This is a genomic window from Mesorhizobium australicum, assembly GCF_900177325.1.
Taxonomy (GTDB): domain Bacteria; phylum Pseudomonadota; class Alphaproteobacteria; order Rhizobiales; family Rhizobiaceae; genus Mesorhizobium_A; species Mesorhizobium_A australicum_A.
In genome coordinates, this window is record NZ_FXBL01000004.1 from 1 (window position 1) to 223,937 (window position 223,937).

Sequence of the window (223,937 nt, forward strand, 5' to 3'; positions counted from 1 at the left end):
GCGATGCCCTCGTCCTCGGCCTTGTGGGCGAGCATCGGCCCGGCGATCACATCGCCGATGGCATAGATGCCCTTGACGTTGCTCTGGTAGTGGGCGTCGGTCTTCACCCGGCCACGCTCCAGCTCGACACCGACCTCCTCGAGGCCCAGACCGTCGGTATAGGGCCGGCGGCCCGTCGCGATCAGCACGACGTCGGCGGCCAGCGTTTCCGGCTCTCCGCCCTTCACCGGCTCAAAGGTTACCGTCGCGCCCTTCTTGCCCTTCTCGACCGCCGTCACCTTGGCGCCGAGCTTGAAGTCGATGCCCTGCTTGGCGAGCATGCGCTGGAACTGCTTGGAGATCTCGCCGTCCATGCCGCCGAGGATGGTGTCGAGATATTCGACGACCGTCACCTTGGAGCCGAGGCGCGCCCAGACGGAGCCGAGCTCCAGCCCGATCACGCCGCCGCCGACGACGACCAGATTGGCCGGCACCTTGTCGAGCGCGATGCCGCCGGTGGACGACACGATCACCTTCTCGTCGATATCGACCTTGACGCCGGGAATGCCGGCGACGTCGGAGCCGGTGGCGATGACGATGTTGGCGCCCTCGACCTCGGTCACCTTGCCGTCTTCGCCGGTCACGGCGACCTTGCCGGGGGCGACGATCCTGCCCGTGCCACGGAAGGCGTCGATCTTGTTCTTCTTGAACAGGAAGGCGACGCCGCCGACGTTGGAGGCGACGGTCGCATCCTTGTGCGCCATCATCTTGGCGAGGTTGAGCTTCGGCTTCACGCCTTCGATGCCGAGCGCGTCGAAGGAATGCTCCGCCTCGGCGAACATCTCGGACGCATGCAGCAGCGCCTTGGACGGAATGCAGCCGATGTTGAGGCAGGTGCCGCCATAGGTCTCGCGCTTTTCAACCACCGCGGTCTTCAGGCCGAGCTGTGCCGCCTTGATCGCACCGACATAACCGCCGGGGCCGGTTCCGATAAAGATCACGTCATAGGCCATCGCCGGGTCTCCTGTCGTGCTGGTTCAGCGCCCGCCGCTCACATCGAGCGTCGCGCCGGTGATATAGGATGCCTCGCCGGACAAAAGCCAGACGATGGCCGATGCAATTTCCTCAGGCCTGCCTTCCCTTTTCATGGGGAGACCGGCGCGCACCTTCTCGATCCTGTCCGGTTCGCCGCCGGAGGCATGGATGTCGGTCGCGATGATGCCGGGACGCACGCCGCAGACGCGGATGCCCTCGCCGGCAACCTCGAGCGCGAGCCCGGTGGTCAGAGTATCGATGGCGCCTTTCGAGGCGGCATAGTCGACATACCAGCCCGGGCTGCCGAGCCTGGCCGCGGCCGACGACAGGTTGACGATCACGCCGCCCTGCCCGCCATGCCGCGTCGACATGCGCTTCACCGCCTCGCGGGCGCACAGGAATGAACCGACGATGTTGACGCGCATCATCCGTTCGAGCCGCGCGACGCTCATCTCGTCGACGCGCGCCTTGCGGTCGACGATGCCGGCATTGTTGACCAGCCCGTCGAGCCTGCCGAAACGGGCGTCGACGGCGGCGAACATGGCGAGCACGTCCGCTTCGGCGCCCACATCGCCCTGGACCGCAAAGGCTTCGCCGCCGCCGGCCTCGATCTCCGCCACGACGGCGTCCGCGGATACCTGGTCGGAGACATAGTTGACCGCGACGCGCCAGCCTCGCGATGCCGCGAGCCTGGCGGTCTCTGCGCCGATGCCCCGGCTGCCGCCGGTGACGAGGAGAGCCTTTCCGCTCACGGCGCTCAATCCTTCACCTTGTAGACCCGGGCGGTCGCCAGCACCGTGCCGCATGGCCGGCGTTCGCCCTTGTCGATCACATAGACATCGGCGGCGCCGACCGAAACCGTCTTTCCGGCCATCAGCACCCGGCCCTCGGCGAGAAGCTCCTCGCCCTGCGCGAGACCGGTGTTCTTGACCGTATAGTCGAGCGTCGCGCAGGCATGACCCGCTGGCGCGACGGCATAGCAGGCGGCGATGGCGGCGACGTCGCCGACCAGCCCGACCATCGCCGTCGGAAACAGGCCGGGAGGCGTGGAATAGGTCGCGTCGAAGGGCATGCGCACCTGCGTGACGCCGTCCTCGATCGCGACCAGCTCGACGCCATGATTTTTGACGAAGGGCAGGGCATTGATGATGGCGATGATATCGCGTGACGCCGTCATTCCTGGCATCCCGACATCCTGAAGGCATCCCATGGCATCTTCGAGACGCCAGCCAAGCCATAGGCCGAGGACTGCCTCAGCGCCGGCGCGAAATCCGGCAGCAGCAACTGCTCCGCCGCGTCGGCGCCTTGAGGCGGCAGCAGCTCGACTTTGCCTTGGCCGTCGACGGCGTAGACGACGCCCTGCCAGACGGTGCAGGCGTCGAGTTCCTCACCGGTCACATCGCCCTCCGGACATTGGTGCATGACGATGCCCATCGGCCGCGCCACGCCTTCGGTCCACATCACGATGCCGTCGAGGATGACGGCGTTCTCGGGGAACTTGATCTTGAAGGAGTGCGAGATCGAGGGATTGTCGCTCGCCGGCGTGAATTCGAGCGAGGCATTCGCCTCGGGCTCGGAATAGACGGACAGCTCCTGCGGGCAGGCGGCGAGGGATGGAGCGGCAATTCCTGAAAGGGCGATCATCAGGATCGCGCCGATCGCGCGGTTTGCATGCCCGACAATCAAACGCCGATCGTCGATCGCCGCCTGCCGTGCATAGGACCGTGGCCTGGCATGCTTCGGCACGTGTCAGCTTGCCTTCGCCAGAAGGGCAGCCTGGTCTTCCGCCATTTCGCGGAGGCGGTCGCATCCGAAGTCGACATCCTCGGCATATTCCTCGCCCCAGTAGATGGAGTGGCCGAAGGCATCCACTTTGACGGAGCGAAAGTAATCGGCGTCCTGAAGCGGCTTGAAGACAGGACCGGCCTTCATGAGGCCCCGGATGTCGACGATACCCTCGTAGCCATCGCTCCAGACGACTTTCAGCACGCCCGGTATGACAGCCTCCGCCGTCAGGATATGCAGTGGTCGTTTCATTCGATCCGCCCTGGCAGACGATGTTCACCCATGGCATTCCAAGCAGCCATCAGTGCCGCTTGTCTGGTCGAGGCCCACGATAGCACAGCTGAGAGCTTCGCGGGCGGTAGATATCCGTTCAGCAGCCGCAACGGATCGATCGAGATCTGCGCACGATAGCCACCGGAGGCCACGTGAAAGTGGGGTGGCGGATGTTCGACTGCGAAAAACTGTATCTTCGCGCCATCGACCACCGCCACCGTCGGCATGTTACAGATCCAGCACGAGCCTTTCCGGATCCTCCAGGCTTTCCTTGACCCGCACCAGGAAGGTCACGGCCTCCTTGCCGTCGACGATGCGGTGGTCGTAGCTCAGCGCCAGGTACATCATCGGGCGGATGACGATCTGGCCTCCGACCACGACGGGCCGATCCTGGATCTTGTGCATGCCGAGGATGCCGGACTGCGGCGCATTGAGGATCGGCGTCGACATCAGCGAGCCGTAGACGCCGCCATTCGAGATCGTGAACGTGCCGCCCTGCATGTCGGCCATCGACAGCTTGCCGTCGCGGGCTGCGATGCCGAGCCGGCCGATCTCCTTTTCGATCTCGGCGATCGACATGCCATCCGCGTCGCGCACGACCGGAACGACGAGACCCTTGTCGGTGCCGACAGCGACGCCGATATGGGCGAAGTTCTTGTAGATGATGTCGGTGCCGTCGATCTCGGCGTTCACCGCCGGAATCTCGGCCAGTGCGTGCGTCACTGCCTTGGTGAAGAAGCCCATGAAGCCGAGCTTCACGCCATGCTTCTTCTCGAACACGTCCTTGTATTTGGAGCGCAGCGACATAATCCCGCTCATGTCCACCTCGTTGAAGGTGGTGAGCATGGCGGCCGTGCTCTGGGCGTCCTTCAGGCGGCGCGCGATCGTCTGGCGCAGACGGGTCATCTTCACCCGCTCCTCGCGCGACGCGTCGTCGGCAGGAACCGGAGCACGCACCGCAGCCGGGGGCGCGGTGGGCGTCTCGGCCGGCTGCGACGGCGCGCCACGGGCGATCGCGTCGAGCACGTCGCCCTTGAGCACCTGCCCGCGCTTGCCGGAGCCAGTCATCTGGTCGGCCGAGAGGTTGTTCTCGGCGAGAAGCTTCGCAGCGGCCGGAGCCGGCGGCATGTCACGCTTCTCAACCGGGCCCTCGCCGGCGATCTTGGCGGTCTTCTCGGCCGCCTCCTTGGTGGTGTTTGCCCCGGAAGCGCCCGCAGCCTGAGCGACGGCTTCAGGCTTCGCCTCGGCCTTTGCGGCCGGCTTGGCAGGAGCGCCGCTGCCCTCGCCGATGGTGCCGAGCAGAGCGCCCAGCCCGACCGTCTCGCCCTCCTGGGCGGCGATTTCGGCAAGCACGCCCGCGGCCGGCGCCGGCACCTCGACCGTCACCTTGTCGGTCTCGAGTTCGAGCAGGGTCTCGTCGGCGGCGATGCTGTCGCCGGCCTTCTTGTACCACTTGCCGACGGTTGCCTCGGTGACGGATTCGCCGAGTGTCGGAACACGGATTTCGGTGGCCATCGGTCTGCCTTCTCGCTGTGTTCGGTTCAGTTGCCGAGCGCGTCTTCGAGGAACGCCTCGAGCTGCGCCAGATGCTTGGACATCAGGCCGGTCGCGGGCGACGCGGCGGCCGGACGGCCGGTGTAGCGCACGCGCTGGTGCTTGGCGTCGATATGGGCCAGCACCCATTCCAGATACGGATCGATGAACGACCAGGCGCCCATGTTCTTCGGCTCTTCCTGGCACCACACCATCTCCGCCCCGCGGAAGCGGGACAGCTCGTTGATCAGCGCCTTGGCCGGGAACGGGTAGAGCTGCTCGACGCGCAGCAGATAGATGTCGTTGATGCCGCGCTTCTCGCGCTCCTCGTAGAGATCGTAATAGACCTTGCCCGAGCAGAGCACGACGCGGCGGATCTTCGAATCCTTCACGAGCTTGATAGGCTGGTCCGGCAGCATCTGCGCATCGTCCCACAACAGGCGGTGGAACGAGCTCTCGCCCGACATCTCGGCCAGCGTCGACACGGCGCGCTTATGGCGCAGCAGCGACTTCGGCGTCATCAGAATCAGCGGCTTGCGGAAGTCGCGCTTCAGCTGACGGCGCAGGATGTGGAAATAGTTGGCCGGCGTCGTGCAGTAGGCGACCTGCATGTTGTCTTCCGCGCAGAGCTGCAGGAAGCGCTCAAGGCGTGCCGACGAATGTTCGGGACCCTGGCCCTCATAGCCGTGCGGCAGGAGGCAGACGAGACCCGACATGCGCAGCCACTTGCGCTCGCCCGACGAAATGAACTGGTCGAACACCACCTGCGCACCGTTGGCGAAGTCGCCGAACTGGGCTTCCCACAGCGTCAGCGCCTTGGGCTCGGCGAGCGAATAGCCGTATTCGAAGCCGAGCACCGCCTCTTCCGAGAGCATCGAGTTGATGACCTCGTAGTTGGCCTGCTGCGGGCCGAGATTGTTCAGCGGGATGTAGCGGTTTTCGTCGCGCTGGTCGTAGAGCACCGAATGGCGCTGCGAGAACGTGCCGCGCTCGGAATCCTGGCCGGAGAGCCGGATCGGATTGCCGTCGAGCAGGATCGCACCGAAGGCGAGCGCCTCGGCCGTCGACCAGTCGATGCCCTCGCCGGTGTCGATCATCTTGCGGCGCGCATCGAGGAAACGCTGGATCGTCTTGTGAGCCTCGAAGTCCTTCGGGGTCTCGGTCAGCTTCTTGCCGATCTCCTTCAGCGTCTTCACCGGCACGGCCGTCTTGCCGCGACGCAGCTCGTCCTGGCTGTCGGCGGTGCGCAGGCCGGACCAGGCGCCGTCGAGCCAGTCGGCCTTGTTGGGCTTGTAGGACTGGCCGGCTTCGAACTCCGCCTCCAGATGCGCGCGCCAGTCGGCCTTCATCTTGTCGACTTCGGCCTCGCTGACGACGCCCTCGGCGATCAGCTTGCTGGCGTAGATCTGCAGCGTGGTCTGCCGGCCGCGGATGTTCTTGTACATCAGCGGCTGCGTGAAGGCCGGCTCGTCGCCCTCGTTGTGGCCGAAGCGGCGGTAGCAGAACATGTCGACCACGACCGGCTTGTGGAACTTCATCCGGAACTCGGTCGCCACCTTCGCGGCATAGACCACCGCTTCCGGATCGTCGCCGTTCACGTGGAAGATCGGCGCCTCGATCATCTTCGCCACGTCCGACGGATAGGGCGAAGAACGCGAGAAGCGCGGATTGGTGGTGAAGCCGATCTGGTTGTTGATGATGAAATGCACGGTGCCCGCCACGCGATGACCGCGCAGGCCCGACAGGCCGAGGATTTCCGCGATCACGCCCTGGCCGGCAAAGGCGGCGTCCCCATGCAGCAGCAGCGGCATCACCTTCGCGCGCTCCTCGAGCGGCACCACCTCTTCGCGGGTGCGCCCGTAGAGCTGGTCCTGCTTGGCGCGGGCCTTGCCCATCACCACGGGGTCGACGATCTCGAGATGCGACGGGTTCGCCGTCAGCGACAGGTGCACCTTGTTGTTGTCGAACTCGCGGTCCGACGAGGCGCCCAGATGATACTTGACGTCGCCGGAGCCTTCGACGTCGTCAGGCGCGTAGGACCCGCCCTTGAACTCGTGGAAGACCGCGCGGTGGGGCTTGGCCATCACGTTGGTCAGCACGTTCAGGCGGCCGCGATGGGCCATGCCGAGCACGATCTCCTTCAGGCCCATGGAGCCGCCGCGCTTGATGATCTGCTCGAGCGCCGGGATGAGCGACTCGCCGCCGTCGAGACCGAAGCGCTTGGTGCCCTTGTACTTGACGTCGATGAACTGCTCGAAGCCCTCGGCCTCGACCAGCTTGTGCAGGATCGCCTTCTTGCCGTTGGCGGTGAAGAACACGCCCTTGTCCGGACCCTCGATGCGCTCCTGGATCCAGGCCTTTTCGGCCGGATCGGAGATGTGCATGAACTCGACGCCCAGCGTCGAGCAATAGGTGCGCTTCACGATCTCCAGCATCTGCCGGATGGTGGCGTATTCGCCGAGACCCAGCACGCCGTCGATAAAGATCGGCCGGTCGAGATCCGCTTCGGTGAAGCCGTAGCTGGCGGGCGACAGCTCGTTGTAGTCTTCCAGCGGCTTGGCGATGCCGAGCGGATCGAGATCGGCGTGCAGGTGGCCGCGCATGCGGTAGGCGCGGATCATCATCAACGCACGGACGGAATCGCGCGCGGCGCGCTGTACGTCGGCATCCGTCGCCGTCGCGGCGACCGCAGCGCCGTTGGCCTTGTCGCGGATCTTCCTCTCGACCGCCTTCTCGATCTGGCCCCAGTTGCCATCGAGCGCGGAGACCAGTTCGCCGTTCGCCGCCTGCGGCCAGCCCTTCTGCTGCCACGAAGCGCCTTCGGCGTTCTTGACCACGATCGCCGCGTCGTCCTTCAGCGCACCGAAGAACTCGCGCCATTCCTCGTTCACGGAGGCCGGGTTCGCCTGCCAGTCGGCATAGAGTTGCTCGATATAGTCCGCGTTCCCGCCATAGAGGAACGATGTCACCGAGAACTGGTCGTTGGCCTGATCTTGCCTTGCCATTGTCGTGTCGGAGCGCCGCGCTCCGTCTCCTAGTTGAGGGGAGTAGGGCAGTAACGCAGTAGGGCAATATGCTGGTCCCCTACTGCCCTACTGCCGTATTGCCCTACTCCCTTAGCCCTTGATCGCTTCCACCAGCGTCTTGCCGAGACGCGCCGGTGAGGGCGAAACCTTGATGCCCGCGGCTTCCATCGCCGCGATCTTGTCTTCCGCGCCGCCCTTGCCGCCAGAGATCACCGCGCCGGCGTGACCCATCGTGCGGCCGGGAGGAGCCGTGCGGCCCGCGATGAAGCCGGCCATCGGCTTCTTGCGGCCGCGCTTGGCCTCGTCGCGCAGGAACTGCGCCGCGTCTTCCTCGGCGGAACCACCGATCTCGCCGATCATGATGATCGACTTGGTCTCGTCGTCGGCGAGGAACATTTCGAGCATGTCGATGAACTCGGTGCCCTTCACCGGGTCGCCGCCGATGCCGACCGCCGTCGACTGGCCGAGGCCTTCGTTGGAGGTCTGGAAGACTGCCTCATAGGTAAGCGTTCCCGAGCGGGAAACAACGCCGACCGAGCCCTTCTTGAAGATGTTTCCGGGCATGATGCCGATCTTGCACTCGTTGGGCGTGACGATGCCCGGGCAGTTCGGTCCGATCAGGCGGGACTTGGAACGGTCGAGCCGCGCCTTGACCTTGACCATGTCCATGACAGGGATGCCCTCGGTGATGCAGACGATCAGCGGCACCTCGGCCTCGATCGCCTCGATGATCGCCTCGGCCGCGCCCGCCGGCGGAACGTAGACGACCGAAGCGGTTGCACCGGTTGCTTCCTTGGCCTCGCCGACGGTGGCGAAGATCGGCAGGGTCTCGCCCTTCGAACCGGTCCACTTTTCGCCGCCCTTCTTGGGATGGATGCCGGCGACCATCTGGGTGCCGTAATAGGCCAGCGCCTGCTCGGTGTGGAACGTGCCGGTCTTGCCGGTCAGGCCCTGCACGATGACCTTGGTGTTCTTGTCGATGAGAATGGACATGCGGAACGAAACTCCGGTGCGTCAGGGTTCTAGGAAAGGGTTGACGGCGCGGACCGAGCCGTAGACCTGGTTGTGATTGAGGTCTTCCGTGTAGAAGACCGGCGCGCCGAGGCGCTCGGCCGCAGCAAGCAGAGCGGCGTCGTAGTATTTGAGTTGATAGCGGCGTGCGGCGTCGAACCCTGCCATGACATAGGTCTGGTCGACCGGAACGAAGGGAAACGTGCCCAGGAATGCCAGCCATTGATCGATTTCCGGATCGCTGAGCAGCTTCTTGCGCCTCGCGACGTTGGTGAATTCGGCCAGGCTTTGGCCCGAGATCCCGAAGAGACTTCCGAGCACAAGTTCAATCGCGATGTCGAAACGGCGTGGATCACGACTCCTCTCCGAAGCCGCGTAGAGGAGGACGTTCGAGTCGAGAAATGATTCGATCTTCTCGTTCGGCATAGATCTCATCGCGGTTCCACACAAAAGGTGCGCCGCTCTCCCCTCGTCTCTGCTTTTCTTCAATCAGCTTGCGCATGCCTTCGCGGGCCCACTCGATGCGGTCGGCCTGCTCGACCTCGTGAGCCAGCAGCGACCGAACCATCGCGTTAAGCGACGTCTTGCGCTTCTCGGCCAGGCTGCGCGCCTGTTCGAGAAGCCTTTCGTCGATCGCGAGGGTAATGTTCTTCATCTCAGCCTCCACATAATCACACAGGTCGAATATGTGTGATTATGTGTGAATCTTCAACCCTTGACCGCCGCGACGATCTTCTTCGCTGCGTCGTCGAGATCGTCGGCCGAGATGACGTTCAGGCCGCTCTCGTTGATGATCTTCTTGCCCAGCTCGACATTGGTGCCTTCGAGGCGCACCACCAGCGGCACCTTGAGACCGACTTCCTTGACAGCCGCGATCACGCCCTCGGCAATGACGTCGCACTTCATGATGCCGCCGAAGATGTTGACCAGGATGCCCTTCACGGCCGGATCGGCCGTGATGATCTTGAACGCCGCGGTGACCTTCTCCTTGCTCGCGCCGCCGCCGACGTCGAGGAAGTTCGCCGGCTCGGCGCCGTAAAGCTTGATGATGTCCATCGTCGCCATGGCGAGGCCGGCGCCGTTGACCATGCAGCCGATATTGCCGTCGAGCGCGACGTAGGCCAGGTCATACTTGGACGCCTGGATTTCCTTCTCGTCCTCTTCGGTCGTGTCGCGCAGCTCCACGATCTCGGGATGGCGGAACAGCGCGTTGTTGTCGAACGACACCTTGGCGTCGAGCACGCGCAGGCGGCCGTTCTTCATCACGATCAGCGGGTTGACCTCGAGCAGGCTCATGTCCTTCTCGAGGAAGGCCTTATAGAGGATCGGGAACAGGCTCTCGCCGTCCTTCGCCGCGTCGCCCGACAGGCCATAAGCATCGTTGATCTTCTTCACGTCGTCGGCCGTCACGCCCTTCTCGGGATCGATGGCGATCGTGACGATCTTCTCCGGCGTGTCATGGGCGACCGCCTCGATGTCCATGCCGCCCTCGGTCGAGACGACGAAGGCGACCCGGCCGACGGAGCGGTCCACGAGGATCGACAGATAAAGCTCGCGGTCGATGTCGGCACCGTCCTCGATATAGAGGCGGTTGACCTGCTTGCCGGCCTCGCCGGTCTGCTTGGTGACCAGCGTGTTGCCCAGCATCTCCTTGACGTTGTGCACGACCTCGTCGATCGACTTGGCAAGGCGCACGCCGCCCTTGGCGTCGGGGCCGAGTTCCTTGAACTTGCCCTTGCCGCGGCCGCCGGCGTGGATCTGGCTCTTCACGACGTAGAGCGGGCCGGGCAGCGAGCGGGCCGCGTTCTGCGCCTCGTCCGCCTTGAGGATCGCCACGCCGTCCGCGACCGGCGCGCCGTAGCTCTTGAGGATCTGCTTGGCCTGGTATTCGTGGATGTTCATCAGCCTTTTCCTATCTTGCGAACGTCGTCGTTCACATAAATCTGGTGGATGGAAAGCTCATTAAGCCCCCAATTGGACAAGCCAATATCCTTGCGCATTGCAAGTAAGATTCTCCCAATATTCCGCATCGCCGCTAGAGGATCCCCAGCCGATCCATCGCTGACCTTAAACTTTGAAAATGCATCCACAACCTCAGGCGACCCATAGAACAGAACACCTCTGGTCATTTGAAACCATTTCTTTTGAAATTCTGGATCATTCTCAATATTGTAGCTTTCGTCAGATTTTTGCATCTCTAAAAGCTTGAATATTATATCGTAGAATATCGAATATACTTCGATTTTATTTTCTCTATGCGCTTCCGCTCGCGATTTGGCGCGATCACGCCAAAACGCGAAGATTGCCAACGCAACGGTTACAAATCCGCCGATAACAGCCGGCGCCAGAGCCTTATCCAACCCCAGAACGTATTGAGCAACGGCCGACAACAACCACCAAGCTACCACTCCTCCGGCAAGGAGAAGTAGTAACCCAGTAGCTATTTGGACCGGCTTACGCATCTAGCCGGATGCCTTACTTGCCGAGGTTCGGGGCGATGGCGACGCAGGCCTCGCAGAGGCCCTGCACCGCGGCGACGGACTTCTCGAACATCTTCTGTTCGGCCTTGTTGAAGTCGATCTCGATGACGCGCTCGACGCCGCCGGCGCCGATCACCACCGGCACGCCGACATACATGTCCTTGAGGCCGTACTGGCCGGAAAGATGCGCGGCGCAGGGCAGCACGCGCTTCTTGTCCCGGAGATAGGCCTCCGCCATCGACACGGCCGAGGCCGCCGGCGCGTAGTAGGCCGAGCCGGACTTGAGCAGGCCGACGATCTCGCCGCCACCCTTGCGGGTGCGCTCGACGATGGCGTCCAGCTTCTCCTTGGTGGTCCAGCCCATCTTGACGAGGTCGGGCAGCGGAATGCCGGCGACGGTCGAGTAGCGCGTGAGCGGCACCATGTCGTCGCCGTGGCCGCCAAGCGTCATCGCCGAGACGTCCTCGACCGACACCTTGAACTCGTCGGCGAGGAAGTGGCGGAAGCGGGCCGAGTCAAGCACGCCGGCCATGCCGACCACATGCGTCTTCGGCAGGCCCGAGAACTTCTGCAGCGCCCAGACCATGGCGTCGAGCGGGTTGGTGATGCAGATGACGAAGGCCTTCGGCGCATACTTCTTGATGCCGGCGCCCACCTGCTCCATCACCTTGAGGTTGATGCCGAGCAGGTCGTCGCGGCTCATGCCGGGCTTGCGGGGCACGCCGGCGGTGACGATGCAGACGTCCGCATCCTTGATCGCCGAGTAGTCGTTGGCGCCCTGGAGGCGGGCATCGAAGCCCTCGACCGGGGCCGACTGCGCGATATCCAGGCCCTTGCCCTGCGGGACGCCTTCGGCGATATCGAACAGAACGACGTCGCCGAGTTCCTTGAGCCCGATCAGATGGGCGAGCGTGCCGCCGATCATACCCGAGCCGATGAGGGCAATCTTGTTGCGTGCCATGCGAACCGTTCCTTGCGCATCGCCGGGTCCACTCGCGGCCGGCGGAGTTGAAACCGTCGGGGCTTATCCGCACAAATCGAAATCTGTGTGACATACGCCCGCGCCGCCGGCTCGGTGCCGACGAAACCGGCGGAGGCATTAGGCCGGCCTGAAGAAAAATTCAACCGATTATTTTGGATCGAATAAATTCAATCGGTTAATACTTTTTTGATTTACGTAAACGTCAAAATATAAGCCAACAAATAGGCAGTCGTCGGCATTGGAAACTGCGCGGGCAGTCAAAAGGCGCGATCTGCCGCTCGTTCAGGCACCCGTCGCCTCCACCCATTCCCGGCTCTGCATCTCGTTGAGACGGGAGGCGGTGCGCGCGAATTCGAAGGCTTCCGTAACCCCTTCGCGCCCAGCGTAAAGGCGATCGGGCGAGGCCTCCGCGCTCGCGACCAGCCTTATATGGCGGTCGTAGAGCGTGTCTATGAGCAGGATGAAGCGCTTGCTCGCATTTCGCCGGGTCTGGTCCATCACCGGGATATGGTCGATGAAAATCGTGTCGAAGCGCTCGGCAATGGCGAGATAGTCGCGCGCGCCGAGCGGCGCGTCGCACAGATCGGCGAAGGTGAATCGGGCCGCCTTGCCGCAGGCGCGCGGCACATTCACGTGGCGCCCCATCACCTCGAGCTTCGCAGGCGCCTCGCTGCGCCCCTCGGTCGCCGCCGCCCAAGCCTCGTCCATCTGTGCGTCGGCGGCCGGGCCGAGCGGCGTGACGTAGACCGGCAGGTGGCTGAGCTTCAGCATCCGGTAGTCGGTCGGGATGTCGACCGCGACCACATCGACATTGTCCTTGAGCGTCTGGATGAACGGCAGGAACAGCCCCCGGTTCAGCCCGTCGCGGTAGAGATCGTCCGGCGCAACGTTCGAGGTGGCGACGAGCGTGACGCCGTTGGAAAACAGCGCGGTGAACAGGCGCGACAGGATCATCGCGTCGGCGATGTCGGTGACCGTGAACTCGTCGAAACAGAGAAGGCGCGATTCGGCGGCGATCGCGGCCGCCACCGGCGGGATCGGATCGTCGCCCTTGACCGTGCCCGCCTTAAGCGCCGCGCGATGCAGGCCGATGCGGTCGTGCACGTCGGCCATGAACTCGTTGAAATGCGCGCGCCGCTTCTTCTTCAAGGGCGCCAGGCGGAAGAACATGTCCATCAGCATGGTCTTGCCGCGCCCCACGCCGCCATAGACGTAGAGGCCGCGCGCGGTGGGCGGCGCCTTCCTGCGCGCGAACAGCCAGCCGAGCGCATTGGTCTTGGCCGCGGCGTTCGACGCGCCGAGCTCGACGATCAGCTGGTCGAAGCGGATCGCGAGCGCCTCCTGGACGGGATCGCGCGAGATCTCGCCCTTCTCGACCAGGCGGCCGTAATCGTGCCGCAGCGAGGGATAGGCTGCCAGCCCGGCATGAGAGGTCATGGAGACCGGCCGAGGTGAACGACTAACGGGAGAAGCTGATCGGCACGCCGCCAGCCGTCTGCCCGTCATACTTCTCGGCGCCGGAGGAGTAGAGTCGCGCGACCACGTTGCCGGTGTTGTCCTTGAGCACGACCTGCTTGCCGGCGACGTTCCAGGCCGCGACATTGGCCGCGTCGCCCGGGCAGCGCAGCGAGGCGGCGCGGAAGTCCGAGGCCTGTTTGGTGAGGCTGAGCATCATCTGGCAGCCGCCGCCACCAGCATTCACCTTCCACGCGCCGACCATGGCTTCCTTGGTGACGTCGGGCGCATTGGCCGGAGCGGCGGGGGGAACCGCGGGTCCCGCAGCGACCTGCGGATCGGTGGTGCTCGTGCCAGGCGCCGGCGGGAAAGCCGACGGATCGGTCGGGCCGGCAGGCGAGGGAGGCGGAAGCTGATTGGAGGTGACCGTGCCGGAGGGCGCCGGGTTGAGCGGCGCCGGCCGTGTGTCGACCGTGTCGAAACGCGACGTGCTGCAGCCCGCAATGGCGAGCGCCGCGCAGGCGATCATCAGACCGCGCGTCGGGATCGTGTGGAAAAGGGCCATCTCACTCGCCATGTCGTCCTCTCCGCCGGGTGCGGACATATTGCAGGCGCCCCGTCCAGCAGTCCAATCACTACAAACGTGGCGATGTTACGAACAGTTCGAGGCCAATAGGGTTAATATTCGGTTTTGGCGAGCCGAAAGCGGCGTACGAAAGTGGAATTTCCTGCCAGGCCAAAGGATGACGTTGCGTCAGATCGCCCTTCCCGACACCGGGAAATCGAGTTCAAAGCCGCGCGGCAGCGCCCGTCCGAACTCGTCGGCCGGCATCCAGGGTTCGCCGAGGCGCTTCTTTCACAACCATTTCATCCGATCCACATCTCAATCCACCGGCGGACGGTTGCGCGCAAGGTTCTCTTGCCTATCTCTGGCGCGATGAACCGACGCGCCGCGCTTTCATTACTTGGACTAGGAGGGCTGAGCGCCGCAGCAGGAGGATTCGCAGTGTCGCGAGCCCGGGCCGAGAATGCCTACTACCAAGGAGCCGCTTCGGATCATTTCGACGGCAGGCTGTTCTTCAACCCCGACGGCAAGGAACCCAGCGGCTTCCTCGATCTGATGCGCTGGCAGTTTGGCGGCGGCAAGGCAAAGTGGCCCGCCGCATGGCCGAGCCCGTTTCCGCAGGCGAAGCCCGAGCCGCGCCTTGCCGCGGACGCGCTGCGTGTCACGATGGTCGGGCACGCCTCGCTGCTCATCCAGGCCGGCGGGCTGAATTTCCTCACCGATCCGGTCTGGTCGCCGCGCGCCTCTCCCTTCTCCTTCGCCGGCCCGAAGCGGGTCAACGCGCCCGGCATCGCCTTCGACGACCTGCCGCCGATCGACTATGTGCTCGTCACCCACAACCACTACGACCACATGGACGCGGCGACGCTGGCGCGGCTGAAGGCCGCCCGCGATCCGCACGTCATCACGCCGCTCGGCAATGACGCGATCATAGGCAAGGCTGCACCCGGCATCCGCATCTCGACGCACGACTGGGACGAGCGGATCGATGTCGGCGGCGCCTCGGTGCATGTCGAGCCGGCCCATCACTGGTCGGCGCGCGGTGCCGGCGACCGCCGCATGGCGCTATGGTCGGCCTTCACCATCGAAACGCCCGCCGGCAACGTCTACTTCGGCGGCGACACCGGCTTTCATGAGGGCCGCAACTACGAGCTCGCCCGCCGCAAACATGGCGGCTTCCGCCTCGCTTTGCTGCCGATCGGCGCCTACGAGCCGCGCTGGTTCATGGAACCGCACCACCAGAACCCCGAAGAGGCGGTCGCCGGCTTCCGGCTTCTCGGCGCGGAGCATGCGGCGGGCATGCACTGGGGCACGTTTCAGCTCACCAACGAAGCGGTAGACGAGCCGCGACAGCGCCTCCACGCCGCGCTCGACGCCGAGGGCATTGTGAACGACCGCTTCCGGGCGATGCAGCCGGGCGAGGTATGGGACGTGCCGGCCGCCGCCACCTGACGGAACCGCTCTCAGCCTCGACGCGTTCTCCCCTCGCAAGCGAGGGAGCATCCCATGATCAAATGGATCGTCATTCTTCTCATCGTCGCGGCGGTGGCGAGTCTGCTCGGCTTCAACGCGATCTCGGGCGCCGCCATGACCGGCGCGAAGCTTTTGATCGGCATCCTGCTGATCCTGTTCCTGCTGGTGATCCTCGGCATCGTCGTCATCGCCTGACGGCGCCTGCCTTGCGACACTGGTAATTTCGGGCCGGTTCCGCCATATAGCGGCGAGATCACAGGGAACTTCGGCCGTGACGGCTCCGGACGTGCAATTCGCTAAGATGAACGGGCTCGGCAACGAAATCATCGTTGCCGACATGCGCGGCACGTCCGCGCGCGTATCGCCCGCCGCCGCGGTTGCGCTCAACGCCGATCCGGCGACCAAGTTCGACCAGATCATGGCGATCCACGATCCGAAGACGGCCGGCACAGACTACTATGTCGAGATTCTGAATTCCGACGGGTCCCGCGCGCAGGCCTGCGGCAATGGCATGCGCTGCGTCGTCCAGGCGCTTGCATCCGAGACCGGGCAGAAGCTGTTCACCTTCGAGACCGTCGCCGGCATCCTCTCCGCACAGGAACATGCCGACGGGCTGATCTCGGTCGACATGGGCGTGCCGCGGTTCGGCTGGGACGATATCCCGCTCGCGGAGGAATTCGCCGATACGCGTGCGATCGAGCTGCAGGTCGGGCCGATCGATAATCCGGTGCTGCATTCGCCCTCGGCGATGTCGATGGGCAACCCGCACGCCGTCTTCTGGGTCGACCGGGACGTCTGGTCGTACGATCTCGACCGCTTCGGGCCGCTGCTGGAAAACCATCCGATCTTTCCGGAAAAGGCGAACATCTCGATCGCGCAGGTGGTCTCGCGCGACGCGCTGATCATGCGCACCTGGGAGCGCGGCGCGGGCCTGACGCGCGCCTGCGGCTCCGCCGCCTGCGCCGCCGCGGTCTCTGCCGCGCGCACCGGCCGCACGGATCGCATCGTCAGGATCACCCAGCCCGGCGGCACGCTCACCGTCGAATGGCGCGGCAACGACCACGTCGTCATGACCGGACCGGCCGAATGGGAATTCTCCGGCACCTTCGATCCCGCCACCGGCACCTGGGCGCGCGAAACCGAAAGCGCGGCGTGATGGCCGGCAAGGGCATCGACATCGTCACCTTCGGCTGCCGGCTGAACACCTACGAATCCGAGGTGATGCGCCGGGAGGCGACGGCGGCAGGGCTCGGCGAGCTCGATGGCGGTGCGGTCGTCTTCAACACCTGCGCGGTGACGGCGGAGGCCGTGCGCCAGGCACGCCAGGCGATCCGCAAGGCGCGGCGCGAGAACCCGGACGCGCGCATCATCGTCACGGGCTGCGCGGCGCAGACCGAGCCCGGCACCTTCGAGGCGATGGACGAGGTCGACCTCGTGCTCGGCAACGAGGAGAAGCTGAAGGCCAACTCCTATCGCGCTCTGCCCGACTTCGGCGTCAACCTGTTCGAGAAGGTGCGCGTCAACGACATCATGTCGGTGAAGGAGACCGCCTCCCACATGGTCGACGCGATCGAGGGCCGCGCGCGCGCCTTCGTGCAGGTGCAGAACGGCTGCGACCACCGCTGCACCTTCTGCATCATCCCCTACGGGCGCGGGAACTCGCGCTCCGTACCGATGGGCGCGGTGGTCGACCAGGTGAAGCGGCTCGTCGGCAACGGCTATGCCGAGGTGGTTCTCTCCGGCGTCGACATGACGAGCTACGGCGCCGACCTGCCGGGCAGCCCGCGTCTCGGCAAGCTGGTGAAGGCGATACTGCGCCAGACGCCGGACCTCAGGCGGCTGCGGCTCTCCTCGATCGATTCCATCGAGGCGGACGCCGACCTGATGGAAGCGATCGCGAGCGAGCGGCGGCTGATGCCGCATCTCCACCTGTCGCTGCAGGCCGGCGACGACATGATCCTGAAGCGGATGAAGCGGCGGCACCTGCGCGACGATTCGATCCGCTTCTGCGCGGACGTGCGAGACCTGCGGCCCGATATCGTCTTCGGCGCGGACATCATCGCCGGCTTTCCGACCGAGACCGAGGCGATGTTCGAGAATTCGCTGAAAATCGTCGAGGAATGCGGCCTGACCCATCTGCACGTCTTCCCCTTCTCGCCGCGCGAGGGGACGCCCGCCGCGCGCATGCCGCAGGTGCGGCGCGAGGTGGTGAAGGAGCGGGCGGCAAGGCTGCGGGCCGCGGGCGATGCGGCCCACAGACGCCATCTCGCCTCGCTCGCCGGAACGACACAGTCGATCCTCGTCGAGCGTGACGGTCTTGGCCGCACGGAAGGTTTTACGCTGGTGGCGATCGGGGAAGGCCAGCCAGGCGAGATCCTGCCCGGCATCGTCACGGGACATGACGGCGACAGGCTCATCGCTGCGCCGCTGAGACAGGCGGCCTGATCGGATGGCGTTCGACTTCATCAAGAAGGTGTTCTCCTTCGGCCGGAAGCCGGAGGAGCAGAAGCCCGAGCCGGCACCGGCCACGGAGCCGCCGGAACTGGCGCCGTATATCAGGATCGAGGAGCAGCCAGCGCCGGCCGCACCCGACGTCCAACCTGCACGAGAACCGGTCGAACCGATGCCGGCCGTCGAGGAGGTTGCCGCGAGCCTGCCGGAGGCCGATGTCCTCCCGCCGGTGCGCGAACCCGGCCCGGTTGCCGATACGCCGCTGAAGGCCGAAGTCGCGCCTGAACCTACGTCCGTTCCGGCGCCGCCCATGGCCGAGGTCGCAGCCTCCGAGCCGGAACCACCGGCAGAACCGGCGCCCGAACCTGCATCCGAGCCAATCGAAGAGGCCGCGCCTGCCGCGGAGATCCTGCCGCCTCTCCGCGTGCCGGACCCGGTTCCCTCCGTCCCGCTTGAAGCCGAGATCGCGCCGGAACCGTCCTTGCCGGCACCTCCTGCCGAGCCGGAGCCGCAGGAAGCACCGCTGTCGGTTGAAGTCGAGCAGCAGCCGGTCGAGGCTCGGGCAATTGTCGAGCCGGAGCCGGAGCCGGAGCCGGAGCCGGAGCCGGAGCCGGAGCCGGAGCCGGAGCCGGAGCCGGAGCCGGAGCCGGAGCCGGAGCCGGAGCCGGAAACAGTCGCCCCGCCCGAGCCGCCTGTCGAGCCCGTTGTTGCGCCTGAACCCGAGCCGGTCGCAGCCGAGCCTCCGGCCGTCGAAGTGCCTCCGGCCGCGGCTGCCGCACAGCCGGTCGTCGCGCCGCCTGCGCCGGCCTCGCCCGCCGGCAAGGTCACCGTCGCGAAGAAGGTCGAGGCCAAGGCCGAGTCCGTGGCGCCTGCCGCGCCGACGCCGCGACCGAGCTGGTTCCAGCGTATGCGCGAGGGCCTGTCGCGCTCCTCGCGCGAACTGTCCTCCTCGATCGCCGGCGTCTTCACCAAGAAGAAGCTCGACGAAGACACGCTGCAGGACCTGGAAGACGTGCTGATCCGCGCCGATCTCGGCGTCGAGACGGCGCTGCGCGTCACCGACACGCTCGCCTCCACCCGTCTCGGCCGCGATGTGTCGGACGCCGAGGTGCGCGGCGTGATGGCGCAGGAGATCGAGAAGGTCCTGAAGCCGGTCGCGCTGCCACTGGAACTCGACCTCAGCCACAAGCCGCACGTCATCCTCGTCGTCGGCGTCAACGGCACCGGCAAAACCACGACGATCGGCAAGCTTGCAGCGAAGCTTCACGAGGGCGGGCTGAAGGTGATGCTCGCCGCCGGCGACACGTTCCGCGCCGCCGCGATCGAACAGCTGAAGATCTGGGGCGAGCGGACCAATTCGCCCGTCATCTCCTCCAAGCTGGGAGCGGATGCCGCAGGCCTCGCCTATGACGCCTTCGCCCAGGCCAAGGAGGCCGGCTCCGACGTGCTGATCATCGACACTGCCGGCCGGCTGCAGAACAAGGCCGAGCTGATGGCCGAGCTGGAGAAGATCGTCCGCGTGCTGGGCAAGCTCGATCCGGATGCGCCGCACACGGTGCTGCAGACGGTCGACGCGACCACGGGCCAGAATGCCCTCAACCAGGTCGAGATCTTCCGCAATGTCGCAGGCGTCAACGGCCTCGTCATGACCAAGCTGGACGGCACGGCGCGTGGCGGCATCCTTGTCGCCATCGCAGCGAAGCACAAGCTGCCGGTGTATTTCATCGGCGTCGGCGAGCAGGTCGACGACCTCGAACCCTTCTCCGCCAACGATTTCGCGCGCGCGATCGCGGGAGTGCAGTGATGAACGAACCGATCCTCGAACGCGAACCGGCCGATCCGAAGAAGAAAGAGATCAATCCGCTGCTCAAGTTCGTGCTCGAACTCGGGCCGCTGCTGGTCTTCTTCTTCGCCAATGCGCGCGGCGAGTGGCTGGCGGCGCGCTTCCCGGCGCTGGCCGATCTCGGCGGGCCGATCTTCATCGCCACCGGCCTGTTCATGGCCGCGACGGCCATCGCGCTCGCCGTCTCGTGGTCGCTGACCCGCACGCTGCCGATCATGCCGCTGGTGTCGGGCGTGGTGGTCTTCGTCTTCGGCGGCCTGACGCTCTGGCTGCAGGACGCGACCTTCATCAAGATGAAGCCGACCATCGTCAACACGCTGTTCGGCGGCGTCCTTCTCGGCGGCCTGCTCTTCGGCCGGTCGCTGCTCGGCTATGTCTTCGATTCCGCCTTCAAGCTCGACGCCGAAGGCTGGCGCAAGCTGACGCTGCGCTGGGGCCTGTTCTTCCTCTTCCTCGCCGTCGTCAACGAAGTGGTCTGGCGCAACTTCTCGGAAGAGACCTGGGTGGCGTTCAAGGTCTGGGGCATCATGCCCATCACCATCGCCTTCACGCTGCTGCAGATGCCGCTGATCATCCGGCACTCGACCGAGGAACTCGGCAAGAAATAAGCCTCAGCCGGCCAGCGCCTTCTCGATCTGCGGCATCAGGTCGTCGCGGATCGATTCCGGCGTGAACGGGCCGACATGCTTGTAGAGGATGCGGCCGTCCTTGCCGACGAGGAAGGTTTCCGGCACGCCGTAGACGCCCCAGTCGATCGTCGTCGAGCCGGTTGCGTCGACGCCGATGGCGGCGAACGGATTGCCGAGGCTGCCGAGGAAACGGCGCGCGTTCTCCGGCGTGTCCTTGTAGTTCAGGCCTGTCACGACGATCCGCTTGTCGGCTGAGAGGCCCATCAGCAGCGGATGCTCCTGACGGCAGGGCGCGCACCACGAGGCCCAGACGTTCACCAGTGTCACCTTGCCGGCGAAGGCGGACGAGGCGAGGCCGGGCAGGCCGACGCCGTCCAGAGGCGGCAGGTCAGTCGAAGGGGCCTGCGCGCCGATCAGCGCCGAGGGCACGACCGAATTGTCCTTGCCGGACATCAGCTGCGTCATGAACAGCGCCGCGAGCGCCAGGAACGCCACGAGCGGCAGCAGCGCGAGCCAGGCCCTGCGCCTGGGCGCGGGCTCAGCCTGCGGCGTCACTGCGGGCCTTCCGTTCCGAGCGGCGCGTCGCACCGGCTGCTTCGAGATCCGCGAGTTCCTTCTGCCGGGCCCGCTGGTCGAGCAGAATCCACGCACCGAGGCCGGCAAGGCCGAGCGCCGAAACGAGATAAGCGGCGGTGACGAAGAGGACGTGGTTCATGCCGCAACCTCGCGGTCGGCCCGCCGCGCCATCATGCGGCGCATCACGGCCACGCGCCGGCGCCAGATCTCGGCACGCATCGCCATCAGGTGGAGCGTGAAGAACAGCAGCGTGAACCCCAGCGCCGACACCAGCAGCGGCCAGAGCAGGCTCGGATGAATGGTCGGCCCATCGAGCCGGATCACCGACGCCGGCTGGTGCAGCGTGTTCCACCATTCGACGGAGAACTTGATGATTGGGATGTTGATGACGCCGACCAGCGTCACGATCGCCGCCGCGCGGGCAGACCGCGCCGGATCGTCAAGCGCCCGGGTGAGCGCGATCAGGCCGAGATACATCAGAAAGAGCACGAAGACCGAGGTCAGCCGCCCGTCCCAGACCCACCAGGTGCCCCACATCGGCCGGCCCCAGATCGACCCGGTGGCGAGCGCGAGCGCGGTGAATACGGCGCCGATGGGTGCCGCCGCTTTCAGCGACACGTCGGCGAGCGGATGTTTCCAGACCAGCGTGCCCAAGGCCGCCAGCGCCATCACCACGTAGCACATCATCGAAATCCACGCGAAAGGCACGTGGATATACATGATCCTGACCGTGATGCCCTGCTGGTAGTCCTCGGGCGCGGCGAAGCCCATGGCGAGGCCTATGCCCGTGACGACAAGCGCGAGCGCGCCGAGCCACGGCAGCGCCTTGCCCGACAGGTCGAGGAACCGCGTCGGATTGGCGAGGTCGGCAAATCGCAGCGGCTGTGTGGCGGCATCGCTCATGCTCTCCAAATAGACCGGGCGAATGCGGCGCGCAATTGACGCGGATCAACCTCGCGTGAGCGAACCGCGAGGCGGGCTAATCCGCCGCATGTCTCAGCGCATATCCGGCAGCCAGCGGACCGATCACGGCGAAGAACAGTGTGAGTGCCACGAGCATGAGGAACGGCGGCAGGAACGGGTCGGGCTCCGCCGTCACCGCATAGGCGGCCGAGACGCCGAAGATCAGCACCGGGATCACCAGCGGCAGCACCAGGACTGTCACCAGCAGCCCGCCCCGCGGCAGCGACACGGCAACGGCGGCTCCCGCCGCACCGATGAAGGTGATCGCAGGCGTGCCGACGAGGAGCGTCAGCGCCGTGCCGAGCGCGGAAGCGAAACTCATGTTCATGAACAGCGCCAGCAGCGGCGCGGCGACGACCAGCGGCAGCACGCTCGTCGTCCAATGCGCCAGGCATTTGACGAAGACGACCATCGCCATCATGTGGCGGCTGGAGCCGATGACCAGCAGGTCGAGCGAACCGTCCTCGCGGTCGGCCTGGAACAATCGGTCGAGGCCGAGCAGGCTGGCCAGAAGCGCGCCGACCCAGAGCATCGCGGGGCCGATGCGGGCGAGCAGGTTCATCTCCGGCCCGATCGCGAACGGCGCCACCGTGATGACGACGAGAAAGAACAGCACCCCGACCAGCGCGCCGCCGCCCGCGCGGACGCCGAGGCGAAGATCGCGGAGGTAGAGGGCTAGCATGACGCGACACGTCGCAACTGCACCGCGCCCCCTCCCCCGCCTTCGGCGGTCCCCCTCCCCCGTGAACGGGGGAGGATCAGATCGTGCCGGTCATCACCGCGGATCCTCCCCTGCGAAGCGGGGGAGGGGGACCATGCGGAGCATGGTGGAGGGGGCGCCTGTCGCAAAGCGATCACTTGCTTCCGCCGCCTCCCATCACCAGTTCCTTCGCCCCCTCGATCCCCAGCGGCACGTGCGTCGCCGCGACGATGATGCCGCCATCCTCCAGATGCGCCCGCATCAGCGCCGCAAAGCGCCGTTCCGAGCCGAGGTCGAGCCCGGCAGTTGGCTCGTCGAGCAGCCAGACGGGGCGGAAGGCAACCAGCAGGCCAGCAATCGCCACGCGGCGTCGCTGGCCCGTCGAGAGATAGCCGAAGGGCAGCGAGGCGACGCTGGGCAGGGCGACCTCTTCCAGCGCCTCCTCCGCCGACAGGAACGGCCGGCCGAGGAAATCCTGACGGAATTTCAGGTTCTCCGTCACCGTCAGAGCCGGCTTCATGGCATTGCGGTCGCCGAGATGGTGGCAGGCCGACATCACGTCCGGCCATTCCTCTCCGCCACCTTCGAGCTTCACCGATCCGCCCGAGGCGGGCAGCAGTCCGGCGACGATCCTGAGCAGCGTCGACTTGCCGCTGCCGTTCTCGCCGGTGACGATCAGGCATTCGCCGTTCGAAAGCGCGAAAGACACGCCGTCGAAGACCGGTTCGCCGCCGCGATCGCCCGCCAGATTGTCCGCGACAAGCCGCATCCGTCCCCATTTCCCGGCCCTGACAGAGCGCGGCGCAACTATTTCTTGCGACGCAGCAAATTTGCACATTCGTCGCACTGGCGCCCTGTTTAGAAAGCTTCTATGAAGCAGGCAACTGTGCCAGCGGTCGGCACGGGGAGCCACAGATTGCCGAGCCCGCGCGACCCGCTCTCCCAGCGGGAAAACGCAGGGGACGGGCAGCGGAAATGACCGTACCCGCAGCCTTTGCGCGTCATGCCTCAGGAGTCCGTTCCCGCTTCGGCGAAACAGACCAGGATGGGATTGATCGTGCCTAAATCGCTCGACAGCTTCAACGCCCGACGCACGCTTAAGGTCGGGGACGCAGAATATGTCTACTTCAACCTGATCGAGGCGGAGAAGAACGGGCTGACCGGCGTCTCGCAGCTTCCTTTCTCGATGAAGGTGCTGCTGGAGAATCTGCTTCGCAACGAGGATGGCCGCTCGGTCACCAAGAAGTCGATCGAAGCCGTCGCTGAATGGCTGGTCGACAAGGGCAAGGCCGGCGTCGAGATCGCCTACCGTCCCGCCCGCGTGCTGATGCAGGACTTCACCGGCGTGCCGGCGGTTGTCGACCTCGCGGCGATGCGCGACGGCATCAAGGCCCTCGGCGGCGATCCCGAGAAGATCAACCCGCTGGTGCCGGTCGACCTCGTCATCGACCACTCGGTCATCGTCGACGAATTCGGCTCGCCGATGGCCTTTGCCCGCAACGTCGAGCTCGAATATCAGCGCAACGAAGAGCGCTACAAGTTCCTGAAATGGGGCCAGCAGGCGTTCCGCAACTTCCGCGTCGTGCCGCCCGGCACCGGCATCTGCCACCAGGTCAACCTCGAATATCTCGGCCAGGTGGTCTGGACGAACGACGAGGACGACGAACTGACCGCCTATCCCGACACCTGCGTCGGCACCGACTCGCACACCACCATGATCAACGGCCTCGGCGTTCTCGGCTGGGGCGTCGGCGGCATCGAGGCGGAGGCCGCGATGCTCGGCCAGCCGGTCTCCATGCTCCTGCCGGAAGTGATCGGCTTCCGCCTCACCGGCAAGCTCAAGGAAGGCATCACCGCCACCGACCTCGTGCTCACCGTCACCCAGATGCTGCGCAAGAAGGGCGTCGTCGGCAAGTTCGTCGAGTTCTTCGGCCCCGGCCTTTCCTCGATGACGCTGGCCGACCGCGCCACCATCGGCAACATGGCGCCGGAATATGGCGCCACCTGCGGCTTCTTCCCGGTCGACGGCGAGACGCTCAACTACCTCACCACCTCCGGCCGCTCGGATGCCCGCATCGCCCTGGTCGAAGCCTATTCGAAGGCCCAGGGCATGTGGCGTCATGACGGGATCGCCGATCCGGTGTTCACCGACACGCTGGAGCTGGATCTCGGCGAAGTCGTTCCGTCGATGGCCGGCCCGAAGCGTCCGGAAGGCCGCCAGGCGCTGCAGGACATCGCCGCCGGCTTCGCCAAGGCGATGGAAACCGAATACAAGAAGACCATCGATGTGGCGAAGCGCTACGCCGTCGAGAGCACCGACTACGATCTTGGCCACGGCGACGTGGTGATCGCCGCCATCACCTCCTGCACCAATACCTCCAACCCGTCGGTGCTGATCGGCGCGGGCCTGCTCGCCCGCAACGCCAATCGCCTCGGCCTCAAGCAGAAGCCGTGGGTCAAGACCTCACTCGCCCCCGGCTCGCAGGTCGTGGCCGAGTATCTCGAAAAGGCCGGCCTGCAGAAAGAGCTCGACCAGATCGGCTTCAACCTCGTCGGCTTCGGCTGCACCACCTGCATCGGCAATTCCGGCCCGCTGCCGGCGCCGATCTCGAAGACCATCAACGACAAGGGCCTGATCGCGGCCGCCGTGCTGTCCGGCAACCGCAACTTCGAAGGCCGCGTCTCTCCCGACGTGCAGGCGAACTATCTCGCCTCGCCGCCGCTGGTCGTCGCCTACGCGCTCGCCGGCACGGTCACCAAGGACCTGACCACCGAGCCGATCGGCGAGGACCGCGACGGCAAGCCGGTCTATCTCAGGGACATCTGGCCCTCGACCACCGAGATCCAGGAATTCATCGCCAAGAACGTCACCCGCGAACTGTTCGCCCGCAAATATGCCGACGTCTTCAAGGGCGACGCTTATTGGCAGGCCGTTCAGGCGCCGTCGGGCCAGACCTATGCGTGGGACGACAAGTCGACCTATGTGCAGAACCCGCCCTACTTCGTCGGCATGGGCAAGGGCTTCGGCAAGATTGGCGACATCAAGGGCGCCCGCATCCTCGGCCTGTTCGGCGACAAGATCACAACCGACCACATCTCGCCGGCCGGTTCGATCAAGGCAGCTTCGCCCGCCGGCAAGTACCTCACCGACCACGGCGTCGGCGTGGCCGACTTCAACCAGTACGGCACGCGCCGCGGCAACCACGAGGTGATGATGCGCGGCACCTTCGCCAACATCCGCATCCGCAATCACATGCTGGGCGAGAACGGCCGCGAGGGCGGCTACACGATCCACTATCCGTCGAAGGAGGAGATGTCGATCTACGACGCCTCGATGCTCTACCAGCAGGAAAAGGTGCCGCTCGTCATCTTCGCCGGCGTCGAATACGGCAACGGCTCGTCGCGCGACTGGGCCGCGAAGGGCACCAATCTGCTCGGCGTGAAGGCCGTCATCGCGCAGTCCTTCGAGCGCATCCATCGCTCGAACCTGGTCGGCATGGGCGTCATCCCCTTCACCTTCGAGGAAGGCACCTCCTGGGCCTCCCTCGGCCTCAAGGGCGACGAGACGGTCGAGATCGACGGGATCGAGAACATCAAGCCGCGGCAGAAGATGGTAGCGAAGATCACCTTCGCCGACGGCACGGTGAAGAACGTGCCGGTCCTCTGCCGCATCGATACGCTGGACGAGCTCGACTACTTCAAGAACGGCGGCATCCTGCAATACGTGCTGCGCGACCTCGCGGCATAGTCGCCGCCGGTAGCTACCAAAGACGACGCCGGGCGGCCCCTCCGCCCGGCGTTGTTCGTTTTCACGCCTATCGCCCAGCTTCAGCGCGAAACGGCCTGACGGCCGCCAATTCCGGTCCGCGGCTCCACGAAGCGCTCACCCCAACGTGACTTCCCGTTGAAAGCTTGTCTGCCTATGCTTTGGGCAGATAAGAAAAGCGGCCGAAATACGGCAGCGGGGCATGTGAGACCGATGATACTGAAGAGCCTTGGCGCCGCCGCTCTGACGGCGCTGTCGTTGTTTGCAACCAATCCGATCTGCTGGGCCGGCGAGCGCCTGGCCGGGGTGGTCGAACTGTTCACGAGCCAGGGCTGCAAGTCCTCGCCGCCGGCGGATGCCAATCTTGCCGAGCTGTCCCGGCGAGGCGACGTGCTCACCCTCGGCTACCATGTCGGCTACTGGGACTACATGGGCTGGCGCGATACGCTCGCCAACCCCGACAGCACCTCCCGCCAGGACAGTTATCGCAAGGCGTTCGAGAGCCGCTCCATCTATACGCCGCAGGCGGTGGTCAACGGCCGCCTGCACGTCAACGGCGCGAAACGGGGCGAAATCGAAGGCGCGCTGTCCTCGCTCGGCAGTGCGGGAAAAGGCCTCGTGGTCGATGTCGACGTCCGCAAGCGCGGCGACAGCATCGTGATTTCCACGGGAGACGGCAGCTTTGGGCAGAAGGCGCACTTGACCATCGTCTACTACGATTTCGCGCATTCCGTGGACATCACGGCGGGCGAGAACAGCGGCAGGAAGGTGCGCTACGTGAACCCCGTCACCGGCGTCCAGGCCGCAGGCATGTGGCACGGCAAAGCGGCGGTGTTCGAGCTGCCGGCGAGCGAGATCTCCAAGCGCGGTCCGGGAGGCTTCGCAGTCCTCCTGCAGATGGTGCGCAGCGACGGCTCGCTCGGGCCGATCCTCGGTGCGGCGAACTTCCCGCAAGGCAGCGTCTAAAAGAGAAAAAACCGACATTCGATCCGAAGATCGAATGCCGGCCGCAGGTCTTTCGGGATTGTCGCTCAGGACACCCGTGTTTCCCGGGGGGTCCTGAAGGATCGGTCCAGCGCGAGCCCCATGGGCGGGGGGCTTGGGGTTTACAGGGCCGGCGCCGGACCGAACCGTCTCAGGCAACAACTGCATACTTCTGTCGAATACGGGCCAGAGGTGGATTATTTCGCGGCGAGATTGTGTCAAAGCGATCACCAATATCACGTCGCTTTCATCATGCGTGAAGCTGCGTGATGAGCCCGCCGCCCTCTTTCCGGGATTAGATATTGATTTCGTTCGGCGAAAGCGCGACCTTGTCACTCAACTGTCACGGAGTGGAGCGGATGGTCGAACGCAGCGCCGGCGGGGAGGGCGATGACGACTCCGTAATATTGATTCCGCTGTCGGACGTGCGCCGCCAGCGAATGGACATCCCGGTAACGTTCGACAGGCGCGAACTCGATCTGATTCTCAGGCTTTACGGACGGATGGTCGCCGCCAACGAATGGCGTGACTACGCCATCGACCACATGAGCGACCGGGCCGTCTTCTCGGTCTTCCGACGCACCAGCGAGACCCCGCTCTACAGGATCGTCAAGGACCCGTCGCTGGCCCGCCGCCAAGGCGCCTATTCGGTCGTCGCGGCCTCGGGCATGATCCTGAAGCGCGGCCACGAACTGGCCCGCGTGCTGACCGTCTTCGACAAGACGCTGAAGCTGGTGGAAGCCTAAGTTGTTAGGACAGCTTAGCTTCCAAGCGCTCGAGGATGCCAAGCGCCGCCTTCATCCGTCATTCCGGGTCCGCGGAGCGGAACCCGGAATTCAGAGCACCGCCCTGCGAGGCTGACTTCGCGGCGACAGGGCGCGAGGGACCAGACGTTGGCGATCTGGATTCCGGTTCCGCTCCGCGGCCCCGGAATGACGGCTTACGTGTTGCCGACTTCGATCTCCCGTTGCCCCATACAAGCTAGACCATCCGCCCGGGAAGCGATTCGGGATCGGGCGGCAGATCCTTGCCGCCGTTCATCGTCAGCTGCATGAAGACGGTGTCGAGCCAGCGGCCGTGCTTGTAGCCTGAGCCTTCCAGCACGCCGGCATGACGGAAACCCGCCTTCTCGTGCAGGCGTATGGAGGCGAGGTTGCGCTCTCCGTCGCCGATCACTGCCGCGATCTGTCGGAAGCCGAGCCGGGTGCATTCCGCGACGAGCCGCGCGAGCAGCAGGCTGCCGATGCCTTTTCCCTGCGATTCGGGCGCGAGATAGATCGAATCCTCGACCATGAAGCGATAGGCGCGGCGCGGCCTGAACGGCCCGGCATAGGCATAGCCGAGGATGGTGTTGCCCTCCGCGGCGACGAAATACGGATACCCGGCCGAGACGAGACCCTGATAGCGGCTTCGCATCTCCTCGAGGCTGGGCGCCTCCAGCTCGTAGCTCGCCGCGCCATGCGTTACCGCATCGGCGTAGATGGCGGCGATCGCAGGCAGGTCGTCGGGCATGGCGGGACGGATGTCGAGGGTCATGGCGCTTTCCACGATTGGCTCGCCCGCGATACCGCATCCCGCGGGCAAAAGAAAAGGGCGGCCGAAGCCGCCCTTTCCGAAGTCCGGTCCGCTTTCGTTACTCGCGGTTGCCGAGGAACGACAGCAGGAACGAGAACAGGTTGATGAAGTCGAGATAGAGCGTCAGCGCGCCCATGATGGCCTTGCGGCCGGCGACCAGCACTTCGTCACCCTCGAAATACATCTCCTTGATCTTCTGCGTGTCGTAGGCCGTCAGGCCTGCGAAGATCAGCACGCCGATCGCCGAGATCGCGAACTGCAGCGCCGGCGAGGCGAGGAAGATGTTCACGATCATCGCGATGATCAGGCCGAACACGCCCATGATCAGGAACGAGCCCATGCCGGTCAGGTCGCGCTTGGTCGTATAGCCGAACAGCGAGAGCGCGCCGAACGAGGCCGCCGTGATGAAGAAGGTCTGCACGATCGAGGCCGAGGTGTAGACCAGGAAGATCGACGACAGCGACAGGCCCATCAGCGCGGCGAAGACCCAGAACATCGTCTGAGCCGCCGAGACCGACAGCGTGTGGATGCGCGCGCTCAGGAAGAAGACCATGCCGAGCGGGGCGAGCATCACGACCCAGCGCAGCGGCGAGCCGTAGAGAGCGGTGCCGAGCGCGGTCAGCATCTTGCCGTTGCCGAGGGTGGCCGCGGCGGCGGCGGGATCATTGGTGGTGGCGAGCATCATCGTGCCGAGCGCCGCCAGACCGGTAATCGCGAGCCCGAGCGCCATAAGGTTGTAAACCTTGAGCATATAGGCGCGCAGGCCCTCGTCGATGCCGGTGTCGACGCGGGTGCCCGCGCCGGCACGCATCTGGTAGTTCCGAAGGTCAGCCATAGGAGTTCCTCTTTGCTACTGCCCCGTCGGGTGTCGGTTCGCGGCGATCCGCGCTCCAGGCTCCGCTGGCGGGGCTCCAGCATGCCTACGGCGTAATATGATCATTCTTCGTGTCGGTAACAAGGCCCGTTACGAGGCGACACGCCCTGTGATCATACAAAGTAGTAAAAATGCGCTCACAGTTCGCGGAGGACGGGTGCGGCCTTCTGTCCGAGGATGCGCCACGTGCCCGCCAGGCCGATCCCGACGGTCAGCAGCAACGCGAACAGAACGGTTCCGACAGCCACCTCCGGCAGAAAGCTCGACGGCAGGGTCATGATCCGCGCCACGACGAACCAGGCGGCGACGCCGCCGGCGAGCAGGGCGAAGACCGCGGTGGCGAGCCCGATGAGCATATATTCGAGCGAAAACGCCCCGATCAGCGTACCGCGCGTCGCGCCGAGCATCTTCAGCACGACGGCATCATGAACCCGGGCGCGATTCCCCGCCGCCAGCGCCCCGGCAAGGACCAGCACGGAGGCAATCAAAGCCACGGCCGCGGCGGCGCGGATCGCAACGCCGAGCTGTCCGATCAGCCGGTTGACGATGTCGAGCGCGTCCTTGACGCGCACCGTCGTCACTCCCGGAAACGCCCGCGTCACCTCGTTCAGGATGCGTGCCTCTTCCGCAGCGCTCGCCTTCCGGTCGAGCAGGGTCGCCAGCCAGGCGTGCGGCGCACCGGCGAAGGCGTTGGGCGAGAAGACCATCACGAAGTTGATGCCCATCGATTCCCATTCAACCTGGCGCAGGTTGGCGATGCGGGCCGTGACGTTGCGCCCGAGCACGTTGACCGTGACCGTGTCGCCGATCTTCAGGCCGATCTCGCCGGCTTCCTCGGCCGAGAACGACACCAGCGGCTCGCCGGAATAATCCTTCGGCCACCATTGGCCGGCGCTCAGCGTCGCGTTTTCCGGCACTGTCTCGGAGTAGGTGATGCCCCGGTCGCCGCGCAGGACCCACTGGCCCTCCGGCGGCACCTCGATCTTCTGCACGTCGACGCCGTTCAGCTCGATGACGCGCCCGCGCAGCATCGGCACCTTGGTCAGCGTGCCCTCGGGCGAAGCCTGCGAAACAAGTGTGCTGAACCGGTCGACATCGGCGGGCTGGATGTCGACGAAGAAAAAGTTCGGCGCCCGCTCCGGCAGGTTGCCGGCGATCTGGCGGCGCAGATTGCCGTCGATCAGGGCGAGCGTCACGAGCAGGGTCAGGCCGAGGCCAAGCGACAGCACGACCGACGGCGTGAGTGCGCCCGGCCGATGGATGTTGCCGATGGCAAGGCGCAGCGGCGTGGAGCGCACGGCGGGAGCGCGGCGCGCCAGCCATTGCACCAGCTCTGCGACGCTGCGCAGGACGATGAAGGCGAACACCGCCGCGCCGACGAAGATCAGCGCGATCAGACGATCGGAGGAGAACCATATCGCCAGGCCTGCGAGCAGGACGGCAATGCCACCCGCCGCGAGCAGATACGGCAGCCGCGGCAGCCCGCGACCTTCTAGCCCCAGTTCGCGGAAGAGCGCTGTCGCCGGGATATCGCGCGCCCGCCCAAGCGGCAGGACCGCAAAAGCGAGCGTGACGAGAACGCCGAACACCACAGCCATTACAAGGGCATCCGGATAGACGCCTCCTTCCGCCGGAACCGGGATGACGGAAGACAATGCGGCGCTTGCCGCGAACGGCATGGCAATGGCGATGCCGAGACCGATCAATATGCCGATCGCCGCGACGATCATCACCTGGACGAGATAGACAGAGAACACGAACCCGCCGGAGGCGCCGACACTCTTCAGCGTGGCGATCACGCCGCGCTTGGCGTCGAGATGCGCGCGCACCGCATTGGCCACGCCGACGCCGCCGACCACGAGCGCGGTCAGGCCGACCAAGGTCAGGAACTGCGAGAACCGCTCGACATTGCTGGAGAGCGAAGGGGCCGCATTGGCGCGCGAGCGGATGCTCCAGCCGGCCTGCGGAAAGTCTGTCTTGGCCCTATCCGAGATGACTTTTATGTCTGCCTCTGTCGCTCCGGCAGGCAGCTTGAGCTTGTAGCCATGCTCGACCAGGCTGCCCGGCTGAATCAGGCCGGACGCCCTCAAACCGTCCATCGACACCATCAGGCGAGGGGCGAAGCCGAAGCCTTCGGAGACGAGATCGGGCTCGTCGACGATGCGGGCGCGCAATTCGAAGGTCGCACCGCCGAGCCTGATGCGCGCACCGTCGGACAGCTTGAGCTGGTCGAACAGGAGGTCGGGCGCGGCGGCGCCCCAGATGCCGTTGCGTTCGCCGAACAGATCGTCATGCGAGAGCGCGGGCTGTGTCGCCAGGGAGCCGTAGAGGGGATAGGCGCCATCGACCGCCTTCACCTCCACGAGCGTCTGGTCGGAACCATCCTCCAGCCGGGCCATCGAACGCATGCCGGCGCTGACCGCGAGATCGCCTTGCGCCTTCAGGAAGGCAAGCTCCTTGTCGGACGCTTCGCGCTGCATGAGGTTGAACCGCATGTCGGCGCCAAGCAGCGTCTGGCCCTGGCTCGCGACCGACGAGGTAATCGCGCGGGCAACGGAGTTCACGCCGCCAATGGCGCCGACGCCGAGCGCGATGCAGGTGATGAAGATGAAGAAGCCTTTCAACCCGCCGCGCATCTCGCGCAAGGCGAAACGGAAGGCCAGGCGCAGCGATTGCGCAGACGCCGAACTCGCCTTCATGCGCTCACAGCCATCGGCGGCGTTTCGATCCGCCCCGAGCGGATGGCGATCTGGCGCTGGCAGCGCGCGGCGAGCGCCGGGTCGTGGGTGACGAGCACCAGCGTCATGCCGCGCTCGCGCGCCTTGGCGAAAAGGAGGTCGGCGATATGCCGGCCGGTCGCCTGGTCGAGATTGCCGGTCGGCTCGTCGGCGATGAGGATGGAGGGCGTCGGCGCCAGCGCGCGCGCGATTGCGACGCGCTGCTGCTCTCCGCCCGAGAGCTGTCCGGGATAGTGCCGGATCCGCTCTCCGAGCCCGACCGCTGCGAGCTCGCGCTCGGCGATCGCGAACGCGTCGGCGACACCTGCCAGCTCCAGCGGAACGGCGACGTTCTCCAGCGCCGTCATATTGGGGATGAGGTGGAACGACTGGAAGACGATCCCGACATTGCGGCCCCGGAAGCGGGCGATCTCGTCCTCGCTGCGGCCGTTGAGCGTCTCGCCCGCGATGCGCACCGTGCCGCCGTCCACGCCTTCGAGGCCGGCGAGCACCATCAGCAGCGTCGACTTGCCGGAGCCGGACGGGCCGACGATGCCGACCGCCTCGCCGCGCGCCACAGCCAGGCTGATCCCGCGCAGCACATGAACGCGGGACGCACCCTGGCCGAGGGTCAGCGAGACGTCCTCGAGTTCGATAACGGCTTCTGTCACGGCGGATCAGTCCTATATGGAGGTCTGTCGGGCAGGTCGGGGCTCATATGGGAAACGTGCGATGGCATTCAAACAGGTGAAACGCGCTTTTTGCATTGCACTATTTTGTGTTGTCGCATGGGCCGCGCCGGCAACGGCGGAAACGTTCAGGGTCGTCGGCTTCGGCGACAGCCTGATGGCCGGCTACAATCTCGGCCCCAACGAGGGCTTTCCGCAGAAACTTGAGGCGGCGCTGAAGGCGCGCGGCCACAACGTTGCCGTGGCGAATGCAGGCGTGTCGGGCGACACGACCTCGGGCGGCCTGTCGCGGCTCGACTGGTCGGTGCCGGACGGTACGGATCTCGTGATCCTCGAGCTTGGCGCGAACGACATGCTGCGCGGCCTGCCGCCGCAGATCACCGAAGACAACCTCGACCGGATGATGGCCTCGCTCAAGGCACGCGGCATCGGCATCGTCCTGGTCGGTATGCTCGCAGCCCCCAATCTCGGGCCCGACTACGCGACCGCCTTTAACGGAATCTATCCGAAGCTGGCGGCGAAATACGACGTGCCGCTCGTTCCGTTCTTCCTCGACGGGGTGGCGGCAAACCCTTCGCTGCAGCTCGATGACGGCCTCCATCCCAATGCCGCCGGCGTGGACCGGATGGTCGAAGGAGCGCTGCCAATCATCGAGCCGCTGATCAGGTGACGTTCCGCGAGGTCGCGGCGGGCGGGAAATAATCGCTTGCCCGGTTGGCCATTCGATGATTCGCTGCAATGCGAGATCGAATCGAGGAGGTGCCATCATGCCCCGTCTGTTCACCGCCCTCGAGATCCCGCGCGACGCCGCGCTGTCGCTTTCCCTCCTTCGCGGAGGGATTCCCGGCGCACGCTGGATCGATGTCGAGAACTACCATCTCACGCTCCGCTTCATCGGCGATGTCGAAGGCCATGTGGCCGACGAGGTCGCCAACGCGCTGGACCGGGTGCGCAGGCCCTCCTTCGATCTGACATTGTCCGGCGTCGGCGCCTTCGGGTCCAAGAAGCCGCACTCGATCTATGCCGGCGTGATACCCTCTCCCGAGCTCAACGCGCTGCAGGGCGAGATCGACCGCATCTGCACCCGCGTCGGCGCGCCGTCGGATCAGCGCAAGTTCGTGCCTCATGTGACGCTTGCCCGCCTGCGCAACGGCAATGACGGCGAAGTGGCCCGCTATCTGTCGGCACGGGGGAATTTCGCCGCCATGCCGTTCCGAGTGTCGCGATTCGTGCTGATGTCGTCTCGCGATTCGGTCGGCGGCGGCCCCTACATCGTCGAAGAGGCCTGGCCGCTGGGCATGGTGGACACGCGGCCGGCCGGCCGGCCCGACGCCGTGCGGATCATGCGATAGCGGCTGGACTGTTCCCGCGCTGCCGGCGCACTATCTCTGCCCGAAGCGGATCGTCTGAAGGAGGATCGGATGGCGAGGGATCTTCTGGCAACGGACGAACTGGCCGAGGCGGTCGCTAAGCTGCCCGGCTGGTCGGTCGCGAAGGACGGCCTGTCGATCGGACGCACCTTCGAGTTCCGCAACTTCAGCGAGGCCTTCGCCTTCATGACGCGGACCGCGCTGGCGGCGGAGAAGATGGACCACCATCCCGACTGGTCGAACGTCTACAAGACGGTGAAGGTGACGCTCTCCACGCATGACCGGGGCGGCGTGACCGAACTCGACATCGAGCTTGCGAGGCGGATGAGCCGCTATGCGGACGCGGATTGAAATCGCCCGTGCGCTACCCACATTTTCCGGCAAGGAGAATGCCGGGATGAAGCAGATCGACATCGAAGAGGTACTGGCGCCTGGCGACGCGGAAGAGACCGGCCGCCGCGAGAAGCGTGTCCGGCTGGAGTTCTGGCGCACTGCCAAGCGCGCCGCGCGCCATGTTCCGTTCATGGACGAGCTGGTCGCAGCCTATTATTGCGCGCTCGACCCGAAGACGCCGTTCCGCGTTCGCGGCACCTTGCTGGCCGCGCTCGCCTACTTCGTCCTGCCGCTCGACTTCATCCCCGATTTCCTCGTCGGCTTCGGTTTTACCGACGATGTGGCCGTGCTGACCGCGGCGATCACCGCCATCCGATCGCATATCAAGCCGGCGCACCGGATCGCGGCAAAGAAGTCGCTTGCCGAGGTCGACTAGGCCCAAGGTCAAACTCTTGCCGCTTTCCTACCCCTCTTTCGGGCACGGCAAGGGCGCGGGGCCTGCAGTCGCGATGAATTTGCGCCAATGAGGCGCTCCGCACCGGGTTGGGTCCGGAAACGGTCGGGTGGTAACCCTTTCGTAACCTGGATTTAATCAAATTGTATCAGATGCGTCGGCGACGGCACGTTTCCGGGGACGCGTTTCCGGCGCTTGGCACGAATTGCGGCAGGACAATATGCACAAGACACTCCCCTTCCTGATTGCCGGCGCGATGCTCGCTGCGGGCGGTATCGCGCAGGCGCAGAACATCGCCAAGATCGGCCAGAAGGGCGATTGGGCGCTCTATTCCTACAACGACGAGAAGGGCAAGGTCTGCTACACGCTGACCATCCCGACCGACAAGCAGCCTCCTTCGCTCGACCACGGCAAGTCGATGTATTTCGTCGTTTCGCAGAAGCCCGGCCAGAATGTGAGCTTCGAGCCGCAGTTCAACGCCTCCTACAATTTCCAGGAGAACTCGAAGGTCGAGGTGACGGTCGGCGACAAGAAGTTCGCCATGTTCACCAAGGGCAACCGCGCCTGGGTGGAGAACGCCGCCGAGGAGCCGGCGCTGATCGCCGCGATGCGCGCAGGCGCCGACATGAAGGTGGCCGCCAAGTCGGGCCGCGGCAATCCGACCAGCTACGTCTTCTCGCTGAAAGGCATCTCGGCGGCTTTGACCGACATCTCGAACTGCAAGTAATCCTGCTTTTTCCAGCATTGCGGGCCGCCATCGTGACGGATGGCGGCTCTTGTGTTATCTGGCGCCGGACGATGCGGATGCCTATCTCCGCGAAAACGGCTTTTCGACACCAATGGCAGTCACGGTTTTGAACGATACGCGGGCGGATGGCGCCCGCGCCGCACCCGGCATTTCCGCGCAGACCGCGCGCGAGAAGCCGTCGCTCATCGGCATGTCCCGCGAGGAGATGGCGCAGGCGCTCGTCGGCGCCGGCGTGCCTGAGCGCCAGGCGAAGATGCGCGTCAGCCAGCTCTGGCACTGGCTCTACGTGCGCGGCGTCTCCGACTTCGGCCAGATGTTCAACATCTCGAAGGAGCTGCGCGCGACGCTCGGCGAGCACTTCACCATCGCTCGGCCCGAAATCGTCGAGGAACAGATCTCTCAGGACGGCACGCGCAAGTGGCTGTTCCGCTTCCCGGCGCGCGGCGCCGGACGGCCGGTCGAGATCGAGACCGTCTACATCCCCGAGGAAGGCCGCGGCACGCTCTGCATCTCCTCGCAGGTCGGCTGCACGCTCACCTGCTCCTTCTGCCACACCGGCACGCAGAAACTGGTGCGCAACCTGACCTCGGAGGAGATCCTCGCCCAGCTCCTCGTCGCGCGCGACCGGCTCGGCGACTTCCCCGACCGCGACACGCCGGCCGGCGCCATCGTTCCCGCCGAGGGCCGCAAGGTCTCCAACATCGTCATGATGGGCATGGGCGAGCCGCTCTACAATTTCGAGAACGTCAAGAAGGCGCTGCTGATCGCTTCCGACGGCGACGGGCTGGCGCTCTCCAAGCGCCGCATCACGCTGTCCACCTCCGGCGTCGTGCCGGAGATCGTGCGCACCGGCGCGGAGCTCGGCGTCATGCTCGCCATCTCGCTGCATGCGCCCAACGACGACCTGCGCGACCTGCTCGTGCCGATCAACAAGAAGTATCCGCTGGCCGAACTGATGGCCGCCTGCCGCGCCTATCCCGGCCTGTCCAACGCCAAGCGCATCACCTTCGAATATGTGATGCTGCGCGACGTGAACGATTCCATCGACGACGCCAAGGCGCTGATCAAGCTGCTCAAGGGCATCCCGGCCAAGATCAACCTGATCCCGTTCAATCCCTGGCCCGGCACCAACTACCAGTGCTCGGAATGGGAGACGATCGAGAAGTTCGCCGACTACATCAACGACGCCGGCTACGCCTCGCCGATCCGCACCCCGCGCGGGCGCGACATCCTTGCCGCCTGCGGCCAGCTCAAGTCCGAATCCGAGCGCATGCGCCGCGTCGACCGCCTCGCGCTGGAGGCGATGATGATCGCGGGGCACGGCGAGGAGTGAGTTCCGCGCGCGCGATCGCCCGCGCCGGTGCGGTTGCACTGATCCGCGACGCGATCCCTTATGCGGTGGGGTCCGTGGTCGCCGCCGTCGCGATCGTGGCGCTGGTCTGGGCGACGGAGCTGTTCGAAGGACGCACCTATTCCGCGGACCACCTCGCGCTGATGCTGGTCGTCGGCACGATGGCAACCTTCATCTATGCCATGCCGCTGGCGATCATCCTCGTTACGATCGGCGAGTGGCGCCGCTACGGGCCTCTTTACTATGTCCTCGCCGCGCCGGCGTGCGCGTTGGTGTCTTTCATGGTCCTGTATCTGTTCGCCCCAGGGACGGCATTCTCATGGCGGCAATCTGGACTGGTTATCGCCGGGGGCTTCGCCGGCGGGCTCGGCTTCGTGGCGATGCGGGCGCTGCTCGTCCGCTTCCTCGGCAATCTGGCGTTCCGCGCTCCGATACAGGAAAGCCCTCCACAATGACCGTCTTCCTGCGCCTCCTTGGCCAGTTGCTCCTGATCCTCGTCGGCTATGCCGCCGCCGCCCTCGTCGCGAGCGCCTTCCTGCACCTCATCTTCCTGACGTCCGCCGGCTTCGAGGCCGACGAGGCACCGGTGCTCGTCATGGGCTCGGTCGTCTTCTCGATCCCGTTCGTCGCGCTGTTCACTGCCTATTTCGCGTTCCTGCCGGCGGTGATCGCGATCGGTATCGGAGAAGTGCTCGGCGCGCGCGACTGGCTTTACTATTCGATCGCGGGCGGCGTCGTGGGAGCCTGCGTCATCGCCTTGTTCTGGTACTACGTGCCGCCGTCGCTCGATCTCGAGCCAGGCGCGATCGCACCCCGCGACCCGCTGGTCGAGAACCCCTATGTGCTGTCCACCGTCATCGGCGCCGGCGTCCTCGGCGGCATCGCTTACTGGGCGGTGGCCGGGCGTCTGGCAGGCGGATGGAAAGCTCGCGCTACCTTGCCTGCGCGGTGAGGATCTTGAGCGCGAAGGCGGAGAACACACCGGCGAACAGATAGTCGATCGCCCGCGTGACGCGCGGGCTCTTCCTTAGAAGGCCCGAGAACCCGTCCGCCGCAAGCACCATCGGCACGGTGACCGGCAGCGATACCACGATGAACATGAAGCCGAGGAAGAACAGCTTCGCCGCCGCGTGCGGATCCTCCACCGACACGAACTGCGGCAGGAAGGTCATGAAGAACAGGATGATCTTCGGGTTGAGCAGGTTGATGCCGATGCCGGTCGCCCAGTTCTGCAGCAGTGTATGCTGCGGCCCGGCCTTCTTTTCTGGGGAAAAGGCGGAGCCCTTCCAGATCGCCTGCCAGGCCAGCCAGACAAGATAGCCCGCGCCGAAGATCTTCAGCGCCAGAAACGCCTGCGGCGATGCGACGATCAGCGCCGACAGGCCGAAGGCCACCATGGTGGTATGGATCAGGCAGCCGGTCAGCGCGCCCGCCATGCACGCGAGCCCCGCCGAACGGCCCTCGGACAGGGCGCGGCCGACGAAAAGCGTCATGTCCGGCCCGGGGGTGATCGCGATGATGATGGTCGCGACCGCGAACTGCGCAAGGATGGCGAGATCTGGGACGTATCCGGAAAACATGAGGGGCGCGGGTCCGATGGAGGCTGGCCACGCTTTACATCAAGAAGGACATCGCCGGAACAGCCAGTTCGCGGCCGAAGCAGCGCCAAGGAAGCCCTTACTGCCGGCTTTCCGGCTGTGACGCGCCTGGACCCGTCGCGACCGCGTCGCCATCCGACACGCCATAGGCCTCGCCATCCCAGGCCCACAGCACCTCATCGCCGCCGCCTTTCTTCGGCAGCGCGATCAGGTTCGGCCACCCGTCGACCAGGGTGCGGTTGTCCAGATAGAGGTCCGCGCCCTCGGCATCGTAGACCTGCGTCCACGCAGCCGCATCGGAAAGACGCGAATAGGCAGCCACGTTGCAGCCCGACGCGCCATAATACCAGGACGAGCCGCACAATTCGACGAAGAGCAGGCTGCGGCCATCCGGCAGAACCGATTTCGCCGCGGAAACGATCGGTTCGGCCGCGGTCGCCTGACGGAACAGCTCGATCTCGTCCTTGCGAAGCTCCTTCGCCTCCAGGAGGTAGGAGCTGTAGGGGGTAAGTCCGATACGCTCATAGCCCGACATGTCGCGCTTGGAGCAGAACGGTTCGGCGGCTTCGATCGCGGCCTTGGACCCGCGCAAAGGGAAAATGGCTTCGAGCGCAGGTTCCACGCCTTCGATCGTGATCTTTGCTCGCGTTCCGGTCTTCATCCGCGCGATCGCGAGACCTGCCACCGGAACCGTGATTGTGACGTTCTCCAAAGTCGCGCGCGTTTCGAAGACCTGCGCGCCGACGAAAAGCTTCGCCGCAGCTTCGCCCGAAGGCGCAGCGGTCTCCGGCGAAAGGGTGAGCCGCAGCGACCACTTCTGTTCGGCGCAGGCGAGCACGGCGCCTGCAATGCCCTTCGCCTGCAAAGGTTCGGGAAGCGTGATCGCCGCCTCTCCCTCGGCCGTAACCCACCGGTCGGCCGCAAGCGCGGACGGCGACCATCCGCACGCAACCGCGAGCACCGCCCCGCCGAACCATCTGCCCAGGGAGGAACCTGCACGGCCCGCGACGGCGTGTCTTTGCATCGAACTGCACTCCTCCGGAGAACTGGCTGCAATCGCGGATTGCATCACGAATCAACGACGAGTGTATTCGAGGGCGCAGGGCCGGCAAAAGCAAATCACGCCAACGCGAGCGCTGTTGCCGGCGGCGGCCTTGCCGGCCGGCCCTTTCCTGCTAAAAGAACGCGCGAAACGCGGGCTTTTCCCGTTGCGCAGCAGATCTGACAGGACCGGCAATGTCGAAGTGGAAGAACGTCAAGAAAGTCGTCCTCGCCTATTCAGGCGGCCTGGACACCTCGATCATCCTGAAGTGGCTGCAGACGGAGCTAGGCGCCGAGGTGGTCACCTTCACCGCGGACCTCGGCCAGGGCGACAGCGACCTCGAACCGGCCCGCAAGAAGGCCGAGATGATGGGCGCCAAGGAGATTTTCATCCGCGACGTCCGCGAGGAGTTCGTCAAGGACTTCGTCTTCCCGATGTTCCGCGCCAACGCGGTCTATGAAGGTACCTATCTCCTCGGCACCTCGATCGCCCGTCCGCTGATCTCCAAGCATCTCGTCGAGATCGCGCGGGAGACCGGCGCCGACGCGGTCGCCCACGGCGCCACCGGCAAGGGCAACGACCAGGTGCGGTTCGAGCTGTCGGCCTATGCGCTGAACCCCGACATCAAGGTCATCGCACCGTGGCGCGACTGGTCGTTCAAGTCGCGCACCGACCTGATCGACTTTGCCGAGAAATACCAGATCCCGATCGCCAAGGATAAGCGCAACGAGGCGCCGTTCTCGGTCGATGCCAACCTGTTGCACTCCTCCTCGGAGGGCAAGGTGCTGGAGGATCCGTGGGTCGATCCGCCGGAATATGTCTACCAGCGCACCATCTCGCCGATGGACGCGCCCGACAAGGTGACCGAGATCATCATCGGCTTCGAGAAGGGTGACGCCGTCTCGATCGACGGCAAGAAGCTGTCGCCGGCTTCGATCCTCTCGGCCCTGAACGACCTTGGCCGCGACAACGGCATCGGACGGCTCGACCTGGTGGAAAACCGCTTCGTCGGCATGAAGTCGCGCGGCGTCTACGAGACACCCGGCGGCACCATCCTGCTCGCCGCCCACCGCGCCATCGAATCGCTCACGCTCGACCGCGGCGCCGGCCACCTGAAGGACGACATCATGCCCCGCTACGCGGAGCTGATCTACAACGGCTTCTGGTATTCGCCCGAGCGCGAGATGCTGCAGGCGCTGATCGACAAGAGCCAGGAAGACGTCGAGGGCGACGTGCGGCTGAAGCTCTACAAGGGCAATGTCATCGTCTCCGGCCGCCGCTCGCCGAAGTCGCTCTACCGCAACGACCTCGTCACCTTCGAAGACGACCGCGGCGCCTACGACCAGAAGGACGCCGAAGGCTTCATCCGGCTCAACGGCCTGCGGCTGCGGACGCTCGGGGCGCGCAAGCGCTGATCACGATCCCTCGATCCCGAACAGGGGCTCGAGTTCCTCCCAGCTCTCGTCCATGGCGAAGGACGAGGTGAGGTAGGGAATGCCGAAATGGCCGAAGAACGGCGAGAGCTGAGCTTCGGCCGTCTCTTCGTCCATTCCCGCCACCTGGCTCAGGTAGATCATGGCGACGAGGCCGGTACGATCCGCCCCTGACAGGCAGTGGACGAGAATCGGCTTCGGCGCCTTCTTCATCTGATCGACAAGCGCAAGCGCGCGCTCGGAGCTGAGATGTTTCGAGGCGGACATCTGGAAGTCGATCAGTTGAACGCCGTGGGCGGCCGAAACCCGCCGCTCCTCGTCATACCATCCACCGGGTGCCTGTGCCCCACGCAGGTTGACGACCGTCCTGATCCCGTATTGCTCGATGCGCTGCGCCAGTTCGTCCGGGCTCAACTGCGCCGAGCGGTAGAACTGATCGGGCAGGATTTCGTGAAAATTGCGGGTTGCAACAGCGTTGATCGCAAGAGCGGCCGCCGGGATCAACACGGCAAGGGCGCCGACGAGGGCAGCCCGGCGAAACATCAGGGTGAATCTTGGCATGAAACCGTCTCCGGCGAGGCAGTTCCAGCAGCGCGCCGATTGCGGCTAAACTGTGCCGCAGATGGCGCGATCTGGTGTCGCGCCACGCAGCCGGGCGATCACTCCCCGTCGATGGCATCGGCCATGATGATGATGGCCTGCTGGTAGACGGATGCCGAGTTCCATCCTGCGATCGCGCCGCGATTGGCGCTTGCCGGACCGCCGCTGTACCCGTGACCACGCAGGAAGTTGGCCGTCGACGCGAGCGCGGTCGACTTGTCACGCAGGTTCAGGTTTCCGACGCCATAGTTCAGCACGTTGCCCGGCAGAAACTGCGTGTGGCCGAATTCGCCATGTGCCGCGCCCACCGAGCTTGCGCTCAGAACGCCGCGGTCGACGAGCTTTAGAGCAGCAAGCGCGTGCGGCGTGAAGAACGCGGGCCGGCGGCAGTCATAAGCGAGCGTGACGATCGCCGAAACCGTGTTCTGGTTGCCCATAGCCGCCCCGAAGCCGGTCTCCATGCCCCAGATCGCCAGCAACGGGCCAGCCGGAACGCCGTAGCGGCGCTCGATGTCGGCAAACAGGGCCGCGTTGGCCTTCTTCAGCGACTTGCCCTTTGAGATGATCGTCGCGCCGCCGCGGCGCTTCATGAACGAATTGACGTCGCCGCTGAACGCCTTCTTGACGGCGCGGTCCACCTTGATCGTCGCCGTGGCGTATTTCGCGCCGGCCAGCGCCTGCAGGCCCTTGTTCTTGACCCCGGCGCCCTTGGCTTCCGCGGCAAATGCCTGCTTCCAGGTCTCGAAGCCGCTTGCATCCTTGCCGCAGCTCGCCGCGTTCGCCGCGCCTGCACTCAATGCGAGCGCGACCAGAAGACCCGAAGCAAGCTTTGCGCCCTGCGCAAGAAAGGCCATGTATCTCTCCAAAACCGTGATTCCGGTGTTTTCTGCCATCGGGAAGTTCCGTTGTCACGGTTAAGATGAAGTTGCGACCGTTCAATGTCGCGTTATCTCGCCTGCTGTTTCCGCTTTGTTACACCAGCTGCCCCTTGCGGGTTCTCCCTGGAACGATCTCTTTGGCACGCCGTTTGGGCCTCCGAAGGGGATTGAACAAGGAGAGAAGAGATGAGAGCTCGAATCATGTTCCCGATCGCCGCCGTGGCGCTTGCCGCCTTCGCGGGCGCGGCGTCCGCACAGACAGCCGTGACCGCCACTACCGACCTGAATGTGCGTGGCGGCCCGGGTCCGGAATATCCTGTCATCGGAATGATCGCGGCAGGCGCTCCCGCCGACCTGGGAGGCTGTCTCGAAAACAGCAAATGGTGCCAGGTGAGCACCGCCAGCGGACCCGGCTGGGTCTACTCGGACTATCTGTCCGTAGACATGAACGGCACCGCGTCCATCGTCACCGAAAATCGTTCATCCGTTCCGGTCGTGACCTATGAGCGGCCGCAGGGCGGTGGCGGCGCCGTCGCCGGCGGCGCGACGGGTGCCGTGGCCGGCGCCATCGTCGGCGGTCCGATCGGCGCGGTCGTGGGCGGCGTCGCCGGAGCCGCGATCGGCGGCACGGCCGAGGGCCTTGCCTCACCGCCTCCGGAGAAGGTCGTTTCCTATGTGCGCACGAACCAGGTCCAGCCCGTCTATCTCGACGGCGAGGTCGTGGTCGGCGCGACGCTCCCGGAAACCGTCGTCCTCAACGAAGTGCCGGACTACGAGTATCGCTACGTTTATGTGAACGGCCAGCCCGTGCTCGTCGAGCCCGGTTCGCATCGCATCGTCTACGTCGTCCGCTGATCCAAGCGACGGCTCTGAGAGGAAAGCCGCCGGGCCAGCCCGGCGGTTTTTCTTGCCGTCGGCGCAACGATTGCCCAACATCGGCGTTCAAACCGCTTCCGTCGCACCTGAATCGGAACACTCTCGTGAAACTCTTCTCCTGCCCCTCCTGCGGTCAGCGGCTCTACTTCGAGAACTCGCGTTGCCTCGCCTGCGGATCGGAGGTGCTCTACGATCCGGACGCCGCCGAGTTCGTCCTTCTCGGGAGCGACAATTTCGCCTGTCTCAACGCCGACGAGGCCCTGTGCAACTGGCGCGCGCTCGGCCCGCAGGCTTTCTGCCGCGCCTGTGCGCTCAACAAGACCATTCCCGACCTGTCGATCGAAGGCAACCGCGACCGCTGGATCAGGGTCGAGGCGGCCAAGCGGCGGCTGGTCTACGCACTGCTGTCCTTCGGGCTGGAGGTGCGGCCCAAGCAGACGCCGGACGAGGAGGCGGGCATTGCCTTCGATTTCCTCGGCGATCCGATCGGCGGCGGGCCGGGCGGCGAGAAGATCCTCACCGGCCACGACAACGGCGTCATCACGCTCAACGTCGCCGAGGCGGACTCGGTCGAGCGCGAGAAGATGCGCATCGCCATGGGCGAGACCTACAGAACCCTGCTCGGTCATTTCCGCCACGAGATCGGCCACTATTACTGGGACCGCCTGATCCGCGACGATCCCACCCGGCTGGCGAGCTTCCGCGAGATCTTCGGCGACGAAACCGCCGACTACGAGCAGGCCCTGCAGAACCACTATGCCAATCCTCCCGCACCCGGCTGGCAGGAGAACCACATCACCGCCTATGCCGCGAGCCACCCCTGGGAGGACTGGGCCGAGACCTGGGCGCACTACCTCCACATCGTCGACACGCTGGAAATGTCTGACTCGCTTGGCATGTCGATCTCGGCCCTTCAGGCCAATGCGGAAGAGCTTCTGATCCCCGAAGCCGACGGCGACGATGGCGCGGCGCCGCCTCCCGGCCCGACCGGCAGCCCCTTCGACCAGGTGCTGGAGCGCTGGATCGTGCTCTCCAACGCCTCCAACTCGATCAACCGTTGCATGGGCCTGCCCGACCTCTACCCGTTCGTGATCTCAAAGAATGTCGCGGCGAAGCTGGCTTTCGTCGACGAATTGCTGTGTAGGACCTGACTGCGCAACAGCATATTGACGAAGCCCGTCGCAACGCCCCTTGCTTGCGAGAAAATTGTCTTGCTAACGGTGAGGCCATTGAAAACGCAGCGTTGATCGGGGATCCACTATGCCGCAACCGTTTGTGACGTCGCTGTCAGAAACTCCGGTTGAGACGTGGGACGACCCGGCCAAGGGCGACCTCATGTGGCAGACGTTGTTTAGCAGTGACGTGACACCCACCGGCGACATGTGTTCGGGTGTAGCCATCTTGTCGCCTGGCCGAGAGCATAAGCGGCATAGACACGCCGAAGCTGAGATTTACTACGTCCTGGAAGGAACCGGCCGGCTCACGATAGATGATGAGGTCTTCAAAGTTACGGCTGGGTCGGCAGCATATATTCCAGGCAACAGCTGGCACGGGATCGTCAATGACGGTGAGTTCCCGATCAAGATCTTCTATGTCTTTTCGACCCCGCGCTTCTCAGATATCGAATATCACTTCGAGTGATGCACCGTAGTTCGCCATCAGTAACCGTTGGCTTCGGACGACACGACAAATCCGCTTGACTCCGCCGTTCTTCTCCTGTCTACACGCCCCGAATTCCGCGACGAGTTGATACTCCGAGCCGCTGACCGGGACGCCTGAGACAGGACCGATCCCGGAAGCCAACATCCGGCAGCGCTGTGCGCCCCCGGGTGCTTTTTGGTTTTGGCGTTTCAAATCGCGCGGTCAGACACTACCTCTCCGGCGAAGCCAATCGCCAGGGAACGGGAAACGGATGTTCGAGAGCCTTCAGGAACGACTTGGTTCCATCCTCAATGGCCTGACCGGCCGCGGCGCGCTGTCGGAGGCGGATGTCTCCGCTGCTCTGCGCGAGGTGCGCCGTGCGCTGCTCGAGGCCGACGTGGCGCTCGAGGTCGTGCGCTCCTTCACCGACAAGGTGCGCGAGAAGTCCGTCGGCGCCGCGGTGCTGAAGTCGATCAAGCCTGGCCAGATGGTGGTCAAGATCGTCCACGACGAACTGGTCGCCATGCTTGGCGACGAGGGTGTGGCGATCGACCTCAACGCGCCGGCGCCGGTGGTGCTGATGATGGTCGGTCTGCAGGGGTCGGGCAAGACCACGACCTCCGCCAAGATCGCCAAGCGGCTGACCGAGCGCCAGGGCAAGAAGGTCCTGATGGCCTCGCTCGACACGCGCCGCCCGGCCGCGCAGGAACAGTTGCGCCAGCTCGGCGAGCAGGTGAAGGTGACGACGCTGCCGGTCGTTCCGGGCCAGACCCCGGTCGAGATCGCCCGCCGCGCCGAGCAGGCCGGCCGCCTTGGCGGCTACGACGTCGTCATCCTCGACACCGCCGGCCGCACGCATATCGACGAGCCGCTGATGGTCGAGATGGCCGACATCAAGGCCGCCGCCAAGCCGCACGAAGTGCTGCTCGTCGCCGACTCGCTGACGGGCCAGGACGCGGTCAACCTCGCCCGCAACTTCGATAGCCGCGTCGGCGTGACCGGCCTGATCCTGACCCGCATGGACGGCGACGGCCGCGGCGGTGCTGCGCTGTCCATGCGCGCCGTCACCGGCAAGCCGGTCAAGCTGATCGGCGTCGGCGAGAAGATGGACGCGCTGGAGGAGTTCCATCCCAAGCGCATCGCCGACCGCATACTCGGCATGGGCGACATCGTCTCGCTGGTCGAGAAGGCTGCCGAGAACATCGACGCGGAAAAGGCCGCGGCGATGGCCAAGAAGATGCAGTCCGGCAAGTTCGACCTGGACGATCTCGCCGACCAGCTGCGCCAGATGCAGAAGATGGGCGGCATGGGCGGCATCATGAACCTGATGCCGGGCATGGGCGGCATGAAGGACAAGATGGCCGCCGCTGGCCTCGACGACAAGATGTTCGGCCGCCAGATCGCCATCATCCAGTCGATGACCAAGGCTGAGCGCGCCAATCCCGACCTCCTCAAGCACTCGCGCAAGCAGCGCATCGCCAAGGGTTCCGGCACCGACGCCGCCGCCATCAACAAGCTGCTCAAGATGCACCGCCAGATGGCCGACATGATGAAGGCGATGGGCGGCAAGGGCAAAGGCGGCGGCATGATGCGCGGCCTGATGGGTGGGCTGGCCAACAAGATGGGCCTTGGCGGCATGATGCCCGGCATGGGCGGCATGCCGGACCTCTCCAGCATGGATCCGAAACAGCTCGAGGCCCTGAAGAAGCAGGCGGAAGCTGCCGGTCTCGGCGGCGGCCTGCCCAAGGGCCTGCCCGGCCTGCCCGGGCCCGGTGGCCTGCCCGGCCTTGGTAGCGCTCCGCGCCTGCCGGGCCTCGGCGGCTTCCCCGGTCTTCCCAAGGGGCCGAAGAAGTGACTTCTTCGCCGGCCAATTATACGTATCGTCTAAGCGATGGCGACCTCGCCAAGCTTGCCCGCTTTCCAGGCTTCGGTCTGATGGTGGGCGCGAACGATGCAGCTTTCGAGGCTGATTGGGTTGAGGCATCGGCATTGGCGCTGTCCTCCTGGAGAACAACATCCGAGCCGGTGCTCGAGGTTCGCATGTCTTGGGTTCAACACGTTGTTGGACGTAGCCGACAAGTCGATCATCAGGAATTTGTTCTGACCTATTCGGACAAGCCGCTTGGGATTACCGTGAGCTCAAATACTTGGCCTTTCGCGGTTCGCGCATTGATGGGCGGTGATCCGGTGGAAGCCGTTGACATTTATGAGTGTGAGTATGCTGCCGAATCCATTGATGCAGATGGCCGAACTGCATCATTCCATCTGATCTACGACAAGCATATTTGCTTTCGCGCGAAATCAGGAAAGTGTCTCTCGCTGACCACTGCGCTTGATAGCGCAGTGCCTTGCATCCAGGTGTGGCGGTTGTCGCCAGATATCTACGTCGCCGCAGCTAATCGCCATTCGACTGTCGAGGAAGAGCGCGAGGTCGTTCGACATCGTCTGAGATTGACAGAGGTGCTTCATTGAGCGCCGCTGTGATCCCGACCCTCGAAACGCCCCGCCTGACCCTGCGCGGTTTCGCGCCGGGCGATGTCGAAACCTTTGCCGGCTTCTATGCATCCGAGGCATCGCGTTTTGTCGGCGGCCCGGAGGATCTGGTCTCCACCTGGAAGCGGATCGCCGCTTATGCCGGCTGCTGGTCGCTGCGCGGCTACGGCAAGTTCGTCGTCGTCGAGAAGGCGAGCGGCCGCACGGTTGGCATCGTCGGCCCGACGTTCCCGGAGGGCTGGCCGGAGCCCGAGATCGGCTGGACGGTGCTGCCCGAATTCGAGGGTCGCGGCTATGCCGCGGAGGCTGCACTCCGCGCAATCACCTTCGTCTATGACGAGCTCGGCTGGTCGACGGCGATGTCGGCGATCTTTCCGGGCAACAACCGCTCATTCCGACTGGCCGATCGCCTCGGCGCACGCCACGAAGGCGCCGTCGAGGTCAAGCCGTACGGAATGCTGGAGATCTGGCGCCATCTGGCCCCGGCGGATTTCCGCGCCCATCATGCGAGGATACAATGAACGACGACGTCGAACGCGCCCGCCTGCTGCTGAAGGACCTGCGCGGCTCCATCGACCGCATCGACGCGGCGATCGTCTACATGCTGGCGGAACGTTTCCGCTGCACGGAAGCGGTGAGCCGGCTGAAGGCCGAGCACAAGCTGCCGCCGGCGGACCTGACGCGCGAGGCCGAGCAGATCGCGCGCCTGCGCGGCCTGGCCGAGGACGCCAACTTCAATCCCGATTTCGCGGTGAAGTTCCTGAACTTCATCATCAAGGAAGTGATCCGGCATCACGAGGCGGTCAATGAAGGCCGCACGGATGCCGACACGGTCAAATCGTAATTCGAAATTCAGACAGCTTAGGAGATAGACATGGCACTGAAGATCAGACTGGCCCGCGCGGGCTCCAAGAAGCGTCCCTACTACCACGTCGTCGTCGCCGACGTGCGCTCGCCGCGTGACGGCCGTTTCATCGAGACGGTCGGCGCGTGGAACCCGCTGCTGCCGAAGGACTCGGCCGAGCGCGTGAAGCTCAACGCCGAGCGCATCAACCACTGGCTCGGCAACGGCGCCCTGCCGACCGACCGCGTTCTGCGCTTCCTCAACGAGGCCGGCATCGCCAAGCGCGAAGCCCGCTCGAACCCGGAGAAGGCGAAGCCCGGCAAGAAGGCGCAGGAGCGCGCCGCGCTGCTGGCGAAGGCTCAGGAAGAGGCGGCCGCCAAGCTCGCCGCCGCGACCGGCGAGTAATCGGTACCCCCTTTCGGACATGCATCACGGCGGGCTTCGGCCCGCCGTTTTCGTTTGGCCGACCATCTTGACGACGGCCGATCGGATACCAAAATCCTGTCTGGCTGCCCGTTGGGCCGGCCCTGTCAAAGCCGCTCCGTTGGACTGATCGCGAAAGGAGGTTGCGATGAATGGTGCCGCTTTCGAACGTCCCCTGACCATGTTCGTTGGTCTGGGGTTTCCCCGACACGTCGACAATGCCACCGACGCCCTGCAGGCGCTCGATGAGCTCGCACCGCTCGAACACGGCCCCGCCCACAATGTCGCCGTGCGCGCCTGCCGCGCGGCACTGCTGGGCGAGATCGAGCCGGACACCGCGCGCGGTATCGTTGAGGCCTATGCCCGCGCGCGTGGCGTCCTTGTCGACGAATTGCTGGCGCCCCATGCGATGGCGGCGAAAGACGATCTTCTCGGAGCCTGACTCCGGACGGCCGGAACTTCCTCGAAGGTGGGCGCCGGTGTTGGCGCCCCGAAGCTGTTGACGCGAGCCGGCACCGGTGAGATTGGATTGCGATGTCCAGCCTCACCACCATCGGCTTCGACGCCGACGACACGCTATGGCAGAACGAGCAGTTCTTCCGCCTGACGGAGCGCCGCTTCGCCGAACTGCTGGCGGACTATGCCGAGCCCGGCCATCTGGTCGAGCGGCTCTTGGCCGCCGAAAGGAAGAACCTCGCCGCCTATGGCTTCGGTATCAAGGGATTTACGCTCTCGATGATCGAGACGGCGATCGAGGTGACGGAAGGCCGCGCGCCGGCGAGCGTCATCCAGGCGATCCTCGAGACCGGCCGCGAGATGCTGTCGCATCCTGTCGAGACCTTGCCACACGTGCGCGAGACGCTGGAGGCGCTCGCCGGCGACTACCGGCTGGTGATGATCACCAAGGGCGACCTGTTCGACCAGGAGCGCAAGCTCGCTGCCTCGGGGCTCGGCGAGCTCTTCGACGCCGTCGAGATCGTATCGGACAAGAAGCCGGACACCTACAGCCGTATCTTCTCGCGCCATGGCGACGGTCCGGAGCGGGCGATGATGGTTGGCAACTCGCTGAAGTCGGACGTGCTTCCCGCCCTCGACGCCGGCGGCTGGGGCGTCTTCGTCCCGCACGAGCTCACCTGGGTGCTCGAACATGCCGAGGAGCCCGCCAACCACCCCCGCTTCCGCAAGATCGCGCATCTCGGGGAACTGGCGGAGCAGGTCGCGGCGGTCGACTGAAGACGTCGATCCGCCGCGGTCCGTACTCTTCGCGTCTCAGGCCGCCTTGGCCCGCGGCTTCAGCAGCCCGCGCTCGACCATCAGCTCGGCGATCTGGACGGCATTGAGCGCCGCGCCCTTGCGCAGGTTGTCGGACACGATCCAGAGGTTGAGACCATTGTCGACCGTCGAATCCTCACGGATGCGCGAGATGTAGGTGGCATCCTCGCCGGCGCTCTCGATCGGCGTGATGTAGCCGCCGTTCTCGCGCTTGTCGATGACCTGGCAGCCAGGCGCCTCGCGCAGGATCTCGCGCGCCTCGTCGGCGGTGATCGGCTTCTCAAATTCGAGGTTCACGGCCTCGGAATGGCCGATGAACACCGGCACGCGCACGCAGGTGGCCGTCACCTTGATCTTCGGGTCGAGCATCTTCTTGGTCTCGGCGACCATCTTCCACTCTTCCTTGGTCGATCCGTCGTCGAGGAAGACGTCGATATGCGGGATGACGTTGAAGGCGATGCGCTTGGTGAACTTCTTCGCCTCGACCGGATCGGCGACGAAGACGGCGCGCGTCTGGGTGAACAGCTCGTCCATCCCTTCCTTGCCCGCGCCCGAGACCGACTGGTAGGTCGACACGACAACGCGCTTGATCGTCGCGGCGTCATGCAGCGGCTTCAGCGCCACCAGCATCTGCGCGGTCGAGCAATTGGGATTGGCGACGATGTTGCGCTTGGTATAGCCGGCGATCGCGTCAGGGTTCACTTCCGGCACGATCAGCGGCACGTCGGCGTCGTAGCGCCAGGCCGAGGAGTTGTCGATGACGACGCAGCCCTGCTTGCCGATCTTCGGCGACCATTCCTTCGACACCGCACCGCCGGCGGACATCAGGCAGATGTCGGTGTCGGAGAAATCGTAATTGTCGAGCGCCTTCACCTTCAGCGTCTTGTCGCCATAGGACACTTCCGTGCCCTGGCTGCGGCGTGAGGCGAGCGCCACCACCTCGTCGGCCGGAAAGCCGCGCTCTTCCAGAATGTTCAGCATTTCGCGGCCCACATTTCCCGTGGCGCCGACGATCGCAACCTTGAAACCCATCGAAATCTCCTGTCCCCCTCCGCTCGTTTCAGGAAACCCGCCGGCTTTGCGGGGTCCATCCCCGGGCCGGACCCGGGGAGGGGCGAGCTGGCCAAGGGGTGTCAGACCGTTTTGGCGGTCTTCGTTTTGGCCGTGGTTTTGGTGGAACGAAGCGCGCGAGCGCTGGCGCCGGCGGAAGGGCCGGCGAAACCGCTCGTCAGAAAGGCCAGAAGCAGGCCGCGCATGGAAAGCTCCGTTTCGCGCGGCTCATGACTGAGTTCTGGGAAAGAGTCAATCAGGTCACGACGGAAGCGGCACGCGCACGCTTTCGACAGGCCGACCGGATCGACCGAAATAGCGCCGCCGCATCCCCCGCCACTCCGCCCTCATGCCGGCAGGCACGATGTGGAACGTCTTCTTCGGTGTCGGCAGAATTGCCTGCGAAACATCGAACAGCAATCCATGCGACGCGCAGACGATCGCCAGGGCATAGGCGAACCACGCCCCGATCATCAGACCTGCGAATACGTCGCTCATGAAGTGCGAGCCGACGAAGACCCGCGTCGTCGCCAGCCACAGGGCCAGGATCAGCGCCGGAACCCTGAGGGCGGGAAACAGCAGCGCGAGGCCCATCGCCGCAGCACCTGCCACGCTCGAATGGCCGGACGGAAAGGAGGCGAAACGCGTGTGGAGCGTCCAGGGATCGAGATGATAGGCGCCGAGCTCGGGGTAGAGGCTCGGCCTCGCCCGGCCGATCATCTGTTTGAGCAGATTCACCACCAGGCCGGACAGCAGCACCGAAAGAAGCAGGTAGGCGCTCATCGCGGTCTGGTTCAGCAACAGGAGCTGGGTGCGCGGCCGCAACCGTCGCCAGGCCACGAGCGAGGAAGCTATCAGAAGGCACGCCGTCGGCACCAGGATGGTGGCCGACTTGCCCCAGTGGGTCCACGCAAGCGCCTGCACGAACAAGGGCGAGTTAGCCGTAAGCCGGTTCGCCGCGAAATAGGTGTCGATGGTGAACAGGGTGAACAGGACGATGGCAAACGCGACCGTCAGTGGCCATTTCCAGGCGATCCGCCCCATGCGCCGCCTGCATCTTCGCCGATGGAGGAAGACGAGCGTGCTGACGATGTTGTCGAACACGCGGATGCGGCTGTAGCGGCATATTCCAAGAGCGGCGGCACGAGGCACGGTCCGTGCGCCGCCGGGCTTGGCATCGGGCGGAGACATCACGGACGATCCGCCGAAAAATGAACCCGCGCTCACGATGTCGGCTCCCTGTATCGCATGAATGACGACAAGGGCTGCGCGGCGGCGACGGCATCGGAACGCCCGGCCGCCCACATTTGGTCAGGCCGCTGTCCGCAAACCGATCGCTGATGCCGCCCCCCGGCGGACGATCACGATATGTACCGGCTTCCGTTACGGAGAGACGACAGCGGGCGGGGAAAAGCTACGTAGCCGGGCAATGGGATGGCGGTGGCCGACGGCTATCCCAGAAGATTGCGGATGACGCGCATGAAGATCCGCGCACCGGGTTCGATCAGGGCATCGGGAAAGTCGAAGTCGGGATTATGGAGCTGCGGCGAGGACTCGCCGGATCCGAACAGGAACATCGCCGATTTCACTCCCCGCCCGAACAGTCCGAAATCCTCGGACCAGCGCATGATCTCCGCCTCGCCGTGCGGAATTGCCTCCGCATCGAACGCGGCACGCAGGATATCCACGGCCTCGGGATCGTTCTCGCAATGGTGGAAGACATCGTGATAATCGACCGCAACCTCCAGCCCGTGCCGGCCGGCGGCCTCGCGGGCGAGCGCTTCGGCCTGCCCCACGAGACCGCTCATGCCGTCGTCTGTCAGCGTGCGCAGCGTCGCCCAGATTTCGGCATGACCGGGCGCGATGCCGAAGGCGGGCTCGCCGAGCCGGGCATGGGCGACCGTCACGAGGCGATATCCGGGTTGCAGGGCGCCGCCGGGCCCAAGCGCGGTAAGCGACGGCATCAGCTCGGCGACAGCCCGCATCGGCGAGAGCCCCGCCTCCGGAACCGAGGCATGCGAGGTCTTGCCTGAAAGCACGACGCGCATGCCGCGCGAGGCGCAGTTCGCGGGTCCCGGCGACAGACGCGCCGATGCAAGCGGCAGGCCGGGCATGTTGTGCAGCGCGAAGGCGAAATCGGGCGCGATCTCCTTGAATTTGGGATCGGCGATGACCGCGGCGGCGCCCGCTCCGGTCTCCTCCGCCGGCTGGAAGAGCAACACGACGCGACCCCGCGCAGGCCGGTTCCGCGCAAGCCCGCGCGCAAGGCCTGTCAGGATCGTCATGTGCCCGTCATGGCCGCAGAGATGGCCTTTGCCCGGAATAGTCGAACGATACGGAAGACTCCCGATCTCCTCGATCGGGAGCGCATCGAGCTCGCAGCGGAACATGACGACAGGTCCAGGTTCCGTGCCGTCGAACACCGCGGCAACGCCGTGTCCGCCGAGCCCGGTGACGATGCGGTCGGGCTTGGTCTCCTCCAGAACCGCGACGACCCGACGGGCAGTGGCTTCCTCCTCGCCGGAGATTTCCGGATTGGCATGGAGCCCGTGGCGGAACTCCATGAGGTCGACCATGTCACGATTGGTGAGAAACATTCCGGCGATTGCCCCTGATACACGATCACAGATTCGCGATGATAGGGTGCCGGCCCTTTGGATCAAGCTGGCCTTGCTCGCGCCGGCCGGCGCGGCGTTCATCGGTTTCGTGTCGTCTTTGAACCCAGAACGAAGCCAGCCAGTGCGTCCACCACCCCTGGCGCCAGCGGCAGGGAAGGGTCAGCATAGGTGCCGAAGTTCGCGGCCAAATCGTCGGCTGGGGCCGCCTTCAGCACGTGGTTCGCATGCGGAACCAAAGCCAGCGACGCGTCGGGCTTTGCTGCAGCGAGGAGGCGGGCATCCTCCACACCGATCTGCAGGTCGGACTCGCCTTGCAGGATCATGACCGGCACGGCGGCGTTGGCAATCAACCTCGCCGGATCGTGCGAGAACAGGTCGCGCAGGAAGCTCTGGACAGCCGGGGCGAAAAGCCCCGCGACGACCGGGGGGAACGAACTGGTATCGACGGAGCCGCCCGCCTCCAGCGTCGCGATGGCATCGAGCATCTGCGGCAGGTAGGGCGCATTGGCCGGATTGCCGCGCAACTGCGCGCGCAACACGTCGCCCAGCTTCCGCCCGGGACCGGAAACGAGCAGCAGGCCGCAGATGCCGTCCGGCTTCTGTCCGGCCTTTAGCGCCACCAGCGCCCCCTCGCTGTGACCGAGCACCCAGACGCAGGGCACGCCCGCCTTTTCCCGTATCGCACCGATCCAGCTGTGCACGTCGGCCGCATAGTCGGCGATCGTCACGGCATTCGGATCAGGCACGGCTCCGGCACTGGCGAACATGCCGCGCTTGTCGATGCGCACGGACGAGATGCCGCGCTCCGCCAGCCCTTCAGCCAGAAACCGATAGGTCGCGGCCTTCACGCCGAGCGGGTTGTTGCCGTCGCGGTCGGTCGGGCCTGAGCCCGGCACGATCAGAACCACGGGCGCGCTGTCGCCGGCGCTGAGATATGTGCCGGCCAGGTCACTCTGCGGCCCTGGAGCGGTGATTTCCTCTGCGTCGGCAAAGGAGGTCATCAGGCCAAGCGCCAGCGCGACATGCTTCATCTAAGATTGCCGTTCGCTTCAGCGGCCTGTTTCTGGATGAGAGAAAAGACTCGTTTCACGTCAGGAATACGCACGAAGGCCGGTGTCGCATCGAGCCAAGGTTGCCACATGGCGGTGCTCACATTTTGTAGCGTCGCAACCCCGCCGAATCTGATTGTTCCCGAGCCATCCCTTTGTTCACTTAGTTCGAGGGATGGCAGGTTGCGAATGTCGAGAAAGCGGAGATTGGACCCGTCTTCTTTGGAAATGAGAATCCGGCGTTCCGTCAATGCGTATCTGGTCCGGGCTCGGCTACGAGCATCCAGCAAGAAACGGCCGAAAAGAAAATAGAGGCCGACTGCGAGAAACAGGAGGCCGAAGAGCCGAAAGAACATGGGACCGCCACCGGCCCAGACAGCTACGTTCCAGAATATGACGAATGCAATCCAGACGAAGCTGAACGGGATGAGGAACCAGTCTGCCGGGCGAAGGTTCAAGCCGCCTGTCGGACGCCCGGTCCAGAGCAGGCGTTCGCCGGGGAGAAGAAACTGCTGGAAACTGTACTCCACCCCTCCTCTCCGTGAGCGCTAGGCCGCCAGCGCCCGGAACTTCTCGACGATCGCGTCGCCCATCTGCTGGGTGTTCACCTGCGTTGCGCCGGGAGACATGATGTCGCCCGTGCGCAGGCCGCTGTCCAGCACGTCGGCAATCGCCTTCTCCAGCCGGTCGGCCTCCGCGACCATGTTGAACGAGTAACGCAGGCACATCGCGAAGGAGGCGATCATGGCGATCGGGTTGGCGATGCCCTGACCGGCGATGTCGGGCGCCGAGCCGTGCACCGGCTCGTAGAGCGCCTTGCGGCTGCCGGTCTTCGGGTCCGGCGCGCCGAGCGAGGCCGAGGGCAGCATGCCGAGCGAGCCGGTCAGCATCGCCGCCACGTCGGACAGCATGTCGCCGAACAGGTTGTCAGTGACGATGACGTCGAACTGCTTCGGCCAGCGCACGAGCTGCATGCCGCCGGCATCCGCCAGCATGTGGCTGAGCTCGACGTCCGGATACTTTGCCTTGTGCGTCTGGGTCACGACCTCGTTCCACAGCACGCCAGACTTCATGACGTTGCGCTTTTCCATCGAGCAGACCTTGTTCTGGCGGGTGCGCGCCAGCTCGAAGGCGACGCCCGCGATCCGCTCGATCTCGAACGTGTCGTAGACCTGCGTGTCGATGCCGCGCTTCTGGCCGTTGCCGAGGTCGATGATCTCCTTCGGCTCGCCGAAATAGACGCCGCCGGTGAGTTCACGCACGATCAGGATGTCGAGGCCTTCGACGACTTCCGGCTTGAGCGACGACGACGAGGCGAGCGCCGGATAACAGATCGCCGGGCGAAGGTTCGCGAACAGTTCCATGTCCTTGCGCAGACGCAGAAGGCCGGCTTCGGGGCGCACTTCATAGGGAACGCCATCCCACTTCGGCCCACCGACGGCGCCGAACAGCACCGCATCGGCCGCCATCGCCTTGGCCATGTCCTCTTCCGAGATCGCCTTGCCGTGCGCGTCGTAGGCGCAGCCGCCGACCAGCCCTTCCTCGGTCTCAAAGCCGGCCGCCATCTCGGCGTTCATCATGGCGATCAGCTTTTTCACTTCCGCCATCGCCTCGGGGCCGATGCCGTCGCCGGCGAGGAGGAGGAGCTTGCGGGATGCCATGGTCGCGCCTTTCGTGCAGGAAATCTCGCGCGACGTGCTAGACGCGGCCGCATCGCCGCGCAAGCCGGAAATAGCACTCAATCGGTTCGCAGGGACAGGGCGCCCGACCGAGGCCGGGCGTCTAGCGCCCGATCGCACCCTTCATCGCGTCGAGGATGTCCTTCGGCCACTTCGCGGCAGGCGGCCAGCTGTTCGGCGTCTTGCCGTCGGTCTGCTGGGCAAAATAGAGCGTCTTCGCCTTCGGATCGATCGCCATGAAACTGTCGCTGCCGCCACAGGCATGGGGCACGCAGCCTTCGGACCAGAGCACGTCCGACTTCAGTGTCTCCGGCGCACCGCCGACAACGAGGCCGGTGACGACGGTTTCCAGATCGCCACCCAGCAGTTTCTCTGCGGCGGAGTAGACCGCCTCGTTGCGGAACGTATCCAGGATATGCTCGACCCCCGACAGGTCGAGATCCGACCAGCCGGTATCGGCTTGCGGCTTGAAGGTCAGGAGACCGGCGAGGCCGATACGTTCCGTCGGCGACCAGGTGACGACATCGCCGCTCGCGCCCGGCAGGAGATAGGGCACGAAATAAATCTTGTCGGCGGTGACGGCGGGAGACGGCGCGCCGCAATCCTCGCCGATATAGTCGCTGTCGACCTCATCGCCGTTTTTCCAGACGATCAGCGTGCCCGGGCCGCAGGCATTGCCGCCGTCGCCGACCGAGATCAGCGCCACCTTCGAGCCACCCACTTCCGTCTCCTGGTCGTAGGAGACGTAATAGTTGGAGGCGAGCAGGCGGCCGTCGAAGGCGATCTCCTTCTCGCCCGTGTCCGTCTCGGTGATGGTGATCGTGCCGCCTTCGAACGGGTGTTTTTCAGGCTCGGCAGTCTGGGCCAGCGCCGGCGCACTGCCGAGAACGGACACGAGCACAGCGAACAGGAAGGGTATGCGCATCGTCTGATCTCCATGTGACGCCAGACTGCCACGGCGACCAACGCATGTCAGCCCGGAGTCAGTTCGAACGGACGATCCGCGAGAGAACCCGTCGCACGAAGGGTGCAACGATCAGGACACTCGGAAAGGCGATCGCCCAGGACGGCAGCCAGGCCGACAACCAGAGCTGCGGGAAATTGGCATGGACGCCGGCCGCGAGCGCGGTCGACATGCCGGACACCAGGAACGACATCATGCCCGAGAGGAGCAGCCCGAACGCATAGGGTTCGAGCCGCTTTGGCAGGAATGGCTTCATCGGACGGACGAGGCTCAGGCCCAGGGACGCGCCGCGGCGTTCGTCTTCTCGAAACTGTCGATGGCCGAGGCCTTCTCCAGCGTCAGGCCGATGTCGTCGAGCCCGTTGAGCAGGCAGTGACGCTTGAAGGCATCGAGGTCGAACGTGATCGTGCCGCCGTCCGGCCCGCGGATTTCCCTGGCTTCGAGGTCGACGGTGAGCGTCGCGTTGGAGCCGCGCGACGCGTCGTCGAGCAGCTTCTCCAGGTCCTCGGGGCTTACCGTGATCGGCAGGATGCCGTTCTTGAAGCAGTTGTTGTAGAAGATGTCGGCGAAGCTGGTGGAGATCACGCAGCGGATGCCGAAGTCGAGCAACGCCCAAGGCGCGTGCTCGCGCGAGGAACCGCAGCCGAAATTGTCGCCCGCCACCAGGATCTGCGCCTTGCGGTAGGCCGACTTGTTGAGCACGAAGTCCGGATTCTCCGAACCGTCCTCGTTGTAGCGCATCTCGGCGAAAAGGCCCGTGCCGAGCCCGGTGCGCTTGATCGTCTTCAGGTAGTCCTTGGGGATGATCATGTCCGTGTCGACGTTGACGATCGGCAGCGGCGCGGCAACCCCGGTCAATGTGGTGAATTTGTCCATCGCTCATCTCCCTTCGGGCCAAGGTGCGCGGCAACGCATTACACAGACTCTTTCCCGAGGCAAAGTGGAAAGACGCCGCAGCACTTGACGCAGCAGGCGATTCCGCCACATCGACTCGATGCAGGAACATCCGCTCTTCATCGGAACGGCAGGCTGGAGCATCGCGTCGCGCTATGCGGCGGAATTTCCGGCGCAGGGGACCCATCTCGAGCGTTATGCCAGACGTCTCGGCTGCGTCGAGATCAATACCTCCTTCTACCGACCGCATCTGCCCGAGACCTATCTGCGCTGGGCGGAGTCCGTTCCTGACGCGTTCCGCTTTTCGGTCAAGCTGCCAAAGACGATCACGCATGAAGCCGGACTCGTCGACGCGGAAGCGGCGCTCGACAAATTCCTGCAGGACATCGCCGGCCTCGGCAAGAAGCTCGGCGTGCTTCTCGCTCAACTCCCTCCGCATCTGAAGTTCGAGATGCAGACCGCAGATGGCTTCTTTCGCCTGCTGCGCGGAAAGACCGCGTCGCACATCGCGCTGGAACCGCGCCATCCGAGCTGGTTCGGCCACGAGGCGGAAAGCATGATGAAGACGCATCACGTCGCCCGTGTCGCGGCCGATCCGTCCCGCGCGGCGAATGGGGACGAGCCGGGCGGCTGGGATCGGCTGAGGTATTTCCGCCTGCACGGGACGCCCGATATCTATTATTCCGACTATGATGCCGAGAGCCTCCTCACGATCGGCCGGCGCGTGGCGGCATCGGCAGCCGGCGGCGCCGAGGTCTGGTGTATCTTCGACAACACGGCGAACGGCCATGCGCTGGGCAATGCCCTGTCGCTGGCGCGGTCTCTCGGCAAACCGGGAAAGGAACCGCAGGACAGCTAGTCCGTTGCAGGCCAATGCGGACCGAACTCGACACCAAGCAATTCGCCGAGCCCGTGCTCGTTCGACTGTCTTCGGGCATCGTCTCGATAGGCTCGGTCCAAGAGGCCAGCGACCTGCTGGCAAGCGTGGAATGGCCGGGCCCGCGCGACGAGTTGCATGCGAATGCCCTCGAGACCTGCCTGAAGGTGCTCGACGGACATCGTTCGACCGGGGATGCCCGCGCTCGGCTTGTCGACGCGGCGCTTGCGGCGGGAATCTATTCGGACGCGGTCAGATGACGTTCAGTTCCCGATAGGGCCGGCCTTCCGCGATCCGCTCGTAACCGAAGACCGAGCAGTCGATCGTGCAGTAGCCGCCATGGACGACGAGTTCCGCCACGGCACGGCCGACGGCAGGCGCCTGCTGCAGCCCGTGGCCGGAGAAACCATTGGCGAAGATGAAGTTCGAAACGTCCGGGTGGCGCCCGATCACCGCGTTCTGATCCAGGACGTTGTAATCGTAGTGGCCGGCCCAGGCCCGCGTCGGCTTGATCGCCTCGAAGGCCGGAATGCGCGCGGCCAGAGCCGGCCAGATCGTCTCCTCGAACAGCGGCCATTCGGGTTCGAAGTCGGCGGGGTCGGCCGCGCGGTCGTCCTCGTGCGGCTCGGCGCCGCCCGTAATGTAGACGGAGCCCTCCGGCCGGACATAGACCCCACTCGGATCGACGATGAGCGGCATGTCCGCATAGCGCTCGCGTGCCTCGAAGACGAAGACGGAACGCTTGCGCGGCTCGACCGGCAGCGTGATGCCGGCAAGCGCCGCCACCTTGCCGCCGCTGGGGCCCGCGGCATTGACGACCGTGCCGGCGGATATCTGCGACCCGTCGTCCAGCGTCACTTTCGTGACCTTGTTGCCTTCGCGGGAGATACTGGTCACCTCCGCCTTGATGAAGGCGACGTCGCGCGTCTTCAGCGCGCGGCGGAAGAGCTGCAGATAGGCATGCGCGTCGAACCAGCCCTCCCCCGTGCGGCCGAACGCTCCGGCGACGATCCCTTCGGTCGACAGCCACGGGAAGCGCGACTGCAGCGCGGCCGGGTTCTCCAGCACGATGTCGGCGCCTTCCGCCGCCTGCACCGCGTGATTCTGCTCAAGGATCGGCGCGCCATCCGGGCTGGCGAGAATGAGGTAGCCGTTTTCGCGGAATCCGATGTCGGCATCGGCACCGAACTCCTCCTTCAGCCGCCGGAAGAGGCCGAGGGTGAACACGGACAGGCGGATGTTCTCGGGGATCGAGAACTGCTGGCGGATCGAGGCACAGGACAGCGTCGTCGACGCGGTCGCGAACTGTGGGTCGCGCTCGATCAGCGCGATCGAGCCGGTGAACCCTTCCTCGCGCAAACCCCAGGCGACAGAAGAGCCGACAATGGCCCCCCCGATGATGACGATGTCGAACTGCATGTGCCAGCCTTTTGTTGCAGCAACGCAAATCAGTTTTCATTCGTGCATTCAAGCGCCTTGCCGCCGCAGCCGCTTGCACCGGGTTCCGCGCCGATGCATGAAGACACCATCATGACGACACGCCCCTTCCGACCCCGCCGCTCCGTGCTCTACGTTCCTGCCTCGAACGCCAAAGCGCTGTCGAAACTGCCGGGTCTTGCCTGCGATGCCGCCATCATCGATCTGGAGGACGCGGTCGCGCCGGATGCCAAGCCTGCCGCCCGCGAGGCGCTGAAGGCGTTCTTCGCCGAACGCGCGAAAGCCCCGCAATCCGGCGGTCCCGGAGAGATCGTCATCCGGATCAACGGGTTGTCGACGGAATGGGGCCCGGAAGATCTGATCGCCGCGCGCGAATGCCGGCCGGATGCGATCCTGTTGCCGAAGGTGGAGACGCCGCGCGACATCCTGGAAGCCAACGACACGCTGGACGATGAGGACGCCCATCCGGGCATGTGGCTCTGGGCGATGATCGAGACGCCGAAGGCGCTGCTCAACATCGGCGCGATCGCGGAACTTGGTCGCGATCCCGGCGCGCGGCTCGCCTGTTTCGTCGCCGGCACCAACGACCTCGTGAAGGAAACCGGCGTGCGCATGACGCCGGACCGCCGTCACCTCGTGCCCTGGCTGATGCAGATGGTGCTGGCGGCCCGCGCCGGCGGCATCGATGTGCTCGATGGGGTGGCCAACAACTTCCGCGACCTCGACGCCTTCCGTCGCGAATGCGAGGATGGCGCCGGCATGGGCTTCGACGGCAAGACGCTGATCCATCCCGACCAGATCGGTCCGGCGAACGAGGCGTTTTCGCCCTCGGCGGACGAAATCTCCCAGGCCCGAGCGATCGTGTCCGCTTTCGCAGCGCCCGAGAATGCCGGGAAGGGCGTGCTCACCGTCGACGGCCGCATGACCGAGCGCCTGCATCTGGCACAGGCGGAGAAGCTTCTGGCCAAGGCCGGCAATCTCTGAGGAGGCATCCGTGAAACTCTATCGCTTTCTCTCCGGCCCCGACGATTCGAGCTTCTGCCACAAGGTGACGGCGGCGCTGAACAAGGGCTGGCTGCTGCACGGCTCTCCAACCTATGCCTTCGACGCGGAAACGAAGACGATGCGCTGCGGCCAGGCCGTCTTCAAGGAAATCGACGGTGTGGACTACGACCCGGGAATCAAGCTGAGCGACTACTGAAAGCGGACCTAAGGGCGCTGCCGCATCAGGGCCTGTATTCCTGGTCGAGACCTTCCTCGATGCGCGCCATGTCGTCGTCGGACAGGCCGAAATGGTGGCCGATCTCATGGATCAGCACATGGGTGACGATGTCGCCCAGCGTCTCCTCGTTCTCGGCCCAGTAGTCGAGGATGGCGCGACGATAGAGCGTGACGCGGTTCGGGCCCTCGCCGGTCGCCGGGTTCCAGCGCTCGGCAATACCGCGTCCCTCGAACAGGCCGAGCAGGTCGAACGGCGTCTCCAGCGAGAGATCGTCCATGATCTCCTCCTCGGGGAACTCCGCGACCTGGATGACGATTTCCCCGGTCAGCGTCCGGAACTCATCGGGCAGATGCGCATAGGCTTCGAGCGCGAGCATCTCCATATCCTCCAGGGAGGGGGAGAGCTGGTCGCGCCACAGACGTGAATTGTCGATGCGGGCCATGAATGCTCCTTTGGCGGGCCATATAGGGGTTTTCGGGCGCGGATAGAAGCGTTTCCGTCCGAAAGACGGCAGGAATAAATTCTTTGCGAGTCTGCTTGACTCTTCCGGCAGGCTTCGGAATCTATAGGAACAGAACAGGAACATCTGACCGGGAACAGTGCCATGGCCAAGGGCGCCGCGGCGCATGAGGCCGTTTGCGCCCTGCGCCGGGAAATCGCAAGGATCGAGGGCCGTCTGGCGGAAACGCTGGAGACCCCGGCCGACGATAACGATGCGGTGCTCGCGCGCCGCAATGGGGCCGCCTTGCTGCCTCGCATCCCGACCGGCACGCCCCGTTTCGATGCGGCTCTCGGCGGCGGCATTCCTGCCGCCGGCCTGGTGGAGATACACGGCCGCCTCACGCGTGATGCCGGTGCGGTCTCGGGGCTTGCGCTGGCATTTGCCGCACGCGCGGCCGGGCGCCGGCCCCTCGTCTGGATCGCGACCTCGGACATGATGCATGAGGCGGGCGAGCCCTATCTGCCCGGCATCTCCGCCTTTTGCGGCATCGGTGCCGGGCAGCTTCTGGTGGCTGAGGCGGCGAGGCCCGCCGACGCGTTGTGGATCGCCGAGGAGGCCGCGCACCTCGAAGCCATAGGCGCCGTGCTCCTGGAGATGCGCGGCAACCCATCCGTGCTCGACCTGACGGCGACACGGCGGCTGCACCGGCGCGCCCTGGCGGCAGGCCGTCCGCTTTTCCTTCTCTGCCATGGCGCAGAAGCGCAACCCACCGCCGCGCCACTGCGCCTGGTCGCCTCGCCCGCGCCGGCCGCGCCGCGACTGACTCTGGCAGGCCCGCTGCGCGGCTCGATCGGGCCACCCGCCTTCCAGATCTTCATCGACAAGAACCGCCTGTCGCCGCAAGCCGCCTTCCTGCTGCAATGGAATGCCGGCCGACGCATCTTCGAGGAGCCGGACCATGAGCCTGCCACAACGGATACTCGCCATCTGGCTACCCCTCCTGTCGCCGGACAGGGTCTTCCGTCAGAGATTCGGGAGGGCGTGGCGTTTCGACGGAGCAAAAAGGGGGCCGCTCCTCTTCAGCACGCGGCAGAACAATACCCAGCGCGTCGGCGCGCTTGATGAGGAAGCGGCTCGCCTCGGCCTGCGCCAGGGCATGGGAATCGCCGATGCGCGCGCAATGCATCCCTCGATCGAGATCGTCGAGGAAGATCCGCAAGCCGACCGCCAGTTGCTCGAAAGCCTGGCCGACTGGTGCAACCGCTATACGCCGCTGGTCTCGATCGACGGCGACGACGGTCTCTTCCTCGACATCACCGGCTGCGCACATCTGTTCGGCGGCGAACGGGCATTGATGAAGGATCTGCTCGCACGCCTCCGTCATCAGGGCTTCGAGGCGCGGGCAGGGCTTGCCTCGACGCCTGGCGCCGCCTGGGCGGCCGCGCGCTTCCGCAGCCCTGTCGTGATCGCGCCCGGAACGGAGGCTGAGCTTCTAGCGCCCTTGCCGCTCACGGCGCTGCGGCTCGATGCCGGGACCATCGCCGGCCTGAAGAGCGTCGGCCTGCGAACCGTCGCGATGGTGATGGAGGCTCCTCGCGCGCCCATCGTCCGCCGGTTCGGACCGCAGGTCGTCCTGCGGCTCGATCAGGCGCTCGGTTCCGTCGACGAGGCGATTTCGCCACGGTTGCCGGTGCCGCCCCTGTCGGTCGAGCGGCGGCTTGCCGAACCCGTCGAGCGCATGGAGGACATAGAGAGGCTCGTCCTGCTCCTGTCCCAGGCGTTGAAGCCGCACCTGGAAGAGCGCGGCGAAGGCGCCGAACGGCTGGAACTGATCCTGTTTCGCGTCGACGGCGAGGTAAGCCGCATAGCCACCGGATCCGCCGTCCCGCTGCGGGAATCATGGCGCATCGCCAAGCTGTTCCATGAACGGCTTTCGGCTTTGGAGAACCGTCTCGACGCGGGGTACGGCTTCGATCTTGCGCGTCTCGCAGTCGTGTCCGCCGCAACCCTCGAAGACCGGCAACAGAATCTGTCCGGGGACACGGCGGCGCACGAGGAGGATGCCGCCTTTTTCGCCGACCGGGTGCGCGCTCGTCTCGGCAGCGCGGCACTGACCGAACCCGATCTGCGGCAGAGCCATATTCCCGAACGGGCAACGAGCGTCGCCGACGCGCCGATGGCGAAGGCGATTCCCGCCGGCATGGCGGAGCGGCCGCTCCGGCTCCTGAGGCGTTCCGACCCGATCGAAATCATCGACGGCGCCAGTCTCGATTTCCGCTGGCGACGGGTCGATCATTCCCTGCACGGCAAGGAAGGGCCCGAGCGCATCTCTCCGGAGTGGTGGCGCGACGCAGCGGCTGGAACCCGCGACTACTATCGCATCGAAGACCAGGATGGACGACGCTACTGGATATATCGCGAGGTTCCGCAGGCAGCTGGCGAAGCGCCGCAATGGCACATGCAGGGCCTCTTCGCATGAATGCTCCCGTCTCTCCCGCCTATGCCGAGTTCGGCGTTCGGTCGAATTTCTCCTTCCTGCAGGGAGCCTCGTCCGGAGAGGAATTGGTGCATCAGGCGGCCCGTCTCGGCCATGCCGCGATCGGGCTTGCCGACCGCAACACCGTGGCAGGCGTGGTCCGCGCCTGGCAGCAGGCAAGGCAAACGGGCATTCCTTACCACCCCGGCGCCCGCCTGGTCTTCGCCGACGGCACGCCGGACGTGCTCGCCTATCCACGCGATCGTGCCGGCTGGGGCCGTCTCTGTCGGCTGCTGTCGCAGGCCAATCTCAGGGAGGAGAGCGAGAAGGGGAATTCCTTGGTCTATCTCGCCGACCTGCTCGAATGGGGCGACGGCATGTCGCTGGCCGTGCTGCCGCCGCTCGTCGATGCCGAAGCGGAACTTCTGCTCCTCCACAGCTTGAAAGCCAGGTTTGGTCCGGCATTACGGCTGGCCGCCGCGCCGCGTTTCGGCGGCAACGATGCCTGGCGTCTCGCCCAGGCGGACGCCATGGCGAGGACGACCGGCCTGTCGCTGATGGCCACCAACGACGTACTCTATCATGAGCCCGGCCGACGCCATCTGCAGGACGTGTTGAGCGCCACCCGGCTGAAAAGGACCGTGGCGGAGACAGGGTTTGAACTGGAGGCCAATGCCGAGCGCCATCTGAAATCGCCGATGGACATGGCTCGTCTCTTTCGCGGCTACCAGCATGCGATCGCCGAGACGATGCGCTTCGAGCAGGAGCTTGCATTCAAGTTGGATGAACTGAAGCACAACTATCCCGACGAACCGACGCGCGACGGAGCGACACCTCAGGAAGAACTCGCACGACTGACCTGGGAGGGAGCCGCGCGAAGGTTTCCGGAAGGGCTCTCCGAGAAGATCCACGCAACTATCCTCAAGGAGCTCGACCTTGTGGGCCGGCTGAACTACGCCGGCTATTTCCTGACGGTGCACGACATCGTCAGGGCGGCAAGGGAGATGAAAATTCTCTGCCAGGGTCGCGGCTCGGCCGCGAATTCGCTGATCTGCTACTGCCTCGGCATCACCGACATCGGCCCTGATCGTATGGAAACGCTGTTCGAACGTTTCATCTCGGAGGAACGCGGCGAACCGCCGGACATCGACGTCGATTTCGAGCATGACCGTCGCGACGAGGTGATCGAATACGTCTACGAAAAATACAGCGAGAAACACACTTCGCTGGCCGCCGCGGTCGTCACCTACCGCTCCCGTTCGGCCATGCGGGAGACCGCAAAGGCGCTTGGGCTTTCGGACGACACGATTGCCGCCCTTTCCTCCTCGACCTGGCGCTGGACATCGTCCGACCTCGGCGCGACCGAAGCGCGGGATGCGGGGCTCGACATGAGCGATGCGCTGACGAAGCACCTCTTCGACAACGCCAATGCATTGATGGGTTTCCCGCGCCACCTCTCCCAGCACGTCGGCGGCTTCGTCATCACCAAGGACCGGCTCGACGAGATCGTTCCGATCATGAAGACGGCGATGCCGGAACGGAAGATGATCGAATGGGACAAGGACGATCTCGATTCCGTCGGTCTCTTCAAGGTCGACATCCTCGCGCTCGGCATGCTGTCCTGCCTGCGCCGCTGTTTCGAGCTGCTCGAAAAGCATTATCCCGACCGCCCGGAAAAGGACCTGGCGACGATCAGGGAAGGTGAACAGGCGGTCTATGACATGATCTGCCGCGCCGACACGCTTGGCGTCTTCCAGATCGAGAGCCGGGCGCAGATGAGCATGCTGCCACGGCTGCGACCTCGGAATTTCTATGACCTCGTCATCGAGGTGGCGATCGTCCGGCCCGGTCCGATCCAGGGCGACATGGTGCATCCCTATCTGCGCCGGCGCGAGGGCAAGGAGGCTGTCGATTATGTGAAGCCGGAGCTCGAGGAGATCCTGGGCAGGACCCTCGGCGTGCCGCTGTTCCAGGAACAGGCGATGAAGATCGCCATTGTCGCCGCCGACTTCCCCCCTGACAAGGCGGACAAGCTGCGCCGCGCCATGGCCACCTTCCGCCGTGTCGGCACGATCGACAAGCTGCGTGACGAATTCATCGAGGGCATGGTCGCCAAGGACTATCCCCGCGAGTTTGCCGAACGCTGTTTCAGCCAGGTCGAGGGTTTCGGCGATTACGGCTTTCCGGAAAGCCACGCCGCCTCCTTCGCCCTGCTCGTCTACGCCTCCTGCTGGTTCAAGACCTTCTTCCCGGATGTGTTCTCGGCCGCGATCCTGAATTCCCAGCCGATGGGCTTCTATTCCCCTTCGCAGCTCGTCCGCGACGCACGCGAGCACGGCATCGAGGTTCGTCCTGTCGACATCAACTTCTCCGACTGGGACTGCACGTTGGAAAGGGCCGCATTCGATGCGGCCCGCATCGCTCCCCGCCATGCCTTGATGGCAGGCGTCATCCTCTCGCATCATGCGCTCCGTCTCGGTCTCCGCCAGGTCAAGGGCCTTGCGGAGGACGATATGATCCTGCTCATGGAGCGTCGCGGCTCTGGCTACGTATCCGTCCGCGACCTGTGGCTGCGCAGCGGCCTGCGCGTCGACGTCATCGAGCGCCTCGCCCAGGCGGATGCCTTCCGCTCCATCGGGCTCGATCGGCGCGAAGCCCTATGGGCGGTGAAGGCGCTCGGTCGCGAGAAGATGGTCGAGCGGTTGCCGCTCTTCGACCAGCCGCAGATCAGCTTGCCCGATCTCGAGCCGAAGACCAGATTGCCCGCCATGCCTCTGGGCGAGCACGTGATCCACGACTACCGCACCCTGACCCTCTCGCTGAAGGCGCATCCGGTATCTTTCCTGCGGAAACGGCTCACGGCCGCGGCGGTGAGTTCCTCGGCCGAACTCGAGAAGACCGCCAGCGGCCGCAGGATCAGCGTCGCAGGTCTGGTTCTTGTGCGCCAGCGACCCGGCTCGGCCAACGGCGTCATCTTCATGACCATCGAGGACGAGCGCGGCATCGCCAACATCATCGTCTGGCAGAAGACCTTCGAAGCCTATCGCGCCGTCGTGCTCGGTGCGCGCTTCGTGAAGGTGACCGGCCGAATCCAGTCCGTGAAAAGCGCGCAGGATGCAACCGCCGTCACCCATCTCGTGGCCGACAGGATCGAGGATCTGACGCCGTGGCTGGTCGACCTGTCCGAGGAAGCGGCCAATACCGACAGCCCCGCTCCCGTGGCGAAGCAAGGTAACCACCTGTCGCCGGATGCGCGGGTGATGGACGCAAAGCCGCAATTTCGGGAGGAATTCGATAAACTTGCCGCCCAAGCCGGCAAGGTCATGCCGAAGGGGCGCAATTTCCAGTGAGCGTCGTCAGTCCCGCTGCTTCCTGCGTGCCGCAATCTCGTCTTCGCCGAGCTGCCGCGCCTCCGAAGGCAGCATGATCGGAATTCCCTCGCGCACCGGATAAGCGAGCTTCGCCGAGAGCGAGATCAGTTCCTTGCTCTCGGCGTCGTAGGAGAGCATGCCCTTGGTCAGCGGGCAGCAGATGAGTTCGAGCAGTTTCGGATCGATGATCGTTTCGGCAGCGCTTTCAGCCATGTCCGTCACTGCAGGCTGGAAGAGAAATCGTCCCGCTCGCGTGCGAGCGACATTTCGGTGATGGCGATCAACGTCTCGGCCCGCGTCTTGAGGTCCGGCGCCTCGAGAAGCGCCTGTTTCTCGGCAGCGCCGTAGGGCGACATCATCGACAGCGCGTTGACCAGCGTGGCATTTTCCGCACGGCTGATATTGTCCCAGTCGGCTTCCAGCCCGTTCGCTTCGAGATAGCTGCGAAAGCATTTGAGCAGCGCGGCCCGGTCCACCCGCTCCGCGCCCTTGTCTTCGTCCAGATCGGCGAGGAACGGCATCAACCGGCAACGGCGGTAGGGCGTTTTGACCGGCAGCTCCTCGGCCACGCGGAAACGGCAAATCCCTTGCAGCGAGACGAGATAGCGGCCGTCGCCCGTTTCCGCGAAGGAGGTGATACGGCCCAGGCACCCGGTTTCGCACAGTTCCGGCTCACCGTCCTCGCGCAGCGCCCCATCGAGCCGCGGCTGGATCATGCCGATCAGCCGCGTCGAGGCGAGCGCGGCGTCGACCATTTCAAGATAGCGCGGCTCGAAGATGTTCAGCGGCATCCGCCCGCCCGGGAGCAGAAGCGCCGCCGTCAGAGGAAACACCGCCGCTTCCTGCGGCAGATCCTCTTGCCTGCGATAGAATGCGTTGCCGGCCTGCACACCGATACCTTCGCCGAGAATGAGCGGATCAGGACTATGTGGGGCGCGCAGCCTGTTCCGCAAGAGCGCCGAAAGGAAGGCCGTTCAGGAAAACAACAGCGACGACAGCTTGCGGCGCGCGGCCAGCGTCGCCTCGTCGGTCATGCCCCAGGCCTCGAAGAACTGGAGAAGCTGCTTGCGCGCGCCGTCGTCGTTCCACGCACGGTCGGCCTTCATGATCTCCAGCAGGCAGTCCGCCGCTTCGGTCCGTTCGCCGCGGGCATTGTGCAGCATGGCAAGGTCGAAACGCGCCTGGTGATCCTTAGGATCGGCCTCAAGCCGGCGCAGCAGGTCGCCCGCATCGCCGAGCTTCTCGGCCTGCTCGGCAAGCGCGATCCGCGCGCTGACGCCGGCGATCGACGCATCCGACCGCTTGTCCTCTGGCGCGGTTTCAAGCACCGATCGCGCGGCGTCGATCTGGCCCGCATCGATCAACAGCCCCGCCAGGCCCGCGATGGCAGCCAGCGTGTCCGGCGCCACCTGAAGGATCTCCTGGTAAATGTCGGCAGCCGTCTGGCTGTCGCCGGCGGCGAGCGCCTCGGTGGCCGCCGCGAGCGCCGCCTCGATCTGCGCTCCGGCCCCGCCCGGCCCCGCCACCCGATCGATGAATTCGTTGACCTTGCTTTCCGGCAGTGCGCCCATGAACCCGTCCACCGGCTGGCCATCCTTGAAGGCGATGACGGCGGGGATCGACTGGATGCCGAGCTGTCCGGCGACGGCAGGATGGTCGTCAATGTTCATCTTGACCAGCTTGACGCGCCCGCCGGCCGCCTTGACGGCCTTTTCGAGCACCGGCGTCAACTGCTTGCACGGTCCGCACCACGGCGCCCAGAAGTCGACCAGCACCACCTGGTTGCGCGATTCCTGGATCACGTCCGCCGAAAAGCGTTGCGTCGTGGTGTCCTTGACCAGGTCGCCTTTCGGTTCGTCCGGCGACCCGCCGAAGCTGACATTGGCCGAATATTGCGCGCCGGCCGGAGCGAACGGATTGTTGTCGGTGCTCATTCGGTGGCTCCCTTGGAAACGGCGCGGCTGATGACCTGATGTACCGTCAGGCTCGGCGACGCGCCACATGTGGCGATCACTGTCCGACTTTCAAGATGGCGGGGTCGTGGCCGGTCGCCCGCATGAAGCGCACGAGGTCGTCCGGCGCGATCGATGTCGTCGCGGTATTGACCAGCGGATGGCCGTTGACGACGTCGTAAGACATGAGTTCCTCGTCGAGGATCGCCTTCACCTGACCGCCCTCGTCGTTGATGACGCCGAAGGCGGTCACCGCGCCGGGCACGACGCCGAGATAGTCCATCAGCTTTTCGGGGTTGCCGAAGGACACCCGGCTCGCCGCTCCGATCACCTGATGGATCGACTTGAGATCCACCTGCGTATCCTCTCCCACCGTGACGAGGAAGAAATTGTCCTTCTTGTCCTTGAGGAACAGGTTCTTGGTATGGCGTCCGGCGATCTCGCCGCGCAGCGCCTGCGATTCGGCGACGGTATGAAGCGGCGGATGCTGTCTGGTCGTCACCTCGATCCCGAGAGAGGAAAGGAAGGCGAACAACTCGTCTTGTGTCTTCGGCATGGCGTCGATGCTCGTGTGCGTGCCTGCTCTAGGCCCAAACCGCGCCGCTGCCAACCCGCAACATGCCGCATCGCGAGCATGGCGCCGTGTGCCTCGCACCACCAGCAGAACCCGGTTCCGCGGCCTTTCGCTCCGTCGACAGTTGCATCGCACAATACATGATTTCCCTGTTGCATTCGCCATGCGCTTCAGCCATATAGGCGCGGCTTTCGGCCTTCGGGCCGTGCGAGCGGGTGTAGCTCAGGGGTAGAGCACAACCTTGCCAAGGTTGGGGTCGAGGGTTCGAATCCCTTCGCCCGCTCCAGTTTTCTTCAAGAAAATCAAATGCTTAAAAAGCGCCCTCGAGGCGCTTTTTTGCTTACACCGCCTGTGCGACGGCTATGTGTAAGCAGCATGTAAGCACAAGAATGGGCGTTTTTGGATATGGCAGTGTGATTTTGGCGCCCGCCACGCCCTTCTCGGCGAGAACGATCCGCTGTCTGCAGGACACGACCACCGACTCCTTCGATCGAGGAAGGCACGATCTGCTCATCGAATCGCAGATGCCTGCAATACCTGGGTTGGCGATTCCAGAGTTCGGAATCATTGCCGGTCGCTTGGAAGTTGTCCTGTCCGAGGCGACCGACGTTGCCGAAGCCAGCTGGTAGCGATTGTTGCGGGGGGCAACCATCTTCACTTGTCGTATGCGAATGGCCGGATCATGAAGTCGATCGATGTTGCCGAAGTGACCACGCGACTAAATGCGATTTAAGAGAAGAGCGATCACCTCAGTATTGCTTGTTTACGTGACGGCCTGAGTGCCTACATTCCTCATTGGTCGATGACAGTTTCGATTCTCTGGCAGCTAGAGTTAGATGACCGTCCTCGTTCTAACCTCTCGACGTTGGCGAGAGAACGGCGGTTCATGGCGGAACCGTTATCGTTTCCGCTCTGCCGCCATGTTCTGCGCGGTGGCCACGAGGCGCAACACGGCGCGCTTCGGGTTGGAATCAAGCCAGACCGCACGGAGTTGGCAGCGACTACGTTCTCCAACAATTGTCCGCCAAACAGCGCCCTCAACGGTTGCCGCCTTGGCTAAGCCCTCACCGGCCAATGTAAAGCCCTTGCCCAATCGAACTTTGATCATGACAGTCGCCTGGCTGGCATGGCACTGCTCGACGATCGGGGCATGCGACCCGCCAACAAAATGCTCAAGGAAGGAGGAATCAAACTGGGGCCCGTCCGGTCCTAAGGGAACGAGCAGCTTTTCTCCAGCGAGTGCCTCCCAAGTGAGAGTGTCCCGAATTGCCAACCTGTGGTTTGACGGCAGTAGGACGGACAACCCTTCCTCCCAGATGGGTTCACTGCGGCAGGATCGTATATCGGCGCAACTGCACATGAATGAGATGTCCAGATGGCGGCGGCGGATTGCCGTGGCTTGATTTGCGCAGGAACCATCGCGGAAAATCACATCAATGTCGGGATGAGTGGCTCCGAATCGGTCGACGAGACGTAACAGGAATTCTAGTCCTATAGGCACACAAAGGCCGATACGCAGTTTTTCTCCGTCCGTGTTGCGGCGCGCCGTCTGAAGAAGGGCCTCTTCAAGGCTGTTATAGTGATCCTGGACGCTCTCGATCCAGAGCTGGCCTTCGTTTGTCAGGCGAACGCCATTGTTGTGGCGTTCAAAGAACTGAATCTCGAGAAGTTGCTCAATTGCGCTGATATGTCGGCTGACAGTCGATTCCTGAACGCCCAATGCCTGCGCGGCCCGTCTCATACTGCCGCAAGCAATGGCGGCGCGAACATATCGGAGGTGGCGAAGTATTTCGACGTTCAAAGCGGCATTCTCCGGGTGCTAACCTGACTACTGCGAGCGGCACCTGGCGATAAAAGGGGCCAGCAATTCAGCGGCAGCCGGCGCTGGCCACGCCAAACTGCTTTCTCAGGCGTCGCGCTGCATGATCCATTCGACCGAGGGGTCAGCCACAAGCCTCCACTTCCGTAGCGGTCCTGCCATAACGTTCAGGTAGTACATCTCGAATCCATAAGGCGCGCCGCAGGGGTGGTGGCCGCGGGCCCCAAGAGCTACATCACCGTCATGCATCGCCATCATCTCGTTTAACTGCAGATCATCGGTGTAGATGCGCTGGATGCCGAAGCCCGAGGCTGGATTCAGGCGATGATAATAGGTCTCTTCCAGGTAGGTGATGCGCGGATAGTTCCATATGGTAGCCGTCCTTTGCCGCCCGCCAGAGCGTATGCAACGCGCCGGGCATCATTCCGGGAGCACACATGGCGACCGTGTCCGGACTGGCTTGGCGCACCGCCCCAATAACTAGTCCATCGGAGGGAAGCGCATTGTCGTCGGCCTCCGGCGCAGCGAATACCCGGTCCATCGTTGCAAACCACCTGTCCCGGGCCGAACACCATGCCCATGCCGCCGATCGACGTCATCAGCATCATCTCGCCCGACATCGACCAATGTGGCTGCCTCTTGGCGTTCGACGCGTCGAGAAAATGCATGCTCAGCTCACTCCTGGCGTGCCCTACAAAGTCTTCATATGCAAGTTAGTGTTGCGGCAGAGTGAACAGCTGACGACTCGCAAAGGTCATCGGTTTCGGGTCCGGGCGTCATTTGCGAGCGGCGAAGAGATATCCGATAGCCGCGGCCATGATGAGTTGCACCGCACTCGCGAATTCCGGCGATACATACAGATGCTCGTCCGCGCCAATCCTTTCAGGGGCGGAAGAAAGGCCCGGCAGGAACCCGCCATATTGCAACCAAACGAGCACGATCGCACCGCCCAGTGCGCCGGCCGCTGCAAGTTTCAGGAACGACAACGCGCCTGATCCGGTGTCAGTCGCCGGCGTGGAGGCATATGCAGTCTGGCTCGTGGAATCGTGGCGTGGTCGGGTGCTACCTGCCTGTGCCGTCGAATCCGGACGCTGGATCACGAGGCGGTCGTCCGCGATGCCGACTGAAGTCGAAGCGCTTTCACCCTGTCGTGACAGAATTTCCTGTCCGAACTTTTCGAAAAAGGCGGCGGACATCTTCTTCGCCGTCGCGTCGATCAGGCGCCCCCCCAGTTGTGACAACTTGCCGCCGATCTGGGCGTCAACTTCGTAGCGGAGCAACGTACCATCATCGACGGAATCGAGTCGCACGACCGCGGTCCCCTTGGCAAAACCCGCAACTCCGCCCTGACCTTCGCCACTGATTGTGTAGCCATTCGGAGGATCGAGATCCGAAAGCGTCACGGCGCCCTGGAATCGCGCGCTCACCGGGCCGACCTTGATCACCGCTACCGCCGTCATCTGGGTATCTGATGACTTCGTCAGTTCTTGGCATCCCGGTATGCACACCTTCAAGATTTCGGGGTCATTCAGGGCGTTCCAGACTGTTTCCCGGTCGGCGGGAATGAGTTGCTGTCCTTGCATGTCCATTTGCAGTCTCTCCTGCCGCGCGGGGACGGCAGCGCCGTCCGGTCCGCGGCCCCCTGTTTCGATGGTCCGGGTCCTTGACATCAAAATAAATAGTCTAATAATGCAAGTTATCAATGGGCGCAACCGTGTGTTTGCGATGGGAGGCGACGGCGACCGAGGACATGTATCGGCGCGGTCGGAGAGCCATCGCAAGCATGAAATGGTCGCCGGCCCGGACGATCCGGGTCTGAACGAGTTGCCGGGAACTGCCGTGACAGCATGAAACCTGCACCCTTCAAATATCTGCGTGCGCGCACGGTCGACGAGGTTACCGAAGCGCTTTCGGCCGCCAGCGGGGAAGGCAAGATCATCGCCGGCGGTCAGAGCCTGATGCCGATGATCAATTTCCGGCTTGTGAAGCCGGCCGTGCTCATCGACATCAATAACGTTCCCGGCCTCGCTTCGATCGGACTGGAAGGTGACCGATTGCGCTTGGGCGCGACGGTCCGGCACCGGATGACGGCGACCGATCCTCTTGTCCGCGACCGGGTGCCCATCGTGCATGAGGCCATGCATCATGTCGCCCATCTGACGGTTCGCAATCGCGGCACGTTCTGCGGCAGCGTCTGCCATGCCGATCCAGCTGCGGAAATGCCGTTGATGACGCTGCTCCTCGATGGAAAGATCGAGGCAGCTTCCGTTCGTGGTAGCCGGACGATCGCCGCGGCCGACTTCTTTGCCGGTGCCCTCGTGAACACCCTCGAGCCGGACGAGTTCGTGACGTCGATCTTGATCGACACCCTCTCTCCCGACACGGGGTGGGCTTTCAAGGAGTTTGCTAAGCGGCATGGCGACTTCGCGCTGGCCTGTGTCGCGACCACGTTGCGGCTCCGGGACGGTGTGGCCGCGGACGTCCGTTTCGGCATGATGGGGGTTGGAGAAACACCGCTTCGCCTGGGTGGGGTAGAGGCACTCGTGGAAGGCAGGCAGGTTTCGGCCGAACTGCTGGATGAGGTGGCAAGCCTGCTCGCCGATACGCTGGAGCCGAATACGGATCTTCATGCGTCGGCGGATTATCGGCGGCGTCTTGCCGGCAAGCTGGCGCGCCGCGCCCTTTCCGATGCCTGGCGCAGGGCATCCGCTTCCGGGGACGCGCAGCAATGACCGAGATCGAAATCACCCTCTCCGTCAATGGCCTGACCTACACGCGCAGGGTCGAGCCTCGTATGCTGCTCAGCGACTTCCTGCGGCACGAACTGGGACTGACCGGAACCCATGTCGGATGCGAGCACGGCGTCTGCGGGGCGTGTACAGTTCTCCTCGATGGAAGGAGCGCACGGTCCTGCCTCACTTTGGCGGCCCAGGCCGAAGGCGTCCAGATCGATACGATCGAGGGGCAGGGCACGCCCGAACAACTCGGCAGAATCCAACAGGCGTTCCAGAACCATCACGGGTTGCAGTGCGGTTTCTGCACGCCCGGCATGATCATGACCATAGCGGACATGCTGAAGCATCACCCGCTCGAGACGGACGAGCAGATCCGCGAGGCGCTGTCGGGCAATATCTGCCGCTGCACCGGCTATCAGCACATCGTCAATGCCGTCCGCGAACTTGCCAGGGAAAGAGGACCGTTGAAATGAAGATGCATCTACTTGCGGGAGGACGCCTGCGCATGCGGCGGTCGATCTATGTACCCGGTGCCGCGCGCGAAGAGACGATCGAGCTGCCGGTCCACGCGTCGTTGATCCGGCATCCGAAGGGCAACGTGCTGTTCGACAGCGGATGCAGCCCCGAGGCGGCGAGCGATGCGGAAGGGCGATGGGGTGGGCTCGCAAAGGTGATGACGCCGATCTTCAGACCCGAGCAAACCGTCTTGAGTGAACTGGAAAATCTCCGCCTGTCACCCGACGACATCGACGTCGTGGTATGTTCGCATCTCCATCCTGATCATTGCGGATGCAACGAGCATTTTCGTCGTGCGACGATCTATTGCCACGCCGCCGAGGTAGCGGCGGCGAAGGCGGAGGGCGGAGAACAGCAGGGCTATCTTCCCCGCGAATGGAACCAGCCCCAGGGCTTCGAGCAGTTCAACAGTGAGCATGACCTGTTCGGAGACGAAAAGATCGTGCTGGTGCCGATGCCGGGCCACACGCCCGGCCTGACGGTTGCCAGAATCGCTCTCGATCGCGACGGGGTCTTCGTTCTTGCCTCCGACGCCGCGCCATTGCAGGCCAACATCGACAGCGGGGCGCCGCCGAAAAACACATGGAACATGGATCTGGCGGCCGACGCGCTTGCGCGGCTCAGGCGCTTCCGCGACCAAGGGGAAACCGTCATCTCCGCTCATGACGAGGAGCAGTGGCAGCGACTGCGCAAGGGCGCAGCTTTCTACGAATGAGCAGGGCTGATTTCTCGGTCGAGCTGCGTCCGAAGCTCGTTGGCAAACGCATCAAGCGGACGGAGGACCCGCGCCTTCTTGCCGGGGTGGGGCGCTACGTCGACGACATGAACCCGCAGGGAACCGTCCATGTCGCGGTGCGTCGGTCGGACCAACCCCATGCCCGGATCGTCGGCGTGGATGTCGGCGACGCCCTGTCGGTTCCCGGCGTGGTGGCCATCTACGAGGCAGCGGACATCGAAGGCGAGGTGAACCCCGCGATCCCGAGCTCGCGAATGCCGGGATATTACGCGACCCCGATCTGGCCGTTGGCCCGAGGGAAAGTCCGCTATGTCGGCGAGCCGGTCGTCGCCGTCGTTGCAGAAAGCCGGTATGCGGCGGAGGACGCGCTCGAACATATCTCAATCCAGTACGACCCACTGCCATTTGCAATCCGTCAGGTCGATGCGGTCGAAGACGATGCCCCTCTTCTCCACGAAGAGGCGGGAACGAATGTCATCATCAAACGCGAGTTCAAGCGTGGCGATGTCGACAGCGTGATCGCCTCTGCTCCGGTCACCGTCAAGGGTCGGTTCCGGATGACACGCAAGACCGCCGTTGCGATGGAGAACCGGACCTACCTCGCGGAGTGGGATGCCCGAAGGCAATCGCTGACGCTTCACACGTCGTCCGGCAGTCCCGGAATCATCCGCGACGTTCTGTCCGACTGCCTCGACCTGCCGGCGACGAGATTGCGCGTCGTCGCCCCGGATGTCGGCGGAAGCTTCGGGGCGAAGGGGTCGCTCTATAATGAAGAGATGCTCGTCTGCATTCTGGCCCGCAAGCTGGGGCGTCCGGTCAAGTTCACCAGCGACAGGCTGGAGGATCTTTCCGCCACCAGCCAGGCTTGGGATGAGCTGATCGACGCCGAGCTGGCCGTCGACACTGACGGAACGATGCTGGGGCTTCGTGCCGACGTCATTGGTGATATCGGCGCCTTCGCCATCTATCCGTGGACGGCTGCGCTCGAACCCGTGCAGGTGGTCAGCTTTCTGCCCGGTCCCTACAGGATGGAGCACTATCGTGGACGCATCCGCGGCGTCCTTACGCCGAAGCCGCCGACCGGCCCGTATCGCGGCGTCGGACGGCCTTCCTCGACCTTCGCGATGGAGCGTCTCGTCGACATGGCTGCGCGCAAGCTCGGCATGGATCCGGTAGAGTTTCGGCGCCGCAATCTCGTCAGGGACGAGGAGTTCCCCTATCGCACCGCTTCCGGCATCATCTGGGACAAGTCCGCTTTCCAGGATTGCCTGAAAGGGGCGTGCGATCACGCGGACTATCCCGCTCTCACGCAGGAGAGAACGGCGGCGCGTGCCGCCGGACGATGGGTTGGCATCGGCCTTGCGAGCTACGCCGAACTCACAGGCATCGGCTCGCGCATATCCGTCGCTCCGGGCATGCCCATCAATACGGGAACGGAAACATCGCGGATCGAGATCGATTCGACCGGCTCCGTGACCGCCGCATTCGGCGTCGCCTCGCACGGGCAAGGCCTGGAAACCACCCTGGCGCAGATCATCGTCGACGAGATGGGCTGCAAGCTGGAGGACATTCTGGTTCAGCATGGCGACAGCGCGCTCGTCCCCATGTCGACCGGCACCTATGCCAGTCGCTCCGCCGTTCTGGGTGGAGGGGCGGCCATTCTCGCTGCGAGGGCGGTGAAAGCGAAGGTGCTGCGCGCAGCCGCCTATCTGATGGAGCAGGATGTCGCCGATCTCGACATGCATGAGGGGGTCATTTCAAGCCGCACTTCCAATCTCACCCTGACGTTGAAAGAGGTGGCCACGGCAGTCTACAAGCAGATGGGACGTATCCCGCTGGAGCAGCGGGACGATCTTGTGGCCTCCGAGACTTATGATCCCTTTCTCGGTACGGCATGCTCGTCGACGCATCTGGCGATGGTCGAAGTGGACCCGGATACCTATGGTGTCAGGATTCTCCGCTACGTCGTTGCCGAGGACTGCGGGAAGATCATCAACCCCATGATCGTCGATGGACAGGTCCACGGAGCGGTCGCGCAGGGTATTGGAGCGGCGCTGCTGGAAGAGATCGTCCATGACGATCAGGGACAGGCGGTCACCGCAAGCCTCGCGGACTATCTGGTGCCGGTCGCGACCAATGTGCCCGATATCGGCATCGTCCATGTCGAAGCGGACCTGCCGGCCAATGTCGGCGGCTTCCGGGGGATGGGGGAGGGCGGCACGATTGGCGCGCCGGCCGCGGTTGCGAATGCCGTGGCCGACGCGCTCGCGCATCTCGGTGTTTCCGTCGAAACGCTGCCCATAACGCCGGAGCGGATCTTCAGGTTGCTGGAAAGGCGGTCCGATAGCTGAACGGCGTATACCCGTTGCCAAATCGATCATCAGACATTTCGTGCTGTTCGACATGGACACGAAGTGTGCGACGGTCGTATTCGGTTTTTCGAAAAGCCGAAACCTGCCTAACATGCGTCCTTAGACATGACAGATACATCGATGAATCCGGGACGACCCGAGCGGCATTGCTCTGTGCGGAAAACTGTCGAGATCGTTCTCGACAGCTGGACGTTCCTCATCATCCGCGAGGCCTTCTTCGGCGTTCAAAGCTTCGAGAAGTTTCAGCGCCGCCTCGGCATTCCCCGCCAGACGCTGTCGACGCGGCTGGCGGCGCTCGTCGAGAACCAGATTCTCGTACAGGGCCGTAGACAGGGCGAGCGCGCCAGCGGCTATTTCTTCACGGAGCGAGGCAAAGACCTGTTCTCCACCATGCTGGCGCTGATGGAGTTCGGCGACAAATGGTTGACAGGAGGCGAGCGGCCGCCGCTGCAACTTATTCACACCCGCTGCGGCTGCGAATGCCACCCCGTCACCGTCTGCTCCGAATGCCTTGAGCCGGTCAATGCGCGTGACGTGACGTTCCGCGACGGCCCGGGAGCGGGCTATTCGCCCTACGAGATCAAGCTCAGGAGCCGTCGCAGTTCCGATCCCGCGCTTCTGGAGCGCGTGCGCCCCTGCTCTGTCGCGCGCACGCTCCAGATCATCGGTGACCGCTGGAGCTTCCTGATCCTGCGCGAGGCGTGGTTCGGCGTGCGCCGTTTCGACGAGATGATCGACAAGCTCGGCATCGCCACCAACATCCTGTCCGACCGGCTCGCGCATCTGGTTGAAGCGGGCGTTTTCCGCAAGGAGCCGTACCGCAAGGGCGGCGACCGTTTCGAGTACCGCTTTACGGAGATGGGCAAGGATCTCTATCGCCCGATGATCGTGATGATGCGCTGGGGCGACCGCTGGCTCTCCGACGGCAAGCCGCCGCTCAGGCTGCGTCATCGCCTGTGCGGTTCCGACTTCGAGCCGCTGGTGGTTTGCAGCCATTGCAAGGAGCCGATCGTCGCCAACGAGACCAATTATATCTTGACCTACGAGCTGGATGAGTAGGCTGTGGCCGCGGAGGACGGCGGGGAGCCCGCCGTCCTCCGGGCCTTCAGTCTTTACCCGCCCAGCGGAAGTACCATGCGCGCAATTCTCCGAAGATGCCTTTGCGGAACAGCATCACGCAGACCATGAAGATCACGCCGATGATGAAGGTGATCGGCAGACCGCTGGTGGACAGATAATGTTCCAGCGCGACCACGAAAGCCGCGCCGATGCCGGGGCCGATCAGCGTGCCCATGCCGCCGATCAGCGTCATCAGGATGACCTCGCCAGACATGTGCCAGGTCACATCGAGTAACGAAGCCACCTGAAACGCGATCGCCTTGAGCGCGCCTGCGAGACCCGACAGCGCAGCCGAGAGGGTGAAGGCGATCAGCTTGTAGCGGTTGGGCTGGAGGCCGAGCGACGTCGCCCGCGCCTCGTTTTCCTTGATCGCCGCCAAGACGTGGCCGAAGGGCGAATGTACCGTGCGCCATATTACCAACAGGCCGAATGCGACCAGCGCCAGCACGACATAGTACATCGCCAGCGAATCGGCGAGGTTGACGAGGCCGAACAGCCGGCCGCGCGGCACGGCGGTGATGCCGTCCTCGCCGCCGGTGAACGGCATCTGGATGGCGAGGAAGTAGATCATCTGCGCAAGCGCCAGCGTGACCATAGCGAAGTAGATGCCCTGCCGCCGGATCGCGAGGAAGCCGAACACAAAGCCGAGCAGCGTCGAGAAGGCGACGGCGGAGAGGACCGCAAGCTCGAAAGGGAAGCCCCATACCTTCGCCGAATGCGCGGCGACATAGGCCGCGCCGCCGAAGAACGCAGCGTGGCCGAGAGACAGGAGTCCCGCGAAGCCGAGAACGAGGTTCACTGCGGAGGCGAAGAGGACGAAGCACAGGATCTTCATCAGGAATAGCGGGTAGACGAAGAACGGCGCGGCGAGCGCGACGGCTGCGAGGCAAGCGAGGCACACCGCGCTAAGAGGAACGCCACGGCGGGACGAGGTGGTGGTGGTGGCCGACTGGATTGACATGGATTCCTACCTCTCGCGCCCGAACAGGCCATTCGGCCGGACCATCAGGACCAGGATCATGATGATGAAGACGGTGATGGCCGAGGCGGTGGGGAAAAAGACCTTGGTGAGACCCTCGATGACGCCGAGCGCGAGACCCGTCAGGATCGTGCCGACGATGGACCCCATGCCGCCGATCACCACGACCGCGAACACGATGATGAGAAAGTTCGCGCCCATGCCGGGGCTGACTTGATAGATCGGCGCGGCCAGCGCCCCGGCGAAGCCGGCCAGACCGACGCAGAAGGCATAAGTCAGCGTCAGTAGGAACGGCACGTTGATGCCGAACGCCTGCACCAGCGACGGATTCTCCGTCGCGGCGCGTAGATAGGCGCCGAGCCTCGTGCGCTCGATGGCGAACCATGTGCCGAAGCAGACCACCAGCGCGATGACGATGACCCAGATGCGGTAGAGCGGCAGGTACATGAAGCCGAGATTGTAGCCGCCCGACAGCTCGGGCGGCAGGGGATAGGGCTTTCCCGCCGAGCCGTAGACATACCGGAACAGGCCTTCCAGCGCCAACGCGGCGCCGAAGGTGAACAGCAGGCTGTAGAGGTGGTCGACGCGATAAAGGTGGCGCAACAGAAGCCGCTCGCTGACGGCGCCGATCAACCCCACCGCGATCGGCGCGATCAGTAGGCCGGGCCAATAGCCGACGCCCAGATAGCTGAACACCATCCAGGTGACGAAGCCGCCCAGCATGTAGAACGCGCCGTGCGCGAAGTTGATCACGTTCAGCATGCCGAAGATGATTGCGAGGCCGAGGCTCAGAAGGGCGTAGAAGGAGCCGTTGATGAGGCCAAGCAGAACCTGCCCAGCGAGAACGGCGACCGGAACGCCGAATAGTTCAATCATGGCGGTCTTCCATTCGTTGCGTTGCGGTCACACGCCCAGGTAGGCGTTAAGCTTGTCAATGTTCGCGGCCAGCGCGTGATTGGCTACCTCGTCGATCACGGCGCCCTGCTCGACCACGTAGTGGCGGTCGGCGATGGCGGCGGCGAACTGAAGATTTTGCTCGACGAGCAGGATCGTGAGCCCGCGGTCCTTGAGGACCTTCAGCGAGGCCGCGATCTGGTCGACGATGACCGGCGCGAGGCCCTCGGTCGGCTCGTCCAGCAGGATGAAGTCGGCGCCGGTGCGAAGGATGCGGGCGATCGCCAGCATCTGCTGCTCGCCCCCGGAAAGCCGCGTGCCGACCGTGCGCGCCCTGCCCTTCAGGTTCGGAAACAGGGTGTGGATCTCTTCGATTGACATGCCGTCCTGCCGCGTCACCGGCGGGAGCATCAGGTTCTCGGTCACGCTGAGGGAAGCGAAGATGCCGCGCTCCTCCGGCACGTAGCCGATGCCGAGGCGCGGCACCTTGTGCGGCGCGAGCGCGATGATGTCGACGTCGCGATAGCGGATCGCGCCCTCGCGCTTGCGCAGGATGCCCATGATGGCGCGCATCGTCGTCGTCTTGCCCGCCCCGTTGCGGCCGATCAGCGTGACGATCTCCCCTGCTCCGACATTTAGGGTCATGCCGTGGAGAACATGGCTTTCCCCGTACCATGCATGGAGGTCGCGAACGTCCAGTCGGGTTTCGCCCGCATCAATGGGCATGGTGACCGCCTCCCATATAGGCTTTCTGGACTTCGGCGTTGGCCGAGACTTCCGCATAGCTGCCTTCGGCCAGGACCTCGCCGCGCCGCAGCACCGTTATGGTGTCGGACAGATCGGCGACGACGCCGAGATTGTGCTCGACCATCAGCACCGTGTGTGAACGCGACACCGTGCGGATCAGGTCGGCAGTCCGCGCGATGTCCTCGCGTCCCATGCCGGCCATCGGTTCGTCGAGCAGCAGCACCTCGGGGTCGAGCGCCAGCGTGGTGGCCAGCTCCAGGGCGCGCTTGCGGCCGTAGGGCAGCTCCACCGCGCTGACATGTGCGAATGCGGCAAGCCCGACGGAATCGAGAAGCTCGTCGACGCGGCCGTTGAACGCGTCGAGCCTGCTGTCCGACTTCCAGAACGAATAGGTCGCGCCGGAGCGCGCCTGCAGCGCCACGCGCACGTTCTCATGCACGCTGAGATGCGGGAATACCGACGAGATCTGGAACGAGCGCACCATCCCCTTCCGCGAGATCTCGTCGGGGCGAAGCGCGGTGATGTCCTCGCCCTTGTAGAATATCCGTCCCTCGGTCGGGGCGAGGAACTTCGTGATCAGGTTGAAGAGCGTGCTCTTGCCGGCGCCGTTCGGCCCGATCAGGGCGTGAACCGACCCGAGGCGCACGCGCAGGTCGACCTTGTTGACCGCCACGAAGCCGTGAAAGGAGCGCGTGAGGCCGCGCGCCTCGATGATTGGCTGTTCTTCCGACACGTCTCCTCCCGCCGGTTTTTTGAAAGGCAGTTCGCCGCCGATTGCGACAACGACGTTCTCCGGGCGCGCATTTTTTGTTGCCGCCGCTTGACACGAGCAAACCATATGGCGTCTAATAATGCAAGTTACAAACTTGGAAATGTGATCGGCAATCCGCAGGCATATGCTGTTTTCGAGCTGTGTGCGGATGCGTATGGAGGTCCGATAACGCCAGTTGTAATGGGAGCCAAGGGCATTGGGCCGCGCTCGAACCGGTGGAGGAACAAGGAAATGGCGAACTCAAGAAAATCGTTGCTGCGCGGCCTGGCAGGCGCGCTTGCTGCCGGGTCCGTCCTGGCATCGTCCGCGGTGCTGGCGCAGGACGGCCCCGTCAAGATCGGCGTGCTCACCGACATCTCCGGCCAGTTCTCGCACGAGGCCGGGGAAGGCTCGATCACCGCCGTCAGGATGGCGATCGAGGATTTCGGCAGTGAGGTGCTTGGAAAGCCGATCGAGTTCGTTTCGGCCGACCATCAGAACCGTACCGAGGTCGCCGTTGCAACGGCGCGCGGTTGGTACGAGAACGAGGGTGTCACCCTGATCGCCAACCTGATCAATTCCGGTATCGCGCTCGCTGTCGCCCAGGTCGCCAAGGAGGAGAACGGCATCGCCATCGTCAACGGTTCCGGTTCCTCGCGGCTAACCAATGACGGCTGCACCCCGAATTCGATCCACTACGCCTACGACACCTATGCACTGGCCAACGGCACCTCGAAGGAGCTGATGCGCCAGGGCAAGAACAACTGGTTCTTCCTGACCGCCGACTACGCATTCGGCCATGCGCTCGAAGGAGACGCCTCCGCCATCGTGACCGCCGAGGGCGGCCAGGTCTCGGGCGCGATCCGCTATCCCATCGAGACGTCCGACCACAGCGCCTTCATGTTGCAGGCGCAAGCTTCGCCTGCCGACGTGGTCGCGATCGCAGGATCAGGCACCACCTTCATCAACGCGGTCCGCTCGTCGCGCGAGTTCGGCCTGACGCAGTCCGGCAAGACCGTCGCCGGCCTGCTGGTCTGGCTGACCGACGTCCACGCGCTCGGCCTCGACATCGCCCAGGGCATGATCCTGACCAACGCCTTCTACTGGGATCGCGACGAAGGCACGCGCGCCTTCGCAGCCAAGTTCGAGGAGCGGATGGGCCGCAAGCCGCATATGGGCGACGCAGGCGACTACTCGTCCACCATGCACTATCTAAAGGCCGTCAAGGCAGCCGGCACGACGGAAGCGCAGGCCGTGATGGCGAAGATGCGCGAGACGCCGATCAACGATTTCTTCGCGACCAACGGCGTCATCCGCGAGGACGGCCGCATGGTCCACGACATGTACGTCTATCAGGTGAAGACGCCGCAGGAATCATCCGGCGAATGGGATGTCTACAACCTCGTCTCGGTAATCCCCGGCGACGAGGCCTATCGCCCCCTGTCGGAAAGCCAGTGCCCGCTGGTGAAGCAATAGACCGCGTCCTCCCAGACGCCATGCGGCGGCCGCCTCAGGCGGCCGTCGCGCCCGGCCGCCTTCCGGTTGGAAGGCGTGACGAGGACCAGTCACGGACCGGAGTTCATGCCCGACATTCTTTGTGAGATCGAAGACGGTGTCGCAACCGTCACCCTAAACAGGCCGGCGCTGCGCAACTCCGTCACCTACGCGATGTGGCGCGAGGTGGGCGACATCTTCGCGCGCCTCGATGAGGACCGCTCTGTCCGTTCAGTGCTCTTGACCGGCGCCGGGGACGACTTTTCCGCCGGTGCGGACATTGCCGAATTCGGCGCGACACGCGACGACAAGGCCCAGAGCGCCGCCTACGAAGTCGCGGTCGACTATGGCTGCGCCCGGATCGCCCATATCGGCAAGCCGGTGATCGCGGCGACGAAAGGCTATTGCCTGGGCGGCGCGGCGCACCTGGCAATGTCCTGCGATTTCCGGTTCACCCATCCCAAGGCGATCTTCGGCATCCCCGCTGCAAGGCTGTCAATCGTCTACGGGGTGCAGGCGACGCGCAAGCTTGCCGCGCTCGTCGGATTGGCCGAGGCCAAGCGCATCCTCTATTCGGCCGAACGGTTCGACGCGCGAAAGGCGCTGTCGATCGGCTTCGTCGATCGCGTGGACGACGATCCTCTGGAAGCGGCGCGGACCTATGCGCGATCGCTCGCGACGAGCGCGCCCCTAACCATCGCCGGCGCGAAATACATCCTGAACGGCGGCGCGCTCGGAACGTTCGACGCGGAAGAGGCGGCGAGGATGATCGGCGCCGCGAGCGACAGCCACGATTACCGGGAAGGCCGTGCCGCCTTCGCGGAAAAGCGCCCGCCCGCCTTCATCGGGGCGTAGCCGGAAACGAACCAGGGCCACGCAGGGCCGATCGACACAACGAGAACACGGAGACTGGAAATGAAGCTTGGCCTTGAAGGGAAAGTGGCGCTGGTCACAGGCGGCGGTCGCGATGTCGGCGGCGATATCGCGAAGCTGCTTGCCGCCGAGGGCGCGAAGGTCGCGGTCAACTACAGGCGCTCGGAGGCCGAAGCTGCAAGCGTGGTCGAGGTCATTCGCGCGGCGGGCGGCGTGGCGAAGGCGTGGAAGGCCGACGTAAGCGACTATGCCGAGGTCAAGACCATGGTCGACGCGGTCGTCGCCGAATGGGGCAACCTCGACGTTTTGGTCAACAATGCCGGCTATGTAAAATACGGCAAATTCGTCGACAGCACGCCGGATGACTGGAGAGCCCAGATCGACGTCTGCCTCTACGGTGCGATCAACTGCTGCCACGCCGCGGCGCCGCACATGATCGCTCGCAATGGCGGCCGCATCGTCAGCCTGGTGGGGGACAGTTCCCGAATCGGTGAAGCGAACCTGTCTATCGTCGCCGCCGCCCGGGCGGGAACCATCGCCCTCAGCAAGTCCCTCGCCAAGGAGCTCGGCCGCAACAACATCACCGTTAACGCGCTCTCGCTCGGCCTCGTGCAGACAGCCCATTCGGATGCCGATTTCCTGGCCAAGAACATGGACAAGATCGTCAAGGCCTATCCGCTGCGGCGCATCGGCAACCCGGACGACATCGCGCCGGCCGTCGCGTTCCTCGCCTCCGACAATGCCGGCTGGATCACCGGCCAGGTCCTCAGCGTGAACGGCGGTTTCTGCATGGTTTGAGGTGCGGGCAGCAGCGGATTGACTGTCGCCAGGAGGAATAGATGATCAGAACCGATCTCATCGCGCCGGTTGCCGAATTGCTGAAGCGACAGGCGCTGCGATTTCCGCATAAGGCGGCCTATGCCGATGCGGACAGTGCCATCACCTATAGCGAATTGGAAGGCGCGGTGACCAAACTGGCGACACAGCTCCGCTCCCTGGGCATTGTTCCGGGGGCGAGTGCTGCGATCTGGCTACCGAACTCCGTCGACTGGGTCGTTGCCTGCCTTGCCATCGTCAGGGCGGGTGGGATCGCCGTTCCGATCAGCTATGAAGCGACGACCGCGGAAGCCTCCTACAGGCTGGATGATTCCGGCGCCCTCGTCCTCATCACGACCAGCGCCCGACGTGAGATGCTCGACGCCGCAAGCCCGGACACGATCATCCTGACCGATACGGCGGACGAACTGGGCGCGCTTTCGTTCAGGACGCTCTGCACGACGCCGGTTGATGGCGCGGTGCTCGAGGCCGACGATATCGATGGGGTTTCCTATATCATCTACACCTCCGGCACCACGGGTCGGGCCAAGGGGGTGCTGCTAACGACCCGCAGCATGCTGTGGGTCACTGCCGCCTGCTGGGCGCCGATCCTCGGACTTGAAGAAAGCGACAAGGTCCTTTCCCCGCTGCCGCTGTTCCATTCCTACGCCCTCAACATCTCAGTGCTCGGCATCCTCGCGACAGGTGCAAGCGAATACATCATGGAGAAGTTCTCTACCCAGGGGGCCATCGACCTGCTGGGCAGCGGGGGGTTCACCATCATGCCCGGCGTCCCGACTATGTTCCACTATCTCCTCCAGGCAGCGCAGGCTTCGGGGACCAGGCCATTCGCGTCCGTCAAGCGCTGCGCGTCTGCCGGGGCCATCATGCCCGCCAGCCTGAACCAGGAGTTCGAGGCATATTTCGGGGTCGAGCTGCTCGACGGCTACGGCATCACGGAAACCTCGACCATGGTGACGATGAACTGGCCGGGAAAGAGCCGCGTTCCCGGATCGTGCGGCCTGCCGGTTCCCGGCGTCGCGGTGCGGCTGGTCGATCCTTTCACAGGGCTCGATGTCGAAACGGGACAGGAAGGCGAGCTTATATGCCGCGGTCCCAATCTGATGCGCGGCTACCACAACAAGCCACAGGAGACCAATGACGCGCTCCGCAACGGTTGGTATCACACGGGTGATCTTGCGCGTTCCGATGTGAACGGCTTCTTGACCATCACCGGCCGCCTGAAAGAGATCATCATCCGGGGCGGACAGAATATCGCGCCGGCTGAGGTCGAGGAGGCGATCCTGCCGCTCGAGGGGGTGAAGGATGCAGCGGTGGTGGGCGTGTCGCACGCCTCACTCGGCGAGGTTCCTGTCGCCTTTGTCGTCGTCAAGGAGGGATTCGTCGTCGATGGCGACAAAGTCGTCGCGCATTGCCGGTCGACCCTGTCCAGCTACAAGGTTCCAGCTGCCGTTCACCTCGTCGCGGAGATTCCCCGTACGGGATCGGGCAAGATCATGCGCTTCAAATTGCGTGAACTCGTGGACAAGCCAACCGGCGCCTGAAAACGCCGGCGAAGAGGAAAACCAGATGTCTCCCTTCACTTTCAATACGACGCCCTCGGTTGCCTTCGAGCCCGGCGCGGCGCGGCGGCTGGGCAAGATCGCCGGGGCACGGCTGGGCGGCTCGGTGCTGTTCGTCACCGATCCCGGCCTGCGCAGGCTCGGCCTGTGCGACCCGGCAATCGCCTCGCTGGAGGCGGCGGGGATTGCCGTCGCCGTCTTCGACGCGGTCGAGGCCGACCCGTCTCGGGCGACGCTGATGAGGGCGGTGGAAGCAGGCAAGGCGGCCGGCGCGACCGGCGTCGCCGGCTTCGGCGGCGGCTCGTCGCTCGATGTCGCCAAGCTCGCGGCCCTGCTGATCGGCTCAGGCGAAGACCTCGACGGGGCATGGGGCGTCGGACAGGCCAAGGGACCGCGCCTGCCGCTGGTGCTGGTGCCGACCACGGCCGGCACCGGCTCGGAGGTGACACCGGTCTCGATCATCACCGTCGGCGAGGAGGAGAAGCGCGGCGTGTCCTCGGCGATCATCCTGCCAGACATCGCCATCCTCGACGCTGAACTGACGCTAGGGCTGCCGCCGGCGATCACCGCCGCGACCGGCATCGACGCCATGGTTCACGCCATCGAGGCCTACGCCTCGAAGAATGCCAACAATAATCCGCTGTCGCGGATGCTGGCGAAGCAGGCGCTGCAACTGCTAGGCGCGAACATCGAGAAGGTGATCGCCGATGGAAGCAACATCGAGGCGCGGGGCGCGATGCTGCTCGGCTCGATGCTGGCGGGTCAGGCCTTCGCCAATTCGCCGGTGGCGGCGGTCCATGCGCTGGCCTATCCGATCGGCGGCACGTTCCATATTCCGCACGGGCTGTCGAACGCGCTGGTGCTGCCGCATGTCCTGCGCTTCAACGCGCCGGATGCGGCGCATCTCTACGCTGAGATCGCCGCCGATGCCTTCCCACACCTGGTGGGCGAGGAAAGCACGCAAGGGCGTTGCGCCGCCTTCATCGAGGAGCTTGCCGCGCTGTCTCGGGGCGTCGGGCTTCAGCCACGGCTGCGCGATGTCGGCATCCCGGAGGAGGCGCTCGCCAAGATGGCTGCCGACGCGATGAAGCAGCAGCGGCTTCTGGTCAACAACCCGCGTCCGGTGACTGAGGCCGACGCATTCGCGATCTATCGGGCGGCCTGGTGATGGCGAAGCGTCCGACTCCCTCCGCGCGCGCCGACTACCACGCGTTCCAAGCGATCCAGACGCGCTGGATGGACAACGACATCTATGGCCACATGAACAACGTTGTGCATTATTCGCTGTTCGACACGGCGGTGAACGGCTGGCTGGTCGGCGCGGGCATGCTCGACATCCATAAGGGCGTGCAGATCGGGCTGGTGGTGGAGACCGGCTGCCGCTACTTCGCCGAAATGGCGTTTCCCGACCTGGTGACGGCGGGCATCAGGGTAGCGAGGCTAGGCAGCTCCTCGGTCCGCTACGAGGTGGGGTTGTTCCGCAACGACGAGGATATCGCAGCGGCGGAAGGTTTTTTTGTCCACGTCTATGTCGACCGCGCGACGAGGCGGCCGAAGGCGCTGGATGACAGGCTCAGGGCCGCGCTCGAAGGTATCGTCTCCATGACTGCCTGACGGTCGGATTTTTCATTCCAGAGAAGGATAACCACGATGTCCAGCCTCGAGTTGAAGGACGCCAGTCTGCTGCGCGGCGACTGCTTCATTGCCGGCGAATGGCGCAACGCCGCCAGCGGTAAAGTCATCACGGTCACAAACCCCGCGACCGGCGCACAAGTCGGCGTCGTGCCTTCGCTATCGGCGATCGAAACCAGGGAGGCGATCGACGGCGCGAATGCCGCCCTTCCCGCGTGGTCCGCCAGAACTGGCAAGGAACGGGCCGCCATCCTTCGCCGCTGGTTCGAGATCATCATGGCGAACCAGGACGATCTCGCCGCGATCATGACCGCCGAGCAGGGCAAGCCGCTTGCCGAAAGCCGCGGCGAAATCGCCTATGCGGCTAGCTATATCGAATGGTTCGCCGAGGAGGCCAAACGTATTTATGGCGATACGATCCCCGGCTTCTCCGCCGACCGCAGGATCGTGGTGCTGAAGCAGCCGATCGGCGTTTGCGCAGCAATCACGCCGTGGAATTTCCCTGCGGCGATGATCACCCGCAAGGCCGGCCCGGCGCTGGCAGCCGGCTGCACGATGGTGGTGAAGCCCGCCAGCCAGACCCCGCTTTCGGCACTGGCATTGTGCGTGCTGGCAGAGCGCGCCGGTGTGCCAGCAGGGGTACTGTCTTGCGTCACCGGTTCGGCGCGCGAGATCGGCGGCGAGCTGACGGCAAATCCGATCGTGCGCAAGCTCTCCTTCACCGGTTCGACCGAAGTGGGAAAAGTCCTGCTCAAGCAATGCGCCGATACGGTCAAGCGGACCTCGATGGAGCTTGGCGGGAATGCGCCCTTCATCGTCTTCGACGACGCCGATCTCGACGCGGCTGTGGAGGGAGCGATCGCCTCCAAATACCGCAATGCCGGACAGACCTGCGTGTGCGCCAATCGACTGTTCGCCCAGGCGGGGATCTACGACGCTTTCGTCGAGAAGCTATCGCGTCGCGTCGCAACCCTCAGGGTTGCCGATGGCGCGAGCGAAGGAGCGGAGATCGGCCCGCTGATCGACGAGGCGGCCCTCTCCAAGGTCGAGGAACTGATCGAAGACGCGGTCGGAAGGGGTGGGCGCGTGACCGTCGGCGGAAAGCGTCACGCGCTCGGAAGAACCTATTTCGAGCCGACCGTCATCGCAGGCGCGACGCCTGAAATGGATATCTTCCGCGAGGAGATCTTCGGGCCGGTCGCTCCCGTTATCCGCTTCGATGGCGAAGCCGAGGCGATCAGACTTGCCAACAGCACGCAGTATGGCCTCGCAGCCTACTTCTACGGCCGAGACATCTCGCGCGTCTGGCGGGTCGCCGAGGCGCTGGAGTTCGGCATCGTCGGCATCAACCAGGGACTGATCTCGACCGAGGTGGCGCCCTTCGGCGGCATGAAGGAAAGCGGAAACGGACGCGAAGGCTCGAAATACGGCATCGAAGATTATCTGGAGCTCAAGTACCTTTGCATGGGGATATAAGGCTTCACGCCAAATTCGGGGTCCGGAGATACAGACACTCTCCCCGGCCGGCTAGAGAGACTGCTCGTGGAGGGCTAGGCGGACAGATAGCGCCGGATTCCCTCTCGCATGCAACTGAGAATGCTCTCCTGGTTCTCCTCGAGGCGAAAGACCGGACCGCCGACGCCGAGGACCAAGACGCGACCAAAGCCGCGCTTTGGCAACGGCATCGCGATCACGCCCGCATCCGGCGTGATGATGTGCTTGGAGAACATGTATCCGTCGCGGCGGATGCCGTTGATGATCTTCATCAGCTCCTCAAGGTCCATTTGCTCCGAGGGCGGGCATAGCGCATTGATCCGCCGCATCAACCGAGCGATCTCCACGTCGGTGTGGGTGCTGAGCATGGTGCGGCCGATACCGCTGATCGCCAGCGGGCGAATGTCGCCCGGCTGCACCTCGAAGCGCAATCTCTTGCTGGTTTGCAGGCAGTGAATATATTGCGCGTTAAGATCGGACTGGGTGCTGATGTTGACCAGCTCGTCGAGCTCGCCGTGCACGAAATCGACCATCGCCAGTATTTCCGTCTCGCCGAACAGACCGGAATTCAGCCAGCTCCCCATCTGCGCGATGCGCATGGTCGGCATGTAGGTGCGGTTGTAGCTGTCGTAGAACAGGTAGCCGAGCGTCACCATGCTCTTGAGCAGCGCCGCCGCGCTCGACGTCGGATAGTCGTAGCGGGTTGCGATCTCCTTCAGGGAGATCGGCCGCTGCACGCTCTCAAAATATTCGAGCACCTCGAACACACGCCGCGCGGTCTTGATGGCTGGGTCGGTGTCGGTCACGATGTTCCATATATGTAGAATTTATTTCATGTGGAACAAAGCATCCGTATGTGGCAGCGTCAACTCCTTTCACGAGGAGCAAGGCCGAAATGGACGACGTTTTATTGCATGACCACAAAAACGGTGTGCTGACCATCACATTCAATCGCCCCGATGCCCGTAATGCGTGGAATCACGAACTGGAGGACGGGCTGCGCGGAGCCCTGCTCGCCGCCGATGCCGACCCTGAGGTCAAGGTCGTGGTGCTGACCGGGTCGGGCAAGACCTTCTGTCCCGGCCCCGATCCCAAGGCGATCTCGGCCGGCACGAGCCAGCGCCGGGTCGCGGTGTCGGACGACGATTTCGGCCAGCGCTACAGCTACATGCTCGGGCTGAGGAAGCCGCTGATCGCGGCGGTGAACGGCGCGGCCGCCGGCGTCGGCCTGTGCCTCGCGCTCTATTGCGACCTGCGCTTCGTCGCCGAAACCGCGAGGCTGACCACGGCTTTCGCGCGGCGCGGGCTGGTCGCCGAGCATGGCAGCGCCTGGATGCTGCCGCGGCTCGTCGGCACGATGAACGCCGCCGATCTGCTTTTGTCGGGGCGCGTGGTCGGCGCGCGCGAGGCCGAGGCCATGGGGCTGGCGCGCTGCCTGCCGGCCGAAGGGTTCCTCGACGCGGTCCGGGCCTATGCCGAGGACCTGGCGCAGAACTGCTCGCCGCGCTCGATGATGATCATCAAGCGCCAGCTGCACGGCGCGTGGTCGCAGTCGCTGGCGCGGGCGACGACGCTGGCCAACGAGGAAACGGCGCGCAGCCTCGAGGCAGCCGACGTGAAGGAAGGCATGGCGCACTTCATCGAGAAGCGGCAGGCGCGCTTTCCGCCCCTGTCATGAATCCATATATGTGGAAATGATAACATATATAGAAAATCAGTAGACGACAGAAAGATTGCCCCGTAGGCTTTCATTGGGAGACGATGCGCAAGCTCACTCCCGAGTGGAGGACAGATCCTGCCCGTCGTGCCACCGGCCGCAACGGGGGGATTCTTTCAGATTGGTGGAACCTGAGACCCTCGTATTGCGCGGGGGATGGCAGACCGTGGCCCGCGATCCGCGACATGCTCGCGGTCGGGCCGGGCACAAGGAGGAAACATGACGATTCGTATGAAAGCAGCCGCCGCGGCCCTGGCATCCGCGCTTCTGGGCGCGCCGATGGCCTATGCGCAAGACCCCGTCATCATCGGCATGGTCCTGCCGATGACCGGCGGCACCGCCGGCTACGGCAAGGACGGCAAGATGAGCGCGGACCTTGCCGCGGAGCAGATCAACGCCGCCGGCGGCATCCTCGGCGGCCGGCAGATCCAGCTCGTCTACGAGGACGAGAAGGGGACGCCGCAGGACGGCGTCGCCGCCGTCCAGAAGCTGATGACCCGCGGCGGCGCCAAGGCGATCATCGCCGGCATGAACAGCTCGATCACGCTGGCCGAGAGCGCCATCACCAAGAACCGCATCCTGCACGTCAATCCGGCCGCGCAGGCGGACGCGATCACCGAGCAGGGCTCGCCGTGGCTGTTCCAGATCAACAACACCACGACTGGCAACGCCAACACCTTCCACAGCTACCTGCTGCACACGATGAAGCCCAAGACGGTCGCGTTCATGGGCGAGAACACCGAGTTCAACAAGGCGCTGCTGGAGAACTTCAAGCACGCGGTGGAGGAGAGCGACGCCGAGCTGGTGGAGATCGCCAACTACGACGGCACGACAACCGATTTCACCTCGATCATCACCCGCCTCAAGGCTGCCTCGCCGGAGATGATCTACGTGGTCGACGCCTACCCGGCGCGCACCGCGCAGATCTGGAAGCAGATCCGCCAGCAGGGCGGCTTCCCGATGGAGGCCCATTCCGCCGGCACGGTCCAGCAGTCGGCGATCCTGCCGGCCGAGGGCGCGATGGAAGGCGTGGTCACCGGCGACATCTTCATCGCCGAGGGCGCGACCGGGGCGATGGCGGACTACATCAACGCCCATCGCGAGAAGTACAATGTCGAGCCGAACAAGGTTGGCCTCGTCGTCTACGAGGCGGTCAAGGTCGTCGCCGAGGCGATGGACAAGGCCGGCACCGACAGCGACTACGACCTGATCGCCAAGACCATCCGCGACAATGTCTGGCAGACGCCGCGCGGCGAGCTGGCCTTCGACGAAAAGGGCCGCTCCAAGGCGCCGTTCTTCTACATCCACACCGTGAAGGGCGACAACGTCGCGCTGCGCGAGACCTTTGACGTGAAGTGAGCCGAAGGGCCGAAGACGGATGGACTTGTTCATACAGACGATCATCAACGGTCTGATCCTGGGATCGGGCTATGCCCTGGTCGCGGTGGGCCTGACCGTGATTTTCGGGACGCTGCACATCGTCAACTTCGCCCATGGCGCGTTCTTCGCCCTGGGCGCCTATGCGGTGCTGCTGCTCCAGTATGCCGGGCTGCCTTACCTGATGGCGATTCCGCTGGCGGTCATGATCGTGGCCGCCATCGGCTTCCTGGTCGAGGTGACGATCGTGCGCCGCGCGCTCTATGACCGGGGCGAGCATGGGTCGATCATCATCACCTTCGCCTTGTCCCAGGCCATCGTGGCGGCGATCATCCTGATCGTCGGGCCCGACCCGCTGCCGGTCAGGTCGCCCTTCGGGCAGACCGCGATTTCCGTCTTCGGCTTCTTCCTTTCCGCGCAGCGCCTGTTCATCGCGGTGACGTCGATCGTCGTGCTCGCCGCCTTCGCGATGTGGCTGCGCCGTTCGGTGAAGGGCCAGCAGATCCTCGCCGTGTCGCAGAATGCGAGAGGCGCGCTCTATTCGGGCATCAACGTGCCTTTGATCCGCGGCCTGTCCTTCCTGCTCGGCGTGGCGGCGGCGGGGCTGGCCGGCGGGCTGATGGCGCCGCTGATCTCGGCATTCCCGACCATGGGCGACGCCAATGTCATCGTCGCCTTCACGGTCGTCATCCTCGGCGGCCTCGGCAGCATCGGCGGCGCCATGCTCGGCGCCCTCGTCATCGGCCTGGCCAACTCCCTTTTCGAGACCTACGTCTCGGTTTCCTGGACGCCTGCGCTCGGATGGATCCTCGTCATCCTCGTGCTGCTCTTCTGGCCGCAGGGCCTGATGGGCCGGGCTCAAATCAACAGGCACTAGTTCCATGACAACTTCTTCCTCGACGGCGCTGGAAGCGCGCGAAGCCGGCAGCGGCGTCCGCTGGGTTCCGGTGGGGCTGTTCGCGCTCGGCGCCGCGCTGATCCTGGCGGTCGGCCTCGGCCTCGACAGCCCCTTCCTGCTCAACCTTGCCGGCTACACCTGCGCCTTCGCCCTCTTCGCGCTCAGCGTCAACGTCATGCTCGGCGGCATCGGCGAGGTGCCGCTCGGCCACTGCATGTTCTTCGGCCTCGGCGCCTATGCGCCGGCCATCGCCATGCAGCATGCCGGCCTGCCCTACGAGGTCGGCATCCTCATCGGCATGGTGGTCTCCGCGCTGCTTGCCGTGGTGATCGGCTGGCTGACGCTGCGGCTGACGGGCGCCTATTTCTCGATCGTGTCGTGGGGCCTTTCGGGCGTGGCCATGGTGGCGGCGCTCAACCTCGACATCACCGGCGGCCCGCTCGGCATGTTCGGCTTCCAGCGGCTGGCTTTCGGGCCGTTCGACCTGACCGATCCGCGCACCTATCTCTTCGTCACGGCAAGCGTGCTTCTCTTGGTGCTGGTCTTCCTCGCCCATGTCCGCTCGTCGCGCTTCGGCAATGCGCTCGAAAGCATCCGCCAGGGCCGCCATCTGGCGCAGTCGCTCGGCATCAACGTGTTTCGCGAGCGGCTGAAGGCGCTGGTGCTGAGCGCGCCCATCGCCGCGCTGGGCGGCGCGCTCAGCCTGCCCTACACCCAGATCGTCACGCCCGAGGTGATGTCGGTGCTGCGCACCGTCGACGCCCTGCTCGCCGTGCTGATCGGCGGCACGGCGCTCCTGTTCGGGCCGGTCATCGGCGCGGTGATCTTCACCATCGTCCCGCAATTCATGGACCTCGACGCCAATGTCAGGGTGCTGGTGTTCTCGCTGCTCATCATCGTCGTGATGATGGTTGCGCCGGGCGGCCTGCACCAGCTGTTCAAGTCGGCGCGCGCCATGCTGGGCCGTGGAAGGGACAGGTCATGAGCGGGGCCATGAGCGGGGCGCAATACGCGGTCGAGGCCGCCGGCATCGAGAAGCGCTATGGCGGCGTGGTGGCGTTGCGGGGCGTGGACGTGCGCATCCGCGAGGGCGCGATCTACGGCCTGATCGGCCCGAACGGCGCCGGCAAGTCGACCATGTTCGACATATTGTGCGGCATCACCAAGCCGGACACGGGAACCGTCCGGGTGCTGGACATGGACGTGGCCGGCCTGCCGGCGCATCAGGTGGCGCGGCGCGGCGTCGGCCGCACCTTCCAGCGCACCGCCATGTTCGGCGAATCGACGGTCTACGAGAACCTGCTCTTCGCCAGCTATGGCAGCATGCGCCACAGCGTGGCAGCAAGGCTGCTGCGCCTGCCCGTCTGGCGCCAGGACATGGCCGCTTTCGCGGCGAAGGCGGACGAGGTGCTGGTGACCTGCGGCCTCGACGGGCTGCGCGACCAGCCGGCCTCGTCGCTCGCCTACGGCACCCAGCGGCGGCTCGCCGTCGCCATCATGCTGATGAACGAGCCGCGGGTGATCTTCCTCGACGAGCCGGTCGCCGGCATGAACGAGAACGAGACCGCATCCTTCATCGAGCTGATGCGAACCGTGGCGAAAGGGCGCACGATCGTCATCGTCGAGCACGACATGGCGGCAATCGGCGCGCTCTGCGACGAGGTGCTGGTCATGGTCGACGGCCGGCCGATCGTCAACGACACGCCGGCGCGCGCGCTCAAGCACCCCGAAGTCATAGCAGCCTATCTCGGAGCGGACGATGACGAGCCTGCATAGTCTTCTCACCGTATCCGGCCTCACCGCCGCCTATGGCCGCGTTGTCGCGCTGCGCGACGTGTCGCTCGACGTGGGCGAGGGCGAGATCGTCGCCATCCTCGGCGCCAACGGCGCCGGCAAGACGACGCTGCTCAACGCGATTTCGGGCGTGCTCGCGCCGCAGTCGGGAACGGTGACCTTCGCCGGCGGGCAGATCGCCGGGATGAAGCCGTGGGCGATCAGCCGCCTCGGCATGAGCCATGTGCCGGAAGGCCGCGAGATATTCCCCGGCCTCAGCGTCGAGGCCAATCTCGGATTGATCGATTTCGACGGCGGCGGGCCGAAATTCGCGCTGGAGGACGTCGTGGCGCTGTTCCCGCGGCTGGGCGAGCGCCTCCACCAGCTCGCCGGCAGCCTGTCCGGCGGCGAGCAGCAGATGCTGGCCATCGGGCGCGGCCTGATGGCCGCGCCGAAGCTGGTGCTGTTCGACGAGCCGTCGCTCGGCCTGTCGCCCATGCTTAGCAAGGCGGTGCTGGCGGCGATCCGCGGGCTGAAAGAGCGCGGCATCTCCGTGCTTCTGGTCGAGCAGAACATGCGCGCCGCGCTGAAGATCGCGGATCGCGGCTATGTCCTGCGCGTCGGCCGCATCACGGCCGAAGGCAGCGCCCGCGAGCTCGCCGAATCCCCCGACATCCAGCACGCCTATCTCGGGCTTTGACCTCGTCCGTCCAGCAGGGAGTTTTCCTCATGGCAGAAACCGAAAGCCAGTACCGGCTGCCCGAAGGCAGCTGCGATTGCCATTTCCACATCTATGGCCCGTTCGACCGCTTTCCCGCCGGCGACGAAGGCCGCTTCACGCCGTCGCGCGCCTTCACCATCGAGGACGCGTTCGCGCATTGGGGCAGGATGGGCGTCTCCCGCGGCGTCATCGTCCACGCCGTCGGCTCGGGCGAGGACAACGCCGTCACCTATGACGCGCTGCGCCGCTATCCCGAGCGCCTGCGCGCGACCGCCATCCTGCGCCCCGACGTCAGCGACCGCCGCCTCGACGAGTTGACCGAGGCCGGCTTCAGGGCCGTGCGGGTGACGATGATCCGCCAGGACGGCAAGCCGGTGTCGACGCTCGGCACCAGCTACGAGGATTTCAGGAGCCTCGCCCCCCGCATCGCCGAGCGCGGCTGGCACGCCCAGCTGTGGATCGAAAGCTCCGACCTCGTCGCCGCCGCGCCCGAGCTGGAGAAGTTTCCGCTCACCTATGTGATCGACCACATGTCGCGCACCATGGCCGACAAGGGCCACGAGCACCCCGACTTCCGGGCCTTCACCGAGCTGCTCAAGACCGGGCGCTACTGGACGAAGATTTCGGGCGCCGACCGCAACACGCGGCTGGGCCGCCCCTATGCCGACACCGCGCCCTACATGCGCGCCATCGTCGCGGCCGCGCCCGGCCAGGTGGTGTGGGGCAGCGACTGGCCGCATGTCGGCCACAGCGCCGAGACCATGCCGGCGATGCAGGACCTGCTTCGCCTGCTGCACGAATGCGTTCCGGACGAGGCCACCCGCCGCGCGATCCTCGTCGACAATCCGACGCGGCTCTACGGCTTCTGAACACATCGAGGATATTGTGAGCAACAAGGGCAGTCTGCCGCTGGCAGGTCTATTGGTACTCGATCTCGGCCAGGTCTATCAGGGGCCCTATGCCGGGTTCCTGATGGCGCAGGCCGGCGCCACCGTCATCAAGATCGAGCCGCCGCAAGGCGAGCCCGTGCGCCATCGCGCCCGCATCAGCAAGGGCAACGCCGTGCCCTTCGCCATGCTGAACGCCAACAAGCGCAACATCAGCCTGAACCTGAAGACACCGGAAGGCATCGACATCCTCAAGGCGCTGGCCGCGAAGGCGGACGTGGTGATCGAGAACTACGCGCCGGGCGTGCTCGACAGGCTGGGCGCCGGCTATGCCACGCTCAGCGCGACCAATCCGCGCCTGGTCTACGGCTCCGCAACCGGCTACGGCCTTTCCGGCCCGGACCGCGACAATCTGGCGATGGACCTCACCATCCAGGCCGTGTCGGGCATCATGAGCGTGACCGGCTTTCCCGACGGCCCGCCGCTCAAGGCCGGTCCCGCCATCACCGATTTCATCAGCGGCACCCATCTTTACGCCGGCATCCTCACCGCGCTCTACGACCGCGAAAGGACGGGCCTCGGCCGGCTGGTGGAGATCGCGATGGTCGAGACCGTCTATCCGGCCATGGCCTCCAACCTCGCCGACGTCTTCAACAGCAAGGCGGCCGCCCCGCGCACCGGCAACCGCCATGGCGGCCTCGCCGAAGCGCCCTACAACGTCTATCCGGCGGTCGACGGCTACGTCGCCATCATCAGCCTCAACGAATCGCACTGGACCGGGCTGACGCGGGCCATGGGAAAGCCGGAGCTTGCCGAGGACCCGCGCTTCACGACCGTGCTGGACCGCTTGAGGAACATCGACCTGACCGACCAGCTCGTCGGCGACTGGTCCTCGCGGCTCACCCGCGCCGAGATCACGGACGCCTGCCGCATGCACAAGGTGCCGTGCGCGCCGGTGCGCGACCTTCTCGAGGTGACGCAGGACCGCCACATGCACGCCCGCGGCATGCTGCGCCAGATCGACCATCCCGAATATGGCGGCATCCTCGTCCACCGCAGCCCGCTGCTGCTGCACGAGGCGGCGACGCCCGACTATGTGGCTTCGGCGCGGCTTGGCGAGCACAATGCCGAGATTCTCGCCGAATATCTCGGCTTCTCCGAAGGCGAGGTCGGCCGGCTGCGCGAAATCGGCGCCATCGCGCAGGCGCAATAAGCGGGGGTTCGCCATGGAAACGGATGACATCGCGCTCGCCTCGGCCCGCCGTCTGTTCGGCGACCTCGCCGACATCCAGACCATCCTGGCGGCGGCGGACGATAGCTGGAAGGAACGTCTGTGGGCGGGGATCGAGGAGACCGGCCTCAACATCGCCGCCCTGCCGGAAGAGCGGGGCGGGGCCGGGTTCGGCATCGGCCAAAGCCTCGCTTTGTTGCGCATCGCCGGCAACATGGCGCTGTCCGCGCCGCTGGCGGAGACCGTCCTTGCCGGCTGGATGCTCGGCGCGGCCGGGCTCGACATGCCGGCCGGCCGAATCGCCTTCGCGCCGGCCTCTTTCTGCGACGAGATCGCGCTTGCGCCCGACGGCACGCTCACGGGGCGGATCGCGCGGCTTCCCTTCGCCGGAGAGTGCGCGCATGCAGCGATGCTGGCCAAGGGACCGGCAGAGGGGCAGGTCGAGGGGCAGGCCGGCCTTCACGTCGCCCTCGTCGCGCTCGACGGCGCGGAAGTCGAAATGCGGCAGAACCTCGCCTATGAAGCGATCGGCCGTGTCGCCTTCGTGGCCACGCCAGTGCTGGCGCACGCGCCGGCGCCGCGCGGCTTCACGGCGCAGACCGCGCTCCTGATGGGGGCGGCGGCGCGCTCGATGCAGATCGCCGGCGCGCTGGAACGGATGCTCTTGATCACCGCCGGCTATGTGACCGAGCGGCGCGCCTTCGAGCGCACCATCTCGAAGTTCCAGGCCGTGCAGCATAGCGTCGCCCAGCTTGCCGGCGAGGCGGCCGTGGCGCTGAGCGCGGCCGCCTCTGCCGCCGAGGCGCTCGAAAGCCTGCTCGGCGAGGGGCGCGGCTTCGACGATGCCGAGCTGGTGCTGGAAATCGCCTCGGCCAAGATTCGTGCCGCTTCCGCCGCCCGCAAGGGCGCGGCCATCGCCCACCAGCTTCACGGCGCGATCGGGGTGACGAGCGAGCACATCCTCCACCGCCTGACGTTGCGGGCGCTTGCCTGGCGCGACGATTACGGCAACGAAAGCGAATGGTCGTTGCTGCTCGGCCAGCTCGTATGCCGGCGCGGCGCAGGAGAACTGTGGCCGCTGCTCGCCAGCCGATAGGAAGTCGACGAAAAGACATGCAGACCGCCCTCGAATTCCAGCCCCTGCGCCTGCCGGCCCATGTCCAGCGCCTGCGCGACGAGGTTCGCGCCTTCATCCGCTCCGAGATCGACGCCGGCACGTTCGATCCTGACCGGCCGGAGGAAGACTGGGAGGTGCACAAGGCCTTCGCCCGCAAGGTCGGTGCGCGCGGCTGGATCGGTATGACATGGCCGCGCCGCTATGGCGGGCAGGAGCGCAGCTTCCTCGACCGCTACGTCGTCAACGAGGAGATGCTGGTCCACAACGCGCCGAACACCGTCTATTTCACCGCCGACCGCCAGTCCGGCCCGACGCTGATCAAATACGCCTCCGAGCGCATCAAGGCGGAAGTGCTGCCGAAAATCATCGCCGGCGAGGCCTGCTTCTGCATCGGCATGTCGGAACCCGACAGCGGCTCCGACCTGTTCGCGGCCAAGTGCCGAGCAACCCGCGTCGACGGCGGCTGGAAGATCAACGGCTCCAAGATATGGACGACCAACGCCCATCGCGCCGACTACATGATCGGCCTGTTCCGCACCAGCCCGCCCACGGTCGAGAACCGCCGCCACGGCCTGACCTCGTTCCTCGTCGACATGAAGGCGCCGGGCATCAGCTGCAACATCATCGACCAGATGAGCGGCATCCGCGACTTCAACGAGGTCGTATTCGACGACGTCTTCCTGCCCGACGACCAACTCATCGGCGAGGTCGACGGCGCCTGGAAGCAGGCGACGACCGAACTCGCCTATGAGCGCAGCGGCCCCGAGCGCTTCCTCGAAACCTATGCGGCGCTGCGCAAACTGGTCGCCATGGCCGCCGCCGAGCCGGACCCGCGCCTAGCCGGGGAGATCGGTCGCCTCGTCGCCGAGCTTCACGCGCTGCGCCGCATGTCAGTGTCGGTCGCCGGCATGCTGGAGGCCGGACGCGAGCCGGTCTCCGAGGCGGCCATCGTCAAGGATCTCGGCACGCTGTGGGAGCAGGACCTGCCGCAACGCGTGCGCGAGGCCGCCGCCTTCCTGCCCGTCGACGCGGAAGGCCATGACCGCTTCGCGGACATACTCGACTTCAACCTGCGCATCGCGCCCAAGCTCACGATCCAGGGCGGCACGACCGAGATATTGCGCGGCGTCATCGCCCGCGGCCTCGGCCTGCGCTGACCCTTCAAGGAGGCTTTCATGTCCGATCTTCTTCTGTCCCGCGACGGCCATGTGCAGATCGCCGAGATCAACCGCCCGCCGCACAATTATTTCGACCGCAAGCTGATCGCGCTGATCGCCGACGCGCTGGAGGGCGCCGACGCCGATGACGGCATCCGCGCCACGCTTCTGTGCGCCAACGGCAAGTCGTTCTGCGCCGGGGCCGACTTCGCCGGCAACCAGCCCGAGACACCGGAAGAGCGCCGCGCCGACACCCGCGCGCTCTACAATGAGGGCCTGCGCATCTTCCGCTGCGCCAAGCCGGTGGTTGCGGCGGTGCAGGGCCACGCCATCGGCGGCGGGCTGGGCGTAGCGCTCTCGGCCGATTTCCGCGTCGCGAGCCCGCAGACGAGCTTTTCCGCCAACTTCACCCGGATCGGCTTTCATCCCGGCTTCGGCCTCACCGTCACCCTGCCGGAGCTGGTGGGCGCCAACAACGCCGCGCTGATGTTCCTCACCGGCCGAAGGGTCAAGGGCGAGGAAGCCTATCGCATCGGCCTGTGCGACGTGCTGGCTTCGGAGGAGACGCTGTGCGAGGAGGCGATGAAGCTTGCCGTCGAGATCGCGGAAAGCTCGCCGCTCGGCGTGAAATCGACGCGCCAGACCCTGCGCCTCGGCCTGGTTGAGCGGATCGAGGAGCGCCTGAACCGCGAGCTTGACGAGCAGTCCTGGCTTCGCGAGACGCAAGACTTCGCCGAGGGCGTGCGCGCCAATGCCGAGCGCCGCCCGGCCGAATTCAAATCCCGTTGAGGAGAACAGCACCGATGGTCAAACTGTTTGAGAAAGCCATCTTCCGCGGCGTTGAACTCAGGAACCGCATCGTCATCTCGCCGATGGGCATGTATTCGGCCGAGAACGGCTACGTGACGCCGTTCCATCTGGTCCACTACGGCAAGTTCGCCATGGGCGGCGCCGGCCTCGTCTTCGTCGAGCAGACCTCGGTCACCCGCAAGGGGCGGATCACCAATGGCGATCCCGGCCTGTGGGAAGACGGCCAGATCGACGGCATGCGCCAGATCGCCCATGTCATCAAGGCGCAGGGCGCCAGGGCGGCGATCCAGATCAACCATGGCGGCCGCAAGTCGGGCCAGCAGCGCGCCTTCCGGGGCAACGGGCCGCTGACCGATCGCGACATCGAGATGGGTGAGGAGGTGTGGGACCCGGTCGGCCCGTCCGACGTCGCCTTCTCCGACGGGTTCCGGACGCCCCGGCCGCTCAGCCATGACGGGCTTGTCGGCGTGCGTGACGCCTTCGTCGCGACGGCGCGGCGCGCGGTTCTCGCCGGCTTCGACGTCATCGAGCTGCACATGGCGCATGGCTATCTGCTGCAATCCTTCCTGTCGCCGCTCGCGAATTTCCGCACCGACGACTATGGCGGCAGCCTTGAGAGCCGCATGCGTTTTCCGCTCGAGGTGACGCGGGCCGTGAGGGCGGCGATCCCGTCCTCGACGCCGCTCTTCGTGCGCATCTCCGCCACCGACTGGATCGACGGCGGCTGGGAGATCGAGGACAGCGTCGTCTTCGCCCGCAGGCTGAAGGAACTCGGGGTCGATCTCGTCGATTGCTCCACCGGCGGCAATCTGCGCGCCGGCTCGACCAACGCCAATCTGGCGCGCGGACCGGGCTATCAGGTGCCGTTCGCCGAGCAGGTCCGGCGCGAGGCGGAGATCGCCACTGGCGCCGTCGGCATGATCCGCAGCTTCGACTTCGCCGAGCGGATTCTTCAGGACGGTCGCGCCGACCTGATCTTCCTTGCCCGGCAGATGCTGTTCAACCCGTTCTGGGCCCACCATGCGGCCGAGCATTTCGGCCTGACCGGGAAATTCGAGGACTGGCCGGAGCAATATGGCTGGTGGCTGACCAAGTGGCACGGGGCGCTGCACGCCAGCGGTGAAAGTCCGCTCGACGAAGGCCGGTTGCGCGACGCCGCCGAATGACGGCATTGTCGGGCGGCACGGGATGTCCGACGCGCCGGCGGCATGAGGAGAATTGCAAGACCCCCCTCACTTTCAACACCACCTCGTCCGTCATCTTGGAGACCGGCGCGGCACGACGGATGGGCGGTCTCGTCGGCCGAAGGCTCGGCGCCTCGGTGCTCTTCGTCACCGATCCCGGATTGCGCAAGCTCGGCCTGTGCGACGCCGCGATCGCCTCGCTAGAAGCCGAAGGAATCTCCGTCGCGGTCTTTTCCGAGGTCGAGGCCGACCCGTCGCGGGCGACGCTGATGAAGGCGGTCGAGGCCGGCAAGGCGGCGAGGGCGACCAGCGTCGTCGGCTTCGGCGGCGGGTCCTCGTTGGACGTCGCCAAGCTTGCGGCGCTCTTGCTTGGCTCAAGCGAGGATCTGGACGAAGCTTGGGGCGTCGGACAGGCGAAGGGACCGCGCCTGCCGCTGGCGCTGGTTCCGACCACCGCCGGCACCGGTTCGGAGGTCACCCCGGTCTCGATCATCACTGTGGGCGAGGAGGAAAAGCGCGGCGTGTCTTCGGCGATCATCCTGCCAGACGTGGCGGTGCTCGACGCCGAACTGACGCTGGGCCTGCCGGCAGCGATCACGGCGGCCACCGGCATCGACGCGATGGTTCACGCCATCGAAGCCTACGCCTCGAAAAACGCTAACAACAACCTGCTGTCGCGGATGCTGGCGAAGCAGGCGCTGCAACTTCTGGGCGGGAATATCGAGACGGTCATCGCCGACGGAAGCAATCTGGAGGCGAGGGGGGCGATGCTGCTCGGCTCGATGCTGGCCGGGCAGGCCTTCGCCAACTCGCCCGTGGCCGCCGTGCACGCGCTCGCCTATCCGATCGGCGGCACGTTCCACATTCCGCACGGGCTGTCCAACGCGCTGGTGCTGCCGCATGTCCTGCGCTTCAACGCGCCGGACGCGGCGCATCTCTACGCGGAGATCGCCGCCGACGCCTTCCCGCACCTGGCGAATGAGGAAAGCGTGCAGGGCCGTTGCGCGGCCTTCATCGAGGAACTTGCGGCGCTGGCGCAGCGTGTCGGGCTCCAGCCGCGTCTGCGCGATGTCGGCATTCCGGAAGATGCGCTGGCGAAGATGGCGGCCGACGCGATGAAGCAGCAGCGTCTTCTGGTCAACAACCCGCGCGACGTGTCGGAACAAGACGCATTCGCGATCTATCGGGCGGCCTGGTGATGGTGGGACGATCTCTCCGCCGTCAGCTGGTCAACTCGTAGCGCAGTTCGTAACGCGTCGCGTTCGACGCAATGGGCTCGCCGCAGTGGTCACAGACAACGAGTGCATGGAAGTCGCAATCGCATGTGCGATGGCGTACGCGCTGCGGGACCTTGCCGTCGGATAGCCATGTGTCTCCCCATCGCATCATCGCGAGCATCGGCCGGAAAAGATCGCGTCCCATTTCGGTGAAGCGATATTCGCTGAAACCGCCGGGTGTACGTTCCTTGCGCAGAACGCCGGTATCGACCAGTCGTGCAAGCCGTTCCGCCAGGATATTGCTGGAAATCCCCAGCCTCTCGCTCAACTCGTCGAAGCGCCTGACCCCAAGAAAGCCTTCCCGAATGACGAGGAAACTCCAGCGGTCCCCGATGATCTCGAGCGTCCGGCCAACGGATGACGGCCGAATCTGTTCGAGAAGGGCGTCGGGGGAGCGGCGGTTCGTGGGCCGGTTCTCGTTCTGGGAGAAGCCAGCGCCCGGCCCCTCGCGCTGAGAGACGTCGCGCGCGTCGATCGGCTCCCGGCACACGCTGCAAACCGTCGTCGGGTGGCACTCATGGTTGCAATTGTGGTGATAGAGCACCATCGGGGTCGGAGACCCGTCCGTCAGCCATTTATCGCCGAACTCGATCATCGACAGCATGACCGGGAAAAGGTCTTTGCCGCGCTCGGTGAATCTGTACTGGTTGCCCCGACCGTCGGGCTTGGCGACGGTGCGGAATATTTCGTTCTCCACGAGGCGTTTCAGCCGGGCGGACAAGGTCTGGCGAGGAACCCCGAGCCTTTGCTGAAACCGCTCGAACTCTCGAATGCCGAAGAAGGCTTCGCGGATGATAAGAAATGTCCAACGGTCGAGGATGATCTCGACCGTGCGCCGGATAGAGCAATTCCGGTCATGGCGCGTGGAGCGATCGGGGTTATCGCCGGCGGCTATGACTTCCTGCCCGGAGTGCTGCGTGGGCTCCTCCCCGTCTTCATGCAAGGCCTGCCCCTTTGGCTTCCATTGCATCGATTTGTGAAGGCTCATGAAGGGATATCCCACGAGTTGCATGCTGCGGGCGGCCTGCGCCTGATCGGCCGATGGTACCGCAGCGCCATCATTGACTTGCATTATAAGACTAAATACATGAAACTGGTCCGATTGTCAGCATGCCGGAAAAGGGTGGCGATCGCTATCCCCGATCCGGCGCTCGCTGTGGCTGGCGGTGTGGGCTGTACGAGGCAAAGATGCCGGCAAGGATCTCGGCATGAGAAATCCAGATGGACGCTGGGAGAAGTTCGATGACTATGTTCTCGACTTCGCGCTCGACCGGATGCGCCACAATGAACAGGTTGCACTCGTGACGCTGGCGAATATCGAGGGAACGGCGCCGCGACCCCGAGGCGCCCAAATGGCGATCTCACAGACGGGAGAATGGGTCGGCTACCTTTCCGGTGGATGCATAGAACGCGCGGTCGTCGCCGAAGCGCTGGCTGCTCTGGACGAAGGCAAGTCCCGCTATGTCCGCTACGGCCGTGGATCGAAATATCTGGATATCCAGCTTCCATGCGGCAGCGCCATTGACCTCCACTTCGACGTCGACATTGATAAAGCCGATCTCGCCACAGCCCAATCCCGGCTTGAAGAGCGCAATCCGGCGTCATTGCAGATAGGCAATAGTTCGACTTCGCCTGACATGCCTTTCATTCGCCATTATCGACCCCGCCGCCGTCTGATCGTCGTCGGTATCGGACCTGGGGCCGTTCAACTGGCGAAACTGGCGCGTAGCGCGGGCTTCGCAACTCTGCTTCAATCGCCGGACGAGCTTACCCGTTCCGCGGTGAGTGAATATGGAATCGAGACGATTGCGATCGCGCCGGGGAGAAACACTCCAGCCCTGACGGCGGATGCATGGACGGCAATCGTCTTCATGTTCCACGACCATGAATGGGAGCGGGAACTCATCCCTGCGGCCATTCGGACAGATGCGTTCTATATTGGTGCGATGGGAAGTCGGCGCGCCCATCTGCAACGGCTTGAAATGCTCAAATCGCTCGGCATGGACGATGCCAGCCTCGCGCGCATAAGAGGTCCGGCCGGCCTATTCGCGGGCGCGAAATCCGCCCCGGATGTGGCCATCTCGATCTTGGCCGAGATCGTCCAGGTCGACAACGCGCAATGCACCCCGTTGATCGAAGACACCGGCACTTAGGGCACGGACGCAGGCGCTGCTTCGGCACCGCTCGTCTGTCGACCCGCTGACACGACGGTCAGGCGCATACAACACACGCTTTTACTCCAAAGGAAAACCGCTGGTGCCCTCTGTGTCAGCGGAGCATGCGTCCGCTGCCGGCTGTCCTTGTGAGCGTCGGTTCCATGGCACACGGGGGGCCAAGGCGGCCATCGCGGATTTGCTTTTCTGTCGAACAAGGAGAGCAACCCTAAAAGCCGAGGTAAGCCTTCTTCAATTCCGAACTATCGAGCAGGTCCTCGGAGCTTCCAGACAGAGCTATAAGTCCCCGCTCCACAACGTAGGCGCGCTGGGCAATCGAAACGCTCCGATACACGTTCTGTTCAACCAGGAGAATCGACAACCCCGTCTCCATCAGGCGGCCGATCAGCTCGAACAACTCGTCGGTGAGCTTTGGGGAAAGCCCCAGGGATGGTTCGTCAAGGATCAAAAGCCGCGGATCGGACATCATTCCACGCCCAATCGCCAGCATTTGCTGCTCGCCACCGCTCAAGGACCCCGCCGCTTGACGCTGCCGTTCATCAAGACGAGGAAATGTCGCGAATACCTTTTCCAATGTCAGCGCCCGTTGAGCACGGCCTCGCCGGTACGATCCCAACAGCAAGTTATCCAGAACGGTCAAGTTGGGAAAAATCCGACGCCCCTCGGGAACATGAACGAGGCCAAGCGAGACAATATCGGCGTGATCCCAATTGGTAATATTACGGCCTTCGAACCAGACTTCGCCCGCTCGCGCGGGTACGAGGCCCGAAATAACCCTGTTCAGCGTGGTCTTGCCAACGCCATTCGCGCCAAGCACGGCAACCGCTTCGCCCTGTCCCACGAAAAGGTCGATTCCGTGCAAAACCGAGAAATCGCCGTATCCTGCTTGCACCCCTTTGATCTCAAGCATGTCTGATCCGCTTTGAGGCGCCCTGACCCAGATACGATTCGATAACCTTGGGGTTGTTCGCGATTTCTCGCGGCGTACCGCGTGCTATCAATCGGCCTTCTGCAAGGACATATGTATCTTCAGCCAACTCTGCCACGGCTTGCATGACATGCTCTATCAGCACAATTGTGATGCCGGTGTCTCTTACAGTCTTCACCATTCGCACTGTTTCGTTGATTTCTGTTGGATTGAGCCCGGCCATTACCTCATCCAAAAGAATGAGCTGCGGATCAGTTGCCAGAACGCGGGCAACCTCGAGCCGTTTCCGCGCAGCCACCGTTAGCCCGGCGGCAGGCGTGTCGAGCAACCGATCCAGGCCCAGTCTGGTGCCGACCTCGCGAGCCTTGATCTCGGCAAGCCGGCGGTTTCGTTCCCGCATGAACGCTCCCACCTGAATATTCTCGACGACCGACAGGCCAGCGAAAGGTTGTGTGATCTGAAATGTTCTGACCATTCCTATCCGCGCGATCTCCTCCGGCGTTTTACCGGTGATGCTCTCGCCGCAAAAAGCGACGGAACCGCTGTCGGGCTTCAGGAATCCCGCGATCATCGCGAATGTAGTCGTCTTTCCCGCGCCATTTGGACCAAGTAGAGCGGTTATCGTTCCTTGGAGGGCACGCATGCTTACCGAGTCGACTGCAACCAACCCTGAAAATCTCTTCGATATCTCTTTAACATCAAGCACGGCGCTTCCTCACGATCCCGCGCGGCATGAACGCGATGATGAGCAGTAGAACCACACCGTAGGATGCGGGAGCTATGCCGGGTATGTTCGTTAGGTCCTTGATTACTTCTCCCAATAGATGAAGCATCACTCCACCCACGATGGGTCCGAGCACGGTACCGGCGCCACCAACCAGCGCCATGAGCATCATCTCGACGCTGCGCCCAACGCCGAAAGCAATCGTCGGATCGATATATAGAAAGACTTGCGTATAGATAACTCCAGTTAGTGCTGTTATCGCGCCAGAAATTGCCAGCGCGGAAGCTCGAACTTGAACAATATTTATTCCGAGCGCGCGCGCAGCATCGGTGTTCTCCCGTGTGGCAATAAGCTGGGCACCGAACCGACTCCGTTCGATCCAGATCGATACCGACGTAGCAATAGCAACCACAATCAGGGCGATTCCATAGTAAATACGCTTGTCACTAAACTGAAAGTTGCTTAATTCCATTTGGAGCGGAATCGGAATGCCTAGGCCGCCGCGTGTGAAATCAACGCTGTTTGCGATGATACGGAGTGCCTCGGCAAATGCGAGTGTCACAAGCGCAAAGTAGCTTCCTCGCAATCCCGCCCGACAAGTACACCATCCGACGACATAACCCGTCAGCGCGCCAATGAGCGCTCCCAACGGGATCCCGACCCAAGGATTAATGCCATAGCGTGTCTGCAGGATCGCGACCGTATATGCCCCCGTCCCGAAGAATGCGACATGACCGAAACTTGTGAGACCGCTATACCCGCCTGCGATATTCCATGCTTGGCTGGTCGCAACGCCCAGGGCGGTCAGCAGGGCCATATTCGCGACGAACTGAGACTGGAAGAAGAATGGCGCAACAGCCAGAATACAGAGGACGACGACGACAATCCTGTTCATCACGCTCTCCCAAACAGTCCGGTGGGCCGCAGCAGTAATGTCGCTACAAAAACAATTGGAATGAGCACCGGACCCAAACTCTCGCCTAGGAAAAGCCCTCCCAAGGATTCTGCTACGCCTACGATCAGGGCGCCAAGAACTGCGCCTATAAAGCTTCCCATGCCGCCAAGAACTACGATCGTGAAGGCAACAAGAACGAACACTCCGCCTACGTGGGGACTCACATAGTACATCGGCAAAAGTAGACAGGCGGCGGCGCCAAGGCAGGCTGTGCCCAGTCCGAAGGCAAAGGCGAATATCCGTGAAGGACGGATCCCTACCAGTCTGGCGCCCTCTGGCTCCTTCGCGACCGCACGGATTGCGCGACCGGTTTCGGTAAAGGTCATGAACGCCCACAGCAGTCCGCCCAATGCGAGCGAGACCCCGAAAGCTGCGAGTTTTGTCACGGATAGAAGCAGGCTTCCTACTTCTATCATCGCAAAGGAGTATGGTGTCTCTATCGTCTGGGTGTTCCCCGAGAACAGAGCAAGTGCTCCGTTCTCAAGGACAATAGAAAGGCCGAGGGTTGCAAGGAGAAGCATCTGGTCTTCTCCACGTGAAACAGGACCGATAAGCCCCACATAGAGCAGCCAGCCGAGGGCGAACATCCCCGCAGTAAGCGCCGGCAGCGCGACATACGGGTCAATCCCGGCACGTGTCGCGATCAACCAGGCAGCGAACATCGCTACCATCAGGAGCGCGCCGTGCGCGAAATTCACGACGTGAAGCACCCCATAGATTAGCGTGAGGCCCAATGCGACGAGTGCATATACGCCACCTACAAGCACGCCGTTAATCACGGCGGAGATTATCATCAGAGCCACGCCTGGTCCTCACACTAAAGCGTTTCTCTAGGGAAGATCGGCTCGATCTCCTGATACTCTTTCGGCCCTACAACTCGGATATCTCCATTCTGCGCTTGCAGGCATAGCATTCTGGCGCCCTGATTCTGACCGTCGACAAAGTTGGTTGGTCCGAATGGCAGGAAATGATCCGAATATTGGCTCACGTTGAAGGCGTCGATTACACGCTCCTTGTCCGTACTTCCCGCGCGCTCAATGGCATCGGCAAGCACTTTAACAGCAAAGTATCCGTAGAGGACTTCCCATGTGAACAGATTGCCACTGGTCTCGACCCGCTGGCGAAATTCACGACTACGCGGGTCAATGGGATTGTACCAATTGTTGAAATCGATGATCCCCGCAGCGATCGTTGGCTGCTCCTGAATAAATTTAAGGTTGAACCCGGCGCCGCTGATCGAGAAAATCGCCTTCGCATTTACCCGCTGTTGGACGAGGGATCGAGCGAGAAGAACATATTCATTTGCGTAGCTGGTGATAATGATGAGATCAGGGGCCGCCGATTTAACCCGTAGCGCGACATTTGTGAAATCCCGCGTCGGCGTCGCATGCGCAATTCTGTCGACTACGGTGATATTGTGCGTGGGCAATTGTTCCGAAACGAGATTTGCGGTGTTGGTTCCGAACTCGCCGTCTTCGTGAATCAGAATTGCCGTTTTTGCAGGACTGCCGGCGTTGGTATTCAGTTCATTCAACGCCTCTATCGCATCTTTGACGAGAGAGGCATTGGAGGGGAAAAGCCTGAAGACATTCCTCAAACCACGCTCTGTCAGCAACTGCCCAGTCGGGCCATCGAGACTGAACGGGATGTCGTACTTCGCCGCGGCCTGAGTGGCGGCTAGGCTGACCGCAGTCGAATAAGCTCCCGTGAAGCCGGCGACGCCCTGTTCCGCCATCTGCTCCACCAGGCTTGCGCCGATTTCTGGGCGGCTCTGGGCATCGCCCAGAAGAGCCTCGATCTGCGCTCCGCCAAGGGCCTTGATGCCGCCGGCCGAATTCAAGTCTTCTACAGCCATGGTTGCGCCCAGGCGGCACTGCTGCCCTGAAAAGGCGACGGCTCCCGATACCGGATGGATCAAGCCAATTTTGACCGGGGCATGCTGCGCACGGAGAACGGCGGGAAGCGCAAGCGTCACAGCCCCTGCACCAAGGCTGGCGACGATCGAACGACGGGTCATGTCCATTTTATGTGTCTCCTCTGAGGTAGCTGTCTGCTGGACGCAATTTACTCTATTTCTTCGTGCAATATGCCAATGTCGATTGACTATGTTGATTAGGAATCAAGAGATAGGCAGGTGTGTTACAGGTGATGTGTGGCATAATGATTTGAGTTATACTGACCGTACATGCCTCAATCCATACGGATCCCACCGTTTACTTGAAGCGTGACTCCCGTTGTGAACCCGGCACCGTCGGAGGCGAAATACAAAACCGCATCCGCGATTTCCGATGGATCGGCCATCCTGCCAAGCGGCGTCGAACTGACCATTGCAGCGCGCCGATCCGGAGAGTGCGAGCGGATCATGTCTGTCTCGACCGCACCGGGGGCCACGCAGTTTACGGTTATGCCGCGCGGTGCAAGTTCGATTGCGAGAGACTTCGTGAGACTTTCCACCGCGCCCTTTGATGCGGCATATGCAGGACCCGTTAGAACGCCACCCGTTCGGGCTGCCAACGACCCTAGGAGCACAATCCGCGCTCCATCGGAAAGCCATTCGAGGGCTTCGCGAAGGCACAAAAAGCAACCGGTGAGATTGACGTTGATTATATTTTGCCAGCGGTCGAGCGTCAGCGCCGACATTTTTGTATTATCTACTATTCCGAAGCATAGAACAAGTATATCGATCTGCGTGATCGAATCTCGCGCGGCTTGGAATGCGAGGGCCACGCTTTCTGGTGACCGAACGTTGATCTGTTGGGCGACAGCCCCGGTTTCGAACGCGAGCTTGTCCAGTGCTGGGCTCGGTAGATCCATGCAAATCACGCGGTTGCCCACAGCGAAGCGCTTGCTTATCGCAGTTCCAATTCCGCCAGTAGCGCCGACGATACAGACCCGCTTGTTCAATGCGTGCTCTCCTTGCTGCTTTCCGGATGGAAAGGCTCCAGCGGCGTCAGATCGCCCGCCCTGCTCGGTGGCCCTCAAAGACCGCCTCCAGCGCCGTTCGCGGCGCAAGCGCATCTCCAACCGTGACGATCTTGCTGATATTGTTTGTCCTCGCGCTTACAATCGCGCGATAGAGAGCGGTGTTAGAAGTGCCGAGCGTCGGCGCTACGACCGAGTCGCACTCTCCTCCGTTCAGCAGTTCATTGGACCAGCAATCGCGCAGCGTCAGGTTGCCACCAGCTAAACCATGAACGCTGACAAGGGTTCTGAGGCGCAGACCGTAGTCCAATACTCGCTTCCGCCATCCATACGCGCTGTAAATTGGAACGTTCGCCGCAATCTGGCCGTTGGGAATATAGAGCGTTACTTCCCGGCCGCTGCCGGCGACATGCTCGACGAAGGATGCGATTGCCCAACTTCCCTGATTGTCCTCGACGGCAACTCGCCGACCAAGTCGATCAGGCTCGCGCAATGCATCCTCCAACGTAAGCGCGTTGCCGCCGCCTTCCAGTTTCCGCGCCACGGGAATGCCCCCGGTCGCGAGGATGACCACGTCCGCATTATACGCCAGAACGCTTTCAGCCGAGGCTTGTTTGCTAAGCTCAAGTCGTACGCCGCGATTTTTCGCACGTCGCTCCTGACTTGCCACCAGCTTCAAAAAGTCCTGCCGCTGCGGCATGTATGCTATCCAGTTGACAGCGCCGCCAAGCCGCTCTTTTGCATCCCACAATTCTACATCGTGACCGCGCGCGGCGGCCGTTATCGCCGCCTCGAGCCCCGCAGGGCCACCGCCTACAATCAGCACGCGCTTTGGCTCCTTCTGACCTGCTTTCAGACGGAACGGCCACTGACGTTCCAATCCGGCCGTCGGATTGACCAGGCAGGAGATCGGCTGGCCGAGCTGAAGCATTCCTGTGCAACCCTGGTTGCAGTGGATGCATGGAATGATCTCGTCTTCGCGGCCTTCGATTGATTTTCGGACGATGTCGGGGTCGGCAATGTGCGCTCGAACCATTCCGATCATCTCGACGCCGGGATGCTCCAAAAACGCATCCGCCATCGCCATCGTGTCGAACTTGCACACAGCGAAGATCGCGGGGCGATGCTTGGCACGCTCCACGCTTTGGGCGATGGCAATTGGAAATGGCCGAAACTGTTCACGATTGAACTGCATATCCGCCATCTGCGTCGATAGCGTATAGCTTGCATGATACGCGGAGTGGGAGACGTTTATGAAGTCGAGATGAACCTCGTCCGCCAGCCGTCGTGCAATCGGCACCATCTCATTTATTCCGAGTCCACCCGGTAAGTATTCTTCGGCGGATATCCGAATTCCGAAAGCGATTTCCTTTGGCACGACAGTGCGCACGGCGTGCAGTGTCTCCAGGCCAAACCGCAATCGATTTTCGAAAGTCCCGCCATAACGGTCGGTTCGGGAGTTGGAGTGGGGGGACATGAATTGCTGGAGTAGATGGCCGTGGCCAAGATGCACCTCAATTCCGTCGAAACCAGCCTCCATCAACCTTTTGGCCGCCGCCACGTGGCAGTCAACGATCAGGGCGATGTCGGCTTCGGTCATTTCGTGCGGGACGGGCGCCGAACTCGACCATGGCAGTTCCGATGGCGCCCAGGCGTCCGTCCGTGCATATGTGCCGTCAACTTCGCGGCCCATATGTACGATCTGCCCGAAGATTTTTGCTCCCTCATCGTGTACGCAGGCCACAATCTTTCTGAAGGGCTCGATGCAGCCGTCGTCGGCACCGGAAGTCGCGCCTGAGCGCCCGAATGACGTCGGGTGAACCCTGATCGTTTCGTAGATTATTAGCCCGGCGCCGCCGGCAGCCTTGGTGCGGTGATATTCCTTGTGTCGCTCTGACGGGCGGTTCCCGTCTGCGAAATTGGTCGTATGCGCCGGCACAAAAATTCGATTGCGTAGGGAAACCTGACCGATCCTTGTCGGCGAAAGCGCTCGTTCATACCGCGGTGAACCCATCGGAAGCGTCCCATATAGCGAATGTTCTATCTAACAGAACATCATTTCATTATGACAGTTTGATAGATTGCGTCAACGCTTTTATTCGCCTTCGTAACAACGGGCATTGCGACCGGGGAAACGAGAAGCTGCCGACCAAAGACTTTTAGGGGTGCTGGCCTGCGGCGACGAAAAGCTGGGAGATGGGCGTCAATCCTTCCAGCCAGCCTCGCGTAAACCGGACGCAGACGCCGGCGACACCCCGACCAGGTCGGCGAGCGCCCGGCGGTCAAGATCGCTTCACGAATCGGTCGAAGATCGTTGCGACGAAATGGACCGCTGTTGGCGTCGAGGACCGTTTTCGTCGGTGACGGCGTTCGCGGTGCGCAGCGCTCCAGGTCTTTGCGTTGCTTGTGCAGGGCTGCCGCTTCTGCCCTCTTCCTCGCCGCTGCCTCGACGTGTGTTGCCGCCGAATGCTCGCGAAGTGTCGACCTCTAGGTAAGCTTCCGGCGCGGAAGAGGCAGTCCGCCTTGATCGTTGGCGGAAATGGGAGTGGCTTGCTGAATCATTCATCGTCAGAAAGTGCGTATGACGCCTTGACATCAATCGCCAATATGAAAAAATAGAATTGTGTTCTGTTACTCAGAACCTATCATCAGACTGCTCGAAAGTCTGACGTTACGACGCGACCACAAAAAAAAGAGGGCGAACATGAAAAGGCATATTCATTTTGCGACGCTCGCGGCGACCATCGCGTTTCTCAGCCCTGCAGCTGCACAAAAAGCGGAAATTGTCGCTGCGACCGATGTCGGCTACGCGCCATTTGCCTTCGTCGCCGATGATGGCACCTACGCTGGTATCGATATAGAAATCGCTGAAGCGCTGTCCGCAGCGATGGGGATTACAATCAAGGTAATCGATCAGCCTTGGTCGAGCACCTTTCCGGGCTTGGCGGCTGGCCGATTCGACATGATTTTGGCACCAGCGGTGATCAATGAGGAGCGCGCCGAGAGCGTTTTGTTCACAGAGCCATACGCGGATGCGCCGTTTGGCTTTCTGGTGCGAGCCGACTCCCCGGCTATCACCGGCATGGAGGATTTACGCAACAAGACGGTTGCGACCAACAAGGGTTCGGCTTTTGATCGCTGGATCACTGAACGTGCGGAAGAGTATTCAATCAACGTCGCTCGTTACGACAAGAACTCCGATGCCGCCCAAGCGGTGGGGACCGGGCAGGCGGACGCCGCAATCGCATTCACTTCCGCTGCCGGCTGGATCGCCCGGGAAAACGAGATGTTCGCCGTAGCGCCTTTTCAGATCGATTCCGGTACGCATCTAGGCTACGCGGTAAACCACAAAGATCCCGAACTGCGCGACCGAATTGAAACCGCGCTTGAATGCTTGAAAACGCGCGGTGTCATTGCGGCGGCCTTTGAAAAGTGGACCGGAGTTGCGGTAGCAGAAACGGATACCGCCAGAACGCCGGTGCCCGGCTTCGGAGCGCCGAACTTCAAGGGTTACGACGAGACCCGTCACGAGGTCGAATGCTCGCAATGACGCTCGCGACCGAAAGCAAGGAGGTCGAGAGCGAGAAGGTGGGCCCGTCCGGCGGGCCCATCCTCGAGCTTTCCGCCGTGGCAAAGAACTTCGGCGGCGTCCAGGTCCTCAAGGGAGTAGACCTGAGGGTCGATAAGAGCGAACTCGTGTTCCTGATCGGCCCGTCAGGGTCGGGCAAGTCGACCCTGCTGCGATGCTGCAATCACCTGGAGCTGCCGACCTCCGGGCACATTCTCTTCGAGGGCGTCGACATCGCCGGCAGGGGTGTCAACATTAATACCGTCCGCCAGAAGATCGGCATGGTATTCCAGTCCTTCAATCTCTACCAGCACATGACGGCGCTACAGAATGTGACGCTGGCGCTGCGCAAGGTGGCGGGAAAGCCCCGCGCGGAGGCGGACGCCATCGGCATGGCGATGCTGGACCGGGTCGAGATGGCGCACCGGGCCGGCTACTATCCCTCGCAGCTTTCGGGCGGTCAGCAGCAGCGCGTGGCCATCGCCAGGACCCTGGCGCTGGACCCCAAGGTGGTGCTGTTCGACGAACCCACCTCAGCGCTCGACCCGGAGCTTGTCGACGGCGTGCTTCAGGTCATGCACGACCTGCGGCGGTCGGGGATGACGATGCTGGTGGTCAGCCACGAGATGCGTTTCGCGCGCGACGCCGCGGACCGCGTCGTGTTCATGGCGGACGGCAACATTGTCGAGCAGGGAAGCCCCGACCGGATATTCACCGCCCCCAGCCATCCCAGGACCAAGAACTTCCTGGCCAGTGTCTTGCGGTGACGTTCATGGCGGAGTTCTTCGATGCCTTCTTCAATGTAAGGATCATCCTGCGCTACCTTCCTGATCTGCTGCTGGGAATGGCGGTCACGCTGGGCCTGGCGGTCGCGCTGACGATCCTAGGCTTGGCGCTGGGCACCGCGCTCGCCATGCTGCGAAGTTACGGCTTTCGGCTGCTCAACTTCTTCATCGTCATCTTCGCCGACGTCATGCGGGCGCTGCCGCCACTGATGGTTATCGTGCTCCTCTATTTCGGACTGCCCTATTCGGGTATCCGGCTGAACGGCGCGGTCGTCACGGTGATCTCGCTGGGGCTGATCCTCGCCGCCTTCGTCGAGGAGCTGGTCTGGGCGGGCATTCGCGCGCTCGACAAGGGCCAGTTCGAGGCGGCACGGGCCTCGGGTCTGCAGCATGGCCAGGCGCTGGCGCACGTCATCGTTCCGCAGGCAGTGCGCCTCGTCCTGCCGGCACTCATCAGTCGCCTGATCATCATGATCAAGGCGACCTCGCTCGCCTCCGTGGTCGCGGTTCCGGACCTGATCGCGCAGGCCAGTGCCGCCCTCGGCTTTTCCTCAAACGCCTCGCCGCTTTTTGCGGCATCGATCGGCTATCTCGTCCTGCTCGTTCCGTTCGTCGTGTGGGGACGCAGGATCGAGGCACGCTACAAGTGGGGGAAGTGAGCAGTGGACACGTTTCTCGGCCAGTTCTTCAACCTCGCCATGATGCAGCGCGCCTGGCCGCTTCTGTGGCAGGGTCTTCAGATGACCCTGCTGGTGTCAGCCGTGGTCGTCCCGGGTGGCGTCATCTGCGGCGCGATCCTGGCTTCGGTGCAGTCGATGAGCAACCGGGCGGTCAATGCGCTGCTGATCGTCTATATCGACTTCTTTCGTGCCTTTCCGCCGCTTGTCCTGCTGATATTCATCTATTACGGCATGCCGTTCTTCGGTGTGGACCTGGCTCCGTTCAGCGCTGTCTGCCTTGCAATGGTCCTCAACATATCAGCCTATTTCTCGGAGGTGGTGAGAACCGGCATCGAAAGCGTGTCGAAAGGGCAGATAGAGGCGGCGCGCGCGACGGGCCTGACGCGGATGCAGACATTGTGGTACGTGACGCTGCCGCAGGCGATCCGCAATGTGATGCCGGACCTGTTGAGCAACATACTCGAGACGATAAAGAACACGTCTCTGGCCAGTGTCGTGACCCTGCCCGAACTGCTGCGCATGGCTCGCGTGGCCCAGGGGAATATGTATAATACATCGCCGCTGGTCGCTGCTGCCCTGCTCTATCTACTTCTGCTCTGGCCCCTTGTTAGATTCATAACATATCTTCAAAACAAGAAGCTCACGCAGTAATTATATTTCATAAGAATTAGAAGCGTTCGAGGTACCATGCCGAGGAAAAAAAACACCGATGCCCAAACTGCCGAATTGCCTGGTGTAGCAGCAGCCAGTCGGGCCTTGACGATATTGTCGGCATTTCGCACAGGTGACAAGAATCTATCGCTCGCTGAGCTGAGCAGGCGGACGCAACTCTACAAGAGCACCATTCTTCGCCTAACGCAATCGCTGGAATCTTTTGGCTATCTTCTTCGCCAAGAGGATGGCGACTATGTTTTGGGGCACGAATTGATACGCCTGGGCGGCATCGCATCTTCAGCTACCACTAGCTACGACGTTATTTCCGCAAGTCTTCGTCGTCTGGTCGCGGAGACCGGCGAGAGTTCAACCTTTTATGTGGCGCGTGGGGACTTCCGCCTCGCTCTATTGAGAGAGGATTCACCTAGAACTGTTCGCGATCACATCCGAGTTGGAGACTTGCTGCCGCTCGACAAAGGTGCAGCGGCACATGTTCTGACACGCGTCAATGACGGTGAGATCGCGGTTCATCATTCGCTTGGTGAGCGCGATCCCGATCTCGCAGCGGTTGCGGGACCCGTTTACGAACATGGCAAATTGATAGGGGCGATCCAGGTGTCGGGACCAATCTCGCGTCTGGACGAAACACGTCTCGATGACGTGCGTAAGCTCGTAGAGGTCGAATGCCAGTTTCTTCACAGGGCGCTTCGCCGATAGCCGCTTCTTCACCAGAGTACCCGGGACGTCGGGCTTGGGTGTCGGTCACAGGCCCGCGCGCCCACGCACCACCTCTGCCGGATCACGCGCGAGCGCTTGGGCAAGGAAGCCGCCACCTCGCCAAAGCGCAACCTCATTTAAAGTATCCAGACGGCATATCACGCTGACGGTTTTGCTCCCACTCGGGGTTTCGATCCGCAGTTGGAGCGGCATGCCGGGAAACAGGTCCGATGCCGCCGTCTCTATGTGGAAGATCTCGTCGCCCGCCAACTCTATCGGTCGATCCCACTGAAGTGGCAGTACGCCAACCAGAGCGAGATTGGCACGGTGAATACGTTCAAAGCTTTCTGCCAGCACCGCCGCGATGCCAAGCTCGCGGGTTCCCTTTGCTGCCCAGTCGCGGGCCGAGCCGATTCCGTACTGCTTACCCGCAACGATTATGAGCGGCGTTTCGTCGGCCGCGTAAAGGCTGGCGGCATCCGGTATGGGCATGAAAGCACCGGAGGGATGGTGGCGCGTCCAGTTTCCCGGTCTGTCGCCAGCTAGACGATTGGGTACGTTCGGGTTGGCGAACGTACCCAGCCGCATCAGCGGCGCGTTGCCGCGCCGAGCGCCGTAGGTGTTGAACCGGGATTCCGGAATGCCGAGATGTGTCAACATCCGCCCTGCCGGGCTATCGGCCGCGATGCGCCCGACTGGGGATATGTGGTCGGTCGTCACATTGTCGCCTAGCAGGAGAAGCGCACGTGCGCCTTCGAGCACTGCGCCCCTGTTTTCGGACGACGAGAAGCGAGGTTCGACGAGATAGTTACTTTCGGATGGCCACGGAAAACACGCGCCTGTGGCTGCCGGAAGCGCGTCCCATTCCTCACGCACCGGCGCTGACGGTTTGGAGAGCGAAGCGGCTGCCTGCTTGAGCGCGTCTTCGATCTCCGAATCCGAGGGCCAAATGTCCGCCAGCCGCACTGGACCGTGAGAACCAGTCGCGAGCGGCTCACTGCCGAGGTCTATATCCATCCGTCCAGCAAGCGCGTACGCGATCACGAGGGGCGGGGACGCCAGATATGATGAGCGGATCAGCGGATGTATCCGTCCCTGAAAATTACGGTTGCCCGACAGGATTGCCGCGACATTGACCTTTCTCGTGCGAATCTCCTTGGCCACATTGTCGGGCAGCTCGCCAGAATTGCCCACGCATGTCATGCAACCGAAACCAGAAATCGCGAAACCAAGCTTTTCGAGCGGCGAAAGAAGGTCAAGTCGGCGCAAATAGGCGCTAACCATGCGCGAGCCCGGCGACAGCGAGGTTTTTATACGCGGGGAAACGCTGAGTCCGCTTTCCACGGCATTGCGCGCAAGAAGTCCCGCGGCGATCATGGCGCGTGGATTGGATGTATTGGTACAACTAGTGATAGCCGCCATGACGACGTCGCCATCGCTCAGTATGTCGCTTTGTTCACCCCGAGTGGTGGAAAACCCATTGCTGATGGGGTTGCACTGATGAGGCAAGCTCGGTCCGGCAACCGCAGGCATGATGGCACCAAGATCGATCGACAAGGTTCGCGCGTAGCGTCGATTGACGTCATTGGCCTTGTCCAGTAGCGGCATCCTCGAAAGGAACCAGCCCGCCAGGGCGGCCGCTTCTGATCGCCCTGTGGCTGCCAGATAACGAAGTGCCATGTCGTCCAGCGGAAACAACGTCGCAGTCGACCCATATTCGGGTGTCATGTTAGCAATCGTGGCGCGTTCTTCGACCGAAAGGTGCTCCAATCCCGAACCGAAGACCTCGAGGCAGGAACCCACGACCCCGAAGTCGCGCAATCGCTTCGCGAGCGCAAGGGCAATATCCATCGTCATCAGGCCGGGGCGGGGTTTTCCGCGCAGTTCCAGGCCGACGACCGGAGGAAGAAGGAGATCGACCGGATGCCCCAGCATCACTGCAGTAGCTTCTATGCCACCGACCCCCCAGCCCAAGACGCCGAGCCCGTTCGCCATCGGTGTATGGCTGTCCGCACCGACTAGGGTTTCGGGAAATATCCAGCCGTTCTGGGCAACGACACCGGAAGTGAGGCGTTCCAGATTGATCTGATGCACTATGCCGTTGCCAGGCGGAAAAACCGAAAGACGGTCGAAAGCGCCCTCGGCCCAACGAAGGAAACCAAAACGCTCGGCATTCTCCTCATATTCGATGGTGAGGTTGTACCTGTCCGATCCGTGGCCCGTCTTTTCCGCCCGGATCGAATGATCGACCACCAGATCGACCGGGCACACCGGCGTGATTGTTTCGGGATCTCGGCCAACTCGAAGGGCAGCATCACGCAGGGCGGCGATATCCAGAAGAGCCGGCACGCCGGACGCATCCTGAAGCAGCACGCGATACGGGTGAAACGGATGGCTGCCCGTGCCTTCCAGCAGGTCGCGGATCGCCACATCCAGCGCTGCTCGGTCTCTGCCGGATATGACAGCGTGGCGAATCAGGTTTTCGACGACTATCAGGTGGACTCGCGGTGCGCAGGTTAGTTTAGCATGGCGTTTAGCAACGGCGGCAAGATCGACATATCGACCATGCTCGCACGCCTTGATATAGACTGGGAAGGGTGTCGACATCACTAAGCCGGCACCACACGAACCGAGCCGGTCAGCGCCCGTATTTCCTCCGATGAATAGCCGATCTCCGCGAGCAGTGCAGCTGAATGCGCGCCGGCTGCGGGCGGATCGTCAAAACGGGAGAACGTCCTTCCGCCGACGGTCATCGGTAGGCGTGGCAGTTCCGCCGTGGTTCCGTCGGGAAGCGACAGCTTTCCAAGACCGCCGGTCGCCTTGAGGTGGGGGTCGTCAAATAGGTCTTCAGGTTGCTGAATAGGCGCGAAGGGAATACGGGCTGCCTCGCACAGTGCAATGCCCTCGTCCTTCGAAATACCCTCGAAGAATTGTTTAAGCATGGGGATGAGGCGGTCGCGTTGGGCGATGCGCTGGTTATTCGTCGCCAGCTCCGGATCAGCGGCGAGATCGGCCAAGCCCGCTTTGTCGCAGAACCGCCGCCAATGAATATCCGAGGTGATGCCGACGAAAAGCTGGTCGCCATGGGCGAGATCAAAGACCTCGTAGACGCTCCATGCTGAAACGCGCACGGGCATGGGAGGCACAGGCTCGCTGCTCTGGGCGGCCACGCAGAGATGCTGACCCATCAGGAACACGCAGGTTTCAAAGAGGGCCGTTCGCACCAGTGCGCCGCTATTGCTGGTGCGTCGTTCCATCAGTGCCACAAGGATGCCGATCACCGCGAACATCCCACCCGCGATATCAACCACCGAGGTGCCTGCCCTGAGTGGCTTTCCGGGCAAGCCGGTCATGTAGGCAAGGCCGCTCATCATCTGAACCACCTCATCGAGGGCCAGCCTCGTCTCGTACGGTCCCGGCATGAAGCCTTTCAAAGAAGCGAACACGAGCCGTGGGTTCCGGGCGCGCAGCGTCGTTTCCCCGAGACCCAGTCGCTCCATCGTCCCCGGTCCGAAGTTCTCGATGACCACGTCGGCCGTGTCCACGAGACGCAGAGCCGCCTCCCGGCCGTCTGGCGATTTGAGGTCGAGAACCACAGATTTCTTATTGCGATTGAAATAGCCAAAATAGCCGGCCCCAAAGCCCTTCAGCCGACGTGTGGGCTCACCGTCGATCGGCTCGATCTTGATCACTTCGGCACCAAGATCGGCAAGGATCATTCCTGTCACCGGCCCCATGACTGTGTGGCCGAAATCGAGGATGCGGATGCCCGCGAGCGGCAAGGTATCTGTCATGCTTCTTCTCGTGGTCCCGTCAGCTTTCGGGGTCCGTGCCCGGTGTACGCGTAGGGGCTTGAGGGCGGCAGCGGTCCTTTGATCCGCCCGCCCTGCCGGCTCTGTTCCCACGCGTGGGCAAGGATACCTACAGAGCGCGAGAGTATGAAAAGCCCGCGCGCGAGCGGTGGCGGGAAGCCAAGCTCGCCGTAGAGACAGGCGGTGATGCCGTCGATGTTCATTGGCAGCGGTCTGCGCTTTACCGCGAGAAGACGCTTCTCGACCGTGCGGCCGATGGCACAGTAGTCGCCGCCGATCGCGCCTTGCGCCCGCGCCTCGTCCAGGAGCTTCAAAAGGCGGGGCGTCCGCGGGTCGACTTTGCGGTGAAAACGATGGCCGAAGCCCTCGATGGGCCGCTTTACTGCAAGGCGAGCGTCCACGGCTTCGGCGACGGCCGAGTCGATGGAGACTCCTGACGCCATCGCCGCGCGAATGCCTTCATAGAACTCCAGCGCCTGCTCGCCGGCCCCACCGTGAATGGAGCCCAGAAGATTGACGCCAGAAGCTACGGCGTTGTTGAGACCCACCCCGCAGGTCATCGCCATGCGCGCCGTGGCGATGGACGGAGCCTGTGGGCCGTGATCGACGGCTGCTACCAGCGCCGCCTCGAGTAGCCTCGCCTGAACGCGTGATGGCCTTTCGCCGCGAAGCATCAACCAGATCTGATCGACGAAGCCAACATTGCCGATCAGGTCCTCAATCGCATATCCACGGATGCGAATAATGTTGGGATGAATGTCTATAATCTCTGTCTGCCACCAGGACGTCACTTCGTCGGCCACGGGAGGTGCCCCTCTGCCAGAGTTATTATGAGGCCCCATTACTGGCGGCCGGTGCCTGTCACGAGGGCGCGAGCGGCTCGATGCCCTTCAAAAACGGCCTGCAAAAGAGAACGCGGCGCATGCGCATCTCCGATCGAGCTGACAACCAAGGCCTGCGCTTGCAGTTCGTTCATAAACAAGGTTTGCGCCTGTCCGCGCATGGCAAGCACCAGCTTGTCAAACGGGCCGCACCGTTCCTCCTTCCCTAGCGAGGTCTCCGCCAGGATCAGCGAGCCATTATCAAGTCCCAAGAGCTTGACTCGCGTCCGCACCAACACCCTGCTGGCGCGAAGACGCTCCAGCGCGGTCATGCGGCTGTAGATGTTGATGTCCCAGAGTGGCGAGTCGGGCTGACTGAAGAACGAGACTTCAGCACCGGCGCCGGCAAGGGTTTCTGCCGTCGACAGAGCGCCCCAACTTCCGGTCTCATCCCAGATGGCCACCCGTGCGCCGTGCCACGAATCCCTCGGTGCGGTAAGAGCGTCGTCGACGGAAATCCCCGCCTCGAAACCACGGCGGACCGTCGTTTCGTTTGTAGCACCGTTGGCGAGCAGGACGCGATCCGGCGCGAAGGCACGAATCTCGTTGACGTCGGCGCGTTTGCCAAGGACAACACTGACGCCCGCCTTCGCCGCCTGTTCGATCAGGAAGTCGCGCATCCTATGGAGGTCGCTCCGCCCGGCGCCAGCCCCGGCCACATTGAGCTTTCCGCCCAGGCTGCCCGTGGCTTCCCATAGCCAGACGCGATGTCCCAACTCAGACGCCACGCGGGCAGCTTCGAGCCCGGCAGGACCGCCGCCGACGACAAGCAGCCGCAAAGGAGCGACATCGTTAGGACGGCCTTCGAGCCAATACCCCTCTCGGCCTACGCGGGGATTCATCATGCACGTAATCGGCTGGTTTGTCGCCAGTTGCTCAATGCAGAAATTCGACGCAATGCACGGGCGGATGTCCGCTTCGCGACCGGCCTGCGTCTTGGCGATAATCTGCGGATCAGCGATATGCGCCCGCATCATGCCGACCATGTCGATCTTGCCTGTCGAGAGCGCGTCCTCCGCATCCGACAAGGAGGTGTATCGTGCAGCCGTCAGAAGAGGAATGTCGCCGATGAGCTCGCGCATCCTCAGTGTCGTATCGAGATAGGGATGGCGCGGCGCGCTCATGTCGGGGACATGATAGCCGATGCTTGGCCAGTTATAGGACGCGACGGATGCATTGAAGAAGTTGATGCCGCGCTCTTGCGCCGTGCGGTGGATGATGTCGAGGGATTGTTCCGCATCGAGCCCGCCGCAAAGCAACTCGTCGACGCTAACTCGAACCCCGAAGGCGACCCGACCGCCGATCTGATCGACAACTGCGCGCAGAACCCGCAGCGGAAATCGCATGCGATTTTCCAAGCCGCCACCGAACTCGTCAGCGCGCTGGTTGGTCGCCGGCGAAAGGAACTGGTGCAGCAGATGGCCATGGCCGAAATGAATCTCCATTCCATCGAAGCCGGCCTCAATCGCGAGTTCTGCCGCGTTGCGATAGGACTGCACTACCTCGTCGATTTCGGCGCGGGTCATTGGGTGTGGTATTTGCCCGCTGGTCGTCCAGGGTGTGTCGTCTGGCCCCCACGGCGCCGATCGGTCGACGGCATTCTCGCTGTGTCGTCCGGCATGCGTGAGCTGGACGAAGACGGGCACGCCTTCGGACTTAATCGTTTGGGTAATTCGCTGAAGGCCCGGAAGCGCCTCGCGATCGGCTCCGGTCAAACCTCCCGACCTGCCGAGGCTGGTGCGGTGCACGCGCAATGGCTCGACAATGATTAGGCCGACGCCGCCCCGCGCCCGTTCGCGATGATAATGGATGTGCTTTTCATCGGGTAGAAAATCAGTCGCGAAGTTCGTGGTGTGGGCAGGCACGAAGATGCGATTTTTTACCTCCACCTTGCCGATGCGAAAGGGGCGAAAGACGCTGGGGTAAGCGGAATCGCCGAAAGCTTTGGTTTGCGCGACCATGGTCAACCCATCCAGATTCCGCCGATGTCGATCGTCGCCCCGGTGATCGAACCCGCAGCCGGAGAGCACAGGAAGGCAACCGTTCCCGCGATCTCCTCAGCGGCAATAAGCCTGTTCAACGGCATGGTTGCACGCAGCTCGTCCTTTACGCTGTCTTCGAGGCGGTCGAGCATGGGCGTCGATACGGGTCCGGGAGCAACGGCATTGTAGCGGATACCGCGCGCGCCCTTATCCTTCGCGAGATGTCGAACCAGGCCCAGTATCCCGGCCTTTGCCGTGGCATAGGCCACTCCGGAAAGCCTATTGCCGCCGTGCCGACCATTGACCGAGCTGAAGAGGACGACCGCACTGTCTTGGCCGAGCAGCCGCTCGGTCTCGCGGCAAACCACAAAGGCCGACGTCAGATTGGAGTCCATGACAGCATGCCATTGCTCCAGCGAATGGTCTTCTATTCCACCGACGCCCACTGATCCGGCGGCGTGGATCACCGCATCGAGCCGCTCAATGCCTGCAAGCGCGGCAGCTATATCGTCAGGTCGCGACGCATCTTGGTTCCTAGAGCGATCGAAGCCGATGATTCGCCAACCCTGATCGCGAAAAAGTGCCGCACAGGCGGAGCCGATCCCACCTTCTGACCCCGTTATAAAAGCTGTTTTCACGACCACCTTCCAGCCTGCCGATCTGCCCCGGCATGGATTACAGAATGTTCTGTTGAATAGAACATCGTTGCAAAAATAAGCTCTGAATCAGCCGCGATGTCAAGTCTGAGCCGACAGAATTTTTCACTTGCTATCGAGATCAGAACGGTGTTCTGTTTAATGAGAAACGAAGGAATGCACAATGCTGACGAAAACGATCTATACAGCCTACGCGGAGAGCACCGGCGGGCGCACCGGGCGCAGCCGGACCAATGATGGGCTCCTTGACCTCAAGTTGGACAAGCCGGTGGAAATGGGTGGCGAGCATGCCGGCACCAATCCCGAGCAGTTGTTCGCGTGTGGCTATTCCGCCTGTTTCGGCGGAACGATCGACGCCATCGCCAAGGCGCAGAAGATCGAGCTTTCCGACATCGTTGTTGCCGCGGAGGTCGATTTCGGCCCCCGGCAGGGAGGGGGGTTCGGTGTCGGAGTCCGCCTTAAGGTTCAATTGCCGGGGATCGACCGGGAAACAGTTGAGAAGTTGGTCGAGATGGCACATCGCAATTGCCCCTATTCCAATGCGACGCGAGGCAACATCGACGTTGAAATCGAGATACTAAACTGACGAAGGTCTGACGTGTCCCGGAATAGCCCGCAGGCCCGCCTGGAAGCATCGCTTGCACGCATAGCAGCATGTGAGCCGCAGGTCCGCGCCTTCGTGGAGTACGACAGCGATAACGCCCGCGCGCAAGCTGCGGTATCTGGCCGGCGGCCTGGGCTCCTTGATGGCGTCGTGGTTGGCGTCAAGGACGTTATCGACGTTATGGGCTTTCCCACCCGCTTCGGCTCCGCCCTGTTCGCCGAGGCCGGGCCCTCTCGTGTAGACGCGACTGTCGTACGCCGGCTGCGGGATGCGGGCGCCACGCTGCTCGGAAAACTAAAGACGACCGAATTCGCCTATACCGATCCAACCGACACCGACAATCCAAGCGCGCCGGGTCACACGCCTGGCGGCTCCAGCAGCGGGTCGGCCGCGGCCGTGGCCGCAGGAATGGTCGAGCTTGCCCTTGGGACGCAAACGGTCGGATCTGTGTGCCGGCCGGCCGCCTATTGCGGGGTACCCGGGTTCAAGCCGTCGACGGGCGGCCTGCCGCTGAACGGCGTAGCGCCTCTTGCGCCGGAGTTTGACACGGTGGGTATGATGGCCCGCGACATGGCGCTCGCCATTCGCGCGTGGCAGGTCTGCGCAAGCCTGGAGGACATTCCATTACCCACGGTGCGCATCGAGGGCCTGCGAATCGGCGTTCTGTCGGACCCGCTGTTCCGGGCCGTGTCGCCGGTAGTACAGGGCGCGCTCGATCATGTCGCCGGCATGCTGGCTTCTGCAGGAGCGATCTTGGTCGAGATCGACACCGCGGTCGATCACCGGGCGCTGAGGGCGGATCATCGCGCTCTCATGTTCAGGTCTGCCGCTCTCCATCACGGTGCGCTCCTGGAGCGGGGCGACAGACTCGGCCCAAACTTCCGACTTGCCATTGAGACAGGTCGGGTCTTGTCTTACGCCGAATGCGACGCCGCCCGAGACAGGCTCCGCGACGCGCGCAGCAGGCTTCAGGCTCATGCGAGCAACGTCGATGCGCTGTTGCTTCCGCCTGCGGCGGATGTGGCGCCGGAAGGGCACGCCAGCACTGGCGACGCCGGCCTCATCATCTCATGGACGGTGATGGGTGGGCCGATTGCGGTGATGCCGGTCGCCCGGCGACAGGGGAAGCCCCCGACCGCCGTGATGCTGACTTGCCTTCCAGGAAACGACGCATGGCTGGGCTCGCTCGCCATCGGTATGGAAGCTCTTGAAAGACAGATGGAGATCGAATGACGTCGATGGATTCTTCCCGGTTGACTTGGCCGGTCGCGCCTTGGCCGGTAAGCGACCGCCCTACCATCCGCTGGCCGAACGGCGCGCGCGTGGCGTTCTGGGTTGCGCCGAATGTCGAGTTCTACGAGATCTCCCCGCCCTCGAACCCGGTGCGGGCGGCCTGGCCGCGGCCAGCGCCCGATATCCTGAACGTGACGGCGCGCGACTACGGCAATCGGGTCGGCGTATGGCGCTGCATCGACATATTCGACCGATACGGCATCGTTGGCTCGGTCTCACTGAACTCGGCTATGTGCCGGCATTTCCCGCATGTGGTGGACTTGTTCGTGGAGCGCGGTTGGGAGCTGCTGTGCCATGGCGACTACAACACCCGCTACCTGTTCGGACGCAGCCGGGAAGACGAGAAGGCGCTGATCAAGAATGCCTGCGCGGAAATCGCCGAGTTCGGCGGCCGGCCGGTTGAAGGCTTCCTGGCGCCAGCGTTGACCTACACCGAGCATACGTTCGACATCCTGACTGAGCTCGGTATCTCGTATACGCTCGATCTCTTCGATCGTGACGAGCCCTACAGGCTTTCGCCCCGCTATGGGGAGATGGTCAGCGTTCCCTATCAGGTCGAGATTAACGACTTTCACGCCCTGACCGCTCAAGGCCTGGCCGGCGAATTCTATCTTCGGCGTTTCAGAAACCATCTGGACCGGCTTTGCCTGGAAGGCGAACAGTCCGGCCGCGTGGTGGGCTTGCCCCTGCACCCTTACATCATTGGCCAGCCGCAATATGTCTGGGTATTGGAAGAGATGATGGCCTACGTCCGGCAGCGGGACGACGTGTGGATTGCAACCGCTGGCGACATCGCGCGCCATTTCCGCGCAACGACGGCTGGCAGCAGGCAGGGAGCGACGCAATCGTGAGCGACAGACAGGGAAGGGTCCGGGTGGCCGGGACCGGATACGACCACACGATCTTCGGTTTTCGTGGCGCGAACGAGCCTGCACCTTTCGTGCTGCCGGACGGGAAGGAACTGGTCGTCACACCTATCGTGGTGCTCCAGAGGTTTCATATCGACGCGAAGCCGCCATTCGCCGTTCCGGGTATGCTGGCGCGGCCTTGGCCAGACATCGGCACCGCCACGCAGCGCGAGGTTGGGCTGCATGACGGACTGCGGCGCGTGCTCGACGCGTTCGACGAGGCGGAAGCTGCCGCCACCTTCGTCGTTGAGGCCGACGCCTTGCCGCATCTTCCGGACATGCGCAAGCGGCTCGCCGCCTCGCCTCACGGCATCGTTGCGGGAGGACGGCACGCGGTCGGCCTGCACGGTTCTCATCTGACGGAAGAGGAGGAAGCCGGGATCATCGCGGTGGTGAAGACCGAGCTGGAAGCGTTCTTCGGCCGGGAGGTCGCCGGCTGGCGTAGCCCGTACAACGCTCAATCGGCGTCGACCCTGTCCCTCCTCGCGCGAAACGGATTCAGCTATTGCGGCGACCTGAACAACGATGAACGTCCCTACATGCTGGATGCTGGCGGGCAAAGCCTGTGGGCCGTCTCAATGCCCCATACGACTTCCGACTTGCACAATATCGAGATTTCAAAGCAAACGGCGGAAGATTTCTTCTTGGCACAGTTGCGCGGGATTGACTGGCTGCTCGATTCGTCGGAGCGCCGTCCAATCGTCTATCCGCTCGTCCTGCACCCCTGGATCGTCGGTGTTCCGCATCGGATCGCCGCTCTTGCTTCGTTCCTGCGTGACGTCGCATCGCGGAGGCGTGCAGCCTTCTGGTCGACGGATCAGTTGGTGGCCGCCTGTCGGCGGTGATCATTCTTCGCTGCCAGGCGACTGGCACCAAAATTCCTCCACCCTCCACTCTCGATTTCCTTACATGATTGATGACAGTTGGACACATGATCCGTCGGAAGGGTTTCTCGCTCTTCTTGGGGGGATTTGGTGGCGTGACCGCGGGAATGAAAGGGAGTTTGCGTTCCTCGCAGAAGAGAGGCACTCCAATCGCAATGGTGTGGTGCATGGGGGAATGCTGATGACATTTGTTGATCGCTCATTCGCAATCGCAGCTCGGAGGGCATCGGGGGCCACTCGTACAGCCACGATCAGCTTGTCCCATCAGTTCCTCACGCCTTTGCAGATAGGCTCCTTCGCGACTGTGCGGCCGCGAATTCTCAAGTTAACCAAACGCGTCGCCTTCCTCGAGGGTACGGTCTGGTGCGATAACGATCCCGTCACGCAAGCGCAGGGAGTGTGGCGGTTGAGCGCAAGCTCACCTTCCCGGCAGGCGGAAACACATCGCCTGTAGAACTCAACGCCATTCTTGCCCGACAAAATGGTGCGGATTGGGGTCGTGAAATGTATCATTCGGGTTGAGAGTAGCGATTCTACCCGCTGATCGAAGCCGGCTATGCGTGGCCGATCCGCAGACGCCGTCCGGGAAAACCGTTACAATGGATGCCTCGAAGCCACGCGCTCGCCGCCCCGCCACCACCGGGAATCCTGCGATAGCGATTGCCGTCCTGGCAGCGGGCCGGTCCACCCGGATGGGCGCGCTCAACAAGCTCCTGGCCCGTTTCAAAGGAAAGCCGCTCGTGCGTCTGGCGGCGGAGCGCGCGCTCGCCACAGGCCGGAGGCCGGTCTTCCTTGTGACAGGCCATATGGCGGAGGCGATCGAGGCTGCCGCTGCCGGTCTGGAGGTGGAGACGATCCGCAACCCCGCCTTCGATACAGGCCTGTCGTCGTCCATAAAGGCCGCGATCCAGGCAGTGCCCGACGGCAGCATCGGACTGCTCGTGCATCTTGCTGATATGCCCACGATCACCACCGACCAGCTCGCGGCCATGATCGACTGCTTCCTCGCGATGGGCGGCCATGGAATCGCATGGGCCACCGCACAGGGACGGCGCCGGAATCCGGTCATCATCCCGCGCAGCCTCTTTGAGGCCGTCCTTTCGCTCGATGGCGATACTGGCGCACGTCGTGTGCTCGAGGTCTCGGGGCTCCCCATCCACGAGGTCGAGCTTGGCCCAGCGGCGAATTTCGACGTCGATACCCCGGAGACGCTGGCGGCGGCCGGAGGGCGATTCGACTAGTTGGAAAACCTACCCGCAGCAGGTATGTGGCACAGCTCAAGAATTTGGCTTGGCCAACAGCCAAAGCTGGCCGAGCATAGTCTGGGCATGATCAGTGCCAAGACGCTGGAGCATCCTCTGCTGATGCTCGGCAAAGCGACGCTTGAGTTCCTCCAACAGGACGCGACCCTGATCGGTCAGGAAAATCTGCCGATGCCGCCGATCTTTTACCGACGCAACCCTCTTTGCGAGTCCCCGCTTTTCGAGCGAATCAATGATGGGAACCATCCGCGGGCGTTCGACACCGAGGGCCGAAGCGAGATCGGCCTGATTTGCTCCAGGATTGTCTGCCACCACCGCTAGCACCGAGAACTGCACGGTCGTAACGTTCAACTCTGCAAATGTCCGGTAGATGTCCTGGAACACCGCCATCTGCGCCCGCCTGATGGCGTAGCCGATCGTGCTCTCGAGATAGGTGAGATCAAGCCCCGACTCCGGCGGCTGTCCTTCATCGGTGGTCACCGACACGAGTCGATCCGTTCGTTGCACCTGTTCGTTCATCAAGCTTCCTTTATCTCCTATGACCTCAGTTCTTCCGAACTGGCTGTCCCATCCCGCTGCCGATTCCCCGATCGCTTGATATGCCAGCCCGGCACAAAAAAGTCTTGTCATTAATCGGTAATAGCGTTACCTATCACTTGCATTGCTGAACTGACACTGCCGGTTCAGTGGAGTGCAAGGGAGGAAATCATGGGATTTTCAGCAGCTTCGCACCAAAGTGCCGACGAAACGCAACTTTCAGAACTTGTACTGAAAGGGCCGAGTGCGGTCACCCGGTTCCATACCCTCGGCGAAATGCTGGCCCGCAGCGCCGAACGTGCGCCGGACACGGCCTTCCTGAAACAGCGCATTGACGGAGGATGGCGGACCCTCTCCTATGAGCAGGCGCTTGCCGGAGCGAAGCGCATCGCTTCCTTCCTGACGGAGTGCGGCCTGTCGGCGGATCGCCCGCTTGCAATCCTGTCGGGCAACAGCATCGACCATGCGCTCCTGTCGCTCGGTGCGATGGTCGCGGGGATCCCGGTTGCGCCGATTTCGGTCGCATATTCCCAGTTTTCCGATTTGACCCGGCTGCGGGAAATCCTGGCAATCCTGACGCCCGGCCTCGTCTTTGCCGAGAATGGCGCAACATTCGCGAATGCGCTCGCGCTAGCCGACGAACTGAATGTGCCGGTCATCGTATCGGCGAATCCGCGATCGGATTCGTCGGACCGCATCTGGACGAAGCTTTTAGAGGCCGCGCCGGAACAGGTGGACGAAGCCTCGGTCACCAGCGATACCATCGCCAAAGTGCTCTTCACCTCCGGCTCGACGGGAACGCCGAAGGGCGTGATCGTCACGCACGGCATGATGTGCTCCAACCAGGATGCCATGGCACAGCTGTGGCGCTTCCTGGACGACGAGCCACCGGTGATCGTCGATTGGCTGCCGTGGAACCACATCTTTGGCGGTACTCTGGTTTTCAACTGCGCGCTGCGCAATGCCGGCACGCTCGTCATCGATGAGGGACGGCCTGTTCCGGGGCAGTTCGATGCGACCATACGCAATCTCGTCGAGGCGCGCCCGTCCGTCCATTTCGGTGTCCCAAGAGGCTATGGCGAACTGATCGACGCGCTTGAGCGGGACGAGGATTTTGCCAAGGCCTATTTCAGCCGGCTGCGGACCATTTTCACAGCTGGCGCTGCCTTGCCTGCCGATCTCTGGACACGGTTGCACGATCTCGCCGCCCGCTACGGCAGGCCCGACTTGCGCATCCATGTCAGCTGGGGGGCGACGGAGACCGCGCCCGTGGTCACACTTTCCCCGCCGGACAACACGCAGGCGGGCAATCTTGGCGTTCCGGTGCCGGGCGCCGAGGTCAAGCTTGTTCCGAACGAGGACAAGCTCGAGCTGCGCGTAAGGGGGCCGATGGTCACGCCCGGCTACTGGCGCAGCCCGGAGCTGACGGCGCAGGCCTTTGACGCCGCCGGCTTCTACCGGATCGGCGATGCCGGAAAGCTGTTCGAGGACGGAGACCCCGCCAAGGGAATCCTGTTCGATGGCCGGACAGCGGAAAATTTCAAGCTGGTCACCGGCACTTGGGTTCAGGTTGGAGGGTTGCGCCTTGCGGTGTTGGAGGCGTGCGCGCCGCTGGTGCAGGAGGCTGCAATCGCGGGACACGACCGTGACGAGATCGGTCTTCTGATCTTCCCCAATTTCGCCGCCTGCCGCGAGACCGCCGGTTTGCCTAACGCATCTTCGGAGGAGCTTGTTGCGAATTCGGAGATCCGAAAAGCGATTACGAGGACGCTCGGCAAGGTCGGAGATGGGAAGGGGTCCTCGACGCGCATCGGACGCGCTTTGCTGGTGTCGACGCCGCCGTCGCTCGAGGCCGGCGAAATGACGGACAAGGGCTATCTCAACCAGCGCGCCGTGCTGCGCGAGCGCGCGGACCTGGTGGAGCGTCTCTACGCCGAGCCAACGCATCCCGACGTGATCATTCCGGATCGCCACAGCTCGATCTAGTTCAAACAGAAAGGTACAGACAGTGAGCGGAGATATCTTCCTCGTGTCCGGTGCGCGCACCGCCATCGGCGGCTTCGGCGGCACCCTTAAGGACTTCTCGCCGACACAGCTCGGCACCGTTGCGGCCAAGGCCGCCATCGAGCGCGCCGGGCTTCACGCAGAGGACGTCGACAATTCGGTCTTCGGCACGGTCATCCCGACGGAAGCTGCCGATCTGTTCCTCGGCCGCACGATCGCGATCGAGTCCGGCTTGCCGGTAGAAACCCAGGGCCTGACGCTCAACCGGCTTTGCGGGTCTGGCGCGCAGGCGATCGTCACCGCCGCGCAGATGATCAGGCTCGGCGAGTCGCGAATTGCCATTGCCGGCGGCGCCGAAGCCATGAGCCGGTCGCCCTATTCGATCGACGGGATGCGCTACGGCAAGCGCATGGGCAACGGCCAGGTCTATGACTGGCTGACCAACACGCTTGCCGATCCATTCGGTCACGGCGGGATGGGGGACACGGCGGAGAATGTCGCTGAGAAGTTCCAGATCACGCGCGAGCGCCAGGACGCCTTTGCGCTGGAAAGCCAGCGACGCGCCGCAGCGGCGATCGTGGAAGGCAGGTTCAAGGATCAGATCGTTCCGGTCGAAGTGAAGACGCGCAAGGGTGCCGTGGTCTTCGATACGGACGAGCATCCGCGCCAAACCAACCTCGACGAACTGACGAAGCTGAGGCCGGCCTTTCGCAAGAACGGGACGGTGACGCCCGGCAATGCCTCGGGCATCAACGACGGCGGCGCGGCCTTGGTCCTGGCCCACGAGGACGAAGTTGCCCGCCGTAACCTCAAGCCGCTCGGCAGGCTGCTTTCGTGGGGTATCGCCGGCGTTCCGCCGGAGATCATGGGCATCGGCCCGGTGAAGGCGGTCCCGATCGCGCTCGAGCGCGCCGGTCTGAAGATCGCCGACATTGACGTGTTCGAGTCGAACGAGGCGTTCGCAGCACAGGCCATCGCCGTCAACGACGGGCTTGGACTGCCGACCGACAAGGTCAATCCCAATGGCGGCGCGGTCGCGCTCGGCCATCCGCTCGGAGCGACCGGAGCGATCCTCACCATCAAAGCGCTGCATGAGCTTCGCCGCATCGGCGGACGCTATGGCGTGGTCACGATGTGCATCGGCGGCGGCCAGGGCATCGCGCTCGCCATCGAGAGCTTGAACTGAGGGATCCAGGATGGCCAGTGCAGTGCGAGTGGCTGATTTGCCCACAAATAGCGACGAGAAGGAAGACGCCGGGCAGAATGCCCTGATCTCGCGCGCCGCAGTAATTGGCGCCGGCTCTATGGGTTCCGGGATTGCCGCACATCTGGCCAATGCCGGCGTGCCCGTCCTCCTACTCGACATCGTCCCGGATGGAGCAAGCGACCGCGACACACTCGCCAAAGCTGCCGTCGAACGGCAGATCAAGGCTGGCGGTTTCATGCATCCCGAGCGCGCCGCACTCATCGAGGTCGGCAATGTCGAGGACGATCTGGGCAGGATTGTCGAGGCCGACTGGATCATCGAGGCCGTGTTCGAGGATCTGGAAATCAAGAAGGCGCTGTACCGGCGGGTAGACGAGGCGCGGCGTGCCGGCTCGATTGTCTCGTCGAACACCTCCACCATACCGCTGGGCCAGTTGATCGAGGGAGCTTCGCCGCGCTTCAAGGGCGATTTCGTCATCACGCATTTCTTCAATCCTCCCCGGCACATGCAGTTGCTGGAGCTTGTGGCGAGCCCGGCAACCCGACGAGACGTTCTGGAGCGGATCACTGCGATCGGCGACCGGGTGCTGGGGAAAAGCACGGTTCTATGCCGGGACACGCCTGGCTTCATCGCCAATCGCGTCGGTAATTACTGGATGTCGGTCGCGGCCCTCGAAGCCATGCGCCTCGGCCTCACCGTCGAGGAAGCCGATGCGGTGATGAGCACGCCATTCGGCATACCGCGCACCGGGGTCTTCGGTCTCTTCGACTATGTCGGCATCAATCTGGTGCCACTCGTCTGGGGCAGCTTCATGCGCACGCTCGCTCCGGAGGACGCGCATCGCGATCACGACATCACGGCAGACCCGTTCTTCGCGGACATGCTTCGCCGCGGTCTTGTCGGGCGGTTCGGTCCGGGCGGCTTCTATCGGCGCAAGGCCCAGGACGGCGGCCGGGTCGACGAGGCGATCGACCTACGAACCGGGGAATACCGGCCGCGCCGGAAACCTGAGCTCGAAAGCCTTTCGGCGTCCGATCTGCGCAGTCTCTGCGCGGCGGATGATCGCGGCGGTCGGTATGCATGGTCGGTGTTTTCCCATCTGATCGGCTACGTCGCAGCTATCGCGCCCGAAATCGGCGACGACGTCGCCGCCATCGATCTGACGATGCGGCTCGGGTACAACTGGTCCGAAGGTCCCTTCCAGCTTGCGGACCGCGTCGGCCCGGCCTGGATCATCGACCGCCTCCAAGCGGAACAGCGGCAAGTCCCGCCTCTCCTGCGCCGCGCCGCCGAACTCGGCGGCTTCTATCCGGAAGAGGAGTCTGTTCTGGGTACCGATGGCGTGCTCCGCCGCGCTGAACACCCTGAAGGGGTTCTTGCGCTTGCAAGCGTGAAGAAGTCCGGCGGGCGCGTTGATGGCAACGAATCCGCCTCGCTGTGGAACCTAGGCGACGGGGTCGCTGGCCTCGAGATCCACACGAAGATGAACGCCTGCGACATGGCCGTCGTGGAGCAGGTCGAGCAGGCGCTCAACCGTGTTTCGGCTGATTTCCAGGCGCTCGTCATCGGTTCGGACAATAAGCGTGCGTTTTCGGCCGGCGCGAAGCTCGACGTGTTCATCGCCCTGGTGAAGGCGGGAGACTGGGCCGGTCTCGAGAGTTTCGTTGCTCGCGGACAGGCGGCCTGGCTGGGACTGAAATACGCGCAGTTCCCCGTTGTTGCCGCTGCGGGCGGACTGGCGCTCGGGGGCGGCTGCGAGCTGATGATGCATGCCGACGAGGTTGTCGCGCATGCCGAACTCTATGCCGGGCTGCCGGAGCGCAAGGTCGGGATCATTCCCGGCTGGGGCGGCGTGACGCAGGTCCTGCTGCGGGCGCAGGAGCGCTCGGCCGATGCGCCGACTGCTGCCGTGAAAGCGTTCGACCTCATCGCCGGCGGCGAGGTTACCAGCTCCGCCCTCTCGGCCGTCGATGCAGGATTCCTGCGGGCTTCCGACAGGATCGTTATGAACCGTGATCGTCTGCTCGCCGTGGCGAAGGCCAGGGCCATCGAGCTTGCGGTCGACTACGCCGCCCCGAACCGGGCCGAAATAGCGGTCGACGGCGCTGCGGCTACCCGGAGGCTCGAAGAGCGAATTGCCGGGCAGGTCGCCGCTGGCGGCTTCACCGAGACCGACGCCGGAGTGGCCCGCGAACTTGCCCGCGTAGTCGCGGGCGGCGTCGCGAATCCCGCCGTTCTTTCCGAGCTGGATCTCATGCGCCTCGAACTGTCCTCGATGCTCGAGCTCGCCCGACGGCCAACGACGCTGGAGCGTCTGGAGCACATGCGTGCAACCAACAAGCCACTCCTGAACTGAGGCCGGCGGCTGTGACCTATATCGCGCCAACCGAAGATGTCGCGTTCTGCCTGACCGAATGCACGTCCGCACTCGCGCTGGCGCGAGCCGGCGCGTTCGCCGGCTTCGACGGCGACCTCGCGGCGGCCATACTTGAAGAGGCCGGAAAGTTCGCGAGCAATGTATTGCTGCCTCTCGACGCCGTTCTCGATCGGGAAGGCTGTCGGATCGAGAACGGAGCGGTGCTCACGGCAAAAGGGCATCGCGAGGCATATCGTGCGTTCGTAGAGGCCGGCTGGATGGGGCTGACGCTGCCGGCGAAGTGGGGTGGGCAGGAGCTGCCGCTTTCGCTCGGCGCGGCATGCCTCGAGTTCTGGCATTCCGGCTCGATGGCATTCGCCATGGGAACGCTGCTGACCATGGGGGCGGCGGAGACGATCGAGGCGCACGGGACCGAAGCGCTCAGGCAGACCTATCTGCCCAAGCTCGTATCGGGTGAGTGGACGGCGACCATGGCGCTGACGGAGCCGCAGGCAGGCTCCGATCTGAGCGGCATACGCACGCGCGCCGAGCCGGCGTCCGACGGCAGCTACCGTCTCTTCGGCACCAAGATATTCATCTCCTACGGCGATCACGACCTGACCGACAACATCGTCCATCTGGTGCTGGCGCGCCTGCCTGATGCGCCAGCCGGCAGCGCCGGGATCTCACTGTTTCTCGTTCCCAAGATGCTTCCAGACGGACAGGGTGGGATTGGCGCGGTCAACGAAGTTGCCTGCTCGGGACTTGAGAAGAAGCTCGGCCAGCACGGATCGCCGACCTGCCCCATGGTGTTCGGAGAGAGGCAGGGTGCGACGGGATGGCTCGTCGGGGTGCCGAACAAGGGCCTTGCGGCCATGTTCACGATGATGAACCGCGCAAGGCTGGCGGTGGCGATGCAGGGCATCGCGGTCGCCGAACGCGCGTTCCAATCATCGTTGTCCTTCGCACGGGAACGCCGGCAGGGACGCGATCCTCTCGGCCGCTCGCCGGGGCCGGCTCCGATCCTCGCTCATCCCGATATCCAGCGCATGCTGATGACGATCCGCGCCCAGACGAGCGCCGCCCGCCTGATCGCGCTTGCCACCGCCGACGCGCTCGATCGCGCGCGTCACGCTTCCTCGGTCGAGGCGCGCGCCGCCGCCCGATCGGAAGCGGACCTTCTCACGCCGGTGGCCAAAGCCTTCTGTACCGATCTGGGGGTGGAGGCCGCTTCGCTTGCGATCCAGATTCATGGTGGGGCGGGCTATGTGGAGGAGACCGGTGTTTCACAGCTTCTGCGCGATGCCCGCATCGCGACGATCTATGAAGGCACGAACGGCATCCAGGCGATCGATTTGGTGGCGCGGAAGCTGCCTGCCGGTGACGGCACCGGCGTAAGGGAGCTCATCGCACGGTTCGTGGCGACTGCTGCCGAGACGGCCGCGTCACCGGACCGCGAGATCGCGACCAGCGGCGAGATCCTCAAGGAAGCCTGCCATGCTCTGGCGCGCGCGACCGAGCACCTTCTCGATGTCGCCAGGCAGAAGCCGCTTGATGCGCTCGCGGGCGCCGCATCCTACCTGCGGCTCTTTGCCCTCGTCGCCGGCGGCACCTCTCTGGCGAGAGCCTGCAACGCGCCCAGCTCCAAGGATGCCGTGCGCCGGCAGCTCATGTTGAGTTTCCGATTCTTCGCGGAACGCATCCTGCCAGAGGCTGGCTGCCTGGCCCGGGTGGCCACGGCTCGCCAGGATCTGTTCGCCGATATCCGCGAATTGCTTGGAGTACCGGAGGGCGGTGGTCCGCCTTCCGTAGTGACCTCGCCTCAAGCACGCCAGGGCGCCACTGCCTGAGGAACGAGGAAAGGGACTGACGTTCAAACTGGAGGAGAACTCATGAAACGCCTTTCTGCCATACTGCCGCTGCTCGCTATCGCCGCACCTTTGCCCGCCTTCGCCGATGTCAACGTCTGCGTCATTGTCTCGGCGACCGGGCCGGCCGCCTCGCTCGGCATTCCCGAGCAGAACACCGTTGCCTTTCTGCCGAAATCGGTTGGAGACACGGCCATCCGCTACGTCGTCTACGACGATGCGACCGACCCGACCGGAGCGACCCGCAATGCCCGCAAATGCGTCGAGGACGAAAAGGCTGACGTGATCATCGGCTCCTCGACGGCGCCCACTTCCGCCGCGGCCGCCAGCGTCGCGGCCGAAACCGGTATCCCGATCATCGCCCTCGCCCCGGTCAACGTGCCGGCCGAAGTGGAGAAGTGGACCTTCCGGTCCGTCCAGAAGAACGAGCAGATGGCCAGCGCGCTGATCGCGCACATGAAGGGCGAGGGCGTGAAGAAACTCGGCTTCATCGGCTATGCCGATGCCTATGGCGAGGATTGGTTGACGACGATCACGCCCATGCTCGCCGAAGCTGGCATTGCGCTGGAGCCTGTCGAAAGGTTCGCACGCAGCGACACCAGCGTAACCGGACAGGTTCTCAGGCTCCTCAGCGCGCAGCCTGACGCGGTCATCATCGTCGGCTCAGGGACGCCGTCGGCGCTGCCGGCGACGACTCTCTCCGAGCGCGGATACAAAGGGACCATGTACCAGACGCATGGCTCGGCGACGCGCGACTTCATTCGCGTGGGCGGCGCGGCGGTCGAGGGGACGTTCCTGCCGGTCGGTCCAGTCGTCGTCGCGCGCCAGCTTCCCGACGATCATCCGTCGAAGGAAATCGGTGTCGCATACACCGAGCAGTACGAGGCCGCACACGGCGAAGGATCGATCTCGGCCTTCGGCGGAATGATGTACGACGCCGGGCAACTAGTGGCGGCGGCCATCCCGGGGGCTCTGGAAAAGGGCGCTCCCGGCACTCCGGAGTTCCGGGCGGGACTGCGCGACGGCCTGGAAAATCTCAATGAAGTCGTCTCGGTTAACGGCGTCTATTCGACGAGCCCGGACGATCACTTCGGCCACGACGAGCGCAGCCGCGTGCTGGTGACCGTCGAGAACGGCGACTTCAGATACGTGCCGCTCGACTGACCCTCCCAGGTCGCGCGAATGGCGCGCTGCGGCCGGGTGGCCGCAGACGCCTCCTTCTGGCCAACGGCACACGGACGCATCTACGCGATGGACACGACTATCACCCTGTTTCTGTTGCAGGACGGCACGATCAACGGAGCGATCTATGCTCTGCTTTCCGTCGCCTTCGTGCTCCTGTTCACGGTCACGCGCATCATCTTCATCCCGCAGGGTGATTTCGTTGCCTATGGCGGGCTGACGCTCGCCGCGCTCGAGCGTGGAGAGACGCCGGGCTCCGTCTGGCTGCTGCTGGCAATGGGCATCGTTGCGGGGCTGATCGAGATGGTTCGCGAGCGGCATCGCCTGAATCGACGTCGGCTGACGACTATCGTCGCATTGGATTTCATCCTGCCGGCCGCCCTCGTCGCGATGGCGGTGCTCCTTGCGCCGCTACGGCTCACGGGCGTCGGCGCAATCTTGCTGACGCTGGCCATCATAGTGCCCATGGGGTCCTATATTTACCGCATCTGCTTCCGTCCGCTCTCCGACGCATCCATCCTGGTGCTTCTCATCGCGTCGGTCGGCGTGCATTGGCTGCTGACCGGGCTCGGCCTCGTCTTCTTCGGTGCCGAGGGTTACCGGACCACGTCGCTCGTCGCCACCAACTTCACGGTAGGACCACTGTTCATCACCGGGCAGAGCGTGTTGATGCTTCTGACCACGGTCGCAATCCTCGCCGCCCTCTATCTCTTCTTCGGGCGAACCTTGGCGGGCAAGGCATTACGTGCTTCAGCCGTCAACGGACGCGGCGCGCGTCTTGTCGGCATCTCGCCCTACAGCTCCGGTCAACTCGCTTTCGCCATGGCGACATTCATCGGCGCGGTATCCGGCGTGCTGATTTCCCCGATGACCACGCTCTACTACGACAGCGGCTTCCTGATCGGGCTCAAGGGCTTCATCGCCGCCATCGTCGGGGGCTTCGCCAGCTATCCGCTCGCGGTGGTGGCCGCGCTCTTCATCGGCCTGTCCGAGGCTTTCGCCGCGTTCTGGGCGAGTGCCTTCAAGGAAGTCATTGTCTTCAGCCTTATCATTCCCATTCTGCTGTGGCTTTCGCTGCGCAGCACACATGTCGAGGAGGACTGATCGTGCTGACAAGGGGCCTTCCGCTGCTCTTCGCGCTCGTCATGCTTGCAGTTCCCTATATTCCGGGATTCCCGCCGTTCTGGGTCACCCTCCTCAACTTTATCGGCCTCGCCAGTCTCGTCGCGATCGGCCTGGTCGTGCTGACGGGCGTCGGCGGCATGACGTCTTTCGGCCAGGCGGCGTTCGTCGGCTTCGGTGCGTACACCACGGCCATCCTGACGACCACCTACGGCTTGTCACCATGGGTGAGCCTGCCTGTCGCGCTGCTCTTCACTATGCTTGCGGCCGTAGCCATAGGTCTCGTCACGGTAAGGCTCTCAGGGCACTATCTCCCGCTCGGCACGATCGCCTGGGGAATGGCCTTCTTCTATCTTTTCGGCAACATGCAATCCCTTGGCGGGTTCAACGGGATCTCGGGCATCCCGCCCCTTTCGGTGGCAGGAGTTCCGCTCTACAGCGCCCACCAGATATATCCCGTGGTTTTCGTGGCCGTCCTGCTCGCTCTGGTCCTTACGCGGAACCTGCTCGACTCCCGAACGGGTCGCGCGATGCGGGCGCTGCGGAAAGGAACCACGGCGGCCGAGGCATTCGGCATCAACGTGGCGCGCACCAAACTCGCCGTCTTCGTCTACGCGGCCGTCCTTGCCGGTCTGTCGGGCTGGCTGTTCGCTCACATCCAGCGTGGCGTGACGCCCACGGCGTTCGGGCTGAATGCCGGCATCGAATACCTGCTCATGGCCGTTGTCGGTGGGGCCGGGCACCTGTACGGCGCATTGCTCGGTGCGGGTGTCGTCGTTATCCTGAAGGATCAGTTGCAGAACATTCTGCCGCGTCTTTTCGGCGCCGGCGGGAACTTCGAGATGATCGTCTTCGGAGCGCTTTTGGTCCTGGGGCTGCAATTCGCCCGCGACGGATTGTGGCCCTATATCGCGCGATTTGTCCCCTCGGTGCGCAGGCAGGTAGCTTCCACAACTGCAGCTCTTCCGGCCACCGACCGCGCACCGGCCGCGGAGGTACTCCTCGATGTCGATGGTGCGACGAAGACCTTCGGCGGCCTCGTTGCCGTGAACAACATTACCTTCGAGGTCCGGTCGGGGGAAATACTCGGCCTGCTTGGTCCTAACGGCGCCGGCAAGAGCACGACGTTCAACCTCGTCACCGGCGTCGCCCAGCCTACCCGCGGGGAAATCCGCTTAGAAGGCAAGCGGATCGACAGGTTGCCGCCGCGCCTGATCTCGTCGCTCGGGGTCGCTCGCACTTTCCAGCACGTGAAGCTCGTCCCGGACATGACGGTTCTTGAGAACGTGGCGATCGGCGCCCATCTGCGAACCGGAGCCGGCTTCGTCGCCGGATTGCTCCGTGCCAACAGGACAGAGGAGCAAGCGATCTTCCAGGAAGCGGCCAGGAACCTCGATCGCATCGGTCTCGGCGACGAGATGCACCAACTCGCCGGCAACCTGTCGCTAGGCTCGTCGAGGCTGGTGGAGATTGCGCGCGCGCTCTGCCTTTCGCCGAAACTGCTGCTTCTCGACGAGCCTGCCGCCGGACTGCGCCGCTTCGAGAAGGAGAAGCTTGCCCGGCTTCTGCAAGGCCTGCGCGCGGAAGGCATGAGCATTCTTCTGGTGGAGCACGACATGGAGTTCGTGATGGGGCTCACCGACAGGATCGTCGTGCTCGATTTCGGCACCAAACTCGCAGAAGGAGCCCCGGTCGAGATCCAGAACAATCCGGCCGTGCAGGAAGCCTATCTCGGAGGTGTCCTGTGACTCAGTTTTCCGCAACCGACATTCAGGCGTCTTACGGAAAGATGCAGGCCGTGGCAGGGGTCGCGATCGAGGTGCCGCAAGGTTCCGTCGTCACGCTTATCGGAGCCAACGGTGCCGGCAAGACGACGCTTCTGTCGGCATTGATGGGATTGATGCGTTCGACTGGATCGGTCCGCTTCGAGGGACACGATCTTTCCGCGGTATCGGTCGAGGAGCGCGTCAAGGCGGGCATCTCGCTCGTCTCCGAGCAACGTGATCTGTTTGGCTCGATGTCGGTTGAGGACAATCTGCTCCTCGGTAGCTACCGACGAGGTCGGGAGTCGTCGGCAGACATGTTGAGGGAAGTCTTCCGGCGATTTCCGCGCCTGGACGAGAGGCGGCGCCAGCAGGCATCGACGCTTTCGGGAGGCGAGCGCCAGATGCTCGCCATGGGTCGCGCGCTTATGGCCAGGCCGAAGCTGCTAATGCTGGACGAGCCCAGCCTCGGCCTGGCGCCGCTGATCGTGCGTGAAGTGTTCCGGATCATTACAGAACTCCGAGAAGACGGGATCTCGATTCTGCTTGTAGAACAGAACGCGCGAGCCGCACTTGAGGTGGCGGACTATGGATACGTTATGGAACTAGGCAAGCTTTCCATGGAAGGAAAGGCCTCCGCATTGCTTCAGGATACGCAGCTGGTGAAAGCCTATCTCGGACAGGAACCCAAACAGCTACGCTAATTGAGGCAGCATAAAGATTCCTTTTCAATACATAATGTTGGTCTTGGAGGACCGTTGCCAGGAGACAATGTGACCGAGTTGCTAGCTGGGATGGAGGTAGTCGTGCTTGCGGGCAGGCAGGAAGAGCTCGTCGCGGCCGTGCTGAAGGCCAATCCGCGCACGGTGGTAGTGCTTCAGACCGGCGGTCCGGTCGAGATGCCGTGGCTCGCCGACGCCCCGGCGGTGCTTCGCCATGGATCAGTCTCGGTAGGGTTCGAATACCAAGTCGCGGGTCACGATCACCCGAACGGGAAAACCAGGGCGGATCGTCAGCGTCGGCGCGACCTGCAGCTGTCGCTGGATGATTTGCTGGCCGGCCTGATTGATGGTGTCCTGCGTTCCGTCGCGGATAGCGCGGATCAGGCGGTCCTCGTCGCTGGTCGCGAGTTCGGTGCCGACCGCGAGCAACGTCGAGAGGCCGGCAGCCTTGGCGAGATCCCACCAATGGTAATCGACCCCGTCCTCTAGGCCGGCAGAGCCCTGCGTGTCTGCGCCCGGCTGGCGCTCCAGCACGATGAAGCGGCCGTTGGGCAGAATGAGCCGGTTCCAGACAAGCAGCACGCGGCGTTGGCCGAACTGAACGCTGCTGTCGTACTGGCCGATGATGCGGGTGCCCTGCGGTACGAGCAGGAACCGGCCGCTTGGGCTGTCATAGATATTCTCCGTCACCTGCGCCGTGATCTGACCGGGCAGATCGGAACGGATGCCGGTAATCAGCGCGGCCGGAATCACGGCACCGGCCTGAAGCACATAGGGCGAGGCCGGCGGCATGACGCGATCCGAAGACGTCGTTCGGCGATCGACAGGGGCATCGAGGAACGCGAGTTGCCGGTCCTGCGCGGTTTGCTGGACGGGCTGGCCATTCAGGCCGGCCAGATCGATACCAGACATGTACGCTGTATTCGCGCCTCCAGGTGAGGCCGCCGTCCCTGATCCGGTCTGGAAGAAGACGCGACTGGTTCGCGCGGCTTCCTCCTCTGCCCGCCGGCGTTGTTCCGATTCATCCGCTGTGGGAGTCGTGATGGTCGGCGGGGCGACGGGCTGGCCCCGGTTTTGAGCGTCGAGGATGGGACGGCCGAGGTCGCCGGGCAGCGCCGGACCGAGAACCGGGCCGGTATAGTCGCGCGGCAGGCCCGCAAGACCATCGGCGGTAGGCCGGTTCTCCGTCGAGTAGAGTTCCTCGCCGCCGGTGCCGGCGTCGCGCGTCTGGAGCGCAAAGATCAATGCGCCGCCAATGCCGACCAAGGCGACGGCAGCCACGCCGGCGAGCACCTTGCGCGACAGGCGGGTGACGCGCGGCGGCTCCGCGCGAAGCCGCATCGGGGGGGCAGTGTTGGTTTCGCTCTCGCTCATGTCTGCTGCCCTCCGCTATGGCTCTGGGCGTTCGTCGCTTGCGAAGCTCCACCGGAGCTTCGCATCCACGAGAGTGGGCCGCTCCTCACCCTCCCGTCCGTGCGGACAATTCTGACGGTCTGCTGGCGATCGCCGCTGCCGAGGCGCAGTTCGGCCGCGCCGAACAGGCGGTCCACGATCAGGATGTGCTGGTGAACGCGGCTGTTGACGATCTGGACTTCGCCGCTCGCGCCGAGGACGAAGATCGGCGGCATCTCGCCCTGAACGATTCCGCGCGGGAACTCGACATAGACCCTGCGACCATCGTCATAGACGGCGGCCGGCTTCCACGGCGGATTGTCACCTGTGAGGCCGTAGCGGAAGTTGCGGGCCGCCACGGCCGGAACGACCGGCGTGGTGGGGACGTTCTGGCGCTGGCTGGCCGGTGGCTGCGGATACGCCCAGGCTACGGCTGGCATATAGGGGTTCTCGCCGGAACGCAGCTCGATCATGTAGACGCGCCTGTCGGTCGTCACGACGAGATTGGTCGTGATGTCCGGCCGGGTCGGTTTCACGAGAATATGGACGCGGCGGGTCGCGCCGCTGCCGCTTTCGGTGTCGCCGATGATCCAGCGGGCAGTGTCGCCGGCCGCGATCGGTCCCGTGCCGGTCAGGCTCTCGCCTGGTTCGAGCGCGATGTTGGTGATCTGGCCGGGTGCGGCATAAACTTGATAGAGCGCACCTTCCGACCAGGGATAAATCTGGATCGAGTTGTAGTAGCCTTCGCGGCGTGGCTGTACGCGAGCGGCGGCGTTGGCGTTCTCGACACGCGCGGTCGGCGTGCCGGCGGCGTTGCCACCGCGGGCGACCGTCCAGGCCGGGGGCGTGTGCAGCGGCCGCGGCCGATCGTCAGTGACGGAAGCGGGTACGGCCGGCAACGGCGGCACATTGGCGTCGTAGCTGATTTCCGGCGGCTTATAGGTGGCGCAACCCGCCAGCATCGTGGCAGAAAGCAGCAAAGCCGCGATTGCGGGTTTACGGAAAAACGGAATGGCGGGTTTGCTGATCATCGGCCGGCTCATTGGCTCATCTCCCGCGACCAGTTGATGGCGTTGACGTAGATGCCGAGCGGGTTCGCCCGGAGACGTTCGGCGTCGCGGGGCGGCTGGATCACGACGGTCAGGATCGCGGTCCAGCGTTCGGTGGCGGAGAGCTGGCCGTTCTCGAAATGGCGCTCCGTCCACGCAATGCGGAAGCTGTCCGGCGACGCCCGGATGACGCTGGAGACCTCGACGGCAACCTGCTGGCGGCCGACCCTGGTAAAGGGATCGTTGGCGCGGGCATAATCGTTGAGCGCCGCCGCGCCACGATCCGTCGTCCACTCGTAGGCGCGAAGCCAGTTCTGTCGCACAATGATCGGATCGGCCGGGATCGAGCGGACCTGTTCGATGAAGCGGCCGAGATGCCATGCCACCTGCGGGTCGGTCGGGCGGTAGTCGGCCGTGGCCGGAGCGACGGTTTGCGCCTGGCCGAGATTGTCGACCTGCACCACCCAGGGGACGACGGTCCCGCGTGCCGACTGCCAGACAAGCGCGGCGGCGAAGCCGGCCGAAAGGACCAGGCTGCCGAAGGCCATTAGCCGCCAGTTCCTCGCCTGGACCCGGGCCGAGCCGATGCGCTCGTCCCAGACCTGTGCGGCCTTCTGATAAGGGGTCTCAGGTTCCGGCGTCTTGCCATAGTGCGTTGCCGGTCGTTTGAAGATGCTCATGTGCGGTCACTTTCGGAAAGGTTGACGGAAGAGCCGGAGCCGTGGCTGTCGCTGGCGCGGATCGCATGCGCGGCCGTGCTGACGCCGTGGCTCATCGCCTGGCTGCGTTTCATGCGCTTCGCCCAGTCGGGCGGGCCTTCGCGCGAGGGCGCCGGTCCAGCCGTCGAGGCAGTGCTGCCGGAGGTGTCGCCGGCGGGATCATTTGCGACCGTCCCCATGGTCGAGGAGCCGCCGGTTGCCCCGAAGCCACCCTTCACGCCACCCGAGAAGCTGGATTTGACGCTCTCTGTGGCCCTTGCCGCGGCCCGACGAAGCGGCGAACCGGCTGCCGATCCGGCGGCGCGGGCAACGCCGCCAAGACCTGAGGCAACGCCGGAAGCGCCGGTCTGCCCCATGGAGCCGAGGCTGTAGGCGGTGGAAGCAGCGCCAGCAGCGGCGGCGCCACCCCGCACGGCGGCGGCGCCACCAGACAGGGCGGCAGTTCCTCCCTTCACGGCCAGACCGACCGCTCCACCCGCAGCAAGGGCCGCACCGCCGACCGCGAGGCCCGTACCAACCGCGGCGCCTGCGCTGAGTTGTGGCCCACCCGAAACAAGACCGCTCGCGATACCAGGTCCGAATATGCCAAGGCCGAGAAGCGAGAGAGCGGCCAGGACGACAGCCATGGCGTCGTCGATGGTTGGGGTCTGACCGCCGAAACCGGCGGTGAACTGGCTGAAGAGCGTGGAACCGATGCCGATGATGACGGCCAGCACCAGCACCTTGATGCCGCTCGAGATCACATTGCCAAGCACACGTTCGGCCATGAAGGCGGTCTTCCCGAACAGACCGAACGGGATCAGCACGAAGCCGGCGAGCGTCGACAGCTTGAACTCGATCAGCGTCACGAAGAGCTGTACGGCCAGAATGAAGAAGGCGAGGATGACAAGCGCCCAGGCGAACAGCAGGCATGCGATCTGGATGAAGTTCTCGAAGAACGCGACCCAGCCCATGAGATCGGAGATAGATTCGAGGAGCGGCCGGGCGGCGTCGAGGCCGGTCTGGGCGACCTTGCCGGGGCGCATCAGATCCTGCGCGGAGAAACCTGTGCCAGAGGCCTTCAAGCCTAGGCCGGAAAAGCTCTCGAAGACGATCTTCGCGAGGTTGTTCCAGTTGGAAATCAGGTAGGCGAAGACGCCGACGAACAGCGTCTTCTTGACGAGGCGCGCGATGATGTCGTCATCGGCGCCCCAGCTCCAGAACAGGGCGGCAAGCGTCACGTCGATGACAATCAGGGTTGTGGCGATGAAGGCCACTTCGCCCCCGAGCAGGCCAAAGCCCGAGTCGATGTAGCGGGTGAAGACCCCGAGAAAATTATCAATGACGCTGCTGCCGCCCATGGATCACTGTCCTTCAGTGGGACGCGGAGCGACGGGTGCGGGCGAGCGACCGAGGAAGCGATCACGGGTTTCGGCCCAGACGCGCAGGCATTCGGCATCCCCGGCCGCCTGCTGCCCGAGCTGCTGGCAACGGCGCTGGCTCTCGCGCAGCAGATCGCGTTCAGGCTCGACGAGGCGCGCCGGCGACGACGACGGCACCTCGTCTTTGCGGGTCATCTCAATGACCGCAGCCGTGACGGCCGCGGCCACGAACACGACAGCGCCCAGCCGGGCCAGCATCTTGCCGTCCATAGCGGTGCCCTCAGTTTCCGTTGAACATCTGTGCATTGCCGGGCTGGTAGCCGGCGCCTGGCGTCAGGAAGCGCTCCCGCTGGACACGCCCCTGCTCGGCAGCCGCCGTGCGTTCGGCCTCGGTGAGCGCGCCCGCACGGCCGTTGGCGGCAAGCAACGCGACCAGGTCGGAGAGCTGCTGCGACTGGAGCGCCAGAAGCTGGTTGCCGGCCTGCGTCGCCTGAAGCGCGCCGGTCGCGCTCTGGCTCCGGCCAACGAGTTCCGACATCTGAGTGCGATTGGTGTCGATGTTGCCGACGACGCCTGCCTGCACGCGCATGGCATCCTGCAAGCCTCCCACCGTGTTCTGCCAGCGGGTACGGGCATCGGCGACGAGCTGCTGGTCCGTCGCCGACATCGACACATTGCCGTATTGCTGCTGGAATGCCTGGTCGATGCGCTGCACGTCGAAGGCGATGTTCTGCGCCTGGCTCAAGAGTTGCTGCGTGCGCTGGACGTTCTGCTGAAGTTGATGGAGCGAGGAGAACGGCAGGCTCGCCAGATTGCGGGCCTGGTTCATCAGCATGGTTGCCTCGTTCTGAAGCGAGGTGATCTGGTGGTTGATCTGCTCCAGCGTGCGGGCGGCGGTCAGCACATTCTGCGCGTAGTTGCTGGGATCGAAGACGATCCGCCACGCATGAGCCGGCGAGGTCAGGACCGGCGAAAGTGCGAGTGGCGCAGCAACGAAGGTGGCGGCCAGGAGAACGGCGCGCGAGCGGAAATGGTGGGTGGTCATGGCTGTGGGTCCTTTTCGGGCTTGGGAATGGGTGTCGGGAAGTTGGGAATGAGATCGACCGCCCAGCCGACGTTGCGGGCTTTGAGCCAGGCGGCGAGGAATCCGTCGGGGCCGTGCTCGGCGACGAGGCTGGCGATCAGCGATTGGTCGGTCTTGGACGATGCGGCGCAGAGCGCGAGCCCGACTTCCGACAGGCCGAGCTCGAACAGGCGGTTGCCGCGCCGGGACTGGCAATAGTAGTCGCGCTTGGGCGTCGCCCGGGCGAGGATTTCGATCTGGCGGTCATTGAGGCCGAAGCGCCGATAGATCGCCGTGATCTGTGGCTCGATGGCGCGTTCGTTCGGCAGCAGTAACCGCGTCGGGCAGCTCTCGATGATGGCCGGCGCGATGTCGGAATTGTCGATGTCGCTGAGCGACTGCGTGGCGAAGACGACGGAAGCGTTCTTCTTGCGCAGCGTCTTCAGCCATTCACGGAGCTGGCCGGCAAAGCCCTCATCGTCCAGCGCCAGCCAGCCTTCGTCGATGATGAGCAGCGTCGGCCGCCCGTCGAGCCGGTCGCCGATGCGGTGGAAGAGGTAGGCGAGCACGGCGGGCGCGGCCCCGGTCCCGACAAGGCCCTCGATCTCGAAGGCCTGCACGTCGGCCGAGCCCAGATGTTCGGTCTCCGCATCGAGCAGGCGGCCATAGGGACCGCCGACGCAGTAAGGCCGGAGCGCCTGCTTCAGATCGTTCGACTGAAGCAGGACGCTCAAGCCCGTGATGGTGCGTTCCTCGACGGGTGCGGAAGCGAGCGATGTCAGCGCCGTCCAGATATGCTCCTTCGCCTCGGGCGTAATGGTGATGCCCTCGCGCATGAGGATCGCCACGACCCAGTCGGCGGCCCAGGCGCGTTCGTAGGTGTCGTGGATGCGAGCAAGCGGCTGGAGCGAGACGGAAGAGTCCGAACCTTCGGTCAGCCCGCCACCGAGATCGTGCCAGTCTCCACCCATCGCGAGCGCGGCCGCGCGGATGGAGCCGCCGAAGTCGAAGACGAAAACTTGGGCACCTTCGTAGCGGCGGAACTGCAAGGCCATCAGCGCGAGCAGTACGGACTTGCCGGCACCGGTGGGGCCGACGACAAGGGTGTGGCCAACGTCGCCGACATGCAAAGAAAACCGGAACGGGGTCGAGCCTTCGGTCCTGCCGTAAAGCAGTGGGGGTGCGCCGAAGTGCTCGTCCCGTTCCGGCCCCGCCCACACCGCCGAGAGCGGGATCATGTGGGCGAGATTCAATGTGCTGATGGGTGGCTGGCGGACATTGGCGTAGGTGTGGCCTGGCAGGCTTCCGAGCCATGCGTCCACCGCGTTGACCGTCTCGATCATGGCCGTGAAGTCGCGGCCTTGCATGATCTTCTCGACCAGTCGCAGCTTCTCGTCGGCAAGGCGCGGATCGGCATCCCAGACCGAGACGGTGGCCGTGACATAGGCCATGCCCGCCATGTCGGCTCCGAGTTCCTGCAGGGCCATGTCGGCGTCGGCGGCCTTGTTCGCCGCGTCGGTATCCACGAGCACGGATTGCTCGTTGGTCATCACCTCTTTCAGGATCGCGGCGATGCTCTTGCGCTTGGCGAACCATTGCCGGCGAATTCTGGTGAGCAACCGGATGGCGTCGGTCTTGTCGAGCAGGATCGCGCGGGTAGACCAGCGATACGGGAATGCCAGCCGGTTCATCTCGTCGAGCAGGCCGGGCGTCGTCGCGGTCGGGAAACCGACGATGGTGAGGACGCGCAGATGTCGATCGCCCAGGCGCGGCTCCAGCCCGCCGGTTAGCGGCTGGTCGGCCAGCAGCGCGTCGAGGTGCATCGGCACCTCGGGCATACGAACGCGATGCCGGTTTGTGGAAATCGTCGAATGGAGGTAGGTCAGCGTCTCGCCGTCATCGAGCCAGCGGCATTCGGGCATGAAGCCATCGAGCAGCGCCAGCACGCGGTCGGTGCGGTCAATGAAGCCGCGCAGGACTTCCCCCGGGTCCACACCCGTCTTCTCGCGGCCTTCATAGAGCCAGGTTTCAGCACGGGCGGCCTCCTCGGCCGGCGGGAGGAAAAGGAAGGTCAGGAAGTAGCCCGAGACAAAATGCGTGCTTTCCTCCTCGAAGTCCGCCTTGCGCTCGGCATCGACCAGCGCCGATGCCGCGTCGGGAAAGGTGCTCTCGGGATAGGTGGCGGCTTCGGACCGCTGCGCCTCGACGAAGATGCTCCAGCCCGATCCGAGGCGGCGGAAAGCATTGTTGATGCGGCCCGCGACCGCGACCAGTTCGGCCGCGACGGCGGAATCCAGATCGGGACCGCGAAACTTCGCGGTGCGCTGGAACGAGCCGTCCTTGTTGAGCACCACGCCCTGGCCGACCAGCGCGGCCCAAGGCAGATAGTCGGCAAGCCGGCTGGAGGTGCGGCGATATTCGGCCAGATTCATCATTGCGAAGCCTCCCTCACACCGCCAGATGACCGGGGATGCGCAGGTGCCTCCGCCCGACTTCGACGAAGAGCGGATCGCGCTTCGCCGCCCAGACGGCTGCGAAATGGCCGATGGCCCAGATCGCAACGCCGACCAGCCAGAGACGCAGGCCGAGGCCCACGGCCCCGGCCAGCGTGCCGTTCATGATGGCAATGGAGCGCGGTGCGCCGCCGAGCAGGATGTGCTCGGTCAGTGCGCGATGAACCGGGACGGTGAATCCCGGGACCGCGTCGAGTTGTTCGAAAGCGGCCGCCATCAGACGAGCGCCCCGCCGCCGAACGAAAAGAAGGAGAGGAAGAAGCTCGACGCTGCGAAGGCGATCGACAGGCCGAACACGATCTGGATCAGGCGGCGAAAGCCTCCGCTTGTGTCACCGAAGGCGAGCGCCAAACCCGTCGCTATGATGATGATGACGGCAACAATTTTCGCGACCGGCCCCTCGATGGATTCAAGGATGGATTGCAACGGCGCTTCCCACGGCATCGACGAGCCGGATGCATGCGCGGCCGGGGCGAGCATGACGCTGAGGGAAACGGTAGTGACTGCGGTCGCCATGGTGCGGCAACCGCGCGAGAGCGCGCGGATCATTCGGATTCTCCTGTGTTCGGGGTGGCTGGGGTGATGCGGTAGTCGCCGTCCGGGCCGAGGCCATCAACACGGGCGAGTTCGGCGAGCCGGCGCGCGGAGCCCCGCCCGGAAAGCACGGCAACGAGGTCGATGGTCTCGGCGATCAGCGCGCGCGGGACTGTGACGACGGCTTCCTGGATAAGCTGCTCGAGCCGCCGGAGCGCGCCGATGCCGGAGCCGGCATGGATGGTGCCGATGCCGCCCGGATGGCCGGTGCCCCAGGCTTTGAGCAGGTCGAGGGCTTCGGCGCCGCGCACCTCGCCGATGGGGATGCGATCGGGGCGCAGGCGCAGCGAAGACCGGACGAGATCGGAAAGCGTGGCGACGCCATCCTTCGTCCGCATCGCGACGAGGTTAGGCGCAGCGCATTGCAGTTCGCGCGTGTCCTCGATGATGACGACGCGATCGGCACCCTTCGCCACCTCGGCCAGCAGCGCGTTGGTCAGCGTGGTCTTGCCGGTCGAGGTGCCGCCTGCGACGAGGATGTTGGCGCGGGATTGAACGGCCGCGCGCAGGCTCAAAGCCTGATCGGCGGTCATGATGCCGGCAGCCACGTAGTCATCTAGCGTGAACACCGCAACGGCCGGCTTACGGATGGCAAAGGCGGGCGCGGCGACGACGGGCGGCAACAGCCCCTCGAAGCGTTCGCCGGTTTCGGGAAGCTCGGCCGAGACACGTGGGGATCGCGCATGGACCTCTGCGCCGACATGGTGCGCGACGAGGCGGACGATGCGCTCGCCATCGGCTGCCGCCATCATCTCGCCCGTATCGGCCAGCCCCTCCGACAGCCGATCGATCCAGATACGGCCGTCCGGGTTCAGCATGACCTCGACCACAGCGGGATCTTCCAGAAACCGCGCGATTGCCGGGCCGAGCGCGGTGCGCAGCATGCGCGCGCCGCGCTGGATCGCTTCCTGTCTCTGGTGAGAGGCTGCCATTTCGTCCCCGTTTCTCGCGGGGACGCAACAGGATCCCCGGTCGGGGATGATTAAAAGAGCCCGAAATCAGGCCGGTTCAACAAGTTTCCGGCGTCGTAGTAGTGTGGCGTGCAAATACAGGAGAACGGCGGTGGCGCGCCGATCTTGATCGGAAGTCACGCGATCCCATGTCAGGCTGCGGCCGTCACGCCTGCGATTCGCCCACGTCCTCGGAAATCTCCTGCCTGAGCTTTGGACCATGGGCAAGGCGTCGGCCAAGTGCTGCCACGAACCGCTCGTAACGTTTGCCCGCCTCGGCGCGCGCAGCCTGGGCGGCAGGTTCAGGCAGGGCCGGCGTCGTGCTCAGCCAGAACCGGATGAACACCGCCAGGCTCTCGACCGCGATGCCGACGTCGCGCTCCATCCGGGTCATGCGGCGGTCGAGCTGGTCGAGGCGCTTCGTAATCAGCGCCTCCCTACGCTCGGCGTCATCCGGCGACAGGAAGGAGGCGATGGCGGCCTCCGCGATCATGGATTGCGATTGCTCCCGACGCGCGGCGTAGTCGGCCAGACTCCTCATGACATCCGGGTCGAGATAAACGGAAACCTTCCGCTTCTTCATACGAGCCGTCATGACGCCTACAACTCCATGCCGTCATTGGGGTCGAGCGAAACCTGGCGAGCGACACCCTGTACCAGCCGGGTCAGGCGCTGGTTGCGTGTCGCGTCCTCGTCGATGTCGTCGGGCGGCTCGATCTCGAACTCGTTGTCAATCGGCTTCTTTTTCTCGACGGGTTTCACACGGCTGAGTTCGGGCTGCTGCCGGCGTTCGGATTCGGTCGGATCTTCATCTTGCCTTCCGGGCGTCGTGGGCGCTCCGTCCGCTTCCGGCCGCGCCGGGATCGGCAGGCTGCTCCAGTCGTCAGGATGGGCAACCGCGGACCGGATAAGCTCCGGGGGAGGCAGAATGCGCTCCGTGAAGCGGGCATCGTCATAATAGCGTGCCTTTTTCGCGCGGATCGGCGGCGTGCCGGCGACCATGACAATCTCTTCGGTTGGCGGAAGCTGCATGATCTCGCCCGGCGTCAGCAACTGGCGGGCGGTCTCGGAGCGCGACACCATCAGATGGCCAAGCCAGGGAGAGAGTCGATGACCGGCATAGTTCTTCATCGCCCGCATTTCCGTCGCGGTGCCGAGTGCGTCACTGACCCTTTTCGCGGTCCGCTCATCGTTGGTGGCGAAGCTCACACGCACATGGCAGTTGTCGAGGATCGAGTTGTTCGGACCATAGGCTTTCTCGATCTGGTTCAGCGACTGCGCGATGAGGAAGGATTTGAGCCCGTAGCCAGCCATGAAGGCGAGCGCGCTCTCGAAGAAGTCGAGCCTGCCGAGTGCCGGAAACTCGTCCAGCATGAGCAGAAGCCGGTGCCTGCCAGCCTTCGCCTGCAGATCCTCTGTCAGGCGGCGTCCGATCTGATTGAGGATCAGGCGGATCAGCGGTTTTGTCCGATTGATGTCGGAGGGCGGAACCACGAGGTAGAGCGTCGTCGGCCGCTCGCCGCCCACGATGTCGGTGATGCGCCAGTCGCAGCGTCGCGTGACCTCGGCGACGACCGGATCGCGGTAGAGGCCCAGGAACGACATCGCGGTGGAGAGCACGCCCGAACGCTCGTTGTCGGACTTGTTGAGCAGCTCGCGCGCGGCGCTTGCGATCACCGGGTGCGGCCCGCTCGACCCAAGATGCGCGGTCTTCATCATGGCGGCCAACGTCGACTCGATCGGCCGCTTCGGATCGGAAAGGAACGCGGCGGCGCCGGCGAGCGTCTTGTCCTTCTCGGCATAGAGGACATGCAGGATCGCGCCGACCAGCAGGGCATGGCTGGTCTTCTCCCAGTGGTTCCGCTTTTCCAGCGAACCCTCCGGATCGACCAGGATGTCGGCGATGTTCTGGACGTCCCGGACTTCCCATTCGCCGCGGCGGACCTCGAGCAGCGGATTGTAGGCCGATGACTTCGGGTTCGTCGGATCGAACAGCAGAACGCGCCCGTGGTGCGAACGGAAGCCGGCGGTGAGCTGCCAGTTCTCGCCCTTGATGTCGTGAACAATGGCGGATCCCGGCCAAGTCAGGAGCGACGGCACGACAAGGCCGACGCCCTTGCCCGACCGCGTGGGCGCGAAACACAGCACATGTTCCGGCCCGTCATGGCGAAGATATTCTTGAGCGTAGCGGCCGAGCACCACGCCATCGGGATCGAGCAAGCCGGCAGCCTTGACCTCTTCCTTTTCCGCCCACCGCGCCGAGCCATAGGTGGCGACGTTCTTCGCCTCCCGCGCGCGCCAGACCGACATGCCGATACCCACGGCGATGGCGATAAATCCGCCGGATGCGGCAATGATCCCGCCCGTGGCGAAGATCCTCGGCGCGTAGGCGTCGTAGAAGTACCACCACCACATGATGGCCGGCGGATAGTAGACCGGCATTCCGAACAGCCGGAACCACGGCTCACCGAGCTGCGCCTGAAACCCGAGGCTCCACGCGACATATTGCGTTGCGCCCCAGGTGGTGATGAGGATGATGAGGAAGACCACGATGATCTGCCCCCAGAGGATTTTCGTCCCGGACATTGCGGCGGCCCTTTCTGGTTGAGTTTAGAGCCCAAGTCTGCGTTTGCGGCCGAAGCTCCAGTCGATGCCGCCGTCGTCGCGGGCGACGCCGGAGACGTGGCGACCGAGCTGCTTTTCGAGCGAGGGCGACCAGGGCACCAGTTGGAAGCCGAGGCCGTCATCGATCATCGCAAAGCGGCCGGAGGCGAGCGTGAAGCGCTGGCGATAGGAACCGGCGACATATTCGCCGCTGCCAGCGCGGTTGAACGGCATCCCGGTCTCGGCGGCGAGCTTCTCGCCGAGGGCGTCCAGTTCCCGGCGACGAAGCGTGTCGATCAGCCGGCGCGCGAAGACGGTGCGCCCGCCCTGACGCTCGGCGAAACCTTCGCCGACCAGATGATCCGCCCGTTGTTCGAGGGCCTGGCGCACCTCGGCACCGAAGCCGCCTTCCGAGAGCGCCACGGGATCGCGGGCGATGGCTTGCCGGTCGAGCCAGGTGGCGCCCGTCGCGGTGACCTGCTGCTGAAGATCGAGATCGGAGCGAACGGCGAGCGCAACGCGGCGCTCGCCGCGCGCGTCCTCATAGGTGCGAAGCTCGACGATCGAGCCCGGCGCACTGTCGCCGGCGGCGTCGAGATGCGGAAATTTTATATGGTGGGTGCGACCGTCCACGCCGTCGATCACGGCATAGGCCGTACCCTTCAGTTCGTCATCGAGACCGCGTTCCACCAGACGCCCGATTACAGGAACGTCGAGGCTCTCCGCCGCGAGCACATAGCTGGCCGAACCGCGCTCAATGCCGCGTTCGCTCAAGGCGCGGTGCATGCGCTTGATGATGTCGCCGCGCTCGCCGAGTTCCCTGAGGACGGTTTCGGCCTCGTCCTTGATGAACCACTGCGCCGGGCCGACCTGGCCGGCCAGCCCAAGGACTTCCAGGGTGCGCAGCCGCCCGACCTTCAGCGCATGGAATTCGTCTGGCTGGCGGTCGGGATGCGGGGCGAGATCGATAATTCCGGTCTTGCCGCCATCGCGTACAAGCTGCCGGTCGAGTTGCGTCCAGCGTTCCGCCTCGACCTGACGCTCCAGATTGCGGCGAATATCGAGTTCGGTGCGCGGCCCCAGCTCCATCGTGGCGAGATCCTGCGCGCGCGCCCGCATGCCCTCCTTGATGTAGTCCCGCGAGATCACGAGATCCTGGCCGTCGTCGGTGCGGCCGCGCAGGATGATGTGGACGTGGGGATTGTCGGTGTTCCAGTGATCGACGCCGACCCAGTCGAGTTTCGTGCCGAGGTCCTTTTCTGCTTGAGCCATCAGATCGCGGGCAAAGGATTTGAGATCGGCCATGTCCACCGCATCCTCCGGGGACACGATGAAGCGGAAATGATGCCTGTCGTCCTCGCAACGCTCGGCGAAGGCACGACCGTCCATGTCTTCGCTCTCCGGCCCGAACAGCCGCGACTTCTCCCCGTCACGGGTCACGCCGTCGCGGCGCAGATAGTTCAGATGTGCGCCAAGCGGAGCGGAGCGCGTGCTGTGACGCACGACGCGGGTCTTGATGACGACGACACGAGAGCGCCCGGTGAGCAGGCGATTGGCCTGGATGCTGGCGGGCTGGCCGCGCCCGAAGCGCGAGCGATTGCCGGGGGTGATCTTGCCGGAGCGCGAGACGCGACCGCCGGCCTTCTGCGCCGCCGCCAGCGCCTGCGCGATGAAGGGCCGCGCCTGTTGCGCGCGGGTCGAGCGGATGCGCCCAGGGCGGACGCGGAACTCGCGCTCATCGGACATGGCGCGACCTCGCAACGTTCAAAACACCAATAGAATTCAAAGGCATGGGCTTTCGGCGCACGGTGCGCGAAAAACCTGCAACGTGCGGAACGCGCCAAAAACCGAAGCAAAAACAACCGACCGATTGGCGCGCAACGTGCGCCCTTTTATCTCGCCATCCTTCGGTCGTGGCGCCTGCCACAACCCCCCACGCCCTCCATGATGCGCCGGGGTACGACAGGATGCGAATGCGCCGGGATGCCTTCATTGCCGGCCCCCGGTGTCGTCGCGGGCAAGGAAAATGGGGGCAGCCCGCGTTCCGGGGGTGTCATCGCCTTGCGCCGGAACGGGAGAGCGGCGGTCAGCCGATGCACCACCGTTTGCAGGGAGATCGGCGGGATGGCTGTCGCCCGAGCGCACGACGAAGAGCGGTGCGTCGCGCCAATCGGTCTGCCGTTGGGGTGTCGTCGCAAGGTGGAGCGACGGCGATTTAACACCGAGCTGCGGTGCGAGAAGAGCGACGTAGGCGCGCGTTTCGGCAGAGAGCGGGCGGCCGGTCGAGCGATGCTCGTCGTAGCGCGCCGGACCCGCATTGTAGGCGGCGAGCATCGCGGCGACGTCGCCGTAGCGGCCCCACATCTCGCGCAGATATGCTGTGCCGGCGAGGATGTTGCTGCGCGGCTCGTAGGGATCGCGGCCGAGACCGTAGCGGGTGCGAAGTTCGGCCCAAGTATCCGGCATCACCTGCATCAACCCCGTTGCGCCGGCGGAGGACACGGCGCGCACATCGCCCGCGCTTTCGGCGCGCATGACGGCGACGATCCATGCTTCCGGGATGCCGAAGCGCTGCGACGCCTCGGTGATGTGCGCGGCATGTGGATTGACGGACGCGGCACGCACCGGCGGCGCGGATTGCGCCAGAGCCGGGGGCGTTGCGGCCGTGATGAAAGTCAGGCCGGAAAGAAGAAGGAGGATCGCCGTGTGCCGGACGGTGGATGACCGTCCGGCGCCGGCATGATCGTGGAGCGCCACGCTCAATCCCCCTTGCGCTGTTTCGCAGGGCGGTTGGTGTGCAGGCCCCAGACGGTGCCATCGCCGCCGGAGCGGAAGAGATTGGCGCGAAGCGGCCGCGCGAACAGCGGGCTTTCCAGCTCGATGGAGACGTATTCGCCGGCGCGGTCGCCGACATGCGTCCAGCCCGCTCCTATGTCGAAGCCCTCCTCGTCGCCGAGCAGAACGCGATAGTCGGGAGCGTTCTCGGATTCCGAAGGCTCGGCCGGAACGAGCGTGAGTTCAGCGTCAAGGCCGAGCGCCTTCAGGTGCCCCTCGAAACCGCGTTCGGTGCGGATGAGTTGGCCGATCTGCGCCATGGTGGTGGTCTCCTGTTTTTCGCGGTGGGAACGGGATGGACGCGCCGTCACCGCGTCGGCGCGCGCCAAACGAAACGGCCGTCGCCGTCTTCGTCGGTGTAGAGAGGGGTGGCCCGGCCGATGACCGCCGAGGCAGGAAGCGGACCGAAGTAGCGCCCGTCGAGGCTGTCACGGGCTTCCGGGTTCATGAGGAAGACTTCGCCGTTCGCGACGCGCCGGCAGCCCTGCCAAACGGGCAGATCGCGGCCACGGCTGTCGCGGTCGCGCGCCTCACCGAGCGGCACGGCGTCGATGGTGACGGCGCGACTGTGGCGGCAGACGCGCTGTCCAGGCAGCGCCATGACGCGCTTGAGAAGGGGTACATCAGGCCCGACATAACCGCGCTCGACCATGAATGCGGCGAGCGGCTCGGGCGGCATGACGGCGACCAGGTCGGTAACGTCGAGACGGTCGGCGGGCGCGATGCCGTATAGGCCGATCGGCACGCTGGCGGAGACGTTCCAGACCAGCTTGAGCGGGGTCGGAACGACGGCGGAAACGGCGATGCCGATCACGGCGGCCGTCGTCACCATGGCGTAGCGGAGACGGGTCATCCTTCAATCTCCCGCCGCCGAAGCCACGCGCGATGGCGCTCCATCGAATACGGGCGCGGCGCTTCTCCGGTGCTCATCCGGTGGGCGACATGGCGCCAGTGATCGGGCGCGACATCACAAGGGTCGATGTGGGTGGCCTCGATGGCATCGATGTGCCGCAGCACGTCTTCGACCTTCGGCCAGCTTTCGATCTTCAGCAGGATTTCGCCGCCGGGGCGTGCGAAGGGCAGCGTCTGATAGGCGTCGCCCGGCGCGACTGCCCGCACGATGTCGATGCGCGATATGACGGTGCCGAAGTCGTTCGCCGCCCAGCGGACGAACGCGAAGACGGTGTTCGGCCGGAACGAGACGATGCGCCTGTGGCGATCGAGGATATGTTCCCGCGCCTCGCGGCCGAACCTGATCCAGTATTCGATCTTCTTCTCGATCCACGTCAATTCGACATGGGTCAGGTCGTCCTGGGATTGCACGGCCGACGTCGGGCCGCTGCGCATGCGGTGGGCCGCGATGCCGGTCATGGAGTGTCTCCTTCGGTGGACGGGAATTCGCGCGCGAGCAGATCGCGCAGCATGTCGGCGACGGTGACGTCGCGCTGGAAGGCGGCAATCTTGATGCGTCCGCGCAGCTCGGGTGTGATGTCGATGGTCAGCCTGGCCGAATAGGTGGTGGCCACTTCCCTGCCGCCCGACGATGCATCCCCGGCCTTGATCCAGCCTTCCGGATCGACCGGTCGGGACGCGAAGCCTCGGCGGGTCGGGCGCTCGCTCATGACGCGATCCTCCCGATACCGAGCCGCGAAATCTCGACCAGCAACGCCGTGATCTCGCGGGCGGCGGGACTGTCGCCAGCGATCTCCGAGGCGAGCCGCCCGGTTTGCGCGGCGTCGGCGAAGACAACGCGCTGGCCGATGGTGGAGCTGAGCACCGGCGGATCGTGATCGGCCAATGTCTCGGCCGTCTCTCGGGCGATGACAGTGCGTGCGGCGCAGCGATTGAGGACGAAACGGGCGGCGAGTTGGGGTCGGTAGATGCGGGCCTCCGTGAGGAGGGAGAGCATTTCCGCCGAGGCCCATCCGTCGAGCGGAGACGGTTGCACCGGGATCAGGACGAGATCGGCGGCGAGAAGCGCCGAGCGCATGAGGCCGGCGACGCGCGGTGGTCCGTCGATCACTATCATGTCGGCGTTAAGGGCGAGTTCGGGCGCTTCCCGATGGAGCGTATCGCGCGCAAGTCCGACGACGCCGAAGGCGCGCGGGAGGCCCTCGCGCGAGCGCTGCTGCGACCAGTCGAGCGCCGAACCCTGCGGGTCGGCGTCGATCAGGGTGACGCGCCTTCCCCGCCGGGCGAGTTCGCCGGCAAGGTGGAGCGCAAGCGTCGTCTTGCCGACGCCGCCCTTTTGATTGAGGAGGGCGACGATCATCGGCGTGCTCCCGTCGGATCAAGAGGAAGCCGGGGCGCATCGCGATCTGCGGATGCTTCAGAGCCGTCCTTACGGAAAGATGGAGCCGGATCAGGCTTCCACTCCTGTCGTGCGGAGCTCTTCCTGTCGGCGATGCTGAGGCTTCTGGCGGTGTCGCGGATGAGGTTTTCCACATCGCGCGCGCGCTCTTCAGGGTTAGAGTCTTGGTTAGACTCTAAGTTAAGAGCGCGATTCCGCTTTTGCTTTCCACGCGTTACAGCCTGTTTGGGTTCCTGATAGCACGAGCCTCGGGTTCCCGATAGCACGATGGTCCGGGTTCCCGATAGCACGAGGCCGTCCACTGGTTTTCCACCGGGCGGCATCGGCTCGAAGGCGAGCAGCATGCGGCCGCCGATCTCCGCCTCGAGGAAAAGGGTGTAGCCGGGCAGAGGCTGGCGCCGGATGATGTCGCGCAGCTCGAAGGCGAAGCGCTTATACGGCGACAGGCTGCCAGATTTCCGGTGGAGATGGCGGAAGTCGAACCGCCAGCCGTCGCGCTGGCGTCCGCCATGCTTCCGAACCAGGCGGTAGAGCCAACGATCGAGTCCGCCCGTCAGATCGAAGTACGCCCGATCGATAGTGAGCACGAGCGCATCGTCGAGGACGGCCTGGTAGAACCAGTCCGGCACAATCAGCTCGATGCCGTCGGGACGGCCGTTTCGGTCGGTGCGTTCCTGCCACTCGTTGATCCACGAGAAGCGATGGCGACGGCCTTCTGCTGGCTGGCGGATCGAGGTGGAAACGGTGGTCGATTGCAGCCGGTCGAGCGCGGCCTTCAGGCGCTGATAGTCGCGTGAGCCGGTGCCCCGGCCAACATAAGTGAGGATTTCGTAGGGCGTGGCGGCCATCAGCCTGGAGGTACGAAGCCCGGTGTCGCGGGCTTCGACGATCTGGCTCGCCGCCCAGATCAGGATGTCGGCGTCCCAGATGGTCGCCATTCCGTGATCAGGGACAGCCTCGACCCGGATCGTCACGTTGCCGGCAGCGAAGTCGATCGGCGCGACGCGGTGGGTCTTGGAGAGGGAGAAGAAGGGATAGGCCATGAGATCCTGCGCGTCTCGTGGCGCGAAGTCGCCGGGGAGCGCCCGGAACAGGTCGAGCTGTCCGCGCTCTGAAAGGGATCGACGCCGCGCCACCATGAACGGAACCGCCCGCGATCAGCGTGCGTAGCGACCGGGTTGCGGAACGGCGAGTGGCACCTGGCGCTTCGCCGGCAACACCTGCCCACGCGGATCGGAGGTCGAGGTGACGGCACCGCGGGCCGCCCAGGCTTCGAGATCGTCGACCGCGTAGACGACGCGGCCCCCGAGCTTGCGGTAGCTGGGGCCGGTCCCGTAAGTCCGGTGCTTTTCGAGCGTCCGGGCGGACAGGCTGAGGAATTCGGCAGCTTCCTTGGTGCGCAGGAAGCGCGGCGGCAGAACGGCGAGATCGGGTCGCATGGGTCGGCCTTTCGTGGTCTTCGTTAGGGGCGCCGGAGATCGGCGGCGGACGAAGGCCACGATGGCGAAGCGAAACCGGTGAGTTGCAGGGCGAATTTGAGGGATATCGAAATCGCCCACCGGGCGAGCCGATGCGTTCGGCTAGGATGACCGACGATGACGAAGCAATCGACGATAGCCGCCCGCGATCATGGCGCGGGCATCCCGCAACAACGATTTGACTGCATGGCGGGCCGACGACGCCTGCCATTCATCGCGGTCGAGGCTACCGATATTGAAGATGACTTGCGCGATCTCCTGCTGGGTCGCGCCCGCACGTCGGCCATCGAAAGCCTGCAGCATTCGCCGAGCGCGGGACCGCTGCTGTCGCGTGAGGCGGGTGTCCGGGGGCACCGCCCTGTCGTGAAGGGCCGCGAGGAAACGATAGATTGCCTCCAGCCGGCCGAAACCCTCCGGCCCGAGCGGCACCAGGGCGGCGGCGGAATCCGGGTTGAATCCGCCACCCAGGCACAAAAGTTGAAGCTGCTCCCCATTGCCGAGATCGTAGTGAAAATTGCCATCGCCGTGATCGTGGACGGCCGGGGCGTCGTCTATCACCGGCAAGGGCCTGGCGTCAGGTGCAAGCGGCGGTGGAGCTCTATCGAGGACGACAACGCTGGTATCGTCCTGCGGCAACCAGAGCACGCGGGCGTCAGGAGGAGCGTTTTGAGGATCGACGGGGATAAAACAACCCCCAGTGCCGACGGATCTTGTCCGTCAGCGTTTGGACATCGGCATCGGCTTCGCTCGATGCCTGGAAATCACGGTCATAGGCGTTGTTACGGCGCAGCCATTCCCAAGCCAGGTCGGAAGCGGTCAGGCTTTCTACGTAGCCGTAATCGGCCGAGGATCGCCACCCTGATGCGTCTGGTGTCATCGCGGTCTACCTGCTGTTCTGGAGAACTGTGACAGCGGCAGACTTCCCGCCCAGGTTGTTTTATGGAAGGTGTCGTGTCGACAGTGGGTGATGCCGTGGACGCATCACCGTGATCACCGCCGCTGGCTTTCGCGAACCAGATCGCGATAGCCCTGCTCGCTCATCCATCGAGCCCGGGCGAGATGGGTGTCATGAATATGCCGGCAGCGCTCCGGCTCCTGATCGGCGTCGAGACCGAAGAGGATCCGGACAGCCTCCCGCCAATCCGCGCCATCGCGCGCGGCATCGAGAAGCCTCAGGTACAGCACCATATGCTCGCGGTCGTAGGGAGTGAGCGTCTCGCCCGATGGCGGCTCGTCAAGGAATGCTGGTGTCGATGGTGCCATTTCAGTCCAGAATTCTCGCGCTCGGCATTCGCCAAGCGGCGCACCGACCATACCAGATGAAGATGAGGGTCAGCGAGCCCGCGCGTTGCTTGGGCTGATGGTCGCCCTTATCAGGGAACACAATAGCCCGACCACCATCATATTGGGACCAAGCCGCCTACAGCAGGGTCCTGCCCCCTCTGATCGTTCATTTACATACTATAGTTGATAAACTCAAAGTATGTAAATCGCGATCTTCCTGCGCATGGATATGCGCAAATTGGTCGGCCGGAACTTCGCCCGCCTGCGTCGGGAGAAGGGCCTGACCCAGGAAGAGGTCGAAGCGCGGTCCGGCTTCAGTCAACAATATCTCAGCAGCCTCGAACGCGGCCGGAGAAATCCGACCGTGATCACGCTTTATGAATTGGCCCAAGCCCTCGGCGTCAGCCACGTCCAATTGGTCGAGCCTGACGATCAGGTCTGACAGGCACTTCCGCGTAGGTGCCCCCATTTCCTCCTGATCAACCCCCGGTGAAGCTCCAACGGCGCGGTTCATGGTGGCAGCGATCGGCCACGAACATAAGGAAAACCCCGGCGGCTTGCGCCGCCGGGCCTTCCGCATCCCCTCAGAACGGGATGTCATCGTCGTCGACGACCTTGCCGTCGTCGTTTTCTGTCTGCTTCGCCCGGCTCAGGAAGTCGACCGTCTCGGCGATGATCTCGCAGCCGTAGCGGTCGTTGCCCTGCTGGTCGGTCCATTTCGTGTAGTGGATGCGGCCGCGAACCAGTACCTTCATGCCCTTCTCGCAATATTGCTGGATCGTCTTGCCGAGGCCGTTGAAGGCGGTGACGCGGTGCCATTCGGTGTCCTGGACCCGGTAGCCGTTCTCGTCCCGGAGAACCCTGCCTTCCGAGTAGCGGGGGCGCGAGGTGGCCAGCGTGAAGTGGGTGATGCTGGTGCCGCCCTGGGTGGTGCGGGTTTCAGGGGCCTGACCGATATTGCCGGCGAGAATGACGATGTTCTGCATTTTCAAGTCTCCGTTGCTTTTCGGAGGGACCATCCCTCCGACGAGACCCGAAAAAGGACGTCTGGAGGCTCCCGCACTGAAGCCAACGGCGGCAGCTTGACCCCCAAGGCCCGGAGTGGTGCGGGCAGGCGCGTTTGCGCGCCAACACGGTCCGGAGCCGCGGGGGTTGCTGGAGAAAACGGAACGGACTTAGGGGATCAGTCAGTCGGAGGGATTGGTGCCTTTGAAAGCACGTAACGGGGACGCGCAGCAGAACACTTCGTCCTTGCCGACAACATCGTTCCGGCAGGCTCCCAAAACCCGCACCGCCCCGAGCGCGTGCCTGCAAGGATCCCCTTCAGCCGCCACCTGTGCCGCCGTCCGGACAGGCAGGCCGGGAAAAGAAGAGTACGGCTATCGGGCTCTAGGCGAATGGTATCGCTATCGCTTCGATGGCTGAAGGCGCGGTTCAGCAGCATTGCAAGAGAGGCAGATGAAGAGGCTCGCGGCGTGGTTCCATTTCATGAAGTGGCCCGCACAGGGCGTCGAGCGCGCGCGGCCTGCGTGATTCATGCCTGATGACGATTTCCCAAGCCGGATGAGGCGGGCCGGACACGCCGGCAAGCACAGCGATGCCATGACTGCTTCGTCTGTGTGGGCGCCGGAGGGCCGGCGGCGCAAGCCGCCGTTGTCAGATCACAAATGAAGTGGCGGGCGCAGAAGAAAACTGGAATGAGACTAGCGGAGCGCAAATCATCAAGGCCGCAATCGCTGTGACTCTTGACAATGCATCGGAGGTGATTCACGGTTTGTTCACAGCTTGTCCCCACTATGAAGGGGAGGTGGGACGTTGAAGCGCAAGTCACCCAATCTGGGCGTGAGCCTTCCGAAATGCCGCTGCTGCGGCAACTACTGGCGGCCGCCCCAAGGCGTGAACGCCAGTGCTGCCTACTGTAAGCGGTGCGCAAAGGAGCGCCGCGCGGTAGCCACAGCCAGCCTGGGTCTTAAGCGGATTACCTCTGCGGACCTCAGCGGCCATTTCCTGCTGCCCCGGCGCTTCCGACTGAGCTAGGCTTCGAAGAATGCGCGCAACTCAGCCATAGCCTGGGTTTGTCCGACAATGCCGTCCGATGCGCCGAGAGAACGCGAGCGTCCAGCTCCCAATGGCTCACTCCATGCGCGCCAGCGGTGCTTGCGCTGGGAGATGCGTTCCCATTCCACCTGCAACCGACGCTGCCCCTTCACCTGCTGCCATAGAACGAACTCCGGCTCAACCGTCGTGGTCCAGACGGGGTCAATCGGCAGCGCGGCGATGCCTGTTAGGGCCTGACCCGCGCTCTGGTGCCGACCTGCGGGATTGTCGTTCAGCATCTTGCGAATGACGGTGCGCCACGCCTTCGGGATGTGGGGCAACCATCTGAGGGTATCAACGAAGCCCCCACCAGGGATTATGTGTCGGGGGTCCGGTGCTTCCTCGTACCATACCTTGCCATGCAGTAGCCGGAACAAGGTCATGCCCAGCGCCCATATGTCGGTCTTCGGGCTCGTTCCGTTGCCGTGCCAGACCTCATAGGCAATGTGATCGCTATACCCGGCTTGGGAGCCATAACCCAGGATCAGTTCGTCGGTCACCAGGCCGAAGTCACCGAGCTTCGCGACGCCCTTCGAATCCAGCAGGATATTCGCGGGCTTGATGTCGCGATGGAGCATCTCACGCGCGTGTAGAGCGCCCAGCCCAAGCAACACCTCTGTCGCCACCTTTTTGGCGGCAGGCAGAGTCATGGGCCCTTCCTCAAACTTGGCCTGCAACGATCCGCCGGGGCAAAACTCCATACAGATGACGACACTGTTGCCACCGTCGCCTTCGACCACGTGATGCACCTGGACCACATTGCGGTGGGTTGCCTTCGAGAGGTGCTGGGCTTCGTTGAGAGAGCCGCCCTTATATTTCTCCCAGGCAGCATCGTCGTGGTGCGCCTCGCGGCTCAAAACCTTCACCGCTACGTTCCCGTGAGCTGGGTCGGTGCCCTTGAACACCTGGCCGAAGTGCCCGTTGCCGATCCTGTCATCAATCTGGAGGCCGGAGACGTACTCTCCCATCAGGCATTCCTCGCGGCGATCAGGAGCATGGCGACTTCACGGCTCATTTTCCTTAGTTTCCCACCGGCTGTCTGCTTATCCCAGAAGGAATCGTCGGCCACGTAGTCGTCTACATTGCGCTCGCCATAAGTCCTGCTGATCACGCCCTTGGTGAGCTGCTTTACAGAACAGACCGAGCCCGCGGCGGCGATGACAACACCGCGAACTTCGGCGCTCTGCAACATCCCGAGCTTTGCAGATCCCTTCCCCATCACCGCGCTGGCCTTCACGACCACACCGTCGATTTGATTCTCTCTTAGATAGTCGGCGCACTGTTGATGAAGCACATTATATGCGGTGGCCCGGTCGCCGTTCTGGACCTTCCAAGTATCGTCTGCGAGCACGACAAGTGGCTCACTTTCGTCGTCCGGGATTTCGGCATCGACGTAGATTACGCCTTCTTTCGAGGCGCTGAGCCCCAACCATCGCTTTGTCATCCAGCCCCCCGGTTTTTTGCGGCATATTGATACAACGTAGATGACGATTGGTGAAGAGAACGAGAATGGGGCCGCCGCACCGCCGATGCTCAGCAGGCGTGCTCTTGTAGGACAATTCCGCATTTGACAGCCGCGGTATTCATCACGGAAGCGGCGGATCGAGGCCGCCACATCAGCGCGAAAGGGCGGATACCCCGAGAGCGTTGAGATTGATCATGGCCGCGATGCCGATGAAGAACCCAACAGTGCCGCAGAGCAGGTTGAGTGCAACGCCCGAGTCGATGGCGTTCTTCGCGACCCCATGAACGAGCGCATAGCCGGCAATCGCGGCAGGCACCGCGAAGACGGCGAGAGCGATGAGACGCAGAACCGGGTTCTTCGCAAAGCCGAGAACAGCGATCACCAGCCCGATGGAAAGGAACGCCGCGCCGATCGCGGCAAGCCCCGACATCAGGAAGCCGGCGCCAGCGCCATAAGCAAATTGAGCAGTCGAAAGGCCAACCATGAAGGGCAGGGCGTAGATCGCAAGATTATAGGCGATGATGCAAAGCGCGATCGACAGGGAGACAGCGAGCAGGATCAGCGTCATGGAAGCCTCCACATGAATGGTTGAGGATCACGACAGGCTGCCGGAAGGTACGCTCCGCCTGCGACTATGCTACTTCGCCGGTTCTGCAAGGATGCTTCATCAAAGCCATCAGCCGGTTGCGTAGTCAAGTATTGGCGGCTGAAGCAGCCGCCCGAAGCGGCGCTTTACGCGCCACCGTCGAACTTCAATACCGGGATGCCGAGCTTGCGGGCCTTGTCGCCGAGGTTTTCCTGGATCCCGGTTCCGGGAAAGACGAGGACGCCGACCGGCAGGACGTCCAGCATGGCGTCGTTGCGCTTGAAGGGCGCGGCCTTGCCGTGCTTCGTCCAGTCGGGCTTGAAGGCGACTTGGCGCACACCGCGATTGTCCGCCCATTTCGCGGCGATCAGTTCGGCGCCCTTCGGCGAACCGCCGTGCAGCAGCACCATGTCCGGGTGCTTGGCATGGACCTGATCGAGCTTCGCCCAGATCAGGCGATGGTCATTGTAGTCGAGACCGCCGGTCAGGGCGACCCTGGGGCCGGAGGGCAGCATCACCTCAGTCTCGGCGCGGCGCTTCGCGGCGAGGAAATCCCGGCTGTCGATCATCGCGGCGGTCAGGTTGCGGTGGTTGACCATCGATCCGGTGCGCGGCCGCCAGGCGGTGCCGGTGTGGCGCTCGAAGGCTTCGGCGGAGAGATCGCGGAAGAGTTCCATGCTGTTGCGCCGCTCGATCAAGGTCTGACCCTCTGCCGTGAGGCGCTCCAGCTCGACCGACTTCACCTCGCTGCCGTCCTGTTCCCGCTGGAGGCAGCGCTGCGCCTGCTCGTTGTCGTCAAGCTCGCGCTCGACCCGGCCGGCGGCGCGGTGGAAGAGATTGACGGTCGACCAGAGCAGTTCGTCGAGGTCGGGCTCGAGGCGGGTGTCGCCGAGTGTGGCGACGAGGGCATCAAAGATGTCCGCGACCGCGGCGGCGACCTGATTGCCCTCCGGCAGCGGCCTCGGATCGGCTTCATCCTGAAACGGACGCCAGCCATAGAGCTGGAGTTCGGTGAGGACATGATCGGTTGGGGATGAGGTGTGGTTCGGCTCGAAACCTGCGTTTTCGTCTTCATTCATCATCGGGAGCGTCCTTGTCTGGAGACCGCGCCCATCGCGGCCTTCGCAGGCGTCGAAAGCCCGCGGGCGGGACGGACTGGCACCCTCGCGCTCCCGCGAGGGCTTTGATGGCCGGGTTCGGGCTATTTTGTTTCGCGCTGCAAAGGCGGCTGATCCGGGGTCCCCATGCGACCCGTCGCGTGGGGTGGTCAGGCGCCGGCGGAAAATATCCCGAACGCGGCCATTGCCTGGCCGGCCCGCTTGTGGGCCGATCGCCCTCTTGAGAAGGCCGTGGGCGCCGGACTCTTCGACAACGAAGGATGTTTCCCGATGATGAGCGGAGGCGGCAGGTGGAGACGCCCGGGGACCGCGCCTCGTTCCCGCCGATCTCCTCACCCTTCCATGAAACGGCTGACGTCTTCGGGGTGAAGCTGTTCCTTCAGTGTCGCCCGGAGGGCATCGACGCCGCGCCAGCGCAGATCCTCGTTGAAGTCCCCGGCGACCGGCGACACCGCAATTGCCTCGATCCCGACGCTCGTCGCTCTGGCGATCAGGCCATTTCTCGCGCCGTCCCCGGCCGGGTCGCGATCGCGCAGCACATAGAGCCTGCGCAGCGTCGCCGGGAACCGACAAGCGGCAAGGTGAGCGGCCGAGAGCGCCGCCAGCATCGGCATCTGGGGCAGGACCATACGGGGCGACAGCACGGTCTCGATGCCCTCCCCGGCCGCGAGCACCCGACCTGCCACCCCGAAACGGACGGCGTGCCCGAGAAGGTCGCCCATCGCCCGCCGCGGTGTCTTGACAGGCGCCTTGCCCGAACCGTCGGGGCTGAGCCAGGTGCGGTGCGCCCCCGTCTGCCGTCCGGCGAGGTCGGTGACGGAAGCGACCATCGCCGGCCAGATCTCGGTGGGCGAATGCTCGTCGGGCCGATAATAGCAACGCGGATGGAAACGCAGGCTTGTGGTTTCGTGCAAAGCCGTAATGCCGCGATTGCGGAAATACGTCTCTACAAGCGTGCCGCCGACCGGCTGCGACATGGCGAAGAGCCGCCGTGCCGCTTCAGGCGACCCCGACGAGGCCATGCCCGGCGCCCTGCCGGTCGGCGTCCTCGTCTTGTCCGGCTCGGGATGCGGCAGAGAGAGGAAACGGCGGGCTTCCTCGGCCACGTCCTTGAAGTCGACAAGGCCGAGCGCCTCGCGGATGACGTCGAGGAGATCGCCATACTCGGCGGTTGCGGCATCGGTCCAATGCCCGGCGGCGCCGGGACCTGATTCCGGTCCGCTGAGCCGGACGAACATCGACCGGCCGGGCGTATTGCGAACGTCGCCCACCGTCCAGTAGCGGCCCTGGCGCCGTCCGTTGGACAGGTAATGGCGGCAGACCGCCTCGGCCTGCCGGCCGAGACGGATCGCCAGTTCGGAGGCGTCGTGACGGGCCATCAGGCAGCCTCCCGCTCGCCGATACGCTCAACCGGCCAGCGGTCGAGCAGTCTGGCGAGCACGGCCGGGCCGTTCGCATCAACCGGTACGAACATGCGCAGCTTCCACGAGATGATTTCGTGGAAGAGGCCATAGGCGGTGAGGCGCTCCCGCATCGTGTCGGTGAAACCCGACAGCTCGATGCGGTTGGCACCCATCACGCGGGTCCGGCGAAGCTGGAGGCCCTCGGAAAGATCGAGGATCGTCCGGCCGTCCATCAGCGCGATGAAAGCCTCGTCCGGCGTGAGCGCGGTCGCGCCGGTCGTGGTCGCGTTGGCGGCCGAGGCCGGCGAGACCTTGCGGCCGATGATCCGCTCGCCCGCGTCGGTCTGGAGCCGATAGACGCGGGTGGACTCGTTCGGCACGCCCGCCGACGGATCGACCGGCAGCCGGGCGGGCAGATGTTCGGCCAGCCAGCCGATCAGCGTGGCCACATCAGGCGCGACGCCGAGAGACGCGGGAAACACGGTCGGATCGTCGGCGGGCAGCTTGTCGATGACGGTGAGCCGTGTGGGAATCGTCGTGCCGTGCTTTGCATAGACCGAGCCGTCGATGGCAGCGGAGAAGACGACGCGGCCGCGCTCCTGCAGCCGGGCGAAGGCTGCTGACCAGGCCCGATTGTCGGGCGCGAAGCCGGCGCCGGTGATGGTCACCAGACGGCCGCCGGGAGCGAGACGTGCCAGCGCCGACGCGACATGGCGGAACGCGGCGTCGGCCATGCGGCCCCCGACATTCGCCATGACCGAGAACGGCGGGTTCATGAGCACGACGCTCGGGATCGCCCGTGGATCGAGATGGTCGTCGATCTGGGCCGCGTCGAAGCACGTGACAACCAGGGCCGGAAAGAGGAGAGAAAGGAGGCCGGCGCGGTCTCGGCAAGCTCGTTGAGCGCGAGCGAGCCGCCAGCGATCTCGCCGAAGATGGCGAGAAGCCCTGTGCCGGCCGAAGGCTCCAGCACACGATCCGCCGGGGTGATGGCGGCGGCCGTTGCGGCGGCCAAGGCCAGCGGGATCGGCGTGGAGAACTGCTGGAAGGTCTGCGCCTCCTCGGAACGGCGCGTGTGTGTCGGCAGAAGACCGGTGATTTTCGACAGGGCGGAAAGCCGTGCAGCCGGAGATGCGGCTTTACGGAAAAGCGCACGTCCGTATTTACGGAGAAACAGGACGGTCGCGGCCTCGCTGGCGTCATAGGCCGTCTTCCAGTCCCAGGCGCCGGTCGCGTCGGACGTACCGAAGGCCGACTCCATCGCGCTGCGCAGAGTGGCGGCGTCAACGCGCTGACCGCGCTCAAGATGGGGAAGGAGCAACTGCGCCGCCGCGAAGATCGCGGAAGAGGTGTCGGGATCGTGGACGGCCGGAAGCAACGCGGCAGCGGGCGCCGCTGCGGACGCGGAAATCATGTTCATGGGGAGGACCTCGGGAGAGCGGGACAGGATCGAGCCGCGCAGCGCTCTCTTTCAACCGCACCGGCTCACATCCGTCCCGGCCGCTCTCTCCCTCTGACGCATCGGCCCTGACACATCGCCGGCAAGACATGGCTCAGGGGATCAGTGGGAGGGTCAGGGATCGCGCGCGCCGGCGATGATCGCCTCGCCGCGAGCGACCGCCCACGAGGCTCTTTCGACCCATTCGTCCGATGACGCGCGATCCGCGAGGCGGTCCGCGACCAGCATCTTCAGGAGGCCGAGCAGGATCTCGAAATGCGCGGCCTTGCGCTGGATCGTCTCCCCGAAATGCGAGGGGACGGGAATCGGCGGGCTGGAATAGGCCGCATCAGCTCCCTCCCAGATCCCGGTGACGTAGTTCTCTCCTGCCGAGTCGTGATCGAACTTGCCGGTCGTCCATTCATCGTCCTCAACAGCCAGGCGGCAGGCGGCCGCGGGCGTATCGGCGGAGTAAGTGCGGTGCCGGTAAACCGGGAGGTGATAGGTGACCTCGATCGTGTATTCGGGCATGAAATGGCTCCTGAAACGACAAAGCCCGGCGCGACGGCCGGGCTGGGTTGGCTGGATGTTGCGGCGGTCGAGGCGTGGGCGCCGGGTGGATGCGGTCGCTGTCGAACTCGACATCATCCGCGATGGCATTGCGACCATCGGCCGTAACGCGGTCGATGAAGACGATGATGCCTTCGCGCCGCTCATCGATGTCGATATGCTCGGGACGGGCCATCGATTCCATGGCGGTTTTCGCCTGAACCTTCGCCTTCTCGATTGCTTCGGCGTCCGAGCCGGCCTCGACGGTGAAACCGTCGTATGCGCGCATCCAGAAGCCGATCTTGACGGTGTATTCGCTCATGGCTCGCACCTCACGCGGCTTGGAACAGCGCAGCGCGAGCAGCCTGCCGCCAGGAGGGATCGACCAGCCGGCCCTCGAGTGCGCTCGCGCGGAAGCGAAGGCTGCGAGCGGTGCTATGGTTGTCCCAACCGGCCTCGAACGAGGCTTCGCCGCGCAACTTACTGGCCTTTTCCACGATCAGCCGGGCTTCGCCGTCGGAAGCGACGGGTTCGCACCACCTGACGCTGCGCCGCCACGGCTCGCCTGCGAGAACCAGGCAGTGCTCGCCGTCGCGGACGATGAACAGACGGGGCAGGAAGCCGAGAGCACCATCCTCGCCGGTGGCGATCTCGTCCTGTCGAGCCAAGCGTTCGACGCAGGCGATGGCCTCGGCGAGCGATGCGCATTGCGCCAGCTCGACCGTGTGCGGGACGGTATAAGAGCCGTAGATCGGATCGTCTTCCGGGTACTCGATTTCGCCAAGGCAATCGACTCGCAGCGGGAGCTTGCGAGCGGCGGTAAGGGTGGCGATGGCCCGCGCAACCGGAGCGGCGGCGGATATAAGAGTGAACGTGTCCATTTCGGTTTCTCCGTGACAGGCGACGGAAGCCTCTCTTCCGACCCTCATCCCGTCACGGCCAAACCGGCCGGCCTCTCACTCTCGGCTCCGCCCCCCTTTACCGCTGCGGGTGGCGGGCCTGATCCCGCCGCACGCGATCGCGGCCCGGATGCGCTGTGCGTTCCGGGCCGGGTGAGTGAGGCGCATTCGCCTCACTGCCAGGGATCGAGTTCCAGTTTCACCATTTCCTCGTCGCCATCGAATTCATCGGCGGGCATGGCGCCGTGGGTTCCATCGCCAGCCTGGAACACGACGATCGAGACCATCAGCGTGGCGGCGAGGCTGGCGGCGAAGGCGGTGGCATCTGCGTAGGACATGGGTTCCGGCTCCTGTCTTGGAGGCGGGGGACCATCCCCCGCGCGACAGGCGCCCGAAGTGTCTGACCGGATCTGCAATCACCCTCGCGCGTTCGGGCAAGCCCCGAATCCGCAAGGGCGGCACGCTCGCGTAAGCCGACCCCTTCGGGGTTGATTGACGAAGAGACGGTTCGGACCAAGGTTTGCGAATGGAAGCGGGGGTGGTGCCTGGTCTCTGGCTGGAAGCCGGCACCCGTCGCAGGTGCCGCTGCCTTCGCCGCCAGCTTTCCCCCATGCCGGTCTTCTCGCAACGCTGTTACAGGCGGCGGAACCCGTCCCCGGAAACCACGATGGCGGCCCATGCGCGCTGGATATCGACTCTGGCAGGCTCGATGTCTGTGCTCAGCACGACATGGCCTGGCACGGCCAAACGGGCCGATACGGGATCAGCCCCAAAGTCCGTCCGCGATCTCGCGGGCGGTCATGGCGCGGGCCCTCTGCAGCAGATCGTCACCGCAGGTATCGATATGGCCGTAGAACCGCGCCCGGCCGCCGTTCGCGTTCCAGTCGGCATAGCAGCAGTATTCACGGGCATCGAGCCCAAAGCCCCGCGCTGCTTCGGCTCCACGACGATGGTGATGCCACCACGGGTTTCCTCCCACCGAAGCGAGCGCTCCGCGGGAGGATTGCGGCGGTCCTCGGCGAAGATCTCATTCACCGTCATCATGCTGTCCCTCCGTCTTCGCTTTCGGGATAAAGCCGGTTGGATCGTCAGGATCAGGCGGCAGGTAGGCGTCATAGGGATTGCCGTCTGCAAGATGGCCGAACGGCGTCATGACGTAATCGCCGTCCTCCGCACGCCCCACGGCGCACAGGACGTAGCGCGGCTCGCGGGTGACGGCATCCATGCACTCCATGAGTGCGAGATTGCCGTCACCTGCCGCGCGTAGCAGCGTGTTGAAGTTGGTGCGCGCGTAGTCGGGAATGGCCATGGGTTTCTCCTGAAACGAAAATGGCCCGCGGTCATTCGACGGCGGGCCAGGTGAGCGGGAATGAGCGATGGTCAGGCGGCGGCGCGTCCCTCGACGACATCGGCGCCGACTTCATCGGCCGTGACGTCCTCAAGCCGGGCGCGGCTGTATCCCGCTTTTGCCAGCCAGAGTTCGGCGGCCTCACGGTTCTCCGCCAGATGCAGCAGTTCGACGTTATCGCCGATATCCTGCACGACGCGGACCTGACCGACCCTCGGGCGCTCGATGACCCGGAAGGTCAGGTCGCTGTCGATGCCATAGGTGCGCATGACGGTGACGAGGATGATGCCGCCCTGACCGAAATTGCCTTCATGCAGTGTGAAGCATGGCGGGCTTGTGTAGGTCGGGCGCTCACGCGCGGGCTCCTTGCGCACAAGGCGGCCGACGCCGTTGCGGCGCTCCCAGGCCGCCAGCTTCTTCGTGAAGCGGGCGGGCGGCTTGGGCTCTCCGTCAGCATAGGCAATCAGCGAGCCGAGCGGAGCTATGTCGAGGACAAGAGAAGCGGACATTGTTGGTCTCCTGAAACGAAAACGGCCCGGCGGGATGCCGGGCCTTGCGGATGGAGGATGAAGAAGAAAGATGGGGCGACCGACGCCGCCCCGCAGATGCGTGTCACTCGGCGGCGACGAGAACCGCCGGCTCGTCGTCGGCGTCACTCGCATCGTCCTCGTCGTCGCCGGCGAGGAAGTTGGGCAGCGCCTCGTCCTCCTCGTCGTTCTCGGCCGAGAGTTCCGCCGGCTCCTCCGCGACCAGGCGCAGCGGCTCGGGAAGCCAGCCGGTGTCGGCCAGCAGGCGTTCGGCCTCCCTGGCCATGTCGCCCTTCTTGAGATGGTCGATCAGCTCGGCGGCGCGCTCGCCCGCCCCCTCGCGCACGGCTTCGAGGATGTGAGGCTTGGTGACGCGGCCGAGATAATTCTCGACCGTCGGCTTCCAGCCTGCTTCCACCATGTCGAGTTCGACAGCGCGCGCGAGCCGATCCGCCTCGGCGAGACGCTGCTGGATGCCGTGCACGGTGACGGTGCCGCCACCGTAGCGATCGGCCTTCTCGTAGAGGGCGTTGACCCCGAAAGCAGCGCAATGCGCGAAGAGCGCCGCCTGCTCGGTGCCTTCGAGAGAGACGAGCCAATCCCAGAGGGAGGTCTCGTCGGTTGGCATGCGCGCCTCCCATGCCTTGTGGCGTTCCTCGATGGCCTGCGCCGCCGGGGTATCCTTCAAGCCGGGCGCTTGCAGGGAGAATCCGGTGTTGCGCACCGAGACTTCCATGGCCGGGCTGTAGGAGATGTAGCGGGAGAAGACGTCCCGGCAGAATTTGTGCAGCACGGCCAGGAACGCGACGGACGGATTGTTGGCCAGCCTGTCGCGCAGTGCAAGGGTACGCTCGGCCGTCAGTTCCGTCACCAGGCGATCCGGCAGCGGCTTGATGACGTCGTCATCCGTATCCGTCGGCTGGCTGCCGATGGTGATCACGGTGCGCTGAGCCGAAGGATCGACATCGGCGTCACCGTGGCCGATGCCGGCGTCACCACCGGTCGAGGAGCCGTTGCCCTCGACGGCGGCTTCCGGCTCATCCTCGGGACGGACATAGCCGCGATCGACGACGAGTTCGCCGTCCCGGCCGATGCTGAGGAAGACGCCGGCGCGGGCGATCTCGTCCGGATCGAAGCTGACGGGACGGTTCTCGAAGGCACTGAGGGCGGCCTCGATCTCCGCGAGACGCTGATCCACCTCTTCGGGCAGATCGTCGGCCTCCGCGTATTCCGATTCGAGATCGTCATACTCGTTGCGGAGTGCCTCGCGAGCCGCCCGTTCCTCTTCGGTGAGGTCCTGCGTCGTGCCGGTCAGCTTGCGCAGGCCGTTGGCATGGCCGTAGGGAAGTTCAACCGAAGCGTCGATCCACTTCCAGCCCTGGGCGGCAATCTCGTCGGCCATCGCCTTCAGCTTCTCGTCAACCAGGCGGTCGAGCAGGGAGACGTCCTGCAGCCAGCCGTCATTGTCGTGGGCAAAGAGATCGCGAAGCATCGCGCCGCCCGCAGCCTCATAGGCTTCGAGGCCGATGAAACGGGCACGCTTGTCGGATGCCGGGACCGTGGTTTCGGTCAGCATGCGCCGGATTTGCCACGGCTCCTTCTGCCAGGAGTTGCGGATGCTCTCCCAGACCTGTTCCTGACGGGCATGGTCGGGATTGACGGTGAAAGCCATCAACATCTCCAGCGTCATGCCGTCCTCGGCATAGACGTCGAGCAGCACGGGAGAGACGGCGGCAAGGCGAAGCCGCTGCCTGACGACCTGAACCGTGGTGAAGAAGGCCGCCGCGATCTCCTCTTCGGTCATGCCCTTGTTGCGCATGTCGAGGAAGGCGCGGAACTGGTCGAGGGGATGCAGCGCCACGCGCTGGGTGTTCTCGGCCAGGCTGTCGTCCTCTGCGAGGATATTTGTTGAGGGATCGCGAACGACGCAGGGCACCGGCGCGGTCTTGGCAAGACGCTTCTGCTTCACGAGGATCGCCAGGGCCTGATAGCGGCGGCCGCCGGCCGGCACCTCGAACATGCCGGTCTCGTTGCCCTCGGCATCGAGCACGGGGCGGACATTGAGGCTCTGGAGAAGCGTGCCGCGGCGGGCGATATCCTCGGCCAGTTCCTCGACCGAAACGCCGGCCTTTACGCGCCGAACATTCGACTGGCTGAGAACGAGCTTGTTGAAGGGGATGTCGCGCGAGGGCGACAGAGTGAGTTTCTGAGCGGCAGTAGCCATCGGGGTAGTCTCCGCGACGGGCGCCGAGAGCCTCTCTCTCCGCTTTCAACCCGTCGCGAAAATCCCCTCCCTCCTCTGACTCTCCGGGTAGCGCGGTCGGCTTCCTGCGACAGGAAGTCACCACTCCGGGAAACCGCGGGCGGATGAAGCCGAGCACCGTCAGGCCATCCGGCAAGCAATCAGATTTCGCCTCGGGCGCGCAGACTGACCTCCCGGCCGATACCGACGATGATATGGTCATGCAGCGTCAGGCCCATGACCTTGCAGCCTTTCTGGATCTCCTTGGTCATCGCCATGTCGGCTGACGACGGTTCAGGATCACCCGCAGGATGATTGTGGACGATGATCAGCGCTGTCGCGTTGAGAGCCAGAGCCCGCCTCAGAACTTCACGGGGATAGACGGGGACGTGATCGACCGTGCCGATGGAGAGGCACTCATCCGAGATGAGCCGGTTCTTCTTGTCCAGATAGAGGACATGAAACCGCTCCACTTCGCCGCGGATGGTGAGCGCGCAATAGTCCAGCACCGCCTGCCAGGACGAGAGGACCGGGTTCTGGTTGAGATAGCGCAGCAGGATCTGGCGCGCCTCATAGATGACAACTTGCTCCTGGGCCGAGAACCGGAGAGGCTGCGGCTCGAAACCAAAAGTCTTCTGATGTCGGGTCATAGTTACGTCTCCCGACGGGCAGCAGGCCCTGTGCCAAAGCTTTCAACCCGTCACGAGGCGAGGCGCCGCCCTCGTCGTCTGAGAGAGCGGCGCAGGATCGCAAAACGCACAGCCGGAAATCAGGCTTTCTGGGTTTCCGTATCGGGGGGAGTGAGGTTGAGCGCGGCAGCGCTGCGGGCGCGTGCGTAAAGAATGCGCTCGGCCGCACGTATGCTGCCAGCCTCTCTTGCCGCCTCGGCCCAGACCGAGATCGGAAAATCCCCGGTAAAGAGCAGGTCCCGCTCGATCCCTATGCCGAAGGGCAATCGGATGGACTCCATTTCCTCCAGCGAAAAGCTGCCAAGTTCCGGATAGCCGAGATCGGCGAGACCGAACATAATGTCGCCGTCCGGATCCAGTTCGGTCGCGAGCCAGACGCCTTCGCCGAGCGGATTGAAGAATTTCACAACCGGCACATGGTCGACGTCGCGCTGACGGCCATTCGCGAGCAGGCGTTGGCGCAGATCGGGGGGCAGGAGGATCATGCCGCCCTCCTGTCGATGGTGCCGGCCTCGGCGGCGGAACCGTCCGCATCCGGAAGGAAGGACAAGATCCAGTCCGCCGCCCTGCTGGCCTGCGAAGCGGCACGGACGATGGCGCGGGAATCCTCGCGCATGACGTCGAGCCAGGAGCCGATGTAATCCGCATGGCGCACGGTCGGGACGATGCCGACCGAAGCGCAGCAGAAAGCCGAAATTTGTTCGGCAATCATTTCTTCGAAGGCGTATTTCTTCGAGCCGAAGGAGCCGGAAAGATCGCGATTGAGCCGGCTGTGATGACCGCTGGCGTGGCCGATTTCGTGAAGCGCGGTCCGGTGCCAGTTGATCGGCTCGTAGTAGGCTTGCGGCGGCGGCACGACCACATAGTCGTGGGCTGGAACGTAAAACGCCTTGTCACCGCCGATACGGAAGTCGATGCCGGTCGCCTTGATGAGCGCCTCGACCATCGGCTCGATCACGCCGGGTGGCGGCGGCGGGATGGTGACGGCGATATCGTCGGGCAGTCCTTCGCATTGCGCCGTGTTGAACACGGTGAACCGTTTGAGAAACGGGATGGCCTGCGCCTCCTCGCCGGTCTCGCGGGCGCGCTTCTTCTCGTCCTCGGGAACGAAGCGATCGGCATAGACGACGGTAGTGCCGCGTTCGCCCTTGCGCACATTGCCGCCAAAGGAAAGAGCCTGCCGGAACGTCAGCCAGCCCTGGCCGGGAAAGCCGTGCTGGACGACGGCGCCCCAGAGAAGAAGGATGTTGATGCCGCTGTAGCTTCGGCCCGTGCTGGCATTCCTGGGCAGGCCGAGCGGGACTTTCGCCCCGGACCTACCCCAGGGCTGCACCCAGGGCACGCGGCCAGCTTCCAGCTCGGCGATGATCTTGTTGGTAATTTCGTCGTACAGGTTCGTCCGGTCCGAGCCGGCGCGTGAGGTGCGATCATATCTGGACATCGCGGTTCTCCGCGACGGGCGCCGGAGACCTCTTCCCCGGCCCTCAACCCGTCACGGCAAACCCCGTCCGCACTCTTACTCTCGCCGGGCCGAGGGCCCGCAAAGGCGCAGAACCGTAAAAGCGCAAAGCCGCGTTCCAGACATCTGCCGACAGCAGCAGCACCATGCGTCAGGGATCGACGCCCACAGGGTGAAGACCGCGCATGCGGGGGCTTCAGCGCCAGCCGAGAGTCCGGCCCGAAGGGCGACGCCCAACTTCCAAGTCATCCGAGTCTCGCGACATACCTCGGCCATCGCTGAAGCTGCTCAACCTCGTAAAGTCAAATGGATTGCAGGCGATTGCCTGACTACGATGCACCCTTCCACGGCTCGCCCGGCAGGCGTTCGATCAGCGCGGACTGAACCTTCGCCGCCGCCGACTCGAAATCCCAAGCGTAGCCGTTGGCCAGCAAGGGGCCGATGTCAGCGGTGAACTGCGGATCGCTCCGCTTTTGGTGCATGTTCTGCTCGAACAGGGCACGGGTGACGGTATGGCCGCCATGCTCCATGTAGGAGCTGAAGGTCTGGACGATGCGCTCGGGGTCGGCGTCGTTCTGCTCGAGCGCCACGGCCAGGTCGAAGAGGTCACGACCTTTCTTGCGCTGGTACAGCGCGCGCAGCTTGGTGCCGAGCAGTTCGTCCAGCTCGTAGGTCGCGATCTCGCAGGCCCCTTCGAACCAGCGCGACGATACGCTGAAGGGAAGCTTCTTGAATCCGTGAACCGCGAAATGCTCACGCGAATTGATCTCGACCTTCAGCTTCATGGCGATGGGCGGCGCGTCTTCGGATGCGAAACGATAGACGAAGGTCACGCGGCCCTCCGTCTGCTTCCAACGCGGGGCGCCGAGCCACGGGTCGAGCACCGACCGCAGCGCGTCCATCACCGGCCCGGCAGCTTCCGCCCGCATCTGCACGAGGTCGATGTCCTCGGAATAGCGTGCGGCCGGTTTGAGATAGAGTTTGTACAGCGCCGTCCCGCCGCGAAAGGCCAGCGCCTCGGCGAGGACTGGATGTGAGAATATCGCGACCAGCGCGCGGCAGATGACGAGATCCTGCTCGATCTGGATGTCCTGCACCCAGGGCGCCTGCGCCCGCCAATCGGTAATGTAGTCGCGCGGGATCACAGTTCGGCCTCCACGTCGGCGTTGACGAGAAGTTTCCACCCGTCATCCCGCATGGCGCCCTCGGCCGAAGCTATGGGCAAGAGCGGAGCCGTCTGCCGTGCGTGCGTGCGCACATAGGATTTCAGCGGCGCGGCGAGCGCATGGGCATCAACCTTTTCGAGGAGATAGCCAAGACGCTGCGCCCAGGGGATTGGCGCCATTTGCGCCGCCGCGACCAGTTTGCTGGCGTCGAGGTTCTCGGCGAGTTCGCCCAGAACCGTTGCCACCTGGTCGAGGCCGCCGACGTGATCGTAGTAGCCGACAATGTCGACCGCCGTTGCCTCAGGGGTGGAGACAAGCACGGTGCCGCGCGGCGTGTTGAAGGTCTGAACGGGGATCCGTGCGATATCCTTGCGCACCACGAAGGCGACGCGCACCGCGCCGCATGCAAGCGGGCGGCGGCTCTTCGCGACCATCACCTGCGCTTCCTGCGGGCGATGATGGGCAGCGCCATGATACTGCGCTGCGGAGAGAAGTCCCATATAATAGGGCTGGCCTAGCCTCTGCATGAGCGCGGGGATGAACTGGTCCGCGGGCAGAGACCCGAGGGAGCGGTATTCCGGGGGAATGATGACGTAAAAGCCTCGCGCCGGCGAGGCGATCAATCCCTGCTTCGCGAGGCGGTTTAGGGCGAGTTTGGTGGCGTCGGGTGAAACTCCCAGCGCCTCCCGCGCGTCGCCGGAACTGAAATGATATCGCCCGCCGCTGGCAAGGCGGGCGATATAGTCCCGGGCGTGAATTCGCGATTCTGATTTCATGTGCACAAAGTATCATTTTCTAATACCTTGTGCAATTGATTCGAGAACGACCACGCCGCCGGCAAAATACCAAGCCCCCATCCCTCGTGTCTCAAGAGCGGGCCAACCCTAGTTCCGCCGAAACTGCGGCTGCATGTGACCTGCCACTGAGTTTTTCCTCCACCTGGAGTTAGAGTCCGGCCTCGATTGAAGGACGGACAGATGAAGCGGAAGCGGTTTACGGAAGAGCAGATCATCGCGGTTCTGCGCGAGCACGAGGCGGGTGCGAAGGCGGGCGACCTGGCCCGCAAGCACGGGGTTTCGGAGGCGACGCTGTATAACTGGAAGGCGAAGTATGGCGGCATGGACGTGTCCGACGCCAAACGCCTGAAGGCCCTGGAAGACGAGAACGCGAAGCTGAAGAAGCTGCTCGCCGACCAGATGCTGGAAGCCTCGGCCCTTCGCGAGCTGCTGTCAAAAAAATGGTAGGGCCCGCCGCCAAGCGCGAAGCCGTCGCGCATCTGAGGTCCGCCATGGGCCTGTCGGAGCGGCGGGCCTGTTCCTTCGTCGGTGCCGATCGCAAGATGATCCGCTACCGGTCCTGCCGTCCGCCGGAGACGGAGTTGCGCGGCAAGCTGCGTGACCTCGCCAATGAACGCCGGCGTTTCGGCTATCGGCGCCTGTTCATTCTGCTGCGGCGGGAGGGTGAGCCTTCGGGGATCAACCGGATCTATCGCCTCTACCGGGAGGAAGGGCTGACAGTTCGCAAGCGCCGGGCGCGGCGACGAGCGGTGGGCACGCGAGCGCCGATCCTGGTCGAGGCGAGACCGAATGCGCGTTGGTCGTTGGACTTCGTGCACGACCAGTTCGCCTGCGGTCGGCGGTTCCGCGTGCTCAACATCGTCGACGACGTGACGCGCGAATGCCTGGCCGCGATCCCCGACACGTCGATCTCCGGTCGTCGGGTGGCACGTGAGCTGACCGATCTGATCGGCCGTCGCGGCAGGCCGGCCATGATCGTTTCCGACCACGGCACGGAGTTCACCTCGAACGCCATCCTCGCCTGGTCGAAGGACCATCGTGTCGAGTGGCACTACATCGCGCCGGGAAAGCCGATGCAGAACGGCTATGTCGAGAGCTTCAACGGGCGGATGCGGGACGAGCTGCTGAACGAGAGCCTGTTCTTCGGCATCGACCATGCGCGCAGCGCCATCGCCGAATGGAGGCAGGACTTCAACACCGCGAGGCCACACTCCTCGCTCGGCTACCAGACCCCGGCGGCCTTCGCCGGAACCCTCGCCGCAACCGCCTCCGACGCTTCGCTCGATAAGGGCTTCGCGTCTCCACCGGTTGCTCAACCCGCGCCCTACGGCGTAACAGAAACGGCCGAGGCTCTAATCGCCACTGGATGACAGTTCAGTGGCAGGTCACATGGACGACAGCGTTACGTCAATTCGTTCCGATGCTTCCATTGGCGCAGGCCCCGCGAAGGTTCTAAAAATCCAACCTTACACTGTTACAACGATCGACACTTCTTGGAGCGATACCTATTGAGTATGGGCGGGACCAGTCATTCCAGGCCCCACTTCCTCGCGCCAGCTCTCGTTTGTTGATTGCACTTCTCGGCGAGCACCCGCGCATAGTCTTTTGGTGGAACAATTGAACAAGTGAATTCGCTTGGCCCGTCTCGTTCAAAAATGACAATTGCCGGCCGCGGCACGTCACGCAGCGGCCGTAATCTGACGCGATGCGTATTGTTCTCGAAATGGGTGAGATGGACGCGAATGTCCTCTGCTGCAAAATGAAAGAGGACTTCCATGGATTGTGCCGGGCCAACACCGAAATAGGCCGACAGCGTCGCCACCGGTAGCTGGATTTGATACCCCATAACGCTTGAATCGGGGGCTCCCGTCTCACCGGCTAGTATCTGAAGATATAGCCTTCGGGGCCGCTTGCTAAGCGGGTCAAGCTTACGCAAAACCAAATCCCGCTTCCGGGGATTTGCAATGTCGAGAACCTTTGCGAATAGCGGCTTCGGAGCCGCTTTGGCCCCGACTGACAACGGAGGTTTCGCGGGCTGACCCGACTCCGATTTGGCGCCGTCGTCACCGTCACCTTCCTGATCCAGCCGGTTTTGTGCCTTCATCGAACGAACGAACGAAATATCGACTTCGACGGCACGTCCTTTCACATAGCTCCAAGCCCCTTCCAGGTCATTTGCGATCTTGGAACCTCGGGGCACTTCTAGTCTCGTGCCGAGCTCTATGTTCCGGCTCAGCCCCGCGCCGGTTAGGTTGGCCGATCCAATGATGGCCTTGCAATAGTAGTCCCCTTCGAAGAGGAGAAGCTTGGGGTGAAATACCGCGTTGCGATATTTGTCTTCAAAGGCCCCGCAATACACGTTCCCCGGATAGAGTTCTTTGAGATACAGCCCGTAGAGAAAGCTATCAGGGGAAGTGACATCGTTGTCGAAGCCGTATGCGGTCTCCAAAACGCCGCCGGCCCGAAGAAACTGTTCGAGTTGTTCGGAGATAAGACCTAGTCCGTCCCACCGCGCATAGGCAACCGCGAAGCATACTTTCTTGAGTCCGCCTGCCGCCAGGATTTCATTGATTTGCGAATAGAACCGGGCCTTTCCTTCATAGGTCTGGCTTACTAACCGGAGTTTTCCGCCCTTCTTCTTCATGAATTCTCACGCAACCATATCGGTTTCGGAGCTGCCGGCCGCGAGCGCGCTCAGGTATGCGAGGCACAAATCGCAGGAGCGGTATTGACCGCCGTACAATTCCCTTTCCTGCCGCTCTACAATAGGAAAGGTAGAGTAGACATAGCGGACATCATCGCGATCCGTGATGCCATACAGATGGAAGAATATGGCATCGAGCTTCGCGCGCAGCCTCAGCCGCCGATCCTCGTCCCATCCAAACGGAGGGAGGACGTTTCCAGCATCATCGGTGTAGCCCATGTCACGCGCGAACGGAGCCATGTCCTGAGCAGTGTATGTAAGCTCCAAAACAATATCGCGCAGGAGTTCAGCGGCCGATCTCGATCCAAACATTGTTTGATGGAAGCGCTCGGGTGTAATCACCGGAAGCTGCTCGACAATGAACAGATTCAAAGTCTGCCCTTGAACCTTTTGTCTTGTAACATAATCGAAGGGTATTGAATTCAGGTTTGCGGCAAGCAGCCACTCTTCCTTGGCCTCATCTTCGCGCAGCAGCAATGGCACTTTGTTACCGAAAGCGACTGTTGGCAACAGAGCTGCGATAAACGTTCGCACGTTCGTCGGCGCGGTAATTTCCTTGAAACCGAGAACCCATCCCCGTTCGGCAGGCCATTTGCACTTTTCCTCCAATACCCAGAACTGCGGAGCAGGAAGCCACGACGGGTCGCGATGTTGCTCCAATGTTGCAGGCTCTGGTTGCGCGGGGCGGTGCTGGTTTTCCGGATTGACGACTACGCTTGCGGCCCGGTGATCAAAGGCCTGAATCATCTTGCCTTCATAAAGCGGAACCCAATCTCCCTTCGGACTGCCATAGCGATTTCCCCCTTTATGCCAGCCTCCTTCCTGTTCCTCCAATTCCTGGCGCGTCCGGAAAAGCCTGGAGTCATTGGTCATATGAAACATCGTGGAATATTTTAACTGCCACGCTTTGACTTCCTGGTCGCCTGACCGGTCCGACAGAATTTTCCCGCTGGAATAGATTGCTGTTGTTAGCTTCGCATCACGGCGCGAGCGGAATATCGGCGCAGTACCCGTGTTCGGATTCACCCGCGCGAAGTCGTCGGCAGTGAGCGGGAACCGCTGTTCCGGGTCGCTTAGTTCCGCGACACTTTGCAGGAAGAAGGCACACATGGCCGCTTCGACCGTCGGCGACGGGCTTGCGACAAAAACGCAGAACTTGAAGCGACTATCTACATCGGGGAAGAACGGAGCAGCATTGTAGCGCGTGCGCCGGTTCTCAAAATCGTACAGTGCCTTCAGCCGACCTTGTGTAGATACGCCTTTGAAAAATGTCGAGGACGTTTTGTCTGAGGCGATACCGGACGGCGTGAGGAGGCCCACCATGCCGTCCCTCTTGACCAGCGCCATCGCGCGCTCGACGAAGAGCGAATAGATATTCACGTCGCCGCCGGACAGCAGCGGATAATCGCCGCCAGATCGGGCCATGCGCGTCGCCGCTTCGGCCCGCTCGTTCGCCTTCATGAAATCGCCGGAAAGTGGATCGTCATTCCTTTCCAGTTCGTCGATCATCCGCTTGCGATCGGCCGCCTTCTGCGCGAAAGCGATCTCACGTTTGCGGGCAGCAAACCATTCGACTTGCTGGAGCTTCATGCGATCCCACGGCGGATTGCCGATGATGGCATCGAAGCCGCCGGAAAGACCCTCGTTTTCCCAGTCCGTCCAAACGCCCGGAAACGCGACCTGCCAGTTCAGGAAGCGCTCTTCCGCTACCAGCTCGCGCGCAACGTTCAGGATTTCGAGGAAACGGCGGCCGTGGTCGTCGCGCACTTGCGGCTCTCGCTTGCCAAGCGCGATCTCGAAAGGATCTCCGAAGGAGCCGTCAAAAAAGCCCTGAATGGCCTTGGCGTTGTCCTTTCCTTTCAGGTCTTGCCATTCGATGGCGTGCAGCAAAGACAGGAAGGCATTGAGCGGCGCCGTCATCACTTGGACGCCTTCAAAGATTTCCTGCGAACGGTGCGCTTCCGCGATTTCCGCATCCGGCAGTCCTTCGATGGTCTGCATCGAGGCGGCCGAACCGAGCGCGGTTTTGACCGGCTCGTGCAGGAGAAGCGGACTGCCATAGGCCGTCGCTTTCTCGATGCCCGTCTTCACCCAGGAGCCGAACAGGCTGTCGCCGCAGCGCAGATGGTGGTCGAGGAACGAAAGCGGCGCGCCGACCGTAAAGCTGTGCAGCCAGAGAGCAACCTTGGCCAGTTCGACCGCCATCTGGTTCTTGTCGACGCCGTAGACGCAGCGCTTCAAGACCATGCGGCGGATGATGTGACGGTCATCGAGCTGCTCGGGATCGACCGTCCAGCTCCGCTCTTCGGCGTTGCCGAGGATGGTATTGCGGATGCCTTCGATCCGGTCGGCAAGCGGCGAGATATAGTCCGCCCACTCGACCATGGTTTCGGTTTCCGCCATGGCGGTAATAACCTGGTCGGCCATGTAGTCGACAAGGCTGACAAGGAAGTGTCCCGAGCCCATGGCCGGATCGCAGATTTTGAGATCGAGCAGCCTTTCGGCCGGATCGAGCCGCCTTAATATGCCGAGTTTGCGCCCTTCGTCCTGATCCGAGGAGGCGAGTTCTTCGGCCTTGTTCCTGAACGCGGCAAGGCGCGCTTCGATCAGCGGTTCCAGCGTTTCGCGAATGATGAGATTTACCAGGTCGTCGGGCGTGTAATAGCTGCCCGAGCCCTTGCGCGCGAAGATGTTCGGGCGGATGTCGACAACCGCACCTTCCCTGACGACTTCGTGTTCGAGAAGCCGTTCGTAGATCGAGCCGAGCTGCTGCACACTCAGGTCGCGGTAGTTGATGTATTTGCGCGTGTCGTCAGTGCGCTCGAAAGAGAGCTTGTCGATCATTTCCGCCATGACGGAGTCGGAAAGGCGCACCTGCCGCAGAAGCGGGGTCCGCTCGGGGTCGAACAGCCCGCCGTTATATGGCGGCAATCCGATCGAGGTGTCGCCTTCGTCGATAGCGCGGCACAGATCGTCAAGAACCGACCAGTACCGCGCCGCCGTATTCGAGAATGTATCGCCCTTGTCCTTGCGGTCGCCGACATCAAGCCGGACGCGATCGCGCAGACCGTAGTCGTCATAACGGCGGTCATTGACCGGCAGAAGGTCGCGGTCTTCCGCGTAGAGGATGAAGAGCAGCCTGTAGAGAAGGATCAGGGCCGCTTCGCGGACATCCTGAAGAGGCGCTTCCGGCGCCTTGTCTGCGATCGAACGCGCAAGCAGCGGGTAGAGTTTGTCGAACACGAGGTCCGAAAGGTCGGAGGCAACACGTTCTTCATAGAACTTGCCTTCTTCGAGGGCGCGGACGTGGAAGGTGCGCGGATCGGTCGCCGAAGGCAGGAATGCTTCCCTGCGAAATACCAGTGCGAAGACGCGCAAGGCATGGCGTTTCTGCTCGTCACCAAGCGCGAACAGGCCATCGCCATGCCCGGCAATCCCGAGGACGGCTGCGAGGTCGAGTTCAAAGAACTGTTCCGACACAGAGCGCGCGCCGGAATGATAGAGCCGCCATCTGCCGCCGTTTGTGAGGATGCCCCAACGCAGGTTGCCCGTGGTCAGGTCATCGACACGGCGCAGATAGCGGAGCATCTGCGTTGACGGCGCCAGCTCCTCGCCACGCTTTCCGGACTGCCGATCGAGCGGCCGGCGCCAGCGTTTGGACTCCACGATCGCGAGGCCGAACTGGTAGCGCTTGTACTCTTCTGGAAAGCGGTCGGCCTGCGTCTTGGTTTCGGCATCGGCGAATAGCAGGCCGTCTGGTACATCGTCCCGTCCCTTCACGGTCAGGTTTTGCTGGCGCATCGCCTGATCCCAGCCCAGCCGCCGCAAGACCGGCCAGATCAGGTCATCTTCGGTACGGGTTTCATTGGGTGACTGGCCGACCGGGAAAGCTGCGAACACGGCAGCCAAATCTGCGGCAAGCGCATCGATGTCATCGTCACTGATGCTTTTCCAGTCCGCGTTACTGACAATCGACTGTGTCAGAAAATCGCTGGTAAAAAGACTGCCCTGAAATACGTTCTCGATCATACGTTTATTCTACCCAAACGAATCTGCCGACCAAATGTTAATAGCCCCTGCCGCAGGACTTATACCCACCGAATTCTCGTCCTTTACGAAGCGGCCCGCGCCCTACGGGGCAGGCTAAGGCAGGAGGCGGCATTTGATGCGCCGATCAGGCCGACGACCTTTTCTACATGCTCTGGCGGAACGCGCATACGCGCACCCTGCAAGGCAGCAACGATCGCTTCTATTTGCCCCTGCCGTCCAAGGGCATCTTCAATGAAGCCGTCCGTCAACAACTCGGCCGTGGAAACGATCGGGAGCGTCTGAAAACGGTCGGCGCATATTTTGCGCGCCTTCCGTTCGTCGATCATCGCGATTCCGTTCATCTGGACCGCGCAGGCGATCGTCGCCGCTTCACCATCATCGAGCGTCTGCGCGGCCGCGCCCCGGATCAGAGTTTCGTATATCGCAAGCCCTTGTGCGTCGAGGACGGCCCCTCCCACCGCTCCACTGGCAACAAGCGCCTTCAGCCGCTCTTCGTCATTGTGACCATTGCGGGAGCCGAAACGCAGTTCCGCACAGACATTGTCCGTGACGAAAAAAGGGGACGGGACGGCCCCCAGGATCCCCGCCGCACAACCCGTAGCGTTGAGATTTATGACAACGCTTGCATCAATGACGATCTTTTGCGAAGCATCAGTAAGGAAGCTTGACAAGCTCATTGGCCTCGCTTTCCTCGTTTTCGGCTCCGTCCAGCAGCTTCCGTACCTCATGGCGATCGAGCTTCAGAAGGCGCGCTAGCTGCCCTTCACTATAGAAGCCGCGTTTCCATGCTTCGCGCGCAAGCAGTGCCAGCCGCGGCGGCACCGCTCCCTGCGCTTCAACGAGGCTACTGCCACGGACAGGCAATTCCCCCAGAACCTGCCGCGCCTGCTCGTCGGTGATTCCGCCGTTGGCCTGAAACCAATCCCACGTACCGTGCTTGGCAAGCCCCAGCTCTTCCAGCCTGCGAACGATGGCCTCGCGAGCGACTCCGAACGCGCTGGCCAAAAGGATTATGTGACGGCGCGTAAGATGGGTCTGTCCCGCAGTGATTTCGGCAAAGCGCTGTCTCACTGCCCGCGCGGGAGTGACGAAGCACCGGCCGAAATGATCGGCATAGCGCTCTTCGCGGGAGTGCGGGACTTCGCCTTCGGTCAGGACTTCCGGTTGCCGCCTTGCGGAGTTGAAATGACCGAGTTCGTGTGCGCCGGTTTGAATGATGCGCCCAAGGGGATGACCGGCATTGAGCAGCATGCACGCGCCCACTGCTTCGTCGTAGGCGAACAGACCCGAAATCTTGCCGTCCAGAGGTCGGACATAGACCCTTATGCCGAGCTGGAGATCCAGCAGGGAAACAATGTCGAGAACCGGCCCCGCCCCCAGCCCCAGCCAATCGCGAAGGTCCTGAGCATCCTGCTCCGCCTGCTGCCGGACATCGCCGGGCAAGATCGGCCGTTCGGGAGGGTAGTTGCGGACACGCTTAATCCCGAGCGCGTTCTCCAGCTCGAGTTCAGCACTGACCAGATCGTTGAGAAGGCCGGCAGCGCGCTCGGCAGCGTCATCCGCGCTTTGTGCAAGCTTGCGGAATCTGGGCACCATGTCCAGATGGACGGCTTCCTGCCGGAGAATGGCGTTCGCCGAAGTCCCGTAGAGCGAACATAATTCTTGCAGCTCGTTCATCTTGATCCGTCGCTGTCCCCGCTCGATCGCAACGAGCGTGGTGCGCGCGACATCAATTTCCTCAGCAGCGACAGCTTGCGTTAACTGGACGGCCTCCCGTGCGATACGCAGGCGCTCCCCGATTTCGCTGTCCAGCAGGCTTTCGATCATTGCGCTCATAGGCCCGCCCGTACCCACTGCCTGACAAAAGAATTACTTCCCATCGAACGAACGAACTCCTTCCATTCACTGGCATGCTCCGACAACATCCGCGTCAGAGACTCTTCGGTTTGATCCTTGCCTACCCCGAGCGCAGGCGCGAGCATAGCTGCATGGCGGCGGACAACCGGGAGGCCGTCTTTCGACGCCAGGTCGGCCAAATGATCCATGTGCAGGACACCTGCAATCGCATACTGACGGTAGGCGGGAGTCATCCTCGTGAAATCCCGGTCGACCGCCTCTTCAAGGCTGGCCGCCGTTGGATCAGTGCAGACATAGGTGTCTTCCGCCTCGGTAAGGCCCGCAGCATGGACGCTGACTCGCCGCAGCATGCAGGCCGCGCAAACACCGCATTGCCGCCTTTTCCCGTTGACCGAGCTCCAGCGGTTGCTTCTCCAGCACGACCGCGTCGCATGCCAGGTGGTTCCTTCGGGAAGGGCGGCGAACGATCGCAAGGTTTCCCCTTTGGTGCTCCACAGCCGCGGGAACACGTAGCGTATTTCCCTCCCGAACAGCGCTCTCAGCAGCCGCTCCATCCTTTGCGTGAACCGCGGATGGTTCCGGTAATCCGGGTAGGCGTGAACGACCGATGCAATAGCAGGGCCAATCGCTCCCTGTCCGCTTTCGGGAATGACGATTTCCTTGGCGCCGGAGAGATATGCCGCGATGCCGGTGATCAAAGCGAACTTGAACCCGCGGCTCCGCGCGCTGGCTTCCCTGTTCGGCATGTTGCAGGGAACGTCGTAGGGAACTAGGGTAAAAGGCTCGCGGTAGCTCTTCTTGTCCGGTCGCCCTATCTCATTGCTCCCTACCCGGACGCGCACGAGCTTTGTGCCCAACCCCGCGCCTACCAAGCCCGCTACGGCACGCGAATCCATTCCGTCGCTATACGCCAGCACCGCCTCGGTCGGTACGGGCAGATTCAGATAGTCACTGTGTGGGGACGGTGCCGGGTTTGCGCGCCGGACAAATTCGATCGACCAGTAATCACCCGTCAGGAAGCCCGCAGCATCAAGCAGGGCCTCCGACAGCTCGCCGTCATTCCACCGTTCGGGGTCATGAACAGGAATACGCAGCGCGATCCGGCGTGCCCATCCACGGGGAGGCCGCTTCAGTATCCTGTCGCCATACTCGATCGCCGCCGCGACGACCATGGCGTCATAGATCACGGGTTCCCAGCTCGCGAATGCGTAGGTTTCCAATGCTTCAGTTGAGAACTCGAAATCGCGTCCTAGATCGAAGGGAACCCAGCCGCCGGACGCGATACCCCCGCTCTCGACAACCTCGATCGACTTTTCAGGAATTCTCACTTGACCGACGCCGGAACTCATAGGGGCGGCCCCTCGTCGATTCCGGTATGTCTGGGCAGACGCGAGGCGGGTTTCTGTCTTGCGCCGGCCGAGGCCAGATCACCCGCGAGCGCACCGAACGCAAACCCGTTCCGGGTTGCGTCAAGGCGGTCACGAACAAAGCCGGCGCTTCGCGCGCTGGCTTCGCGCAGGTAATGTTCCTCCACACCGCGGAAGCAATCGCGGGTGTATTGCTCAAGCGCGTTCGTCAGCGCCGTCCGGCATGCGGCATCTCCGTAGAGTCCGTTGCCGGCAGCTTCGACTGCGCAGTCGATAAGAGCATTTCCCAATGCAGACCCCCGGCAGCCCGATCTGAGCGCCTCGATTTCCGCGATCCTGTCTTCGGCAAAGAGATAGCCCTGCCGTCCTGCCCCCAGCACCTCGCGAACCGCTTCGACCGGAAGCCCTCTTGCGTCCTTGCGCAATGCATGGGTGACGGCCTCGCATACGTCGTCGGCCGAGAAAACCGCCTTGGCAGCCCTTTCGGCGACGTCCCTCCAGCGCCGAAGCATCGGCAGGCTTCTATGCGGTCCATCACTCATGGCGAATCTCCATGTCAGAATACTATCTCCAAGAGGCTGACAATGTCAAACTAGGAGCACGGACCGCTGATTTGCAGGCTTACGCGGGTATCATCCGCACGGAACATACGACGTTGATTCTCACGGCGGATCGCGTATTATTAGCTCCATATTATATTGCGCACGGGTTCTGCCCTTCTTTGACGGCGTCGATTCCCCCATTGCGAAAGCGCGTCAAGGCGCCCGAAGGCCGCCGTTTTGCGCCGCGCGAACACATCATTTTCGAGAGCGAGAAGAGGAAATGGCCGAAGCGGCAAAGCAGGCACAGGAGGAGGGCGAGGAAACCAGCAGCGAGGCGGAAGCCCTTGCCGATATCCTCGCGTGGTCGGTCGAGTGCCCAAAATGGCAGCGTGACGCCCTTCGCCGCCTTTGCACCAAGAACGCGCTGGAGGAGGCCGACTACAAGGAGCTGACGGCGCTCTACAAAAGCGGGGGTGAAGGCGCCGTTCCGCTGGCGGCCGTGCACATCCCCGATCCGCAGGCCGCGACCGTAGCGGTAACACTGCGCGACATCCACGATGTCGAGCATGTCAACGCCCTGAAGGCCGGCGAGCGGCTGAGCTTCGACAAGGCCGGCCTCACCGTGGTCTACGGCGACAACGGCTCGGGCAAGTCCGGTTATGCCCGCATCCTGAAGAAAGTATGCCGCGCGCGCACGCCGCCGAAGGGCGACCGCATCCTGCCGAACATCTATACGGCCAAACCCGGCACACCGAAGGCCGTGATCGACTTCGTCGCCAACGACCAGAACAAGAGCGAGACCTGGTCAGGCGACAATCCGGCAGACCCGCTGCTTTCTTCGGTCAGCGTCTTCGATAGCCGCACCGCGAACGTGCATGTCGACGAGGTCAACGATGTCGCCTACACGCCCTTTCCCATGCGCGTTCTTGAGCGGCTTGCGGAGGCCTGTCAGGAGGTCAAGAAGCGGATAAGCGCCGATATCGCGGCGGTCGAACAGCAAACGCCGGAAGCGGTCAAGCAGCCCAGGACGCATGAGGGAACGGCCACGGCCAGGCTGATTGAGGGGCTGAACGGGAACACGAAGGAGCAGGACGTTCGCGATCTCGCAACGCTGAACGACAAAGAAAAAGCACGACTCGAAACGCTGAAAGCCGACCTTGGCAACGACCCGCTGAAGGTCGCGCGCAGGATCGAGGGGCAGCGCGACAAGCTCGCCGAAGCCGGTAGGGCCTTTGCGAAACTTGAAGGCGCCATTACCGATGAAGAGGCCGAACGCCTGTCCGGCCTTTACGCCGACTATCAAGCGGCACGCCGCGCGGCGATCGCCGCGGCGGGCGACCTGTTCGCAGACGAGCCGCTACCGGACGCGGGATCGGAAGTGTGGCGCGCCCTTTGGGAGGCCGCTCGCGATTACTCGACCCAGAAGGCCTATCCCGAGCTTACCTTTCCGGTGACTTCGGACGGATCGCGATGCGTCCTCTGCCAGCAGGAGCTGGACGCCGAGGCTGCGGACCGCATGACGCGGTTCGAGAAATTCGTGAAGGACGAGACCAGGCGCAAGGAAGAGCTGGCGCAGGCTGCCTACGATGAGTGCCTGAGCGGCTTCGCCGGCGCAGACATCGCTGCCCGCGACGTTGCCGCCGCGGCGGCCTTTGTCTGCGACGAACTGGATGATGGCGATCTGGCCGCCGCCGTAAGGCGGGCGTTTGTGAGCGCCAAATGGAGGCTGCGGGCAATCCTGCGTTATCATGCGGAAGACGAAACGGCACCGCTCCCCCCTGTTGCGGCATGGCCAGGCGAGGCGGTCGCCGCCCATGACACTGCGCTCTCGGAGCGGATATCCGCCCTGCGGGCGGAAGACGAATCCGGCGAGCGCGCCAGACTGACGGCCGAGCTTCACGCACTGTCAGACCGCGAATGGCTGGCCGCGGTGCAGGAAGACGTGATCGCCGAGATCGGCCGCCGCAAGAAGATCGCGACGCTCAAGGCCCGCGCGAAGGACACGGCAACCAACAAGATCACGACCAAGAGCGGCGAGATCGCCGAACAGCTCGTGACCAACACGCTGCGGGCTGAGTTCGCCCGCGAGATCGACAAGCTTGGCGTTGCCGGCCTTGCCATTGAGCTGCGTAAGGAGAAATCGAGCTACGGCGTTCCGCATTTCCGCGTCAGCCTGATCCGGAAACCCGATGCCAAAGTCGGCGAAGTCCTCAGCGAGGGCGAACACCGCTGCGTTGCGCTCGCCGCGTTCATGGCAGAGCTGGCGACGACCGAGAGCCGGTCGGCCATCGTGTTCGATGATCCCGTTTCCTCGCTCGACCACATGCACCGCGAGGCCGTCGCCAAGAGGCTGGCGGCCGAGGGCGAACACCGGCAGATCATCGTGCTGACGCACGACATCGCGTTCCTGTTCCTGCTGGATCAGGAGTGCCGCGAGAAAGGCACGCATATCGCGTTCCGTTCCGTCACGCGAACGGACGACCATGCAGGATTTGTCCAGCCCGATCCGCCGGCCCGCGCCCAGCCGATCGAAAAGGTCATCGAGGGCATGCAGAAGCAGCTCGATAACCAGAAAATCCTGTATGAGAGGGGCGACCATGACGGCTGGGAAAGGGCCGTCGATGCGCTTCAGAAGCGGCTGCGATCGACCTGGGAGCGCGCGGTCGAGGAAGCAGTCGGGCCGGTGCTCAAGCGCCTTTCCAACAAGGTCGAAACCAGGGGGCTGGCCAAGCTGACCGCCCTCACAATCGAAGACTGCGCGGCAATGAGAAAGGCCTATGGCCGGTGTTCGGTGCTGCTGCACAGCTCGGCGGACGCCCTCAATTCCCCGCTGCCGAAACCCGACGCCGTCCAGCAGGAGATCACCGCGCTTAAGGAATGGGTCGAGGACATCAAAGCGCGTCAGGCCAAGATCGAGTACCTGCAATGAACGCGATCGAATGGCTCCACAATCATGCGCCGGGCTTCGCCAATCTTTCGGCCGAAGAGCGCGAGGCGATCATGCAGTTCTCACTGCTCTGGAGTCTGTTCGAGTCGGGCGCGCTCAAGACCAACGGCAACGCGAAGGCCATTGCCGATCTCTCCGCACACTGGGCAAACCAGGGCGGGCTTGCCAAAGACAGTTTCGCGCAGGCGCTCGCATATTTTCAGAACCGCTATGTCGGGAACGGCGGGTTCACCTATCATTTCGGCCATCTGCATTTCCGCAACGGCGACAAGAAGGAGCTTGTGGAGCGCGTGCTGAGAGGCGAGTCCGATGCGCCTTCCGACATCGCGGCCGCCGTGCTGATTATCGTGTTCCGCTACCGCAACAATTACCTGCACGGCATGAAATGGGCCTACGAGTTGAAGGGCCAGCTAGGCAATTTCACAACGGCCAACGCTGCCTTGATGGAGGCGCTCGAACTCTATGGCGCGCATGGCGCCGCTCCGTGAGCGGCGCACGCATTCCTTGACAATATTAGGTTGATATTATATTATTAGGGTAGTATTATAATTTGATCTGCTGGAACGTCGAATATACCGACGAGTTCGGAGAATGGTGGAACGGGCTGAACGAAGGCCAGCAGGACGACACGACCGCCGTCGTCGGATTGCTGCAGGCGCGCGGCCCCTCACTTCCCTTCCCGCACTCTTCGGGGATCGAGGGCTCACGGCACGACCATATGCGCGAGCTGCGCATCCAGAGCAGCGGGAAACCGCTGCGCGTGTTCTACGCTTTCGACCCGCGCCGGTCGGCGATCCTACTGATCGGCGGCGACAAGACCGGGACGACCGCTTCTATGAAACCTTCGTCCCGCTCGCCTACAGGCTGGACGACACCCATCTCGAAGAGCTGAGAAATGAGGGCCTGATAAAATGACAGGACACACGCCATTCAAGGAACCGACCAAAGGCTGGAGCGCCGAAAAGCGCCTCAGGGCCGAGGAGCGCACCGCCGCCGTGCTGGCCGAAATCCAAGAGGCGGAGATCGCCGAACTGCGCAAGGCCCTCAAAGTGTCACAGCAGGAGCTGGCGGCGCTGCTCGGCAAGTCGCAGGGCGCGGTGGCGCAGCTTGAGCAGCGCTCCGATATGAAGATCAGCACGCTGCGCGAGACCATCGAAGCGCTCGGCGGCCACCTGCAACTCATCGCCGAATTTCCGGCAGGACAGGTGCGTCTTTCCAACCTCGGGCAGGCCGCCGATGAAAAGGCCGGAAGCACTGCCGCTTGGTAGGGCCGGTATTGCGATTGTCCCCCGGCGCAATCGATCCGGCCGTTTGCTGCGATCCTATAGTTTGCGCAAGACGCCGTTTTGCCACGCGCGGCCAAGTTCGTCTTCTTTGACGCCGGTTATAATCTCGTTGTTTGCCGGATGCCGGTGGTCTGCGAAATGCAGGAGCAGACGCTGTTCCATGTGATAGGCAAGCCGCGCCGTGTCCCAGAGGTGATACCAGACCGGCTCATATTTCAGGCCGCCCAGATCGGGCATGGAGGAATGGTTGAACTGATTTGCGCGCTGACGGAAGTCAAAAGCCCAGCCGATTTTGAGAGCCAATCGATCCGCGCTTCTGATCCGCATGGCGTAGGTGTAGGCGGGCGCGCGGCGCATATGCATGACGCCGGTACGCCTGGTGGTAGGCGGAGGCGCCGTGCGCTTGGCGTTGCCGTGCTTCTTCGCAATGCGCTCTTGCGCGTGGGCCGTCAGCTGCAGCAGCTTTTCTTCCTGCCATCGCAGCGTACGCACCCGCTGTTCCTCTTCAGGGGTGAGCGGCACAATCCCTTGCGCGGAATCCATACTGAATTTCCGCTCGGAAATTCCGGACAGCAACGGCTGATCCGGCAGCGACCAGGCTCGCCTGTTCATCAGGCCGAAGGGCCATTTGTATTTCCCGTCAACGAAGTCTGACGAACCGCGCGGCTCGACAAAGTCGAGCGACATGACCGGTTCATCTGTCGGCTCCATGACACCGAGCAGCCGTCCCTTCATATCGTCTTGCGTCTGGTCGCCCATCGTGCCGACGAGCACGATCTGATCGCCGGCTTTCAACTGATCAAGAGCGTTCTCGCGCCAGCCTTTCGTGCTGAATTGCAAGGGGCCAACCGGAACGCTCCAGCCCCAGACCTTTGTCATGAAAAGCGTCATGCCCGCCCGCCTGATCTGATTTGTGAATCCTGCATCTACTTTTCGTGGTCATTTATTTGGCAGCAATCCTCCTGATAATCTGACCGCAACTGCAACAACTGAAAAGTGTGCCAGCCTTGCGGGGCCGGCGGATACCGTCGCCGGTAACAATTGCTTCCTTGCCGTCCGCCATTACGTTGCTTGCCTTTCTTCCTGCTCGGGAAACACCGCTTTGTCCTCTGCGTCCAGCAGGGCGGCGATCTCCTCGCAGGTGCGGGTGACGGCGAGCTTCAGGGCCTCGTCGATATGGACATACCCCTGGGTCACGCTTTGAGCGGCATGGCCAAGCAGTGCCCTGATCGTCAGCTCGGAAAACCCGAGATCGCCGGCGACGCTGCCGAAGGTATGGCGCAGCGTGTGCGGCGTGACGCCCTTGATCCCCACGCTGGCGCAGAGCCTGAAGAGGCAGGCTTTGGCGGCCGTGAAATGCCCGTCGGTGATATCGGATGGGAAGACATAGGGGCTTTTGCCTCGAACCGGCTGGCTAGCGGCGATCTTTGCGGCGGAAGGGCCGATCGCGCGGATCTGCGCATCACCCTTGGTATCGGGGAAGGCTACATAGCCCGCGTCGGCAAAGAGCCAAGGCCGTTGCAGGCCCTGTCCCTCGGAAATGCGGAAGCCCGTGAGGGCCAGGAAGCGGACGATGGCAAGCGCCACCGGGCTTTCGCCATCACGTTCCGCTTGCCGCATCGCCGCTCCCAGCTTCTTGATCTCGGCCACGCTCAGGCGCCGCTTTTTCCTGTTGCCAGCCAGCTTACGTGCCCCCCGGCTCGGATGGCTTTCGAGCTTGTCGAGGCGAGCGGCATGTCCAAGGATGCTCTGGAGGGTTCCGACAGCGCGAGACGCAACGCCAGGCCCGCCGGTAGTGACGCCGCCGCGGCCCTTGCCTCTCGGCTTTGCCGTCTTCCCGGCCACGATATCGGACTGCATCCCCTCGATGTCGGCGACCTTCAGGGTATGAGCAAGACGATTACCCAGAAGCGGCTTGATGTGCGTTTCGATACGGCTCTTATCCATGGCGAGAGTTGACTTCTTGATCGGCCGGTTGCGGCGGCCGAGAATGCGGCCGGCCTCGGCCTCCGTCAGATACCAGTCGCACAACTCGGCAACCGTGGCCTGCTGGTGGGGATTGTCATCGGTGTCAGCGGGGTCTTCGCCAGCGGCGACCGCGCCGAGCTTGATCTTGGCTTCGTCGCGGGCGTTCTCGACGGTCATCACGCCGTACCGGCCGATATTGATGCGGCGGCTTTTGCCCTCGGCGTTGCGGTACTGGATGATAAAGGTCTTGACCCCGGCCTTGGTAACGCGGACGCCGAAGCCTTTCAGCTCCCCGTCCCACAAGAACGCCTGCCCTTCGGCCGGCGCCTCCAGCGCGTCCACGGCCTTTTTCGTCAGCTTGGCCATTTCGCTTCCTCACTCGATCGCTCTGCTTACACGGCTTGATCATAGCACCCGTGTAAGCAATATGTAAGCAGCGCAAGCGAAATTTCCGGCCTATCGTAGCGTATGCTGGCGAATGGTGGTCACGGCAACTATATGATTTACAGCGCGTTTTCGCGTTTCTGGATATCGTGGCGTATAGTTTTCCTAATCTTGCCAAGGTTGGGGTCGAGGGTTCGAATCCCTTCGCCCGCTCCAAGTAACCTCACGGAAAAGCCGCGGTCCTTCCGCGGCTTTCGCGTTTTCAGGTCGGCCGCGAGCTTGCGGATCTGACACGGCCTAATGTCTACGGCACATGATGGAATGTGCTCGATTGCAGCGCGAACGAAGTTGGCCGTCGTCTCTTAAGAGATGCCGAGCAAGTGGCCTCAGCGCCAAAAACCTGACCTCAACTTACAAGTTTTTTTTCAGACCACAGTCCCAAACAGAGATCCGTGATCGTCACATCGGTGAACGGGCAGGAATCCGTTGGACGTGATCGACAGCGGCGCCTTGAACGCCGCCGGATTGGGGGCTGTGGTGGTATCTGGACAGAGACTGACGACGACAAACCAGGCGAGAGCGGCCGGCCGGCGACGTCTCGCCTTCCTGGCCGGCACCATCCTGGCGTTCGGCTGGACGCTTCCGGCCGCGGCCCAAACCGCGCCTTCCGCGCAGACCGCGCGGCAATCCGTTTCCGTTCCCGCCGGCCCGCTCACCCAGGCTCTCAACCGGCTTGCGGCGCAGTCGGGCCTACAGATCCTGTTCGATGCGGATCTCGCCCGCGACAAGACCACGCGCGGCGTCAGCGGCAATCTCACGCCTGCCCAGGCTCTCGACGCCGTCCTGGCCGGCACTGGGCTGAGTGCGCGCTTTGCCGGCGGCAACCAGGTCGTGCTCGGCCTCAACACCGCTTCCACCGACGCCGGCTATGCCACGGGCGACGATGGAGCCACGATGCTTGAACGCCTCGTCATCTATGGCGCGAAGAATGCCACGACGCTTGATGCGACAACCGCCAGCGTTGGTGTTGTCACCGCCGAGGAAATCGAAGAAGGCCAGATCGGGAATACGCGGGAAGCCTTTCGCCGCCTTGCGAACGTGCAGCCCAGCGCGACGGTCAATTCCGGCTTCGTCATCCGCGGCATGAGCTCCGAAGGCTTCGTTCCCTCCGGCGGGCCGGCCGGGTCCCTCTACATCGACGGCATTCTCCAGACCCGCTACAATTCGCGCTTCGGTGCAAGGGGCCTGTGGGACACCGAACAGGTCGAAGTCTATCGCGGCCCGCAATCGACGCTGTCCGGCCGCGCTGCCATGGTCGGCGCGATCTATGTGAAGTCGAAGGATCCGACCTTCGACAGGGAAGTCGAAGTGTCGGGCACGGTCGGCAACAACGATCTGGTCGGCACCGGCTTCGTCGTCAATACACCAGTCGTCGAGGACCAGGTCGCGCTGCGCATTTCCGGTGCGTTCGAGCGCTCCCGGTCGGATGTCGACTATTCGAACTTCGAGCACTATTCCAACTACGACGACCTGACCACGGACATCAGCGGCAATATCCGCGCCAAGCTGCTCCTCACCCCCACCGAGATGCCGGACACGCGGGCGCTGCTGACCTACAACTATTCGAAGGATCGTCCGAACGACCGGCTGGTCGGCCTCTACACCGGGCGCGGCGACTTCAACAACAACCCCGATACCTACACGGAATTCCGGACCACCGAGGTGCACAATCTCGGCCTCGAGGTCACCCATGATTTCTCCGACGCGCTGCGCTTCACCTCGCAGACCGGTTTCTCCTATGGCATCAACACACGCAGTTCCGTCGACGCGGACACGCCCGGCCTGGTCACCGGGATCTGGGGTACGGATGACGACTCGATCTTCACCCAGGAGTTGCGGCTGAACTACGAGGGTGACCGCTGGAAATGGGTGGCCGGCGTCTTCGGCAGCCATCAGGTCTTCGACGGCGCCTCGCGCTTCATCGCGGACGTTCCCTTCTACGGGCTCGTCCAGCTGGACGACTACCAGAACCGCAAGACATCGAACCTGGCCGTGTTCGGCGAGGCGACCTACGAATTCGTCCCCAGCTGGTTCGTCACCCTGGGAGGGCGGCTGGATTATCTGGACGAGACGAATACCGAGCTCAACTCGCTCGTGTTCTACGGGATGGATCCGGTCATGACAGGGGACCCCGCCTCCTTCGAGGAGCTGAACTTCGTTCCGAAGGTCGGGATCTCGAAGGAATTCGGCGACAATCACACGGTCGCCCTCACCTATACGCAAGGCTTCCGCTCGGGCGGCTCCTATGTCGACCGCCAGGACCCGTCGGATTTCAAGCTCGTCACTTACGATCCGGAATATTCGCAGAGCTACGAGCTGTCCTACAAGGGAAGGCTTCTGAACGATCGGCTCACGCTCAATGCCAATCTCTTCTACACCAAGTATGAAGACCAGCAGATCGAGATCCGCCCGTTCTCGCATATTCCGGGCTATCGACGGACGGAGAATGCCGCATCCTCGCAAGCCTGGGGCTTCGAAATCGAGCCGACCTGGCAGGTCACCGATCAGTTCTCGGCATTCGCTTCGATCGGCTATCTGAACACCAGGTTCCTCGAGTTCGACCACGCCGACCTGGGCGATCAGTCCGGACAGTCCTTCCCGGAGGCGCCGGAATGGACCTTCGGCTTCGGCGGCCGCTACGAGTTCGAGAACGGCCTCTTCATCGGCGGCGACGCCAAATACACGGCCGACTACAATTCCCGTTTCGGCACGAACGGCATGTACAAGATCGACTCTCGCTTCATCGTGAATGCCCAGGCCGGCTTCAAGAAGGACAACTGGGAACTCACGGCCTTCGCGGAAAATCTCACCGATGAGAAATACTTCACCATCGTCGATCCCGATGCCGCCCTGCCCTTCGGCCAGGCCGGGCCCCGGCGATCGTTCGGCCTGAACGTCCGTGCGAAATTCTGACGATCACAGGCGCGGGGCGAATACCCCGCGCCTCTTTCAGGTGTTGATCTGAAATGGTTTCTGTCCGGCGTCTGAGCCTTGCCCTTCTACTCTTCCTGTTTGCCGCGGCTCCCGTCCAGGCCGCCTGCGAGGGGAAGGAGATCACCGAAGGCGTCTACAATGCGCCGTTCTGCGTTCCTGCCGGAGTGCGCAAGATCGTCACGCTCGATCCGCTGCTGACGCTCGGCATCCTGATGGAACTCGAGGTTCCGGTCGTCGCCACGCCCTACATGGCCATCCAGGACAGCGAGGTGCTCGACTTCGTCAAGCGGTCGAAGATGGTCGACCTCGGCAACCCCAAGGAGCCGAGCCTGGAGCGGATTGCCGCGCTGAAGCCGGATCTCATCATCGGCAGCACGGAGGCGCATGCGCAGATCTACGACAAGGCGTCGAAGATCGCGCCGACCATCTTCTTTAACCACATGGACTGGAAGAAATATCTCAGGCTTCTCTCCGAAATCACCGGCCGCGAAGACGTGGCGAACGAAGCGCTCGCCGCTTACGAAAAGCGCGTCTCCTCGATCCGTGCACGGATGAAGGACGTTACGGTTTCGGCCGTCCGCTTCGCGCCTGGCCGGTTCGTCGTCTTTGTCGACGGTCCCGCCGCCTATGCGCCCTATGCGGTGCTGCATGAGGCCGGCGTCAAGCGCACGGCCTACGAGACGGTGACCGACGGCACGATCGTCAAGCGGCCGGACTGGGAGGAGCTTGCCAATCTCGACGGCGACATTCTGCTCTACGTTTCCGCAAGCGGCTTCGAAAACGGACCGGACGATGCGCTCGAAAAGGAAGTCAGCGGGAATCCCCTGTGGCAGCTTCTGCCCGCCGTGCAGGCCGGCCGCGCCCATCGTGTCGACCGCGCAACCTGGCAGAGCTTTCACGGCATCGCCTCCGCGCATCGTGTTCTCGACGACATAGAGCGCTACATCCTGACGGCACCGTGAGCACGCGAACGCGAGCAGGAGCCGGCACGGCAAGCCGTATCGCCTCGATTGCCGATGCGGCGCGGTTTTCTGCGCTTGCGGCGTTGTGCCTGGTGATGGCGCTCGTGGCGATCTGGTCGGTGACGCTCGGCACAACGTCCATCGCAATGTCGGACGTGCTGGCGGCGATCTTTGCGTTCGACGGGTCGCGCGAGCATCTGGTGGTGACGACCTTGCGCCTGCCGCGCGTGCTGGCGGGACTGCTGGCGGGGGCGGCCCTCGGTGTCGCCGGGGCAATCATGCAGGCCGTGACCAACAATCCGCTCGCCTCGCCCGGCCTGCTCGGCGTCAATGCGGGTGCCGCCTTCGCAGTGGTCATCGCCATGTCGATCCTCGGCGTGGCGTCGAGCAGCGCCCATGTCTGGTTTGCCTTCGGCGGTGCGGCGACGGCGGCGGTCGTCGTCTATGCGCTCGCATCGGCAGGGACTGCGGGCGCGACCCCACTCAAGCTCGTGCTCGCCGGCGTGGTGCTCGCGACGTTCCTGACCTCGCTCACCACCGCCATGCTCATCTTCGACCAGACCACCCTCGATGCCGTGCGACTGTGGACCGCCGGCTCGCTCACCGGCCGCACCGCGGCGCAGGTCGCAGCCGTCGCGCCCTACATCCTCGCCGGCCTCACCTTGGCGCTCATGTTCCGCCGGCACTTGATGACCCTTAGCCTCGGAACGGACGTCGCCCGGTCGGTCGGCCAGAACCCGCTCTGGTGGCGCGGGCTCGCCGTGGTCATCGTCATCCTGCTCGCCGGCGGGGCAGTGTCGCTCGCCGGTCCCATCGGCTTCGTCGGCCTGGTCGTCCCGCATATCGCGCGGATGACGGTCGGCGTCGACTATCGCTGGATCATCCCGTTCAGCGCCGCTGGCGGCGCTTTGCTGGTCGTCCTGGCCGACACGCTCGGCCGGACCCTCTTCGCCAGCCAGAGCTTTCCGGTCGGCGTGACCATGGCGCTGGTCGGCGCGCCCTTCTTCATCTGGCTGGCGCGCCGCGCGGGTGAGACCCGATGATCCGCCCAATGATTCCGATTGTCTCGGTCCTGATTGTCCTCGTTCCGGTTCTGGTCCTGGCAAGCCTCGCCTATGGCGACCAGGCCGTCTCCTTCGGCGATCTGGTCTCCGCTCTCACCCGGCCCGCCGGCACGAACCCGCAGATGGAGATGATCGTCCTCGACCTGCGCCTGCCGCGCGTGCTGCTTGCCCTGCTGGTCGGCGCAGCACTTGCAGTCGCGGGGGCCATCGCGCAGGCGGTGATGCGCAACCCTCTCGCCGAGCCCGGCGTCCTTGGCGTCAACGCAGGAGCCGCACTCGCCGCGACGATCCTCATCGTGGCGCTCGACAATGCGCCCGTCCATCTCCTGCCCTGGGCGGGCTTCGTCGGCGCGGCTGCGATGGCGGCGGCGATCTACCTGCTGTCGTGGCGCAACGGCGGCACCTCGTCGCTGCGCATTATCCTGATCGGCATCGGCCTCTCCGCCCTCACCGGCGCCGCCACCACCTTCCTCACCGCCTTCGGCGAGATCGGCGACGTGCAGCGCGCCATGATCTGGCTCGCCGGCAGCGTCTATCACGCCGACTGGCCCGCCGTGCAGGGCCTCGCCCTCTGGCTCGTCGCGCCACTGGCGCTCACCTGGATGTCCAGCCGCGAGCTCGACCTGATCCGCTTCGGCGACCAGGCCGCGCGCAGCCTCGGCCAGCGTGTCGATTCCATCCGCGCGCTGATGATCGTGCTCTGCACGCTTCTGTCGGGCGCCGCCGTCGCCGCCGCCGGCCTGATCGGCTTTATCGGGCTGGTCGCGCCGCATATGGCCCGCCGCCTCGTCGGTCCCGCCCATGCGCGGCTGATCCCCGTCTCGGCGCTGATCGGCGCGATCCTGGTCATGGCTGCCGATCTCGCCGGCCGCACGGTCATCGCTCCGGTGCAGCTTCCGGCAGGCATCGTTACAGCGCTGATCGGCGCCCCCTTCTTCGGATATCTTCTATGGGGCCGACGCCATGTTGCGAACTGATGCAGACCAGGGCCTGGCCGCCGAGGGCGTCGCGATCGCCTATGGCCGCTCGCTGATCGTCGAAGGTCTGGACCTTGCCGTCGCTCCGGGCGCCTTCACCGCGCTGGTCGGACCGAACGGTAGCGGCAAGTCCACCATCCTGCGCGCGCTCGCCGGCCAGCTCGTCCCGAAGGCCGGCACGATCCGGCTCGACGGCCGCAACCTCTCGGACCTCTCCGCCAAGAAGATCGCGCGGCGCGTCGGCGTGCTGGCGCAGGGGCCGGCAGCACCGGAGGGCCTGACCGTCCTCGATCTCGTGCGGCAGGGCCGCTATCCGCACCGTTCCCTGTTCGGCCGATGGTCCGAAGCCGACGACAGGGCCTGCGCCGAGGCACTCGCGCTGACCGGCATCGACGACCTTGCCGCCCGCCCGCTCGAAAACCTGTCCGGCGGCCAGCGCCAGCGGGCCTGGATCGCCATGACGCTGGCACAGGAGACCGGCATAATGCTCCTCGACGAGCCCACCACGTTCCTTGACCTCGCCCACCAGATCGAGCTGATGCACTTGATCGCCGATCTGGTCGCTGCCCGCGGCAAGACCGTCGTCGCCGTGCTGCACGACCTCAACCAAGCCGCCCGTTACGCCACCCGCATGGTCATGCTCAAGGGCGGCAAGATCGCCTCCTCCGGACGTCCAAGCGAGGTGATGACCGCCGAAACCGTCAGCCAGGTCTTCGGCCTCGCCGTCACCATCATCACAGACCCCGTCGCAGGAACACCAATGTGCATCCCCGCCGCCCGCTCCCCGGCGGACGGCCCTCCACTGTTGCAGATCGGCCACGAAGGGACGGAAACGAGCCGGTCGTGACGACGACCTTGCAAGGGCGCCGTCGGCCAGCAGCACGGATTCGTCATATGAAAACATGACTTTAACTGTCGTGTTTTCGAGAATTGCCGCGACCGTGAGCCTGGCGCACTTCTAAGATACTGCTATTGCAGGCCTTTTCTCTCTTCGATAAGCACATTTCGTCACCCTGCGTGGCTGCTTGTCAGCGGCGTGCGCCGGCGGATCGGAAGCGAAAGGAACGCAGGACGGCGGAATACCGCGCGCGTGTCCGCAGCCACTGGAAGCCGGACTGTCCGTCGTGGACGTTCCAGGACGAAAGCATAACAATGCCGAATCTGTCTGGCACCGTTTCCAGCCTTGGCGACCTTGACGGCAACGAGCTGCTCAACCGCGCCATCGAGGCCTATTACGACGACATCGCCGCCGCCGCCCGTCGCAGCGGTCATTCCGGCTCCGCGACGCTGGACATCGTTCACGACCTCTATCTGAAGCTCTCCGCCAGACCCGAAGTCCTGCGCGACAAGCGTTCGCTCAAATCCTATCTGTGCCAGGCCGCCGTCAATCTGGGCATCGACCGTTTCCGCAGGGAGCGTTTTGAGGCACGCCTCTTCTCCGGCACGGAGGACGAGGCCTATGCCGTGCCGGTGGAAAACGCCTCGCCGGACCGTGCCCTCGAAATCGAGGCTCGCATCGCCGTTCTCCGCGATGCGATCGCCGAGCTTCCGGAAAGGCGCCGTGCCGTCTTCATCCTCCACAGGCTGCACCAGCTCTCGCAGGATGACATCGCGGCAAAGCTCAGGATTTCGCGCAACATGGTCGATCGCCATCTGCGTCGCGCCTTCGCCCACTGCCTCGACCGGCTCATGCGGACGGAAATGGAGCTGGCCACCCAGTCCTGGTCGCACTGAATCGCTGAATTCCGCCAGCGGCCCCGGGCGGGATCTCGTCACGGGGCAAAAATCGCTCACGGGAGTCCCAAACCTGCCGGCTCATTCGTTAGATGAGTGAGAAGAAGGATTCGGAAGTCCGCATGCCGCACAAGCGACTGACGACCACGCAGCGACGGCGCAACCTCGAGGCCGCGGACTGGATCTTTCGCAACGGCGAGGCCGGGCGAAGCAGCGCCGACGAAGCGGAGTTCCAGCAATGGCTCGACCGTGACCCCGAAAACATCCGCGCCTACGAGGCTGCCAGGCGCCTGATGGGCGAGGCGCGCATGGCGATCGAATCCGATCCGGCCCTGCGTGATCTCCGGATCAAGCCTCGCAGCGCTGCCAAGCCGATCCTCGGCTCGCTCCTCGCGCTGTTCGCCGCCGGCACGCTCTTTCTGCTGTTCGACGGCCCGATGCGTCTTCAGGCCGACAGGATCTCCGGCACCGGCGAGATGCCGGTGGTCGCACTGGAGGACGGTTCGAGCGTGCAGCTCAACGCATCTTCCGCCATTGCCCACGATTTCGACGCCACCCGCAGGACGGTGCGATTGTTGCGCGGCCAGGCCTTCTTCGAGGTGGCGCGCGATCCCGACCGTCCTTTCACAGTCGAGGCCGGAGACGTCCGCGTCACCGCCCTCGGCACCGCGTTCGACGTCCGCCTGGGAAGCAATGAGACGGACGTGACGGTCACGCATAACGCCGTGCTGGTCGAGTTCGCTGACCACGCAGATGACGCCTTGCGTCTGCAGGAAGGCGAGCAGGCCGGCTACGACCACACCAGCCGCGCGCGCACGGTCGGCCCTGCTGACGGCATGCTTGCCCTCGCATGGCGACGCGGACAGCTCGTCGTCGACAATGCCCCGCTCTCCTACGTCGTCGAGGAGATGAGCCGCCATTTCTCCGGCCGGATCGTGATCGCCGGCAGCGAGCTCGCCCGACGCCGCGTCAGCGGCACCATGACAGTCTCCGACACCGACGCCGCCCTCGCTTTCCTTGAACATGCGCTTGGCGTCCAAACCACCCGGCTAGGCCCGGTCATCGTGATCCGCGACTGACCGCCCCGGCGAGGCGGGAGGAAATCTGCAATCGCAACCCAGGCAGTCACCAATTTGAGCGACGCGTCGCCCTAATGACCCGCCCGCGTCAATCCTGCCGGTTCGCACCGTCACCAACCGCCGCCGTGACGATGATCTCCACGCGATACTGGCCCCCCCGCGAGCCTCACTTCGCCGGTCGCCCGAGCCGGTGGCTTGCCGGGAACGACCCGTTGCAGGCGAGCCGGTCGTCAAACCGGGGAGCAGCGCTCAGCGAGCGCCGTCCGGCAGTATCGTTGCCACGATCGAAGCGTCGAGAGCTTCGTATTCGCCGAGGCCAATGGTGTCGTAGAGTTCCGCCCGGGTCTGCATCTCGGTAAGCATGGCCTCTGTCGACCCGTTATGCCTCAGTGTCGCGTAGAGCTTCTCCTGCGCCTTGTTGGCGACGCGCAGCGACGAGACCGGCCAGATCACCATCCGGTACCCCATCTCCCGGAACTCGCGTGCCGTGAAGAACGGCGTCCTGCCGAACTCGGTCATGTTGGCCAGCAGCGGTACGCCGGGCATCCGGCGGGCGAATTCGCGGAACATCTCGGCGGTCGTCAGTGCTTCGGGGAAGATCGCATCCGCGCCGGCCTCGACATAGAGCCGAGCCCGCTCAACTGCGCCGTCAATGCCCTCGCTGGCCGCCGCATCGGTGCGCGCGATGAGATAGAGATGGCGTCGCGCCTTCGCCGCGGCGGCGACCTTAGCCGCCATGTCTCGCGCATCGGCGAGCTTCTTGTCGTTCAGATGGCCGCATTTCTTGGGCAGGAGCTGGTCCTCGATATGGACGGCTCCAGCGCCCGCCTCCTCGAAGGCGCGCACCATGTGCATGACGTTCAGGGCCTCGCCATAGCCCGTGTCGCCGTCGACGAGCAGGGGCAGCCCGGACGCGCGGGCGATCTGCCGGATGAAGAACGATACCTCGTCGACCGTGATGATGCCGAGGTCCGGAATCCCCATCGAGGCCGTCATCGCCGCCCCCGACAGATAGAGACCCTCAAACCCCGCCGCTCTCGCCTGCAACGCCGCCATCCCGCTGTGAGCGCCGGGCAACTGCAGAATATCCTCCCGAGCGAGCAGGGCGCGGAAGCGTTCTCCGGCGGGCTGCTCCGGAAGGTCGGACGAGACGAGATACGGCATGGGATCCTCAGGCGGCCTTGGAGCTTGCGACCGGCCGGCCGCGCCGTTCGATCGGCACGAAGGTGCGGTTCTCCGGTCCGATATAGTTGGCGGACGGGCGGATGATCTTGTTGTCCTGGCGCTGCTCGATGACGTGCGCGGCCCAGCCGGAGATGCGCGAGATCACGAACAGGGGCGTGAACATGGCCGTCGGAACCGCCATCATGTGGTAGGAGACGGCGCTGAACCAGTCGAGGTTCGGGAACATGCTCCTCGCATCGGCCATCGTGGCCTCGATGCGTTCGGCGATGTCGAACATTCTGGTCGAACCGGCCTCGACGGAGAGCTGCCGCGCCAGGGTCTTGATGACCTTGTTGCGCGGATCGGCCACCGTGTAGACGGGATGGCCGAAACCGATGACGACCTCTTTCGCCTCGACGCGGCGGCGGATGTCGGCCTCTGCCTCGTCCGGATCGGCGTAGCGCTTCTGGATCTCGAAGGCCACTTCATTGGCACCGCCATGCTTCGGCCCGCGCAGCGCGCCGATCGCGCCGGTGATGGCCGAGTAGACGTCCGAGCCGGTGCCGGCAATCGAACGCGCGGTGAAGGTGGAGGCGTTGAACTCGTGCTCGGCGTAAAGGATCAGCGAGACGTGCATCGCCCTGACATGCGACGGCTTCGGCGCGGTGCCGTGCAGCAGATGCAGGAAGTGCCCGCCGATGGAATCGTCGTCGGTCTCGACATCGACCCGCCGTCCGTTGTGGGCGAAGTGATGCCAGTAGAGCAGCATGGAGCCGAGCGAGGCGAGCAGCCTGTCGGCGACATCACGCGCACCCGGGTGGTTGTGATCGACCGCCTCCGGCAGGACGCAGCCGAGCGCGGAGACGCCGGAACGCAGCACGTCCATCGGATGCGTGGCGGCCGGGAGCAGTTCCAGCGTGTTCTTGACCGCCTGCGGAAGCCCGCGCAGAGCCCTCAGCTTCGCCTTGTAGGCGCGGAGCTCGGTCGCCGTCGGCAATTCGCCGTGGACGAGAAGGTGGGCGATCTCCTCGAACTCGCAGGCCTCGGCCACGTCGAGTATGTCATAGCCGCGATAGTGCAGGTCGTTGCCGGTACGCCCCACAGTGCAGAGCGCGGTGTTTCCGGCGACGACGCCGGAAAGCGCGACGGACTTCTTGGGCTTCGATACGATCATGCCGTCCTCCCTCTGCCACCTATCCAGTCGAAGATGCCGCGTGCGGCGGCGGGTCCGATCTTCGCGGCATCGACCGTGAAGGTCAGCCCGGCCAGCTCATCAGGCCTCAGCTCCTCCAGCCGTTCGACGCAGCTTATGAACCGGTCCTGCTCGGCCGCGGCGACGATCCCGTCGGCCAGCGTGCGGAACTTCCTCACGTAGTCGGGGCGCGCGAACGGCCGCGCACCGAGCGGATGCGCATCCGCCACCGCCAGCTCGTCCTCGATCACCGAGCCGTCCTGAAGCGTGACGACGACACGGCCGCCGAACGCCTTCTCCCTCGGGTCGCGGCTGTGATAGCGCCGCGTCCAAGCAGGGTCCTCGACGGTCGAGATCTTGTGCCACAATGCGATCGTCCCAGGACGGTTGGCGCGTTCCGGCGCGTAGGAGCGCTCGTGGTGCCAGCCGCCATCCTCCAGCGCGACGGCGAAGATGTACATGATCGAATGGTCGAGCGTTTCGCGGCTCGCCGCCGGGTCCATCTTTTGCGGATCGTTGGCGCCCGTGCCGATCACGTAGTGGGTGTGATGGCTGGTGTGGATGACGATGTCCTTCACCCGCGACAGGTCGCCGATCTTCGGTCCCATGCGGCGCGCGAGATCGATCAGCGCCTGGCTCTGGTATTCGGCAGAGTGCTCCTTGGTGTAGGTGTCCATGATCGCGCGCTTGGCCTCGCCTCTCTCGGGAAGCGGCACGGCATACTCGGCCTTCGGGCCCGAAAGCAGATAGGCGATGAAACCGTCCTCGCCCTCCCACGCCGGCGACGGCGCGCCTTCGCCGCGCATGACGCGGTCGACCGCCTCCACCGCCATCTTTCCGGCGAAGGCCGGGGCATAGGCCTTCCAGCTCGAAATCTCGCCCTTGCGCGACTGGCGGGTGGTTGTGGTTACGTGCAGCGCCTGCTGCACCGCCTGATAAATGACCTCTGTCGGCAAGCCCAGCGCCGTGCCGATGCCGGCCGCGGCCGAGGGGCCGAGATGGGCGATGTGGTCGATCTTGTGTTCGTGCAGGCAGATGCCTTTCACCAGATCGACCTGGATTTCGTAGCCGGTCGCAATTCCCTTCGCGAGCTGCTGCCCCGACAGGCCGCAATGCTGGGCGACGGCCAGGATCGGCGGGATATTGTCACCAGGGTGGGAATAGTCGGCGGCGAGGAAGGTGTCGTGGAAATCGAGTTCGCGAACGGCGACGCCATTCGCCCACGCGGCCCATTCGGGCGAAACCCGCGCGGCCGCCGGTAGACCGAAGACCGTCGCGCCGGGCATATAAGGATGGGCCTGCGCCTGGGCACGCGCACTGGCCACCGGATGACGGGCAAGCGAAGCAGCGGCCACAGCGGCATTGTCGATGATGCGGTTGCCGATCATCTCCACCACGTCGGCATCGAGCGGCACGTCGTCCACCGCGACCGATGCGATCTTCCACGCGAGCTGGTCCTCGCGAGCGAGCTTTTCGGCGGATTTGTAGGTGCGGACGGTATGCGACTTCACGAGGCGGTTTCCTCTCGGCGGGATTGATCGGCAAAGGACGGAATGGGCATCGGGACACCGTCCCGGTCGACCGCGACCATCATGAAACGGCCACTGACAGCCGGCATGTCACCGCCGCGGTCAGCAGGGTCCACGTCGACAAGGACCGTCATGGAAGAGTGGCCGCGGAATGCCAGACGGGCGCGGACATCAACGATCTCTCCCGCCCCGATCGTCCTGCGGAACTCGATGCTGTCAGCCTTTGCCAGGACCACGGCGCAACGGGCGTGACGCGAAGCACAGACGAAGGCGGCCTTGCCCATCATCCGGAGCACATTGGGCCCGTAGAGCGCGTCATCCTGAGCGTGCTCCAGCAGCACGACCTCCGTGAATCGCGTCTCGGCTCGACCTGTGTGCTCCGCCGTCAATGGCAAGGATCTGCTCCGCTCCTCTTTCCAATTCGCAATATCCGCATAGAATGGAGGACGTAAATCACTGAAAAAGCAGAGTTTTGCGAAGCACTGACGGCAAATCTGCAAACTTTGCGAAGACGAGGGTGCCGTGAAGAAGCTGTTCATGGGAGTGCGGTTGAAGCGGCTGCGTGACGAGCGTCGCCTTACCCAGCAGGCGCTCGCCGACGCGATCGGCCTCTCCCTCAGCTACCTGAACCAGATAGAGAACAACCAGCGGCCCCTGACGGTGCCGGTGCTTCTGAAGCTGAACGCCGCCTTCGGGGTGGACGTGCAGCTGTTTTCCGACGAAGACGAGGCGCGCCTGGTTGCGGAGCTGCGCGAGGGGCTGTCGCTCCCGCATGTCGGCGAGGAGATCTCCGGCGCGGAGATCAAGGAACTCGCCACCAACATGCCTGCGGTGGGCAAGGCGATCGTCGCCCTGCACAAAAAGCTCGCGCGTGCGCTCGACGAGACTGCCGCACTTGCCGCGCGCCTCGGGGACGACCGTCGACCGGATACACGAACCGCGTCGGCGCCGTTCGAGGAGGTCCGCGACTTCTTCTATGCGCGGCACAACTACATCGACTCGCTCGATCGCGCCGCGGAGGCCGTGAGCGCGGCGATGGGACGCGCCACGCCCGGTGCGATCGAAGACAGGCTGCGGGAGCGGCATGGAGTGCGGGTCGTCCGTGACGAGGGCGAAACCGGATATCTTCTGCGTCGCTCATATGATGCAGCCACGCGAGTGCTGCGTCTGCCGGCGAGCCTCGGAGCCGGTCGGCAGTCCTTCCAGCTCGCGACGCAGCTCGCCTTTCTCGAGTTCGGCGAGATGATCGACGAGCAGATTTCCGGCACGCCATTCACCAACGGGGAAGCACGCTCCCTCGCCAGGATCGGGCTTGCAAACTATTTCGCCGGAGCGCTGGTCCTCCCCTACGGCGCTTTCCTGAAAGCTGCGGAGGATATGCGCTATGACATCGACCTTCTCGGACAGAAGTTCGGCGTGGGATTCGAGACCGTGTGCCACCGTCTGAGCACGCTGCAGCGTCCCGGAGCACGAGGCGTGCCGTTCTTCTTCATCCGGGTCGACCGGGCAGGAAACATTTCCAAACGTCAGTCGGCTACCGACTTTCACTTTTCCCGGGCGGGCGGCACCTGTCCCTTGTGGAACGTCTACGAAGCGTTCGTGCGGCCGGGCCGGATCCTGACGCAGCTCGCCGAAATGCCCGATGCCCGCACCTATCTCTGGATCGCCAGGACGGTGAGCCATGCGACGGGCGGGTATGGCGCGCCGGAGAAGACCTTCGCAATCGGCCTCGGCTGCGACCTGCGGCACGCCGGCAGGCTGGTCTATTCGAATGGCCTTCGCCTCGACGACGCGGCGGCCAGGACGCCGATCGGCGCCGGCTGCAAGATCTGCGGCAGGCCGCGCTGCCCGCAACGCGCCTTTCCGTCCGTCGCGGAACCGGCACTCGTCGACGAGGCGACCAGCACCTTTGCGCCCTATTCTTCGAGCTGAAAGGCAAGACGTAAAGATATAAACATTTCTTTATATCATGCTTGACTTGCTCCTCCATCCGTATATCAATCCTCGCGCCATGGTTCCTGCGGGCACATCGTTCGCAGGCTAAGAGGGAAGCCGGTCAGATACCGGCGCTGCCCCCGCAACTGTAGGCGGAGAGCCAAGCCCACTCATGTCACTGAGGCGAAAGTCTCGGGAAGACGGGCAAAGGCGACGACCCGCGAGCCAGGAGACCTGCCACGGCGAAGTAACGTCCACGGGCGGGGTGTCCCGGTGTGCCGTAGCGGGGTCGCTTAGCGGCCTGTCTTGCTATGTGTCCGCTGACCCACGCCCCAACTCATTGGGGTAGGTCATGTCCCACACCATATTTGCAGCCTCCGTCCAGGGCGTTCCACGTCTTGATCGTCGGCAGATCACGCCGGGCAACGATTTTGCTTTTCGCATCGACAGCATTCGCTTCGATGAGGACTACCGCCCCTCGGAGAAGACGCGCGTCACCACCAACTTTGCCAACCTCGCGAGAGGGGCGAACCGGCAGGAGAATTTGCGCAAAGCCTTGCGGATGATCGACAATCGTTTCAATGCCCTGGCGCATTGGGACAACCCGAAAGGCGATCGCTATTCCGTCGAACTCGATATCATTTCGGTCGAACTCGAGATCGGCTCAGAGGCCAACGGTCCCTCCTTCCCGCTCATCGAAATGCTGAGCACGACGATCGTTGACCACAAGACTGCCAGGCGGATCGCAGGCGTCGTGGGCAACAACTTCTCCTCCTACGTGCGCGACTACGACTTCAATGTTCTGCTCCCCGCACACAACGAGAACCAGACCGGCTTCAGCACTCCGCCTGATTTTGGCGATCTGCACGGAAAGCTGTTCAAGTCATTCATCAACTCAAACGCCTACACGAAGCGGTTCGATAAGCCTCCCATCATATGCATCAGCGCGTCGAGCAGCAGGACCTATCACCGAACCGACAACCAGCATCCTATCCTGGGTATCGAATATCGGCAGGACGAACTCTCCGCGACCGATCAGTATTTCAGCAAAATGGGCTTGGCCGTTCGCTACTTCATGCCTCCGAACAGCGTTGCGCCGCTGGCTTTCTATTTCACCGGCGACCTGCTTGACGACTACACCAATCTCGAGCTGACCAGCGTCATCAGCACGATGGAGACGTTCCAGAAGATCTACCGTCCCGAGATATACAACGCCAACTCTGCCGCAAGCGCGTGCTACCAACCCGACCTGAAGCATCAGGACTACTCCCTAACGCAGATCGTCTACGACCGGGAAGAACGAAGCCGCCTGGGTGTCGAGCAGGGACGGTTCGCGGAGAAGAACTTCATCACGCCTTACCGGACCATGCTCGAGCAGTGGTCGGCCAATTCCGCTCTCTGACCCATCGAAAAACGAGGCCCTTGCCCGATGAAAACACTGTTGCCCACTTCGACCGCCGGCAGCCTGCCGAAACCTTCCTGGCTGGCAGAGCCCGAGAAGCTCTGGTCTCCCTGGAAACTGCAGGGCGAGGAACTGATCGCGGGCAAGCAGGATGCCCTGCGTCTCTCCCTCGACGATCAGCGGCAGGCAGGGATTGATATCGTCAGCGACGGCGAGCAGACGCGGCAGCATTTCGTCACGACGTTCATCGAGCACCTCAGCGGCGTCGACTTCGAGAAGCGCGAGACCGTCAGGATTCGCAACCGCTATGACGCCAGCGTCCCGACGGTCGTCGGCGCCGTATCCCGCCAGAAACCCGTCTTTGTCGAAGACGCCAGGTTTCTACGGCAACAGACTATGCAGCCGATCAAATGGGCGCTGCCGGGCCCGATGACCATGATCGATACGCTTTACGACAGCCATTACGGGAGTCGCGAGAAGCTGGCGTGGGAGTTCGCCAAGATACTCAACGAAGAGGCCAGGGAACTGGAGGCAGCCGGGATCGACATCATCCAGTTCGATGAGCCCGCCTTCAACGTGTTCTTCGACGAGGTGAATGACTGGGGTGTCGCCACCCTGGAACGAGCGATCGAAGGCCTCAAATGCGAGACCGCGGTCCATATCTGCTACGGCTACGGCATCAAGGCGAACACGGACTGGAAAAGGACCCTGGGATCGGAGTGGCGGCAATATGAGGAAACCTTCCCCAAGCTGCAGAAATCCAGCATCGATCTGATCTCGCTGGAGTGCCACAACTCCCATGTCCCGATGGATCTCATCGAGCTTATCCGCGGCAAGAAGGTGATGGTCGGCGCCATCGACGTCGCGACACACGCCGTCGAGACACCGGAAGACGTTGCCGACACGCTGCGGAAAGCGCTTCGGTTCGTTGATGCCGACAAGCTTTACCCTTGCACGAACTGCGGCATGGCCCCGCTGCCTCGCCAGGTGGCGACGGGCAAGCTGAAGGCCTTGAGTGCGGGGGCGGAAATCGTCCGAAGAGAACTCGCAGCATAGCATCCGAACAGGGGGGACGCTGCACGGCCACCTTGACCGCGCGCGTCCCGCAAGCCGCAACGGACCTTCGTATATATCCGTCTCGCTTGCGAGCGTTGTCGATGATATGAAAGTTAGCTAAAATTACAAATCATTGACCGAGAGTTCCCGTGCTGATTCATGGTTCGAGGCAGCTTCCCGCCCTGACGGGAAGCGCGAAGGCTGTTCTGCGCCGCCTGGTGGCCGAGGGACCGTCCACGCGACCGCAGATCGGCTCCGCGCTGGGCCTGTCGCGGCCGACCATGTCGGCCGCCATCGCCGAACTGGAGCGCCCCGGCTATGTCGAGGGGATGGGCGCCGTACAGGGACCGCTCGGTCGTAGCGCCGTACAGTACCGCGTCGGACGGAAGGCCGGGCATGTGATGGCGGTCGACGCTGGCTCGACCCATGTCCGCCTGCGCGTCTCGACCTTCGACGGCCGCCTTCTGCACAGCCGGGTCTGCAGCCTTCCCGGCAGCCAGTTCTCGCTGAACGAGGAAATCAGCCGCGTTGTGGCCCAGGAGGTCGCGGCCGCCCTTGCCGAGGCACGCGAAGACTGGGGACCGCTGCGGGCACTCGGCATCGCGGTTCCCACGCGGGTGGTCGGGCCTGACGGAGACGTCGCCGGCACGCACCAGAACCTCATCTTCAGCGCGTTCAGCCCACCCGACGGCGTCGATGTCCTTCTGGTCAACAACGTGAACTGTGCCGCCGTCGCCGAGCAGCACTTCGGCGCAGCCCGCGGCCACGACACGTTCGCCTACGTGCAGATCGGGCTGAAGATCGGCATGGGCCTGATGCTGGGCGGCCAGCTCATTTCGGGCAAGACCGGCTCGGCCGGCGAGATCGGCCATATCAGCTTTCCGTTCGCGCCCGGAATTGCGCCGGAGCCGGGCGCCGTCGAACGGTATCTCGGAACGGAGTCGCTGATCGCGCGCGTTCAGGAGACCTGGCCGCGCGAAGAAGGCCCGGCGCCGGCGAACACCAGCGAGCTTCTCGCCATGGCCGAGAAGGGAAATCCGGTCGCGAAAGAGCATGTCGAGCGTCATGCCGCCGATATCGGCGCGCTGGTCGCCACCTGCGTCAGCGTTGTCGATCCCGGTCTCGTCGTGCTGGGCGGCGGGCTGGGCGCGTCGCCGCTGCTGCTGCCCAAGGTGCGCGAGGTGGTGGATCTCCTGACCTATCCGGTCGAGGTGCGAACCACGTTGCTGGGCGTCGACGCGACCGTCCTCGGTATCGAGAAGCTGGCCGTCGAACGCGCCATGGGCCGGCTTCTGGGCGACGACGGCTGACCGTCGAAATCCCGTCTTCCGAGAGAAGCAAGATTCTGCGAGCCGCCCCTCAGGCGACGCGGTTGACGATTGACTCTTGGCTCGCATCATTTATTTGTTAATGTGCCTAACACACATAGAGGCCGAATAGGGGAGCCTCATGTGATCGTTTCACAGGAGGGAAATGGCCATGCGCAGTAAACTATTGGGCAGCATCGCTGCGTTGATCGCGGTCGGCTCGACCGGGATGGCGATGGCCCAGGACGTGACTTTGGAATACTGGGTCTACTCCGACTTCGCGCAAGGCGACGCGCTGGCCCTGCAGCAGGAGTTCATCAGCGAATTCGCGGCAAAGCATCCGGGCGTGAAGATCAACATCGTCGGCAAGGGCGATGCGGACCTGACAGCCGGCCAGGTGGCGGGTGCTGCGAGCGGCAACCTCCCCGATGTCTTCATGAATGGGCTCGGCACCGGCGCCCAGCTGGTCGAGGTGGGTGCGCTGGCCAACATCCACGACAAGTGGATGGCCATGCCCGAGGACTATCGCAACCAGTTCAACAAGAGCGCCATCGACAACTGCTCTCCCGCGCCGGACAAGATGTACTGCCTGCCCTACACGGGTTACGGCTCGCTGATGTTCCGCAACCTGACCGTGCTCGAAAAGGCCGGCATCGACACCAAGACGCCTCCGGCAACCTGGGCCGAATGGCTCGACCAGATGAAGAAGATCAAGGAAGCCGGGATGTTCGCCATCCCCGACCAGGCTCTGGTCTTCAATTCGATCGCCGAGATGTACGCAGTTTCCGGCGACGTCAGCACCTGGGGCATCGACTGGGACAGCCGCAAGACGCGGATCGACCCCAAGGTGATGGCCACTATGCTGCAGAAGTTCGTGGACATGGCTCCCCTGAATTCCGGAACGAGCCGCAACGACCAGGCGACGAAGGATCTGTTCATCACCGACCAGCTCGCATTCCACACGGTCGGTCCGTGGGTCAACCCGACCTATGCCGAGGCGGCGAAGAACGGCAAGCTGAAGTATGACTTCGTGCTGATCCCCGGCGACACGGCCGGCAAGCATGGCGGCATCCAGAACTACGAGATCGTCGGCGTCGCGCCGGGCAAGAACTTCGACATCGCCTGGGAGTTCGCTTCCTACATCACCGCCAAGGAGCAGATGGCGCGCTGGGCGAAGCTCCTGTCGCGCTACAATTCCAACGCGGCGGCGATGAGCGAGCCGGATGTGGCCGCGCTGCCGCTCATCTCCGCCTCGGTCAAGGCGGTGAAATACGCCATGGACGTCCAGCCGCCCTACCTCATCAAGGCAGTGCCTGCATGCTATCCGTCGACGGTGGTGGAATTCGTGTCGGCAACCGCGGATGGCGACTACACGCCGGAGGAGGGTGCCGCCGAGATGATCGCCGAGCTGAACGACTGCCTGGCCGAGTGACCAGTTCGTTCTGAGAGCCGCGGCCGGGAGCGTCCCGGCCGCGATGCCAGCAGGGTTCGACCATGCCGATCTATCGCAGGCATCTGCCGCATTATCTGATGATCGCCCCGTTCATGATCCTGTTCGCGGCGTTCTTCCTGTATCCGATCTTCAGCGGCTTCTTCTACAGCTTCCACGACTGGAACGGCGTGCAGCCGCCACAGTTCGTCGGGCTTGCCAATTACGAGAAGGTCATCGGATCGCGCGACTTCTCGCGGGCGATGTGGAACCTGCTGACCTACATCTCGATCACGGTGCCGCTGGGCATCCTGGTTGCGCTGGGCCTCGCCCTCCTGGTCGACAGCTTCACTGGCCGCTGGGCGAGCTTTTTCCGCAATGCCTATTTCATGCCCGTCGTCCTTCCCGCCTTCCTGGCGGCGACGATCTGGCGCTGGATCTATGCCCCCAACTTCGGCCTCCTCAACATGATCCTTGGCTGGCTTGGGATACCTTCGGTCAATTTCCTCAACGACACCGGCACGATGATCTACGCCCTCATCGCCGTGGACGTATGGGTCTCGGCCGGGTTCAACATGGTCATCCTCCTGGCCGGGCTGAAGAACATCCCATCCGAACTCTATGAGGCCGCGCGGCTCGACGGCGCCAACAAGTGGCAGCAGATCGTCCACATCACCGTGCCCATGCTCGGCCCCGTGATGTTCTTCGTCATCACCTACAGCGTGATCTCGGCGATGCAGGTCTTCGACAAGCCCTGGCTGCTGACGGGTTCGTCCTTCTCCGAATATGGCGGCCGCCGCGGCGCGCTGCTGTTCCCGGTGATGGACATGATGGGCCGCGCCTTCGGCGAGGTCCGCTTCGGCGAGGCGTCTGCATACGGGTTCCTCCTCACCATCGCCATCGTCTCCCTGACGGTCCTCATGTTCGGCGTGCGCAGCTGGAGGGAGCGTCGATGAGCGCCGTCGTTTCCTCGCGCCGCGTTTCGATCTGGATCGTCCTCAAATGGGCGATCGCGATCGTCGTCGCGATCATCGCGGTGTTCCCGATCTGGTGGATGGTCAACGTGGTCTTCTCCCTGCCCGGAGAGCCTGTCTCGATCAATCCGCGACTCTGGCCGACCTCGATTTCGGCCGGCATCGACAAGATCCATATGATCTTTGCCGAGACCGGCTACCTGCGCGCCTATCTCGTCTCGCTGCTCTACGCCGTGCTCACCATTGTTGGCGTGCTCCTGGTCGGCTCGCTCGCCGCGTTCGAGTTCTCGCAATTCGAATTCCCCGGCAAGCGCATCCTTTTCGGCATCGTCATGCTGTCCCTCATGGTCCCGACGGCCGCGACCATCATTCCGACCTATCTGCTGACGTCGTCGCTCGGCTGGCTCAACACGATGCAGGGCCTGGTGGTGCCGGGCCTCGCCTCGGCCTTCGGCCTCTTCATGCTGGTCCAGTTCATGCGCTCGATCCCGCGCGACATGATCGAGGCGGCGCGGCTCGACGGGGCGGGGCACTTCCAGATCTACTGGTACGTGGCGTTGCCGCTCTGCCGCAACGCCATGATCACGCTCGCGATCCTGACCTTCATGCAGACCTGGGGCAACTACATGTGGCCGCTGATCGTCGGCACCCGCCCCGAAATGTACACGGTCGGGCAGGTCGTGGGTCTCTTCAACGCGCCACTGTCGCACCAGACGGTCGACGTGGTCATGACGGCAAACCTCCTGGCCGCGATACCGCCGCTCCTCTTCTTCCTGATCTTCCAGCGCAAGATCGTCGAAGGCATCGCGATGTCGGGCAGCAAGGGCTGATCGGAACCACACCACATGGCCTTCCTGGAAATCTCCTCGGTGACCAAGTCCTTCGGCACGGTGAACGTGCTGCAAGACGTCAACCTCGCGATCGAGCGCGGCGAGTTCGTCGTCTTCGTCGGCCCTTCGGGCTGCGGAAAATCGACGCTGCTGCGAATGATCACCGGCCTCGAGAACCCGACCTCCGGCACCATCGCCATCGAGGACGAGGTGGTGAACGATGTCGAGCCGGCCAAGCGCGGCACCGCGATGGTGTTCCAGTCCTATGCGCTCTACCCGCATATGACCGTCTTCCAGAACATGTCCTTCGGCCTGCGCATGGCCGGAAAGCCGAAGGACTTCATCGCCGGGCAGGTGCGGCAGGCGGCGGCGATCCTGCGCCTTGAAAAGCTCCTCGACCGCAAGCCCGCGCAACTGTCCGGCGGACAGAAGCAGCGCGTCGCCATCGGCCGCGCCATCGTGCGCGAGCCGCGCGTCTTCCTGTTCGATGAGCCGCTGTCCAACCTGGACGCCGAACTGCGCGTGCAGATGCGTGCCGAGCTGATGGAGCTGCACCGCCGTCTCGGCACCACCATGATCTATGTGACGCACGACCAGGTCGAGGCGATGACGCTGGCCGACAAGATGGTCGTGATGAACGGCGGCAAGATCCAGCAATCCGGCGCGCCACTCCGTCTCTACGACGATCCCGACAACCGCTTCGTCGCCGGTTTCGTCGGCTCCCCCAAGATGAATTTCCTGCCGGCCCGCGTCGCCGCCTCCGATGTGTCGTCAGTCAAGCTGGACGCGATCGGCGGCAGCGGCTCGGCGAGCCTTTCTTTCGCGGGGCTTCCTTCGCTCGACAGGCTCGAGATCGGGCTTCGTCCGGAGCATCTGAGGCTCGTCTCCGCGTCTACTCCCGCTCCCGAAGGCGGGCTGCTGCTCGACGGGCGCGTCGCCTTCGTCGAAGAGCTCGGTGCGGAATCCTATGTCCACGTCGATCTGGCCGATGGAACCCGCGTCATCGCGCGCGCCGGCCGCGACGCGGCGGCATCCTCCGACACGGCCCGGATCGCCGGAGATCTCGGCCGCGCGCTCTTCTTCGCTCCCGATGGAACACGGCTGCGCACTGCGGCTGGACGAACCGAATGACCTTACAGACCTCGCAGCCCAATGGTTCACTGATCGTCGGCATCGACATCGGTGGCACCAAGACACATCTTCGCGCCGAACTTGCCGGCGTGCAGGACCCCGCCCGGGTGAACGACCATATCGTGCCCAGCGCGCAGTGGCGCACCCGGAGCTGGGACGACGATGCGCATCGCCTGCTGGATATGGTCGACCGGCTTGCAGCGGGCATGCCGGTCGCCGCAATCGGCGTCGGCGCGCATGGTTGCGACGATGACGAGGAATGCCAGGCCTTCGGCCGCGCCTTCTCGGCATTGACCGAGATTCCTGTGTCCGTCGTGAACGACGCTGAACTGATGCCCCTGGCGCTCGGCTTGACCGGCCAGATCGGCGTGGTTGCCGGAACCGGCTCGATCGCCGTCTGCCGGCCGAAGGGGCGCGCGATGATCTCGGCGGGCGGCTGGGGCTGGGTCGTCGGCGACGAAGGCAGCGCGGCCGGGCTTGTGCGCGAAGCGGTGCGCGCCGTTGCCCGCTATTTCGATGCTGGCGGAGAGCCGGACGAGCCGTTGGCCAAGGCGCTTCTCCATGCGCTTGACGTCCCTGCCATACCCCGGCTCGGCAGCGCGCTTGCCTCCCTTGGCGGCCCGGCCGCCATCGGCGCCCATGCCGAAGCGGTCTTCGAAGCCGCCGCGCACGGCTCGGAACTCGCCCGGCGGGTTATTCGCGAAGGCGGACAGGAACTCGCCCAGCTCGTCATGCATCTCGATGCCCGCGGCGCAGGCGCCAGCCACGTCGTCGCGGGAGGCAGCGTCATCGTCGCGCAGGCCTCGCTCTGGCAGGCGTTCTCGGATGCGGTTTCCGAACGGTCTTCGGCGCGGATCACGCCGCATCTATTCAGCGGCAGTCCGGTCGAAGGCGCCTGCCGCCTCGCCGCGACCCTCGCCCAATCCTCGTCCGGCGAATTGAAGCGCCTCGCG

The 223,937-nt window shown here is 64.0% G+C and carries 224 protein-coding genes, 1 tRNA gene, 5 pseudogenes and 1 riboswitch (1 of these 231 running past the window's edge); of the genes and pseudogenes, 106 read left to right on the top strand and 124 right to left on the bottom strand.

What is annotated here, in order from left to right:
* The 16 genes from B9Z03_RS02300 to B9Z03_RS02370 form a co-directional block, all read right to left on the bottom strand.
* Positions 1 to 992: FAD-dependent oxidoreductase (locus B9Z03_RS02300; protein ID WP_085462700.1), on the bottom strand; the 992-nt coding region annotated here is incomplete at its 3' end.
* 24 nt (positions 993 to 1,016) lie between these two features.
* Entirely contained in the window at positions 1,017 to 1,766 is a 750-nt protein-coding gene (locus B9Z03_RS02305) for an SDR family oxidoreductase (RefSeq protein WP_432416983.1), read from the bottom strand.
* 5 nt (positions 1,767 to 1,771) lie between these two features.
* Positions 1,772 to 2,191 carry a PaaI family thioesterase gene (locus tag B9Z03_RS02310; protein WP_085462702.1) on the bottom strand — a complete coding sequence of 140 codons (420 nt, stop codon included), beginning with the start codon at positions 2,189 to 2,191 and terminating at the stop codon, positions 1,772 to 1,774.
* A complete protein-coding gene (locus B9Z03_RS02315; protein WP_244561633.1) occupies positions 2,188 to 2,760 on the bottom strand; it encodes a hypothetical protein in 573 nt (190 codons plus the stop codon). Before B9Z03_RS02315 ends, B9Z03_RS02310 begins: the two co-directional genes overlap by 4 nt.
* A gap of 3 nt (positions 2,761 to 2,763) precedes the next feature.
* Entirely contained in the window at positions 2,764 to 3,051 is a 288-nt protein-coding gene (locus B9Z03_RS02320; protein WP_085462703.1) for a DUF2442 domain-containing protein, read from the bottom strand.
* Complete coding sequence (locus tag B9Z03_RS02325) at positions 3,048 to 3,299, bottom strand: DUF4160 domain-containing protein (protein WP_085462704.1); 252 nt, start codon at positions 3,297 to 3,299, stop codon at positions 3,048 to 3,050. The genes B9Z03_RS02320 and B9Z03_RS02325 overlap by 4 nt, the downstream gene beginning before the upstream one ends.
* Before the next feature lies 1 nt (position 3,300).
* Positions 3,301 to 4,587, bottom strand: a complete 1,287-nt coding sequence (odhB, locus tag B9Z03_RS02330) for a 2-oxoglutarate dehydrogenase complex dihydrolipoyllysine-residue succinyltransferase (protein WP_085462705.1) — start codon at positions 4,585 to 4,587, stop codon at positions 3,301 to 3,303.
* A 26-nt stretch (positions 4,588 to 4,613) separates the two neighbouring features.
* Complete coding sequence (locus B9Z03_RS02335) at positions 4,614 to 7,610, bottom strand: 2-oxoglutarate dehydrogenase E1 component (protein ID WP_085462706.1); 2,997 nt, start codon at positions 7,608 to 7,610, stop codon at positions 4,614 to 4,616.
* 111 nt (positions 7,611 to 7,721) lie between these two features.
* Complete coding sequence (gene sucD / locus B9Z03_RS02340) at positions 7,722 to 8,624, bottom strand: succinate--CoA ligase subunit alpha (protein WP_085462707.1); 903 nt, start codon at positions 8,622 to 8,624, stop codon at positions 7,722 to 7,724.
* Between the two features lie 21 nt (positions 8,625 to 8,645).
* On the bottom strand, positions 8,646 to 9,068 hold the full coding sequence (locus B9Z03_RS02345) for a PIN domain-containing protein (RefSeq protein ID WP_085462708.1): 423 nt from the start codon (positions 9,066 to 9,068) through the stop codon (positions 8,646 to 8,648).
* Positions 8,995 to 9,297, bottom strand: coding sequence for a hypothetical protein (locus tag B9Z03_RS29280; RefSeq protein WP_139832140.1), 303 nt, complete (start codon positions 9,295 to 9,297; stop codon positions 8,995 to 8,997). Before B9Z03_RS29280 ends, B9Z03_RS02345 begins: the two co-directional genes overlap by 74 nt.
* A gap of 53 nt (positions 9,298 to 9,350) precedes the next feature.
* Positions 9,351 to 10,544, bottom strand: coding sequence for an ADP-forming succinate--CoA ligase subunit beta (sucC, locus tag B9Z03_RS02350; protein WP_085462709.1), 1,194 nt, complete (start codon positions 10,542 to 10,544; stop codon positions 9,351 to 9,353).
* A complete protein-coding gene (locus B9Z03_RS02355; RefSeq protein WP_139832141.1) occupies positions 10,544 to 11,104 on the bottom strand; it encodes a hypothetical protein in 561 nt (186 codons plus the stop codon). Before B9Z03_RS02355 ends, sucC begins: the two co-directional genes overlap by 1 nt.
* 13 nt (positions 11,105 to 11,117) lie before the next feature.
* Positions 11,118 to 12,083 carry a malate dehydrogenase gene (gene mdh / locus B9Z03_RS02360; RefSeq protein ID WP_085462711.1) on the bottom strand — a complete coding sequence of 322 codons (966 nt, stop codon included), beginning with the start codon at positions 12,081 to 12,083 and terminating at the stop codon, positions 11,118 to 11,120.
* 303 nt (positions 12,084 to 12,386) lie between these two features.
* Positions 12,387 to 13,541 carry a cell division protein ZapE gene (zapE, locus tag B9Z03_RS02365; RefSeq protein ID WP_085462712.1) on the bottom strand — a complete coding sequence of 385 codons (1,155 nt, stop codon included), beginning with the start codon at positions 13,539 to 13,541 and terminating at the stop codon, positions 12,387 to 12,389.
* A gap of 22 nt (positions 13,542 to 13,563) precedes the next feature.
* On the bottom strand, positions 13,564 to 14,136 hold the full coding sequence (locus B9Z03_RS02370) for an AprI/Inh family metalloprotease inhibitor (RefSeq protein ID WP_244561634.1): 573 nt from the start codon (positions 14,134 to 14,136) through the stop codon (positions 13,564 to 13,566).
* Between the two features lie 360 nt (positions 14,137 to 14,496).
* Here B9Z03_RS02370 and B9Z03_RS02375 point away from each other — a divergent pair, with 360 nt between their 5' ends.
* The 6 genes from B9Z03_RS02375 to B9Z03_RS02400 all read left to right on the top strand — a co-directional run bounded on the left by B9Z03_RS02375 (position 14,497) and on the right by B9Z03_RS02400 (position 20,499).
* A complete protein-coding gene (locus B9Z03_RS02375; RefSeq protein ID WP_085462713.1) occupies positions 14,497 to 15,576 on the top strand; it encodes an MBL fold metallo-hydrolase in 1,080 nt (359 codons plus the stop codon).
* 54 nt (positions 15,577 to 15,630) lie between these two features.
* Entirely contained in the window at positions 15,631 to 15,792 is a 162-nt protein-coding gene (locus B9Z03_RS02380; protein WP_085462714.1) for a DUF1328 family protein, read from the top strand.
* A gap of 106 nt (positions 15,793 to 15,898) precedes the next feature.
* On the top strand, positions 15,899 to 16,753 hold the full coding sequence (dapF, locus tag B9Z03_RS02385) for a diaminopimelate epimerase (RefSeq protein ID WP_085467458.1): 855 nt from the start codon (positions 15,899 to 15,901) through the stop codon (positions 16,751 to 16,753).
* Positions 16,753 to 18,042: a tRNA (N(6)-L-threonylcarbamoyladenosine(37)-C(2))-methylthiotransferase MtaB gene (gene mtaB / locus B9Z03_RS02390; RefSeq protein ID WP_085462715.1), complete on the top strand. Its 1,290-nt coding sequence runs from the start codon at positions 16,753 to 16,755 to the stop codon at positions 18,040 to 18,042. The genes dapF and mtaB overlap by 1 nt, the downstream gene beginning before the upstream one ends.
* Positions 18,043 to 18,046: 4 nt before the next feature.
* Positions 18,047 to 19,852 carry a signal recognition particle-docking protein FtsY gene (gene ftsY, locus B9Z03_RS02395; protein WP_085462716.1) on the top strand — a complete coding sequence of 602 codons (1,806 nt, stop codon included), beginning with the start codon at positions 18,047 to 18,049 and terminating at the stop codon, positions 19,850 to 19,852.
* Positions 19,852 to 20,499, top strand: coding sequence for a septation protein A (locus B9Z03_RS02400; RefSeq protein ID WP_085462717.1), 648 nt, complete (start codon positions 19,852 to 19,854; stop codon positions 20,497 to 20,499). Before ftsY ends, B9Z03_RS02400 begins: the two co-directional genes overlap by 1 nt.
* A gap of 3 nt (positions 20,500 to 20,502) precedes the next feature.
* Here the strand turns inward: B9Z03_RS02400 and B9Z03_RS02405 are convergent, their stop codons facing one another.
* From B9Z03_RS02405 to ccmA, 5 genes are all read right to left on the bottom strand, one after another.
* The gene (locus B9Z03_RS02405; protein WP_085462718.1) at positions 20,503 to 21,075 is read right to left on the bottom strand and encodes a DsbE family thiol:disulfide interchange protein; all 573 of its coding nucleotides are present in this window, start codon (positions 21,073 to 21,075) and stop codon (positions 20,503 to 20,505) included.
* On the bottom strand, positions 21,059 to 21,235 hold the full coding sequence (ccmD, locus tag B9Z03_RS02410) for a heme exporter protein CcmD (RefSeq protein ID WP_085462719.1): 177 nt from the start codon (positions 21,233 to 21,235) through the stop codon (positions 21,059 to 21,061). Before ccmD ends, B9Z03_RS02405 begins: the two co-directional genes overlap by 17 nt.
* Positions 21,232 to 21,999: a heme ABC transporter permease gene (locus tag B9Z03_RS02415; protein ID WP_085462720.1), complete on the bottom strand. Its 768-nt coding sequence runs from the start codon at positions 21,997 to 21,999 to the stop codon at positions 21,232 to 21,234. The genes ccmD and B9Z03_RS02415 overlap by 4 nt, the downstream gene beginning before the upstream one ends.
* Positions 22,000 to 22,075: 76 nt before the next feature.
* On the bottom strand, positions 22,076 to 22,741 hold the full coding sequence (gene ccmB / locus B9Z03_RS02420; RefSeq protein ID WP_085462721.1) for a heme exporter protein CcmB: 666 nt from the start codon (positions 22,739 to 22,741) through the stop codon (positions 22,076 to 22,078).
* 172 nt (positions 22,742 to 22,913) lie between these two features.
* On the bottom strand, positions 22,914 to 23,528 hold the full coding sequence (ccmA, locus tag B9Z03_RS02425; protein WP_085462722.1) for a heme ABC exporter ATP-binding protein CcmA: 615 nt from the start codon (positions 23,526 to 23,528) through the stop codon (positions 22,914 to 22,916).
* Between the two features lie 276 nt (positions 23,529 to 23,804).
* Between ccmA and acnA the strand changes: the two genes are divergently transcribed.
* From acnA to B9Z03_RS02440, 3 genes are all read left to right on the top strand, one after another.
* Positions 23,805 to 26,507 (top strand): aconitate hydratase AcnA, encoded by a 2,703-nt coding sequence (gene acnA, locus B9Z03_RS02430; RefSeq protein ID WP_176247409.1) that lies wholly within the window; start codon positions 23,805 to 23,807, stop codon positions 26,505 to 26,507.
* Positions 26,508 to 26,738: 231 nt separating this feature from the next.
* On the top strand, positions 26,739 to 27,491 hold the full coding sequence (locus B9Z03_RS02435; protein WP_085462723.1) for a DUF1223 domain-containing protein: 753 nt from the start codon (positions 26,739 to 26,741) through the stop codon (positions 27,489 to 27,491).
* A gap of 377 nt (positions 27,492 to 27,868) precedes the next feature.
* Positions 27,869 to 28,255 (top strand): DUF2794 domain-containing protein, encoded by a 387-nt coding sequence (locus B9Z03_RS02440; RefSeq protein WP_085462724.1) that lies wholly within the window; start codon positions 27,869 to 27,871, stop codon positions 28,253 to 28,255.
* A gap of 235 nt (positions 28,256 to 28,490) precedes the next feature.
* On the opposite strand, the gene B9Z03_RS02445 is transcribed toward B9Z03_RS02440, so the two are convergent.
* The 4 genes from B9Z03_RS02445 to B9Z03_RS02460 form a co-directional block, all read right to left on the bottom strand.
* Complete coding sequence (locus B9Z03_RS02445) at positions 28,491 to 29,045, bottom strand: GNAT family N-acetyltransferase (RefSeq protein WP_085462725.1); 555 nt, start codon at positions 29,043 to 29,045, stop codon at positions 28,491 to 28,493.
* Positions 29,046 to 29,142: 97 nt separating this feature from the next.
* Entirely contained in the window at positions 29,143 to 29,919 is a 777-nt protein-coding gene (locus tag B9Z03_RS02450; RefSeq protein ID WP_085462726.1) for a Bax inhibitor-1/YccA family protein, read from the bottom strand.
* 176 nt (positions 29,920 to 30,095) lie between these two features.
* Positions 30,096 to 32,657, bottom strand: coding sequence for an ABC transporter permease (locus B9Z03_RS02455; protein WP_085462727.1), 2,562 nt, complete (start codon positions 32,655 to 32,657; stop codon positions 30,096 to 30,098).
* Positions 32,654 to 33,346 carry an ABC transporter ATP-binding protein gene (locus tag B9Z03_RS02460; protein WP_085462728.1) on the bottom strand — a complete coding sequence of 231 codons (693 nt, stop codon included), beginning with the start codon at positions 33,344 to 33,346 and terminating at the stop codon, positions 32,654 to 32,656. Before B9Z03_RS02460 ends, B9Z03_RS02455 begins: the two co-directional genes overlap by 4 nt.
* Positions 33,347 to 33,407: 61 nt before the next feature.
* Between B9Z03_RS02460 and B9Z03_RS02465 the strand changes: the two genes are divergently transcribed.
* The 8 genes from B9Z03_RS02465 to B9Z03_RS02500 all read left to right on the top strand — a co-directional run bounded on the left by B9Z03_RS02465 (position 33,408) and on the right by B9Z03_RS02500 (position 38,572).
* Complete coding sequence (locus tag B9Z03_RS02465) at positions 33,408 to 34,034, top strand: arylesterase (protein ID WP_085462729.1); 627 nt, start codon at positions 33,408 to 33,410, stop codon at positions 34,032 to 34,034.
* Positions 34,035 to 34,131: 97 nt separating this feature from the next.
* Positions 34,132 to 34,716, top strand: a complete 585-nt coding sequence (gene thpR / locus B9Z03_RS02470) for an RNA 2',3'-cyclic phosphodiesterase (protein ID WP_085462730.1) — start codon at positions 34,132 to 34,134, stop codon at positions 34,714 to 34,716.
* Between the two features lie 69 nt (positions 34,717 to 34,785).
* Positions 34,786 to 35,085, top strand: a complete 300-nt coding sequence (locus B9Z03_RS02475; protein WP_085462731.1) for a 4a-hydroxytetrahydrobiopterin dehydratase — start codon at positions 34,786 to 34,788, stop codon at positions 35,083 to 35,085.
* A gap of 46 nt (positions 35,086 to 35,131) precedes the next feature.
* Positions 35,132 to 35,503, top strand: coding sequence for a YkvA family protein (locus B9Z03_RS02480; RefSeq protein WP_085462732.1), 372 nt, complete (start codon positions 35,132 to 35,134; stop codon positions 35,501 to 35,503).
* Positions 35,504 to 35,741: 238 nt separating this feature from the next.
* Positions 35,742 to 36,248, top strand: a complete 507-nt coding sequence (locus B9Z03_RS02485) for an invasion associated locus B family protein (RefSeq protein ID WP_085462733.1) — start codon at positions 35,742 to 35,744, stop codon at positions 36,246 to 36,248.
* 112 nt (positions 36,249 to 36,360) lie between these two features.
* Positions 36,361 to 37,602 (top strand): dual-specificity RNA methyltransferase RlmN, encoded by a 1,242-nt coding sequence (gene rlmN, locus B9Z03_RS02490; RefSeq protein WP_085467460.1) that lies wholly within the window; start codon positions 36,361 to 36,363, stop codon positions 37,600 to 37,602.
* Positions 37,599 to 38,075 carry a hypothetical protein gene (locus B9Z03_RS02495; protein WP_085462734.1) on the top strand — a complete coding sequence of 159 codons (477 nt, stop codon included), beginning with the start codon at positions 37,599 to 37,601 and terminating at the stop codon, positions 38,073 to 38,075. Before rlmN ends, B9Z03_RS02495 begins: the two co-directional genes overlap by 4 nt.
* The gene (locus tag B9Z03_RS02500; protein WP_085462735.1) at positions 38,072 to 38,572 is read left to right on the top strand and encodes a hypothetical protein; all 501 of its coding nucleotides are present in this window, start codon (positions 38,072 to 38,074) and stop codon (positions 38,570 to 38,572) included. The genes B9Z03_RS02495 and B9Z03_RS02500 overlap by 4 nt, the downstream gene beginning before the upstream one ends.
* Here the strand turns inward: B9Z03_RS02500 and B9Z03_RS02505 are convergent.
* On the bottom strand, positions 38,553 to 39,200 hold the full coding sequence (locus B9Z03_RS02505) for a LysE family translocator (protein WP_085462736.1): 648 nt from the start codon (positions 39,198 to 39,200) through the stop codon (positions 38,553 to 38,555). The two genes, B9Z03_RS02500 and B9Z03_RS02505, sit on opposite strands and share 20 nt — an antisense overlap.
* A 97-nt stretch (positions 39,201 to 39,297) precedes the next feature.
* Positions 39,298 to 40,242 carry a hypothetical protein gene (locus B9Z03_RS02510; protein ID WP_085462737.1) on the bottom strand — a complete coding sequence of 315 codons (945 nt, stop codon included), beginning with the start codon at positions 40,240 to 40,242 and terminating at the stop codon, positions 39,298 to 39,300.
* A 212-nt stretch (positions 40,243 to 40,454) separates the two neighbouring features.
* On the opposite strand from B9Z03_RS02510, the gene B9Z03_RS02515 reads away from it, so the two are divergent.
* Positions 40,455 to 41,675: an argininosuccinate synthase gene (locus B9Z03_RS02515; protein WP_085462738.1), complete on the top strand. Its 1,221-nt coding sequence runs from the start codon at positions 40,455 to 40,457 to the stop codon at positions 41,673 to 41,675.
* Here B9Z03_RS02515 and B9Z03_RS02520 read toward each other — a convergent pair whose 3' ends face one another.
* A complete protein-coding gene (locus tag B9Z03_RS02520; RefSeq protein ID WP_244561635.1) occupies positions 41,676 to 42,254 on the bottom strand; it encodes a tyrosine-protein phosphatase in 579 nt (192 codons plus the stop codon). It abuts the gene before it with no gap.
* A gap of 98 nt (positions 42,255 to 42,352) precedes the next feature.
* A complete protein-coding gene (locus B9Z03_RS02525; protein ID WP_085462739.1) occupies positions 42,353 to 43,147 on the bottom strand; it encodes a lytic murein transglycosylase in 795 nt (264 codons plus the stop codon).
* 210 nt (positions 43,148 to 43,357) lie between these two features.
* Between B9Z03_RS02525 and B9Z03_RS02530 the strand changes: the two genes are divergently transcribed.
* The 10 genes from B9Z03_RS02530 (at position 43,358) to B9Z03_RS02570 (ending at position 50,681) form a co-directional block, all read left to right on the top strand.
* The gene (locus B9Z03_RS02530) at positions 43,358 to 44,026 is read left to right on the top strand and encodes a DUF1236 domain-containing protein (protein WP_085462740.1); all 669 of its coding nucleotides are present in this window, start codon (positions 43,358 to 43,360) and stop codon (positions 44,024 to 44,026) included.
* A 125-nt stretch (positions 44,027 to 44,151) separates the two neighbouring features.
* A complete protein-coding gene (locus B9Z03_RS02535) occupies positions 44,152 to 45,198 on the top strand; it encodes a zinc-binding metallopeptidase family protein (protein WP_085462741.1) in 1,047 nt (348 codons plus the stop codon).
* 109 nt (positions 45,199 to 45,307) lie between these two features.
* A complete protein-coding gene (locus tag B9Z03_RS02540) occupies positions 45,308 to 45,688 on the top strand; it encodes a cupin domain-containing protein (protein WP_085462742.1) in 381 nt (126 codons plus the stop codon).
* Positions 45,689 to 45,959: 271 nt separating this feature from the next.
* On the top strand, positions 45,960 to 47,543 hold the full coding sequence (gene ffh, locus B9Z03_RS02545; protein WP_085462743.1) for a signal recognition particle protein: 1,584 nt from the start codon (positions 45,960 to 45,962) through the stop codon (positions 47,541 to 47,543).
* A complete protein-coding gene (locus tag B9Z03_RS29285; protein WP_139832142.1) occupies positions 47,540 to 48,160 on the top strand; it encodes a hypothetical protein in 621 nt (206 codons plus the stop codon). Before ffh ends, B9Z03_RS29285 begins: the two co-directional genes overlap by 4 nt.
* Complete coding sequence (locus B9Z03_RS02550; RefSeq protein WP_210191338.1) at positions 48,157 to 48,702, top strand: GNAT family N-acetyltransferase; 546 nt, start codon at positions 48,157 to 48,159, stop codon at positions 48,700 to 48,702. Before B9Z03_RS29285 ends, B9Z03_RS02550 begins: the two co-directional genes overlap by 4 nt.
* Positions 48,699 to 49,025: a chorismate mutase gene (locus tag B9Z03_RS02555; protein ID WP_085462745.1), complete on the top strand. Its 327-nt coding sequence runs from the start codon at positions 48,699 to 48,701 to the stop codon at positions 49,023 to 49,025. Before B9Z03_RS02550 ends, B9Z03_RS02555 begins: the two co-directional genes overlap by 4 nt.
* A gap of 30 nt (positions 49,026 to 49,055) precedes the next feature.
* On the top strand, positions 49,056 to 49,430 hold the full coding sequence (gene rpsP, locus B9Z03_RS02560) for a 30S ribosomal protein S16 (RefSeq protein ID WP_085462746.1): 375 nt from the start codon (positions 49,056 to 49,058) through the stop codon (positions 49,428 to 49,430).
* Between the two features lie 166 nt (positions 49,431 to 49,596).
* The gene (locus tag B9Z03_RS02565) at positions 49,597 to 49,890 is read left to right on the top strand and encodes a DUF982 domain-containing protein (RefSeq protein WP_085462747.1); all 294 of its coding nucleotides are present in this window, start codon (positions 49,597 to 49,599) and stop codon (positions 49,888 to 49,890) included.
* A 92-nt stretch (positions 49,891 to 49,982) separates the two neighbouring features.
* Positions 49,983 to 50,681: an HAD family hydrolase gene (locus B9Z03_RS02570; protein WP_085462748.1), complete on the top strand. Its 699-nt coding sequence runs from the start codon at positions 49,983 to 49,985 to the stop codon at positions 50,679 to 50,681.
* Between the two features lie 36 nt (positions 50,682 to 50,717).
* Here the strand turns inward: B9Z03_RS02570 and B9Z03_RS02575 are convergent, their stop codons facing one another.
* The 10 genes from B9Z03_RS02575 to leuD all read right to left on the bottom strand — a co-directional run bounded on the left by B9Z03_RS02575 (position 50,718) and on the right by leuD (position 58,956).
* Entirely contained in the window at positions 50,718 to 51,752 is a 1,035-nt protein-coding gene (locus B9Z03_RS02575) for an aspartate-semialdehyde dehydrogenase (RefSeq protein ID WP_085462749.1), read from the bottom strand.
* Between the two features lie 101 nt (positions 51,753 to 51,853).
* Positions 51,854 to 51,976 (bottom strand): hypothetical protein, encoded by a 123-nt coding sequence (locus B9Z03_RS30380; RefSeq protein ID WP_280174835.1) that lies wholly within the window; start codon positions 51,974 to 51,976, stop codon positions 51,854 to 51,856.
* Between the two features lie 55 nt (positions 51,977 to 52,031).
* On the bottom strand, positions 52,032 to 52,961 hold the full coding sequence (locus tag B9Z03_RS02580) for a phosphatase PAP2 family protein (protein WP_085462750.1): 930 nt from the start codon (positions 52,959 to 52,961) through the stop codon (positions 52,032 to 52,034).
* 260 nt (positions 52,962 to 53,221) lie between these two features.
* Positions 53,222 to 54,367, bottom strand: a complete 1,146-nt coding sequence (locus tag B9Z03_RS02585) for an amidohydrolase (protein ID WP_085462751.1) — start codon at positions 54,365 to 54,367, stop codon at positions 53,222 to 53,224.
* A 98-nt stretch (positions 54,368 to 54,465) separates the two neighbouring features.
* Positions 54,466 to 55,419 (bottom strand): alpha/beta hydrolase, encoded by a 954-nt coding sequence (locus tag B9Z03_RS02590; protein ID WP_085462752.1) that lies wholly within the window; start codon positions 55,417 to 55,419, stop codon positions 54,466 to 54,468.
* Positions 55,416 to 55,967, bottom strand: a complete 552-nt coding sequence (locus tag B9Z03_RS02595; protein WP_085462753.1) for a hypothetical protein — start codon at positions 55,965 to 55,967, stop codon at positions 55,416 to 55,418. The genes B9Z03_RS02590 and B9Z03_RS02595 overlap by 4 nt, the downstream gene beginning before the upstream one ends.
* Before the next feature lie 18 nt (positions 55,968 to 55,985).
* Positions 55,986 to 57,098 (bottom strand): 3-isopropylmalate dehydrogenase, encoded by a 1,113-nt coding sequence (leuB, locus tag B9Z03_RS02600; RefSeq protein WP_085462754.1) that lies wholly within the window; start codon positions 57,096 to 57,098, stop codon positions 55,986 to 55,988.
* A gap of 121 nt (positions 57,099 to 57,219) precedes the next feature.
* Positions 57,220 to 58,041 carry a hypothetical protein gene (locus B9Z03_RS02605; protein ID WP_085462755.1) on the bottom strand — a complete coding sequence of 274 codons (822 nt, stop codon included), beginning with the start codon at positions 58,039 to 58,041 and terminating at the stop codon, positions 57,220 to 57,222.
* Between the two features lie 58 nt (positions 58,042 to 58,099).
* Entirely contained in the window at positions 58,100 to 58,336 is a 237-nt protein-coding gene (locus B9Z03_RS02610) for a DUF2798 domain-containing protein (protein ID WP_085462756.1), read from the bottom strand.
* 14 nt (positions 58,337 to 58,350) lie between these two features.
* Positions 58,351 to 58,956, bottom strand: coding sequence for a 3-isopropylmalate dehydratase small subunit (gene leuD, locus B9Z03_RS02615; protein WP_085462757.1), 606 nt, complete (start codon positions 58,954 to 58,956; stop codon positions 58,351 to 58,353).
* 118 nt (positions 58,957 to 59,074) lie between these two features.
* Here leuD and B9Z03_RS02620 point away from each other — a divergent pair, with 118 nt between their 5' ends.
* On the top strand, positions 59,075 to 59,833 hold the full coding sequence (locus tag B9Z03_RS02620; protein ID WP_085462758.1) for a DUF72 domain-containing protein: 759 nt from the start codon (positions 59,075 to 59,077) through the stop codon (positions 59,831 to 59,833).
* A gap of 14 nt (positions 59,834 to 59,847) precedes the next feature.
* Entirely contained in the window at positions 59,848 to 60,111 is a 264-nt protein-coding gene (locus B9Z03_RS02625) for a DUF982 domain-containing protein (RefSeq protein WP_085462759.1), read from the top strand.
* Here the strand turns inward: B9Z03_RS02625 and B9Z03_RS02630 are convergent.
* The gene (locus tag B9Z03_RS02630; protein ID WP_085462760.1) at positions 60,104 to 61,270 is read right to left on the bottom strand and encodes an NAD(P)/FAD-dependent oxidoreductase; all 1,167 of its coding nucleotides are present in this window, start codon (positions 61,268 to 61,270) and stop codon (positions 60,104 to 60,106) included. The genes B9Z03_RS02625 and B9Z03_RS02630 overlap by 8 nt on opposite strands.
* Before the next feature lie 93 nt (positions 61,271 to 61,363).
* Between B9Z03_RS02630 and B9Z03_RS02635 the strand changes: the two genes are divergently transcribed.
* Both B9Z03_RS02635 and B9Z03_RS02640 read left to right on the top strand, forming a co-directional pair.
* Positions 61,364 to 62,272 carry an HpcH/HpaI aldolase/citrate lyase family protein gene (locus tag B9Z03_RS02635; protein WP_432416984.1) on the top strand — a complete coding sequence of 303 codons (909 nt, stop codon included), beginning with the start codon at positions 61,364 to 61,366 and terminating at the stop codon, positions 62,270 to 62,272.
* 10 nt (positions 62,273 to 62,282) lie between these two features.
* Entirely contained in the window at positions 62,283 to 62,489 is a 207-nt protein-coding gene (locus B9Z03_RS02640; RefSeq protein WP_085462761.1) for a DUF1737 domain-containing protein, read from the top strand.
* Positions 62,490 to 62,514: 25 nt separating this feature from the next.
* Here B9Z03_RS02640 and B9Z03_RS02645 read toward each other — a convergent pair whose 3' ends face one another.
* On the bottom strand, positions 62,515 to 62,952 hold the full coding sequence (locus tag B9Z03_RS02645) for a metallopeptidase family protein (RefSeq protein WP_085467463.1): 438 nt from the start codon (positions 62,950 to 62,952) through the stop codon (positions 62,515 to 62,517).
* Between the two features lie 162 nt (positions 62,953 to 63,114).
* Here B9Z03_RS02645 and B9Z03_RS30465 point away from each other — a divergent pair, with 162 nt between their 5' ends.
* From B9Z03_RS30465 to B9Z03_RS02655, 3 genes are read left to right on the top strand one after another with little or no spacing between them, the layout of a single operon-like run.
* A complete protein-coding gene (locus B9Z03_RS30465) occupies positions 63,115 to 64,074 on the top strand; it encodes an ImuA family protein (protein WP_348528991.1) in 960 nt (319 codons plus the stop codon).
* Positions 64,075 to 64,096: 22 nt separating this feature from the next.
* Positions 64,097 to 65,431 carry a Y-family DNA polymerase gene (locus B9Z03_RS02650; protein WP_348529075.1) on the top strand — a complete coding sequence of 445 codons (1,335 nt, stop codon included), beginning with the start codon at positions 64,097 to 64,099 and terminating at the stop codon, positions 65,429 to 65,431.
* A complete protein-coding gene (locus B9Z03_RS02655; RefSeq protein ID WP_085462763.1) occupies positions 65,428 to 68,778 on the top strand; it encodes an error-prone DNA polymerase in 3,351 nt (1,116 codons plus the stop codon). Before B9Z03_RS02650 ends, B9Z03_RS02655 begins: the two co-directional genes overlap by 4 nt.
* 6 nt (positions 68,779 to 68,784) lie before the next feature.
* Here B9Z03_RS02655 and B9Z03_RS02660 read toward each other — a convergent pair whose 3' ends face one another.
* The 4 genes from B9Z03_RS02660 to B9Z03_RS02675 all read right to left on the bottom strand — a co-directional run bounded on the left by B9Z03_RS02660 (position 68,785) and on the right by B9Z03_RS02675 (position 71,307).
* Entirely contained in the window at positions 68,785 to 69,012 is a 228-nt protein-coding gene (locus B9Z03_RS02660; protein ID WP_085462764.1) for a Trm112 family protein, read from the bottom strand.
* A 5-nt stretch (positions 69,013 to 69,017) separates the two neighbouring features.
* Positions 69,018 to 69,689 (bottom strand): LON peptidase substrate-binding domain-containing protein, encoded by a 672-nt coding sequence (locus B9Z03_RS02665; RefSeq protein WP_085462765.1) that lies wholly within the window; start codon positions 69,687 to 69,689, stop codon positions 69,018 to 69,020.
* Between the two features lie 84 nt (positions 69,690 to 69,773).
* Positions 69,774 to 70,733, bottom strand: coding sequence for a thioredoxin (trxA, locus tag B9Z03_RS02670; protein WP_085462766.1), 960 nt, complete (start codon positions 70,731 to 70,733; stop codon positions 69,774 to 69,776).
* Positions 70,734 to 70,809: 76 nt separating this feature from the next.
* Positions 70,810 to 71,307, bottom strand: a complete 498-nt coding sequence (locus B9Z03_RS02675) for a prolyl-tRNA synthetase associated domain-containing protein (protein ID WP_085462767.1) — start codon at positions 71,305 to 71,307, stop codon at positions 70,810 to 70,812.
* A 229-nt stretch (positions 71,308 to 71,536) separates the two neighbouring features.
* Between B9Z03_RS02675 and B9Z03_RS02680 the strand changes: the two genes are divergently transcribed.
* Together B9Z03_RS02680 and B9Z03_RS02685 are read left to right on the top strand one after the other, a co-directional pair.
* Positions 71,537 to 71,611: transfer RNA gene (locus tag B9Z03_RS02680), tRNA-Gly, on the top strand.
* 103 nt (positions 71,612 to 71,714) lie between these two features.
* On the top strand, positions 71,715 to 71,954 hold the full coding sequence (locus B9Z03_RS02685; protein ID WP_085462768.1) for a hypothetical protein: 240 nt from the start codon (positions 71,715 to 71,717) through the stop codon (positions 71,952 to 71,954).
* Positions 71,955 to 72,223: 269 nt separating this feature from the next.
* Here B9Z03_RS02685 and B9Z03_RS02690 read toward each other — a convergent pair whose 3' ends face one another.
* The 3 genes and pseudogenes from B9Z03_RS02690 to B9Z03_RS02700 all read right to left on the bottom strand — a co-directional run bounded on the left by B9Z03_RS02690 (position 72,224) and on the right by B9Z03_RS02700 (position 74,733).
* A complete protein-coding gene (locus B9Z03_RS02690) occupies positions 72,224 to 73,126 on the bottom strand; it encodes a LysR family transcriptional regulator (RefSeq protein WP_085462769.1) in 903 nt (300 codons plus the stop codon).
* Positions 73,127 to 73,231: 105 nt separating this feature from the next.
* Positions 73,232 to 73,510, bottom strand: a pseudogene (locus B9Z03_RS02695) (5-deoxy-glucuronate isomerase); the annotation flags it as partial.
* Between the two features lie 410 nt (positions 73,511 to 73,920).
* Positions 73,921 to 74,733, bottom strand: coding sequence for an SRPBCC family protein (locus B9Z03_RS02700; RefSeq protein WP_085462770.1), 813 nt, complete (start codon positions 74,731 to 74,733; stop codon positions 73,921 to 73,923).
* Between the two features lie 258 nt (positions 74,734 to 74,991).
* On the opposite strand from B9Z03_RS02700, the gene B9Z03_RS02705 reads away from it, so the two are divergent.
* From B9Z03_RS02705 to B9Z03_RS02725, 5 genes are all read left to right on the top strand, one after another.
* Positions 74,992 to 75,876, top strand: coding sequence for an FAD binding domain-containing protein (locus B9Z03_RS02705; RefSeq protein ID WP_085462771.1), 885 nt, complete (start codon positions 74,992 to 74,994; stop codon positions 75,874 to 75,876).
* A complete protein-coding gene (locus B9Z03_RS02710; protein ID WP_085462772.1) occupies positions 75,873 to 76,352 on the top strand; it encodes a (2Fe-2S)-binding protein in 480 nt (159 codons plus the stop codon). Before B9Z03_RS02705 ends, B9Z03_RS02710 begins: the two co-directional genes overlap by 4 nt.
* Positions 76,349 to 77,110, top strand: coding sequence for an MBL fold metallo-hydrolase (locus tag B9Z03_RS02715; protein WP_085462773.1), 762 nt, complete (start codon positions 76,349 to 76,351; stop codon positions 77,108 to 77,110). Before B9Z03_RS02710 ends, B9Z03_RS02715 begins: the two co-directional genes overlap by 4 nt.
* A complete protein-coding gene (locus B9Z03_RS02720) occupies positions 77,107 to 79,482 on the top strand; it encodes a xanthine dehydrogenase family protein molybdopterin-binding subunit (protein WP_085462774.1) in 2,376 nt (791 codons plus the stop codon). The genes B9Z03_RS02715 and B9Z03_RS02720 overlap by 4 nt, the downstream gene beginning before the upstream one ends.
* Positions 79,483 to 79,656: 174 nt before the next feature.
* Positions 79,657 to 80,562 (top strand): winged helix-turn-helix transcriptional regulator, encoded by a 906-nt coding sequence (locus B9Z03_RS02725; protein WP_244561637.1) that lies wholly within the window; start codon positions 79,657 to 79,659, stop codon positions 80,560 to 80,562.
* A gap of 46 nt (positions 80,563 to 80,608) precedes the next feature.
* Here B9Z03_RS02725 and B9Z03_RS02730 read toward each other — a convergent pair whose 3' ends face one another.
* Genes B9Z03_RS02730 through B9Z03_RS02745 form a run of 4 tightly spaced genes read right to left on the bottom strand, consistent with a single transcriptional unit; the run spans position 80,609 to position 83,975 of the window.
* Positions 80,609 to 81,583, bottom strand: a complete 975-nt coding sequence (locus B9Z03_RS02730; RefSeq protein ID WP_085462775.1) for a branched-chain amino acid ABC transporter permease — start codon at positions 81,581 to 81,583, stop codon at positions 80,609 to 80,611.
* A 6-nt stretch (positions 81,584 to 81,589) separates the two neighbouring features.
* A complete protein-coding gene (locus B9Z03_RS02735) occupies positions 81,590 to 82,477 on the bottom strand; it encodes a branched-chain amino acid ABC transporter permease (RefSeq protein WP_085462776.1) in 888 nt (295 codons plus the stop codon).
* A 27-nt stretch (positions 82,478 to 82,504) separates the two neighbouring features.
* Entirely contained in the window at positions 82,505 to 83,221 is a 717-nt protein-coding gene (locus B9Z03_RS02740) for an ABC transporter ATP-binding protein (protein ID WP_085462777.1), read from the bottom strand.
* Positions 83,211 to 83,975, bottom strand: a complete 765-nt coding sequence (locus B9Z03_RS02745; protein WP_139832145.1) for an ABC transporter ATP-binding protein — start codon at positions 83,973 to 83,975, stop codon at positions 83,211 to 83,213. The genes B9Z03_RS02740 and B9Z03_RS02745 overlap by 11 nt, the downstream gene beginning before the upstream one ends.
* A 270-nt stretch (positions 83,976 to 84,245) precedes the next feature.
* Between B9Z03_RS02745 and B9Z03_RS02750 the strand changes: the two genes are divergently transcribed.
* The 7 genes from B9Z03_RS02750 to B9Z03_RS02780 all read left to right on the top strand — a co-directional run bounded on the left by B9Z03_RS02750 (position 84,246) and on the right by B9Z03_RS02780 (position 91,867).
* Positions 84,246 to 85,469, top strand: coding sequence for an ABC transporter substrate-binding protein (locus B9Z03_RS02750; RefSeq protein ID WP_085462779.1), 1,224 nt, complete (start codon positions 84,246 to 84,248; stop codon positions 85,467 to 85,469).
* Positions 85,470 to 85,574: 105 nt separating this feature from the next.
* Positions 85,575 to 86,342 (top strand): enoyl-CoA hydratase/isomerase family protein, encoded by a 768-nt coding sequence (locus B9Z03_RS02755; RefSeq protein WP_085462780.1) that lies wholly within the window; start codon positions 85,575 to 85,577, stop codon positions 86,340 to 86,342.
* A 60-nt stretch (positions 86,343 to 86,402) separates the two neighbouring features.
* Entirely contained in the window at positions 86,403 to 87,158 is a 756-nt protein-coding gene (locus tag B9Z03_RS02760) for an SDR family NAD(P)-dependent oxidoreductase (RefSeq protein WP_085462781.1), read from the top strand.
* 41 nt (positions 87,159 to 87,199) lie between these two features.
* Complete coding sequence (locus tag B9Z03_RS02765; RefSeq protein WP_085462782.1) at positions 87,200 to 88,741, top strand: class I adenylate-forming enzyme family protein; 1,542 nt, start codon at positions 87,200 to 87,202, stop codon at positions 88,739 to 88,741.
* A 25-nt stretch (positions 88,742 to 88,766) separates the two neighbouring features.
* Positions 88,767 to 89,927 carry an iron-containing alcohol dehydrogenase gene (locus B9Z03_RS02770; RefSeq protein ID WP_085462783.1) on the top strand — a complete coding sequence of 387 codons (1,161 nt, stop codon included), beginning with the start codon at positions 88,767 to 88,769 and terminating at the stop codon, positions 89,925 to 89,927.
* Entirely contained in the window at positions 89,927 to 90,373 is a 447-nt protein-coding gene (locus B9Z03_RS02775) for an acyl-CoA thioesterase (protein WP_085462784.1), read from the top strand. The genes B9Z03_RS02770 and B9Z03_RS02775 overlap by 1 nt, the downstream gene beginning before the upstream one ends.
* Before the next feature lie 36 nt (positions 90,374 to 90,409).
* Complete coding sequence (locus B9Z03_RS02780; protein WP_085462785.1) at positions 90,410 to 91,867, top strand: NAD-dependent succinate-semialdehyde dehydrogenase; 1,458 nt, start codon at positions 90,410 to 90,412, stop codon at positions 91,865 to 91,867.
* Between the two features lie 74 nt (positions 91,868 to 91,941).
* Here the strand turns inward: B9Z03_RS02780 and B9Z03_RS30585 are convergent, their stop codons facing one another.
* Positions 91,942 to 92,418 carry an IclR family transcriptional regulator domain-containing protein gene (locus B9Z03_RS30585; RefSeq protein WP_432417021.1) on the bottom strand — a complete coding sequence of 159 codons (477 nt, stop codon included), beginning with the start codon at positions 92,416 to 92,418 and terminating at the stop codon, positions 91,942 to 91,944.
* A gap of 105 nt (positions 92,419 to 92,523) precedes the next feature.
* A pseudogene (locus tag B9Z03_RS30590) lies at positions 92,524 to 92,691 on the bottom strand (helix-turn-helix domain-containing protein); the annotation flags it as partial.
* A gap of 89 nt (positions 92,692 to 92,780) precedes the next feature.
* Here B9Z03_RS30590 and B9Z03_RS02790 point away from each other — a divergent pair.
* From B9Z03_RS02790 to B9Z03_RS02850, 13 genes are all read left to right on the top strand, one after another.
* Positions 92,781 to 93,563 carry an enoyl-CoA hydratase-related protein gene (locus tag B9Z03_RS02790; protein ID WP_085462787.1) on the top strand — a complete coding sequence of 261 codons (783 nt, stop codon included), beginning with the start codon at positions 92,781 to 92,783 and terminating at the stop codon, positions 93,561 to 93,563.
* 258 nt (positions 93,564 to 93,821) lie between these two features.
* Positions 93,822 to 94,961, top strand: a complete 1,140-nt coding sequence (locus tag B9Z03_RS02795) for an ABC transporter substrate-binding protein (RefSeq protein WP_085462788.1) — start codon at positions 93,822 to 93,824, stop codon at positions 94,959 to 94,961.
* Positions 94,962 to 94,980: 19 nt separating this feature from the next.
* The gene (locus tag B9Z03_RS02800; RefSeq protein WP_085462789.1) at positions 94,981 to 95,856 is read left to right on the top strand and encodes a branched-chain amino acid ABC transporter permease; all 876 of its coding nucleotides are present in this window, start codon (positions 94,981 to 94,983) and stop codon (positions 95,854 to 95,856) included.
* 4 nt (positions 95,857 to 95,860) lie between these two features.
* The gene (locus B9Z03_RS02805; RefSeq protein ID WP_085462790.1) at positions 95,861 to 96,862 is read left to right on the top strand and encodes a branched-chain amino acid ABC transporter permease; all 1,002 of its coding nucleotides are present in this window, start codon (positions 95,861 to 95,863) and stop codon (positions 96,860 to 96,862) included.
* An 8-nt stretch (positions 96,863 to 96,870) separates the two neighbouring features.
* Entirely contained in the window at positions 96,871 to 97,653 is a 783-nt protein-coding gene (locus B9Z03_RS02810) for an ABC transporter ATP-binding protein (RefSeq protein WP_085467465.1), read from the top strand.
* On the top strand, positions 97,637 to 98,350 hold the full coding sequence (locus tag B9Z03_RS02815) for an ABC transporter ATP-binding protein (RefSeq protein WP_085462791.1): 714 nt from the start codon (positions 97,637 to 97,639) through the stop codon (positions 98,348 to 98,350). Before B9Z03_RS02810 ends, B9Z03_RS02815 begins: the two co-directional genes overlap by 17 nt.
* 29 nt (positions 98,351 to 98,379) lie before the next feature.
* Positions 98,380 to 99,240: an amidohydrolase family protein gene (locus B9Z03_RS02820; RefSeq protein WP_085462792.1), complete on the top strand. Its 861-nt coding sequence runs from the start codon at positions 98,380 to 98,382 to the stop codon at positions 99,238 to 99,240.
* Positions 99,241 to 99,256: 16 nt separating this feature from the next.
* Positions 99,257 to 100,471, top strand: a complete 1,215-nt coding sequence (locus B9Z03_RS02825) for a CaiB/BaiF CoA transferase family protein (RefSeq protein WP_085462793.1) — start codon at positions 99,257 to 99,259, stop codon at positions 100,469 to 100,471.
* Positions 100,472 to 100,484: 13 nt separating this feature from the next.
* A complete protein-coding gene (locus tag B9Z03_RS02830; protein WP_085462794.1) occupies positions 100,485 to 101,585 on the top strand; it encodes an acyl-CoA dehydrogenase in 1,101 nt (366 codons plus the stop codon).
* 17 nt (positions 101,586 to 101,602) lie between these two features.
* A complete protein-coding gene (locus B9Z03_RS02835; RefSeq protein WP_085462795.1) occupies positions 101,603 to 102,763 on the top strand; it encodes an acyl-CoA dehydrogenase family protein in 1,161 nt (386 codons plus the stop codon).
* An 18-nt stretch (positions 102,764 to 102,781) separates the two neighbouring features.
* Positions 102,782 to 103,552 carry an enoyl-CoA hydratase/isomerase family protein gene (locus B9Z03_RS02840; protein ID WP_085462796.1) on the top strand — a complete coding sequence of 257 codons (771 nt, stop codon included), beginning with the start codon at positions 102,782 to 102,784 and terminating at the stop codon, positions 103,550 to 103,552.
* A gap of 14 nt (positions 103,553 to 103,566) precedes the next feature.
* Complete coding sequence (locus tag B9Z03_RS02845; protein WP_085462797.1) at positions 103,567 to 104,739, top strand: NADH:flavin oxidoreductase/NADH oxidase; 1,173 nt, start codon at positions 103,567 to 103,569, stop codon at positions 104,737 to 104,739.
* The gene (locus B9Z03_RS02850) at positions 104,736 to 105,956 is read left to right on the top strand and encodes an iron-containing alcohol dehydrogenase (RefSeq protein WP_085462798.1); all 1,221 of its coding nucleotides are present in this window, start codon (positions 104,736 to 104,738) and stop codon (positions 105,954 to 105,956) included. Before B9Z03_RS02845 ends, B9Z03_RS02850 begins: the two co-directional genes overlap by 4 nt.
* 22 nt (positions 105,957 to 105,978) lie before the next feature.
* On the opposite strand, the gene B9Z03_RS02855 is transcribed toward B9Z03_RS02850, so the two are convergent.
* Positions 105,979 to 107,022, bottom strand: coding sequence for a winged helix-turn-helix transcriptional regulator (locus tag B9Z03_RS02855; protein ID WP_244561638.1), 1,044 nt, complete (start codon positions 107,020 to 107,022; stop codon positions 105,979 to 105,981).
* A 220-nt stretch (positions 107,023 to 107,242) separates the two neighbouring features.
* Between B9Z03_RS02855 and B9Z03_RS02860 the strand changes: the two genes are divergently transcribed.
* Entirely contained in the window at positions 107,243 to 108,187 is a 945-nt protein-coding gene (locus B9Z03_RS02860) for an XdhC family protein (protein ID WP_085462799.1), read from the top strand.
* Between the two features lie 229 nt (positions 108,188 to 108,416).
* Here B9Z03_RS02860 and B9Z03_RS02865 read toward each other — a convergent pair whose 3' ends face one another.
* The 7 genes from B9Z03_RS02865 to B9Z03_RS02895 form a co-directional block, all read right to left on the bottom strand.
* On the bottom strand, positions 108,417 to 109,118 hold the full coding sequence (locus tag B9Z03_RS02865; protein WP_085462800.1) for an ABC transporter ATP-binding protein: 702 nt from the start codon (positions 109,116 to 109,118) through the stop codon (positions 108,417 to 108,419).
* Entirely contained in the window at positions 109,111 to 109,842 is a 732-nt protein-coding gene (locus B9Z03_RS02870) for an ABC transporter ATP-binding protein (RefSeq protein WP_085462801.1), read from the bottom strand. The genes B9Z03_RS02865 and B9Z03_RS02870 overlap by 8 nt, the downstream gene beginning before the upstream one ends.
* The gene (locus B9Z03_RS02875; protein WP_085462802.1) at positions 109,835 to 110,755 is read right to left on the bottom strand and encodes a branched-chain amino acid ABC transporter permease; all 921 of its coding nucleotides are present in this window, start codon (positions 110,753 to 110,755) and stop codon (positions 109,835 to 109,837) included. Before B9Z03_RS02875 ends, B9Z03_RS02870 begins: the two co-directional genes overlap by 8 nt.
* Positions 110,755 to 111,609: a branched-chain amino acid ABC transporter permease gene (locus B9Z03_RS02880; RefSeq protein WP_085467467.1), complete on the bottom strand. Its 855-nt coding sequence runs from the start codon at positions 111,607 to 111,609 to the stop codon at positions 110,755 to 110,757. The genes B9Z03_RS02875 and B9Z03_RS02880 overlap by 1 nt, the downstream gene beginning before the upstream one ends.
* A gap of 23 nt (positions 111,610 to 111,632) precedes the next feature.
* Positions 111,633 to 112,838 carry an ABC transporter substrate-binding protein gene (locus tag B9Z03_RS02885; RefSeq protein ID WP_139832146.1) on the bottom strand — a complete coding sequence of 402 codons (1,206 nt, stop codon included), beginning with the start codon at positions 112,836 to 112,838 and terminating at the stop codon, positions 111,633 to 111,635.
* 167 nt (positions 112,839 to 113,005) lie between these two features.
* Positions 113,006 to 113,719 carry an SDR family NAD(P)-dependent oxidoreductase gene (locus tag B9Z03_RS02890; RefSeq protein ID WP_176247410.1) on the bottom strand — a complete coding sequence of 238 codons (714 nt, stop codon included), beginning with the start codon at positions 113,717 to 113,719 and terminating at the stop codon, positions 113,006 to 113,008.
* A 46-nt stretch (positions 113,720 to 113,765) separates the two neighbouring features.
* A complete protein-coding gene (locus tag B9Z03_RS02895; protein WP_085462804.1) occupies positions 113,766 to 115,751 on the bottom strand; it encodes an oxidoreductase in 1,986 nt (661 codons plus the stop codon).
* Between the two features lie 690 nt (positions 115,752 to 116,441).
* Between B9Z03_RS02895 and B9Z03_RS02900 the strand changes: the two genes are divergently transcribed.
* The 5 genes from B9Z03_RS02900 to B9Z03_RS02920 are packed head-to-tail and all read left to right on the top strand — an operon-like array spanning position 116,442 to position 120,141.
* Complete coding sequence (locus B9Z03_RS02900; RefSeq protein ID WP_085462805.1) at positions 116,442 to 117,287, top strand: substrate-binding periplasmic protein; 846 nt, start codon at positions 116,442 to 116,444, stop codon at positions 117,285 to 117,287.
* Positions 117,284 to 118,072 carry an amino acid ABC transporter ATP-binding protein gene (locus B9Z03_RS02905; RefSeq protein ID WP_085467469.1) on the top strand — a complete coding sequence of 263 codons (789 nt, stop codon included), beginning with the start codon at positions 117,284 to 117,286 and terminating at the stop codon, positions 118,070 to 118,072. Before B9Z03_RS02900 ends, B9Z03_RS02905 begins: the two co-directional genes overlap by 4 nt.
* Positions 118,073 to 118,077: 5 nt before the next feature.
* Entirely contained in the window at positions 118,078 to 118,749 is a 672-nt protein-coding gene (locus B9Z03_RS02910; RefSeq protein ID WP_085467470.1) for an amino acid ABC transporter permease, read from the top strand.
* 3 nt (positions 118,750 to 118,752) lie between these two features.
* Complete coding sequence (locus B9Z03_RS02915) at positions 118,753 to 119,421, top strand: amino acid ABC transporter permease (protein WP_244561639.1); 669 nt, start codon at positions 118,753 to 118,755, stop codon at positions 119,419 to 119,421.
* Positions 119,422 to 119,457: 36 nt separating this feature from the next.
* Entirely contained in the window at positions 119,458 to 120,141 is a 684-nt protein-coding gene (locus B9Z03_RS02920; protein WP_085462806.1) for an IclR family transcriptional regulator, read from the top strand.
* Between the two features lie 45 nt (positions 120,142 to 120,186).
* Here B9Z03_RS02920 and B9Z03_RS02925 read toward each other — a convergent pair whose 3' ends face one another.
* The 5 genes from B9Z03_RS02925 to B9Z03_RS02945 are packed head-to-tail and all read right to left on the bottom strand — an operon-like array spanning position 120,187 to position 127,454.
* Complete coding sequence (locus tag B9Z03_RS02925) at positions 120,187 to 122,748, bottom strand: aconitate hydratase (RefSeq protein ID WP_085462807.1); 2,562 nt, start codon at positions 122,746 to 122,748, stop codon at positions 120,187 to 120,189.
* Positions 122,749 to 122,750: 2 nt separating this feature from the next.
* Complete coding sequence (locus B9Z03_RS02930; protein WP_085462808.1) at positions 122,751 to 123,935, bottom strand: CaiB/BaiF CoA transferase family protein; 1,185 nt, start codon at positions 123,933 to 123,935, stop codon at positions 122,751 to 122,753.
* Complete coding sequence (locus B9Z03_RS02935; RefSeq protein WP_244561640.1) at positions 123,932 to 124,756, bottom strand: citryl-CoA lyase; 825 nt, start codon at positions 124,754 to 124,756, stop codon at positions 123,932 to 123,934. The genes B9Z03_RS02930 and B9Z03_RS02935 overlap by 4 nt, the downstream gene beginning before the upstream one ends.
* A 38-nt stretch (positions 124,757 to 124,794) precedes the next feature.
* Complete coding sequence (locus tag B9Z03_RS02940; protein WP_085462810.1) at positions 124,795 to 126,795, bottom strand: oxidoreductase; 2,001 nt, start codon at positions 126,793 to 126,795, stop codon at positions 124,795 to 124,797.
* 2 nt (positions 126,796 to 126,797) lie between these two features.
* Entirely contained in the window at positions 126,798 to 127,454 is a 657-nt protein-coding gene (locus B9Z03_RS02945; protein WP_176247411.1) for an SDR family NAD(P)-dependent oxidoreductase, read from the bottom strand.
* Between the two features lie 181 nt (positions 127,455 to 127,635).
* On the opposite strand from B9Z03_RS02945, the gene B9Z03_RS02950 reads away from it, so the two are divergent.
* From B9Z03_RS02950 to B9Z03_RS02975, 6 genes are all read left to right on the top strand, one after another.
* Entirely contained in the window at positions 127,636 to 128,058 is a 423-nt protein-coding gene (locus B9Z03_RS02950) for an organic hydroperoxide resistance protein (RefSeq protein WP_085462812.1), read from the top strand.
* Positions 128,059 to 128,070: 12 nt separating this feature from the next.
* Positions 128,071 to 129,309: an amidase family protein gene (locus B9Z03_RS02955; protein WP_085462813.1), complete on the top strand. Its 1,239-nt coding sequence runs from the start codon at positions 128,071 to 128,073 to the stop codon at positions 129,307 to 129,309.
* Positions 129,306 to 130,220 (top strand): polysaccharide deacetylase family protein, encoded by a 915-nt coding sequence (locus B9Z03_RS02960; protein WP_085462814.1) that lies wholly within the window; start codon positions 129,306 to 129,308, stop codon positions 130,218 to 130,220. The genes B9Z03_RS02955 and B9Z03_RS02960 overlap by 4 nt, the downstream gene beginning before the upstream one ends.
* Positions 130,217 to 131,122 (top strand): polysaccharide deacetylase family protein, encoded by a 906-nt coding sequence (locus B9Z03_RS02965; protein WP_139832147.1) that lies wholly within the window; start codon positions 130,217 to 130,219, stop codon positions 131,120 to 131,122. Before B9Z03_RS02960 ends, B9Z03_RS02965 begins: the two co-directional genes overlap by 4 nt.
* A gap of 64 nt (positions 131,123 to 131,186) precedes the next feature.
* The gene (locus B9Z03_RS30595) at positions 131,187 to 131,615 is read left to right on the top strand and encodes a PaaI family thioesterase (RefSeq protein ID WP_176247412.1); all 429 of its coding nucleotides are present in this window, start codon (positions 131,187 to 131,189) and stop codon (positions 131,613 to 131,615) included.
* 145 nt (positions 131,616 to 131,760) lie between these two features.
* Complete coding sequence (locus tag B9Z03_RS02975; RefSeq protein WP_085462816.1) at positions 131,761 to 132,402, top strand: nucleotidyltransferase family protein; 642 nt, start codon at positions 131,761 to 131,763, stop codon at positions 132,400 to 132,402.
* Positions 132,403 to 132,438: 36 nt separating this feature from the next.
* On the opposite strand, the gene B9Z03_RS02980 is transcribed toward B9Z03_RS02975, so the two are convergent.
* The gene (locus B9Z03_RS02980) at positions 132,439 to 132,942 is read right to left on the bottom strand and encodes a MarR family winged helix-turn-helix transcriptional regulator (protein WP_176247413.1); all 504 of its coding nucleotides are present in this window, start codon (positions 132,940 to 132,942) and stop codon (positions 132,439 to 132,441) included.
* A 189-nt stretch (positions 132,943 to 133,131) separates the two neighbouring features.
* On the opposite strand from B9Z03_RS02980, the gene B9Z03_RS02985 reads away from it, so the two are divergent.
* The 9 genes and pseudogenes from B9Z03_RS02985 to B9Z03_RS30000 all read left to right on the top strand — a co-directional run.
* Positions 133,132 to 134,946, top strand: a complete 1,815-nt coding sequence (locus B9Z03_RS02985; RefSeq protein WP_085462818.1) for a feruloyl-CoA synthase — start codon at positions 133,132 to 133,134, stop codon at positions 134,944 to 134,946.
* Between the two features lie 22 nt (positions 134,947 to 134,968).
* A complete protein-coding gene (gene bktB / locus B9Z03_RS02990; RefSeq protein WP_085462819.1) occupies positions 134,969 to 136,150 on the top strand; it encodes a beta-ketothiolase BktB in 1,182 nt (393 codons plus the stop codon).
* Positions 136,151 to 136,187: 37 nt separating this feature from the next.
* The gene (locus tag B9Z03_RS02995) at positions 136,188 to 138,527 is read left to right on the top strand and encodes a 3-hydroxyacyl-CoA dehydrogenase/enoyl-CoA hydratase family protein (protein ID WP_210191339.1); all 2,340 of its coding nucleotides are present in this window, start codon (positions 136,188 to 136,190) and stop codon (positions 138,525 to 138,527) included.
* 11 nt (positions 138,528 to 138,538) lie between these two features.
* On the top strand, positions 138,539 to 140,377 hold the full coding sequence (locus B9Z03_RS03000; RefSeq protein WP_085462821.1) for an acyl-CoA dehydrogenase: 1,839 nt from the start codon (positions 138,539 to 138,541) through the stop codon (positions 140,375 to 140,377).
* 42 nt (positions 140,378 to 140,419) lie between these two features.
* Entirely contained in the window at positions 140,420 to 141,559 is a 1,140-nt protein-coding gene (locus tag B9Z03_RS03005; RefSeq protein ID WP_085462822.1) for an ABC transporter substrate-binding protein, read from the top strand.
* 87 nt (positions 141,560 to 141,646) lie between these two features.
* Complete coding sequence (locus B9Z03_RS03010) at positions 141,647 to 142,681, top strand: branched-chain amino acid ABC transporter permease (RefSeq protein WP_085467474.1); 1,035 nt, start codon at positions 141,647 to 141,649, stop codon at positions 142,679 to 142,681.
* A 41-nt stretch (positions 142,682 to 142,722) separates the two neighbouring features.
* Complete coding sequence (locus B9Z03_RS03015; RefSeq protein ID WP_085467475.1) at positions 142,723 to 144,447, top strand: branched-chain amino acid ABC transporter ATP-binding protein/permease; 1,725 nt, start codon at positions 142,723 to 142,725, stop codon at positions 144,445 to 144,447.
* Positions 144,448 to 144,488: 41 nt separating this feature from the next.
* A complete protein-coding gene (locus B9Z03_RS03020) occupies positions 144,489 to 145,166 on the top strand; it encodes an ABC transporter ATP-binding protein (RefSeq protein WP_085467473.1) in 678 nt (225 codons plus the stop codon).
* A 99-nt stretch (positions 145,167 to 145,265) separates the two neighbouring features.
* Positions 145,266 to 145,397 (top strand): annotated as a pseudogene (locus B9Z03_RS30000) (glycoside hydrolase family 3 C-terminal domain-containing protein); the annotation flags it as partial.
* Between the two features lie 6 nt (positions 145,398 to 145,403).
* Here the strand turns inward: B9Z03_RS30000 and B9Z03_RS03030 are convergent.
* From B9Z03_RS03030 to B9Z03_RS03145, 24 genes are all read right to left on the bottom strand, one after another.
* Positions 145,404 to 146,558 carry a TraB/TrbI/VirB10 family type IV secretion system protein gene (locus B9Z03_RS03030; RefSeq protein WP_085462823.1) on the bottom strand — a complete coding sequence of 385 codons (1,155 nt, stop codon included), beginning with the start codon at positions 146,556 to 146,558 and terminating at the stop codon, positions 145,404 to 145,406.
* On the bottom strand, positions 146,555 to 147,619 hold the full coding sequence (gene trbG / locus B9Z03_RS03035) for a P-type conjugative transfer protein TrbG (protein ID WP_085462824.1): 1,065 nt from the start codon (positions 147,617 to 147,619) through the stop codon (positions 146,555 to 146,557). Before trbG ends, B9Z03_RS03030 begins: the two co-directional genes overlap by 4 nt.
* Positions 147,616 to 148,305 carry a conjugal transfer protein TrbF gene (gene trbF, locus B9Z03_RS03040; RefSeq protein ID WP_085462825.1) on the bottom strand — a complete coding sequence of 230 codons (690 nt, stop codon included), beginning with the start codon at positions 148,303 to 148,305 and terminating at the stop codon, positions 147,616 to 147,618. The genes trbG and trbF overlap by 4 nt, the downstream gene beginning before the upstream one ends.
* Positions 148,302 to 149,684 (bottom strand): P-type conjugative transfer protein TrbL, encoded by a 1,383-nt coding sequence (trbL, locus tag B9Z03_RS03045; RefSeq protein ID WP_085462826.1) that lies wholly within the window; start codon positions 149,682 to 149,684, stop codon positions 148,302 to 148,304. Before trbL ends, trbF begins: the two co-directional genes overlap by 4 nt.
* A 3-nt stretch (positions 149,685 to 149,687) precedes the next feature.
* Positions 149,688 to 149,975, bottom strand: coding sequence for a putative entry exclusion protein TrbK-alt (trbK-alt, locus tag B9Z03_RS03050; protein WP_085462827.1), 288 nt, complete (start codon positions 149,973 to 149,975; stop codon positions 149,688 to 149,690).
* A 10-nt stretch (positions 149,976 to 149,985) separates the two neighbouring features.
* Positions 149,986 to 150,750: a P-type conjugative transfer protein TrbJ gene (gene trbJ / locus B9Z03_RS03055; protein WP_085462828.1), complete on the bottom strand. Its 765-nt coding sequence runs from the start codon at positions 150,748 to 150,750 to the stop codon at positions 149,986 to 149,988.
* The gene (gene trbE / locus B9Z03_RS03060) at positions 150,747 to 153,203 is read right to left on the bottom strand and encodes a conjugal transfer protein TrbE (RefSeq protein ID WP_085462829.1); all 2,457 of its coding nucleotides are present in this window, start codon (positions 153,201 to 153,203) and stop codon (positions 150,747 to 150,749) included. The genes trbJ and trbE overlap by 4 nt, the downstream gene beginning before the upstream one ends.
* A gap of 13 nt (positions 153,204 to 153,216) precedes the next feature.
* Entirely contained in the window at positions 153,217 to 153,498 is a 282-nt protein-coding gene (locus B9Z03_RS03065; RefSeq protein ID WP_085462830.1) for a VirB3 family type IV secretion system protein, read from the bottom strand.
* Complete coding sequence (locus B9Z03_RS03070; RefSeq protein ID WP_085462831.1) at positions 153,498 to 153,830, bottom strand: TrbC/VirB2 family type IV secretion system protein; 333 nt, start codon at positions 153,828 to 153,830, stop codon at positions 153,498 to 153,500. The genes B9Z03_RS03065 and B9Z03_RS03070 overlap by 1 nt, the downstream gene beginning before the upstream one ends.
* Positions 153,827 to 154,807: a P-type conjugative transfer ATPase TrbB gene (gene trbB, locus B9Z03_RS03075; protein ID WP_085462832.1), complete on the bottom strand. Its 981-nt coding sequence runs from the start codon at positions 154,805 to 154,807 to the stop codon at positions 153,827 to 153,829. Before trbB ends, B9Z03_RS03070 begins: the two co-directional genes overlap by 4 nt.
* A gap of 184 nt (positions 154,808 to 154,991) precedes the next feature.
* Entirely contained in the window at positions 154,992 to 155,420 is a 429-nt protein-coding gene (locus tag B9Z03_RS03080; protein WP_085462833.1) for a CopG family transcriptional regulator, read from the bottom strand.
* A 5-nt stretch (positions 155,421 to 155,425) separates the two neighbouring features.
* Complete coding sequence (locus B9Z03_RS03085; protein ID WP_085462834.1) at positions 155,426 to 157,411, bottom strand: conjugal transfer protein TraG; 1,986 nt, start codon at positions 157,409 to 157,411, stop codon at positions 155,426 to 155,428.
* A 24-nt stretch (positions 157,412 to 157,435) separates the two neighbouring features.
* Positions 157,436 to 159,175, bottom strand: a complete 1,740-nt coding sequence (locus B9Z03_RS03090) for a relaxase/mobilization nuclease domain-containing protein (protein WP_085462835.1) — start codon at positions 159,173 to 159,175, stop codon at positions 157,436 to 157,438.
* Positions 159,176 to 159,418: 243 nt separating this feature from the next.
* Positions 159,419 to 160,186 (bottom strand): lytic transglycosylase domain-containing protein, encoded by a 768-nt coding sequence (locus B9Z03_RS03095; protein ID WP_085462836.1) that lies wholly within the window; start codon positions 160,184 to 160,186, stop codon positions 159,419 to 159,421.
* A gap of 2 nt (positions 160,187 to 160,188) precedes the next feature.
* Positions 160,189 to 160,524, bottom strand: coding sequence for a DUF736 domain-containing protein (locus B9Z03_RS03100; RefSeq protein ID WP_085467476.1), 336 nt, complete (start codon positions 160,522 to 160,524; stop codon positions 160,189 to 160,191).
* A 47-nt stretch (positions 160,525 to 160,571) separates the two neighbouring features.
* Positions 160,572 to 161,117: a S26 family signal peptidase gene (locus B9Z03_RS03105; protein WP_085462837.1), complete on the bottom strand. Its 546-nt coding sequence runs from the start codon at positions 161,115 to 161,117 to the stop codon at positions 160,572 to 160,574.
* Positions 161,114 to 161,635, bottom strand: coding sequence for a DUF2840 domain-containing protein (locus tag B9Z03_RS03110; RefSeq protein ID WP_085462838.1), 522 nt, complete (start codon positions 161,633 to 161,635; stop codon positions 161,114 to 161,116). Before B9Z03_RS03110 ends, B9Z03_RS03105 begins: the two co-directional genes overlap by 4 nt.
* Complete coding sequence (locus B9Z03_RS03115; protein ID WP_085462839.1) at positions 161,632 to 161,886, bottom strand: hypothetical protein; 255 nt, start codon at positions 161,884 to 161,886, stop codon at positions 161,632 to 161,634. The genes B9Z03_RS03110 and B9Z03_RS03115 overlap by 4 nt, the downstream gene beginning before the upstream one ends.
* Complete coding sequence (gene parA / locus B9Z03_RS03120) at positions 161,883 to 162,536, bottom strand: ParA family partition ATPase (RefSeq protein WP_085462840.1); 654 nt, start codon at positions 162,534 to 162,536, stop codon at positions 161,883 to 161,885. Before parA ends, B9Z03_RS03115 begins: the two co-directional genes overlap by 4 nt.
* Positions 162,533 to 163,714, bottom strand: coding sequence for a replication initiator protein A (locus B9Z03_RS03125; protein ID WP_085462841.1), 1,182 nt, complete (start codon positions 163,712 to 163,714; stop codon positions 162,533 to 162,535). The genes parA and B9Z03_RS03125 overlap by 4 nt, the downstream gene beginning before the upstream one ends.
* Before the next feature lie 18 nt (positions 163,715 to 163,732).
* Positions 163,733 to 164,014 carry a helix-turn-helix transcriptional regulator gene (locus B9Z03_RS03130; RefSeq protein ID WP_085462842.1) on the bottom strand — a complete coding sequence of 94 codons (282 nt, stop codon included), beginning with the start codon at positions 164,012 to 164,014 and terminating at the stop codon, positions 163,733 to 163,735.
* Positions 164,015 to 164,155: 141 nt separating this feature from the next.
* A complete protein-coding gene (locus tag B9Z03_RS03135) occupies positions 164,156 to 164,611 on the bottom strand; it encodes a DUF2285 domain-containing protein (protein WP_244561643.1) in 456 nt (151 codons plus the stop codon).
* 94 nt (positions 164,612 to 164,705) lie between these two features.
* Positions 164,706 to 164,930, bottom strand: a complete 225-nt coding sequence (locus B9Z03_RS03140; RefSeq protein WP_085462843.1) for a transcriptional regulator domain-containing protein — start codon at positions 164,928 to 164,930, stop codon at positions 164,706 to 164,708.
* Positions 164,931 to 165,043: 113 nt separating this feature from the next.
* Positions 165,044 to 165,316, bottom strand: coding sequence for a DNA -binding domain-containing protein (locus B9Z03_RS03145; protein WP_244561644.1), 273 nt, complete (start codon positions 165,314 to 165,316; stop codon positions 165,044 to 165,046).
* 244 nt (positions 165,317 to 165,560) lie between these two features.
* Between B9Z03_RS03145 and B9Z03_RS03150 the strand changes: the two genes are divergently transcribed.
* Positions 165,561 to 165,779 (top strand): helix-turn-helix domain-containing protein, encoded by a 219-nt coding sequence (locus B9Z03_RS03150; RefSeq protein ID WP_085462845.1) that lies wholly within the window; start codon positions 165,561 to 165,563, stop codon positions 165,777 to 165,779.
* A gap of 142 nt (positions 165,780 to 165,921) precedes the next feature.
* Here B9Z03_RS03150 and B9Z03_RS03155 read toward each other — a convergent pair whose 3' ends face one another.
* From B9Z03_RS03155 to B9Z03_RS03245, 20 genes and pseudogenes are all read right to left on the bottom strand, one after another.
* Positions 165,922 to 166,323, bottom strand: coding sequence for a single-stranded DNA-binding protein (locus B9Z03_RS03155; protein ID WP_085462846.1), 402 nt, complete (start codon positions 166,321 to 166,323; stop codon positions 165,922 to 165,924).
* Between the two features lie 1,047 nt (positions 166,324 to 167,370).
* Entirely contained in the window at positions 167,371 to 168,402 is a 1,032-nt protein-coding gene (locus tag B9Z03_RS03160) for a serine/threonine-protein kinase (protein WP_085462847.1), read from the bottom strand.
* Positions 168,402 to 168,878: a hypothetical protein gene (locus tag B9Z03_RS03165; RefSeq protein WP_085462848.1), complete on the bottom strand. Its 477-nt coding sequence runs from the start codon at positions 168,876 to 168,878 to the stop codon at positions 168,402 to 168,404. The genes B9Z03_RS03160 and B9Z03_RS03165 overlap by 1 nt, the downstream gene beginning before the upstream one ends.
* A gap of 172 nt (positions 168,879 to 169,050) precedes the next feature.
* Entirely contained in the window at positions 169,051 to 169,467 is a 417-nt protein-coding gene (locus tag B9Z03_RS03170; protein ID WP_085462849.1) for a hypothetical protein, read from the bottom strand.
* A gap of 164 nt (positions 169,468 to 169,631) precedes the next feature.
* Positions 169,632 to 170,567, bottom strand: a complete 936-nt coding sequence (locus tag B9Z03_RS03175; protein ID WP_085462850.1) for a DUF2493 domain-containing protein — start codon at positions 170,565 to 170,567, stop codon at positions 169,632 to 169,634.
* Between the two features lie 368 nt (positions 170,568 to 170,935).
* Positions 170,936 to 171,982, bottom strand: coding sequence for a DUF7146 domain-containing protein (locus B9Z03_RS03180; protein ID WP_085462851.1), 1,047 nt, complete (start codon positions 171,980 to 171,982; stop codon positions 170,936 to 170,938).
* A gap of 419 nt (positions 171,983 to 172,401) precedes the next feature.
* A pseudogene (locus B9Z03_RS03185) lies at positions 172,402 to 173,426 on the bottom strand (methylase); the annotation flags it as partial.
* A gap of 153 nt (positions 173,427 to 173,579) precedes the next feature.
* Positions 173,580 to 173,975, bottom strand: coding sequence for a hypothetical protein (locus B9Z03_RS03190; protein WP_085462852.1), 396 nt, complete (start codon positions 173,973 to 173,975; stop codon positions 173,580 to 173,582).
* Entirely contained in the window at positions 173,875 to 174,315 is a 441-nt protein-coding gene (locus B9Z03_RS30165) for a hypothetical protein (RefSeq protein WP_244561645.1), read from the bottom strand. Before B9Z03_RS30165 ends, B9Z03_RS03190 begins: the two co-directional genes overlap by 101 nt.
* 10 nt (positions 174,316 to 174,325) lie before the next feature.
* Positions 174,326 to 174,874, bottom strand: coding sequence for a hypothetical protein (locus B9Z03_RS03200; protein WP_085462853.1), 549 nt, complete (start codon positions 174,872 to 174,874; stop codon positions 174,326 to 174,328).
* Between the two features lie 191 nt (positions 174,875 to 175,065).
* Positions 175,066 to 175,230 carry a hypothetical protein gene (locus tag B9Z03_RS29290; RefSeq protein ID WP_139832149.1) on the bottom strand — a complete coding sequence of 55 codons (165 nt, stop codon included), beginning with the start codon at positions 175,228 to 175,230 and terminating at the stop codon, positions 175,066 to 175,068.
* Between the two features lie 425 nt (positions 175,231 to 175,655).
* The gene (locus tag B9Z03_RS03205; protein ID WP_348528993.1) at positions 175,656 to 175,871 is read right to left on the bottom strand and encodes a hypothetical protein; all 216 of its coding nucleotides are present in this window, start codon (positions 175,869 to 175,871) and stop codon (positions 175,656 to 175,658) included.
* Positions 175,872 to 175,919: 48 nt separating this feature from the next.
* A complete protein-coding gene (locus B9Z03_RS03210; RefSeq protein ID WP_085462854.1) occupies positions 175,920 to 176,201 on the bottom strand; it encodes a DUF6117 family protein in 282 nt (93 codons plus the stop codon).
* A gap of 71 nt (positions 176,202 to 176,272) precedes the next feature.
* Positions 176,273 to 176,749 carry a hypothetical protein gene (locus B9Z03_RS03215; RefSeq protein WP_085462855.1) on the bottom strand — a complete coding sequence of 159 codons (477 nt, stop codon included), beginning with the start codon at positions 176,747 to 176,749 and terminating at the stop codon, positions 176,273 to 176,275.
* A 103-nt stretch (positions 176,750 to 176,852) separates the two neighbouring features.
* Entirely contained in the window at positions 176,853 to 178,991 is a 2,139-nt protein-coding gene (locus tag B9Z03_RS03220) for a ParB/RepB/Spo0J family partition protein (RefSeq protein WP_085462856.1), read from the bottom strand.
* 179 nt (positions 178,992 to 179,170) lie between these two features.
* The gene (locus B9Z03_RS03225) at positions 179,171 to 179,659 is read right to left on the bottom strand and encodes a JAB domain-containing protein (RefSeq protein ID WP_085462857.1); all 489 of its coding nucleotides are present in this window, start codon (positions 179,657 to 179,659) and stop codon (positions 179,171 to 179,173) included.
* Positions 179,660 to 179,778: 119 nt separating this feature from the next.
* Positions 179,779 to 180,183: a DUF2958 domain-containing protein gene (locus B9Z03_RS03230; RefSeq protein WP_085462858.1), complete on the bottom strand. Its 405-nt coding sequence runs from the start codon at positions 180,181 to 180,183 to the stop codon at positions 179,779 to 179,781.
* Positions 180,180 to 181,139, bottom strand: coding sequence for an ArdC family protein (locus tag B9Z03_RS03235; RefSeq protein ID WP_085462859.1), 960 nt, complete (start codon positions 181,137 to 181,139; stop codon positions 180,180 to 180,182). The genes B9Z03_RS03230 and B9Z03_RS03235 overlap by 4 nt, the downstream gene beginning before the upstream one ends.
* 347 nt (positions 181,140 to 181,486) lie before the next feature.
* Positions 181,487 to 182,302 carry a nucleotidyl transferase AbiEii/AbiGii toxin family protein gene (locus B9Z03_RS03240; RefSeq protein ID WP_085462860.1) on the bottom strand — a complete coding sequence of 272 codons (816 nt, stop codon included), beginning with the start codon at positions 182,300 to 182,302 and terminating at the stop codon, positions 181,487 to 181,489.
* A complete protein-coding gene (locus B9Z03_RS03245; RefSeq protein ID WP_085462861.1) occupies positions 182,299 to 183,099 on the bottom strand; it encodes a type IV toxin-antitoxin system AbiEi family antitoxin in 801 nt (266 codons plus the stop codon). Before B9Z03_RS03245 ends, B9Z03_RS03240 begins: the two co-directional genes overlap by 4 nt.
* Positions 183,100 to 183,300: 201 nt before the next feature.
* Here B9Z03_RS03245 and B9Z03_RS30170 point away from each other — a divergent pair.
* A pseudogene (locus tag B9Z03_RS30170) lies at positions 183,301 to 183,453 on the top strand (transposase); the annotation flags it as partial.
* Entirely contained in the window at positions 183,420 to 184,490 is a 1,071-nt protein-coding gene (locus B9Z03_RS03250) for an IS3 family transposase (protein WP_244561880.1), read from the top strand. The pseudogene B9Z03_RS30170 and the gene B9Z03_RS03250, both read left to right, overlap by 34 nt.
* Positions 184,491 to 184,648: 158 nt before the next feature.
* On the opposite strand, the gene B9Z03_RS03255 is transcribed toward B9Z03_RS03250, so the two are convergent.
* From B9Z03_RS03255 to B9Z03_RS03280, 6 genes are all read right to left on the bottom strand, one after another.
* Complete coding sequence (locus tag B9Z03_RS03255) at positions 184,649 to 185,764, bottom strand: phospholipase D family protein (RefSeq protein WP_085462862.1); 1,116 nt, start codon at positions 185,762 to 185,764, stop codon at positions 184,649 to 184,651.
* Positions 185,765 to 185,770: 6 nt separating this feature from the next.
* Positions 185,771 to 189,853, bottom strand: a complete 4,083-nt coding sequence (locus tag B9Z03_RS03260) for an Eco57I restriction-modification methylase domain-containing protein (protein ID WP_085462863.1) — start codon at positions 189,851 to 189,853, stop codon at positions 185,771 to 185,773.
* 83 nt (positions 189,854 to 189,936) lie between these two features.
* Complete coding sequence (locus tag B9Z03_RS03265) at positions 189,937 to 190,551, bottom strand: hypothetical protein (RefSeq protein ID WP_085462864.1); 615 nt, start codon at positions 190,549 to 190,551, stop codon at positions 189,937 to 189,939.
* The gene (locus B9Z03_RS03270; RefSeq protein WP_176247414.1) at positions 190,526 to 191,710 is read right to left on the bottom strand and encodes an XRE family transcriptional regulator; all 1,185 of its coding nucleotides are present in this window, start codon (positions 191,708 to 191,710) and stop codon (positions 190,526 to 190,528) included. The genes B9Z03_RS03265 and B9Z03_RS03270 overlap by 26 nt, the downstream gene beginning before the upstream one ends.
* The gene (locus B9Z03_RS03275) at positions 191,707 to 193,080 is read right to left on the bottom strand and encodes a 7-cyano-7-deazaguanine synthase (RefSeq protein WP_085462866.1); all 1,374 of its coding nucleotides are present in this window, start codon (positions 193,078 to 193,080) and stop codon (positions 191,707 to 191,709) included. The genes B9Z03_RS03270 and B9Z03_RS03275 overlap by 4 nt, the downstream gene beginning before the upstream one ends.
* Complete coding sequence (locus B9Z03_RS03280) at positions 193,077 to 193,640, bottom strand: hypothetical protein (protein ID WP_085462867.1); 564 nt, start codon at positions 193,638 to 193,640, stop codon at positions 193,077 to 193,079. Before B9Z03_RS03280 ends, B9Z03_RS03275 begins: the two co-directional genes overlap by 4 nt.
* A 280-nt stretch (positions 193,641 to 193,920) precedes the next feature.
* On the opposite strand from B9Z03_RS03280, the gene B9Z03_RS03285 reads away from it, so the two are divergent.
* The 4 genes from B9Z03_RS03285 to B9Z03_RS03300 all read left to right on the top strand — a co-directional run bounded on the left by B9Z03_RS03285 (position 193,921) and on the right by B9Z03_RS03300 (position 197,855).
* Entirely contained in the window at positions 193,921 to 196,569 is a 2,649-nt protein-coding gene (locus B9Z03_RS03285; protein ID WP_085462868.1) for an AAA family ATPase, read from the top strand.
* Complete coding sequence (locus B9Z03_RS03290; protein WP_085462869.1) at positions 196,566 to 197,075, top strand: hypothetical protein; 510 nt, start codon at positions 196,566 to 196,568, stop codon at positions 197,073 to 197,075. Before B9Z03_RS03285 ends, B9Z03_RS03290 begins: the two co-directional genes overlap by 4 nt.
* A 62-nt stretch (positions 197,076 to 197,137) precedes the next feature.
* Complete coding sequence (locus B9Z03_RS03295; RefSeq protein ID WP_244561646.1) at positions 197,138 to 197,479, top strand: type II toxin-antitoxin system RelE/ParE family toxin; 342 nt, start codon at positions 197,138 to 197,140, stop codon at positions 197,477 to 197,479.
* Positions 197,480 to 197,498: 19 nt separating this feature from the next.
* Positions 197,499 to 197,855, top strand: coding sequence for a helix-turn-helix domain-containing protein (locus B9Z03_RS03300; protein WP_085462870.1), 357 nt, complete (start codon positions 197,499 to 197,501; stop codon positions 197,853 to 197,855).
* A gap of 54 nt (positions 197,856 to 197,909) precedes the next feature.
* Here the strand turns inward: B9Z03_RS03300 and B9Z03_RS03305 are convergent, their stop codons facing one another.
* Positions 197,910 to 198,764 carry a GIY-YIG nuclease family protein gene (locus tag B9Z03_RS03305; protein ID WP_085462871.1) on the bottom strand — a complete coding sequence of 285 codons (855 nt, stop codon included), beginning with the start codon at positions 198,762 to 198,764 and terminating at the stop codon, positions 197,910 to 197,912.
* Positions 198,765 to 198,935: 171 nt separating this feature from the next.
* On the bottom strand, positions 198,936 to 200,207 hold the full coding sequence (locus B9Z03_RS03310) for a tyrosine-type recombinase/integrase (protein WP_085462872.1): 1,272 nt from the start codon (positions 200,205 to 200,207) through the stop codon (positions 198,936 to 198,938).
* 555 nt (positions 200,208 to 200,762) lie between these two features.
* Here B9Z03_RS03310 and B9Z03_RS03315 point away from each other — a divergent pair.
* The 7 genes from B9Z03_RS03315 (at position 200,763) to B9Z03_RS03345 (ending at position 209,035) form a co-directional block, all read left to right on the top strand.
* Positions 200,763 to 203,198, top strand: coding sequence for a TonB-dependent receptor (locus tag B9Z03_RS03315; protein WP_244561647.1), 2,436 nt, complete (start codon positions 200,763 to 200,765; stop codon positions 203,196 to 203,198).
* Between the two features lie 53 nt (positions 203,199 to 203,251).
* Positions 203,252 to 204,181 carry an iron-siderophore ABC transporter substrate-binding protein gene (locus B9Z03_RS03320; protein WP_085462873.1) on the top strand — a complete coding sequence of 310 codons (930 nt, stop codon included), beginning with the start codon at positions 203,252 to 203,254 and terminating at the stop codon, positions 204,179 to 204,181.
* A gap of 38 nt (positions 204,182 to 204,219) precedes the next feature.
* Positions 204,220 to 205,224 carry a FecCD family ABC transporter permease gene (locus tag B9Z03_RS03325; protein WP_432417022.1) on the top strand — a complete coding sequence of 335 codons (1,005 nt, stop codon included), beginning with the start codon at positions 204,220 to 204,222 and terminating at the stop codon, positions 205,222 to 205,224.
* 8 nt (positions 205,225 to 205,232) lie between these two features.
* Complete coding sequence (locus B9Z03_RS03330; RefSeq protein ID WP_085467479.1) at positions 205,233 to 206,222, top strand: FecCD family ABC transporter permease; 990 nt, start codon at positions 205,233 to 205,235, stop codon at positions 206,220 to 206,222.
* A complete protein-coding gene (locus B9Z03_RS03335; protein WP_085462875.1) occupies positions 206,209 to 207,069 on the top strand; it encodes an ABC transporter ATP-binding protein in 861 nt (286 codons plus the stop codon). The genes B9Z03_RS03330 and B9Z03_RS03335 overlap by 14 nt, the downstream gene beginning before the upstream one ends.
* A gap of 305 nt (positions 207,070 to 207,374) precedes the next feature.
* The gene (locus B9Z03_RS03340) at positions 207,375 to 207,956 is read left to right on the top strand and encodes an RNA polymerase sigma factor (RefSeq protein WP_085462876.1); all 582 of its coding nucleotides are present in this window, start codon (positions 207,375 to 207,377) and stop codon (positions 207,954 to 207,956) included.
* A 122-nt stretch (positions 207,957 to 208,078) separates the two neighbouring features.
* Positions 208,079 to 209,035 carry a FecR family protein gene (locus B9Z03_RS03345; RefSeq protein ID WP_085467480.1) on the top strand — a complete coding sequence of 319 codons (957 nt, stop codon included), beginning with the start codon at positions 208,079 to 208,081 and terminating at the stop codon, positions 209,033 to 209,035.
* A gap of 249 nt (positions 209,036 to 209,284) precedes the next feature.
* On the opposite strand, the gene prpB is transcribed toward B9Z03_RS03345, so the two are convergent.
* From prpB to B9Z03_RS03365, 4 genes are read right to left on the bottom strand one after another with little or no spacing between them, the layout of a single operon-like run.
* The gene (gene prpB / locus B9Z03_RS03350) at positions 209,285 to 210,199 is read right to left on the bottom strand and encodes a methylisocitrate lyase (protein ID WP_085462877.1); all 915 of its coding nucleotides are present in this window, start codon (positions 210,197 to 210,199) and stop codon (positions 209,285 to 209,287) included.
* 7 nt (positions 210,200 to 210,206) lie between these two features.
* A complete protein-coding gene (gene prpC, locus B9Z03_RS03355; protein ID WP_085462878.1) occupies positions 210,207 to 211,373 on the bottom strand; it encodes a bifunctional 2-methylcitrate synthase/citrate synthase in 1,167 nt (388 codons plus the stop codon).
* Positions 211,370 to 212,902: an MmgE/PrpD family protein gene (locus B9Z03_RS03360; protein ID WP_085462879.1), complete on the bottom strand. Its 1,533-nt coding sequence runs from the start codon at positions 212,900 to 212,902 to the stop codon at positions 211,370 to 211,372. The genes prpC and B9Z03_RS03360 overlap by 4 nt, the downstream gene beginning before the upstream one ends.
* A complete protein-coding gene (locus B9Z03_RS03365; RefSeq protein WP_085462880.1) occupies positions 212,899 to 213,459 on the bottom strand; it encodes an acyl-CoA thioesterase in 561 nt (186 codons plus the stop codon). The genes B9Z03_RS03360 and B9Z03_RS03365 overlap by 4 nt, the downstream gene beginning before the upstream one ends.
* Between B9Z03_RS03365 and B9Z03_RS03370 the strand changes: the two genes are divergently transcribed.
* From B9Z03_RS03370 to B9Z03_RS03410, 9 genes are all read left to right on the top strand, one after another.
* Positions 213,443 to 214,852 carry a short-chain fatty acyl-CoA regulator family protein gene (locus B9Z03_RS03370; RefSeq protein ID WP_085462881.1) on the top strand — a complete coding sequence of 470 codons (1,410 nt, stop codon included), beginning with the start codon at positions 213,443 to 213,445 and terminating at the stop codon, positions 214,850 to 214,852. The genes B9Z03_RS03365 and B9Z03_RS03370 overlap by 17 nt on opposite strands.
* Before the next feature lie 63 nt (positions 214,853 to 214,915).
* A riboswitch (cobalamin riboswitch) is annotated at positions 214,916 to 215,111 on the top strand.
* A gap of 96 nt (positions 215,112 to 215,207) precedes the next feature.
* The gene (locus tag B9Z03_RS03375) at positions 215,208 to 216,257 is read left to right on the top strand and encodes a DUF1852 domain-containing protein (protein ID WP_085462882.1); all 1,050 of its coding nucleotides are present in this window, start codon (positions 215,208 to 215,210) and stop codon (positions 216,255 to 216,257) included.
* A 27-nt stretch (positions 216,258 to 216,284) separates the two neighbouring features.
* The gene (locus B9Z03_RS03380) at positions 216,285 to 217,313 is read left to right on the top strand and encodes a methionine synthase (protein WP_085462883.1); all 1,029 of its coding nucleotides are present in this window, start codon (positions 216,285 to 216,287) and stop codon (positions 217,311 to 217,313) included.
* Between the two features lie 149 nt (positions 217,314 to 217,462).
* Positions 217,463 to 218,623, top strand: a complete 1,161-nt coding sequence (locus B9Z03_RS03385) for an ROK family transcriptional regulator (protein ID WP_244561649.1) — start codon at positions 217,463 to 217,465, stop codon at positions 218,621 to 218,623.
* A 169-nt stretch (positions 218,624 to 218,792) separates the two neighbouring features.
* A complete protein-coding gene (locus tag B9Z03_RS03390; RefSeq protein WP_244561650.1) occupies positions 218,793 to 220,052 on the top strand; it encodes an ABC transporter substrate-binding protein in 1,260 nt (419 codons plus the stop codon).
* 62 nt (positions 220,053 to 220,114) lie between these two features.
* Positions 220,115 to 221,005, top strand: coding sequence for a carbohydrate ABC transporter permease (locus B9Z03_RS03395; protein WP_085462885.1), 891 nt, complete (start codon positions 220,115 to 220,117; stop codon positions 221,003 to 221,005).
* Positions 221,002 to 221,853, top strand: coding sequence for a carbohydrate ABC transporter permease (locus B9Z03_RS03400; protein WP_085462886.1), 852 nt, complete (start codon positions 221,002 to 221,004; stop codon positions 221,851 to 221,853). Before B9Z03_RS03395 ends, B9Z03_RS03400 begins: the two co-directional genes overlap by 4 nt.
* 15 nt (positions 221,854 to 221,868) lie before the next feature.
* Positions 221,869 to 222,984 carry an ABC transporter ATP-binding protein gene (locus tag B9Z03_RS03405; RefSeq protein ID WP_085462887.1) on the top strand — a complete coding sequence of 372 codons (1,116 nt, stop codon included), beginning with the start codon at positions 221,869 to 221,871 and terminating at the stop codon, positions 222,982 to 222,984.
* Positions 222,981 to 223,937 carry the 5' portion of an N-acetylglucosamine kinase gene (locus B9Z03_RS03410; protein ID WP_085462888.1) on the top strand. Its footprint extends 6 nt past the window's final position, so only the first 957 of its 963 coding nucleotides appear in the window; the start codon lies at positions 222,981 to 222,983; its stop codon lies beyond the right edge, outside the window. The genes B9Z03_RS03405 and B9Z03_RS03410 overlap by 4 nt, the downstream gene beginning before the upstream one ends.

What these genes read in the sequence shown, in the direction of transcription:
- B9Z03_RS02675 (WP_085462767.1), bottom strand. Translation starts at nt 71,307, where the DNA reads ATGCCGAAGACACAAGACGAGTTGTTCGCCTTCCTTTCCTCTCTCGGG.
- B9Z03_RS03030 (WP_085462823.1), bottom strand. Translation starts at nt 146,558, where the DNA reads ATGAGCGAGAGCGAAACCAACACTGCCCCCCCGATGCGGCTTCGCGCG.
- B9Z03_RS02720 (WP_085462774.1), top strand. Translation starts at nt 77,107, where the DNA reads ATGAGCAGGGCTGATTTCTCGGTCGAGCTGCGTCCGAAGCTCGTTGGC.
- B9Z03_RS02855 (WP_244561638.1), bottom strand. Translation starts at nt 107,022, where the DNA reads ATGAGCCTTCACAAATCGATGCAATGGAAGCCAAAGGGGCAGGCCTTG.
- B9Z03_RS02435 (WP_085462723.1), top strand. Translation starts at nt 26,739, where the DNA reads ATGATACTGAAGAGCCTTGGCGCCGCCGCTCTGACGGCGCTGTCGTTG.
- B9Z03_RS03285 (WP_085462868.1), top strand. Translation starts at nt 193,921, where the DNA reads ATGGCCGAAGCGGCAAAGCAGGCACAGGAGGAGGGCGAGGAAACCAGC.
- B9Z03_RS02575 (WP_085462749.1), bottom strand. Translation starts at nt 51,752, where the DNA reads ATGGGTTTCAAGGTTGCGATCGTCGGCGCCACGGGAAATGTGGGCCGC.
- B9Z03_RS03160 (WP_085462847.1), bottom strand. Translation starts at nt 168,402, where the DNA reads ATGGGAGAGTACGTCTCCGGCCTCCAGATTGATGACAGGATCGGCAAC.
- B9Z03_RS02760 (WP_085462781.1), top strand. Translation starts at nt 86,403, where the DNA reads ATGAAGCTTGGCCTTGAAGGGAAAGTGGCGCTGGTCACAGGCGGCGGT.
- B9Z03_RS02480 (WP_085462732.1), top strand. Translation starts at nt 35,132, where the DNA reads ATGAAGCAGATCGACATCGAAGAGGTACTGGCGCCTGGCGACGCGGAA.
- trbL (WP_085462826.1), bottom strand. Translation starts at nt 149,684, where the DNA reads ATGGGCGGCAGCAGCGTCATTGATAATTTTCTCGGGGTCTTCACCCGC.
- B9Z03_RS02455 (WP_085462727.1), bottom strand. Translation starts at nt 32,657, where the DNA reads ATGAAGGCGAGTTCGGCGTCTGCGCAATCGCTGCGCCTGGCCTTCCGT.
- B9Z03_RS02400 (WP_085462717.1), top strand. Translation starts at nt 19,852, where the DNA reads ATGAACGAACCGATCCTCGAACGCGAACCGGCCGATCCGAAGAAGAAA.
- B9Z03_RS03365 (WP_085462880.1), bottom strand. Translation starts at nt 213,459, where the DNA reads ATGAACAGCTTCTTCACGGCACCCTCGTCTTCGCAAAGTTTGCAGATT.
- B9Z03_RS03270 (WP_176247414.1), bottom strand. Translation starts at nt 191,710, where the DNA reads ATGAGCGCAATGATCGAAAGCCTGCTGGACAGCGAAATCGGGGAGCGC.
- B9Z03_RS03065 (WP_085462830.1), bottom strand. Translation starts at nt 153,498, where the DNA reads ATGGCGGCCGCTTTCGAACAACTCGACGCGGTCCCGGGATTCACCGTC.
- B9Z03_RS02510 (WP_085462737.1), bottom strand. Translation starts at nt 40,242, where the DNA reads ATGCAAAGACACGCCGTCGCGGGCCGTGCAGGTTCCTCCCTGGGCAGA.
- B9Z03_RS02555 (WP_085462745.1), top strand. Translation starts at nt 48,699, where the DNA reads ATGAACGACGACGTCGAACGCGCCCGCCTGCTGCTGAAGGACCTGCGC.
- B9Z03_RS02830 (WP_085462794.1), top strand. Translation starts at nt 100,485, where the DNA reads ATGGAAACGGATGACATCGCGCTCGCCTCGGCCCGCCGTCTGTTCGGC.
- B9Z03_RS02565 (WP_085462747.1), top strand. Translation starts at nt 49,597, where the DNA reads ATGAATGGTGCCGCTTTCGAACGTCCCCTGACCATGTTCGTTGGTCTG.
- B9Z03_RS03015 (WP_085467475.1), top strand. Translation starts at nt 142,723, where the DNA reads ATGCTTGCAGTTCCCTATATTCCGGGATTCCCGCCGTTCTGGGTCACC.
- B9Z03_RS03245 (WP_085462861.1), bottom strand. Translation starts at nt 183,099, where the DNA reads ATGAAATCAGAATCGCGAATTCACGCCCGGGACTATATCGCCCGCCTT.
- B9Z03_RS03260 (WP_085462863.1), bottom strand. Translation starts at nt 189,853, where the DNA reads ATGATCGAGAACGTATTTCAGGGCAGTCTTTTTACCAGCGATTTTCTG.
- ftsY (WP_085462716.1), top strand. Translation starts at nt 18,047, where the DNA reads ATGGCGTTCGACTTCATCAAGAAGGTGTTCTCCTTCGGCCGGAAGCCG.
- acnA (WP_176247409.1), top strand. Translation starts at nt 23,805, where the DNA reads ATGGGATTGATCGTGCCTAAATCGCTCGACAGCTTCAACGCCCGACGC.
- B9Z03_RS30585 (WP_432417021.1), bottom strand. Translation starts at nt 92,418, where the DNA reads ATGGTCGATTTCGTGCACGGCGAGCTCGACGAGCTGGTCAACATCAGC.
- B9Z03_RS02865 (WP_085462800.1), bottom strand. Translation starts at nt 109,118, where the DNA reads ATGCTTGAGATCAAAGGGGTGCAAGCAGGATACGGCGATTTCTCGGTT.
- B9Z03_RS02325 (WP_085462704.1), bottom strand. Translation starts at nt 3,299, where the DNA reads ATGCCGACGGTGGCGGTGGTCGATGGCGCGAAGATACAGTTTTTCGCA.
- B9Z03_RS03215 (WP_085462855.1), bottom strand. Translation starts at nt 176,749, where the DNA reads ATGTCCGCTTCTCTTGTCCTCGACATAGCTCCGCTCGGCTCGCTGATT.
- B9Z03_RS02625 (WP_085462759.1), top strand. Translation starts at nt 59,848, where the DNA reads ATGCGGACCGAACTCGACACCAAGCAATTCGCCGAGCCCGTGCTCGTT.
- B9Z03_RS02370 (WP_244561634.1), bottom strand. Translation starts at nt 14,136, where the DNA reads ATGGCGAGTGAGATGGCCCTTTTCCACACGATCCCGACGCGCGGTCTG.
- B9Z03_RS03375 (WP_085462882.1), top strand. Translation starts at nt 215,208, where the DNA reads ATGTCCCACACCATATTTGCAGCCTCCGTCCAGGGCGTTCCACGTCTT.
- B9Z03_RS03165 (WP_085462848.1), bottom strand. Translation starts at nt 168,878, where the DNA reads ATGACAAAGCGATGGTTGGGGCTCAGCGCCTCGAAAGAAGGCGTAATC.
- B9Z03_RS03105 (WP_085462837.1), bottom strand. Translation starts at nt 161,117, where the DNA reads ATGACCCGTCTCCGCTACGCCATGGTGACGACGGCCGCCGTGATCGGC.
- B9Z03_RS02320 (WP_085462703.1), bottom strand. Translation starts at nt 3,051, where the DNA reads ATGAAACGACCACTGCATATCCTGACGGCGGAGGCTGTCATACCGGGC.
- B9Z03_RS03210 (WP_085462854.1), bottom strand. Translation starts at nt 176,201, where the DNA reads ATGGCCATTCCCGACTACGCGCGCACCAACTTCAACACGCTGCTACGC.
- B9Z03_RS02485 (WP_085462733.1), top strand. Translation starts at nt 35,742, where the DNA reads ATGCACAAGACACTCCCCTTCCTGATTGCCGGCGCGATGCTCGCTGCG.
- B9Z03_RS03400 (WP_085462886.1), top strand. Translation starts at nt 221,002, where the DNA reads ATGAGCGCCGTCGTTTCCTCGCGCCGCGTTTCGATCTGGATCGTCCTC.
- trxA (WP_085462766.1), bottom strand. Translation starts at nt 70,733, where the DNA reads ATGAGCACCGACAACAATCCGTTCGCTCCGGCCGGCGCGCAATATTCG.
- B9Z03_RS03140 (WP_085462843.1), bottom strand. Translation starts at nt 164,930, where the DNA reads ATGACACCAGACGCATCAGGGTGGCGATCCTCGGCCGATTACGGCTAC.
- B9Z03_RS03090 (WP_085462835.1), bottom strand. Translation starts at nt 159,175, where the DNA reads ATGTCCGATGAGCGCGAGTTCCGCGTCCGCCCTGGGCGCATCCGCTCG.
- B9Z03_RS03180 (WP_085462851.1), bottom strand. Translation starts at nt 171,982, where the DNA reads ATGGCCCGTCACGACGCCTCCGAACTGGCGATCCGTCTCGGCCGGCAG.
- B9Z03_RS02710 (WP_085462772.1), top strand. Translation starts at nt 75,873, where the DNA reads ATGACCGAGATCGAAATCACCCTCTCCGTCAATGGCCTGACCTACACG.
- B9Z03_RS02895 (WP_085462804.1), bottom strand. Translation starts at nt 115,751, where the DNA reads ATGGGTTCACCGCGGTATGAACGAGCGCTTTCGCCGACAAGGATCGGT.
- B9Z03_RS02820 (WP_085462792.1), top strand. Translation starts at nt 98,380, where the DNA reads ATGGCAGAAACCGAAAGCCAGTACCGGCTGCCCGAAGGCAGCTGCGAT.
- B9Z03_RS02960 (WP_085462814.1), top strand. Translation starts at nt 129,306, where the DNA reads ATGACGTCGATGGATTCTTCCCGGTTGACTTGGCCGGTCGCGCCTTGG.
- trbE (WP_085462829.1), bottom strand. Translation starts at nt 153,203, where the DNA reads ATGATGAATCTGGCCGAATATCGCCGCACCTCCAGCCGGCTTGCCGAC.
- B9Z03_RS03010 (WP_085467474.1), top strand. Translation starts at nt 141,647, where the DNA reads ATGGACACGACTATCACCCTGTTTCTGTTGCAGGACGGCACGATCAAC.
- B9Z03_RS02730 (WP_085462775.1), bottom strand. Translation starts at nt 81,583, where the DNA reads ATGTCAATCCAGTCGGCCACCACCACCACCTCGTCCCGCCGTGGCGTT.
- B9Z03_RS02505 (WP_085462736.1), bottom strand. Translation starts at nt 39,200, where the DNA reads ATGTTTTCCGGATACGTCCCAGATCTCGCCATCCTTGCGCAGTTCGCG.
- B9Z03_RS03005 (WP_085462822.1), top strand. Translation starts at nt 140,420, where the DNA reads ATGAAACGCCTTTCTGCCATACTGCCGCTGCTCGCTATCGCCGCACCT.
- rlmN (WP_085467460.1), top strand. Translation starts at nt 36,361, where the DNA reads ATGGCAGTCACGGTTTTGAACGATACGCGGGCGGATGGCGCCCGCGCC.
- B9Z03_RS03155 (WP_085462846.1), bottom strand. Translation starts at nt 166,323, where the DNA reads ATGCAGAACATCGTCATTCTCGCCGGCAATATCGGTCAGGCCCCTGAA.
- B9Z03_RS02620 (WP_085462758.1), top strand. Translation starts at nt 59,075, where the DNA reads ATGCAGGAACATCCGCTCTTCATCGGAACGGCAGGCTGGAGCATCGCG.
- B9Z03_RS03320 (WP_085462873.1), top strand. Translation starts at nt 203,252, where the DNA reads ATGGTTTCTGTCCGGCGTCTGAGCCTTGCCCTTCTACTCTTCCTGTTT.
- B9Z03_RS02635 (WP_432416984.1), top strand. Translation starts at nt 61,364, where the DNA reads ATGCATGAAGACACCATCATGACGACACGCCCCTTCCGACCCCGCCGC.
- B9Z03_RS02715 (WP_085462773.1), top strand. Translation starts at nt 76,349, where the DNA reads ATGAAGATGCATCTACTTGCGGGAGGACGCCTGCGCATGCGGCGGTCG.
- B9Z03_RS03110 (WP_085462838.1), bottom strand. Translation starts at nt 161,635, where the DNA reads ATGACCGGCATCGCGGCCCACCGCATGCGCAGCGGCCCGACGTCGGCC.
- prpB (WP_085462877.1), bottom strand. Translation starts at nt 210,199, where the DNA reads ATGCCGTATCTCGTCTCGTCCGACCTTCCGGAGCAGCCCGCCGGAGAA.
- B9Z03_RS02980 (WP_176247413.1), bottom strand. Translation starts at nt 132,942, where the DNA reads ATGAACGAACAGGTGCAACGAACGGATCGACTCGTGTCGGTGACCACC.
- mdh (WP_085462711.1), bottom strand. Translation starts at nt 12,083, where the DNA reads ATGGCACGCAACAAGATTGCCCTCATCGGCTCGGGTATGATCGGCGGC.
- B9Z03_RS02975 (WP_085462816.1), top strand. Translation starts at nt 131,761, where the DNA reads ATGGATGCCTCGAAGCCACGCGCTCGCCGCCCCGCCACCACCGGGAAT.
- B9Z03_RS02540 (WP_085462742.1), top strand. Translation starts at nt 45,308, where the DNA reads ATGCCGCAACCGTTTGTGACGTCGCTGTCAGAAACTCCGGTTGAGACG.
- B9Z03_RS02530 (WP_085462740.1), top strand. Translation starts at nt 43,358, where the DNA reads ATGAGAGCTCGAATCATGTTCCCGATCGCCGCCGTGGCGCTTGCCGCC.
- B9Z03_RS02525 (WP_085462739.1), bottom strand. Translation starts at nt 43,147, where the DNA reads ATGGCCTTTCTTGCGCAGGGCGCAAAGCTTGCTTCGGGTCTTCTGGTC.
- B9Z03_RS02885 (WP_139832146.1), bottom strand. Translation starts at nt 112,838, where the DNA reads ATGGACATGACCCGTCGTTCGATCGTCGCCAGCCTTGGTGCAGGGGCT.
- B9Z03_RS02755 (WP_085462780.1), top strand. Translation starts at nt 85,575, where the DNA reads ATGCCCGACATTCTTTGTGAGATCGAAGACGGTGTCGCAACCGTCACC.
- thpR (WP_085462730.1), top strand. Translation starts at nt 34,132, where the DNA reads ATGCCCCGTCTGTTCACCGCCCTCGAGATCCCGCGCGACGCCGCGCTG.
- trbK-alt (WP_085462827.1), bottom strand. Translation starts at nt 149,975, where the DNA reads ATGGACGGCAAGATGCTGGCCCGGCTGGGCGCTGTCGTGTTCGTGGCC.
- B9Z03_RS03225 (WP_085462857.1), bottom strand. Translation starts at nt 179,659, where the DNA reads ATGACCCGACATCAGAAGACTTTTGGTTTCGAGCCGCAGCCTCTCCGG.
- B9Z03_RS02920 (WP_085462806.1), top strand. Translation starts at nt 119,458, where the DNA reads ATGCCGAGGAAAAAAAACACCGATGCCCAAACTGCCGAATTGCCTGGT.
- zapE (WP_085462712.1), bottom strand. Translation starts at nt 13,541, where the DNA reads ATGACCTCTCATGCCGGGCTGGCAGCCTATCCCTCGCTGCGGCACGAT.
- B9Z03_RS02450 (WP_085462726.1), bottom strand. Translation starts at nt 29,919, where the DNA reads ATGGCTGACCTTCGGAACTACCAGATGCGTGCCGGCGCGGGCACCCGC.
- B9Z03_RS03190 (WP_085462852.1), bottom strand. Translation starts at nt 173,975, where the DNA reads ATGCCCGAATACACGATCGAGGTCACCTATCACCTCCCGGTTTACCGG.
- B9Z03_RS03170 (WP_085462849.1), bottom strand. Translation starts at nt 169,467, where the DNA reads ATGACGCTGATCCTGCTCGCTGTCTCCCTGTCGATCGCGCTTTGCATC.
- B9Z03_RS02355 (WP_139832141.1), bottom strand. Translation starts at nt 11,104, where the DNA reads ATGCGTAAGCCGGTCCAAATAGCTACTGGGTTACTACTTCTCCTTGCC.
- B9Z03_RS02465 (WP_085462729.1), top strand. Translation starts at nt 33,408, where the DNA reads ATGGCATTCAAACAGGTGAAACGCGCTTTTTGCATTGCACTATTTTGT.
- B9Z03_RS02700 (WP_085462770.1), bottom strand. Translation starts at nt 74,733, where the DNA reads ATGGACATGCAAGGACAGCAACTCATTCCCGCCGACCGGGAAACAGTC.
- B9Z03_RS03175 (WP_085462850.1), bottom strand. Translation starts at nt 170,567, where the DNA reads ATGATGAATGAAGACGAAAACGCAGGTTTCGAGCCGAACCACACCTCA.
- B9Z03_RS02475 (WP_085462731.1), top strand. Translation starts at nt 34,786, where the DNA reads ATGGCGAGGGATCTTCTGGCAACGGACGAACTGGCCGAGGCGGTCGCT.
- B9Z03_RS02900 (WP_085462805.1), top strand. Translation starts at nt 116,442, where the DNA reads ATGAAAAGGCATATTCATTTTGCGACGCTCGCGGCGACCATCGCGTTT.
- ccmA (WP_085462722.1), bottom strand. Translation starts at nt 23,528, where the DNA reads ATGCGGCTTGTCGCGGACAATCTGGCGGGCGATCGCGGCGGCGAACCG.
- B9Z03_RS03390 (WP_244561650.1), top strand. Translation starts at nt 218,793, where the DNA reads ATGCGCAGTAAACTATTGGGCAGCATCGCTGCGTTGATCGCGGTCGGC.
- B9Z03_RS02610 (WP_085462756.1), bottom strand. Translation starts at nt 58,336, where the DNA reads ATGAAGCCATTCCTGCCAAAGCGGCTCGAACCCTATGCGTTCGGGCTG.
- B9Z03_RS02750 (WP_085462779.1), top strand. Translation starts at nt 84,246, where the DNA reads ATGGCGAACTCAAGAAAATCGTTGCTGCGCGGCCTGGCAGGCGCGCTT.
- B9Z03_RS02590 (WP_085462752.1), bottom strand. Translation starts at nt 55,419, where the DNA reads ATGAAGCATGTCGCGCTGGCGCTTGGCCTGATGACCTCCTTTGCCGAC.
- B9Z03_RS02520 (WP_244561635.1), bottom strand. Translation starts at nt 42,254, where the DNA reads ATGCCAAGATTCACCCTGATGTTTCGCCGGGCTGCCCTCGTCGGCGCC.
- B9Z03_RS02880 (WP_085467467.1), bottom strand. Translation starts at nt 111,609, where the DNA reads ATGATAATCTCCGCCGTGATTAACGGCGTGCTTGTAGGTGGCGTATAT.
- B9Z03_RS30165 (WP_244561645.1), bottom strand. Translation starts at nt 174,315, where the DNA reads ATGAGCGAATACACCGTCAAGATCGGCTTCTGGATGCGCGCATACGAC.
- B9Z03_RS03200 (WP_085462853.1), bottom strand. Translation starts at nt 174,874, where the DNA reads ATGGACACGTTCACTCTTATATCCGCCGCCGCTCCGGTTGCGCGGGCC.
- B9Z03_RS02875 (WP_085462802.1), bottom strand. Translation starts at nt 110,755, where the DNA reads ATGAACAGGATTGTCGTCGTCGTCCTCTGTATTCTGGCTGTTGCGCCA.
- B9Z03_RS03145 (WP_244561644.1), bottom strand. Translation starts at nt 165,316, where the DNA reads ATGGCACCATCGACACCAGCATTCCTTGACGAGCCGCCATCGGGCGAG.
- B9Z03_RS03290 (WP_085462869.1), top strand. Translation starts at nt 196,566, where the DNA reads ATGAACGCGATCGAATGGCTCCACAATCATGCGCCGGGCTTCGCCAAT.
- sucD (WP_085462707.1), bottom strand. Translation starts at nt 8,624, where the DNA reads ATGTCCATTCTCATCGACAAGAACACCAAGGTCATCGTGCAGGGCCTG.
- B9Z03_RS02445 (WP_085462725.1), bottom strand. Translation starts at nt 29,045, where the DNA reads ATGACCCTCGACATCCGTCCCGCCATGCCCGACGACCTGCCTGCGATC.
- B9Z03_RS02335 (WP_085462706.1), bottom strand. Translation starts at nt 7,610, where the DNA reads ATGGCAAGGCAAGATCAGGCCAACGACCAGTTCTCGGTGACATCGTTC.
- B9Z03_RS02800 (WP_085462789.1), top strand. Translation starts at nt 94,981, where the DNA reads ATGGACTTGTTCATACAGACGATCATCAACGGTCTGATCCTGGGATCG.
- leuD (WP_085462757.1), bottom strand. Translation starts at nt 58,956, where the DNA reads ATGGACAAATTCACCACATTGACCGGGGTTGCCGCGCCGCTGCCGATC.
- trbB (WP_085462832.1), bottom strand. Translation starts at nt 154,807, where the DNA reads ATGGCAGCCTCTCACCAGAGACAGGAAGCGATCCAGCGCGGCGCGCGC.
- mtaB (WP_085462715.1), top strand. Translation starts at nt 16,753, where the DNA reads ATGGCCGGCAAGGGCATCGACATCGTCACCTTCGGCTGCCGGCTGAAC.
- B9Z03_RS02835 (WP_085462795.1), top strand. Translation starts at nt 101,603, where the DNA reads ATGCAGACCGCCCTCGAATTCCAGCCCCTGCGCCTGCCGGCCCATGTC.
- B9Z03_RS02805 (WP_085462790.1), top strand. Translation starts at nt 95,861, where the DNA reads ATGACAACTTCTTCCTCGACGGCGCTGGAAGCGCGCGAAGCCGGCAGC.
- B9Z03_RS03220 (WP_085462856.1), bottom strand. Translation starts at nt 178,991, where the DNA reads ATGGCTACTGCCGCTCAGAAACTCACTCTGTCGCCCTCGCGCGACATC.
- B9Z03_RS03085 (WP_085462834.1), bottom strand. Translation starts at nt 157,411, where the DNA reads ATGTCCGGGACGAAAATCCTCTGGGGGCAGATCATCGTGGTCTTCCTC.
- B9Z03_RS02795 (WP_085462788.1), top strand. Translation starts at nt 93,822, where the DNA reads ATGACGATTCGTATGAAAGCAGCCGCCGCGGCCCTGGCATCCGCGCTT.
- ccmD (WP_085462719.1), bottom strand. Translation starts at nt 21,235, where the DNA reads ATGAACCACGTCCTCTTCGTCACCGCCGCTTATCTCGTTTCGGCGCTC.
- B9Z03_RS02660 (WP_085462764.1), bottom strand. Translation starts at nt 69,012, where the DNA reads ATGGCTGAAAGCGCTGCCGAAACGATCATCGATCCGAAACTGCTCGAA.
- B9Z03_RS29280 (WP_139832140.1), bottom strand. Translation starts at nt 9,297, where the DNA reads ATGAAGAACATTACCCTCGCGATCGACGAAAGGCTTCTCGAACAGGCG.
- B9Z03_RS02735 (WP_085462776.1), bottom strand. Translation starts at nt 82,477, where the DNA reads ATGATTGAACTATTCGGCGTTCCGGTCGCCGTTCTCGCTGGGCAGGTT.
- B9Z03_RS03150 (WP_085462845.1), top strand. Translation starts at nt 165,561, where the DNA reads ATGGATATGCGCAAATTGGTCGGCCGGAACTTCGCCCGCCTGCGTCGG.
- B9Z03_RS02705 (WP_085462771.1), top strand. Translation starts at nt 74,992, where the DNA reads ATGAAACCTGCACCCTTCAAATATCTGCGTGCGCGCACGGTCGACGAG.
- B9Z03_RS02925 (WP_085462807.1), bottom strand. Translation starts at nt 122,748, where the DNA reads ATGTCGACACCCTTCCCAGTCTATATCAAGGCGTGCGAGCATGGTCGA.
- B9Z03_RS03080 (WP_085462833.1), bottom strand. Translation starts at nt 155,420, where the DNA reads ATGACGGCTCGTATGAAGAAGCGGAAGGTTTCCGTTTATCTCGACCCG.
- ccmB (WP_085462721.1), bottom strand. Translation starts at nt 22,741, where the DNA reads ATGCTAGCCCTCTACCTCCGCGATCTTCGCCTCGGCGTCCGCGCGGGC.
- B9Z03_RS03280 (WP_085462867.1), bottom strand. Translation starts at nt 193,640, where the DNA reads ATGAGTGATGGACCGCATAGAAGCCTGCCGATGCTTCGGCGCTGGAGG.
- B9Z03_RS02775 (WP_085462784.1), top strand. Translation starts at nt 89,927, where the DNA reads ATGGCGAAGCGTCCGACTCCCTCCGCGCGCGCCGACTACCACGCGTTC.
- B9Z03_RS03070 (WP_085462831.1), bottom strand. Translation starts at nt 153,830, where the DNA reads ATGATCCGCGCGCTCTCGCGCGGTTGCCGCACCATGGCGACCGCAGTC.
- B9Z03_RS02905 (WP_085467469.1), top strand. Translation starts at nt 117,284, where the DNA reads ATGACGCTCGCGACCGAAAGCAAGGAGGTCGAGAGCGAGAAGGTGGGC.
- B9Z03_RS02950 (WP_085462812.1), top strand. Translation starts at nt 127,636, where the DNA reads ATGCTGACGAAAACGATCTATACAGCCTACGCGGAGAGCACCGGCGGG.
- B9Z03_RS02840 (WP_085462796.1), top strand. Translation starts at nt 102,782, where the DNA reads ATGTCCGATCTTCTTCTGTCCCGCGACGGCCATGTGCAGATCGCCGAG.
- B9Z03_RS02740 (WP_085462777.1), bottom strand. Translation starts at nt 83,221, where the DNA reads ATGCCCATTGATGCGGGCGAAACCCGACTGGACGTTCGCGACCTCCAT.
- parA (WP_085462840.1), bottom strand. Translation starts at nt 162,536, where the DNA reads ATGATCGTCGCCCTCCTCAATCAAAAGGGCGGCGTCGGCAAGACGACG.
- B9Z03_RS02815 (WP_085462791.1), top strand. Translation starts at nt 97,637, where the DNA reads ATGACGAGCCTGCATAGTCTTCTCACCGTATCCGGCCTCACCGCCGCC.
- B9Z03_RS03130 (WP_085462842.1), bottom strand. Translation starts at nt 164,014, where the DNA reads ATGCGACCCGATCTCGCCGTTCTGCCGCCGCGCTTCCTGCGCACCAAG.
- B9Z03_RS02780 (WP_085462785.1), top strand. Translation starts at nt 90,410, where the DNA reads ATGTCCAGCCTCGAGTTGAAGGACGCCAGTCTGCTGCGCGGCGACTGC.
- B9Z03_RS02930 (WP_085462808.1), bottom strand. Translation starts at nt 123,935, where the DNA reads ATGACAGATACCTTGCCGCTCGCGGGCATCCGCATCCTCGATTTCGGC.
- B9Z03_RS03100 (WP_085467476.1), bottom strand. Translation starts at nt 160,524, where the DNA reads ATGGCGCAGATCGGCCAACTCATCCGCACCGAACGCGGTTTCGAGGGG.
- B9Z03_RS02515 (WP_085462738.1), top strand. Translation starts at nt 40,455, where the DNA reads ATGTCGAAGTGGAAGAACGTCAAGAAAGTCGTCCTCGCCTATTCAGGC.
- B9Z03_RS02655 (WP_085462763.1), top strand. Translation starts at nt 65,428, where the DNA reads ATGAATGCTCCCGTCTCTCCCGCCTATGCCGAGTTCGGCGTTCGGTCG.
- B9Z03_RS02765 (WP_085462782.1), top strand. Translation starts at nt 87,200, where the DNA reads ATGATCAGAACCGATCTCATCGCGCCGGTTGCCGAATTGCTGAAGCGA.
- B9Z03_RS03125 (WP_085462841.1), bottom strand. Translation starts at nt 163,714, where the DNA reads ATGGTGGCGCGGCGTCGATCCCTTTCAGAGCGCGGACAGCTCGACCTG.
- B9Z03_RS02380 (WP_085462714.1), top strand. Translation starts at nt 15,631, where the DNA reads ATGATCAAATGGATCGTCATTCTTCTCATCGTCGCGGCGGTGGCGAGT.
- trbF (WP_085462825.1), bottom strand. Translation starts at nt 148,305, where the DNA reads ATGAGCATCTTCAAACGACCGGCAACGCACTATGGCAAGACGCCGGAA.
- B9Z03_RS03020 (WP_085467473.1), top strand. Translation starts at nt 144,489, where the DNA reads ATGCAGGCCGTGGCAGGGGTCGCGATCGAGGTGCCGCAAGGTTCCGTC.
- B9Z03_RS02375 (WP_085462713.1), top strand. Translation starts at nt 14,497, where the DNA reads ATGAACCGACGCGCCGCGCTTTCATTACTTGGACTAGGAGGGCTGAGC.
- sucC (WP_085462709.1), bottom strand. Translation starts at nt 10,544, where the DNA reads ATGAACATCCACGAATACCAGGCCAAGCAGATCCTCAAGAGCTACGGC.
- ffh (WP_085462743.1), top strand. Translation starts at nt 45,960, where the DNA reads ATGTTCGAGAGCCTTCAGGAACGACTTGGTTCCATCCTCAATGGCCTG.
- rpsP (WP_085462746.1), top strand. Translation starts at nt 49,056, where the DNA reads ATGGCACTGAAGATCAGACTGGCCCGCGCGGGCTCCAAGAAGCGTCCC.
- B9Z03_RS02415 (WP_085462720.1), bottom strand. Translation starts at nt 21,999, where the DNA reads ATGAGCGATGCCGCCACACAGCCGCTGCGATTTGCCGACCTCGCCAAT.
- trbJ (WP_085462828.1), bottom strand. Translation starts at nt 150,750, where the DNA reads ATGACCACCCACCATTTCCGCTCGCGCGCCGTTCTCCTGGCCGCCACC.
- B9Z03_RS03255 (WP_085462862.1), bottom strand. Translation starts at nt 185,764, where the DNA reads ATGAAGAAGAAGGGCGGAAAACTCCGGTTAGTAAGCCAGACCTATGAA.
- B9Z03_RS03395 (WP_085462885.1), top strand. Translation starts at nt 220,115, where the DNA reads ATGCCGATCTATCGCAGGCATCTGCCGCATTATCTGATGATCGCCCCG.
- B9Z03_RS02440 (WP_085462724.1), top strand. Translation starts at nt 27,869, where the DNA reads ATGGTCGAACGCAGCGCCGGCGGGGAGGGCGATGACGACTCCGTAATA.
- B9Z03_RS03115 (WP_085462839.1), bottom strand. Translation starts at nt 161,886, where the DNA reads ATGAGCGAGCGCCCGACCCGCCGAGGCTTCGCGTCCCGACCGGTCGAT.
- leuB (WP_085462754.1), bottom strand. Translation starts at nt 57,098, where the DNA reads ATGGCATCCCGCAAGCTCCTCCTCCTCGCCGGCGACGGCATCGGCCCC.
- B9Z03_RS30380 (WP_280174835.1), bottom strand. Translation starts at nt 51,976, where the DNA reads ATGCGCGGCCTGCTTCTGGCCTTTCTGACGAGCGGTTTCGCCGGCCCT.
- B9Z03_RS02985 (WP_085462818.1), top strand. Translation starts at nt 133,132, where the DNA reads ATGGGATTTTCAGCAGCTTCGCACCAAAGTGCCGACGAAACGCAACTT.
- B9Z03_RS03305 (WP_085462871.1), bottom strand. Translation starts at nt 198,764, where the DNA reads ATGACGCTTTTCATGACAAAGGTCTGGGGCTGGAGCGTTCCGGTTGGC.
- B9Z03_RS02345 (WP_085462708.1), bottom strand. Translation starts at nt 9,068, where the DNA reads ATGCCGAACGAGAAGATCGAATCATTTCTCGACTCGAACGTCCTCCTC.
- B9Z03_RS02580 (WP_085462750.1), bottom strand. Translation starts at nt 52,961, where the DNA reads ATGTCTCCGCCCGATGCCAAGCCCGGCGGCGCACGGACCGTGCCTCGT.
- B9Z03_RS03330 (WP_085467479.1), top strand. Translation starts at nt 205,233, where the DNA reads ATGATTCCGATTGTCTCGGTCCTGATTGTCCTCGTTCCGGTTCTGGTC.
- B9Z03_RS02605 (WP_085462755.1), bottom strand. Translation starts at nt 58,041, where the DNA reads ATGCGCATACCCTTCCTGTTCGCTGTGCTCGTGTCCGTTCTCGGCAGT.
- B9Z03_RS02810 (WP_085467465.1), top strand. Translation starts at nt 96,871, where the DNA reads ATGAGCGGGGCGCAATACGCGGTCGAGGCCGCCGGCATCGAGAAGCGC.
- B9Z03_RS03235 (WP_085462859.1), bottom strand. Translation starts at nt 181,139, where the DNA reads ATGTCCAGATATGATCGCACCTCACGCGCCGGCTCGGACCGGACGAAC.
- B9Z03_RS02645 (WP_085467463.1), bottom strand. Translation starts at nt 62,952, where the DNA reads ATGGCCCGCATCGACAATTCACGTCTGTGGCGCGACCAGCTCTCCCCC.
- B9Z03_RS29290 (WP_139832149.1), bottom strand. Translation starts at nt 175,230, where the DNA reads ATGTCCTACGCAGATGCCACCGCCTTCGCCGCCAGCCTCGCCGCCACG.
- B9Z03_RS03310 (WP_085462872.1), bottom strand. Translation starts at nt 200,207, where the DNA reads ATGGCCAAGCTGACGAAAAAGGCCGTGGACGCGCTGGAGGCGCCGGCC.
- B9Z03_RS03345 (WP_085467480.1), top strand. Translation starts at nt 208,079, where the DNA reads ATGCCGCACAAGCGACTGACGACCACGCAGCGACGGCGCAACCTCGAG.
- B9Z03_RS02770 (WP_085462783.1), top strand. Translation starts at nt 88,767, where the DNA reads ATGTCTCCCTTCACTTTCAATACGACGCCCTCGGTTGCCTTCGAGCCC.
- B9Z03_RS03230 (WP_085462858.1), bottom strand. Translation starts at nt 180,183, where the DNA reads ATGATCCTCCTGCCCCCCGATCTGCGCCAACGCCTGCTCGCGAATGGC.
- B9Z03_RS02860 (WP_085462799.1), top strand. Translation starts at nt 107,243, where the DNA reads ATGAGAAATCCAGATGGACGCTGGGAGAAGTTCGATGACTATGTTCTC.
- B9Z03_RS30465 (WP_348528991.1), top strand. Translation starts at nt 63,115, where the DNA reads ATGGCCAAGGGCGCCGCGGCGCATGAGGCCGTTTGCGCCCTGCGCCGG.
- trbG (WP_085462824.1), bottom strand. Translation starts at nt 147,619, where the DNA reads ATGAGCCGGCCGATGATCAGCAAACCCGCCATTCCGTTTTTCCGTAAA.
- B9Z03_RS02500 (WP_085462735.1), top strand. Translation starts at nt 38,072, where the DNA reads ATGACCGTCTTCCTGCGCCTCCTTGGCCAGTTGCTCCTGATCCTCGTC.
- B9Z03_RS02910 (WP_085467470.1), top strand. Translation starts at nt 118,078, where the DNA reads ATGGCGGAGTTCTTCGATGCCTTCTTCAATGTAAGGATCATCCTGCGC.
- B9Z03_RS02790 (WP_085462787.1), top strand. Translation starts at nt 92,781, where the DNA reads ATGGACGACGTTTTATTGCATGACCACAAAAACGGTGTGCTGACCATC.
- B9Z03_RS02845 (WP_085462797.1), top strand. Translation starts at nt 103,567, where the DNA reads ATGGTCAAACTGTTTGAGAAAGCCATCTTCCGCGGCGTTGAACTCAGG.
- B9Z03_RS02685 (WP_085462768.1), top strand. Translation starts at nt 71,715, where the DNA reads ATGGGCGTTTTTGGATATGGCAGTGTGATTTTGGCGCCCGCCACGCCC.
- odhB (WP_085462705.1), bottom strand. Translation starts at nt 4,587, where the DNA reads ATGGCCACCGAAATCCGTGTTCCGACACTCGGCGAATCCGTCACCGAG.
- B9Z03_RS03265 (WP_085462864.1), bottom strand. Translation starts at nt 190,551, where the DNA reads ATGAGCTTGTCAAGCTTCCTTACTGATGCTTCGCAAAAGATCGTCATT.
- dapF (WP_085467458.1), top strand. Translation starts at nt 15,899, where the DNA reads ATGAACGGGCTCGGCAACGAAATCATCGTTGCCGACATGCGCGGCACG.
- B9Z03_RS02310 (WP_085462702.1), bottom strand. Translation starts at nt 2,191, where the DNA reads ATGACGGCGTCACGCGATATCATCGCCATCATCAATGCCCTGCCCTTC.
- B9Z03_RS30595 (WP_176247412.1), top strand. Translation starts at nt 131,187, where the DNA reads ATGATTGATGACAGTTGGACACATGATCCGTCGGAAGGGTTTCTCGCT.
- B9Z03_RS02850 (WP_085462798.1), top strand. Translation starts at nt 104,736, where the DNA reads ATGACGGCATTGTCGGGCGGCACGGGATGTCCGACGCGCCGGCGGCAT.
- B9Z03_RS03380 (WP_085462883.1), top strand. Translation starts at nt 216,285, where the DNA reads ATGAAAACACTGTTGCCCACTTCGACCGCCGGCAGCCTGCCGAAACCT.
- B9Z03_RS03275 (WP_085462866.1), bottom strand. Translation starts at nt 193,080, where the DNA reads ATGAGTTCCGGCGTCGGTCAAGTGAGAATTCCTGAAAAGTCGATCGAG.
- B9Z03_RS02940 (WP_085462810.1), bottom strand. Translation starts at nt 126,795, where the DNA reads ATGGTCGCGCAAACCAAAGCTTTCGGCGATTCCGCTTACCCCAGCGTC.
- B9Z03_RS02585 (WP_085462751.1), bottom strand. Translation starts at nt 54,367, where the DNA reads ATGTTTCTCACCAATCGTGACATGGTCGACCTCATGGAGTTCCGCCAC.
- B9Z03_RS03300 (WP_085462870.1), top strand. Translation starts at nt 197,499, where the DNA reads ATGACAGGACACACGCCATTCAAGGAACCGACCAAAGGCTGGAGCGCC.
- B9Z03_RS03335 (WP_085462875.1), top strand. Translation starts at nt 206,209, where the DNA reads ATGTTGCGAACTGATGCAGACCAGGGCCTGGCCGCCGAGGGCGTCGCG.
- B9Z03_RS03340 (WP_085462876.1), top strand. Translation starts at nt 207,375, where the DNA reads ATGCCGAATCTGTCTGGCACCGTTTCCAGCCTTGGCGACCTTGACGGC.
- prpC (WP_085462878.1), bottom strand. Translation starts at nt 211,373, where the DNA reads ATGATCGTATCGAAGCCCAAGAAGTCCGTCGCGCTTTCCGGCGTCGTC.
- B9Z03_RS02630 (WP_085462760.1), bottom strand. Translation starts at nt 61,270, where the DNA reads ATGCAGTTCGACATCGTCATCATCGGGGGGGCCATTGTCGGCTCTTCT.
- B9Z03_RS02570 (WP_085462748.1), top strand. Translation starts at nt 49,983, where the DNA reads ATGTCCAGCCTCACCACCATCGGCTTCGACGCCGACGACACGCTATGG.
- B9Z03_RS03405 (WP_085462887.1), top strand. Translation starts at nt 221,869, where the DNA reads ATGGCCTTCCTGGAAATCTCCTCGGTGACCAAGTCCTTCGGCACGGTG.